At 69.4% G+C, this 174733-nt stretch carries 145 protein-coding genes, 2 tRNA genes and 2 pseudogenes; 55 read left to right on the top strand and 94 right to left on the bottom strand.

What is annotated here, in order from left to right:
• Positions 1-57: 57 nt before the first annotated feature.
• From ACFRMN_RS22760 to ACFRMN_RS22735, 6 genes are all read right to left on the bottom strand, one after another.
• Positions 58-1932, bottom strand: coding sequence for an anthranilate synthase family protein (locus ACFRMN_RS22760; RefSeq protein WP_383022337.1), 1875 nt, complete (start codon positions 1930-1932; stop codon positions 58-60).
• On the bottom strand, positions 1929-2552 hold the full coding sequence (locus ACFRMN_RS22755; RefSeq protein ID WP_383022336.1) for an isochorismatase family protein: 624 nt from the start codon (positions 2550-2552) through the stop codon (positions 1929-1931). Before ACFRMN_RS22755 ends, ACFRMN_RS22760 begins: the two co-directional genes overlap by 4 nt.
• 30 nt (positions 2553-2582) lie before the next feature.
• Complete coding sequence (locus ACFRMN_RS22750; protein ID WP_383022334.1) at positions 2583-3353, bottom strand: 2,3-dihydro-2,3-dihydroxybenzoate dehydrogenase; 771 nt, start codon at positions 3351-3353, stop codon at positions 2583-2585.
• Between the two features lie 54 nt (positions 3354-3407).
• Positions 3408-4580: a 3-deoxy-7-phosphoheptulonate synthase gene (locus ACFRMN_RS22745; protein WP_383022332.1), complete on the bottom strand. Its 1173-nt coding sequence runs from the start codon at positions 4578-4580 to the stop codon at positions 3408-3410.
• 238 nt (positions 4581-4818) lie between these two features.
• Positions 4819-5979, bottom strand: coding sequence for an IS701 family transposase (locus ACFRMN_RS22740; protein ID WP_383022330.1), 1161 nt, complete (start codon positions 5977-5979; stop codon positions 4819-4821).
• 400 nt (positions 5980-6379) lie between these two features.
• Positions 6380-7030: an NAD(P)-dependent oxidoreductase gene (locus tag ACFRMN_RS22735; protein ID WP_383022329.1), complete on the bottom strand. Its 651-nt coding sequence runs from the start codon at positions 7028-7030 to the stop codon at positions 6380-6382.
• 183 nt (positions 7031-7213) lie between these two features.
• Here ACFRMN_RS22735 and ACFRMN_RS22730 point away from each other — a divergent pair, with 183 nt between their 5' ends.
• Together ACFRMN_RS22730 and ACFRMN_RS22725 are read left to right on the top strand one after the other, a co-directional pair.
• The gene (locus tag ACFRMN_RS22730; RefSeq protein WP_383022327.1) at positions 7214-7927 is read left to right on the top strand and encodes a TetR/AcrR family transcriptional regulator C-terminal domain-containing protein; all 714 of its coding nucleotides are present in this window, start codon (positions 7214-7216) and stop codon (positions 7925-7927) included.
• Between the two features lie 207 nt (positions 7928-8134).
• On the top strand, positions 8135-9139 hold the full coding sequence (locus ACFRMN_RS22725; RefSeq protein ID WP_383022325.1) for a 3-oxoacyl-ACP synthase III family protein: 1005 nt from the start codon (positions 8135-8137) through the stop codon (positions 9137-9139).
• Positions 9140-9271: 132 nt separating this feature from the next.
• Here ACFRMN_RS22725 and ACFRMN_RS22720 read toward each other — a convergent pair whose 3' ends face one another.
• On the bottom strand, positions 9272-9970 hold the full coding sequence (locus ACFRMN_RS22720) for an NAD(P)-dependent oxidoreductase (protein ID WP_383022323.1): 699 nt from the start codon (positions 9968-9970) through the stop codon (positions 9272-9274).
• Between the two features lie 223 nt (positions 9971-10193).
• On the bottom strand, positions 10194-10874 hold the full coding sequence (locus ACFRMN_RS22715; protein ID WP_383022321.1) for a flavodoxin family protein: 681 nt from the start codon (positions 10872-10874) through the stop codon (positions 10194-10196).
• Between the two features lie 217 nt (positions 10875-11091).
• Between ACFRMN_RS22715 and ACFRMN_RS22710 the strand changes: the two genes are divergently transcribed.
• The 11 genes from ACFRMN_RS22710 to ACFRMN_RS22660 all read left to right on the top strand — a co-directional run bounded on the left by ACFRMN_RS22710 (position 11092) and on the right by ACFRMN_RS22660 (position 20661).
• The gene (locus ACFRMN_RS22710) at positions 11092-11496 is read left to right on the top strand and encodes a YybH family protein (protein WP_383022320.1); all 405 of its coding nucleotides are present in this window, start codon (positions 11092-11094) and stop codon (positions 11494-11496) included.
• A gap of 40 nt (positions 11497-11536) precedes the next feature.
• A complete protein-coding gene (locus ACFRMN_RS22705; protein WP_383022318.1) occupies positions 11537-12559 on the top strand; it encodes an amidohydrolase family protein in 1023 nt (340 codons plus the stop codon).
• A 6-nt stretch (positions 12560-12565) separates the two neighbouring features.
• The gene (locus tag ACFRMN_RS22700; RefSeq protein WP_383022316.1) at positions 12566-13378 is read left to right on the top strand and encodes an arylamine N-acetyltransferase; all 813 of its coding nucleotides are present in this window, start codon (positions 12566-12568) and stop codon (positions 13376-13378) included.
• Between the two features lie 90 nt (positions 13379-13468).
• Complete coding sequence (locus ACFRMN_RS22695) at positions 13469-14281, top strand: arylamine N-acetyltransferase (protein WP_383022314.1); 813 nt, start codon at positions 13469-13471, stop codon at positions 14279-14281.
• A 51-nt stretch (positions 14282-14332) separates the two neighbouring features.
• Complete coding sequence (locus tag ACFRMN_RS22690; protein WP_383022313.1) at positions 14333-15385, top strand: 3-oxoacyl-ACP synthase III family protein; 1053 nt, start codon at positions 14333-14335, stop codon at positions 15383-15385.
• A 444-nt stretch (positions 15386-15829) separates the two neighbouring features.
• The gene (locus tag ACFRMN_RS22685) at positions 15830-15952 is read left to right on the top strand and encodes a lasso RiPP family leader peptide-containing protein (protein WP_383022310.1); all 123 of its coding nucleotides are present in this window, start codon (positions 15830-15832) and stop codon (positions 15950-15952) included.
• Positions 15953-16055: 103 nt separating this feature from the next.
• A complete protein-coding gene (locus tag ACFRMN_RS22680) occupies positions 16056-17927 on the top strand; it encodes an asparagine synthase-related protein (protein WP_383022308.1) in 1872 nt (623 codons plus the stop codon).
• Complete coding sequence (locus tag ACFRMN_RS22675; RefSeq protein ID WP_383022307.1) at positions 17921-18172, top strand: PqqD family peptide modification chaperone; 252 nt, start codon at positions 17921-17923, stop codon at positions 18170-18172. Before ACFRMN_RS22680 ends, ACFRMN_RS22675 begins: the two co-directional genes overlap by 7 nt.
• A 1-nt stretch (position 18173) precedes the next feature.
• Positions 18174-18632 (top strand): lasso peptide biosynthesis B2 protein, encoded by a 459-nt coding sequence (locus ACFRMN_RS22670; protein ID WP_383022305.1) that lies wholly within the window; start codon positions 18174-18176, stop codon positions 18630-18632.
• Between the two features lie 2 nt (positions 18633-18634).
• Entirely contained in the window at positions 18635-19534 is a 900-nt protein-coding gene (locus tag ACFRMN_RS22665; protein WP_383022303.1) for a phytanoyl-CoA dioxygenase family protein, read from the top strand.
• Entirely contained in the window at positions 19531-20661 is a 1131-nt protein-coding gene (locus tag ACFRMN_RS22660; protein WP_383022301.1) for a hypothetical protein, read from the top strand. The genes ACFRMN_RS22665 and ACFRMN_RS22660 overlap by 4 nt, the downstream gene beginning before the upstream one ends.
• 230 nt (positions 20662-20891) lie before the next feature.
• Here ACFRMN_RS22660 and ACFRMN_RS22655 read toward each other — a convergent pair whose 3' ends face one another.
• The 6 genes from ACFRMN_RS22655 to ACFRMN_RS22630 form a co-directional block, all read right to left on the bottom strand.
• Entirely contained in the window at positions 20892-22400 is a 1509-nt protein-coding gene (locus ACFRMN_RS22655; RefSeq protein WP_383022299.1) for a mucin-5B, read from the bottom strand.
• Positions 22400-23377: a sugar ABC transporter substrate-binding protein gene (locus ACFRMN_RS22650; RefSeq protein WP_383022298.1), complete on the bottom strand. Its 978-nt coding sequence runs from the start codon at positions 23375-23377 to the stop codon at positions 22400-22402. The genes ACFRMN_RS22655 and ACFRMN_RS22650 overlap by 1 nt, the downstream gene beginning before the upstream one ends.
• Positions 23374-24438: an ABC transporter permease gene (locus ACFRMN_RS22645; RefSeq protein WP_383022296.1), complete on the bottom strand. Its 1065-nt coding sequence runs from the start codon at positions 24436-24438 to the stop codon at positions 23374-23376. Before ACFRMN_RS22645 ends, ACFRMN_RS22650 begins: the two co-directional genes overlap by 4 nt.
• Positions 24435-25958, bottom strand: coding sequence for a sugar ABC transporter ATP-binding protein (locus ACFRMN_RS22640; RefSeq protein WP_383022294.1), 1524 nt, complete (start codon positions 25956-25958; stop codon positions 24435-24437). Before ACFRMN_RS22640 ends, ACFRMN_RS22645 begins: the two co-directional genes overlap by 4 nt.
• Positions 25955-27358, bottom strand: a complete 1404-nt coding sequence (locus tag ACFRMN_RS22635; protein WP_383022292.1) for an aldehyde dehydrogenase family protein — start codon at positions 27356-27358, stop codon at positions 25955-25957. Before ACFRMN_RS22635 ends, ACFRMN_RS22640 begins: the two co-directional genes overlap by 4 nt.
• A gap of 335 nt (positions 27359-27693) precedes the next feature.
• Complete coding sequence (locus tag ACFRMN_RS22630; RefSeq protein WP_383022290.1) at positions 27694-28164, bottom strand: MarR family winged helix-turn-helix transcriptional regulator; 471 nt, start codon at positions 28162-28164, stop codon at positions 27694-27696.
• A 134-nt stretch (positions 28165-28298) separates the two neighbouring features.
• Here ACFRMN_RS22630 and ACFRMN_RS22625 point away from each other — a divergent pair, with 134 nt between their 5' ends.
• Positions 28299-29540, top strand: coding sequence for an amidohydrolase family protein (locus ACFRMN_RS22625; protein ID WP_383022288.1), 1242 nt, complete (start codon positions 28299-28301; stop codon positions 29538-29540).
• A 1077-nt stretch (positions 29541-30617) separates the two neighbouring features.
• On the opposite strand, the gene ACFRMN_RS22620 is transcribed toward ACFRMN_RS22625, so the two are convergent.
• The 3 genes from ACFRMN_RS22620 to ACFRMN_RS22610 are packed head-to-tail and all read right to left on the bottom strand — an operon-like array spanning position 30618 to position 42008.
• Positions 30618-36104, bottom strand: a complete 5487-nt coding sequence (locus ACFRMN_RS22620; protein WP_383022286.1) for a hypothetical protein — start codon at positions 36102-36104, stop codon at positions 30618-30620.
• A gap of 4 nt (positions 36105-36108) precedes the next feature.
• On the bottom strand, positions 36109-37806 hold the full coding sequence (locus tag ACFRMN_RS22615) for a hypothetical protein (RefSeq protein WP_383022285.1): 1698 nt from the start codon (positions 37804-37806) through the stop codon (positions 36109-36111).
• Positions 37806-42008, bottom strand: a complete 4203-nt coding sequence (locus tag ACFRMN_RS22610) for a protein kinase (protein WP_383022283.1) — start codon at positions 42006-42008, stop codon at positions 37806-37808. The genes ACFRMN_RS22615 and ACFRMN_RS22610 overlap by 1 nt, the downstream gene beginning before the upstream one ends.
• A gap of 162 nt (positions 42009-42170) precedes the next feature.
• Here ACFRMN_RS22610 and ACFRMN_RS22605 point away from each other — a divergent pair, with 162 nt between their 5' ends.
• Positions 42171-44303, top strand: a complete 2133-nt coding sequence (locus tag ACFRMN_RS22605) for an AIPR family protein (RefSeq protein ID WP_383022281.1) — start codon at positions 42171-42173, stop codon at positions 44301-44303.
• A 30-nt stretch (positions 44304-44333) separates the two neighbouring features.
• Here ACFRMN_RS22605 and ACFRMN_RS22600 read toward each other — a convergent pair whose 3' ends face one another.
• Positions 44334-44576 carry a hypothetical protein gene (locus ACFRMN_RS22600; RefSeq protein ID WP_383022279.1) on the bottom strand — a complete coding sequence of 81 codons (243 nt, stop codon included), beginning with the start codon at positions 44574-44576 and terminating at the stop codon, positions 44334-44336.
• Positions 44577-45185: 609 nt separating this feature from the next.
• Here ACFRMN_RS22600 and ACFRMN_RS22595 point away from each other — a divergent pair.
• Complete coding sequence (locus ACFRMN_RS22595) at positions 45186-46034, top strand: DUF5753 domain-containing protein (protein ID WP_383022277.1); 849 nt, start codon at positions 45186-45188, stop codon at positions 46032-46034.
• Positions 46013-46231, top strand: a complete 219-nt coding sequence (locus tag ACFRMN_RS22590) for a DUF397 domain-containing protein (RefSeq protein WP_383022275.1) — start codon at positions 46013-46015, stop codon at positions 46229-46231. Before ACFRMN_RS22595 ends, ACFRMN_RS22590 begins: the two co-directional genes overlap by 22 nt.
• Before the next feature lie 115 nt (positions 46232-46346).
• Here ACFRMN_RS22590 and ACFRMN_RS22585 read toward each other — a convergent pair whose 3' ends face one another.
• The 15 genes from ACFRMN_RS22585 to ACFRMN_RS22515 form a co-directional block, all read right to left on the bottom strand.
• Complete coding sequence (locus ACFRMN_RS22585) at positions 46347-47774, bottom strand: restriction endonuclease subunit S (protein ID WP_383022274.1); 1428 nt, start codon at positions 47772-47774, stop codon at positions 46347-46349.
• Positions 47771-48583 (bottom strand): hypothetical protein, encoded by an 813-nt coding sequence (locus ACFRMN_RS22580; protein WP_383022272.1) that lies wholly within the window; start codon positions 48581-48583, stop codon positions 47771-47773. Before ACFRMN_RS22580 ends, ACFRMN_RS22585 begins: the two co-directional genes overlap by 4 nt.
• Entirely contained in the window at positions 48580-49917 is a 1338-nt protein-coding gene (locus ACFRMN_RS22575; protein ID WP_383022270.1) for an AAA family ATPase, read from the bottom strand. The genes ACFRMN_RS22580 and ACFRMN_RS22575 overlap by 4 nt, the downstream gene beginning before the upstream one ends.
• Positions 49914-52082, bottom strand: a complete 2169-nt coding sequence (locus ACFRMN_RS22570; RefSeq protein ID WP_383022269.1) for a restriction endonuclease subunit M — start codon at positions 52080-52082, stop codon at positions 49914-49916. Before ACFRMN_RS22570 ends, ACFRMN_RS22575 begins: the two co-directional genes overlap by 4 nt.
• 826 nt (positions 52083-52908) lie before the next feature.
• Positions 52909-52982, bottom strand: a tRNA-Thr gene (locus ACFRMN_RS22565).
• Positions 52983-53079: 97 nt separating this feature from the next.
• Positions 53080-54645: an alpha/beta hydrolase gene (locus ACFRMN_RS22560; protein WP_383022267.1), complete on the bottom strand. Its 1566-nt coding sequence runs from the start codon at positions 54643-54645 to the stop codon at positions 53080-53082.
• Between the two features lie 110 nt (positions 54646-54755).
• On the bottom strand, positions 54756-55961 hold the full coding sequence (locus tag ACFRMN_RS22555; protein WP_383022266.1) for a DNA polymerase III subunit delta': 1206 nt from the start codon (positions 55959-55961) through the stop codon (positions 54756-54758).
• Between the two features lie 182 nt (positions 55962-56143).
• A complete protein-coding gene (gene tmk, locus ACFRMN_RS22550; RefSeq protein WP_383022264.1) occupies positions 56144-59626 on the bottom strand; it encodes a dTMP kinase in 3483 nt (1160 codons plus the stop codon).
• A 135-nt stretch (positions 59627-59761) separates the two neighbouring features.
• The gene (topA, locus tag ACFRMN_RS22545) at positions 59762-62605 is read right to left on the bottom strand and encodes a type I DNA topoisomerase (RefSeq protein WP_383022262.1); all 2844 of its coding nucleotides are present in this window, start codon (positions 62603-62605) and stop codon (positions 59762-59764) included.
• A 395-nt stretch (positions 62606-63000) separates the two neighbouring features.
• Positions 63001-63198 (bottom strand): hypothetical protein, encoded by a 198-nt coding sequence (locus ACFRMN_RS22540; protein WP_382520991.1) that lies wholly within the window; start codon positions 63196-63198, stop codon positions 63001-63003.
• Positions 63199-63449: 251 nt separating this feature from the next.
• On the bottom strand, positions 63450-64955 hold the full coding sequence (locus ACFRMN_RS22535; RefSeq protein WP_383022261.1) for a methyltransferase: 1506 nt from the start codon (positions 64953-64955) through the stop codon (positions 63450-63452).
• 141 nt (positions 64956-65096) lie between these two features.
• Entirely contained in the window at positions 65097-65684 is a 588-nt protein-coding gene (locus tag ACFRMN_RS22530; protein WP_383022259.1) for a small secreted protein, read from the bottom strand.
• 314 nt (positions 65685-65998) lie between these two features.
• Positions 65999-68410, bottom strand: coding sequence for a sodium-translocating pyrophosphatase (locus ACFRMN_RS22525; protein ID WP_383022257.1), 2412 nt, complete (start codon positions 68408-68410; stop codon positions 65999-66001).
• Positions 68411-68658: 248 nt separating this feature from the next.
• On the bottom strand, positions 68659-69108 hold the full coding sequence (locus ACFRMN_RS22520; RefSeq protein WP_383022256.1) for an ATP-binding protein: 450 nt from the start codon (positions 69106-69108) through the stop codon (positions 68659-68661).
• A 100-nt stretch (positions 69109-69208) separates the two neighbouring features.
• On the bottom strand, positions 69209-69562 hold the full coding sequence (locus tag ACFRMN_RS22515; RefSeq protein WP_003967428.1) for an STAS domain-containing protein: 354 nt from the start codon (positions 69560-69562) through the stop codon (positions 69209-69211).
• A gap of 79 nt (positions 69563-69641) precedes the next feature.
• Here ACFRMN_RS22515 and ACFRMN_RS22510 point away from each other — a divergent pair, with 79 nt between their 5' ends.
• On the top strand, positions 69642-72167 hold the full coding sequence (locus tag ACFRMN_RS22510; protein WP_383022255.1) for a DEAD/DEAH box helicase: 2526 nt from the start codon (positions 69642-69644) through the stop codon (positions 72165-72167).
• Here ACFRMN_RS22510 and ACFRMN_RS22505 read toward each other — a convergent pair.
• Genes ACFRMN_RS22505 through ssd form a run of 7 tightly spaced genes read right to left on the bottom strand, consistent with a single transcriptional unit; the run spans position 72164 to position 77191 of the window.
• Positions 72164-72562 carry an Rv3654c family TadE-like protein gene (locus ACFRMN_RS22505; RefSeq protein WP_383022253.1) on the bottom strand — a complete coding sequence of 133 codons (399 nt, stop codon included), beginning with the start codon at positions 72560-72562 and terminating at the stop codon, positions 72164-72166. The genes ACFRMN_RS22510 and ACFRMN_RS22505 overlap by 4 nt on opposite strands.
• Positions 72559-73020, bottom strand: a complete 462-nt coding sequence (locus ACFRMN_RS22500; protein WP_383022252.1) for a TadE family type IV pilus minor pilin — start codon at positions 73018-73020, stop codon at positions 72559-72561. The genes ACFRMN_RS22505 and ACFRMN_RS22500 overlap by 4 nt, the downstream gene beginning before the upstream one ends.
• Positions 73007-73207 carry a DUF4244 domain-containing protein gene (locus tag ACFRMN_RS22495; RefSeq protein WP_383022250.1) on the bottom strand — a complete coding sequence of 67 codons (201 nt, stop codon included), beginning with the start codon at positions 73205-73207 and terminating at the stop codon, positions 73007-73009. The genes ACFRMN_RS22500 and ACFRMN_RS22495 overlap by 14 nt, the downstream gene beginning before the upstream one ends.
• Before the next feature lie 60 nt (positions 73208-73267).
• Entirely contained in the window at positions 73268-74038 is a 771-nt protein-coding gene (locus ACFRMN_RS22490) for a type II secretion system F family protein (protein WP_383022249.1), read from the bottom strand.
• Positions 74035-74901 carry a type II secretion system F family protein gene (locus ACFRMN_RS22485; protein ID WP_383022247.1) on the bottom strand — a complete coding sequence of 289 codons (867 nt, stop codon included), beginning with the start codon at positions 74899-74901 and terminating at the stop codon, positions 74035-74037. The genes ACFRMN_RS22490 and ACFRMN_RS22485 overlap by 4 nt, the downstream gene beginning before the upstream one ends.
• Positions 74902-74912: 11 nt before the next feature.
• Complete coding sequence (locus ACFRMN_RS22480; RefSeq protein ID WP_383022245.1) at positions 74913-76097, bottom strand: TadA family conjugal transfer-associated ATPase; 1185 nt, start codon at positions 76095-76097, stop codon at positions 74913-74915.
• Entirely contained in the window at positions 76094-77191 is a 1098-nt protein-coding gene (ssd, locus tag ACFRMN_RS22475) for a septum site-determining protein Ssd (RefSeq protein ID WP_383022243.1), read from the bottom strand. Before ssd ends, ACFRMN_RS22480 begins: the two co-directional genes overlap by 4 nt.
• Positions 77192-77705: 514 nt before the next feature.
• Here ssd and ACFRMN_RS22470 point away from each other — a divergent pair.
• On the top strand, positions 77706-78542 hold the full coding sequence (locus ACFRMN_RS22470) for an HAD family hydrolase (protein WP_383022241.1): 837 nt from the start codon (positions 77706-77708) through the stop codon (positions 78540-78542).
• Between the two features lie 392 nt (positions 78543-78934).
• Here ACFRMN_RS22470 and ACFRMN_RS22465 read toward each other — a convergent pair whose 3' ends face one another.
• Complete coding sequence (locus ACFRMN_RS22465; RefSeq protein ID WP_383022239.1) at positions 78935-79813, bottom strand: oxidoreductase; 879 nt, start codon at positions 79811-79813, stop codon at positions 78935-78937.
• A 102-nt stretch (positions 79814-79915) separates the two neighbouring features.
• Between ACFRMN_RS22465 and ACFRMN_RS22460 the strand changes: the two genes are divergently transcribed.
• Entirely contained in the window at positions 79916-80902 is a 987-nt protein-coding gene (locus ACFRMN_RS22460; RefSeq protein WP_383022237.1) for an ATP-binding protein, read from the top strand.
• 216 nt (positions 80903-81118) lie between these two features.
• Here the strand turns inward: ACFRMN_RS22460 and ACFRMN_RS22455 are convergent, their stop codons facing one another.
• Positions 81119-82402 (bottom strand): hypothetical protein, encoded by a 1284-nt coding sequence (locus ACFRMN_RS22455; RefSeq protein ID WP_383022236.1) that lies wholly within the window; start codon positions 82400-82402, stop codon positions 81119-81121.
• 305 nt (positions 82403-82707) lie between these two features.
• Between ACFRMN_RS22455 and ACFRMN_RS22450 the strand changes: the two genes are divergently transcribed.
• The 6 genes from ACFRMN_RS22450 to ACFRMN_RS22425 all read left to right on the top strand — a co-directional run bounded on the left by ACFRMN_RS22450 (position 82708) and on the right by ACFRMN_RS22425 (position 91289).
• Positions 82708-85425, top strand: coding sequence for a bifunctional SulP family inorganic anion transporter/carbonic anhydrase (locus ACFRMN_RS22450; protein ID WP_383022234.1), 2718 nt, complete (start codon positions 82708-82710; stop codon positions 85423-85425).
• A gap of 240 nt (positions 85426-85665) precedes the next feature.
• Positions 85666-87621, top strand: coding sequence for an acetate--CoA ligase (acs, locus tag ACFRMN_RS22445; protein WP_383022232.1), 1956 nt, complete (start codon positions 85666-85668; stop codon positions 87619-87621).
• Between the two features lie 248 nt (positions 87622-87869).
• Positions 87870-89303: a Na+/H+ antiporter NhaA gene (gene nhaA / locus ACFRMN_RS22440; RefSeq protein ID WP_383022230.1), complete on the top strand. Its 1434-nt coding sequence runs from the start codon at positions 87870-87872 to the stop codon at positions 89301-89303.
• Positions 89304-89366: 63 nt separating this feature from the next.
• A complete protein-coding gene (locus ACFRMN_RS22435; RefSeq protein WP_383022229.1) occupies positions 89367-89861 on the top strand; it encodes a phage holin family protein in 495 nt (164 codons plus the stop codon).
• Positions 89858-90847: an alpha/beta fold hydrolase gene (locus tag ACFRMN_RS22430; protein ID WP_383022227.1), complete on the top strand. Its 990-nt coding sequence runs from the start codon at positions 89858-89860 to the stop codon at positions 90845-90847. Before ACFRMN_RS22435 ends, ACFRMN_RS22430 begins: the two co-directional genes overlap by 4 nt.
• Positions 90848-91109: 262 nt before the next feature.
• Positions 91110-91289, top strand: coding sequence for a hypothetical protein (locus ACFRMN_RS22425; RefSeq protein WP_078490818.1), 180 nt, complete (start codon positions 91110-91112; stop codon positions 91287-91289).
• Between the two features lie 84 nt (positions 91290-91373).
• Here ACFRMN_RS22425 and ACFRMN_RS22420 read toward each other — a convergent pair whose 3' ends face one another.
• The 3 genes from ACFRMN_RS22420 to nth all read right to left on the bottom strand — a co-directional run bounded on the left by ACFRMN_RS22420 (position 91374) and on the right by nth (position 94670).
• Positions 91374-92573 (bottom strand): MarP family serine protease, encoded by a 1200-nt coding sequence (locus ACFRMN_RS22420; protein ID WP_383022225.1) that lies wholly within the window; start codon positions 92571-92573, stop codon positions 91374-91376.
• 162 nt (positions 92574-92735) lie between these two features.
• Positions 92736-93461 carry an NUDIX hydrolase gene (locus ACFRMN_RS22415; RefSeq protein WP_383022224.1) on the bottom strand — a complete coding sequence of 242 codons (726 nt, stop codon included), beginning with the start codon at positions 93459-93461 and terminating at the stop codon, positions 92736-92738.
• A gap of 249 nt (positions 93462-93710) precedes the next feature.
• Complete coding sequence (gene nth, locus ACFRMN_RS22410) at positions 93711-94670, bottom strand: endonuclease III (RefSeq protein WP_383022222.1); 960 nt, start codon at positions 94668-94670, stop codon at positions 93711-93713.
• 270 nt (positions 94671-94940) lie between these two features.
• Here nth and ACFRMN_RS22405 point away from each other — a divergent pair, with 270 nt between their 5' ends.
• Positions 94941-95615 carry a Crp/Fnr family transcriptional regulator gene (locus ACFRMN_RS22405; RefSeq protein ID WP_030353254.1) on the top strand — a complete coding sequence of 225 codons (675 nt, stop codon included), beginning with the start codon at positions 94941-94943 and terminating at the stop codon, positions 95613-95615.
• 145 nt (positions 95616-95760) lie between these two features.
• Here ACFRMN_RS22405 and ACFRMN_RS22400 read toward each other — a convergent pair whose 3' ends face one another.
• The 4 genes from ACFRMN_RS22400 to ACFRMN_RS22385 all read right to left on the bottom strand — a co-directional run bounded on the left by ACFRMN_RS22400 (position 95761) and on the right by ACFRMN_RS22385 (position 98475).
• The gene (locus ACFRMN_RS22400; RefSeq protein WP_383022220.1) at positions 95761-96591 is read right to left on the bottom strand and encodes an MBL fold metallo-hydrolase; all 831 of its coding nucleotides are present in this window, start codon (positions 96589-96591) and stop codon (positions 95761-95763) included.
• Positions 96588-97577, bottom strand: coding sequence for an NUDIX hydrolase (locus ACFRMN_RS22395; protein ID WP_383022218.1), 990 nt, complete (start codon positions 97575-97577; stop codon positions 96588-96590). Before ACFRMN_RS22395 ends, ACFRMN_RS22400 begins: the two co-directional genes overlap by 4 nt.
• 269 nt (positions 97578-97846) lie before the next feature.
• Positions 97847-98317, bottom strand: coding sequence for a RidA family protein (locus ACFRMN_RS22390; protein ID WP_383022216.1), 471 nt, complete (start codon positions 98315-98317; stop codon positions 97847-97849).
• A complete protein-coding gene (locus ACFRMN_RS22385) occupies positions 98314-98475 on the bottom strand; it encodes a DUF4177 domain-containing protein (RefSeq protein ID WP_014178397.1) in 162 nt (53 codons plus the stop codon). The genes ACFRMN_RS22390 and ACFRMN_RS22385 overlap by 4 nt, the downstream gene beginning before the upstream one ends.
• An 85-nt stretch (positions 98476-98560) precedes the next feature.
• Between ACFRMN_RS22385 and ACFRMN_RS22380 the strand changes: the two genes are divergently transcribed.
• Together ACFRMN_RS22380 and ACFRMN_RS22375 are read left to right on the top strand one after the other, a co-directional pair.
• The gene (locus ACFRMN_RS22380) at positions 98561-99526 is read left to right on the top strand and encodes an ArsA family ATPase (RefSeq protein ID WP_383022215.1); all 966 of its coding nucleotides are present in this window, start codon (positions 98561-98563) and stop codon (positions 99524-99526) included.
• Positions 99523-100908: an ArsA-related P-loop ATPase gene (locus tag ACFRMN_RS22375; protein ID WP_383022213.1), complete on the top strand. Its 1386-nt coding sequence runs from the start codon at positions 99523-99525 to the stop codon at positions 100906-100908. Before ACFRMN_RS22380 ends, ACFRMN_RS22375 begins: the two co-directional genes overlap by 4 nt.
• A gap of 229 nt (positions 100909-101137) precedes the next feature.
• Here the strand turns inward: ACFRMN_RS22375 and ACFRMN_RS22370 are convergent, their stop codons facing one another.
• Positions 101138-101482 carry a WhiB family transcriptional regulator gene (locus ACFRMN_RS22370; RefSeq protein WP_030353248.1) on the bottom strand — a complete coding sequence of 115 codons (345 nt, stop codon included), beginning with the start codon at positions 101480-101482 and terminating at the stop codon, positions 101138-101140.
• 397 nt (positions 101483-101879) lie between these two features.
• Here ACFRMN_RS22370 and ACFRMN_RS22365 point away from each other — a divergent pair, with 397 nt between their 5' ends.
• A complete protein-coding gene (locus ACFRMN_RS22365; RefSeq protein WP_383022212.1) occupies positions 101880-104195 on the top strand; it encodes a transglycosylase domain-containing protein in 2316 nt (771 codons plus the stop codon).
• 103 nt (positions 104196-104298) lie between these two features.
• Here ACFRMN_RS22365 and ACFRMN_RS22360 read toward each other — a convergent pair whose 3' ends face one another.
• The gene (locus ACFRMN_RS22360; RefSeq protein WP_030353246.1) at positions 104299-104763 is read right to left on the bottom strand and encodes a GatB/YqeY domain-containing protein; all 465 of its coding nucleotides are present in this window, start codon (positions 104761-104763) and stop codon (positions 104299-104301) included.
• Positions 104764-104840: 77 nt separating this feature from the next.
• Between ACFRMN_RS22360 and ACFRMN_RS22355 the strand changes: the two genes are divergently transcribed.
• On the top strand, positions 104841-105779 hold the full coding sequence (locus tag ACFRMN_RS22355; protein ID WP_383022211.1) for a metallophosphoesterase: 939 nt from the start codon (positions 104841-104843) through the stop codon (positions 105777-105779).
• A 142-nt stretch (positions 105780-105921) separates the two neighbouring features.
• A tRNA-Pro gene (locus ACFRMN_RS22350) sits at positions 105922-105995 on the top strand.
• A 166-nt stretch (positions 105996-106161) separates the two neighbouring features.
• Here the strand turns inward: ACFRMN_RS22350 and ACFRMN_RS22345 are convergent.
• From ACFRMN_RS22345 to ACFRMN_RS22335, 3 genes are all read right to left on the bottom strand, one after another.
• On the bottom strand, positions 106162-107286 hold the full coding sequence (locus ACFRMN_RS22345; protein ID WP_383022210.1) for a hypothetical protein: 1125 nt from the start codon (positions 107284-107286) through the stop codon (positions 106162-106164).
• Between the two features lie 65 nt (positions 107287-107351).
• On the bottom strand, positions 107352-107681 hold the full coding sequence (locus tag ACFRMN_RS22340; RefSeq protein ID WP_383022208.1) for a DUF317 domain-containing protein: 330 nt from the start codon (positions 107679-107681) through the stop codon (positions 107352-107354).
• Positions 107682-108112: 431 nt separating this feature from the next.
• Positions 108113-109126 carry an NADPH:quinone reductase gene (locus ACFRMN_RS22335; RefSeq protein WP_383022206.1) on the bottom strand — a complete coding sequence of 338 codons (1014 nt, stop codon included), beginning with the start codon at positions 109124-109126 and terminating at the stop codon, positions 108113-108115.
• 287 nt (positions 109127-109413) lie between these two features.
• Between ACFRMN_RS22335 and ACFRMN_RS22330 the strand changes: the two genes are divergently transcribed.
• Positions 109414-110222, top strand: a protein-coding gene (locus tag ACFRMN_RS22330) for an IS5 family transposase (protein WP_383022205.1) whose coding sequence is annotated in 2 segments (ribosomal slippage) — positions 109414-109753 and positions 109753-110222 — 810 coding nt in all. Because the reading frame shifts where the segments join, the coding sequence is not laid out codon by codon here.
• A gap of 65 nt (positions 110223-110287) precedes the next feature.
• Positions 110288-110728: a DUF6086 family protein gene (locus ACFRMN_RS22325; protein ID WP_383022203.1), complete on the top strand. Its 441-nt coding sequence runs from the start codon at positions 110288-110290 to the stop codon at positions 110726-110728.
• A gap of 298 nt (positions 110729-111026) precedes the next feature.
• Here ACFRMN_RS22325 and ACFRMN_RS22320 read toward each other — a convergent pair.
• A pseudogene (locus ACFRMN_RS22320) lies at positions 111027-111944 on the bottom strand (recombinase family protein).
• 221 nt (positions 111945-112165) lie between these two features.
• On the opposite strand from ACFRMN_RS22320, the gene ACFRMN_RS22315 reads away from it, so the two are divergent.
• The gene (locus tag ACFRMN_RS22315) at positions 112166-113170 is read left to right on the top strand and encodes a metallophosphoesterase family protein (protein WP_383022201.1); all 1005 of its coding nucleotides are present in this window, start codon (positions 112166-112168) and stop codon (positions 113168-113170) included.
• Between the two features lie 121 nt (positions 113171-113291).
• Here the strand turns inward: ACFRMN_RS22315 and ACFRMN_RS22310 are convergent, their stop codons facing one another.
• Positions 113292-113870 carry a Tn3 family transposase gene (locus ACFRMN_RS22310; RefSeq protein ID WP_383022350.1) on the bottom strand — a complete coding sequence of 193 codons (579 nt, stop codon included), beginning with the start codon at positions 113868-113870 and terminating at the stop codon, positions 113292-113294.
• A 179-nt stretch (positions 113871-114049) separates the two neighbouring features.
• Positions 114050-114271, bottom strand: a complete 222-nt coding sequence (locus tag ACFRMN_RS22305) for a hypothetical protein (protein ID WP_383022199.1) — start codon at positions 114269-114271, stop codon at positions 114050-114052.
• Between the two features lie 202 nt (positions 114272-114473).
• Between ACFRMN_RS22305 and ACFRMN_RS22300 the strand changes: the two genes are divergently transcribed.
• The 5 genes from ACFRMN_RS22300 to ACFRMN_RS22280 all read left to right on the top strand — a co-directional run bounded on the left by ACFRMN_RS22300 (position 114474) and on the right by ACFRMN_RS22280 (position 119767).
• Positions 114474-115118 (top strand): RNA polymerase sigma factor, encoded by a 645-nt coding sequence (locus ACFRMN_RS22300; protein ID WP_383022348.1) that lies wholly within the window; start codon positions 114474-114476, stop codon positions 115116-115118.
• Positions 115115-116149, top strand: coding sequence for a CU044_5270 family protein (locus tag ACFRMN_RS22295; protein WP_383022197.1), 1035 nt, complete (start codon positions 115115-115117; stop codon positions 116147-116149). The genes ACFRMN_RS22300 and ACFRMN_RS22295 overlap by 4 nt, the downstream gene beginning before the upstream one ends.
• A gap of 193 nt (positions 116150-116342) precedes the next feature.
• Positions 116343-116996, top strand: a complete 654-nt coding sequence (locus ACFRMN_RS22290; RefSeq protein ID WP_383022195.1) for a peptidase inhibitor family I36 protein — start codon at positions 116343-116345, stop codon at positions 116994-116996.
• Between the two features lie 437 nt (positions 116997-117433).
• Positions 117434-119362, top strand: a complete 1929-nt coding sequence (gene htpG, locus ACFRMN_RS22285; protein WP_383022193.1) for a molecular chaperone HtpG — start codon at positions 117434-117436, stop codon at positions 119360-119362.
• A 150-nt stretch (positions 119363-119512) separates the two neighbouring features.
• The gene (locus ACFRMN_RS22280; RefSeq protein ID WP_383022191.1) at positions 119513-119767 is read left to right on the top strand and encodes a hypothetical protein; all 255 of its coding nucleotides are present in this window, start codon (positions 119513-119515) and stop codon (positions 119765-119767) included.
• Between the two features lie 14 nt (positions 119768-119781).
• On the opposite strand, the gene tatA is transcribed toward ACFRMN_RS22280, so the two are convergent.
• From tatA to ACFRMN_RS22260, 4 genes are all read right to left on the bottom strand, one after another.
• Complete coding sequence (gene tatA, locus ACFRMN_RS22275; RefSeq protein ID WP_383022189.1) at positions 119782-119997, bottom strand: Sec-independent protein translocase subunit TatA; 216 nt, start codon at positions 119995-119997, stop codon at positions 119782-119784.
• 111 nt (positions 119998-120108) lie between these two features.
• On the bottom strand, positions 120109-123189 hold the full coding sequence (locus ACFRMN_RS22270) for an HAD-IC family P-type ATPase (protein WP_383022188.1): 3081 nt from the start codon (positions 123187-123189) through the stop codon (positions 120109-120111).
• A 19-nt stretch (positions 123190-123208) separates the two neighbouring features.
• Complete coding sequence (locus tag ACFRMN_RS22265; RefSeq protein ID WP_383022346.1) at positions 123209-123565, bottom strand: ArsR/SmtB family transcription factor; 357 nt, start codon at positions 123563-123565, stop codon at positions 123209-123211.
• Positions 123566-123721: 156 nt separating this feature from the next.
• A complete protein-coding gene (locus ACFRMN_RS22260) occupies positions 123722-124003 on the bottom strand; it encodes a twin-arginine translocase TatA/TatE family subunit (protein ID WP_383022187.1) in 282 nt (93 codons plus the stop codon).
• A gap of 254 nt (positions 124004-124257) precedes the next feature.
• On the opposite strand from ACFRMN_RS22260, the gene ACFRMN_RS22255 reads away from it, so the two are divergent.
• Positions 124258-125553: an FAD-dependent monooxygenase gene (locus tag ACFRMN_RS22255; protein ID WP_383022186.1), complete on the top strand. Its 1296-nt coding sequence runs from the start codon at positions 124258-124260 to the stop codon at positions 125551-125553.
• A 38-nt stretch (positions 125554-125591) separates the two neighbouring features.
• Here ACFRMN_RS22255 and ACFRMN_RS22250 read toward each other — a convergent pair whose 3' ends face one another.
• Complete coding sequence (locus ACFRMN_RS22250) at positions 125592-126293, bottom strand: hemerythrin domain-containing protein (RefSeq protein ID WP_383022184.1); 702 nt, start codon at positions 126291-126293, stop codon at positions 125592-125594.
• 102 nt (positions 126294-126395) lie between these two features.
• On the opposite strand from ACFRMN_RS22250, the gene ACFRMN_RS22245 reads away from it, so the two are divergent.
• The 3 genes from ACFRMN_RS22245 (at position 126396) to ACFRMN_RS22235 (ending at position 129910) form a co-directional block, all read left to right on the top strand.
• A complete protein-coding gene (locus tag ACFRMN_RS22245) occupies positions 126396-127028 on the top strand; it encodes a TetR/AcrR family transcriptional regulator (protein ID WP_383022182.1) in 633 nt (210 codons plus the stop codon).
• A 175-nt stretch (positions 127029-127203) separates the two neighbouring features.
• Positions 127204-128991 carry a prolyl oligopeptidase family serine peptidase gene (locus ACFRMN_RS22240; protein WP_383022344.1) on the top strand — a complete coding sequence of 596 codons (1788 nt, stop codon included), beginning with the start codon at positions 127204-127206 and terminating at the stop codon, positions 128989-128991.
• A 166-nt stretch (positions 128992-129157) separates the two neighbouring features.
• Positions 129158-129910: an SURF1 family protein gene (locus ACFRMN_RS22235; protein ID WP_383022180.1), complete on the top strand. Its 753-nt coding sequence runs from the start codon at positions 129158-129160 to the stop codon at positions 129908-129910.
• Positions 129911-129966: 56 nt separating this feature from the next.
• Here ACFRMN_RS22235 and ACFRMN_RS22230 read toward each other — a convergent pair whose 3' ends face one another.
• The 4 genes from ACFRMN_RS22230 to ACFRMN_RS22215 form a co-directional block, all read right to left on the bottom strand.
• The gene (locus ACFRMN_RS22230) at positions 129967-131349 is read right to left on the bottom strand and encodes a hypothetical protein (protein WP_383022178.1); all 1383 of its coding nucleotides are present in this window, start codon (positions 131347-131349) and stop codon (positions 129967-129969) included.
• Positions 131346-132008 carry a SigE family RNA polymerase sigma factor gene (locus tag ACFRMN_RS22225; RefSeq protein WP_383022176.1) on the bottom strand — a complete coding sequence of 221 codons (663 nt, stop codon included), beginning with the start codon at positions 132006-132008 and terminating at the stop codon, positions 131346-131348. Before ACFRMN_RS22225 ends, ACFRMN_RS22230 begins: the two co-directional genes overlap by 4 nt.
• A gap of 332 nt (positions 132009-132340) precedes the next feature.
• Positions 132341-133399 carry an aspartate-semialdehyde dehydrogenase gene (locus ACFRMN_RS22220; protein ID WP_383022174.1) on the bottom strand — a complete coding sequence of 353 codons (1059 nt, stop codon included), beginning with the start codon at positions 133397-133399 and terminating at the stop codon, positions 132341-132343.
• 43 nt (positions 133400-133442) lie between these two features.
• Positions 133443-134714 carry an aspartate kinase gene (locus ACFRMN_RS22215; RefSeq protein WP_383022172.1) on the bottom strand — a complete coding sequence of 424 codons (1272 nt, stop codon included), beginning with the start codon at positions 134712-134714 and terminating at the stop codon, positions 133443-133445.
• A gap of 470 nt (positions 134715-135184) precedes the next feature.
• On the opposite strand from ACFRMN_RS22215, the gene ACFRMN_RS22210 reads away from it, so the two are divergent.
• Positions 135185-135958 (top strand): hypothetical protein, encoded by a 774-nt coding sequence (locus ACFRMN_RS22210; RefSeq protein WP_383022171.1) that lies wholly within the window; start codon positions 135185-135187, stop codon positions 135956-135958.
• A gap of 118 nt (positions 135959-136076) precedes the next feature.
• On the opposite strand, the gene ACFRMN_RS22205 is transcribed toward ACFRMN_RS22210, so the two are convergent.
• The 3 genes from ACFRMN_RS22205 to ACFRMN_RS22195 all read right to left on the bottom strand — a co-directional run bounded on the left by ACFRMN_RS22205 (position 136077) and on the right by ACFRMN_RS22195 (position 137852).
• A complete protein-coding gene (locus tag ACFRMN_RS22205; protein WP_356515286.1) occupies positions 136077-136745 on the bottom strand; it encodes a DUF5063 domain-containing protein in 669 nt (222 codons plus the stop codon).
• Positions 136738-137337, bottom strand: a complete 600-nt coding sequence (recR, locus tag ACFRMN_RS22200; RefSeq protein WP_365749696.1) for a recombination mediator RecR — start codon at positions 137335-137337, stop codon at positions 136738-136740. The genes ACFRMN_RS22205 and recR overlap by 8 nt, the downstream gene beginning before the upstream one ends.
• 179 nt (positions 137338-137516) lie before the next feature.
• On the bottom strand, positions 137517-137852 hold the full coding sequence (locus ACFRMN_RS22195; RefSeq protein WP_078490815.1) for a YbaB/EbfC family nucleoid-associated protein: 336 nt from the start codon (positions 137850-137852) through the stop codon (positions 137517-137519).
• A gap of 362 nt (positions 137853-138214) precedes the next feature.
• Between ACFRMN_RS22195 and ACFRMN_RS22190 the strand changes: the two genes are divergently transcribed.
• Positions 138215-138985, top strand: coding sequence for an SLATT domain-containing protein (locus tag ACFRMN_RS22190; protein WP_383022169.1), 771 nt, complete (start codon positions 138215-138217; stop codon positions 138983-138985).
• Positions 138986-139083: 98 nt separating this feature from the next.
• On the opposite strand, the gene ACFRMN_RS22185 is transcribed toward ACFRMN_RS22190, so the two are convergent.
• From ACFRMN_RS22185 to ACFRMN_RS22165, 5 genes are all read right to left on the bottom strand, one after another.
• Positions 139084-139734 (bottom strand): hypothetical protein, encoded by a 651-nt coding sequence (locus tag ACFRMN_RS22185; protein ID WP_383022167.1) that lies wholly within the window; start codon positions 139732-139734, stop codon positions 139084-139086.
• A gap of 248 nt (positions 139735-139982) precedes the next feature.
• Positions 139983-142559: a dolichyl-phosphate beta-glucosyltransferase gene (locus ACFRMN_RS22180; RefSeq protein WP_383022343.1), complete on the bottom strand. Its 2577-nt coding sequence runs from the start codon at positions 142557-142559 to the stop codon at positions 139983-139985.
• Between the two features lie 143 nt (positions 142560-142702).
• On the bottom strand, positions 142703-143386 hold the full coding sequence (locus ACFRMN_RS22175) for a GntR family transcriptional regulator (protein WP_383022165.1): 684 nt from the start codon (positions 143384-143386) through the stop codon (positions 142703-142705).
• A gap of 120 nt (positions 143387-143506) precedes the next feature.
• Positions 143507-144868 carry an aspartate aminotransferase family protein gene (locus tag ACFRMN_RS22170; RefSeq protein ID WP_383022164.1) on the bottom strand — a complete coding sequence of 454 codons (1362 nt, stop codon included), beginning with the start codon at positions 144866-144868 and terminating at the stop codon, positions 143507-143509.
• A gap of 159 nt (positions 144869-145027) precedes the next feature.
• A complete protein-coding gene (locus ACFRMN_RS22165; RefSeq protein WP_383022162.1) occupies positions 145028-146017 on the bottom strand; it encodes a GlxA family transcriptional regulator in 990 nt (329 codons plus the stop codon).
• A 204-nt stretch (positions 146018-146221) separates the two neighbouring features.
• Between ACFRMN_RS22165 and ACFRMN_RS22160 the strand changes: the two genes are divergently transcribed.
• Complete coding sequence (locus ACFRMN_RS22160) at positions 146222-146917, top strand: HD domain-containing protein (protein ID WP_383022161.1); 696 nt, start codon at positions 146222-146224, stop codon at positions 146915-146917.
• 98 nt (positions 146918-147015) lie between these two features.
• Complete coding sequence (locus ACFRMN_RS22155; protein WP_383022159.1) at positions 147016-149031, top strand: serine/threonine-protein kinase; 2016 nt, start codon at positions 147016-147018, stop codon at positions 149029-149031.
• Positions 149032-149172: 141 nt separating this feature from the next.
• Here ACFRMN_RS22155 and ACFRMN_RS22150 read toward each other — a convergent pair.
• Positions 149173-149580: pseudogene (locus tag ACFRMN_RS22150) on the bottom strand (hypothetical protein); the annotation flags it as partial.
• A gap of 156 nt (positions 149581-149736) precedes the next feature.
• Between ACFRMN_RS22150 and ACFRMN_RS22145 the strand changes: the two are divergent.
• Positions 149737-150573 carry a Scr1 family TA system antitoxin-like transcriptional regulator gene (locus ACFRMN_RS22145; protein WP_383022157.1) on the top strand — a complete coding sequence of 279 codons (837 nt, stop codon included), beginning with the start codon at positions 149737-149739 and terminating at the stop codon, positions 150571-150573.
• Positions 150570-150806, top strand: coding sequence for a DUF397 domain-containing protein (locus tag ACFRMN_RS22140; protein ID WP_383022155.1), 237 nt, complete (start codon positions 150570-150572; stop codon positions 150804-150806). The genes ACFRMN_RS22145 and ACFRMN_RS22140 overlap by 4 nt, the downstream gene beginning before the upstream one ends.
• A 51-nt stretch (positions 150807-150857) precedes the next feature.
• Here ACFRMN_RS22140 and ACFRMN_RS22135 read toward each other — a convergent pair whose 3' ends face one another.
• From ACFRMN_RS22135 to ACFRMN_RS22125, 3 genes are all read right to left on the bottom strand, one after another.
• Positions 150858-151277 (bottom strand): hypothetical protein, encoded by a 420-nt coding sequence (locus ACFRMN_RS22135; RefSeq protein ID WP_383022153.1) that lies wholly within the window; start codon positions 151275-151277, stop codon positions 150858-150860.
• Positions 151274-151543, bottom strand: a complete 270-nt coding sequence (locus ACFRMN_RS22130) for a hypothetical protein (RefSeq protein WP_383022152.1) — start codon at positions 151541-151543, stop codon at positions 151274-151276. Before ACFRMN_RS22130 ends, ACFRMN_RS22135 begins: the two co-directional genes overlap by 4 nt.
• Positions 151544-151663: 120 nt before the next feature.
• On the bottom strand, positions 151664-152599 hold the full coding sequence (locus ACFRMN_RS22125) for a hypothetical protein (protein ID WP_383022150.1): 936 nt from the start codon (positions 152597-152599) through the stop codon (positions 151664-151666).
• 675 nt (positions 152600-153274) lie between these two features.
• Here ACFRMN_RS22125 and ACFRMN_RS22120 point away from each other — a divergent pair.
• Positions 153275-153706 carry a hypothetical protein gene (locus ACFRMN_RS22120; RefSeq protein ID WP_383022149.1) on the top strand — a complete coding sequence of 144 codons (432 nt, stop codon included), beginning with the start codon at positions 153275-153277 and terminating at the stop codon, positions 153704-153706.
• A 37-nt stretch (positions 153707-153743) separates the two neighbouring features.
• Here ACFRMN_RS22120 and ACFRMN_RS22115 read toward each other — a convergent pair whose 3' ends face one another.
• Positions 153744-155027, bottom strand: a complete 1284-nt coding sequence (locus ACFRMN_RS22115; protein WP_383022147.1) for an adenylosuccinate synthase — start codon at positions 155025-155027, stop codon at positions 153744-153746.
• Between the two features lie 217 nt (positions 155028-155244).
• Between ACFRMN_RS22115 and ACFRMN_RS22110 the strand changes: the two genes are divergently transcribed.
• Together ACFRMN_RS22110 and ACFRMN_RS22105 are read left to right on the top strand one after the other, a co-directional pair.
• Positions 155245-156105, top strand: a complete 861-nt coding sequence (locus ACFRMN_RS22110; RefSeq protein ID WP_383022146.1) for a diacylglycerol kinase — start codon at positions 155245-155247, stop codon at positions 156103-156105.
• Between the two features lie 58 nt (positions 156106-156163).
• The gene (locus ACFRMN_RS22105) at positions 156164-157291 is read left to right on the top strand and encodes a hypothetical protein (protein WP_383022144.1); all 1128 of its coding nucleotides are present in this window, start codon (positions 156164-156166) and stop codon (positions 157289-157291) included.
• A 21-nt stretch (positions 157292-157312) separates the two neighbouring features.
• Here ACFRMN_RS22105 and ACFRMN_RS22100 read toward each other — a convergent pair whose 3' ends face one another.
• On the bottom strand, positions 157313-157912 hold the full coding sequence (locus tag ACFRMN_RS22100; RefSeq protein ID WP_383022142.1) for a GbsR/MarR family transcriptional regulator: 600 nt from the start codon (positions 157910-157912) through the stop codon (positions 157313-157315).
• Positions 157913-158017: 105 nt separating this feature from the next.
• Between ACFRMN_RS22100 and ACFRMN_RS22095 the strand changes: the two genes are divergently transcribed.
• Together ACFRMN_RS22095 and ACFRMN_RS22090 are read left to right on the top strand one after the other, a co-directional pair.
• The gene (locus ACFRMN_RS22095; protein ID WP_383022140.1) at positions 158018-158953 is read left to right on the top strand and encodes an ATP-binding cassette domain-containing protein; all 936 of its coding nucleotides are present in this window, start codon (positions 158018-158020) and stop codon (positions 158951-158953) included.
• Complete coding sequence (locus tag ACFRMN_RS22090; protein WP_383022139.1) at positions 158950-160569, top strand: ABC transporter permease; 1620 nt, start codon at positions 158950-158952, stop codon at positions 160567-160569. Before ACFRMN_RS22095 ends, ACFRMN_RS22090 begins: the two co-directional genes overlap by 4 nt.
• Positions 160570-160651: 82 nt before the next feature.
• Here the strand turns inward: ACFRMN_RS22090 and ACFRMN_RS22085 are convergent, their stop codons facing one another.
• The 14 genes from ACFRMN_RS22085 to ACFRMN_RS22020 form a co-directional block, all read right to left on the bottom strand.
• Positions 160652-161245 carry a Uma2 family endonuclease gene (locus tag ACFRMN_RS22085; protein ID WP_383022137.1) on the bottom strand — a complete coding sequence of 198 codons (594 nt, stop codon included), beginning with the start codon at positions 161243-161245 and terminating at the stop codon, positions 160652-160654.
• A 130-nt stretch (positions 161246-161375) separates the two neighbouring features.
• Positions 161376-162035 (bottom strand): response regulator, encoded by a 660-nt coding sequence (locus ACFRMN_RS22080; RefSeq protein ID WP_383022135.1) that lies wholly within the window; start codon positions 162033-162035, stop codon positions 161376-161378.
• Entirely contained in the window at positions 162032-163282 is a 1251-nt protein-coding gene (locus ACFRMN_RS22075) for a sensor histidine kinase (protein ID WP_383022341.1), read from the bottom strand. The genes ACFRMN_RS22080 and ACFRMN_RS22075 overlap by 4 nt, the downstream gene beginning before the upstream one ends.
• A 302-nt stretch (positions 163283-163584) precedes the next feature.
• On the bottom strand, positions 163585-164451 hold the full coding sequence (locus tag ACFRMN_RS22070) for an SDR family NAD(P)-dependent oxidoreductase (RefSeq protein ID WP_383022134.1): 867 nt from the start codon (positions 164449-164451) through the stop codon (positions 163585-163587).
• A gap of 145 nt (positions 164452-164596) precedes the next feature.
• The gene (locus ACFRMN_RS22065; protein WP_383022132.1) at positions 164597-165481 is read right to left on the bottom strand and encodes an alpha/beta hydrolase family protein; all 885 of its coding nucleotides are present in this window, start codon (positions 165479-165481) and stop codon (positions 164597-164599) included.
• A gap of 125 nt (positions 165482-165606) precedes the next feature.
• The gene (gene kynU, locus ACFRMN_RS22060; RefSeq protein ID WP_383022339.1) at positions 165607-166851 is read right to left on the bottom strand and encodes a kynureninase; all 1245 of its coding nucleotides are present in this window, start codon (positions 166849-166851) and stop codon (positions 165607-165609) included.
• A gap of 136 nt (positions 166852-166987) precedes the next feature.
• Positions 166988-167833, bottom strand: coding sequence for a tryptophan 2,3-dioxygenase family protein (locus ACFRMN_RS22055; RefSeq protein ID WP_383022131.1), 846 nt, complete (start codon positions 167831-167833; stop codon positions 166988-166990).
• 93 nt (positions 167834-167926) lie between these two features.
• Positions 167927-168619: a DUF3152 domain-containing protein gene (locus ACFRMN_RS22050; protein ID WP_383022130.1), complete on the bottom strand. Its 693-nt coding sequence runs from the start codon at positions 168617-168619 to the stop codon at positions 167927-167929.
• A gap of 535 nt (positions 168620-169154) precedes the next feature.
• Positions 169155-169568, bottom strand: coding sequence for a DUF3151 domain-containing protein (locus tag ACFRMN_RS22045; protein ID WP_383022128.1), 414 nt, complete (start codon positions 169566-169568; stop codon positions 169155-169157).
• A 2-nt stretch (positions 169569-169570) separates the two neighbouring features.
• Positions 169571-171202 (bottom strand): MFS transporter, encoded by a 1632-nt coding sequence (locus ACFRMN_RS22040; RefSeq protein WP_383022127.1) that lies wholly within the window; start codon positions 171200-171202, stop codon positions 169571-169573.
• Positions 171203-171315: 113 nt separating this feature from the next.
• The gene (gene fbaA / locus ACFRMN_RS22035; RefSeq protein WP_383022125.1) at positions 171316-172347 is read right to left on the bottom strand and encodes a class II fructose-bisphosphate aldolase; all 1032 of its coding nucleotides are present in this window, start codon (positions 172345-172347) and stop codon (positions 171316-171318) included.
• Positions 172348-172501: 154 nt separating this feature from the next.
• Positions 172502-173041: an orotate phosphoribosyltransferase gene (gene pyrE / locus ACFRMN_RS22030; protein ID WP_383022124.1), complete on the bottom strand. Its 540-nt coding sequence runs from the start codon at positions 173039-173041 to the stop codon at positions 172502-172504.
• 23 nt (positions 173042-173064) lie between these two features.
• Positions 173065-173859, bottom strand: a complete 795-nt coding sequence (locus ACFRMN_RS22025) for an aldose 1-epimerase (protein ID WP_383022122.1) — start codon at positions 173857-173859, stop codon at positions 173065-173067.
• Between the two features lie 9 nt (positions 173860-173868).
• Entirely contained in the window at positions 173869-174606 is a 738-nt protein-coding gene (locus tag ACFRMN_RS22020) for an SRPBCC domain-containing protein (protein ID WP_383022120.1), read from the bottom strand.
• Between the last annotated feature and the right edge of the window lie 127 nt (positions 174607-174733).

Raw genomic sequence — 174733 nt, 5'->3', positions numbered from 1 at the left:
GTGCGGTGGGCCGGAAGCCCACCGCACAGCCGCTTCGACGTCGTAACGCCCGGGATGTCAGCCGCGGACGAGGCCGGTCAGCACGTCGGCGAGGATACGGACGCCGTCGCGGGTGAGTACCGACTCGGCGTGGAACTGCACGGACGCGAAGTGCGGCCCGCGCAGTGCGTGTACCTCGCCGGTGTCCCGGTCGCGGCTCACCTCCACCGGGCCGATGCCCTCGCACTCGGCCTTGTCCTCGGACGACCGCGCGGCGAACGCGTTGTAGAAGCCGACCTTCTCGCGTGCCCCGAAGAAGTCGATCACGCGTTGTGTCCCCTGGTTGGGCACGTCCCGGCGCACCAGCTCGAACCCCAGCCGGGTACAGAGCACCTGGTGGCTGAGGCACACGGCGAGGAACGGGCGGCGCTCGGCCAGCAGTGTGTCCACGACCGCGCCCAGCCGGGCGATCTTCGGATGCGAGGCGGCCCGGGGGTCCCCGGGGCCGGGCCCGAGCACCACGAGGTCGTGGTCGAGCGGCGCGCAGTCCTCGTCGAACCGCCGTACCGTCACCGAGAGCCCCAGCGCGCGCAGTTGATGGTCGAGCATCGCCGTGAAGGTGTCCTCGGCGTCGATGACCAGCACCCGGGTCCCGGCCGGCGCGGGCACCAGGGGGGTGTCCGTGTCGCGCCCGGCGAGCCAGAAGTCGGCGATGGAGGTGTTGCGTTCGGCCAGCGCGGCGCGCACGCGCGGGTGGTCGGCGAAGCGGACCGTCCGCCCTCCCTCCAGCGCCGCGAGCAGCCCGGCCGCCTTCGCTCTCGTCTCCGCGGCTTCGGAGGCCGGGTCGGAGTGGCGTACGAGGGTGGCGCCGACCCCGATCTCGATCCGGCCGGTGCTGTCGATCTCCGCGGTGCGGATGAGGATGCAGGAGTCCAGTGCGGCGCCGCCCTGTTCGTCCCTGCCGATCAGGGCGGCCACCCCGCTGTAGTAGCCGCGCCCCTCGGGCTCGTACCGCGCGATCACCCGGCAGGCGCTCTCCAGCGGGCTGCCCGTGACCGTGGGCGCGAGCAGCGTCTCCCGCAGGATCTCCCGAGGATCGCGCGTGCTGCGCCCCTCGATGAGGTATTCGGTGTGCGCGAGCCGGGCCATCTCCTTCAGATACGGCCCGACCACTCTGCCCCCGGTGTCGCAGACGCGGGCCATCATCTTCAGTTCCTCGTCGAGCACCATGTACAGCTCGTCGGTCTCCTTGGGGTCGGCGAGGAACCCCAGCACCTGCGACAGTTCGGGGCCGGAGGGCGGATAGCGGTAGGTGCCGCTGACCGGGTTCATCACCGCCGTACCGGCGGACAGGCTCACATGCCGCTCCGGCGAGGCGCCGACGAAGGTACGGCTGCCGGTGTGCACCACATGGGTCCAGTGGGCGCCGGACTCGGTCTCCAGCAGATTGCGGAAGAAGGACAGCGCGCTGCCCAGGGTGTAGTCGCCGATCCGGGCCCGGTACGAGCGCTTGATGACGAAGTTCGCGCCCTCGCCCATGCCGATCTCGTCGGCGATCACCTTCCGCACCGTGGCGGCGTACGTGTCGTCGTCGGGGGTGAAGTGCCCGCCCACCAGCCGGGTCGGGGTACGGACGAGCCGCGGCAGGGCCTCGGCCAGCGGCACCGTCTCCTGGGCGGTCACATGCAGGACGAGCAGCGGCGCCCCGTCGTCCACGCCTGCGTAGCCGCGCTCGCCGATCTGCCGGTAGGGCACCAGCGCCAGCACGTCGTGGTGGGACCGGCCGTCGGCGGCGGGCGCCCGCGGCAGCGGAATCGACCCGAGGGTGGGCCAGGAGCGCACCTCGCCGACCAGCACCTCCAGTTGCCCGCCGCCGGCCGCCGTGGGCCGGTGCAGCAGCGCGAAGGGCGGTGGGTGCGCTACCAGCACCCTGTCGAGCAGATCGGATGTCACGCGACGACCTCCTTGACGGTGGAGACGACGGCACAGCAGCGGGCCGCGTAGTCGATCGCCTGCCGGTGATCGGCGGCGGAGAAGTCGGCGACCGCGTCGGCCACCAGGAACGTCTCGATGTCGTGGGTGAACGCGTCGACCGCGGTCATCAGCACGCCCACGTGCGCGTACACCCCGCACACAATCAGCTGGTCGCGGCCGTGGGAGCGCATCCGCTCCAGCAGGCCGGAGCGGTGGAAGGCGCTGTAGCGCCATTTGGTGAACATCCAGTCGTCGCGCGTCGGCGCCAGTTCCTCCGTGATCTCGCGGTCGGCGGCGGAGCGTCGCATACCCGGCCCCCAGAAGTCCTTCAGCAGACCGCGATCCGCTTCGTCCATGGCGCCTGGCTGCGCCGTGTACGCGACGGGGATGCCGAGTTCGGCGCAGCGGGTGCGCAGCAGTACGGCGTTCGCCAGCAGCTGTCCCCGCAGGGGCTCCGGCAGCGCCCGGAGGAAGTAGCGCTGCATGTCGTGCACCAGCAGCACCGCGCGCCGGGGATCGACCGTCCACGACGGGACGGGGGTGGGCAGTTCGCCCGCACGGGGCAGTTCGTAGGGTTCGATGGGAGGTATCCCGCTCATGTCTTCTCTCCGTCGGACACCGGGTCTCCGTCAGACACCGAGGGTGGCCCCGCCGTCGACCGTGAGGCTGTGCAGGGTGATGTGTGCGGCCTGGTCGGACAGGAGGAAGGCCACGGCGTCGGCGACGTCCGAGGGCATGGCCAGCTTGCCGAGCGGAATGCCGACCTTGTACGCGTCGGGCCGGCCCGCGATCGTGGCCACGCGGCCGCTTCCGTCCTGCCACATGGAGCTGAGCATCGGGGTGTCGGTGGAACCGGGGGCCACCAGATTGCACCGGATGCCGTGCCGTGCCACTTCCAGGCCCAGGCACTTGGTGAACGTCGTGGCGGCGGCCTTCGAGGCGGCGTACGCGGCCATCCGCGTACGTGCCGTGCCCGCCGCGTTCGAGGCGACCGTGACGATGGCGCCGCGACCGCGCGGCACCATGCGGTTGACGACCGCGCGCGACATGACGAACACCCCCGTGGCGTTCACCGCGAAGGTGGCGTCCCAGTCCTGGTCGGTCAGATGCCGCGCCTCGGCCAGGTGCAGCACCCCCGCCGCGTTGACCAGGAAGTCCACCGGCCCGAGGCGCTGTTCGACGGAGTCGACCAGCGCGGCGACCTCGGCACGGTCGGTGATGTCGGCCGGGAACCCCTCGGCGGTCATGCCGTCGGCGGTCAGCTTCTGCACGGTGCGCAGGAGCCCGTCCGCGTCGCGGTCCACGGCGGCCACCGTGGCGCCGCGGCCGCCGAGCGCGCGGGCCACCGCGGCGCCGATACCCCCCGCTGCCCCTGTGATCAGGGCGACCTTGCTGTCCATGTGCGGTCCTCCTTCATATGATTTCGGGCGGTTCAGGCGGGACTTTCGCGGCTCTCAGGTCCCCCAGGCCGTCACCACGGACACGGCCTGGTCCGGGCCGAGCCGCGGGTCGCACAGGCTGGTGTAGTGGTCGCCGACCCGGTCGGTGGCCGATGGGCTCAGGGCGCACTCGGTCACATCGTCCGGAGTGGTCTCCAGGTGCAGACCACCCGCGACCCCCCGGGCCCCCAGCACCGCGGGCCGGAAGTCCCGTACCTCCCGCGCGATCCAGCCCAGGTAGCGGGTCTTGCGCCCGTCCGGTGTGGTGACCGTGTTGGCGTGCATCGGGTCGGAGAGCCAGATGACCGGATGGCCCGCCTCCCGCACCGCCGTCACCAGCGGCGGCAGCCGGTGGGCGACGAGCTGCGCCCCCATGCGGGCGATCAGCGTGAGCCGGCCGGGTTCGCGCGCCGGGTCGAGGCGTTCGCACAGGGCGAGCAGCTCCTCCACGGTCATGCCGGGGCCCACCTTGCAGGCGACGGGGTTGGCCACCGCGGAGAGCAGCGCGACATGAGCGCCGTCCAGTTGGCGGGTGCGGTCGCCGATCCACGGCCAGTGCGTGCTGGTGAGGACCGGCGCACCGGTGGAGTCCTCGCGTACCAGCGGCACCTCGTAGTCGAGGACGAGGGCTTCATGGCTGGTCCACACCGGTGGGTCGATGGCCGGCTCCCCCGGCCCGCGGTGCCAGCCCAGATGGCGCATCGTCGTGCCGGCGGCGCGGTAACAGGCCAGCATGCGCTGGGGGTCCGGCCGCCTGGCCAGCAGGTCGGGCTCGGGGCTGTTGACCATATGGCCCCGGTAGACGGGGAGTTCGAGGTCACCCACCCATTCCGTGGGCTTCGAACGGGGTTTGCCGAACTGGCCCGCCATCCTCCCCACCCGGACCACCGGGCGGTGGGTGATCCCCTTCAGTTCGCCCGCGAGGACGTCCAACAGGCCCGCCTTGCGGGCCACATGGGCCTGGGTGCACTCCGCGGGGTCCTCCGCGCAGTCGCCCGCCTGCACCACATGGGCGCCTCCGGCGGCGACGACGGCCAGCACCGACCGCAAGGTGCGTACGTCCTCGGGGCCGACGAGTCCGGGGGAGGCCAGGAGCTCCCGCCGCACGCGCCGCACACTCTCCGTGTCGCCCCACCCCGGCTGCTGCAGGGCCGGTTTCGATCCGATGTCGAGCACAGGGTTGTCCACTGAAGTCTCTCCCCTTGGGGATGGATCGGCCCGCGGGTACGTCCCGCGGTCGCCGTGCGGCACGGATCGCGCGGGATTCCGTGCGCACCCGTACGGGAGCCGGACGCCCCCACTCCACTGCCGGGCCCGCGAACACACCGTTCTCGGGCGGGCCTTGGCCGGCACACGCCGGTCAGGGGCCGGCAGTCCGATCCTGGAGTGGGGGACGGAGCGCGACAACGCGCCGCCGCTCACTTCGTCAGGTGCCGGGTGCCGCTCGGCCCGTCCGTCCGTTCCACACCTGGCCGGGACCGGTCAGCACGGCGATGGCATGGGCGGCCGAGGCAAGGCTCATATGACGGTGCCATCCGTCGAACGAACGTCCTACGTAGTCCTCGATGCCGACGTTCTTGGCGACTTCCTCATAATCGTCCCGCACCCGCTCCAGCAGTGTGAACAGCGCGAGCAGCGAGGCCGGTTGCTGGGACGAGAGGTTGGTGAGCCACAACTGGGTCGCGTTCTGCTGCCCGGTCTCGGCCAGTCCGATCAGGGCCAGGCGCCGTCCGCCGCCCGCCCGCAGCCGGGCCGTTCTCCCCAGCGGAAGCCGTACGGCCACGCTCGCGATCAGGCCCGTGCGTAACTCGCCGGACCTGCCGAAGTCGCGCCACTGGGCCGGCTGTCTGCTGCCGCTGGCCGCGCGGATGACATCGTCGGCCGGCATGGTCGCGGAGCCGCGGTGGCCGGTCAGCGCCGGGTCCGAGACGAGCAGGGGAACCGACTGGTCGACGCGTGCCAGCAGGGGGATGCCCCTGCGGCCCAGCCGGTCGAAGAGCACGGAGAGGTTCAGGGAGCTGGCGTCGAGCACCACCGGCCGCACCGGCATCCCCCACTCCGACACCATGCCGAGGCAGAGCCTGACGGCCCGGTCTGACAGGGTCTGTGCCTCGGCGCGGTCCCGGGTCGACGCCCGGCTGCGCACCGGCAGGTCGTCGATCTGTGCCGGGGGCAGATGGAGCCCCCAGTCGACAGGGCTGCTCCGGCCGCCGGAAGCGGCCCAGACGCCGATCGCCTGCTGCGCGTTGAGCACCCGTCCCTCAGCGGGGACGAACCTGCGGTCCACGCCGACCGAGTGCTGACCCGCCTTGCGGATCACCGCGTCCTGCACCACCCAGGCGTCGACCGGCAGGCGGGGCACCAGGTAACGGGCCAGCGCCTGGCGCACCGGTACCCAGTCCCACGTCGACTCGCTGATGAAATGGTGCAGGCTCTGGTCGGTCGCCCGGCCTCCGATGAGGCTCGCGATATTCCTGATCGACTTGCGCCCGGGAACCTCCAGGAGCCCCCTGACGTACTCGACGCCCTTCTTGCGCTGATCGGCGCGCGGCAGGGAGGCGAAGAGCAGAGTCGATATTTCGCGCAACAAGATATCCGGCGGAACACTCTCACCGAATAATCGATTCGTGTTTTCTTTTCGTTTTCCCATCCTGGTCAGCGGAAACCGGGCTGCACTCAAAGGTCGACCCCCGAATAGCTGTCCTGCCGGGCCGGAACTTATGCCCTCGGACGATTGGTGGAACCCACTGGTCCAAACGAGGCATCACTTTATCGACCAGTGAACATTTTCACCACCAGGCCGGGCTCGGATCTGTCACCTGCCCCACTGAGGAGCGAAAACGCGCCGTCCGCCGCGCGGGCGGGCGGTCACCGATCCACCTGGAAACACGGAACGGTGGGCGGTACATCCAAAGAAGTTGCTTTGCCTGACCTTTAATCAGCCTAATTACCTGAGGGACGCCGGATCCGGCGGTCCGCACGTCTTTTCACGGGACGCGGCGCCCGGTGGCGACATGAAGGGTTTCGCGCAGGTGGTCGCGGTGTGAGACCGCCTGGACGAGGGCATGGGCGAGGTCGGTCCGGGAAGTGGGCGGGCGTCGCCCCGGGTGCGTGGTGATCCGGTAGTCCGTCACCTCGCTCCGGCAGACGAGGCGGCCCGGCCGGAAGAGGGTCCAGTCGAGCCCGGTCTCCCGGATGATGCTCTCCATGCGCCGCACGTCCTGCTGGACGGCTCGACCGCACGCGAGGACGACCGGACGGATCGCTCGCTGGCGGAGCTGGGCGGCGCGGGAGAGGTCGGCGGCGTCGAGACCGGGGGAACCCGCGCAGAGCAGGCGCCGCACCCCGTGGTTGATCATCGCCTTGACGATGTTGTAGGCGGCCTGCGAGCAGACCGTGACGCGCTGCGTGGAGGGTGGCGCGCCGATCACCGAGATCACCGCGTCGTGGCCGCGCACGACCCAGTCCACCGCGTCGGCGTCCATCGGATCCGCGGCGGCCGTCTGCACCCGGTGGTCGTAGAGCGGGAAGTCGGCCGGCCGCCGGGTGATCGCGGTGACCGTATGCCCCATGGCCATGGCCATGACCGTGACCAAGCGGCCCGTGGGGCTGTTGGCGCCGAACACGACCAGCTTCATACGTTCCTTCCTGGCGGACGGGCCGAGTGGCCGGGCCCCGTGCGCCGGCGGGCACACGGGAGCGTCGGACATCGACCTGTCGAACATCGGTCGGGTCCTCGTACGTCGATCGAGGGTGTCGATCAATGTACTACGATGAGTAGCCCCGCATACGATGAGCCGGAAAGGTTGGTGGGAGTCAGCGTGAGCAAGCCACGGGGGAACGGTCGTACGGGTTCGGATTCCGGGCAGAGCGTCTGGCTGCGCCGGCCGCCCGCGCCGCGCCAGGAGCCACCGCTGACCAGGGAGCGCATCACCGACGCGGCGATCGCCCTGCTGGACGAGGAGGGCATGGAGCGGCTGACCATGCGCCATCTGGCGGAGCGTATCGGCGTCGGCGCCACGACGCTGTACTGGCACATCGACACCAAGGACGACGTCATCGACCTGGCGACCGACGCGATCTTCGCCGAGGCCCAGCTCCCCGACGGACATGACGGAGACTGGCAGGAGAACGTAGTGGATCTCCTCTCCAGATGCCGGGCCATGCTCCTGCGGCACCCGTGGTCCGCGGCGCTGCCCATGCCTCAACGGCCCTCGATCGGGCCGAACTTCCTCGCGTGGCTCGAATCGCTCCAGGCGACGCTGTCACGGGCCGGATTCAGGGCGCAGCAAACACAGGCCGCCTGCTGGCTACTGTACAACCACGTCCTGGGCTCGGCCGCGAGTCAGTCCGGCCTCGAATGGTCCAGGCCCGAACGCACCGCGGCACAGGAGCGGTTGCGCGAGCAGCGGGACAGGTACCCGACGCTCGTGGAGTACGAGTACATGCTCGACGAGGACTGGGAGGACAACTTCCACGTGGGCGTGCGGTACGTCCTCGACGGCCTGGAGGCCCAGCTCTCCGCCACCGGCTGACCGCCGTTCCCGGCCCGGCGGCCGGCGCCGGGCCATCTGACAGATCCGCGTTGGCCCGCTGGACCTGGGGCCGAGCTCCGACTGTCCTGATCTCATGCGGATCCGCCGCGCCCGGGACTCGGACGGCGGGGTCCCCGGGCCCCGTTCCCCGTCGCTGCCGACGCGGGCGGGTGGCCTGTACCAGTCGGGACGACAATGGAGCAGACCATGATCACATACGGTGCCGCCCAGGACACACGAGGCGTGCTCGGAACCGGGTCCTACGTACCCGGTCGCGTAGTGAGCAACAAGGACATGACCGCCCTGGCCGGGGTCTCCGAAGAGGCCATCCTGCGCAAGACCGCGATCCGGGAACGGCGTTGGGCGAAGCCCGAGGAGGCGACCTCGGACCTCGCCGTCGCCGCCGCCCGCGCGGCTCTGGAACAGGCCGGGATCAGCGCCGCCGAGCTCGGCCTCATCATCGTGGCGACCTCCACACCGGACTCCCCGCAGCCGGCGACGGCCTGCGTCGTCGCCGACGAGCTGGGCGCAGGACACGGCACCGCCGCGTTCGACGTCAACTCGGTGTGCAGCGGCTTCACGTTCGCCCTGTCGATCGCCGAGCGGATGCTCGCCGGCGCGTCGGCCGACTACGCCCTGGTCATCGGCGCCGACGTGTACTCACGCATCCTCTCGCCCGCCGACCGGCGCACGATCGTGCTGTTCGGGGACGGGGCCGGTGCCGTCGTGCTGGGCCCGGGCGGCCGCCAGCGGCTGATCTCCAGCAGGCTGGCAAGCTTCTCCTCCGAGCGCGAGCTGATCGGCGTACCCGGCGGCGGCAGCCGTATGCCGGCGACGGAGGAGACGCTGCGCGACGGGGCGCAGTACTTCTCGATGAACGGCCGGGGCGTCGCCGAGTTCGTCCAGGACCAAGTGGTCCCGGCTGTCCAGGAGTTCCTCAAGGACAACGGGCTGAGCCAGGACGACATCACGCACTTCGTGCCGCACCAGGCCAACGGGCGGCTGCTGGAGAGCCTGTCCGAGCGGCTTGGCATCCCCGCCTCCCGTATGGCCGTCACGGTGACGCGGTACGGCAACACCGGCGCCGCCTCCGTCCCCATCACCCTCGACCACCTGGCCAGGTCGGGCGCGGTGGCCCCCGGTGACCTGACACTGCTGGCGGCGTTCGGCGGCGGCATGTCCATGGGGCTGACGCTGCTGCGCGCCGTCTGACCCCCGTCCAGCCGGACGTAGCCCCGACCGCCGGGGTACGTCCGGCGCCGGGGGTACGTCCGGCGGCGGGCGCCCACGGAGAAGGCCCGGCCCCCGTCGGTCATCCGCGGGGCCGGGCCTCTTTCGCGCGGCTCACTTCTTGCCGATGTGCAGCGCTTCCTTCTTGAAGACCTCGAAGTAGCTGGGAACGCCCTGCGTCGTGATGACCTCGACGCGGGAGCCGACGTGGAGGTTGTCGACCGACTCCCGCACCAGCACGTCCGCGAGGTCCTTGCGCGAGGTGAACCAGCCGGGGTGACGGGACGCGCTGACGATGTAGTCGGTGGTGGTCGTGGCGTCGAAGAGACCGGCGGGGCGGACGACCGTCCACTCCAGACCGCTGGCGCTCACGATGTCCTCCATGCGGCTCGTGTCCTCGTAGAGCGGCCGGCCCATCTTGAGCAGGATCGGCACGATCACCTTGCGGAAGACAAGCTTCTCGCCAGGAGCGTCCTGGTAGTTGGCCCCGATCGAGCTGACGCAGACCAGGCGCCGGATGTCGTGCTCGCGCATCGCCTTGATGACGTTCGCGGTGCCCTCCGAGTAGACGGTCACCGGCTCCTTCGTGTACGGGATGCCGACGGTCGAGATGACGGCGTCATGTCCGGCGACCACGCGCCGCACCTCGTCGGGGTTCAGGATGTCGGCCTTGACCACGCTCAACCGGGCGCCGCTCAGCGGGAAGGCGTCCGGCCTGCGCGTTACGGCGGTGACCTCGTGCCCCTCGGCGAGCGCCTGTTCGGTGGTCAGCCGGCCCGTCGGGCCGTTCGCGCCGAAGATGACCAGTTTCACGTGTTCCTCCTGTGCGGGGCGACAAGGTGCGGCCGCGGGCGTATGACCGCGCGGGACGGCTCCGCGGCGGACACCGGTCGGGCACTCGAACATTGATCCATAGCCAGATCAAAGTACCACGCCCGGATGGGGGATCGAGTGGTGGGATCCGGCGCTGACATGCGGCGCACCCGCGACCCGGCGGGCCGTGGGTGCGCCGTGTTCCCGCGTCGGTGACTCGCCGTCAGTCCACCGACAGCCGGGGGAACTTCTTCATGAGGAAGTCGAAGGTGACGAAGTCGATGGCGGACTCCTGCTGCTGAAGCCCGGTCCGATAGGCCGTGGCGACCTCCACCAGGCGCAGGGCCTGGTACTCGATCGCCTTCAGGTTGTCGTCGTGCACATTGTTCGGAGCGTGCCGGGAGACGCTGCATGTGCCGTAGGGCGATCCGTTGTGCTCGGACGCCAGGATCTCGACACTTGAGCCGTTGGGGACGATGAGGCAGCCCCAGTGGCACAGCACGTTGTGGAGGGCGAGGATCGCCGTCTGCTGGCCGGCGTGCGCGGCGGAGCCGGAGGCGAACACGGTGGCGACCTTGTTCGCCAGCTTGCCGGGAATGGCCACCGGACCCGAGCGGTCCACGAAGTTCAGGATCTGCGGGGCCGGCAGACCGAAGTGGACGGGCGTGCCGATCATGATCGCGTCGGCCGCCACCAGATCGTCCAGCGTGGCCACCGGGATGTCACTGGTAGTGGTCTCCAGTTCGGCGTAGGCCTCCTTGTCCAGCACCATCGGGTCCGGTAGCTCGGGGACCTTGAACAGCTTCGGCTCGGCACCCGCCTTTTCCGCCGCGGCGGCCGCCGCGGTTGCCAGCCGGTGGATGTTGCCACTCCGGGAATGGAAGATGATGGCCACCTTCACCATGGAAAACTCCTCGCCATTCGTCGTTGCGGGGAATGCGGCATCCCCGGGTACGAGGTGTCATCCTCATGACCCCGTGCGCACTCCCGCCAGGCAATGCCGGATGGTTCGTCAGGTCCGCGAACAGCTTGTCCCGGGCCGGAATTCGGGAACGGTCAGGACCTGACAGAGTGGCCCGTGACGGCTTGAGTGCCCCGCGGCGGTGCACTGTTCTGTTGCCATGTCGAATTCCACAGGCGAGCAGATCACCCTTCCCACCGAACCCGGTCAGGTTCCGGCGGCATTCGAGGAGGCCTTCAACTCGGGCAGTCTTGAGGCCATTCAGCGGCTTTTCGAACCGACCGCCATGCGCGTTCTCGCTCCGGGCCAGTACCAGGCGGGTGAGGAGATGTGGAAGGCGGCCGCGAAGACGCTGCCGGACCGCCTCCCGGTGAAACTGTCGGTGCGGCACATCTACACGGTCGGCGACACGGCACTGATGATCTGCGACTACGTACACGAGGGCACCGGGCCCGACGGGACGCACCAGCGCCTTGAGGGCACGGCCGCCGACATCCTCCGCCGCGGCGCCGACGGCGTCTGGAGGTGCCTGATCAGCAACCCGCCCGGCACGACCCGGGCCTGATCCGGACCGGACCACCACCCACCCGACCCGAGGACGACCGATGCCGGACAGCAAGCAGGCGCCCGCAGAAAGGCCGTGGTCGCGGGCCATCGACGTACATCACCACATCCTGCCGGACTTCTATCTCGACGAGCTGGCCCGGATGGGCGTCGCGACCATTCTTCCCGGTGTCGACAGGCCGACCTGGAGCGCGCGTGGCAGCCTCGCCATGATGGACCGGCACGGCATCCGTGCCGCCGTGGTGAGCGTCTGGCCGGGTGTGCCGGCGACCCTGGAGCCCAAGCCGGCCGGGGAGTTCGCGCGCCGCGTGAACGAGTACCTGGCCGATCTGGTCGCCGCGCACCCGGGCCGGTTCGGCGCGTTCGCCACGCTTCCCTTTCCTCACCTGGACCTCGTCCTGGAGGAGTTCGAGTACGCCGTCGACACGCTCGGGCTGGACGGCGTGGGACTCGTCAGCAACTACGGCGGCCTGTACGTGGGCGACCGCGCGATGGACCCGCTCTTCGCGGCGGCCGCCCGCCGGCGCAGCCCGCTGTTCGTGCACCCGACGGTTCCCCCGTCGACCGGTCAGCCGGACCTCGGCCTGCCGGCCTCGCTCTACGAGTTCCCCTTCGAGTCGGTGCGGGTCGCCGCCCAACTCCTCTACAACCAGACCCTGGAGAGGTTCCCGGACCTGCCGGTGATCCTGCCGCACGGCGGTGGCGGCGTCCCCTTCTACGCCGGCCGGCTCGCCTGCGGCGGGCTCATCAGCGCGTCCCTCGCGGACCGGCTGCCCGAGGACCCCGTCGGTTCACTGCGCCGGCTCTACGTCGACGTCGCCATGGCGGGCGACCCGCACGCCATGGCGGCCCTGCGGTCCTTCGCCCCGGCGGACCGGATCGTGGTCGGCTCGGACTTCCCGCTGATGCCCGAGCACTACACGCTCGACACCGGCCACCGCGTCATCGCCCACGGAGGGTTCAGCGCCGGGGAGCGGACCCGGCTGGAGCACGCCAACGCCGAGACCCTTTTCCCCCGCTTCCTCCCGCCAGGACGCGGCCGCGCCGATGGAAAGGACGGATGAGACGCCGTGCTGGACAAGAAGACGGTCTCCGCCTACCTGGACCGCATCTCCGCCGACCGGCCGAAACGCCTCGACGCCGACGCGCTGCGGCAGCTGCACGAGCGGCACGTGCTGTCGGTCCCCTTCGACAATCTCGACTACCACCGCGGCGCCGACATCCGGATGGACGAACGGGCCGTCGAGAAGATCGTCCACGAGCGCCGAGGCGGCCTGTGCGGTGAGATCAACACGGCGTTCTACCTCCTGCTGAAGTCCATGGGGTTCGATGTGACCCTGCACCAGGGCCGCGTCCACATCCCGGGAGGCGGGACCACCGCCCCGTACCACCATGTGGTGATGACGGTGGCCGTCGACGACCGCCGCTGGATCGCCGACATCGGATTCGGCAGGAGCAGCCGCCGCCCCCTCCTGCTGGACTGCGACGAGCCCCAGCCCGATCCGCACGGTGAGTTCACCACGCGGCGTCTGGACCGGCGGTCCGTCGAGGTGCTGCGCGACGGGACGCCGCAGTACATCCTCTACGAGGAGCCGGTGGAACTGGCCGAGTTCCACCAGACGATGTGGTGGTACCGGACGAGCCCGGACTCCCCGTTCCTGCGGACGCTCGTCTGCTCGCTTCCCCTGGAGAACGGCTGGGTCATCCTGCGCGACGACGCGCTGACGGTCGTCTCCGGGGACGAGAAGCGGACCGAGAGACTCGCCGACGACGCCGCGGTACTGGCGGCGTACGAGAAATGGTTCGGGATGAGGCTGGAGAAGCGTCCCGTGCCGACCCCGTACACGAACGGCTCGCTCCGTCTGTCGTTCGACGGCGACTGACATTCCACACCGACAGACCGACAGACCGACAGAGCGACAGAGCGACAGAGCGACAGACCAACGGACCGACAGGCCAACAGGGGAAACGGCATGCTGGATGAAGTGACGACGGCCGCCTATCTGAAACGTATCTCGGCCGAGCGACCGGACCGGCCCGACCTTGCCGCGCTGCGCCACCTGCATGAGCGGCACGTGATGTCGGTGCCTTTCGAAAGCCTCGACTACCACCTCGGCAAGGAGATCTACTACAAGGACGAACGGATCGTCGAGAAGATCGTGCGCCGGCGCCGCGGCGGTGCCTGCGGCGAGCTCAACAGCGCCTTCTACCTCCTGCTGAAGTCCCTGGGCTTCACCGTGCACGTCCGGCACGGGCGCGTCTGGATCGGCGGCCGGCTGCGCGACCCGTACAACCACATGCTGCCCATCGCGGAGGTCGACGGGCGGCGCTGGCTCGTCGACATCGGGTTCGGGAAGGGCAGCAGGTACCCGATCCCCCTCGACACACCCGAGGCGCAGGACGATCCGCACGGTGTGTTCTGCGTCCGGAAGGTCGACGACCGCACCACCGACGTCCTCCGGAACGGAAAACCGCAATACCGCTTCTACGACGATCCGACGTCCCTGTCGGACTTCGACCAGGCGATCTACTGGTACCGGACCAGCCCGGACTCGATGCTCCTGCAGAACATGTTCTGCTCCCTTCCGCTCGATGACGGCCGGGTCCTGCTCAAGGACGACGTGCTGACCATCACCCGCGGAAAAGACACGACGACCGAGAAACTCACCGATGACGCGGCGGTGCTGGACGCGTACGAGAAATGGTTCGGCATCACGCTGGACAAGCGCCCGATACCGAGCCCGTACGTGAGGAAATCCGTACGCATGGCGTTCGAGGAGAAGTAAGCGCCGCACCACTCCGAACACCACCGAATCCGGCACAGAGGAGGCTTCGTCATGCCCAAATGGGAACTCGCACCGGTCAGTCCGTGCAGCGTCGCGCTGGCGTTACCCAAAAGGGTCGTCACAAACGCGGAGTTGTGCGAAACCCTGGACACCACGCCGGAATGGATCGAGGAAAAGACAGGAATCCGGGAACGCCGGTTTCTCGAATCGCACGAGACCGTTCTCGATCTCGCGGTCGAGTCGGCGGAGAAGGCCATGGCGGCGGCCGGTGTCGAGGCCCGCGGTATCGACGTCCTGATCGTCGCGTGCACCAGCCCGGACTGGATCATGCCGTCCCTGGGCGTGAGCCTGGCCGAGCGCCTGGGCATCGAGACCCCGCGGATCCTCGACCTGACGCAGCACGCGTGCGCCTCGTCCGCGTACGGGATCTACACGGCCTCCTGCCTCCTTCAGGAACCGGGGCTGGACTCCGCGCTGGTCGTCTGTGCCGAGCGGGGCTCCGGCATCACCGATCCGGGGGACCGCCTCACCCGGATCTTCTTCGGGGACGCCGCGGGGGCCGTGGTGCTGCGCAGGTCGGACGGCCGGGACGGGCTGCTGAGTTACGACCTCGGCAACGTCTACTCGGACGGCGTCCGGATGCCGACGGCCTGGCGTCTGGACCAGGAGGTGCCGACGTCGACGACTCCGACTCCCAGGTCGCCGTACATCTTCATGGACGGCAACGTGGTGCTGCGCGAGGCGATGAGCCGGGTGCCGAAGTCCCTGAGCGAGGCGCTTTCGCTGGCCGGCGTCACGGTGGACGACGTGAGCGGCTTCGCCGTGCACCAGGCGAACGCGAAGCTGGTACGGCACATCGGGCGCGTGGCCGGTGCCGAGCCCGACCAGGTTCCCGTCACCGCCGACACCCTGGGCAACACCGCCGCGGCCTCACCTCTGACGGCCCTGTGGCGGCTGGCCGCCGAGGGCCGGGCCCGGCGCGGTGATGTCATCGTGCTGGGCGCGATCGGGGCCGGCTTCCTCTTCGGCTCGCTCGTCTTCCGGCTCCCGGAGGACCTGGTCGCGGCGGAGGTCCCCGGAATGGCCCTCGCGTCAGGGACGTGACGTTCCCCGGCAGGGCCGGCCGCCGGCCGGGTGGCGGGCCCTGCCGGGCCCTGCCGAGGCCTGCCGGGCCCAGTCGGGGCCGGGGCCCTCCAGGTGTACTTCACGGCCAAAGTGACGGCTTCGCGCCAACCGGCGCCGTGCGACCAGACCGAAATCAGCCCTCGGCACCCCGGCACGACGCCCGCTCGCCGACGTCCCGGCGAATAGATACGGACACGGAATCACGTCGTCCATATCCCGGCCCAGGTGGTGATCGCCTCGAAAGAGGCTGGTCACCACCTTTCTTTCATTGGCTGAAAACCGCGCGTATCCATTTCAGCCACCCCTCCTTTAAACCTTTAATTTCCGGTCGGGACTTGACAGTTCTCCCTCTAACTCCCTTGCTTCACACACAGAGCCGCAGTTAGTGTTCTTTGCGACTCTTCCGAGAAAGGAGTGATTGAAATGACCGAGAACGAGATCGTCGAATACGAGGCACCCGAGATGCTGCCGGTGGGTGAGTTCTCCGACCTCACCATGTGGTACGGCTGGGCCAGCAATGACGGTGAAGGCGTAGCCATCATCTGATAGCGGCTCATGGCAATCGGTCATAAAGGGGGAGACTTTGGGTGCGTCATGGTTCGCCGCTTTCCCGGAAAACGCCGAAGGCGCATTTCCTGGTCTCACCGGAATGGCCGATGACACCGCGATATTGAGTTATGCGTCAGGCCGGACGTGGGTCGTCGCCGACGTCTCGCATTCCCGTCTGATCGCTACGGAAGCCGGTGCCAGACGTCTCGCGCTCTTCGGTGAGACAGACGCCGAAGCGGGGCGTCTGGCACGGCTTCTCGACCGGTACGACGACGTCGACGACCTGATGGCCGCGGCGCACGACCTCGCGGGCAGCTTCCACATCCTGTACACGGACGGCCGCTCCTGCTACGTCCAGGGCAGCGCGTCCGGTCTGCGCCAGGTGTACTACGCCCGGCGGGAGGACACCCGGACCTACGCGGTGTCCGACTCGGTCGAGCTCCTGGCCCGGCTGACCGGCAGTACCCCGCGCATCGACATGGTCGCCTGGGGCATGGTCCACCCGGGATTCGACTACGGACTGACCGAGGGCGCCTACTGGACCGGCGTGCGCCGGCTCCCCGCCGACCAGCGGCTGCGCGTGACCCGCGACCGGATCGAGCGCTCCACCTGGTGGACACCGCCGCCGTCGGACCTGTCCATCCGCGAAGGCGCTCCGCGGCTGCGAGCCGCGCTGGACGAGGCGGTGACCGTCCGGGTCGCCACGGCCGACGGCCTGTCGGCGGACCTCTCCGGCGGCATGGACTCGACATCACTCTGCTTCCTGATGGCCGAACAGGGCGCGCGCTTCCAGTCCTTCGTCGAGCAGACCATCGACCCCAACCACGACGACGCCCACTGGGCGGCCATCGCCGCCAAGGAGATCGGCCGGGACCTGACGGTCCTTCGGCCCGAAGACATCCCCGGTCCGTACGACGGCCTCTGGGACCCCGTCGAGGGGCTGGTCCAGTCGGTGCCCTACGGGCTCGGCGAGCCGTACACACTGATCCGCAACCGCACGCGGAAGATCGCCATGTCGCGGATCTTCGCGGCCACCGGGGCCACCGTGCACATCGGCGGCTTCGGCGGCGACGAGCTGTTCACGGTGGCGCCCTCCTACTTCAGCGATCTGTACGCGACATCCCCACTCAAGGCGGTCAGGGGCATCCGCGACCTCGCCCGGCTGCGCCGCTGGCCCCTGCCGTCGGTGCTGCGCGCGCTGGCACGGCAGCAGTCGTACGCGGGCTGGTTCGAGGAGCAGTTGCACGGTCTGAGCCTGCCTCGCCCGGACACCATCGGCCCGACCGTCAACTGGGGGCCGCGGCTGCGGGTGACCCCCTGGTCAACGGCCGCGGGCGCCGAGGCGATCCGCTCGCTGGCCCACGCCGGTGACTCCGGCCGCACCCCCCAGGCCCCCACCCGCTCGGTGCACACCTCCATCGCCGGGCAGCGCATCGGCGGTCAGCGGCTCGTCCCGCTGCGCGCGCTCATGCAGCACCAGGGCATCCTGCTGTCGCTTCCGTACATGGACGACAAGGTGCTCGAAGCCGCGCTGGCGATCTCCCGGGCACAAGCTCAGCCGGGCCGGGGCTTCAAGCCCGCGCTCAAGGCCGCGATGCGGGTGGACGCGTCGAAGACGGCGCTCTCCCGCTCCACCAAGGGTGAGTTCAGCATGTCGGTGCACCGCGGGCTGGCCCGTAACCGCAAGGCCCTCCTCGGCCTGTTCGAGGACTCGCTGCTCGCCGAGCACGGCCTCGTGGACATCGACCGGCTCCGGTCGGCCGTCCGGGACACCATGCGCCCGGAGTACGAGACGAACGCCCTGGAGCTGACCGTCGCCGCGGAGGCCTGGATGCGGGCCGTCGCCGAACGCGCGGCGGAGTCGCCGCCGGTGGCGTCCGGCGCGCCGGACGCCCGGCCGGACGGCCCCCTCACGAACAGCCCCCTCACGAACGGACGACTCACGAACGGACGGCTGGCTTTCCCATGCTGAGAATCTCTCCCCACGCGGTCCTCACCAAGGACGAGGACGCGGCCGTGCTGCTGGACAAGAAGTCCGGCACATACTTCCGGCTCAATCCGATGGCCGTCACGGTCTTCGAGATGCTGTCCGCCGGGCAGTCCACGGCGGCCGTCGTGAGCGCGCTCCAGGCCCGGTATCCGAAGGCGGCGGACCGTATCCCGGACGACGTCCAGAAGCTGATCACCACCATGCGGAGCACGGGAGTGCTGATCTGACATGACGCTGCCCATGACACTGGAGCCGCGGACACCGCTGCCCCTGCACAGGAGGCCGCTCCCGCTGCTGGCCGTCGCGGCCGGCCGTCTCCTCATCACCCTCAGCCCGTACACGATGGAGCGGGCGCTGCGGCGGCTGAGCCGCGGCGCCCGGCCCGCCACCCATGCCGAGGCCCTGCGTGCGCGCGGCGACGTCGTCTCGGTCAGCCGCCGGGCCGCCGGCCAGTACTGCCTGGAGCGGTCGGTCGCGACGGCGGTCCTGGCTCGCCTGCGGGGCAGTTGGCCGGACTGGGTGTCCGGCGTCAGCCTCATGCCCTTCGCGGCACACGCCTGGACCGAGGTCGACGGACAGCCGGTCGGCGAATCACTGCGGCTGGACGCCTTCCAGAAGAACATCGTCATCTCCTGCCCCCGAAGCCGGCGGAGCCGAGCGAACCACCCCACCGGAAGGGGAAAGTGACCATGGACCCGAAGAGCATCGCGAAAGAGATGGCGGCCAAGGGATACGCGCTCGTCCCCGACTTCCTGACGGGCGAGGCCCTGACCGAGGCCGTCGCGGCGATCGAGACGTACTTCCCCGACCCCGAGTCCGGCGACCACACCGCCGAGGACGTGGCCGCCCTCAAGCACGCGGTCCCCTTCCCCTTCACCAGCAACGCCCTGAACCAGCACCCCCTCGACCCCCGGGTGATCAGCGTCGTCGAGGAGTTGCTCGGCACCGCGGATCTCCGTATGACCAGCGCGTTCATCCAGGCCAAGTACGGGACGGCCTACGGCGAGAGCAAGGACCAGAGGCTGCACAACGACTCCTGGGCGGCGAGCAGCCTGGTGCACCCCCGCGCCGACGGTGTCTACCAGCGTGTGTACGGCATCCTCTATCTGACCGATGTGTCGGAGGACACCGCTCCCACCTACGTCGTGGACCGCGCCGCGCACCTCGGCGTTCCGCTGCTGACCCCGGAGGGGACGGGAGCGTACGCCAAGGAGTCGTACCCCGAGCTCTACGAGCGGGAGCGTCCGATCGTGGCCGGCAAGGGCTCCCTGCTGCTGTTCGTGGGGGACATCGTCCACCGGGGCTCCGCCTACCACGAACGTCTCGGCCGCCGTCTCGCCCTGTTCTTCAACATCCATGGCGCGCAGGCCCGTTGGACGGACAAGCACCTGTGGTCGCTGCGGCCGGCGCACCCCGACTGGGGCACCTTCCGCGACCTGATGATCGAACTGGAGCCGCGGCAGCGTCATCTGCTGGGTTTCCCGCCCCCCGGCGACGACTACTGGACCGAGGACACCATCAAGCACCTGTCGGAGATGTATCCGGGGATCGACGTCGAGCCGTACCTGCCGGCGCGTGTGACCTCATGACCACGGCCGCCAAGGTCCTGCCCGGCTACGCCGAACTGGCTGTCGGCGGCCTGAGACACCTCGGCCATGTCCTCGGGCTGGGCCCCGCCTTCGACGCGTCGGCCGAGGAGACCGTCTCGGTGCTCTTCGGCGGCTGGGGTCACCGCTCCACGCGCGGCCCCGCCGAGCCCGGGCTGCCGAGTGCGCCCGCCCCGTTCGAGTACTCGCTGGTGCTGAGCGGCGACCGCGTCGATGTCCGGCTCTTCTACCGGCCGCTGGCCGCGGCGGGCCCCACGACCGCGGAGGCGAGCTGGGACGAGGGCCGACGGACCCTGGCGGAACTCGAACGGCGGGGCGTTGCCCACCTCCACCGGGCCAAGGAGCTCAGCGACCTCTTCCGGCCCCGGAGCGCCCGGGCGACTTTCGGGATGTGCCTGGCGGCCTCTGCCGGGGCGCGGGGGATCGCCCGCGTCAAGGTGTACTTCGACACCTTCGCGGCCGGCACCGGGCACCACCGGGAGCTGATCGGGGAGGCCCTGAACCGGCTCGGCCACGGCCCCGCGTGGACCTGGGTACGGGAGCACGACCCGGCGGGCGTCGCCGCCCTCATGCCGGCGATCTTCGCCCTCGACCTTCAGGAGTCCGCCGACGCCAGGGTCAAGTTCTACACCACGGTGCACGAGCGCTCCGCCGCCGAACTGGCCGCGCGGGCGTCCGCGTTGTCGGACGCGGCGGGCCGTACCGCGGCGGACTTCGTCGAGCGCATGGCCGTCGAGGGTTCGGCGGCGCTCGCGGGCGACGGGCTGCGGCCGACGTTGTGCTGGAGCATGACCTCGCACCGCCGCGACCGCCCCGACGACGCCACGCTGTACCTCCCCAGCAACCTGTACACCCCGAGCAGGGGGGACATCACCGGCCGGCTGCGCACCGCCCTCGCACCGGGCCTGTTCCGACGGGTCGAGCGCCTGATCTCCCAGTGCGCCGAGACCGCGCCGGGCGAGGGGCCGGAGAACCCCTTCCACTGGGTGGGAACGAAGCTCCTGCGCGACGACTCGCTCACCCTCTATCTCTCGGCAGCCGTCGTGGAGGCCGCCCGTTCGGCCTTCCCTGCACCGGCCGCCGCCGTGCCACGTACGAGGTCACGCTGAGGCGCCCGCCCGCCGGGACCGCGTCGTCCGGCCATGGCCCGGGATCGGTCCCGAGATCGAGTTCTTCGGCCCGTCGAACACCAACACCTGACGGAACTCCCCCGAACGACGACTCATCGGAGGCCGCTCCAACCCGGGGCCCGGTATGACATGGCTCCGCCTCCTCGCCCACTGTGGCCGGGCGAGGAGGCGGAGACGGGTCTTCGCGGATCAGTTCACACTTCTTCGCGTCACTTCTTCCCGGGGTTCGGCACGAACAGCTTGATGTCCGTGAGGCTCGCGCTGCCCTCGTACACGTTGGTGTAGAGGTCGCCGATGACGAACGAGTCCGGGTAGCCGGAATCCTTCGGCCACTGGTCGGGCCATGCGGACTTGCCGTTGAGGTCCTTGCCCTGGACGAGGGTGTTGTTGTAGCGGCCGTCGTACTCGTCGGGCTTGACGTTGTAGTGCCAGATCGGATTGTTGTCCACGATGAAGTCGCGGTGGAAGCGGAGTGTCTGCTGTCCGGCGCGGGCGAAGTTCCCGCTGGCCTCCAGCGTGTAGCCGGTCGCGTCGCGCTCGATGGCGAACGTGTAGTCCTCGTTCGGCATCAGCTCGGGCTGGAGCTCGGCCGCGGACGACAGCTGCTGCTCGGCGACACCGTTGGAACAACTGGTCATGAACCACTGCGAGTTACCGGCAAGACCGCCCTGGCCCGGGGCCCAGTTCGGCAGTCCGCTGATCCACATGTTGACCGTGTTGAAGCTGCTGTCCCTGTAGTCGTAGTACTCGTTGGTCTTCGCGTTGCAGACGCGGCCTCCGGTGCCCGTGCCGACGCGGTCGGGGTGCTGGGCGAAGGAGTCCATCAGCACCTTGCGCCGGTAGTGCCAGAAGTGGTTGTTACGGGGCGCGGGGTCGGCGAAGTCCACGATGGACAGGTAGTGGAACCCGTTGTAGCCGTACTTGCCCTCGCGGACGTCCTGCCACTCGCAGTACGGGGCGGAGGCGTCCCCCTCCCAGCCGGGGCTTCTGGAGCCCTCGCCCCACGGGTGCTGCGTCTTGCACCCGTCCTTGCTGTAACCGTTGATGCGGTTGTCGTAGTCGATGGTTCCGTTGCGCTTGCCGCCGAAGTCGAGCGTCTTGAGCTTGTACTCGACGCGGTACTGCTCGGGAAGTGACTCGGTGGGCCGGAAGATGGCGCCGCCCGTGTGGTCCGGGACATCGAGTTGGGCGACGGTGGACCTGCCCGCTGTGCCGTTGGTGATGGACGGCGGCTTCTCGATGGTGCCGTCCTTGTTCCAGTCGCGGGCGGACAGCGACGCGGTCAGCCAGCCGTCCTCGCCGACCGGGAACTCCTTCCGGTATGTGGCGAACGAGTTGAGCTGCTCGTCCCAGGCGTCACCGTAGTCGTTGTGGTACCACTCGCCGTTGTCGTCCATGACGGTGTCGAACGGATTGTCGTAGGCCTCCCTGACCCAGGGCGCCTTCCCCGGGTCGAGCTTGTCGGAGAAGTCTTCGGAGTGCAGGAGCTTCCAGTTCTGCTTCTGATGGGGCGGCTTCTTCGCGGGCGGCTTCTGTGCGGGCGGCTTCTGCGCGGGTGGCTTCTGCGCCGTGACGGACGCGGGAGCGGGTCCGCCCGAGGTCTGCGCCGCGGCGAGCAGCGGCGTGAGGGCGAGTGCGCCGCCGAGCAGCGCGGTCATCGCGTAGCGGTGTGTTCTTCGCAGCGGGAGACGAGTTCGGTGCGCGTCGGTGCGGTTCATCAGAACTCCCCGTCCGGGTCGTAGTACTTGCCGGCGTTCTCCTTGGTGACGCGTGGCGAAGGCACCACGGTGTCCTTCTCCGTCTTCTTGCCGCCGAGGATGTCGACGGCCCTGTCCAAGCCGAGACTGCCGATCTGATCGGCGTCATTGAGGCCGGTGACCAGGTAGTTCGTACCGTCCGAGATCGCCTTCAGAGCCTCGGCCTGGCCGTCGACGCCGGCCAGCACGATGTCCTTGTCTCGGCCGGCGTCCTTGATGGCGCGCTGGGCGCCCAGGCACATGGCGTCGTTCTCGCAGAACACCGCGTCGATGTCCTGGTGCGAGGCGAGCAGGCTCTCCGTCACGGTCAGTCCCCCGTCGGAACTCCAGTTGCCGAAGTCAGGGGCTTCGACGATCTTGAGTCCGGCACCGGTGAGGGCGCTCTTGACGCCGTTCGTGCGGGCCAGGCCGATGCTGTTGTCGGCGGGGCCTCCCTTGACGATCGCGACCGTGGCGGCGTCGGGCAGCCGGCCGGCCAGGAACTCGCCGTTCTGCTTGCCGATCGCCTCGTTGTCGGGGCCGATCCAGCTCGCGTAGTCGCCGGTCTTGAACTTGCGGTCGACCAGCACGGCCGGCTTGCCCGCGGCCTTGATGGCGTTGAGGACGGCGGGGGCCGATTCCAGGGGCCCGCCCGAGATGATGACCGCGTCGACGCCCTTGCTCAGCAGGTCCTCGACATTCGAGGCGAGCTTGGCCGCGTCACCTCCCGCGTCCGTGCTGCGGACCTCGACGCCCTTCTTCTTCGCCTGTGCCTTGATCGCACGGTCCATGCCGTTGAAGTAGGGCCCGCTCAAAGTGAAGTTGGCGACGCCTACCGTGTAGTCGCCGTCCCCCTTGCCGCTCGCGTTCCCGCCATCGGACGAGCAGCCCGACACGGTGGTGACGAGGACGGCCCCGGCGAGCAGTCCGGCGCATCGCATCCTGCTGTGGGCGATCATGACAGCGATCCCTTTCCCGGGGTCGTCTCTCCGGCGGCGGGGCGGAGCCGCCCCGCGCGCTGGACGAGAATGACGGCAACGATGATGAGCCCCTTGAACACCTGCTGCCAGAAGCTCTGTACGTCATAGAGATTGAGCAGATTGTTGATCAGCGCGAGCACGAGAACACCGGCGCAGGTCGCCCGTACGGTGCCCTTGCCGCCGGCCAGGCTGGCACCACCGATCACACAGGCGGCGATGGCGTCCAGTTCAAAGGCGGTGCCCACGCTGGGCTGGGCGATACCGACGCGGCTGGCGAGAATGACGCCCGCGAGTCCGGCGCAGGCGCCGCTGATGGTGTAGGCGAGCACCACATGGCGTCGTACGCCGATACCCGCGAGGCGTACGGTCTCCGCGCTGCCGCCGATCGCGGTCAGTGCCCGGCCCGCCGGGGTGCGGCCGAGGAAGACTCCGCCGAGCAGGAACACCGCGATCATGATGATCGTGGAAACCGGCACAGGACCCACCGCGGCGGAGCCCAGTTCGAAGAAGCCGGCCTTCTCCGGCGCGACCGGGGTCTCCGAGTAGACGAAGGCCAGACCGCGGATGGTGGTGAGCGCGGCGAGTGTCACGACGAACGGGGCGAGCTGGAAGCGGGCCACGAGTGCCCCGTTGACCAGCCCGAACCCGATGCCCGACGCCACTCCGATCAGCATCGCCAGCCACACGGGCAACCCGGCGGACAGGCCCGCGGCGAGAATGCCGGAGAAGGCGACCACCGAGCCGACCGAGAGGTCGATACCGCCCGTCAGGATCACGGTGAGCATGCCGTACGCAAGCAGTCCGGTGGTGACCATCTGCTTGAGCAGATTCGTCACGTTCGCCTCGGTGAGGAACGCGTCGGTGGTCGCACCGGCGATCGCGATGAAGGCGACGAGCAGCGCGGCCAGGCCCACTTCCAGGGTGATGTCGCGCCCCGCCACCCTGATCCTGGGCAGCCGCGGACCCCCGCCCGCCCCGGCGGCGCCGTTCTTCGAGAGTTGCCCGGAATCCCGTGGAGAAGCCGAGAGCTGGTCCGTCATGCGGCATGTCCGATCGCGTGGGCGAGGACGGTGTCCTCGGACGTACGGCCAGAGGGAAGCTCGGCGGCGATCCGCCCCTCGTGCATCACGAGCACGCGGTCGGTGGCGCCGAGGACCTCGGTGAGGTCGGACGAGATGAGCAGGACGGCCATTCCGTCGCGGGCGAGCTCGTCGAGCATGCGGTAGATCTCCACGCGGGTCGCCATGTCGACACCGCGGGTCGGCTCATCGAGGAGGAGCACACGGGGTGAGGTGAGCAGCCACTTCGCCAGAACGGCCTTTTGCTGGTTGCCACCGCTGAGCGCGCGTACCGGCAACCGCGGGGAATGCGCGGGCCTGATGTCGAGCCGGTCGGTCATCGCCAGGGCGTCGCGCCTGCGCCGGGCCGTGTCCAGCAGTGGTCCCCTGGTCGCGGTCTTGAGCGTGGTCAGGCCGATGTTGTCCGCCGTACTGAGGCCGAGGACCAGGCCGGTGCGCTTGCGGTCCTCCGTGACCAGGGCGAGCCCCGCCCCGATGGCTTCCTTGGGGCTGCGGAACCGGTCGGTGCGCGAGCCCTCGGCCCTGATCGTCCCCGAGGCGGCGCGCCGGGCACCGAAGACACAGTGGGCCAGCTCGCTGCGGCCCGACCCGACGAGGCCGAAGAGCCCGGTGATCTCACCGGCCCGCAGGGCGAAGGAGACATCAGCGAACTCACCCGGCCGGCTGAGCCCCTGGACCGAGAGCAGTTCCGGGCCCACGTCGGTGCGCCGGTCGGGGTACAGCTGCTGTGGACGGCGTCCCGCCATCAGGCGGATCATCTCGTTCTCGTCCGTATGACGCGGGGTGGTCTCGGCGACGACGCGGCCGTCCTTGATGACGACGATGGTGGTGGCGAGTTCGGTGACCTCGGCGAGCCGGTGCGACACGTAGACGATGACCACACCGCGCTTCTGAAGCCTTCGGATCAGGGCGAACAGGGCGTCCAGGTCCGCGCCCGCGAGCACTGCCGATGGCTCGTCGAGGACCAGCACCCTCGGCTCCCCGCTTTCGTCCACGAGGGCCTTGGCGATCTCCACCATCTGCTGGCGCGCGACGGTGAGACCGCCTGCCTTGGTCCGCGGATCGATCGCCCCGTACCCGATGTCCTCCAGGAGGACCCGGGCACGGGCGTGCGCGGCGCGCCAGTTGATGAGGCCGCCGGGCATCCGCGGATAGTGGCCCATCAACAGGTTCTCGGTGACGGACAGTTCAGGGATGAGGGTGAGTTCCTGGTGGACGGTCCTGATGCCATGGGTGTGCGCGTCATGCGGGGAGCGCAGGGCCACGATCTCCCCGTCGAGGCGCAGTTCACCGCTGCTCATACGCTCCGCGCCCGCGAGAATCTTGATGAGGGTGGACTTCCCCGCACCGTTCGCACCGACCACGGCGAGCACGTCACCGGCGCGGCCCTTGAGGTCCACGCCGTGCAGCACTTCGGTGCCGCCGTACGACTTGTACACCCCGCGCACGTCGAGAGCCGGCGGAGCGGGCGCACCGCTCACTGGAAGGCCTCCATCACGATGACCGTCTTCTGCCGGGTGAACTCCAGAGCCGTGTCGTGCAGGCCCTCGGCTGAACCGCCGGTGTCCTTGGGACCGCCGAAGGGCAGGTTCTCGGCGCGCAGCGCGGTGGATCCGTTGATCACGACGCCACCCACGTCGAGCCGGCCGGCGAGGGTGTAGGCGCGCTGGATGTCCCGGGTGAAGACGGCGGCCTGGAGTCCGTACGGGGAGGCGTTGGCCATCCGAACGGCGTCCAGGGGATCTTCGAAGCGGGCCACGGGCGCGACGGGTCCGAAGATCTCCTCGTTGAAGGCCGCGCTGTCGGTGGGCACGTCGACGAGGACGGCGGGGTCGTAGAAGGCGCCGCGGCGGGCGCCGCCCGCCACTTTGCGGGCGCCGTCCGAGACAAGGGTGCCCACAGCCTGCTCCACGCGCTGGGCGGCGGCCTGGCTGATGAGTGGGCCCACGTCGGTGCCATCGGCGAGCTGATCGCCGACGCTGAGCTTGGCGGCACCCGACAGGAGTGCGTCCACGAAGGCATCGTGCACCCCGTTTTGGACGTATACGCGCTTGACCGCGCAGCAGATCTGTCCGTTGCCGCGTGCGAGGCGTCCCAGGATCACGGCCTGCGCCGCGGCTTCCACGTCGGCGTCGTCGCAGACGATCAGGGCGTCGTTGCCACCGAGTTCGAGGTGGACCTTCTTGAGGGTGTCCGCGGCACGGCGGGCTATCTCGCGGCCGGCGAGGGTGGATCCCGTCAGGCTGATCGCGGCGGCTCCCGCCCTGGTGGCCAGTTCCTGGGAGACGTGTACCCCGCCGGTGAGCAGTTGGTGCGCGCCCTCGGGGAAGCCGGCGGCGGAGATGAGTTCCGCGATGCGGATGAGCGTGAGCGGGCACCGCACGGGCGGGTGGACGAGCACCGCGTTGCCGGCGGCGAGGGCGGCCGCCGCCTTGTGCGCGTACAGCTCGACGGGGTAGTTGAAGGGCACCAACGCCGCGACGGGGCCGAGGGGTTCGCGGATCGTGACGGCGAGGTGGCGTTCGAGGCCCGGCACCGCGTCGAGGGGAATCTGCCTCCCCAGCAGCCGGGTGGCCTCGCCCGCGAATCCCCGGAAGATCCTGATCGCGGCGCGGACCTCCTCAGTGGTCTGAAAGACCGGCTTGCCGTTCTCCGCGGCGAGCCGCCGGGCCAGCTCGTCCGCCTCTCCCTCGATCAACTCGGCTGCTTTCAGCAGGAGTTGGGCCCGTGCGTGGGCCGGTAGCGCGGCCATGGCCCGTTGACCGTTCGCCGCGGCTTCGAGTGCGGCGCCGATGCGCTCGGCCGTGAAGTCCTCGATCTCGCCGAGGACTTCGCCTGTTCCTGGATTGTGAACGGACACAGTGGTGGTGCTGGACGTCATACGTCGGCTCTCCTGTGCGATCTTGTCCGGGCAGACGAATCTCCAGAAGTCGCAGCGATGCTGACACCCACCCACTAGTTAGTCAACAGCAATGACAAAATGCCTGCCTGTCGCCTTCGGTCATTCCTGAGGGTGACGAAAACTGCATTGGCCAGGCATTCCGGGCGGTGATTTTGTCAAGTAAGTAGGTTGAAAGGTCAGCGCCTGGAGTGCCACGGTCAGCGACCGCCCAGGCCCGCCGATGTGCGTCGTGCCGTACGAACGACTCCCCCAGGACCTTCAGGCCATCCACACCGACCCCCCGCCAGGGCCCTCACGGGCACACCCGTGGCGGTTCAGGAAGTGGTTCGGGCGGTGAGCTCTGCGGTGGCGTCGGCGTAATCGACGAGGAGCCGGGCGAATTCGAGGCGTTTGGTCCGGGGCCAGTCGCGGGTGATGTGCTCGAAGGCTTGGCGGTGCTGGCTGCTGAAGCGGTCGCGCATGGCGATGCCTTCGGGGGTGAGGCGCAGCACGGTGCGGCGGCCGTCGCTCTGGGAGGCGGCCCGCACGAGGAGGCCCGCTGTGATGCAGTCGCTCACCATCCGGCTGGCGACGGAGGAGTCGACGGTCAGCTGGTAGGCGATGCCGCCGACAGTCATCTCGCCATCAGCCTCGTCGACGATGTTGATGACCTGGTTTCGGGCCATGTCCTTGCGTGTGACCGGCGGGTCGACGTCCACCAGAGCCGTGCGGCGGCGCAGCCGGGCGAACGCCGCGCCGACCGCGTCCAGCAGTGCGTCGTCCTGAGTTCCGGGTCCCCTGGTCACATGGACACCCTAGCCCCAGGTCGCTGCAAAACACAATTACGTGCAATGATGCACGTATCTGCATTCCGCAGGAGCCCGGTGGGCACCGGAAGAACCGGTGCACCGCGACGGATCGACAACGACGGGAAACAGTCATGCCCACAACGGCCATCATCAATGCGCGGGTCTTCGACGGCGACCGGACCCTGGAAGCGAGCACCGTCGTCTTCGACCACACCGGCATCCTCGCGGTCGGCGGGGACGCCCCCGCGGACGCACAGGTGGTCGACGCCGCGGGCGGGACGCTGCTGCCCGGCCTGATCGACGCCCACGTCCACACCAATGCCGAGTCCCTGGCCCTGGCGCTGCGGTTCGGGGTGACCACCGAGCTGGAGATGCAGGGCACGAACACCGCGGACAACCGCGCGCACATCACCGACAACGACGCCATGGCCGACGTACGCTCCTCCGGATTCGGCATCACCCCGCCCGGCGGCCACCCCAGCGAACTGTTCCCCGAAGGCTTCCGCCCCGGACCGCCACCCGGCGCGGAGGCCGGGTCCAAGCCGTCGGGACCGGCACCCCTGATGCCGTTCTCCACCACCCCCGAGCAGGCCGTCTCGTTCATCCCGCAACTGATCGAACGCGGCTCGGACTACATCAAGTTCATGGTCGACGACGGCTCCGTCGAGGGCCACCCGGGCCTGCCGATGCTCGACCGGGCCACCTTGAACGCAGGGGTCGCCGAAGCCAGGAAGCTGGGCAAGCTCACCGTCGCCCACGCCCTCACCATCGACGCGGCCCGGATGGCGATCGAGGCCGGCATCGACGGACTGGTCCACCTGTTCATGGACGGCCCCCACACCGACGAAATCATCACCCTGATCCAGGACTCCGGTGCCTTCGTCGTGCCCTGCGTCGTACTGAACGCCTCCATGATGGGCATCACCGGCGACCGGCTGGCCGACGACCCGCGCGTGGCCTCGCGCCTGGACGAGAACTGGTCCAAGACACTGCGCAGCAGCTTCAACCACTACCCCCAGGGCAAGATCACCGACGTGCTCGGATCCGTGCGCGCCCTGAACGACGCCGGCGTCGACCTCCTGGTCGGTACGGACGCGTCCATGCCGATGCCGTTCCTCGGCGGCCTGGCCCACGGCGCCAGCGTCCACCACGAACTCCAGTACCTCGTCCAGGCCGGCCTGCCCCCGGCCGAAGCCCTGCGCGCGGCCACCTCCACCACCGCCCGACGCTTCGGCCTGACCGACCGCGGCCGCATCACCGAAGGCCTGCGCGCCGACCTGCTCCTGGTCAACGGCGACCCCACCACCACCATCAGCGACACCCTCAACACCCACGCCGTCTGGCGCCGCGGCACCCGACTCCCCACAGCCTGAGCCAACCCGCTCACCAACCCACACCGACAACGCCGAAGGGCGCCCCCGAAGCCCCGCAGCAGCACCCGCCCGGCCACCAACCACCGCTCGAAGGTCCCAAAGCAGGCCGCGACCGCACCACGAAGTTCGGGGCATGGCAAAAGCCCCAGGTCATGGCGAGATGTCCTGGGGCTTCTACGGAGCCGCCTTCGGGATTCGAACCCGAGACCTACGCATTACGAGACCGTGAGCGTTCGTGCTGCGTGGTGCCCAGTCGTGCTGCTGAGTGACGTTCTGCCTGATCAGAGCACGTGCGGCTGGTTGATCTTTGATCACTCATATTACGTCGTCCAAAGGCGTCCGGCCACCGAGAGGCCACCACGAGCGCCACGGCCACGGGGGCTTCCAACTCCACTTACCCACCACACCCATTGTCGCAACCCTACAAACTGCGGAAATCCTGCGCCCAACGCTCCCCTACGAATCCGGCAGGGGGGTGGCATCGACAGTGACAGCAGCAGTCCCGAATCACTTCCTCACGGGTGGGGGTACTCCCCTGAACCTGCGGCGTCGCGGGCGCGGGCTCTTCTGCCGCCTCATCGAGCGCCAACAGACGCTGAAGGTCGGCGGTCACTACCCGGTAGGCGTTACCCAGCTTCAGCACCTTGCACGGATACTCGCCCCGCTTCGCCAGACCGTAGCCGGTGCTTCTCCCAAGCGAAAGGATCCTATTTTCCGTCTGCAGGCTCACCGTGGGCGGCAGGGCCATCACGTACCTGCGAGTCAGGGCCGCACTGCCGATCGCCCAGGGTTCCTCAACCACCGCACCCTCCTAACGCCGCCGAGGTGACGCCGAAGCGTCCTTCGCCCTGGCTTGGTATCCAGAGTCACCAACGCGGGCAAAGTGAACCTCTCCGGCCGGCCGATTCACCCATACGAGGATTCTCAGCTAGCGGCGAGCTGTCCGCCTTCAAGCGAACTCAGCGACGAAGGTGACCTCCCCACATTCGTGAACCCTAACTTCGGAACTAATCGTCTAGGCCTGCCCGGCGCCGGAGCGCGTCGAGGTCCGCCGGGCGCGCGAAAGAGCCTGCAAATCTATGTAACCGCCGTTTTCGTCGCGCCTCCATGTTGGGTGACCCGAGGACGACACTGGATCCTCACCGCGCCACGAGTGAAAGCATCGTCCGTTGCTTTACTGGACCAGACGAATGCTTCACCTGGCTTCAGCGCGGCCATCTTCTCCGGCGTGAGGCCGGAGAGCGCCGCATTTGCCTTCTGCAAGTGCTTGAGCCACGCCGGAGACGTGAATTTGTGGAGCACCATGTGGTTGGACAACTCGATCAGAGAGATAGGCACGGAGGGGGGGTCCTGGCTGGCCACCAGGATGGACATCCCCTTGTGACGCATTTCCCGGACGCTCGCCACAAGGCCGTCAACGAGATCCGGACTGTGAATGTATTTATGGGCTTCGTCAAAGACGACCAGCTTGTTGAAGGGCTCGCCATCCTGCCTGGCATCGGCGAAGAGCTGCATCAGGACGACGAACAGGCCGAGCGCCTCATCCTTGTCGATGTACTCGTCACGCAGGTCTACAACGATCAGCCGCCCTGGCTGGACCAGGTCCTTGAGACGGACACTGTCGTCGATGTAGTCGGCAGCCAGATCCAGTCGCTGGAAGGCCAGCTGCTTCAGCGAGTCGGAAAGCGATGAATCGTCCACACCTTGCCGGATGGTCTCCAGAGTGAGGCCGTTGCGGTGAGCCTTCATGATCCGCCCGAGCTGGCGGATGTAGATGGCCTGGTTACCAATGGCTCCCATCAGGAACCGCCAGTGCGCTGCCTGAAGCTCCGAAGATCCGAACGCGAGAGGCCGCACCTCCAGGTCCGGATACTCAGCCTTCCGTTCCTCTACTTTGTCGGCCGGGGCCAGCAGCAGAACGTCAGACAGCGCGGCAGGCTCCGCGCCGTAGCGGGCGCGGAGTGCGGCAACCTGTTCCGCCTTGCTGTTGGCCCTGGTCATGCTGGTGAACTCCGGCGCGTAGTCCTGGGTGTCGCTGTAGTGGAAGACGATGCTGGCAAGCGGATGGGAGAGTTGGTTGACGCCCGGCGCGGGAAGGCTGGCCATCTCCAGGATCGAGCCAAGGGTGTAGCTCTTACCTCCTCCCTGGACACCGAACAAGCTGATGGTGTGGGTCTCGTTGAGGTCCAGAGCCACCTTTCGTCCCGCGGTCATACCGAGCAGGCCGTACTGCTGCGTCTGGTGAGACGCGCCGAGGAACACATCCGCACCCACGGGGTTGTCCCCGGCATCTACCGTCTGCTCAGCGGCACCCGGTTCAGCCCACGCGTGTTCGTTCTGCGGTGGATGTGCCAACGCAAACTCCGGTGGCGCGTCCGCCGCCGTCTCGGGCCGGGAGAGCTCCTTCGGGGCCTGCTGGGGAATCTTGTCAACGACTACAGGCAGGGCGTCCGGTGGAGCCGGCACTTGGGGCTCTGGCGTGTTGTCGACCACAGCCTGCAGGGGGGCGGGCTCGTCGGGCACCTCTCGGTTCCGCTCCTGCGGACAGAGATTCCGTGTGGCCTGACCGCGCTCGATACCGAGATCAGCGATCGAGAGCTGCTTCGGCGAGCTGTGCACCCGACCGCCGAGGTATTCGGTCTCAATGGCCTCCAGCAGCCGCTTCACCCCATCCTTCCCGACTCGGTGGAAGGTGACACCGCCGTCCGCCTCGACGTCTGTACCAGCCTGCCCCAGATCGAAGATCAGCCCTGTTCTAGCAAACTCCAGCGAGTAGCCGTGATCAAGGTGGTCCAGCAGCCAGTGCGCTTCGGCGTACCCCTTGTCGTCGAAGAGTCCGTACCGGTTCGCACGGGCGAGGTAGTAACCCAGCAGGGAGCGCAGCGTGAGGTTCTGCAACGGACGGTCGGTGCGCTCGACGACGGGGTCGAACTGCGCGGTCAGGACCCGCTGGCTGCCTTCGATCTGCTGGGCGATCTGCTTCTTCTTCGTCTCGTACGCCCCGAGGCCACCCGCCCCGGTGAAGCATTTCACCTCGATCAGCCTGCACACCACGGTCCTGCGCGCCGCGTCGAGGTCGAATAGCGCCAGGTCGGTCCGGTGCAGCCGGACCATCGCGTCACCGGCCGTGGCGCGACGCCGGTCCTCGCCGTACAGGTCGGTGTGCGCGTCGAGCGGGATCAGAATCTGGTTCCCCAGAGCGCCCTGGTATCCGAGATACAGACGCGCCAGGGCCAGGCCTAGGACTTCGCTGTGGCTGCTCTCACCAAGGGCGGCAAGCTTGAAGGCGAAGCTGCCGGACAGTTCTCGCAGCTGGTCGAAGAAGGTCGCCACATGGCGCTCCTCGATGTCCAGGTTCCGGTCCGCCAGGGCGGGGCCGATCAGGGCGCGCAGCTCGTCTACCGAGCGGGAGGAGACCACGATGTGGTGTCCCATACCGGTCTGGGACGTGGCCGAGTAGTCGATGACGTATTCGGGCCGGTCGGCACGGCCGTGGTCGAAATATTCGACGCCGAGGGTCCGGTCCACGGTGACGACCCAGTCACTAGCGTGGTGTACGTCGTGCAGCAGTGCCCGGTCGTCGGGCGACAGCCGCAGGGTGATCTGCGGCAGATACCCGGGGCGCGGCTCGCCGGACGTGGCGGCGACGACGGCGGCCGAGAGCGCCTGAGGCAGTGCCGCCAGCAGATCTCCGGTCTCCTCGGCCCCCTCCAGCGGGTCGGTCGCGCCGTGACGCGGCTGGCGGCTCCACGCCACATACTCCTCTTCCTCGGTGTAGACGCTGGACAGTTCCTGGACGAGGCCATGGGCGGCGACGCGGCCCGTGGTGGTGACGCCCGACGCGATGTCGTACTGCTCGCCTCCGAACGGATCGAACAGGATGCTGAGGTGAGCCGGGAACTCCCCGGCACGTCGGCGCAGGTCGGCCGCGTGACGTACGACGACGGCGAGTTTAGGCCGGAGCGGGTCGCCGGGCGTGGCAAACGCCTCGGCGGCTACGGACCGGGGTCCTGACCCGGGCGAGAACAGGTCGGTCAGTGCTTCGCCAACCCAGGGTTCGGTCGGGCTGTCCGAGAACAGCCTGATGGTGAAACGCAGGTGGGCCAGGTGTTTACGGCTCTGCAGCTCGGTGAGCATCGCGGCGAGCAGGTCCCCGCGGCCGGCTCCCAGGGCGTTGATGACGAGGCTGTCGACGTATGGATGAAGCCGAACGTAGCGTTCGATCCGGTCCGCGAGGTCACCGCCGGTCACCATGCCGGAGGCGGCCGCGTCGTCAGCGGCGCCGACCGACGCGGCAAGCAGGGACACCGTCCCCCGCGGGTCGGCGGTCTCGCTCGCCAGGCACACCTGCCAGTAGTCGGTGAGCTGCCCGCCCGCGAAGGTCAGTTCGCCGGTGGCCAGGGGCACGACCAGAGGGAAGCCCAGCGGGACCAGAGACGTGCTGAGGCTGTGCAGACGCTCCAGGACAGTGGCCTTGTCCTCATCAGCGAGCCGGTCGAGCCAATGGTCGGCCAGGGCGGCCTGCCCGCTCCACCAGAGCATCCGTAGCGGATGAGTCGGGGCGACGAGGACGACCCGGCGTCGGCCACCCCGTACATCGGTCAGGTCCACCTGGAGCGTGTCGGTGCGCAGCAGCAGGGCCAGTTCGGCACGGTCGCGGTCGGCACCGCCCGAGTGCGCATTCTCCAGGGCGCGGACGCACCGGTTCACCGCCCTGAGGTATGCCTCGGCGTACGCCTCGGTCTCCTTGCGCACGGTCCGAGGGTCGGTCGCTTCCACCACCAGGGGCGGGGTGTCCTCGGTGTCGTCCCGCACGGCGGCAAACAGGACCGCCCGGGCCTGGAGGTAGTTGTCGAAATCGCTGTCGGGCTCGGCCGTGACAGCGGGCGTCTCGTCGTCACCCAGCAGGGCGACTCCGGTGGCGTCGACCGTTAGGCGGGGCCCTTCGAGAGCGTACGGCCTGGCCAGCATGCGCTCTTCGGCCTCGGCCAGCGGGATGGGCAGGTCGATGGTGATGGACCCGGCCGCGCCGAACGCCGCTTTCAGAGGCCACGTCTTCGCTGTCTTGGCACCCCAGCCGATGTCACGGCAGATGACCCTTGAGGGGTCGCGGCCCTCGGCCCGGGCGGTGAAGCGCAGCTTGTTCAGCGCCTGAGCCAGGCCGGGCGCATGCTGCGCCCGCCGGACCGGAGGGTCGTCGAACTCGCCCTCGGGGACGACGTAGAAGCGGTCGCTCTCATGCGGCCGTTGCGTTCCCTCCGCGCCCACGACCGGCATGGGGTCGCCGTTGGTGTCCAGCGGGGTGATCCTGACAAAGTGCCAGCCCTCCTCCCAGTCGGCCTTGCGCCCCTTCTTCAGTTTCACACTCGATTTGTAGAGCGTCTTGGCGGTCCTGGTCACGGACACGGTCGCGGTGAAGCCGGTGGGGCTGGCGGTAGTGGTCCCGTTGTCACCGTCGGTCTCGGACTCGGCATAGATCTGTACGGCGAACCGGGCGAGCCCGGGGATGTGACGGGCGTCCGGTTCAACAGTGAAGGCCACGGGCAGCGAACTGAGCCCGCCGGGCAGCAGATACTGCGCCCCGAAGAGCCGTTCGAGGGCAGGGTGGTTGCGCAAATCGTCCTGGTTCTGGCCGGCCTTGGGCAGCACCGAGAGATCCTGGACCTCGATGCCCACCGTTTCGTCGCCGGGCGCGTTCTCCTGCGGCCACAAGTGGAAGGCGAGCGGCCAGTTCTCCTCGTCGACGGCGATGGCCCTGCACCAGCGCGACGGCTCGTCCAGGCCCACGTCCGCGGCAAACTCGACCAGGCGGCGCACGAACGCTTGGTGGGCCCGGGAGTTCTGAGGCAAGCCGAGAGCAAGGATCCGCTGGCGGTTGGTGGCCGCTGATTCCGTGAGCCGCGCCACGCTGCGGCGGTTACGGTCTGCCTTGCGGGCGACCAGCGTCATGTCGTTGAACAGCTCGAAGTCGGGGATCAGTCCGAGCAGGAAGACCGCTGCTCCCGCCGCTTGGAGGTCGAAGTCGTTCTCCCGCAGTGTCAGCAGGTAGCGGACGGCCGCCTGGCCGTTCGCCGCGGGCCAGTCCTCGGCACGGAGTCGTTCCAGGAGTTCGGTGACGGCCGGGCGCAGCGCGTCGGGTACCTCGCGCAGGAGGGATGCCTTCAGCTGCGTATGGACGTCGCTCAGGGACAGCTGCTCGAAGGTGGCGACGCCGAAGGAGTCCTCCGCGCTGGCACGCATCCCGGGTGGCACGAAGACCAGCAGCGGCGGCCGCAGTTCGCCTTCCTCGTCGGGGTTGCGGAGCTCGACCAGTTTGGTGCTGGTCACCGCGACGTCCGCGGGAAGGCGCGACTCCGCGTTGCCGAGGACGAATACCTGGGAGTCGGGAACGGTCGTACGCAGTCCCCGAACCAGCCGTGCGGCGAGCTCGGCGCCGAGGTCGCCGAGCCGCATGCAGTGTCCGGCCTCCCGGCCGCGCAGTACGGCGGCGAGCCTCGGTAGCAGCGCGTGCTCCAGGGCGTCGCGCCACTGGGCCTCGCTGATCTCGTTCAGTCCGCGTGCCATGCCGTTACCTTCCGCCCGCCGTCACTGTGCCGTCCTGCGAGATCACGAATCTGGGTGTGATCACCTGGGTGAGGTAGGCGTCGGACAGGTCGTTGTAGAAGCCGATCTCCCGCATCCGGTTGGTGAAGGCCTCGGCGTTGGACCGCAGCGCCGTCTGCTCCTCGAAGCCCGTGGACGCGAAGCCGTCGGCCACCGGCAGCTGGTTCACATAGAGGCCGTAGCGGGTCCGCAGGATGTCCATGAACTCATCCAACCGAAGGGACGCCGTGTGGTACATGAAACGGGACCTGGTACCACGCGGGTTGGGCCTCAATAGTGCGATCTGCACAAGTACTTCTAGCAGAGCGCTGTCCAGGACGAAGCGGCGGCGGCCCCGGTAGGGCTGGGCGATGACCGCGCCCTGGCGGTTCTTGAGCAGCAGCGAGTCGATGGTGTCGATGATGTAGTCGTTGTGGTACTTACCCCGGTAGGCCATCAGCAATTCGATGTACTGCTCGAAGAAGTCGAGCCCCATCGCGGCGTCGAGCAGCGGCCGTACCTCCTCGGGCTGCTCGTCGACGGGTGTCTCGTCGAGGAGCGCATCCATCCGGGCGGCGAAGAACTGCTCACGCCGTTCCTTGTAGTCCTTGCCCCCGTACCGCAGAACCTCGGCGACCGGGAAGTAGCCGCCCGACGGCTTGGCGATCTCGCCGCGACCGGCCATGTGCTCGGCGAACTCGCCGAGTTTGCGCACCACGTACCCCGCGCGGACAAAGCCGGGGATGCGCCGCAGCCACACCTCGGCGCTCCGCTCGGCGAGGGCGGCGGCCGGTGAGCCGGGCACCCCGGCCGCGTCCGCAAACAGTCCGACCTGGAACGGGCAGGTCCCGAACGCGTCATGGCCCTGGTCAGGACCGGCGGGGCAGTTCTCCGGCCCGCAGCCGGGCTCGGCGCCGGATCGCTCCACGAGAGACGGCAGCAACTTCATCGTCTTCAGCTGCCCCAGGGCCAGATGGAAGGCGAAGAGGATCTTCAGATACTCGACTATCACGATGCGGGGTAGGAGGTCACTGAGCGACAGCAGCCGCAGCACGTCGTCGGCGAGCAGGTCGGACTGTCCCACGCACAGCGGTGGGGCGGAGTACCAGCCCTTCACCGTCTGCGGAGTGTCCGGCTTCACCTGGCTGTTGAGGTGCAGTACGGCCTGGGTCTCGACGTCGAGGCTGCCCCCGGGCAGCGCCGTACCGAGCGCGGGGTCCAGACCGTTGAAGAAGAAGCCCCGGATCCCGTCCAGGGCGAGGCTGCCCCGGCCACCACGGGCGTGCCTCAGCATCTCGTACAGCTGCGCGTCGGCCCCGTAGGCCCGGGAATGGTAGTAGTTACGGAATTTGTACGTCAGGCCGTGCAGCGGACGCAGCCCCGCGACCGCCTGGCTGGGTTTGCCCCGGTTGACCATGTCCAAAAGCTGTGTCTCGATCCAGCGGCGGGCCATCTCCGGGGATTCGCCGAAGCCCTGGAACCGGTCGGCGTACTTCTCGTCCAGGAACTCCTGGACGAACTTGTCGCTCGTGAGGGCGAACCGCCCGGTGAGCTTGCCTGGTTGGCCGTTGTGGTTCACACGCATCAGGAACCCGGTGAGCACCCGGTCCATTTCGACCCGCTTGAACTCCAGGTATGAAACGCCCAGATGGCGGAATTCGCTGTCCCGCTTCCGCAGTGCCATCAGTCTCTCCCCGTCCCCGTGCCGTGCGCGGACTCGATCGGCGCGAGCCGCAGCGCCCCGTCCGCCAGGCGGCTGATCCGGTGCGGCACACTGCCCGGCGCGGTCAGCAGCACCTCCTGGTACGGGGTGGCCGACAGCGCGTTCTTGAACACCGTGAGCGCCAGATTCTGTCCCTGCCGGTCCTCGACACCCGGCTGGTAACCGGTGTGGAGCCTGATCAGCAGCTCGTACAGGTCGAGCCTGACGACGAGCTCGGCACCGTGCTGCCGCACCCCGTCGGGGTCCTCGTAGCGCACGATCAGCTCACGGGAGCTGGTCTCCACATACCGCGAGGCCGTCGGGACACCGATGGCCAGCGTGAACCGGTCGGCGGGGAACAGCCGGTAGCTGCGGACGCTCCCACCGGGGACCGCTCTGACCTGGAGCGCGAGCGCAGGCCGTCCCTCCAGGGCCGCGCCGGGCAGCCCCTCGCCCCGGTTGACGGCCTCGATGATCCGCTCCAGCTCGGCAGGGCCTGGCTTGCCACCGGTGAGCAGGTCCAGGAACCGGCCGCCCGCGTGATAGCTGAGCATGCTCTTCCAGCGACCGTCGTCGAGGCTTTCGAAGTAGAAGCGCCGCCGGGCGGCCGCGAGATAGGCCCGATGAGCGGCGGCCACCCGCACATCGGCCGACGGGGTGCGCGGCAGCGCGGCGAAGCGGTCTCGCAGCAGCTCGGCATCGTGATTGCCACGCTGGTCGACGGCGACCAGACTGTGGCCGCCTTCCGGCCCCACATAGTCCAGTTTGCGGTCCAGTTGCGGGTCCGGGACCGTGGCGATGTCCAGCTCGCGCAACTGACCGAGCAGCCGGTCCGGTTCACTGCCGCCGTCCGTATGTAGGCCCGCCCAGCTGGTGAAGTAGAAACCGTCCAGACGTTCCTGGATGCTGTCGGGCTGCTCGTAGAGCTCGTGGATCTGCGCACAGTCCCGGCCCGAGGTGAGCGTGTAGGCGAGAGCGGACCGCAGGTCGCGCAGGGTGATGTGCAACCGCCCGCGCAGATGGGTCATGCGGTACAGCGACGCCAGCCGCTCGGTGACCTGCGGCCCCGCTGCCGGGTGTGCAAAGGTCTGCGCGTTGTGCCGGGCGTAGCAGCGCGGCGCGAGGTCGCAGGAGGCACAGGCGGCCCAGCGCTTGGTGTCGGTCATCACGCCGATCATGTGGTGCAGGATCGACTCTCCGGCGCCCCCAGGATCGGCGACAACGTCACGAGCGTTGAGATTGACCACTGCGACGCCGTGGGCGGCCGCTCCGGATCCCAGGCCTGTGCGGATGGTCCCGGCCAGCAGCGGATAGGTCTCATCGTGCTCGGTGACGAAGTCGACCAGGCGCCCTTCGTTGATGGCGATCAGGCGGGTCTCTCCGTCCGGCCAGGCGTCCGGGTCCGCGCCCTTGTAGGGGGCGAGGAAGGCGTCGAGCACGGCGTCGTTGTCCTGCTCGCCCTCATCCTGGCTGCCGTCGTGGTTTGTACGGAAGGCCCGACCCTGGAAAACGAAGTCATCGCCGTTGACCCGTTTCTCCCCGGGAGTCGCTCCTCGTTTGACCGCCTCAACGGCGAGCTGTTCGAGGAACGCCGTCTTGCCGTCGCCCGCGTTGCCAGTGATGACGACCAGCCGGTGTTCCCCGGCAAGGACGGCGGCGCGCAGCCGGGTGTCGAGCGCCGTGGCCACATAGAGCGGGAACTCCGAGGGATCGAGCCCGCGCGTTCCCGCGTTGGTGCGGGTGCTCTGGCTGTACAGCGTCTGGAGGTGGCCGACGAAGGAGTTGGTGTTGGCGGCCGGTGGCGCGTGCGACACAACCGGCAGGGAGTACGCGAGGCCGCCGTTCGGATCGGTCGGTGTGATCCGCACCTCGCCCATGGCCCGTACTGCAGTCAGGAACGCCTCTGCGTCCGCGAAGCGGTCGGCCCGGCGCGGTGCGATCGACTGCAGCAGCACATCGGCGAAGGCCCGGCTCAGATCACCGAGCCCGGCGATCTTCCGGGGGTCGAGGCCGCGCTCGTCGCGGGGCGGCTGCCGTTTGCCGGGCCAGGGGTAGTCCCCGGTCAGCGCCATGTAGGCCGAGATTCCCAGGGCGTACAGATCGAGGTCGGCAAGTTCCGCGCGGGTGGGGCGCTGCCGGTGGACGGCGTCCGGGGCGTAGTAGCGCGGTGATCCGAGGGTGGGTGTGAGGGTGGAGTCCACCGAGACCGCGGCGTTGAAGTCCAGCAGTCTGGTGCCCTCGGGCGTCCACAACAGATTGCTGGGCTTGATGTCGCAGTGGTAGACGCCGTGCTCGTGGAGGTGTCCGAGCCCGCTGAGGCAGTCCTCCAGCAGCCGTTTCACATCGGCGGCGCCGAGCCGGCGCTCCCGGCCGGGCACGGCCTGGAGGTCGTGCCCTTCGGCGAACTCCAGGCGCAAATAGGGAAATCCGCCCTTGGGCAACCAGTCGGCGTCGATGACCCGGACCAGGTTCGGATGCGGTGGCAGCTGGCGCAGGATGCGGTACTCGAGTTTCAGACGGGTCTCGACCGACTCCCGGTCCTTGGTGATGATCTTCAGGACCTCGTCGGCGTCGTCCAGGGTGTTGAACACCTGGTAGACCACACCGAAGCTGCCACGGCCGAGCAACTTGCGGACGTGGAATTTCTCGGTGAGCCGGAAGCCCTCCGGCAGATCGTTGAAGCTGGTCGGACTGTTCCAGTCGAAGGGCTCGTCGGGCTCCCCGGGAGGCACCTGAGGCCCCGCACCCCGACCACTCCCGTCCCCGCCCGCGCCCGAGCCCGCCCGCAGCAACTGCTCCAGCTCGGCGACGGCCGTCCGCGCGTCGGGCCGCCGTGCCGGGTCGGCGGCGAGCAGGCGCCGGATCAGGTCCCGGATCCCGGGGTCGACCCCGTCCGCTTCACCGAGACTGTCGACGAGCCGGTTTCCGCCGGTCACCGTTGGCAGTTCACCGGTATAGAGCTCGTGGAAGAGGACTCCGGCGGCATAGACGTCCGACGCCGTCCCGAACCCTTGTGGCCCCTGCAGACATTCCGGCGCCAGGTAGGCGGCGTCATGGCGCTCGTACGCGTCCATCACCACCGTGCCCACCCGGCGCTGCCCGGTGTGGGCGTAGTCGAAGCCGCTGATCATGGCGGTGCCGTTGCGGTCCACCAGCACCGTGTCCGGGGTGAGATTGCGGTGCACCACCCGGTAGCTGTGCGCCGTCGCGAGCCCCGACAGCACCCCGGACACCACCCGGCGTTTGGCGTCCGCGCCGAGCACGGCCCGGCCGACGGCGGCCCCGCCCGCGCCCATCCGTACACGCAGCGCCTCCGCGTGTACGTCCTTCAGGACCACCGCGTATCCGCTCTCGTCCTCCAGCTGGACGACGTCGACGCACGGCACGATATTGCGGCTGGGCGGCAGCTTGTTGAGCGCCTGCAGCGGATTGCCGATCTTCTCCCGCGCCCTGGTGTGCTCCTCCTCCGGCAGCAGCGGGTCCACGGTGTGCACCTGGACCAGATACGTCCCCGCGTTCGGCTGGTCGGACCGCACCGCCCGGTACACCGACACCCGGTCCGCGTCGTCCGCCGCCTCGCCGCCCGTCTCGGCGAGCGTCTCCTTGGCCTCGTAGATGCCGAACCGCCGAGGCCCGGACGGGGGCCGGTACACCGCGCCCAGGGCCCGCGCGATGTCCTCGTGCAGGGGGGTGATGGGAAGTACGGGCCGGCCGTTGGACGGCTGATGCCCCTGGAGGAAGGGCACCAGATCCTTCAGCAGGACCGTGCTCTTCTCGTCCTTGCCGTCCGCGTCGACCAACTGCGAGTCGTCGTAAGGGAGGATCACCAGCTCCTCGCACCACACCGAGCCCATCTGCGACGAGGCGCGCGACTGGCGGAGCAGGCTCGCCACCGTCTTGGCGTGCTCGCGCACCTTGCGCACCGGGCTCGGATACGGCTGGCGCCCCTGAGGGAACCACCGCGGCCCGTGCACCCCGATGCGGCCGTGCGTGCCCTTGGTGTCGGCGATGTAGCAGGCACGGTCGGTGAGGATCGCGAGATCGATCTCGAAGGTCTGCCGATGCCGGACGATCTCGAAGTTGTGGATCACAGTCCAGTCGGCCGGAGCCTTGTCCCGCAGATGCCTTAGCACCATTGTCTCGGCGTCGTTGACGGGCTCGCCGACCCTGATGATCCTTGCCATGAGCCGCCCCCGGCCCCCGTCCCTGCTCGTCAAACGGGTGCGGGTGTGATGTGCACCGCACCACCGTGTGCGCGAGCCACTTTAGCCCCAGGCCATCGGCAAATTCAGGCGCTCCCACCTCGATAGGGTGATTGTCGGCCAGGCCGGCAACGGGGAGGGCACATGTCGAATCCGGTTCACGTCCGCAATCTGCGTAAGCAGCTCAACGAGCGCTTCCTGGCGCTGATCAACATGACGGACGTCTCGGAGCACGAGAAGGACAAGAAATTCCTCAGCCGGGCCGTCGCCGCGCTGGCCGTCAAGAGCGAGACGGGGTGCGGCGACAGAGATGCGGCGCTCTCGGTGATCGACGGCCGGGACGACTGGGGCATCGACGCCGTGGCCGTCGAGCAGCGCGGTAATCGCCAGCACGTCACTCTGGTCCAGGCCAAGTGGAGCGAGAAGGCGACAGCGGGATTCGGGCAGAACGAGGTGGACCACCTCTTGCGGGGGCTCGATTACCTTCTCAACCTGGAATTCGGCAAGTTCAACAGACGTATCGAGCCACATACGGAAGCCCTGGAACGAGCGCTGGAGAGCGGATCTCCCAGGGTGACGCTCGTTCTCGCCCTGGTGACGGACACCGACCTGCACCCCGACACCCAGCATCTGCTCAAGACCGAACTGGCCAAGCGCAATTGGGGCCACACCGGAGAGGAGATGGTGGACTACAAGGTCATCGACCTGCGCGGCCTGTACCGCGAGATCCTCGGTGAGCACGCCGAGCGGAAGATCACCTTGGAGGCGTGGCTCGACAGTGTCGGTATGGAAGAGGTCCCCTACCGGGCCTTCTACGGCACCATGTCCGCCGGGGACATCGCCGCCTGGTACGACGAGCACGAGCGTCACCTGTTCGCCCGTAACATCCGTGACTCGCTCGACTCCAGCGATGTCAACGAGAAGATCCACGGCACGCTTCTGGAGCGGCCCGAGGACTTCTGGTACTTCAGCAACGGCATCACCCTGGTCTGCGACCGCATCGTGAAGAAGGGCAGGGGTGAGGTCCGGCCGGGGGCCGGTGCCGGGTTCGTACTGGAAGGCGCCAGCGTCGTCAACGGTGCCCAGACGGTGAGCGCGATGTCCCGCGCGATGCTGCGGAACGCCTCGTCCGCCCGCCGGGGCCGGGTGCTCGTCCGGCTCATCTCCCTCGAAGAGTGCCCGGACGGCTTCGGGGACGAAGTCACGATCAACACCAACACGCAGAACCCCATCGAGGAGCGGGACTGGAAGTCCAGGGACCCGATCCAGATCGCTCTGCGGGACGATTTCGCCCTGACGCTGAGGAGTACGTACGTCGTCAAGCGCGGTGAGCCCGCGCCCGAGCCCGACAGCGGCACCACCATGACCGAGGCGGCGATCGCCCTCGCGGCAACCCACCGCACCGCCGAGATGGCGGCACGGGCCAAGAGGGACGTCGCGCTGCTCTGGGAGAAGGAAAACTACCGCACGCTGTTCGGCTCGGGCACAGGCAACGTGCTCGGCGCGCTGAGAGTATGGCGCTGCGTACAGCTGCTGCGCGCGGTACAAACCGCGCTGGCCGTCCAGAGCGACAACCTCTTCGGCCGCGCGGCCAGCGCCGCCAGCAACGGCGATCTGCTGATCACCCACGTCATCTTCCAGGTTCTGGACACCACCGACATCGAGAAGGAAGGCCCGGACTGGGACTCCCGGCTCGCCCTCGTGCCGGACCTCGTCGAGCGGGCCCTCGGCTGGCTGGTGGCCACGGTCGACGTGGCGTACGGCCGCAACAGCCAGATGCTGACCGCGATGCGCACCTTCGAGCGGGTCCGCCTGGTCGTACGACGTGTCGTGGACGGCATGCGCTCTGGTGAACCCGCCCCGGACAATGCCGATTACCGGGTGGAGGAGCGGGTCCAGGGCAAGCGGGCCCGCTCGACCAACGCCGTGAGCCTCATCGTCAAGGCGGCTCGGATCGTGGACGGCACCCCCGTGGAGTTCCGTCCCGTGACCCGGCCGGACCGGCAGGGACTGTCCGCGTGGCTGGCGGCCGACCCGGCCCGGGGCCGGGCGGAATGGCGGAACAACACGTCCAAGCCGCTGGTCTGGGCCGGGGACGGCGAGTCGTACGCCCCCAGCACACTTGTCCGCAAGATGCGGAAGGAAGCCATGAACAACAACCAGCAGGTCCAGGGCACGCTCTACTGGCACGTGGTGGGTGAGGGTTCACTCGTCGATCTGGCGGCGGAGCTGCGGGCCGAGGACGAGTTGGACGCGACCGAGGACCAACTCGGCTGAGCCCGGCGGGCCATGAGGGGGCGCTGGCCCTCACTGCAGGGGTACGACGTCCCCCAGGTCGGCGGTCCACTCACGGCCGCCGCCCACCGGACGGATGAAGGCGAGCAGCTGGGGCGGCCGGGCGACGGAACCCGGGACCGGCCGGCTGTCCGGGGGCTCGTACGGGAACGCGTCCCGCAAGATGCCCTGGCGACCGGTCGCCGTGTCCCGGACCAGGGTGCCCACGGGGATGCCGGGCAGCCCGGCGGCGGGGACGTACGCGCTCGCGTTCACTTTGGGCGACGGGTCAGGTGGGTTTCGCGCGTTCGGTGGGCTCGGTGGGTTCCGTCGGCTTACAGGATCTCCCTCCGGCTACGGGCATTGGCGCGGGCTACGCGCGGGCCCAACGCCTCACCCTGGCCCGCCGGTTCGATGCCCTCCGGCCGCGCCGCCTAGTCCAGGCCACCGCCCTTGGGGCGGAGGTGCACCTGCCCGCCCGTACGTTCCATCACCACGCCGTAGCGATCCTTTCTGGTGTCGTACGCCAGGTCGCCGACGGCCGGTGGTGGCAGCGGTACGGCTCCGGCGGAGGGTGCGCCCGGAACGTAGGTCGGCTGACGTCGCGCGAGCCGATCCAGAACCCGCTGTAGTCGGGGGCGGGTTGGGCGGGCGCCCGGTCCGGTCCGGGGATGGGGCTGGGGCAGGGCCGGTGGTGGGGGTGGGAGCGTCGGGCGTCTGGGCAGCGTCCATCAAGGATCTCCTAGAACGAGGGTGCGTGCGAGCGACGGGAATCACCGTTCGTGCCTTTAACGTCGCCGTCCGTCGCTACCCTCGGCGGGGGTGATCCGTCCCCTCCGGAGACCTGGAACAGCGGGAACTACGGGAACAAGGAGGGCAGCACGGATGACGGTTGGCGCACGTGACCTCGAACTCGCGTGCTCGGCACGGGAGTTGTACGGGACCGAACTGCACCGGCAGCGACAGCTGGCCCGGATGTCCCTGGACCGCCTGTCGGATGTCGTCAACTACAGCAAGACGCACCTGCATGGAGTGGAGACGGGAGAACGGCTGCCACTGCCGCCGATCTCCGAGAAGCTGGATGTGGCATTCGGGACGGGGGAGTTGTTCCAGGGGTTGTGGGGGGTCGTCAGGCGGGAGCACACGCCCCGGCGGTTCGATCACTGTTTGGAGTTGGAGGCGAAGGCTGAGCGGATTCAGGCGTACGGATCCACTCTTGTGCCTGGCTTGCTCCAAACGAAGGCGTACATGCGCGCCATGTTCCGTCGAAGCAACCCGACCGCGACTCCCAAGAAGATCGACAACCTGGTAGAGAAGCGCTTGAGCCGCCAGGAGGTTCTATGGGGTGACAATCCGCCCGACTACTGGGCGGTTCTCGACGAGGGAGTCCTCCGGCGTCCGGTAGGCGGCCCATCGACCATGTACGAACAACTCGCAGCGCTCCTACCGCTGGTGGACACAGGACGAACAACGATTCAGATCATCCCGTTCGAAGCAGAAGAGTACGCCGGGATGAACGGCACCTTCATCCTGATTACGGCGCCTGACAACTCCACTACCGCCTACCAGGAAGACGGCGGCAGCGGGGAGACCTTCGACGACCGCGAGACCGTGACGCGACGCATGCGCGAGTACGATCGTATGAAAGCCTGCGCCCTCTCGCCGAAGCAGTCCGCAGCGTTGATCGAAGCGGCGATGGAGAAGTTCAAGCCATGCGAGCCACCCCAGATCTGAGCGCCGCCCAGTGGCGCAAGTCCAGCTACAGCGGTGGACAGGACGGGGACGAATGTCTCGAAGTCGCCGACGGCATCGCCGAGTTCATCCCCGTCCGCGACAGTAAGACGTCTTTTGCTCCCGCGCTGGCCTTCACTCCAGATGCCTGGGGAGCCTTCATCACTGCGGTGAAGAACGGCGCGGCACCCATCGTGTGACACCTCTGTTCACGCCCCGGCCCGCAGTACCGGGAGTCGAGGCATCGGCGCGTTCGGGGGCCGTTCCCTAAGCTCACAGGGAACAAAATCCTCGTGTCTTCGAGCCGCCCGGTCCTCACTCAGTCGCGCTGTGCCCCGACACGACCTGCTCCAACAGCTCTAGAGCTTGGTCTTCCTTCTGGTCGGCCTCGTCGCGCTTCCGGTATGCGGTGCGGATCGTTTCCGCAATGCGTTCGCGGTCAGGTGCGGTGAGGAGAGGAACGGGGATCTGAGCGCGCAGGGCCTCGTGAATGTCCTGCTGCTTTCCTCCGGTGGACATGGAACGCAGGACGCGGAACATCGCCTCGGAGCGGAGGAAGGCGAAGAGGTAAGCACCCGGGATATCTGGAGTGCCTGTGACCACCCGGAGAAAATGCTGGGTGTAAACGTGCTCAAGCCAGGATCCGGTGACGAACAACGCGCGGCAGAACACCTCGTTCTCACCCAGCGTGCCTTGGGCAGCGACCATCACCGTCTCGTCCTTGGCAAAGATCCCCGGCGGAGCCTGGCTCGGGCTGATCCAACGCCCCTCTGGCCGAATCCAGAAGCCTTGCCGCTGGCCGATCAAACGAGCTGCGCCGTGCCCAGAATCCGCATCAATTCGCTTGAAACGCACTCCGGATCCGAGCTTCCCTCCCGAGCAGATCTCGCCGAGCGTTAGATGATCCACACTGCGCAGTGCGTCGAGGACGCGTCGGGCCCTCGGCTGGTAATTGAGCGCCCGCAGACTCGTCGGCGTAAGCCCCCTCTGTTCGAAACCCAGATCCCGAGGCTGCTCATGCCACCGCAGGTCGAGCAACTCCTCCAGTCCCGCCGTGGTGAACAGGTCCGTGGTCGCCGCCTCCAGCCCGGCCTGGAACTCCGCCCGAAGCCGCGCTGCCTCTTCCACAAGCTCGTGAATACTCTGCTCCACTTCCGGAGCGAAACGCGGTACAGGCAGGTCCGCGATGTGGTGCGGCTCGATGTGCTGAATGATCGCACCGTAGGCGTGGCTGGTAATGATGGGAACACCGAAACGGCTGCGTAGAAAGGTGTTGAGATAGCCGGACGGCACACGGTCCGGGTTCGGCTGGATCTTCATCACGTGCTGGGAGGACCAGATACCCTGCATGTCGGTTCGCACATACGACATGCGCCCGATGGTCCCCGAGCAGGAAATCAGCGTCATGCCCGGCTGAACATCGAGATAGGGAAACTTGTCGGCTACTTCATGGCTGAGCAACGGCAGGTGAGTGAGATCGGCTTCCATCATGTCGGTGCTGCCGAGGAACGGAACGCCGATTTCGGGATCATTGACGTACACGCGGCTGAACTTCGGGCCGTTGAAAATCCCCCCGTTGTGCCCTCCGGTGAGGTCGGCCAGGGAATCTTTGTCCACAGGCAGCCGCTTCAGCAACTGCTTCGCCGCGAACGCCCCCGACAGATAGGGCGCCGCGTCCAGCCGAAGCCCCTGCTCCGTGAGCCAGCCGATCCGTACCGGGTTTTCGTTGGACGCGATCTTCACTGCGTGTGCTCCGTCTGTTCCGTCTTGTCCACCGCGTAAGTCGATGCGTGAGTCGTCACCGCTCGTCCGTCCGTGGCCGGGAACCACTCGGCGAGCGTGGCCATCAGCAGCCGGAACGACTCGTCCGTGCACCCCCGCACCGACGGCAGCGCCAGGGCCAGCCGCTTGAAGATGCCGTTGAGCATGTCACGGCTGTACCCGTTCTCGTACAGGTACTCCACCGCCTTCTTCGGGTCGAGCGGCTTGTCGGCTCCGGCCTGCCACAGGCCCGCCTCCGCCAGTACTTCCCTGGGGGTGCGGTCGCCGCCCTTCGCCGTCCACAGCAGGACCTTCTTGACCAGGTCGGGGTAGTCCACCCAGAACCAGTTCTCCAGCTCCGGCTCGATGACGACGACCGCGAACTGCTCCCAGGTGCCGTCGAGTTGGGCGGAGATCCGCTCGCGGATCCGGTCCGGGTCGAGGGGGTTGTCGTAGGCGTGGTCCACGACCACGATCGCGCGGCGGAACTCGTGCCTGCGCCGGTTGAGGATCAGCCCGGCTTCCCTCTTCACGAGTCCGGGATCGTGGCCGCCGGCGCGCACGATGTCGGTCTTGGGGTTGAAGTCAAAGGGGGCACAGCGGAGCTTGTGATGGAAATCCGGTCGTCCGAAGAAGGCGCCGATCATGGCTTCCATGCCCTTGTCCGCAACCAGGAAGACCAGTTCCCGCTTGGTCTCCTCAGCCACCGGGGCGGCCTGCCGGGGCACGACAGGCGTCGCCGGACTCCCCCGCCCGGCGGCGCGGTTCCGCTTGGCGTTGGCCCGGGTCACTCGAACACCCCCGTGGCGAAGAGGGTGCCGAGGTCGAGGTCGTCGAGGCCGGCCCGCCAGTCGGCCATCCGGGGATGCTGGTCGCCGCGTACGACGGTGACCGCGCCGGTGGCCGGATCCATGCGGGTGGCGAGTACGTCCGCGAGGCCGACGTTGGCCAGTACCAGGGGTGACTGGGTGGCCACAAGTACCTGGCTGCCGCGTACGTTCCGCAGAGCCTGCATGACGATCTCGATGGCCTTCGGATAGATGCCGTTCTCCGGCTCCTCGGTCAGCAGCAGGGCAGGGGTGCGGGGCAGGTACGGGAGGAGGGTGAGCGCCAGTACGCGCAGAGTGCCGTCGGACAGGCCGGAGGAGGTGACCTGGTAGCCGCCGGAGTAGGTCAGGCGGAAGTAGGCGTAGCGGTCCTCCTCGCGCTCGACGACCTCCACCTGTTCCACCTGGGGCAGGGCGAGCTGGGCGAGATCCACCCAGGCGCCGTACAGCTCCGGGTCCTCACGGCTGAGCTGGAGCGCAAGCCAGGGGGTGTTGCGGCCCTGGGTGTCGAGTACCGGCTCACGACCGGCGGGCGGGGCGGCCTGACGGAGCGCGGACCACTCGGGGTCGTAGAGGACAGCGCCGTCCCGGAGAAGGTTCTGGAACCACAGTGCGGCCGGAAACTGGGTGTCATCGAAGGGAACGTTGGCCAGGGCCAGGCTGCTGTGCTGGCTCTGGAGGGTGAGCTGCTTCTCGCGGCCGGTCTCGTCGGTGAAGCGGACCACGGGGCCGCCGGTGCGGGCGATCACCGGGCGCCAGGAGTCCTCCCAGACATAGTGCTTGCGTCGGCTGCCGCCGCGGCCGGTGAACCGGAATGCGTCAGGGTCCTCGAACGCCTTGTCCCCTGGGATCGGGCGTACCGGACGGTCCTCGTGGAAGAGCACCAGGTACTCCCCCGCGACCTCCATACCCAGACCGCTGTCCACTGGCGCGAGATGCAGTTCGTACCGCAGATGCGTGGGAACCGGGAACCGCAGATCGCGTGAGGATTCGGCGATCGCGTCGGCGATCTCCCCCGGGAGAACGGCCTCAAGGGCGAAGCCGAAGCCGCCCCCCTGGCCCCGGTGGGACGATTCGGCGAGGGACAGCGCACGTGGCGGCCGGCCGGTGGACGGGGAGGGGGCCAGGAACGCGTCCGCGATCTGCCGGACGGTGAGCAGGTCACGGAGCAGGACAGGGATGTCCAGCAGCGTGCTCTTGCCCGAGCCGTTGGCCCCGGCGAGGACATGGAAGCGGGACAGATCGATGGCGAGGTTCTCGAAGCAGCGGTAATTGTAGGCCTCGATCCGAGTGATCACGTACGGGCCTTCCACGGGAACGCGTGCTCATGCCGCTTCACGAACTCGTGGTACTCCTCCGCGATCTTGGGCAGGTCGTTGTCGACGATGGGGCGCTGACGCTTGAAGGTACGCAACACCTCTCTCCGCCCGATGCGCAGGACCTCCGTCTCCTCGTACTCCTCGGTGATCACGTCCCCTTCGGGAGAGCGGACCAGGACCGGGTTCCCCCGGCGGTCGACTCCCACCTTCTCCGCGACGGCCATGAACACCGGGTAGTCGGCCGCGCCGTACATGCCCTCTTCCTGCTTCTCCTGCTCGGTCTTGCGGCGCAGGAAGAGCAGGGTGGTGAGGATGTTGACGTTGGCCTCGACGATGAAGGTCTCCACCGGCAGTTCGATGCTGGCCATGACCCAGCACTCCTGAAGGATGAGCCTGCGTGCCGCCTCGTCCGACGGGCCCGGGTTGGACAGGATGCCGTTGGGCAGGACGATGCCGATACGTCCGCCGGGCTTGACCCACTCGATGGCCCGCTGGACGAAGAGCTGTTCCGGGGCGACGGCCGAGGCAGGAACAGTCGACGGCTTCAGCGTGCCGTCCTTCTCCCGGGAGTAGGACCAGGCGACGCCCCACTTGCGGGCACGCGCGCGGTACTTGCCCAGGACGGCGGCCTCGGAAAAGGGGATGTCGGCGCCGAACGGCGGGTTCGTCATCAGGACGTCCACATTGCCCAGCTGGATCTCCGGGACCTTCCGCGCTTCCTCGTTACCCGGCAGATGGCCGTCAGGGAAGGCGATCGAGTCCATCTGGAAGGCGTTGCCGGCGACATCGGTGAGCATCATGACGCTCATCGCGGTGGCCCGGCGCAGGAACGGGTCGAAGTCGGCGCCGAAGATGTGCCCGCGCGCGTAGTCCGCGAGCTTCCTGCGCAGCGGGGGCAGGATCTGTGCATACTGCTGGCTGGTGAAGGTGCCGTTCTTGGGCTTCCACTGGTCCAGCAGGTGGTTCAGGGTCTCGCGGAGGAAGCCGCCCGTGCCGCAGCAGGGGTCGAAGACGGTCTCGTGCTCCTTGGGGTCGAGGATGTCGACCATCAGTCGCACGGCGCCGGTGGGGGTGAAGTACTGCCCGCGGTCACCACGCAGGTTGTCACCCACGAGTTCCTGGTACGCCACCCCCTTCGCGTCGATCGGCGTGGCATACAGGTTGAACGGAGCCAGCTCGCCGGTGATGAAGGTGAGGGCCGCGGGCGACAAGGTCAGCTCGTCGCGGTGATCGAACAGGAGCTGGTCCGCGTAGAACTTCCTGACCTCTTCGAACAGTTCCTTTATGCGCGCGGCGACCGCGGGGCTGCCCGTGTGACCTTCGGGATCCAGGTCTTCGATACCCACTCGGAAACGCGGCGTTCGGCCGTTCTCCCGGACCAGCCGCTCGTCATGGATCTTGGCGAACAGCACATACAGGAACTGCCAGAAGGCGGCGTCCTTGGGCAGGCCCTCATTGCCGTGAATGAAGTTGTGGCAGCGCCGGAAAGCGAAGCGCAGCATGTACTCGTCGGCATGACGCATCTCCGCCAGCGAGGAGGCGTCCCGCGTGGCGTCGAACTCCTCGGCGTCGCCGCTCGGCCAGTTCGGCAGCGGGTGGAACACCGGCTCGAAGCGGGTGTCCTTGCGCTCGACGAAGTACAGGTCCTTGTCGTCGGTCCACATGCCCAGCGTGCAGGACGGCCCGGCGGCGAGCATCAGCTCGCGAAGCTCCGCCAGCTGTGCGTCCGCCTGGGCGTAGGTGCGGATCTTGGTGACAGTACGGCTGCCCTTAGGGCGGGCCTTGGTCACGACGATGCGCTTCAGGGTTTCCGGGCTCTTCGGCTTGCCGGGCTCGAAGATCGCGATACTGGCGCGCCTGCGGCTCGTCCGCCCCGTCTCGGTATTGGGGACCTGGAGCACGTAGTCACGAACCATGTCGTCGGGGTTGATGCCGTACTGATGGACGAGCACTTTGGCGATGCGCTGACGGACGACCTCCGCCTCAGTCAGTTTGACGACATCCTTGTTGCTGATGTAGTCGATCGTCTCGTCGTCGCCGAGCCTGCGAGGGGGACCAACATGGTCGGAGCGTTCTGTGGATCCGCCCTTGCCCCTCGACCCTTCCGGCAAGGGAATTCCGAGGTCCAACTGCTCGTCCGCCATATGTACCGTCTGCTCCGTCCCGACTTTCGCCGACCGTGCCGTCAAAGGGGCCCTCGTGCGCTGCCAGCCCCACTTTAGTAGTAGCTTCTCCCCCACTTTTCCGCTGCTGCCGACAGCTGTAGGACAGGACGACCGGGTAGTGGCTTTCGCAGGGGCCCCACCCGGCCCGGTTCAGCGGCGGATGCCCGCGTGCGCACTGTCGCCAGCCGGTCGCCGCCCCGTCTGAAAAGACGGCCGTACCACTGCTGTAGGCCGGGTTGTCGGGCGGCAGGAGCAGGGTGGTGGTCTCCTCGCCCTCGCCGATGGGCAGGATGGTGATCGCACCGTCCACAGCCGGATCACCGAGCCGGAGGCCGCCACTCTGCCCCCGCTCTCCCCTCCCCGGAGGTCCAGGCTGACGCCGGTGACGCGCGCCGCGAGCAGCCGATCTCGGCTCGTCGTCCTCGGGGTCGCGACCCGTAGCTGAATATGTGCGCTCCGGGGCCATACCTGCGCCCACCTCAGAGCGCCACCGCGGGCCTCGCTCTTGTCAGAAAGGCACAAGACAAACATCGATAAATAACCGGCCCCGGCAAGCAGTTCTGACAAGCATCACGCATCGTTGGCCACCCCGTTGCCCAACAAGGGCCTCGCCTACCTGATCGCCCCAGCATCTGGGGCACTAAAGCAGCAGGTCAACGTCTTGGACAGGAGCCGCTGTCCGCAGAGGGCAAACGCACGACCTACGCAATACGATGCACCGACCGCAGATGCCGGTTGACCCCGATCTCTAGCCGAGTAGATGAAAAACCCCAGGTCACGGCGAGTGAGTCCTGGGGTTAATCCGAGCCGCCTTCGGGATTCGAACCCGAGACCTACGCATTACGAGTGCGTTGCTCTGGCCAACTGAGCTAAGGCGGCGCGCCTTCCGCACCATGGTGCGATCAGCAGCGCGGCCAAGTCTACACAGTTTTGGAGGGTGCTCCGCACACGCCTCCCGCGGGGGTCTTCCCGCAGGTCAGGAGCACTTCTTGCCGTCCGTCGGGGGTGTGCCCTCCAGGAGGTACGTGTTGATCGCCGTGTCGATGCAGTCGCTGCCGCGGCCGTACGCCGTGTGGCCGTCCCCGTTGTAGGTGAGGAGGGTGCCGGAGGAGAGCTGGGCGGCCAGGGACTGGGCCCACTTGTACGGGGTCGCCGGGTCGCGGGTGGTGCCGACCACGACGATCGGGGCCGCGCCCTTCGCCTCGATGCGGTGGGGGGAGCCAGTGGCCTTGGTGGGCCAGTAGCTGCAGTTCAGGGAGGCCCAGGCCAGGCCCTTACCGAAGACCGGGGAAGCCTGTTCGAAGGAGGGGAGCGCTCGGGTGACCTCTTCGGGGCCGCTGAAGGCCGGCGGGAGGTCCAGGCAGTTCACGGCGGAGTTGGCGTACATCAGGTTGGCGTACGCGCCGTCGCTGTCGCGCTCGTAGTACGAGTCGGCGAGGGAGAGCAGGGCCGCGCCGTCGCCCTTCATAGCGCCGGCGAGGGCCTGGCGGAGCTGGGGCCAGGCGGACTCGTCGTACATCGCGGCGATCACGCCGGTCGTGGCGAGCGACTCGCCCAGGGGGCGGCTTTGACCGGTCGGGACGGGCTTGGCGTCCAGTGTGGCGAAGAAGGTCTTCATACGATTCGAGACGTCGGCCGCGGACTTCGTGCCGAGGGGGCAGTCGGACTGTTTGACGCAGTCCTCGGCGAAGGACCGGAAGGCCGTCTCGAAGCCCGCCGTCTGATCGCGGTTCAGCTCGCGGGCCGGGAGGGACGGGTCCATCGCGCCGTCGAGGACGAGGCGGCCGGTGCGCTTCGGGAACAGTTCGGCGTATGTCGCGCCGAGGAAGGTGCCGTACGACGCCCCGACGTACGACAGCTTCTGGTCGCCCAGCGCGGTACGGAAGATGTCCATGTCACGGGCCGCCTCGACCGTGGACACATGCGGGAGGATCGCGCCGGAGCGCCTCTCGCAGCCCTGGGCGAACTTCTTGAAGGACGCGGCCAGCTTCGCGGTCTCGGCCTGGTCGTCGGGCGTCTGGTCGACCTGGGTGTACGCGTCCATCTCCTTGCCCGTGAGGCATGTGACAGGCTCGCTGCGGGCGACACCGCGCGGGTCGATGGCCACCATGTCGTACTGGGCGCGGACCTGCGCCGGGTAGCCGATGCCCGCGTACGCCTGGAGATAGCCGATGGCCGAGCCGCCGGGACCGCCCGGGTTGACCATGAGGGAGCCGAGGCGCTTGCCGGGTCCCGTGGCCTTCTTACGGGAGACGGCCAGGTCGATCCGGGTCCCGTCCGGCTTCGTGTAGTCGAGCGGCGCCTTCATCGTGGCGCACTCGAAACCGGGGGCTCCGCACGCGCGCCACGTGAGCTTCTGGTCGTAGTACTTCTTCAGCGTGGCAGGGTCGATGGACACCGCGCCGGAGCCCGAATCCGCGGCCGAATCCGCGCCCGAAGGCGATGCCTCCGACGAGGAACCGCCGGAGCTGCAGCCGGAGATCAGCAGACCGGCCGCCACGAACGCGGTAGCGGTGATACGGAACAGGCGCCTGGTGTCCATTCAGGGAGCCTAACCGCCGGATCGTGTGCGCCGCCCGTCCATGCTCGTACGGGTGATTCCCCGGACAATCGGCCCGCTCGTACGGTCAGGCTGTCCACGGCTCCGAACCGTCAGCCCGCCCGCAGCGAGACCGCCATCGCCTCCACCGCCAGCAGCGGCGCCACATTGCGGTCCAGCGCCTGGCGGCAGGCGACGATCGCCTCTATCCGGCGCAGCGTCCGCTCGGGCGTCGAGGCACGGACGACCCGGTCCAGCGCGTCCCGTACGTCCCCATTGGCGAGCGCGACGCGGGAGCCCAGCTGGATGGCCAGCACATCGCGGTAGAAGCCGGTCAGATCGGTGAGGGCCAGATCCAGGCTGTCCCGCTGGGTACGGGTGGAACGGCGCTTCTGGCGGTCGGCCAGCTCCTTCATCACGCCCGCCGTGCCCCGGGGCATCCGGCCGCCCGCCGAGGCGCCGAGCGCGGCCTTCATGTCCTCGGTCTCCTTGACGTCGACATCCTCGGCGACCTGCTTGGCGTCCTCCGTGGCGGCGTCGATCAGCTCCTGCGCCGCCCTGAGACAGCCGCCGATGTCGTCCACACGCAGCGGCATCTTGAGAACGGTGGCGCGGCGGGCCCGCGCCCGTTCATCGGTGGCGAGACGGCGGGCCCGGCCGATATGCCCCTGAGTGGCGTTGGCGGCGGCATGGGCGGCCTCGGGCTCGATGCCGTCGCGCCGGATCAGGACATCGGCGACGGCTTCCACGGGCGGAGTACGCAGCACGAGGTGGCGGCAGCGCGAACGGATCGTGGGCAGGACGTCTTCCAGGGAGGGCGCGCAGAGCAGCCAGACCGTACGGGGCGCCGGCTCCTCCACCCCCTTGAGCAGGACGTTTCCCGCACCCTCGGTGAGGCGGTCGGCGTCCTCAAGCACATTGACCTGCCAGCGTCCGCCGGCCGGCGCGAGCTGGGCGCGACGGACCAGCTCACGGGTCTCCTTGACACCGATCGAGAGCAGATCGGTACGGATGATGTCCACGTCGGCGTGCGTACCGATCAGGCTCGTGTGGCAGCCGTCGCAGAACCCGCAGCCCGGCTCACCGCCGAGCGCCCGGTCCGGACTGGTGCACTGCAGAGCGGCGGCGAAGGCACGGGCCGCGGTGGACCTGCCCGAACCGGGCGGCCCGGTGAACAGCCAGGCGTGCGTCATCTTCGACGCCTCCGGCGGCTGGGTACCCGCCGCCTCGGCGGTCACGCGCGCGTCCGCGTCACGAGCGGCGGCGGCGAGCGTCGCCCGAACGCGGTCCTGCCCGACCAAGTCGTCCCATACGGTCATGCGCCGTCACCACCTCCATGCGTGTGCGGGCCCCACCAGCGTGAGCCCCGGATCCCATTGTGGGGCCGGGGTCTGACAGTGCCCGCCGTCCAGCCGACAGCCCGGGCGGTCTCCAGCCGACAGCCCAGGCAGCCCGGCCGGCCCAGGCAGTCCAGTCGGCCCAGGCAGCCCGGCCGGTCCTGCTAGCGGCGGCGCCCGCCGCCGTGGTCGTCAGCGTCGTCATGCGGGCCGAGCAGTTCGTCCGCCAGGGTCGGAAGGTCGTCCAACGGAGTCTCCTCCGCCCAGTCGGAGCGGCGGCGCGGGCGCTCGGGCGTACGTTCCTGACCACCCTCCCGATGCGCCTCCGGGTTGACCTGCGGCAGTTCCCGCGTGCGCTCGTTACCGCCCTCGGCGGGCGACGGCCGCGCGTCGTCCCGGAAGAAGCCCCGGGGCACCCGGTCGGCCGGATCGGCGTTCGGTACGGGCGGGAGTACGGCGGTCTCGTCGGCCGCGCGGGCGTCCCGGCTGCCCCCCGAGTCACCCGTACCCCGTGCGTTCGTACCCCGCGCGTCGCCGTGCCCGTCGTCCCGTACCGGCGGGAGCAGCGTCGTCTCCTCGGCCGCCCTGTCCGTACGGTCGCCCCGCTCACCCCGTTCGGCAGGCCGATCCGGATCCGGCACCTGCGGAATGACAGCCGTCTCGTCCGGATCCGCCGGACGTACCGCCGGGACCTCCTGCGTCACCTCGTCCGGCGCGACTTCCGACTTCGTGCCCTCCGACTTCGTGCCCTCCGGCTTCGCGACTTCCGGCTTCGTGGCCTCCGGCTGCTTGACGAGGGGCGTGGGGACCGTGATCTCGTTCGGAGAGACCCCCGGGGCCGCGGCCGAAGCCGCCTCGGCCGCCGCCTGCTCCGCGAGCCGCCGCGCCTCCTCGGCCCGCAGCAGCGCCTCCTCCGCCTTGCGCTGCTTCTCGCGGCGGCGCTCCTCGGCCTCCGCCCGGAGCCTGGCCTCTTCCTGGGCCTGTCGCCTGAGGCGCGCCTGCTCCGCCTCGTACGCCCGCTCCTCGGCCTCGCGCCGCAGCCGCTCCTCCTCGGCCTTCTTGCGCGCCTCCTCGGCGCGCTGCCTGGCCTCCTCCGCCTGCCGCTCGGCCTCGCGCTGCCGCGCCTCCTCCAGCTCGCGGCGCTTGCGCTCCTCCTCCTCGGCACGCAGCTTGGCGAGCTGCGCCTGCCTCTCGCGCTCCAGCCGCTCCTCCTCCGCCTTGCGCGCGGCCTCTTCCTCGGCCCTGCGGCGGGCTTCCTCGATGGCCGCCTTCCGTGCCTCCTCCTGGGCCTTCACCTCGGCCTCGGAGAGCGGCAGCATCTGGTCGAGCCGGTGCCGTACGACGGTGGTGACCGACTCCGGCTCCTGGCCGGCGTCCACCACCAGATAGCGGGTGGGGTCGGCGGCGGCGAGGGTGAGGAAGCCGGACCGTACCCGCTGGTGGAACTCCGCAGGCTCGGACTCCAGCCGGTCCGGCGCCTCCGTGAACCGCTCGCGCGCCGTCTCCGGGGAGACGTCGAGCAGCACCGTCAGATGCGGTACGAGCCCGTCCGTCGCCCAGCGTGAGATACGGGCGATCTCGGTCGGCGAAAGATCACGGCCCGCGCCCTGGTAGGCCACGGACGAATCGATGTAGCGGTCGGAGATGACGATCGCGCCGCGCTCCAGCGCCGGACGGACGACCGAATCGACATGCTCGGCGCGGTCGGCGGCGTACAGCAGGGCCTCGGCGCGATTCGACAGACCGGCACTCGACACATCCAGCAGGATCGAGCGCAGCCGCTTGCCCACCGGGGTGGCGCCCGGCTCGCGCGTGACCACCACTTCATGGCCCTTGGCCCGGATCCAGTCGGCGAGCGCTTCGACCTGGGTCGACTTTCCGGCGCCGTCGCCGCCTTCTATCGCGAGGAAGAAGCCGGTCGCGGCCGGGGCCTGCGCCGGGTCGGCTCCGCCACGCAGCGCGTCGCGCAGATCGCGACGCAGCGGCACACCGGACCGGTCGTCCGTCTTGGCGAGAACGACGGCCGCCACGGGCAGCAGCAGCGCGCCGACCAGTATCAGCGTGAAGGCCGCTCCGTCGTGCGCGAAGACGGAGTTGCCACCGGCGAGGCGGTGCGGGCCGATGGCCGCCGCGACGAGGGGAGCGACGACCACACCGAGCCCGACAAACACCCTGGCTACAGCCTGTAGGTGCTCGGTGACCCGATTACGACGGTACTCCTCCGTCTCCAGATCGATAAGGGTGTGTCCAGTATTCGCCGCGACACCGGCCGTGAAGCCCGCGAACAGTGCCAGGAACAGCACGGTAGCCATGTCCGGCACAAGGCCCATGACCAGCAGCGCTATGCCGGTGACCGCGATCGCCAGCGCGAACAGACGGCGACGGGACAGCGCGGGCAGCACCTTCGCGGCACCCCGGATGCCCAGTCCCGTACCGCCGGTCAGGGCGAGGACGAGAAGGGCGAAGGCGACCGGACCGCCCCCGAGGTCCTTGGCCTGGAGTACGGAGACACCCACGGCGGCGGCGACAGCGCCGGCGATCGTGCCGCACGCGAGGACGAACAGCGGCACCGCGCCCGTACGCCCCCTGTCCTGGCGCCCCTTGTCCTCGCCGCCGCTGCCGCCGGACCCCTTGCCGCTCGCGGCGCCCACGGCCCGGCGCAGCCCTTCGAGCGGGGAACGCGGGCGGGGCGTATGGCCGTCGGGCAGTTCGAGGAAGTAGAGGGTCGACACCGACGCGGCGAACAGCCCGGCCGCGACGTACGACCCGAGGGCCGCCTGGTGCAGCGAGAACCACTCGATGCCCGTACCCAGCAGATTGCCGATCAGCGTGGCGATGAGCAGGACCGCGGCGGCGACGGGGATGGCGGCGAAGGACGTACGGAGGGAGAGCCTGCGCAGCGCGTCGAGGTGGTCGGGCAGCGGGCGTACCGCGGCGCCCTCAAGCGGCGGAGCCGGCAGCAGCGCGGGAGCCGCGCTCTCCTTGGCGACCGTCCAGAAGCGCTCGGCGACGCCGACGACGAAGACCGTGCTGAGGAGGATCGGCAGGGCGCGGTCGGGGGTCCAGTCGAGCCACAGCGGCGCGACGATGAGGAGCGCGAGGCGCAGTACGTCCGCGACGATCATCGTCCAGCGGCGGTCCAGTGGGCCGCCGTCCCGCGCGGGCTTCGCGGATTTGCCCGATGTGGCCGACTTCGTCGACTTGGCATGCTTCTTGACCACCGTGGCCCCGGACGCCTCAGGCATCTCAGGCGTCTCAGGTGTTCCGGCCACGTCAGCCACGTCAGCCGTCTTCTTGGCCCCGCCCCCGCCACTGGGCGCGATCAGCGCCGTCAGCGGCCCGAGAAGCACCGCCCCGAACAGCAGCGTGGCCAGAACCCGGGCCCCGAACACGGCGGCGACGGCGAACGCCACACCCCGGTATCCAGCACCGAACGAGCCCTCGGCGATCGCCGCCTGCAACGACAGCAGCAGAAGCACGAGTACGGCGAGTACGTCGCCGATCCCGCCGACGAACTGGGCACCCCAAAGCCGCCGCAGCGGCGGAAGGCGCAACAGGGATCGTACGGCGCGCTCTCGTGAGTCTGCGGCAAGTGCGTCGGAGTCGGAGGTGGGGCTCACGACCGTTGGCTGCTCGGCTCGCGTCATCCGCCCAGCCTATCCGGAGCCAGTGACAACCCTGGAGCCCCGTCCGAACAGACGATCGCGACAGAGAGGGCGAGAAGCAGCAAAACGCCCCGCTCCCGCCGTCCCCCCGCGGCCCAGCCGTCCGACGTCGCCGCCCTATTCGCCCGACTTCGCCGACGCCGCCGACGACTTCGCGGCCGTCTTCTTCGCCGTCGTCTTCTTCGCCGCCGTCTTGGCGGTCGTCGTCTTCGCGGCCGCCTTCTTCGCGGTCGTCGCCTTCTTGGCGGGGGCCTTCTTCGCCGGAGCCTTCTTCGCCGCCTTCTTCGCGGTCTTCTTGGCCGGCCCCTTCGCGCGCTTCTCCGCGAGCAGCTCGTAACCCCGCTCCGGGGTGATCGTCTCGACGCTGTCGTCGGTCCGCAGCGTCGCGTTCGTCTCGCCGTCCGTGACGTACGGGCCGAACCGCCCGTCCTTCACCACGACCGGCCGCTCACTCACCGGGTCCGTACCCAGCTCCTTCAGCGGCGGCTTGGCCGCGGCCCGGCCCCGCTGCTTGGGCTGGGCGTAGATCGCCAGCGCCTCTTCCAGCGTGATGTTGAAGAGCTGATCCTCGTTCTCCAGCGAGCGCGAGTCCGTGCCCTTCTTCAGATACGGGCCGTACCTGCCGTTCTGCGCGGTGATCTCGACACCCTCGGCGTCCGTGCCGACCACCCGCGGCAGCGACATCAGCTTGAGGGCGTCGGCCAGCGTGACCGTGTCCAGGGACATGGACTTGAAGAGCGAGGCGGTACGTGGCTTGACCGCGTTCTTGCCGGTCTTCGGGGTGCCGTCCGGCAGGATCTCGGTGACGTACGGCCCGTAACGGCCGTCCTTGGCCACGATCTGATTGCCGGTCTCCGGGTCCGCGCCCAGCTCGAAGTCGCCGCTGGGCTTGGCCAGCAGCTCCTCGGCGTACTCGACCGTCAGCTCGTCGGGCGCAAGGTCCTCCGGCACATCGGCGCGCTGGTGGCCCTCCTCGTCCTTCTCGCCACGCTCGACATACGGGCCGTACCGCCCGACGCGCAGCATGATCCCGTCGCCGACGGGGAACGAGGAGATCTCCCGGGCGTCGATCGCGCCGAGGTCCGTGACCAGTTCCTTGAGGCCGCCGAGGTGGTCGCCGTCGCCGTTCCCGGCGCCCGACGCGACCCCCGCGTTGTGGTCGTCGCCCTCGCCGAAGTAGAAGCGCCGCAGCCACGGCACGGCCTGGGCCTCGCCCTGCGCGATGCGGTCGAGGTCGTCCTCCATCTTGGCCGTGAAGTCGTAGTCGACCAGTCGGCCGAAGTGCGTCTCCAGCAGGTTGACCACGGCGAAGGAGAGGAAGGACGGGACGAGCGCCGTGCCCTTCTTGAACACATAGCCTCGGTCGAGGATCGTGCCGATGATCGAGGCGTAGGTCGACGGACGGCCGATCTCCCGCTCTTCCAACTCCTTGACCAGCGAGGCTTCGGTGTACCTGGCCGGCGGCTTCGTCGCGTGGCCGTCGACCGAAAGCTCCTCGGCGGAGAGCGCGTCGCCCTCCGCGACCTGCGGCAGCCGGCGCTCGCGGTCGTCCAGCTCCGCGTTCGGGTCGTCCGCGCCCTCGACGTACGCCTTCATGAAGCCGTGGAACGTGATCGTCTTGCCGGAGGCGGAGAATTCCGCGTCCCGGCCGTCGCTCGACCTGCCACCGATCTTGACGGTGACGCTGTTGCCGACCGCGTCCTTCATCTGGGAGGCGACGGTCCGCTTCCAGATCAGCTCGTAGAGCTTGAACTGGTCGCCGGTCAGTCCGGTCTCGGCGGGGGTACGGAACCGGTCGCCCGAGGGGCGGATCGCCTCGTGCGCCTCCTGCGCGTTCTTGACCTTGCCCGCGTACGTACGCGGCCTGTCCGGCAGATAGCTCGCCCCGTACAACTGCGTGACCTGTGCGCGGGCCGCCGAGACGGCGGTGTCCGAGAGGGTCGTCGAGTCCGTACGCATATAGGTGATGAAGCCGTTCTCGTACAGCTTCTGCGCCACCTGCATCGTGGACTTCGCCCCGAAGCCCAGCTTGCGCGAGGCCTCCTGCTGAAGGGTCGTCGTACGGAAGGGGGCGTACGGGGAGCGGCGGTACGGCTTGGACTCGACCGAGCGTACGGAGAAGGAGGCGTTCGCCAGGGCGGCGGCGAGCGCCCGCGCGTTGGCCTCGTCCAGATGCAGCACCTGATCGGACTTGAGCCGGCCGTCCGGACCGAAGTCACGGCCCTGGGCGACACGCCGGCCGTCGACCGCGTTGAGCCGGGCGACCAGCGAGGACGGGTCGGAGGCGTCTCCGGCGCGGCCGGTGGAGAACGTGCCGGTCAGGTCCCAGTACTCGGCGGAGCGGAAGGCGATGCGCTCGCGTTCGCGCTCGACGACGAGGCGGGTGGCGACGGACTGGACGCGGCCCGCCGAGAGGCCGCGCATGACCTTCTTCCACAGGACCGGCGAGACCTCGTAGCCGTAGAGCCGGTCGAGGATGCGGCGGGTCTCCTGGGCGTCGACCATGCGTGTGTTCAACTCACGCGGATTGGCGACGGCGGCCCGGATCGCGTCCTTGGTGATCTCGTGGAAGACCATCCGGTGGACCGGGACCTTGGGCTTGAGGACTTCCTGGAGGTGCCACGCGATGGCCTCGCCCTCGCGGTCCTCATCGGTGGCGAGGTAGAGCTCGTCGGATTCGGCCAGCAGCTCCTTGAGCTTTCTGACCTGGGCCTTCTTATCGGCGTTGACGACGTAGATCGGCTGGAAGTCATGCTCGACGTCCACGCCGAGGCGGCGCACCTCGCCGGTGTACTTCTCGGGCACCTCGGCGGCGCCGTTCGGGAGGTCGCGGATGTGCCCGACGCTCGCCTCGACGACATAGCCAGGGCCGAGGTAGCCCTTGATCGTCTTCGCCTTGGCAGGCGACTCGACGATGACGAGTCGGCGGCCGCCGTGTGCGGTCTCGCTGGTCGGGGACAACTTCGCTCTTCTCTCCGGTCGACGCTCGGTGGGCCCGTACGGCAGTACGGCAGTACGCCTTGGCGGGGCCCGGTACGGCCCAGCGGTGACGCTGCTTCGCTGCGGAGTGTGACGGTACAACCCGCCCCCGTGTCAAACGGCGAAAGCCCGCAACGGCCACTCGAACGGTAACCCGACTCCAGTCATTCCTGCCGCCCGGACCCCCGGGCTCGTCGCGCCGGAAAGCGGAGGCAGTGATTCCGCCGGGGTACGGGGCGACGGTTCCGGATCAAGGTCCCCCGGCACGTCCTGTGCAGGTCCGACGGCATGCGGGACACGCGCACGGGCCCGGATCGATCACGGCCGGAGGTTGCGGTCCGGCTTCCCCGAACCTGGCTCGGATACGTCGGAAGCCCTCAGATACGGCCGAAGCACCACACGCCGAGAGCGAGAAAGACCACGCCCGAGAGTGTCGCGAGAGTGATGGACGCCGCAGGCCGCACGCCATGGGCCACCGGCGCGCGGTGCAGAACGCGCGCCCCCGTCCACAGCAGCAGCGCGGCGCTGAACAGCGTGAACGCCGTCCCCGCGAAGATCGCCGGCCCACTCTCCATGTCCGTACCCCGCTCGTTCCGTGGGCACCCGCTCCAGGGCGCCGAGGTCTCCGGGGGCCGAGGCTGGCACCTCGGGACATCACCTGCGCGAATTCCGGGTGAACGCCGCGCACGCTTTCACCCGCACGCCGAGCCCGAGGGCCCGGCCGGCCGGTAGGCAGCCAAGGGGCAGACGCTCCCCCTCGCGGGCCGAGTGTCAGCGCACGCCACCACAGCGCACACCACCGCAGCGCACACCATCACGGCGCACGTCACCGTGCCGCGGGCGCCGGTTCCAGGAATCCCTCCTCCACCAGCAGCCGGATCGCCCGCGGGGTGCGGTCCCGGAGCAGCACCGGGTCCTCCCCCATCAACTGGCCGATCGCGTCCAGGATCCGGCCTGCGCTCAGGGTCCCGTCACAGACCCCCGCGAAACCGGCCCCGACCGCGTCGACCTTCGTCGCCCGGCGCATACCGCGGTGCTGACGGAGCACCACATGCTCCGGGTCCTCGGCGCCCGGCAGCCCCACCTGCTCCTGGACCACCTCCGACGCGAGTACGAAACGGCCCGCGAGGAGCGCCGCGTCGTCGTGCGTCCGCAGATAGTCCTGGCGCTCGAAGTGGGCCCGTACGGTCTCGCCGAGCGGCTGCTCCACCGGATGCGGCCACTCCTCCACGACGATCGACGGCTCGTCGGCCCCCGTCTTCCTGAGCGTGATCCAGCCGAAGCCGACGGCCTTGGTCTTACGGGCCTCGAACTCGTCCAGCCACGCTTCGTACCGCGCGGTGTACTCCTCCGGGTCGGTCCTGTGGTCACCGCTGTCGCGCAGCCAGAGCTCGGCGTACTGCGTCACGTCCTGGACCTCGCGCTGCACGATCCAGGCGTCACAGCCGCGCGGCACCCACGAGCGCAGCCGCTGCTGCCACTCCTCCCCCTCCACGTGCTGCCAGTTGGCGAGGAAGTGCGCGAATCCGCCGTCGTTCAGCCGCTCCCCCGCCTGCTGGACGAGCGTGCGGCACAGATCGTCCCCGCCCATCCCGCCGTCGCGGTAGGTGAGCCTGGCTCCGGGAGAGATCACGAACGGCGGGTTCGAGACAATCAGTTCGTACGTCTCGTCCGCGACCGGCTCGAAGAGCGAGCCCTCGCGCAGCTCGGCGGCGGGGGCGCCGGAGAGGGCGAGGGTCAGCCGGGTGAAGCCGAGCGCCCGCGGGTTGAGATCGGTGGCCGTGACGCGGGTGGCGTGCTGGGCGGCGTGCAGCGCCTGGATACCGGAGCCGGTGCCGAGATCGAGCGCGCTCCCGACCGGTGTACGTACGGTGATCCCGGCCAGGGTCGTCGAGGCGCCGCCGACGCCGAGCACCACCCCCTCGTCATGGCCGCCCGCGCCCGAGGCACCGCCGACCGCGCAGCCCAGGTCGGAGACGATGAACCAGTCCTGTCCGTCGGGCCCGCTGTACGGCCGTACGTCCACCGTCGCGTGGACGTCGTCCCCGTCCCGGACGACCCAGCCGTCGGCCAGCGCCTCGTCGAGCGGCAGCGCGGACGCCGCGCGCTCCGCCGGGACCGGCCGCTGGAGCAGGAAGAGCCGTACGAGCGTTTCGAGCGGGGTGTCGCCGGGGGTGGCGCGCAGCGCGGGCACGGTCTCGCTGCGGGCCAGCGCGGCGTAGGCGGGCGCGCCGAGCAGATCGAGCAGGCCGTCGGCGGTGAAGTCGGCGGCGAGCAGGGCCGCACGGAGTCGGGGCGAGTGGTCGGGCGCGGGAAGGCTGGTCGTACTCACCCACTCATTGTGGCGGCTGCCACTGACAACGGCCCGCGGCCCGGTCCCCCTGAACGGGGGGACCGGGCCGCGGGCCGCGCGCGACCGTGCTCCGGAGCGGCCGAAAGCGCCTGAGGGCGTCCGGGAACGGATGCCGTGGGGTTACGACCCGGCCGCCGGGGAGCCGGACCCGCCGGCCGTCGCCGGGGGCTTCTGGCAGCCGGCCTGCTTGGCCATCGCACTGCCGACGTCGCCGGACTGGAGCTTCTGGAGCGCCTGGTCACCGTTCTTGCCGAGCTTGTCCAGCTCGTCCGCGACGCCCTTGAGGCCGTCGGCGAAGTCCGCCTGGTCCTTGATGTCGAGCGCGTCGACCTTCGTCTTGAGACCCGCGTACGCCGTCGAAGTGGCGTTGAGTTCCTTGACGGCCTCCGTCTGGGTCTTCTCGCCGTCCGTGACCGGCGGGGCGCCTCCGCCGTCCACGGCGGAGCCCAGCGCCTTGTAGGCGTCGGAGATGGACTGGAAGGCGGCCGAGTCGGCCTTCTGGACATCAGCGGGCTTGCTGCTGTCGGAGGTCGCCTGCTGGATGGAGGTGTTGGCGTCCGCGATCTTCGTCAGTTGAGGCTGAACCTGGTCACAGACCTTTTTGGCCCAGTCGTTCACCTTTTTGTCGCTGTCATCACCACTACAGCCGGACAGCGCCATGAGCAGCACCGCACCGCCGGACAGCGCGGCCACAAGCTTCTTGTTCACCGGATGGGTCCCTTCCAAGGCTCTCGGCCCCGGAACATACACGCCAAGTGGGCGACAACCGCACGCCGAACGTCTGGTTCATGCCCTATTGCAGCCATTTGCACCAAGGGAGAGACACCTCACGCCGGGCGTGCGCCGTCCATGGCAGGCGCGAGCGGGCGGGTGGCACGCGTCACTCCGCGCCACCCGCCCGCTCCCGATCCGGACACGTCAGTGATCAGCCGAGCCGGTGCTCACCGGACGTTCCCCGACCATCGCTCACTCATTGCTCACTCATGGCGCTCACTCATCGCTCACCGGGCGTTCGCCGGCCGTCATGAGGCCGCCACCGGGTCGGGCGACTTCTCGCTCCCGCCTCCGGAACCGCCCCCGCCGCCCTCGCCTCCGCCGTCCACCGTGACCGAGCGCCGTTTGGAGACATAGACCGCGCCGATGATGACGACGAGAGCGAGCACCGCCACCAGCGCGCGGACGCCGGCGCTGGCGTCCGCTCCGTAACTGAACTGCACGACCGCCGGGGCGATGAGCAGCGCCACCAGGTTCATCACCTTCAGCAGCGGGTTGATGGCGGGACCCGCCGTGTCCTTGAACGGGTCTCCCACCGTGTCCCCGATGACCGTCGCGGCATGGGCCTCGCTGCCCTTGCCGCCGTGATGACCGTCCTCGACGAGCTTCTTGGCGTTGTCCCAGGCACCTCCGGAGTTGGCGAGGAAGACGGCCATCAGCGTGCCCGTACCGATCGCGCCGGCCAGGAACGAGCCGAGCGCGCCCACCCCGAGCGAGAAACCGACGGCGATGGGGGTGAGGACGGCGAGCAGTCCCGGGGTGGCCAGCTCGCGCAGCGCGTCCTTGGTGCAGATGTCGACCACCCGCCCGTACTCCGGTTTCTCGGTGTAATCCATGATCCCGGGGTGCTCGCGGAACTGCCGGCGCACCTCGTAGACCACCGAACCGGCCGACCGCGAGACCGCGTTGATCGCCAGCCCCGAGAAGAGGAAAACGACCGCCGCGCCGAGGATCAGCCCGACCAGGTTGTTGGGCTGGGAGATGTCCAGACTGAGCGTCAGCTCGCCCGCCCTGGCCCCCACTTCCGCGACGGCCGTGGCGATGGCGTCCCGGTAGGAGCCGAAGAGCGCCGACGCGGCGAGTACGGCCGTGGCGATGGCGATGCCCTTCGTGATGGCCTTCGTGGTGTTCCCCACGGCGTCGAGGTCGGTGAGCACCTGCGCGCCCGCGCCCTCGACGTCGCCGGACATCTCGGCGATGCCCTGGGCGTTGTCGGAGACCGGTCCGAAGGTGTCCATGGCGACGATGACGCCGACGGTGGTGAGCAGACCGGTGCCCGCCAAGGCCACCGCGAAGAGGGCGAGCATGATCGACGTACCGCCGAGCAGGAACGCCCCGTAGACCGCGAGGCCGATCAGCAGCGCCGTGTAGACCGCGGACTCCAGCCCGATGGCCACGCCCGCGAGGACGACGGTGGCCGGGCCCGTCAGGGCGGACTTGCCGATGTCCCTGACCGGGCGCCGGCCGGTCTCGGTGAAGTAGCCGGTGAGCTGCTGGATCAGGGCAGCCAGCACGATGCCGATGGCGACCGCGAGCAGCGCGAGCACCCTCGGATCACCGCTGTGCGTCAGGATCGCCTGGTCGGTGACCCCGTCCAGCTCCGCGTACGAGGACGGCAGATAGACGAAGGACGCCACGGCCACCAGCGCGAGTGAGATCACCGCGGAGATGAAGAAGCCGCGGTTGATGGCGCTCATCCCGCTGCGGTCGACGCGGCGCGGGGCGACGGCGAAGATGCCGATCATCGCCGTGATCACCCCGATCGCGGGGACGATCAGCGGGAAGGCGAGCCCGAAGTCCCCGAACGCCGCCTTGCCGAGGATCAGCGCGGCCACGAGCGTCACCGCGTACGACTCGAACAGGTCGGCTGCCATACCCGCGCAGTCGCCGACGTTGTCGCCCACGTTGTCCGCGATGGTCGCCGCGTTGCGCGGATCGTCCTCGGGAATGCCCTGCTCCACTTTGCCGACCAGGTCGGCGCCGACGTCGGCCGCCTTGGTGAAGATGCCGCCGCCGACTCGCATGAACATGGCGATCAGCGCGGCACCGAGGCCGAAGCCCTCCAGCACCTTGGGGGCGTCGGCGGCATAGACCAGGACCACACAGGAGGCGCCGAGCAGACCGAGGCCCACCGTGAACATGCCGACCACGCCACCCGTACGGAATGCGATCTTCATGGCTTTGTGCGAAACGGCCGTGAGATCTTTCTCCGGCTCGCCTTCCGCCGGTGTCGCCTCACGCGCGGCCGCCGCCACGCGCACATTGCTGCGTACGGCGAGACGCATGCCGATGTAACCGGTGGCCGCCGAGAAAAGCGCACCTACCAGGAAGAACAGCGAACGTCCCGCGCGTTGTGACCAGTTGTCGGCCGGCAACAACATCAACAGGAAGAACACCACGACGGCGAATACGCCGAGGGTGCGCAACTGCCGCGCCAGATAGGCATTCGCGCCTTCCTGCACGGCGGCCGCGATCTCCTTCATCGAATCGGTGCCCTCGCCGGCCGCCAGTACCTGGCGCACCAGCAGCTGTGCCACGAACAGCGCCGCCAGCGCGACGACCGCGATGACGATCACGATGACGCGGTTGTCGTCCGTGAGTATCGCGGCAGCGAGAGAAGTGGAGTGCTCGGACAGTTGTGGATGGAAGTGCCCCGCCATTCGTCCTCCTTGACGCTCAGCGTTCAAGATGGACGGATTGTAGGGAGCGGAACCTGATCAAAACAGAGCACGCCACATGCAATTGACCTTGACTTATCGAATGACCTTGGAATGGGTAATGGGATAAGCGCGTTAATAGGTGATCGATAATCCGATGGAAAAGAGAAAGGCCCTGCTCAGCAGGGCCTTCCTGGAGAATGGATCACCGGCTCCCCGTCCGGCTGCCCGAAAGGGCCGGGGTAACGCCGTCAGGGCAGCGCGACGGCCGAGGCCGTCGGCCAGCTCATCCGGATGACGCCACCGTCGTCGCCCGAGGTGACTTCCACATCGTCGACGAGCCCGCTGATGACCGCGAGGCCCATCTCGTCCTCGCCCTCGGCATCGCTCTCGTGGGAATCGCCCGGCGCCACGCCGTCGCGGGCTTCCCCGGCGCCGGCACCGCCCGCGGCCGTGACCCCGTCGCCGACCTCGATGGAGAAGGCTTTCTCCTCCTCGTTCAGCACGACTCTCACCGGGGCGGTGATGCCATGGCTGCGGTGCAGCCCGACCGCCCGGCTGCACGCTTCACCGACCGCGAGTCTGACCTCGTCCAACACAGCCTCATCGACGCCTGCCCGACGAGCCACGGCGGCCGCCACCAGACGGGCCGTTCTGACATGTTCGGGCTGGGCGCTGAAGCGGAGTTCAACGGTGGCCATGCGATCCCCCTCGAACGTACGAGCGTGGAAACTCATGGGCGCGGGCGCCGGGCATCACGCCCGGTGCCTCTGCCCTCTCCTCCGGAAGACTCGGCCGACCTCAGTCGGTGGCCGCCACGGCCTCGTCGACCGTGGTGTGGATCGGGAACACCTTGGTGAGGCCGGTGATCCGGAAGATCTTGAGAATGCGCTCCTGGTTGCAGACCAGGCGCAGCGAGCCCTCATGGGCACGCACACGCTTCAGGCCACCCACGAGCACGCCGAGCCCGGTCGAGTCCAGGAAGTCCACGCCCTCCATGTCGACAACCAGGTGGTAGCTGCCGTCGTTCACCAACTCGACCAACTGCTCGCGCAGCTTGGGCGCGGTATACACATCAATCTCGCCACCGACCTCGACGACCGTACGGTCGCCACCAGGGCCGGACACATTGCGAGTCGACAGGGACAGGTCCACGGATCCTCCAGCACCTTGCTATCGAGCGGTCGCCCCTCGGGTCTCCCCGACGGAGCCAGGGGACGTATCGCCAGCCGCGATGGCATTCAATCACTTACCAGCAGTCATGCACGACGCCTTGAGACCATTGTCCGTCACGCCAGTGACACACTCGATGCCGATGGCCAGGAATCACCGCCCCAGTGGACCCCCCGAGAGCGGGGGCAACCGCCCCTCCCCCCGTACGGTCCTCGACCGGCTCGCCACAGGGGCGGGCCGTGCTGCGCGCATCACCCATACGGAGCACCTGCCCCCGCGTGCGGGGCGTCATGCCGTCTGGCCCGACCGCATCCGCGCGGAAGTGATCAACGCCATTCAGCGGGCCGGTATCGACCACCCGTGGGCCCACCAGGCCGCCGCCGCCGAGCACGCGCTGGACGGCGAGTCCGTCGTGATCGCCACCGGCACCGCCTCCGGCAAGTCCCTCGCCTATCTCGCCCCCGTCCTGACCACCCTCCTCGACGGCGCCGAGGCGCCCAACGGCCGAGGAACGACGGCGCTCTATCTCGCCCCGACGAAGGCTCTCGCCGCCGACCAGCGCCGCGCCGTCAAGGAGCTGGCCGCCCCGCTCGGCAACCGCGTGCGCCCCGCCGTCTACGACGGTGACACCCCCGTCGAGGAACGGGAGTGGGTGCGGCAGTACGCGAACTACGTGCTGACCAATCCGGACATGCTGCATCGGGGGATATTGCCGTCCCACCCCCGCTGGGCCTCCTTCCTGCGCGCCCTGCGCTTTGTCGTCATCGACGAGTGCCACACCTATCGCGGCGTCTTCGGCTCCCATGTGGCGCAGGTACTGCGCCGACTCCGCCGCGTATGCGCGCGTTACGGAGCGAATCCGGTCTTCCTGCTCGCCTCGGCGACCGCCGCGGAACCGGCGCGGGCCGCCGGCCGGCTCACCGGTCTGCCCGTCCACGAGGTCGCCGACGACGCCTCACCGCGCGGCGAGCTGGTCTTCGCGCTCTGGGAGCCGCCGCTCACCGATCTGCACGGCGAGAAGGGCGCCCCCGTCCGCCGTACCGCCACCGCCGAGACCGCCGACCTCCTCACCGACCTGACCGTCCAGGGCGTCCGTACGGTCGCCTTCGTGCGCTCCCGGCGCGGCGCCGAACTCATCTCCGTCATCGCCCAGGAACGGCTGGCCGAGGTGGACCGTTCGCTGGCCCGCCGGGTCGCCGCCTATCGCGGCGGCTACCTCCCCGAGGAACGCCGCGCCCTGGAGAACGCCCTGCACTCCGGCGAACTGCTCGGCCTCGCCGCCACCACCGCCCTGGAGCTGGGCATCGACGTGTCGGGCCTGGACGCCGTCGTCATCGCCGGCTATCCGGGCACCCGCGCCTCCCTGTGGCAGCAGGCGGGCCGGGCCGGACGCTCCGGGCAGGGGGCGCTGGCCGTCCTGGTCGCCCGGGACGATCCGCTGGACACCTTCCTCGTCCACCACCCCGAGGCGCTGTTCCAGCAGCCCGTCGAGTCCACCGTCCTCGACCCCGACAACCCGTATGTCCTCGCCCCCCATCTGTGCGCGGCGGCCGCGGAACTCCCGCTCACCGAAGCCGATCTGACGCTCTTCGGACCCGCCGTACCCGACCTGCTCCCGCAGTTGGAGAGCGCGGGGCTGCTGCGGCGCCGCAACTCCGGCTGGTACTGGACCCGCCGCGAGCGGGCCGCCGACCTCGCCGACATCCGGGGCGAGGGCGGCAGTCCCGTCCAGATCGTCGAGGCGGGGACGGGAAGGCTGCTGGGTACGGTCGACGAGGCCGCCTCCCACACCGCCGTCCACGACGGCGCCGTCCACCTCCACCAGGGCCGTACGTACCTGGTGAAGCGGCTCGACCTGGCGGACTCGGTCGCCCTGGTCGAGGAGGCGAACCCGCCGTACTCCACCACCGCCCGCGACACCACCGCCATCTCCGTACTCGAAACGGACACGGAGATCCCGTGGGGCGAGGGGCGCCTCTGCTACGGCTCCGTCGAAGTCACCAATCAGGTCGTCTCCTTTCTGCGCCGCCGGCTCATCACCGGCGAGGTGCTGGGCGAGAGCAAACTCGATCTGCCGCCGCGGACACTCCGTACCCGGGCCGTGTGGTGGACGGTCACCGAGGACCAGCTCGACCGGGCCCGGGTCAATCCGGAGCAGCTGGGCGGCGCGCTGCACGCCGCCGAACACGCCTCGATCGGGATGCTGCCGCTCTTCGCGACCTGTGACCGCTGGGACATCGGCGGGGTGTCCGTGCCCCTCCACCCGGACACGCTGCTGCCTACGGTCTTCGTCTACGACGGCCATCCCGGCGGCGCGGGCTTCGCGGAGCGGGCCTTCCGGACGGCCCGTGAGTGGCTCACGGCCACCCGCGAGGCGATCGCCTCCTGCGAGTGCGACGCCGGCTGTCCGTCCTGCATCCAGTCCCCGAAGTGCGGCAACGGCAACGACCCCCTGCACAAACGAGGAGCCGTACGGCTCCTGACCGAGTTGCTCAGCGCCGCCCCTGACGCACGGGCCGAGGCGGATGCGCAGACGGAAGCGCATGTGGATGTCGATGTCGATGTGGATGCGCCCACCGTGGCTTAGGGCGTGTCCGCGAGGCCTGACAGGGCGCCTGGCGGGGGTACGGGCAGCGGTGGGCCCGCCCGCGCCCTGACCGTCGGGGCGTACGGCCCGACGGCCACCCGCGCCGTCACGTCCGCGATCCCGCCGCTCACCACGCACCGCACCACCTCGGCTCCCTGTGCCGCCGCTACCTCGTCCGCCCGGCGGCAGGCGTCCGCCGAGCCGAGAAGCACGTGGTCCGCCGCGGCGAGGGCCGCCAGGTCGGCCGCCGCGCCCGCCCGGTGCCGGACGACGACCGCCTGCCCCATGGCGAGCACCAAGGCGAAGACGGCACACAGCGCGGTCGCCGCCACCGCGACCCACACCGTCGCCGACCCCCGCTCCCCGGCCCCGGCCCTGGCCCCGGCCTCGATCATGGCGCCGCCCCGGCCACGCGCGGGCCTCCAGAGCCGTCTCTCGCGGCCTGTACGGGGTCCAGGGCATCCACGGCGTCCTCCGCGGACGCGACGGCCTCAGCGGTGAGCGTGAGGGCCAGGGCACCCGGCCCGGGCGTCGGCGCCTCCACCCGCACCCGCCACAGATCGCCTGTACGGCCCAGAGCGACCCTGGCGCCCTCCGGGGCGGCCGAACGGGCAGCGGCCATCGCCGCGGCCCGTGGCTCGGCTCTGGCGGCCGCTCTCGCCCCCGCCCGCGCCGCGTCCACACACTGGATCTGTGCGGAGGCCGCCATCAGCGCCCAGACGAGGGCCAGGGCGAACACGGCCAGCGCAGGCACCGCCACCGCCGCCTCCGCCGTCACGAACCCCCGGTCGCCGCGACGGACCGGGGGACGGCCGCCGGCCGGGCGCACCCGAACCGTCTCAGAACTGCGCACTGAGAGCCCTCCCGATCAACGACTGCAAGGCACCCGCCACCGGCCCGCTCGTGACCACCTTGTAGAGCACCGCTGCGAGAGCGCAGGCGGCGATCGTCCCCACCGCGTACTCGGACGTCGTCATCCCGGCATCGGCCCGCGCCCCGCGCCGCCGTGCCCACCGGATTCGTCGAATCCTCATCCACATGTCATCTCCCCGTAGAAGCCGTAGAAGCCGTAGAAATTGGTCAGTTCGCAGAGAATTTGGTCAGTTGCCTTGCAGCAGTCCGCTCGCCAGACCGATGACGACCGGCGCCACCCCCACCGCCAGGAAGGCGGGGAGAAAGCACAGCCCCACCGGAGCCGTGATCAGCACCTGGGCCCGCTGTGCCCTGGCCACCGCGGCCCGGGCCCGCTCCGCTCTGAAGCCGTCGGCCAGCCGGGACACCGGCTCGGCGGCCGGCGCTCCGCTCGATCCCGCCCGTTCCAGACAGCGGGCCAGCCCCGCCGCGCCCGGTATCTCCCCGAACCGCCGCCACGCCTCGGCCGGTTCGCCACCGAGCCGCAGCTCCGCCGCCGTCCGTGCCAGCCGGTCACCGACAGGGCCGCCCAGCGACTCGCCGACCGCCTCCGCCGCGTCGAGCGGTCCCGCTCCGGCCGCGATACAGGCGGCCAGCAGATCGGCGGCGAGCGGAAGCTGACGGGCCGCCTCGTCGGTACCGGTACGGTCGTCCGGCTTTCTCGTACGCAGCCACCTGCGGACCCCGTACGCCCCGGCGAGCCCGAGCAGCCAGCCGGCCACCCCGCCGACCATGACCCAGCCAAAGATCACCGCGCCGGTCGGCGGACCCCAGCGCCGCGCCCACCGCGCCGCCCGGCGCCGTGGCCGCCGCCGTCGGTGCCCGACCGCCAGCAGGGCCACGAACCGCCGCCGCACCCGCCGCTCGCGCCGCCGGGCCGCCATCGCGAAGGCCAGAGAGCCGATCGCGGTATGCGCCAGGACGACCGCCCACAGCCTGTGGACGAACTCCCCCGTCATGGCGCCTCCCCGGTCCGTACGATCCGGGCGGCCCACCACAGGCCCGCGCCCTCCAACAGGCCGCCCACCACCAGACAGCCGAGCCCTGCCGGGGTGTGCAGCAGGACACGCAGCGGATCCGCGCCCAGGGCCCAGCCCAGCGTCAGGCCCACCACCGGGAGCAGCGCCAGCACGGCGACGGTCGCCCAGGCCCCCGCCAGCTGGGCCCGCAATCCTTCCCGTTGCTCTCTTTCCGCCCGTAGCGCCGCGTCCAGGCGGTCCAGCCCGGCGGCAAGCCCCGCCCCGCCGTCCACGGCCACCCGCCAGCACGCCGCGAGCCCCACGAGGCCGTCCGCTCCCGGCTCACGCGCCGCCTTCCGCAGCGCGTCGGGTACGTCACCGCCGAACCGCGCGGCCGCCAGCACGGCTCCCTCCGCGCTTCCCAGACCACCGGTCGATCCCGCGGCGGCCAGCAGGGCCTGGGTGGGCTGCGTACCGGCTCGCAGCTCGCCCGCTGCCGTGCCGCACAGCGCGACGATCCTGTCGGCCAGCCGCTCACGCGTCTTCCTCCGCTCCCTGGCGCTCAGCCACCGCCCCACCAGCGGCACCGCAAGCGCGCCCCCGAACAGCGGCAGCACCGACTCGCCCAGCAGTGCGAGCAGCACCGCGGGCGGCAGACAGAGCCACTTCCCGCGCAGCCGCCGCGCTCGCTCACGAGCCTTCGGCAGCCATCGCTCCCACGGCGGCGCCCCCGGCATCGCGGCGACAGGCACGCCAGGGGCCGCGAGCAGCCGTCTGGCCCGCCGCAGTCCCCGTTTCTGGCCGACGGCCAGCCGGACAGCTCCCCCGGCGCACAGCACCGCCGCGAAAGCGGTGAGAGACATCGTCAGAGCCGTCACGGCGCGCCTCCGATCAGGGCCAGCAACCGCGGCCAACCACGGTCGTCCACGAAGCCTCCGGCGGCCCAGCGCAACGCGGGCACCGGCACCACCAGCCCCGCGCTGTCCCGCTCCAGCACATGCACCTCGGCGATCCTCCGGCGCCCGTCGCGGTCCCGGACGAGATGGATCACAACCGACAGCGCGGCCGACAGCTGGCTGTGCAGCGCCGCCCGGTCGAGGCCCGCCGCCGTTCCCAGCGCCTCCAGACGCGCGGGGACGTCCGCCGCCGTATTCGCGTGTACGGTGCCGCAACCGCCCTCGTGTCCCGTGTTCAGGGCGGCGAGCAGTTCGGTGACCTCATGGCCTCGGACCTCACCGACGACCAGCCGGTCCGGCCGCATCCGCAACGCCTGTCTGACCAGGTCCCGCAGCGTCACCCGGCCCGCGCCCTCCTGGTTCGCCGGCCGCCCCTCCAGCCGCACCACATGCGGATGGTCGGGCCTCAACTCGGCGGAGTCCTCGGCCAGTACGATCCGCTCGCGCTCCCCGACCAGGCCGAGCAGGGTGGACAGGAGCGTGGTCTTTCCTGTGCCCGTGCCCCCACTGATCAGGAACGACAGCCGGGCCTCGATCAGCGCCCGCAACACCCGTTCCCCGCCCGGCGGTACCGTCCCCGCCGCCGTCAACTCCGCAAGCGAGAACGCCTTGGGCCGCACCACCCGCAGCGACAGACAGGTCGAGCCGACCGCCACCGGCGGCAGGACCGCGTGCATCCGTGTGCCGTCGGGCAGTCGCGCGTCCACCCAGGGTCTGGCGTCATCGAGCCGGCGCCCCGCCACGGCGGCGAGCCGCTGCGCCAGCCTCCGAACGGAGGCGGCGTCGGCGAACGACACGGCCGTCAGTTCAAGACCACCGCCCCTGTCCACCCACACCCGGTCGGGCGCGGAGACAAGCACGTCCGTCACCTCGGGGTCGCCGAGAAGCGGCTCCAGAGGGCCCGTCCCCACCAGCTCGCACCGCAACTCCGCCGCTGCCCCGAGCACTTCCGTATCGCCGAGCAACCGCCCCTGGGCCCGTAACGCCGCCGCCACCCGCGCCGGTGTGGGGTCCGCACCGCTCTCCGCGAGCCGCTGCCGTACGGCGTCCAGCAGCCCGGGCGCCGCCGCGCCGCCCCTCCCAGCCACCGAGCCGCCGCTCATGGCGTCACGCTCCCGTCCCCGGCCAGCGCCCGCTCCCAGAAAGCCGTACAGAACGCGGCCAGAGGTCCGCGCGCACGGGATCCCGGGGGCGCCCCGCCGTCCGGGGACTCCGACAGGCCCGGCTCCAGGGGCAGCTCGCCCACCAGAGGCAGCCGAAGCGCGTCGGCGATCCACTGCTCGTCCAGCCCGGCGGCGTACGGACCCCGGACCACCACCCGCAGATCCCTGAGGACCATGCCCGCCAGCGAGGCCACCCGGCCGGCCGCGGCGACGGCCCGCAGCTCGGCGGGCACTACCAACAGCCCCAGATCCAGCTGGGCCAGGGCCTCCGCCACGGCTTCGTCGACGCGCCGGGGAAGATCCACGACGACGACCCCACCGCGTCTGCGGGCCGCCGCGAGCACCGACCGCATGGCCTCCGGCTGAATCACCACCGAATCGCCGCGGTCCCAGCTGAGCACCCGCAGCTCGTGGAGCCGGGGCAGCGACTCCTCCAGCGCGCCACCCGCGACACGCCCCTTGGAAGCGGCGAAATCCGGCCACCTTCTGCCCTCCGCCTGCTCGCCGCCGAGCACCACGTCAAGGCCACCGCCGAGCGGATCGGCGTCGATGAGCATCGTGCGCCGACCGGCGCGCGCGGCGGTGACGGCCAGGGCGCACGCCAGCGTCGAAGCCCCGGCACCGCCCCGACCGCCGATCACACCGACGGTGAGCGCGGGCCGGCCGACGCCTTCGGCGGCGTCCGCGATCCGGTCCACGAGCCAGCTCTCGGCGTCCGGCAGCCGCAGCACGCAGTCCGCGCCGATCTCCACTGCGCGCCGCCAGACACCCGGGTCGTCCTGGTCCCGCCCGACGAGCATCACGTCCCGCCTGCGGGTCGCGCCACGGCAGCGTGCCGCCGCGTCATCGCCGACGAGAACCATCGGCGCGTCCTCCCAGCACCCCTTCCGTTCCGGCACCGAATGATGGACTTGCGGCTCGGCACCGGCCGCCGCGCAGAGCCTCAGCAGATCGTCGAGCAACTCCACATCCTCGGTCAGGATCAGCGGTCCCGCCCCGTTGCCCCCGCCGTTCCTTGAACGATCGGATGTCATGGATCCAGCCACGATCTCCGCCCCCTATCTCTTCTTCGATCCGGCTATCCGCGAGCGCTTCTCTCCGCGATCTCGCAGTGATCCGGTATCCGTGATTCCGGCTTCCGCGAACTTCGCGGCAGGAATCACCGTGCAGGGCAACAAGAAATCGTGTGGATCTTGCTTGAAAACTGTGGACAACTCACCAGTTGTGAATATCCCGGTAGCTCATACCAGTGACTTCCGGAGAGCAGTGCATTGGCTACACACGGTGACGGGCATGCTCGCGGAGACGCCGTCGCGCACAGAGCTTCAGGAAGGGGGACGAGTGGCCTCGAAGAGCCGAAAACGCGTCCGGACATGCGACGACCCCCGCCGGGGGGGGAGAGCGGGGGTCGTCCCCACGGCCGACTCGGGGGGGGAGGAGCCGGACCGGGTTAGCACGGTCGCGAACGATCCGTGACTTCCATGGTGTACCCGAGAGCCTTCTCAGGCAAACCCACGCGCCCCAGCTTACGCCGAATGGTGGGCGCATATGCTCGGCCTCGTGGAAAACCACTCCTTGCCGCGCACAGCAGCCTTCTTTGACCTGGACAAGACGGTCATTGCGAAGTCATCGACGTTGACCTTCAGCAAGTCCTTCTACCAAGGCGGCCTGATCAACCGCCGCGCCGTACTGCGCACCGCATACGCGCAGTTCGTCTTCCTCGCCGGAGGCGCCGATCACGACCAGATGGAGCGGATGCGGGAGTATCTCTCCGCGCTCTGCAAGGGCTGGAACGTCCAGCAGGTCAAGGAGATCGTCGCCGAGACACTGCACGATCTCATCGACCCCATCATCTACGACGAGGCGGCGTCCCTCATCGAGGACCATCACATCGCCGGCCGCGATGTGGTGATCGTGTCCACCTCCGGCGCGGAGGTCGTCGAACCCATCGGCGATCTGCTCGGCGCCGACCGGGTGGTGGCCACCCGGATGGTCGTCGGCGCCGACGGCTGCTTCACGGGCGAGGTGGAGTACTACGCGTACGGGCCGACCAAGGCCGAGGCGATCAAGGCACTCGCCGCGTCCGAGGGGTACGACCTCTCCCGCTGCTACGCGTACAGCGACTCCGTCACCGACGTACCGATGCTCCAGTCGGTGGGGCACCCCTACGCGGTCAACCCGGACCGCGCGCTGCGCCGGGAGGCGACGGCGCGCGACTGGCCGATTCTCGTCTTCAACCGGCCTGTGCGACTCAAGCAGCGCCTGCCCGCCTTCTCCATGCCGCCCCGACCGGCACTGGTCGCGGCGGCAGCGGTGGGCGCGGCGGCGGCGACGGCCGGGCTGGTCTGGTACGCGAACAGGCGACGGCAGTCGACGCTCGCCTGATGCCGTCCGCCGTCACGGCCACCCGGCCGACCAAGACCCACAACTCGTGACCGTTTTGCCATCGTTTGAACCTAAAAGTAAAGAAGTCCAGCCAGGGGTTTCGCATCCCGGCGGACAGGTGTAGAAAGGAGTCAACGGCCCGCGAGACCAAGGACATCCGAGAGGATCACCTGTTTACGCACCAGGCCCCACGGACCGAGCATGAAAACTGAGCACCCACGCGACGTCGACCCGTCGAATACGGGCCAGCCGCACCAGGTGACGGGCGAAGTACCCGACCTGATGGGCAACACAACGAGGACGCTTGGTAACTCGGTGGACATGCCAGCGGCGGTGCCAACGAGGCGCCGCCGCAACCCTGTTCAGGCCACTTTCACTCGGGCCACCTTCGCTCAGGCCGCGCCTCGCTGAAGCGCTTCACAGACGGCAGTCGACTCCCGTACGCCCAGTTCGATCGCCCGGCCGCAGTGGATGATCCACGCCGCCACGCCCTCCTGGGTGCCCGACAGATAGCCGTCAAAAGCAGCGGCGTACGCCGTGCGCCCCAGCTCCGCGTGACCCACCTCCGCCGGGCAGACCGACTTGGGGTCAAGGCCGCTGCCGATCAGCACCACGCGCTCGGCCGCCCGCGCCACCAGGCCGTTGTACGAGCCAAAGGGGCGCAGCGCCAGCAGCTCGCCGTGCACCACCGCCGCCGCCACCAGGGCCGGTGCCCTGCTCGGCGCGATCACCAGTCGCGACAGTCCCTCCAGGCGCCCGGCCACCTCGTCGGCCTCCGGCGGCGGAGCCTTGGTGAGTGGTTCCGGCACATCGCCCCCGGGCGTCTCCGTGACCGGCTCGCCCGCCAGCCGGGGCCGCCCCACGGTCTCGTCCGTGACACCCGCGCCCCCCGCGGCCACCAGATGCAGCCTGGCGAGCACGCGCAGCGGCGACTGCCCCCAGATGGAGAGGAGTTGACCCGCCTCGGCGTTCAGCCGGAGCGCCGCGCCGACCGTACGGGCCTCGGCCTCCGAACCGAAGTCGCTGCGCCGGCGGACTTCTTCGAGCGCCCAGTCAGCACCGGACAGCGCCGCGGAGCCGCGCGCCGCGCGCAGGGCCGCCTCGGAGGTGACCTCATTGCTGCGGCGGCGCATGACGCGGTGGCTGTAGACGCGGTCGACCGCCTTACGTACGGAATCCACCGCGTCAGGAACGCCCGGCAAGGAGGCCAGCGTGAGCAGGGGATCCTCCGGCCAGGGCGCGAAGGAAGCGTCAGAGGCAGTCGTACTCATAAGTAGGGAGGCTACGCGCCCATGCCGCGCGCCCCACCTTGGAGTGGTCTTACTCACTCAATCACCTCACCTTGAGCGAGATTGCCACTACTCTAGGTGAACATGAAGATCGCTTTCGTGGGCAAGGGCGGCAGCGGCAAGACCACGCTGTCCTCGCTCTTCATCCGTCATCTGACCGCCAACGAGGCCACCGTCGTCGCGGTGGACGCCGACATCAACCAGCATCTCGGGGCCGCGCTCGGCCTCGACGAGACGGAAGCCGCCGCGCTGCCCGCGATGGGTGCGCATCTTCCGCTGATCAAGGACTATCTGCGGGGCAGCAATCCGCGGATCCCGTCGGCCGACGCGATGATCAAGACGACACCGCCGGGCGAGGGGTCGCGGCTGCTCCGGGTCGGCGAGAACAATCCGGTGTACGAGGCGTGCGCCCGTACCGTCCAGCTGGACGACGGCGAGATCCGGCTGATGGCCACCGGCCCCTTCACCGAGTCCGATCTGGGGGTGAGCTGCTACCACTCCAAGGTCGGCGCGGTCGAGCTGTGCCTCAACCATCTCGTCGACGGCCCTGACGAGTACGTGGTGGTCGATATGACGGCGGGCTCGGACTCGTTCGCCTCCGGGATGTTCACCCGGTTCGACATGACGTTCCTGGTGGCGGAGCCGACGCGCAAGGGCGTGTCCGTATACCGCCAGTACAAGGAGTACGCGCGGGACTTCGGCGTCTCGCTGAAGGTCATCGGCAACAAGGTCCAGGGCAGGGACGATCTGGACTTCCTGCGCGAGGAGGTGGGCGACGACCTGCTCATCACCGTGGGCCACTCCGACTGGGTCCGGGCGATGGAGAAGGGCCGGCCGATCCGCTTCGAGCTCCTGGAGGCGGACAACCGCTGCGCGCTCCAGACGCTCCAGGACGCGGCGGAGGACTCGTACGAACACCGCGACTGGGAGCGGTACACCCGGCAGATGGTCCACTTCCACCTCAGGAACGCGGAGAGCTGGGGCAACGCGAAAACGGGCGTCGACCTCGCGGCGCAGGTCGACCCCGCCTTCGTCCTCAACGAAGCACTCGCCGTACCGCAACCGTCCTGAACCCGACGCCTCGGCCCCACCGGCGGACGGAGTCCGACGCAGCGTCCCGAAGCCCGGAAGGCGCCCCGGCGCCGACCGGCGCGAGGAACGCGGAAGGAGGAACCTGCCTCGCGGCGCAGGTCGACCCCGCCCTCGTCCTCAACGAAGCACTCGCCGTACCCCAACCGTCCTGAACGGAACGCCGAGCGCCCGTCCTCCGTCCCGCCGTCGGCGCCGTCAGTGCTTTTCGGAGTGGTCGGCCGGGCGGCCGGCCGGGGACGGGCTCTTGCTCGCGGGGGCGGGGGCGGCCGCGAGCGCCGTCCAGCCGCCCTTGGGCGCCTTGCCGACGCCCAGGCCGCGGAACTTGTCCAAGGTCTGCGGGTCCTGCGCGTCCAGCCAGTCGGTGAGCTGGCGGAACGTCACGCACCGCACGTCCTTCTGGACACAGACCGTCTTGATCGTGTCCTCGACGGCGGTCATGTACGTGCCGCCGTTCCAGGACTCGAAGTGGTTGCCGATGATCAGCGGCGCGCGGTTCCCGTTATAGGCACGGTCGAAGGCTTCCAGCAGGCCGTCACGCATCTGGTTGCCCCAGTACGCGTGCTGCGAAGGATCGCCGTTGACCGTCCCTGACTGGTTGAACATGAAGTTGTAGTCCATCGAGAGCGTCTCGAAATCACGCCCCGGCACCGGGACCAGCTGGAGCGGAATGTCCCAGAGGCCGTCCGCCTTCTTCGGCCAGAGCTGGTCGCCGATGCCGCTGGAGTCGTAGCGGAACCCCATCGTCCTCGCCGCCTGCATCATGTTCTTCTGCCCTTCCAGGCAGGGCGTGCGGGCGCCGATCATTTCCTTGTCGTAGTCGAAGGGGAGCGGGGCCTCGTCCTTCAGGCCCGCGTTGGTCTTCCAGTTCTTCACAAAGGACTTGGCCTGGTTGATCTCGCTCTTCCACTCGTCGACGGACCAGGTGCCGACGCCGCCCTCGTTGCCGCAGAAGTGCCCGTTGAAGTGGGTGCCGATCTCATTGCCGTCGCGCCAGGCGCCACGCAGCTCCCGCAGCGTGTCCTTGATCCCCTCGGCGTCATTGAAACCGATGTCCGAGGTGCCGCGACCGTGCTGGGGCGGGGCGTACAGGTCGGCCTTCTCCTCGGGGAGCAGATAGACGCCGCTCAGGAAGTACGTCATCTTCGCGTTGTACTTCTTGGCCACGCCGCGGAAGTGGGAGAAGAGCTTCTGGCTGTCCTCGCCCGCGCCGTCCCAGGAGAACACGACGAACTGGGGCGGCTTCTGGCCCGGCTTCAGCTGCTCCGGCTTCGGCATATGCGGCTGGGCGCCGGTGAAAGCGGTCGAGCCGTCGCCGATGAGCCGCACGGCGTTCCCAGCGGCTCCGGGGGCCTTCTTGGCTCCGGGGGCACCATTCGTGACCTTGTCATTGGCTCCCTGCGATCCGGAACACCCCGCGAGCCCGACGGCGAGCGCCATGACGGCGGCGCCGAAGCCGATTCTCCTTGTGGCGGCCAGCATCCGCCCACCTCTTCCTTCAGGTTTCAGTACCGAAGTGCCGAGCGGCGACTGCCGGCACGGCGCCGAGCGCCGACAACGTCGCACTGAGACCGATGAGAAGAAGAAACGACAAGCCGTACAAGATCACTAATCACTCCCCCAGGTGAACCATTGCCCCATTTGCCCGGAAAGTCATGCCGGAGTCTTTACTCTCCATTACTGTCTATTTACCGAGTGATGAGGAAAGACGTCCCGCCACTGCACGCCGTGACCCACGGCCGCGCCCCCATTTACCGCGACCGCGCCGCCCGGAGGAGACGGGAAATATGACTGCCGCCATCCCCACCCGCACCAACCCCGTGTCCTGGACCGCCCGCATCGACTCCACGGTCCGGACCATCCCTTTTGAGTCCGTGTCCCGGTTCACACGCATCTCGCACTTCCGACGGCCACGCAGACCTCCAGGCGAAGACGGCAACGACCGTCGCGGCCATGGAAAGGGCGGAGCAGGCGAAGGACGTGGAGGGGGCGAAGGACGTGGAGGGGGCGAAGGACGCGGAGGGCGCGGGTTCCGGATCGCCGGAGCCGACGTGTCCGCGTCGATCTCCGTCTTCCTGATCGCGCTGCCGCTCTCCCTGGGCATCGCGCTCGCCACCGGCGCACCGCTCCAGGCGGGCCTGGTGGCCGCCGCGGTCGGCGGTCTGGTCGTCGGCCGGCTGGGCGGCGCCCCGCTTCAGGTCAGCGGCCCCGCCGCCGGGCTCACCGTCGTCACCGCCGATCTGATCCAGCAGTTCGGCTGGCGCGTCACCTGCGCCATCACCATCTGCGCGGGGCTCGCCCAGCTCGGCCTCGCGGCGCTGCGCGTGGCCCGCTCGGCGCTCGCCGTCAGCCCGGCGATCGTGCACGGCATGCTCGCCGGCATCGGCGTCACGATCGCGCTCGCCCAGCTCCATATCGTGCTCGGCGGTACGCCGCAGAGCTCCGCCGTCGACAATGTGCGCGGTCTGCCCGCCCAGTTGGCCAATCTGCATCCGGGCGCGCTCTCCGTGAGCCTGCTGACCATCGCCGTACTGCTCGCCTGGCCACGGATTCCGGGGCGTACGGGCCGGATCGTACGCAAGATCCCGGGCACGCTCGCCGCGGTGACGATCGCGACGGCCCTGGCCGCGCTCGCCGGAGTCAGCCTGGAGCGCGTCGATCTGCCCTCCTGGAGCAGCCATGCCATGCCCGCGCTGCCCGAGGGCCCGGTGCTCGGACTGCTCGCGGCCGTTCTGACCGTCACTCTGGTCGGCAGCGTCGAATCACTGCTGTCCGCGGTCGCCGTGGACAAACTGACGGCGGCCCGCAAGCAGCCGGGCGTCCAGGTCCCGCGCGCCCGGCTGGACCGGGAGTTGGCCGGACAAGGGGCGGGGAATGTCGTCTCGGGCGCGCTCGGCGGCCTGCCCGTCACCGGCGTCGCCGTACGCAGCGCCGCCAATGTGGCGACCGGGGCGGTGAGCCGGAACGCGACCATGCTGCACGGGCTGTGGATCGCCATCGCGGCTCTGCTGCTGGTGCCCGTGCTGGATCTGATCCCGCTGGCGGCCCTGGCCGCGCTGGTGATGGTCGTCGGGGTCCAGATGGTAAACCTCGTCCATCTCCGCAGTGTGCAGCGGAACCGCGAAATGCTGGTGTACGTGGTGACGCTGGCCGCCGTGGTGCTCACGGGCGTGCTGGAGGGCGTGGTGATCGGGATCGCCGTGGCGGTCGCGGTGGCACTGCACCGGCTCACCAGGACCCGGATCACGGTCGAGGTGGAGGACGGGATCCACCGCGTACGCGCGCGGGGCCAGTTGACGTTCCTCGCCGTGCCGCGGCTCAGCCGGGTGCTGCACCAGGTGCCCTGGGACGTGGACTGCGTGGTCGAGCTGGACGGATCCTTCATGGACCATGCGGCATTCGAGGCGCTGCACGACTGGCAGACCGCGCATATCGCCCATGGCGGTAAGGCCGAGTTCACCGGCCGGGCGGGCGGGCGGATCGCCGAGCCCGCTATGGAGTCGCCCACCTGTTGCCCGCCCTGGACGCCATGGCGCAACCACCAGTGCGGGGAGCACTCTCTCTCGCGGCTGAGCTCCTCGCCGCGCTCAGAGCGGACAGGCGACGCCCCGCCCAAGGCCGACCCGTCCACAGTCGGCCTTCGCACAGCCGACCCGTTCGCAGCCGACGCGTTCGCAACCGACCCATCCGCCGTCGCCCCGTCAGCAGTCGCCCCGTCGGCAGTCGGCCTGTGCGCAGCTGACCTGTGCACAGCTGACCTGTCCGGGACCCATCCGTCCGCAGGCGTGGCGCGTTCGCCCGGAGTCCGTCAACTGGCCAACGGGATCAGCTCCTTCCAGCGCAATACGGCGCCACTAGTACGCGAGGAGCTGGCCCGGCTGGCGCGCGAGGGACAGCGGCCTTCGCAGCTCTTCCTCACCTGCGCCGACTCCCGGCTGGTGACGAGCATGATCACGTCCAGTGGCCCGGGCGACCTGTTCACGGTACGGAACGTGGGGAATCTGGTCCCGCCGCCCGGCGCGGACGGCGCGGACGATTCGGTGGCCGCGGCGATCGAGTACGCGGTGGATGTCCTGCGTGTGGAGTCCATTACCGTGTGCGGGCATTCGGGATGCGGGGCGATGCAGGCCCTGCTGAACATCCCCGCCGACGCGGACGGGGCCATGACCCCGCTACGGCGCTGGCTGCGCCATGGGCTGCCCAGCCTGGAGCGGATGCGAAGCCGTCAGCACTCCTGGGCCAGGATCTCCGGACGGCTGCCCGCCGACGCGGTCGAGCAGCTCTGTCTGACCAATGTCGTACAGCAGTTGGAGCATCTGCGGGCCCATGAGTCGGTCGCCCGACGGCTGGCCGAGGGCACGCTGGAGCTGCACGGAATGTACTTCCATGTCGGCGAGGCCCAGGCGTATCTGCTGGCGGACGGAGTCGGGGCCCGCGACGACTGCGGCGATGAGGAGGTGTTCAACCGGGTGGCCCCGACGACGCTGGAGGAGTCGCGCGCCTGAACCGACCTCGTCCCGCATCCGTGAGAGTCTGTGGCCCCTTCCCCACCACCCCGGGGAGGAGGGCCACATCTCAGCCGGACGCGGGACAGCGGATCCGGGACCCGTGTCCGGGCGGCGGATCCGATGCCCATCACACAGGTCTAAACCAATTCTTGGAAGCCCCTTGTCACCCGGGCATCCGCCTGATGAGCTAGGCCCGGGACACATAGGACATAGGACGCCCTGGGAAAGGGAGATGTCGTGAGCAACGAAAGCCTGGCCAACCTGCTCAAGGAGGACCGGCGGTTCGCACCGCCGGCCGAGCTGGCCGCGCACGCCAATGTGACGGCGGAGGCGTACGAGCAGGCCGAGGCGGACAGGCTTGGCTTCTGGGCCGAGCAGGCGAGGCGGCTCACCTGGGTCACCGAACCGACCGAGACGCTGGACTGGTCGAACCCGCCGTTCGCGAAGTGGTTCGCGGACGGCGAGCTGAATGTCGCCTACAACTGCGTCGATCGCCATGTGGCGGCCGGTCACGGAGACCGCGTGGCCATCCACTTCGAGGGCGAGCCGGGCGACAGCCGGGCGATCACCTACGCGGAGCTGAAGGACGAGGTGTCGCGGGCCGCCAACGCGCTCACCGAGTTGGGGGTGCGCGCGGGCGACCGGGTCGCCGTATATCTGCCGATGATCCCCGAGGCCGCGGTCGCCATGCTGGCCTGCGCCCGGATCGGGGCCGCGCACTCCGTGGTCTTCGGCGGCTTCTCGGCCGATGCCGTCGCCTCCCGTATCCAGGACGCCGACGCCAAGCTGGTGATCACCTCCGACGGTGGCTACCGCCGCGGCAAGCCGAGCGCCCTCAAGCCGGCCATCGACGAGGCCGTGGCGAAGTGCCCGCAGGTCGAGCACGTTCTGGTGGTCCGCCGTACCGGCCAGGACACCGCCTTCGACGACTCCCGTGATGTGTGGTGGCACGACATCGTCGGGCGCCAGTCTCCGGAGCACACCCCCGAGGCGTTCCCCGCGGAGCACCCGCTCTTCATCCTCTACACCTCGGGTACGACGGGTAAGCCCAAGGGCATCCTGCACACCTCGGGCGGCTATCTCACCCAGGCGGCCTACACCCACCACGCCGTCTTCGACCTCAAGCCCGAGACGGACGTGTACTGGTGCACGGCCGACATCGGCTGGGTGACCGGCCACTCGTACATCGTGTACGGGCCGCTGGCCAACGGCGCCACCCAGGTGATGTACGAGGGCACTCCCGACACCCCGCACCAGGGGCGGTTCTGGGAGATCGTGCAGAAGTACGGGGTGACGATCCTCTACACGGCGCCGACCGCGATCCGTACGTTCATGAAGTGGGGCGACGACATCCCCGCGAAGTTCGATCTGACCTCTCTGCGGGTGCTGGGCTCGGTCGGTGAGCCGATCAACCCCGAGGCCTGGATCTGGTACCGCGAACACATCGGCGCCGGCAAGACCCCGATCGTGGACACCTGGTGGCAGACCGAGACCGGCGCCATGATGATCTCCCCACTCCCCGGCGTGACGGAGACCAAACCGGGCTCCGCCCAGCGCGCCCTGCCCGGTATCTCGGCGACCGTCGTGGACGACGAGGCCCGCGAGGTGCCCAACGGGGGCGGCGGCTATCTCGTCCTCACCGAGCCCTGGCCGTCGATGCTGCGCACCATCTGGGGCGACGACCAGCGGTTCATCGACACGTACTGGTCCCGCTTCGAGGGCAAGTACTTCGCCGGGGACGGCGCGAAGAAGGACGACGACGGCGACATCTGGCTGCTGGGGCGGGTGGACGACGTCATGCTCGTCTCCGGCCACAACATCTCGACGACGGAGGTGGAGTCGGCCCTCGTCTCGCACCCCAAGGTCGCCGAAGCAGCCGTGGTCGGTGCCACGGACGAGACGACCGGCCAGGCCATCGTCGCCTTCGTGATCCTGCGGGGCACGGCCGTCGTCGACGACGGGCTCGTGGCCGAGCTGCGCAACCATGTCGGCACCACGCTCGGTCCGATCGCGAAGCCCAAGCGAATCCTCCCCGTCGCGGAACTGCCCAAGACCCGCTCGGGCAAGATCATGCGGCGCCTGCTGCGGGATGTCGCGGAGAACCGCCAGCTCGGCGATGTCACCACGCTCACCGACTCGTCGGTCATGGAGCTCATCCAGACCCAGCTGCCCAGCGCGACCAGCGAGGACTGAGCGGGCCGGGTACACGTACACACCTGCGTAACGCGTAAGCAGCGGGGCGCCCGGTGTTCGATGCCGGGCGCCCCGCTTTGTGCTGCCGTCTCCGCTCCTCTGCGCCGTGATCGTCCCGCTCCCCTGCGCCGCGATCGTCCCGCTCCCCTGCGCCGCGATCGTCGCGTCCGGGTAAAGTAGGCAGCGCGTAAATAACACAACAAGATTTTCAAGGTGCGCCGGGAAGTCTGGTCGGCATGTGATGCGTCATGCCCAGAGATCGACCGGAGGCGTCCCCCGTGCCCATATCCGCACCCACCCCCACCGGACGTAAGTTCCTCGGACGCCTTCCACTGCCCGAACGGAACTATCTCGCGGAGGCGCTGCGCACGGAGACCGTCGGCGGCGTCCTCCTGCTCGTCGCCGCCATCGCCGCCCTCCTCTGGGCGAACACCCCGCTGAGCCACAGCTACGAGGCCGTGAGCGACTTCCACATCGGACCCGCCGTGCTCGGCCTCGACCTCTCCATACAGCACTGGGCGGCCGACGGTCTGCTCGCCATCTTCTTCTTCGTCGCCGGCATCGAGCTGAAGCGCGAACTGGTGGCCGGGGAACTGCGCGATCCCAAGGCCGCAGCGCTCCCCGTGATCGCCGCGCTCTCCGGAATGATCGTGCCCGCCCTGGTCTATGTGCTGGTCAACAAGACCGGCGGCGGCTCCCTGAGCGGCTGGGCCGTGCCCGTCGCCACCGATATCGCCTTCGCGCTCGCCGTCCTCGCGGTCATCGGCACCTCGCTGCCCTCGGCGCTGCGCGCCTTCCTCCTCACCCTCGCGGTCGTCGACGATCTCTTCGCCATCCTGATCATCGCCGTCTTCTTCACCAGCGATCTGAACTTCGTGGCGCTCGGCGGCGCGGTCGCCGGGCTCGTCGTCTTCTGGACCCTGCTGCGCAAGGGCATACGCGGGTGGTACGTGTACATCCCGCTGGCGCTGGTCATCTGGGGCCTGATGTACAACAGCGGCGTCCACGCCACCATCGCCGGTGTCGCGATGGGGCTGATGCTGCGCTGCACCAGGAACGAGGGCGAGAAGCACTCCCCCGGCGAGCACATCGAGCATCTGGTGCGCCCGGTCTCGGCCGGTCTGGCCGTACCACTGTTCGCGCTCTTCTCCGCGGGCGTCTCCGTATCCGGCGGTGCACTCGGCGAGGTCTTCACACAGCCGGAGACCCTTGGCGTCGTACTGGGTCTGGTCGTCGGCAAGGCGGTCGGTATCTTCGGCGGCACCTGGCTGGCCGCGCGCTTCACCAGAGCCGAGCTGAACGAGGACCTGGCCTGGCCCGATGTTTTCGCGCTCGCGTCGCTCGCCGGGATCGGCTTCACCGTCTCGCTGCTCATCGGCGAACTGGCCTTCTCGACGGACCCCGCGCTCACCGACGAGGTGAAGGCCGCGGTGCTGACCGGCTCGGTCATCGCCGCCGTCCTCTCCGGGGTACTGCTGAAGCTGCGGGTCCGCAAGTACCGTGCGCTGTACGAGGAGGAGGAGCGGGACGAGGACCGGGACGGCATCCCCGACATCTATGAACAGGACGATCCGGCGTACCACTTGCGCATGGCGGAGCTGTACGAGTCGAAGGCCGCCGAGCACCGTCGGCTGGCGGAACACGCGGGGGCAGCGCGCGGGGACGGCAGCGGTCCGGCATGATCGGACAACGGATTCGTAGCCGAGCGGTCCGTAGCCGAGAAGAGCGAGAAGAGGGAGTCACCGATGAGCGACCCCGGCAAGCACGTCGCCGACGCTGTCCGGACCGGCACCGTGATCGAAGCCGCCGCGGGCGACCGCAGCATTGGCCAGCTGGTCGCCTCGGCCACCGCCGAGATGTCCGCGCTGGTGCACGATGAGATCGCCCTGACCAAGGCCGAGATCCGACAGGACGTCAAGCGCGGTGTGACGGGCGGGGCCGCCGGCGCGATCGCGGCGGTGTTCGCCCTGTTCTCCCTGCCGGTGCTGAGCTTCGCCGCCGCGTACGGGATCCACAATCTGGGGCTCGGGCTCGCCTGGTCGTTCCTGATCGTGGGCGCCGCGTTTCTGATTCTCGCGGTGCTGCTCGCCGGGCTCGCCCTGCTGAAGTTCAAGAAGGTGAAGCCGCCGGAGAAGTCCATCGCCTCGGCCAAGGAGACGGCGGCCGTACTGCAGAACGTGAAGCCGCACCCCCGCCAGGTCCTGGAAGGCACCAAGTCTGTGGCACGCTCGTCTGCATGACCGCCCCTGAATCCGACCCCGGCAAGACCTCCGGCACGGTGCCTGGCACGCCCTCCGGTGGGACCTCAGGAGCGACGCCGGCCTCCGCCATTCGTCTCGATGGTCCCTGGACCCATCGCGATGTGGCGGCCAATGGTGCGCGCTTCCATATCGCCGAGATGGGCGAGGGGCCGCTGGTGTTGCTGCTCCATGGTTTCCCGCAGTTCTGGTGGACCTGGCGCCATCAGCTGACCGCGCTGGCGGACGCCGGGTATCGCGCGGTGGCCATGGATCTGCGGGGGGTGGGCGGCAGCGACCGTACGCCCCGGGGTTACGACCCCGCCAATCTGGCGCTCGACATCACCGGGGTGGTGCGCTCCCTCGGTGAGCCCGACGCCGCGCTCGTCGGCCATGATCTGGGCGGGTATCTCGCCTGGACGGCGGCCGTGATGCGGCCCAAGCTGGTGCGCCGGCTCGCGGTGTCCTCGATGCCGCACCCGCGCCGCTGGCGCTCGGCGATGCTCTCGGACTTCTCGCAGAGCCGCGCCGGATCGTATATCTGGGGCTTTCAGCGGCCGTGGCTGCCGGAGCGTCAGCTCGTGGCCGAGGACGCGGCGCTGGTGGGGCAGCTGATCCGGGACTGGTCAGGCCCCCGGTCGCCCGACGACGAGGCGATCGAGATCTACCGGCGCGCGATGACCATCCCGTCGACGGCGCACTGCTCGATCGAGCCGTACCGCTGGATGGTGCGGTCGATGGCGCGGCCCGACGGCATCCAGTTCAACCGGCGGATGAAGCGGCGGGTGCGGGTGCCGACGCTCCAGCTGCACGGGTCACTCGACCCGGCGATGCGGACGCGCAGCACGGCGGGGTCCGCCGAGTATGTGGAAGCGCCCTATCGCTGGCGGCTGTTCGATGGTCTGGGGCACTTCCCGCACGAGGAGGACCCCGCCGCGTTCTCCGCGGAACTCATCAACTGGCTCAAGGACCCCGAGCCGGACCGCTGAGCCGGACCGCCGACGCCGGAGGCCCGCACCGGACGCCGGAGGCTTGCACCGGCGGCCCCGCACCGGCGACCGGCGGCGACCGCGGGCGGCGGCAACAGGCGGCGGCTCCGGCTGACACGGACCGGTGAAGCGCGACGCGCCACCCGTCCCGGTTGTCACCCTTTGAACGCTTGTCCTACGAACAGCCAAATGCCTCGCGCATAGGCCAATTGGCCCTCTCCCGCGCGGTTACCGACCATGGGCCAGGGGCACAGGTCGAAGTATGGGCTGGACGCACGACTACGGTGACGCAGCACGCAACCGCCGCTCGGCCTCTGCGCCGATCATCCACAGAAGGGGCGGCCCCGACGAGCAGGGCCATGATCCCCGGCTCGGCATTTCCCTGATCCTCCGCCGCAGAGCGCGCTGGGTCTCGGCCCGGCTGCGTCATCAGCGTTCCTGAGGGCGCGTCAGGGACTTCCGCCGGGCCCGCCTCGTCCGCCGGACACGCCGATACACCTAGGTCCTGTCCGGTCGGACAGAACACCTAGAGCGCGCACCCCTGGGTGTCGACCTGCTGGTTGGCGTTCCGGCCGAGCGTGATGTCGTCGCGGATCTCGTCCGCCGTCAGGGCGTAGCCGGTCTGGGGGTCGTCGAGCGACCTGGCGAAGATCACTCCGTACACCTTGCCCTCGGGGGTGAGGAGCGGGCCTCCGGAGTTGCCCTGGCGTACGTTCGCGAAGAGTGAGTAGACATCGCGCCGGACCTCGCCGCGACGGTAGATGTCGGGGCCGTTGGCGTCGATACGGCCCCGGACGCGCGCGGAGCGTACGTCGTACGAGCCGTTCTCCGGGAAGCCCGCGACGATCGCGCTGTCGCCGCTGGCCGCGTCCTTGTCGGTGAACTGGAGCGGCTCGGCGGGGAGGTTCGGCACGTCAAGTACGGCGATGTCGCGCTGCCAGTCGTAGAGGACGACCTTGGCGTCGTACAGCCGTCCCTCACCGCCTATCTGGACGGTGGGTTCCTCCACACCGCCGACCACATGCGCGTTGGTCATCACCCGGCGGTCGGCGAAGACGAAACCGGACCCTTCGAGGACCTTGCCGCAGGTGGGTGCCGTACCGACGACCTTGACGATCGACTGCTGCGCGCGGGCCGCCACCGGGCTGCCCGCGAGCGCCGGGTCCGGGGCCTGGACCTCGGTGATGGGCTCATTGGCGAACGGGCTGAAGACCTGCGGGAAGCCGTTCTGGGCCAGTACCGACGAGAAGTCCGTGAACCAGCTGGACGCCTGGGTGGGCATCACGCGGGAGACCCCGAGCAGCACCTTTGAGCTGCGGACCTCCTTGCCGAGCGTCGGCAGTGAGGTCCCGGCGAGGGCGGAGCCGATCAGCCAGGCGACCAGCAGCATGGCCACGACATTGACCAGCGCGCCGCCGCCGGCGTCCAGGGCGCGGGCCGGCGACCAGGTGATGTAGCGGCGCAGCTTGTTGCCGAGGTGCGTGGTGAAGGCCTGGCCGACCGAGGCGCAGACGATCACTATGACGATCGCGACGACGGCGGCCGTGGTGGAGACCTCGGAGTCCGCGGTCAGCTGGGCCCAGACCACGGGCAGGAGATAGACCGCCACGAGACCGCCGCCGAGGAAGCCGATCACCGACAGGATGCCCACCACGAAACCCTGGCGGTAGCCGACGACCGCGAACCATACGGCGGCGAGCAGCAGCAGGATGTCCAGCACGTTCACCGTCAATAGCCTCGCTTGCCTCGCGGATACGTCTCCGGTCGTCCCGCCCGGTCGGCGGGGCGCCCCGCCCAGCCGTCGGCACGAGGGCTCCTTCGGCCCCGGCGACCGCTGGCGGAACCGCGGTCGGGGACCTCCGATGGGCGGAGCATGGGGGTCAGCCTGTCATGCACGCCAGTCCAACGGGACCTGCTTGGAGCGGTCCCATGGCTGCTCCCAGCCCGCGAAATACAGGATCCGGTCGATCACTCCGGCCGTAAAGCCCCAGACCAGTGCGGATGCGACCAGAAAGGCCGGACCGCGGTGGCCGCTGGGGTGCCGGGCGGTCGCGCGGTTGGCCGGGTCCGTGAGATCCGCCACGGGGACGGTGAAGACCCGGGCGGTCTCGCCGGGATCGACGACGCCGACGGGGGTGGGGCTGCGCCACCAGCCCAGTACGGGCGTCACGACGAACTCGCTCACCGGGATGTAGAGCTTGGGCAGCACGCCGAAGAGCTGGACCCCGGACGGGTCGAGACCGGTCTCCTCCTCGGCCTCGCGCAGCGCGGCCCGCAGCGGTCCCGTGGTGGCCGGATCGCCGTCGGCGGGATCGAGGGAGCCGCCGGGGAACGAGGGCTGCCCGGGATGCGAGCGCAGGCTGCTGGAACGCTCCATGAGCAGCAGCTCGGGGCCGCGGGCGCCCTCGCCGAAGAGGATCAGGACGGCGGACTGCCGGCCGTCGCCGCTCTCCGGCGGCAGAAAGCGGCTGAGCTCCTCCGGCACGACGGTCCGCGCGGCGCGCACGACGGGCATCAGCCAGTCGGGCAGCCCGTCGGCGGAGACGGCGACCCCGGCCGTCGCCGGGTCGCCGTAGGTCTCTTTCGCTCGGTAGGTCTCTTCAGCTCGCGTCATAGGCACCCCTGTCGTACAACGCCTGCCGTCGGCCGGATCGTTCCGCCCGCATCCGGCTCCACTCGTTCGTGCTTCATGCCTCGTGCTTCGTGCCTCGTGCTTCATGCTCGCGCTTCGTGCGCGTACACGTGGTCTTGGTCTCGCTCTCTTGTGTCTTGCTCTCTTGGTCTTGCTCTCTTGCTCGTACTTCGCTTCGTGCTCGTGCTCGTGCCGGCCGGTGTCGTGCTTCATACGGCGCGGATCGCTCGCCTACTCAATGCGCGCCGGGGCCGGTTTGCCCGGGTAGTCGGCAGGCGGGTTCAGACGCTGGCCCGGATAGCCGCCCATCTCGTACTTCAGCAGCTTGCGCGCCTTCTCCGGGTCCGTCTCGCCCTCTCCGTACGAGGGGCAGAGATGCGCGATCGGACAGGCCCCGCAGGCCGGCTTGCGGGAGTGGCAGACACGGCGGCCGTGGAAGATCACGCGGTGCGAGAGCATCGTCCACTCGCTCTTGGGGAAGATCGCGGCGATCTCCGCCTCGACCTTCTCCGGATCCTCCTGCTCGGTCCACTTCCAGCGGCGGACCAGTCGGCCGAAGTGGGTGTCGACGGTGAGGCCGGGGACGCCGAAGGCATTGCCGAGGACGACGTTCGCCGTCTTGCGGCCCACGCCCGGCAGCGACACCAGATCGTCCAGCCGGCCCGGGACCTCGCCGTCGAACCGGTCACGCAGTGCCGTGGACAGGCCGATGAGCGACTTCGCCTTGGCCCGGAAGAAGCCCGTCGGACGGACGACCTCCTCCAGCTCCTCCGGCACGGCCGCGGCCATGTCCTCGGGGGTCGGGTACTTCGCGAAGAGCGCGGGCGTCGTCTGGTTGACCCGCAGGTCGGTCGTCTGGGCGGACAGGACCGTCGCCACCAGCAGCTCGAACGGGTTCCGGAAATCCAGCTCGGGATGGGCGTACGGATAGACCTCCGCCAACTCGCGGTTTATCCGGCGGGCCCGGCGGACCATCGCCAGATGCGATTCCGGTTTGGCCGTGGTTTTGGCGGCGGGCTTCGCCGTGGTCTTGTCGGCGGGCTTGGCCGTGGTCTTGGTCACCGCCTTGCCCGTTGACCCTTTTGCGGCTTTTTTCCGTTTCGCTGAAGGCTGTTCGCCCACAGCGGAATTCTGCTCCGCGGACACTCTTCCAGCCCCCTTGGCCTGCGCTGTCACCGGCGAGTTGGACACCCGGCCAGCGTAAAGCCCCGCACCGACATCCGCCCCGGCCACGGCCCATCGCCACCCGAATCGGCACCCAGGGCACAGTTGGGCACGCGCGTACGTCAAACTTGTGACTGATCGCACGGTTTCGAACAACCGGAATTCGGTACCCGGACCAATCAGCCCGGGGATGCCAAGCCACCCGAGAACAAGCGGTACGTACGGCATCATGGGGACCACGGTCCCTGAGCAGGTGGGGACCACAGTCCCCTGAGCAGGTCGACAAGGAGAGAACACGTGGACGACGTTCTGCGGCGTGCCCCGCTCTTCGCGGCGCTCGATGACGAGCAGGCGGCGGAGCTCCGCGCCTCGATGAGTGAAGCGACGCTCGCGCGCGGTGACGCGCTCTTCCACGAGGGCGACCCGGGCGACCGCCTCTATGTGGTCACCGAGGGCAAGGTCAAGCTTCACCGCACCTCCCCCGACGGCCGCGAGAACATGCTGGCCGTACTCGGCCCCGGCGAACTGATCGGCGAGCTGTCCCTCTTCGACCCCGGCCCGCGCACCGCCACCGCGAGCGCGCTCACCGAGGTCAAGCTCCTCGGGCTCGGCCATGGCGACCTCCAGCCCTGGCTGAACGCCCGCCCGGAAGTGGCCACGGCCCTGCTGCGCGCCGTCGCACGCCGACTGCGCAAGACGAACGACCAGATGTCCGACCTGGTCTTCTCCGACGTCCCCGGCCGCGTGGCCCGTGCGCTCCTCGATCTGTCGCGCCGCTTCGGCGTCCAGTCGGAGGAAGGCATCCATGTCGTCCACGACCTGACCCAGGAAGAGCTGGCCCAGCTGGTCGGCGCCTCCCGTGAGACGGTCAACAAGGCGCTCGCCGACTTCGCGCAGCGCGGCTGGCTGCGCCTTGAGGCGCGCGCGGTGATCCTGCTGGACGTAGAACGCCTCGCGAAGCGCTCCCGCTGACCCCACCCCGCGCTTTACGAAGGGCTCCGCCTCCGAGGCGGGGCCCTTCGTCGTGCCAGCCCATCCGAACGCTTGTCCCTTCCGGCGCTTGTCCCTTCCGGCGCTTATCCCCTCTGACGCTTATCCCTTCCGAGCCCTTTGCCCCTCAGATGAGGCCGTGCTCGCGCAGATACTCCAGCTGCGCCCTTACGGAGAGTTCGGCCGCGGGCCACAGGGACCTGTCCACGCCCGCGTACACATGCGCCACGACCTCGGCGGGCGTACGGTGCCCGTTCTCCACGGCCGTCTCGATCTGGGCGAGCCGGTTCGCGCGGTGGGCGAGATAGAACTCCACCGCGCCCTGGGCGTCGTCCAGGACCGGCCCATGGCCAGGCAGCACCGTATGGACCCCGTCGTCGACCGTGAGCGAGCGCAGCCGGCGGAGCGAGTCGAGGTAGTCGCCGAGCCTGCCGTCCGGGTGCGCGACGAGTGTCGTACCCCGGCCGAGGACGGTGTCGCCGGTGAGCACCGCACGGTCGGCGGGCAGATGAAAGGAGAGCGAGTCGGCGGTGTGGCCGGGGGTGGGCACCACCCGCAGCTCAAGGCCGCCGGTGGTGACGACGTTCCCGGCCGCCAGCCCCTCGTCCCCGAGGCGCAGCGCCGGGTCCAGGGCACGGACAGGGGTACGGGTGAGCGCGGCGAAGCGCGCCGCGCCTGCCGCGTGGTCCGGGTGGCCATGGGTGAGCAGGGTCAGCGCGATCCGCTTCCCGGCTCTCTCCGCGACGTCGATGACCGCTTGGAGATGGAGTTCGTCGAGCGGACCCGGGTCGATGACGACCGCCGACTCCGAGTCCGGCTCCGAGACGATCCAGGTGTTGGTGCCGTCGAGGGTCATCGCGGAGGCGTTCGGGGCGAGGACATTGGTGGCGCGAGCCGTGGCGGGGCCGGAGAGCACCCCGCCGCGCGGCTGGCCCGGGAGGGCGGCGGCGTCGGTCATCGGGGACCTCCGGACGGACGGGGGCTCGGGCCCTGGCTCTGCCTTGGGCTCGGGCCGGAACTCGGGCTCGGGCCGGAACTCGGGCTCGGGCTGGGACCCGTGCTCGGGCCCTGGCTCTGCTGCTCGCTCGCACGCGGTTCCACGCGCTTGGTGAACTCCTCGTGGCCTGGCCAGCTGAGCACCAGTTCCTCGCCCTCCAGCCGGGCCGTGGCCAGTACAGGCGTCAGATCGCGGCCGTCGGAGCCGGCGACCGCCTCCTCGGCCGTACCGTACGACTGGAGCTGACGCAGCGTCGCGACGGTCGGCGGCATCATCAGCAGCTCGCCCCTGTCGTACGCCTCCGTCGCCTCGGCCGGTCTGATCCACACCGTACGGTCGGCCTCCGTGGAGGCGTTCCTGGTCCGCTGCCCCGGTGGGAGCGCGGCCACGAAGAACCAGGTGTCGTAGCGGCGCGGTTCGAACTCGGGGGTGATCCAGCGGGCCCACGCGCCGAGCAGATCGCTGCGCAGCACCAGCCCGCGCCGGTTGAGGAATTCGGCGAACGACAGCTCGTGCCTGGCGAGGGCGTCGCGGTCCGCCTCCCAGTCGTCGCCCGTGGTGTCGCCGACGACCGTGCCCGCGGTCTCCCCGGCGAGCAGAACGCCGGCCTCCTCGTAGGTCTCGCGGACCGCCGCGCACACGATGGCCTGCGCGGACGCGGCGTCGACGCCGAGCCGTCGCGCCCATACGTCACGACCGGGGCCGGCCCAGCCGACGGTCCGGTCGTCGTCCCGGGGATCGACTCCGCCGCCGGGGTACGCGTACGCACCGGCGGCGAACGCCATGGAGGCGCGGCGCCGCAGCATATGGACGGCAGGCCCGGCGGGATCGTCGCGCAGGAGCATCACGGTCGCTGCCCGCCGGGGAGTCATCGCGGTGATCTCACCGGCGGCGAGAGCCCTGATCCGCACGGGCCATTCGGGCGGGTACCACTGACCATTGGGCATGGCCGGATGCTATGCGCTGGCGCGGGGATGTTCGAGAGGCGCTGGAAGCCATGTGTTGCGGCACCACGTACAGAAAGATCCCACCCGGTGCGCTCCACATACACGCACCAGGCAGGATCTTCAGCCAAGCCTCAGGGCAGGGAAACGCCAGCCACAGGACGCGCCAGCCGCAGGACGCGCGGCGTGCCCAGAAGCCATCGGCCCGTGCTCGGCCCGTGCTCAGTCCGCGCTGCGGCCGCGCTCAGCCCGACCGCGGCCGCGCTCCGCACTCAGCTCTCGGTCAGCTCCACCTGGATCTCGACCTCGACCGGCGCGTCCAGCGGCAGCACCGCCACGCCCACGGCGCTGCGCGCGTGCACGCCCTTGTCGCCGAGGATCTGGCCGAGCAGTTCGCTCGCGCCGTTGAGGACACCCGGCTGGCCGGTGAAGTCCGCGGCCGAGGCGACGAAGCCCGTGACCTTCACCACGCGCGCGATGCGGTCCAGATCGCCGATGACGGACTTCACGGCGGCCAGAGCGTTCAACGCGCAGGTGGCCGCCAGCTCCTTGGCCTCCTCCGCCGTGACCTCGGCGCCGACCTTGCCGGTGACCGGAAGCTTGCCCTCCACCATCGGGAGCTGGCCCGCGGTGTAGACGTACGCACCGGACCGTACGGCCGGCTGATAGGCCGCCAGCGGCGGTACGACCTCGGGCAGCCTCAGCCCGAGCTCGGCGAGGGTGGCCTCGACGGCTCCGCTCATGCGGCTTTCTCCCGCTTCAGATAGGCCACCAGCTGCTCCGGGTTGTTCGGCCCCGGAACGACCTGGACGAGCTCCCAGCCGTCCTCGCCCCAGGTGTCCAGAATCTGCTTGGTCGCGTGCACGAGAAGGGGCACGGTCGCGTATTCCCACTTGGTCATGGAGGCGACTGTAGTCGTACCGCGTGAGTCATAGCGCTGGCAGCCTCGTGCGTAGCTCGCGGCCCGACTGGTTAGGCTCGAATACGTGAGCAGGCTCCAGGTCGTCAGCGGCAAGGGCGGTACCGGTAAGACGACGGTCGCCGCCGCCCTCGCGCTCGCCCTCGCCACCGAGGGAAAGCGCACGCTCCTCGTCGAGGTCGAGGGCAGACAAGGCATCGCACAGCTCTTCGAGACGGAGGCCCTTCCGTACGAGGAGCGGAAGATCGCCGTCGCCTCGGGAGGCGGTGAGGTGTACGCGCTGGCCATCGACGCCGAGCGCGCTCTCCTCGACTATCTCCAGATGTTCTACAAGCTCGGCAGCGCGGGCCGGGCGCTCAAGAAGATCGGCGCGATCGACTTCGCGACGACGATCGCACCGGGGGTCAGGGACGTACTGCTGACCGGCAAGGCGTGCGAGGCGGTGCGCAGGCGCGACAAGAGGGGACGTTTCGTCTACGACTACGTCGTGATGGACGCCCCGCCCACCGGCCGCATCACCCGCTTCCTCAATGTGAACGACGAGGTGGCGGGGCTGGCGAAGATCGGCCCGATACACAATCAGGCGCAGGCCGTGATGCGGGTCCTGAAGTCGCCCGAGACGGCCGTGCATCTGGTGACGCTGCTGGAGGAGATGCCGGTCCAGGAGACCGCGGACGGCGTCGCCGAACTGCGGGGCGCCGAGCTTCGGGGCGGCAAGGTGATCGTGAACATGGTCAGGCCGCATCTCCTGGACGAGGCCGCCGTACGCGCGGCGGCCGGCGATCGCCGCAAGGAGGTCGCCAAGGCGCTCGCCGCCGCTGGTGTACCCGCGCCCACGAAGCTCGTCGGGCCACTGCTCGACCAGGCCGCGGAGCACGCGCAGCGCGTGGAGCTGGAGCGCGAGCAGCGGGCCGTCCTGGCCAAGCTGGGGCTGCCCACGTACGAACTCCCCCTGGTCGGCGAGGGAATGGATCTCGCCGGTCTGTACCGACTGGCGGGGGAGCTACGGCAACTCGGGGAGGTCTTCGCATGACCCTGGACTCCGCCGCCGCCCCACTCGAAATCGATCCGCTGCTCGACGACCCGGCCACCCGTATCGTCGTGTGCTGCGGCTCGGGCGGCGTCGGCAAGACGACGACCGCGGCGGCTCTCGGCGTACGGGCGGCGGAGCGCGGCAGGAAGGTGGTCGTCCTGACCATCGATCCGGCCCGCCGGCTGGCCCAGTCGATGGGGATCGACTCGCTCGACAACACACCGCGGCGGGTGAAGGGCGTCGAGGGCCCCGGTGAACTGCACGCCATGATGCTCGACATGAAGCGGACCTTCGACGAGATCGTCGAGGCGCACGCGGACCCGGACCGGGCCCGCGCCATTCTGGAGAACCCCTTCTACCAGTCCCTGTCGGCCGGCTTCGCGGGCACGCAGGAGTACATGGCGATGGAGAAGCTGGGGCAGCTGCGGGCCCGCGACGACTGGGACCTGATCATCGTCGACACTCCGCCGTCGCGCTCCGCGCTGGATTTCCTGGACGCGCCGAAGCGGCTCGGTTCCTTTCTCGACGGGAAGTTCATCAGGTTGCTGATGGCCCCGGCCAAGATGGGCGGCCGGGCAGGGATGAAGTTCCTGAATGTCGGTATGTCGATGATGACGGGCACGCTGGGAAAGCTGCTCGGCGGCCAATTCCTGCGCGATGTGCAGACCTTCATCACCGCTATGGACACGATGTTCGGCGGGTTCCGTACGCGCGCGGACGCGACGTACCGGCTGCTTCAGGCGCCGGGTACGGCGTTTCTGGTGGTCGCGGCGCCGGAGCGGGACGCCTTGCGGGAGGCGGCGTACTTCGTGGAGCGGCTGGCGGCCGAGGAGATGCCGCTGGCCGGGCTGGTCCTCAACCGGGTCCACGGCAGCGGCGCGGCGAGGCTGTCGGCGGAGCGGGCGCGGGCCGCGGCGGAAAATCTTGAAGACGGCCGCATTGTGGATCAGAGGGCCGGGAATGCTCACAGTCGTGGCAGTGCAGTCCCGGAAGGCTCTTCTCCCGAAGCCCCCGAGACGCACGAGCCCCTCACACCCGCCGTACCTCACGAGTCTGACAAATCTGATGTACCCACCATGCCCGCCGCCTCGGCCACACCCGAATCGGCCGCACCCGAATCGGTCGCACTCGATTCGGTCGCGTCTGTCGCAACGTCTGTCACAACTGTGGAACAGCTGACGGCTGGTCTGCTGCGCCTGCATGCCGAACGGATGCAGGTGCTCGCGCGTGAGGAGCGCACGCGCGACCGCTTCACCGCGCTGCACCCCGAGGTGGCGGTGGCGGAGGTCCCCGCCCTGCCCGGCGACGTTCACGACCTTGCCGGGCTCAGGGCCATCGCGGATCGCCTCGCGGCGGGTGGCACGACGAGCACGACAAGCTGAGCACCGTACAGCGAGCCCCGGGGGTGCCGCTCGACACGCGACATGCCCGAGGCTTCGACACGACATGCCCGAAGCGACACGACATGCCCGAAGCACCGTCCGAAGCGCCGCCCACCTCACCGCCGCGTCACAGCCCCCAGCGCCACAGCCCCCAGCAGGGGTTAGTGGGCCCCCAGCAGGGGTTACCGGCCACCCCGGGTCACCTCGGTCGCCCTGGTCACCTCACCGGTTACCCCACCGCCGCGTAGGTCTCGTACGTCTCGTCATCCTCCAAGCCCACGGGCAGGAGGCCCGCGCTGCGCTCGTACTCCGTGCGCGCGGTCTCAAGCAGCCGACGCCACGAGGTGACGGTCGGTCGCCTGCGCAGCAGTGCGCGGCGCTCCCGCTCGGTCATTCCGCCCCACACGCCGAATTCGACGCGATTGTCCAGCGCGTCGGCCAGGCATTCGGTCCGCACCGGGCATCCGGTGCACACCGCCTTGGCCCTGTTCTGCGCCGCACCCTGCACGAACAGTTCATCTGGATCGGTAGTGCGGCAAGCTGCCTGCGCACTCCAGTCGGTTACCCAGCCCATGCTGGCGCCGTCCTCTCCCGAATCGAGGCTCCCCCACGGCGGCAGCGGCATATTCACCGTTGCCAGTTGAGGACGTTACGGAAGGCGGACACAGCGCAACACCCCCTTCGGGCCCAATCTTGAATGGCCCGAACGGACTACGCGTACGCGGCAGATCACCCAGGGGAGTGAGCCGAGGGCATAACCGGCACATCCGACAGAGTCGGGTATTTCACCTGAGCCACAACGGGCATCTCACGCCATACACGGAGGATTCGGGCATCAATTTTCCATGTTTCGGGTTCATGGAAAATTCACGCCGGGTGCTTGATACACAACCGCACTGCTGTGACAGTTGGGGACAGCTTAGGCCAGAGCCTTGACGCGTGTCCGGCGATTGAGAACGTAGGCTGCCCTCATGCCAAAGAAGCGCTCGGGCGGGGGTCTGACCGGGACCCAGCAGGCCGCCAAGTTCCTCGGTGTCAGCGTGCTCGCGGGAGCGGTGCTCGCGGGAATCGCCCTGCCGGCCTTCGGGGCGCTGGGGCTCGCCGCCAAGGGGACCGTCGAGGGATTCGACGAGATTCCCGCCAACCTCAAGACGCCGCCGCTGAGTCAGCGGACCACGATCCTCGACTCCCAGGGCGGCCGTATCGCCACGGTCTACTCGCGTGACCGTACCGTCGTCCCGCTCAAGGACATCTCCCCGTACATGCAGAAGGCGATCGTCGCGATCGAGGACTCGCGCTTCTACGAGCACGGGGCCATCGACCTGAAGGGCGTCCTGCGCGCGGTCAACCGCAACGCGCAGTCGGGCGGCGTCGCCCAGGGCGCCTCGACGCTGACCCAGCAGTACGTGAAGAACGTCTTCGTCGAGGAGGCCGGCGACGACCCGGACAAGGTCGCGCAGGCCACCCAGCAGACCCTGGGCCGCAAGATCCAGGAGCTGAAGTACGCGATCCAGGTCGAGGAGGAGCTGGGCAAGAAGAAGATCCTTGAGAACTACCTGAACATCACCTTCTTCGGGCAGCAGGCCTACGGCATCGAGGCGGCGGCCCAGCGCTACTTCTCGAAGCCGGCCAAGGACCTGAAGCTTGAGGAGGCGGCGATGCTGGCGGGCATCGTCCAGTCGCCCAGCCGGTACGACCCGGTCAACGACGAGGAAGAGGCCACCAAGCGGCGCAATATCGTGCTGCAGCGGATGGCCGACGTCCGCGACATCTCCCAGGCGGAGGCCGACCGCGCCAAGGCCACGCCGATCAAGCTGAAGGTGAGCCGTCCCGCGAACGGCTGCATCACGGCCGTCGCCGGGGCGGGCTTCTTCTGTGACTACGTACGCGAGGTCTTCCTGACCGACCCGGTCTTCGGCAAGGACCGCAAGGAGCGGGCCAAGGTCTGGAACCAGGGCGGTCTGACGATCCGTACGACGCTCGACCCGAAGGCCCAGAGCTCGGTACAGGCGTCGATAAAGGACCATGTCAACCAGAGCGACAAGGTCGCCGCGGCGGTGACGCTGGTCGAGCCGGGCACCGGCAAGGTCCTCGGCATGGGGCAGTCCAAGCCGTACGGCTTCGGAAAGAACGAGACTCAGATCAACTTCTCGGTCGACAAGGGGATGGGCGGCTCGAACTACGGCTTCCCGACCGGTTCGACCTTCAAGCCGTTCCTCGCGACGGCGGCCATCGAGCGCGGTGTCCCGCCGACCCAGTCGTATCCGGCGCCGTACCAGATGCCGTACCCGGCCTCGATCCAGACGTGCAGCGGCAAGCCGTGGGTCAATACGGAGGGCGACACGGCCGAGAACGAGAACGAGTCGGAGGTCGGCCCGTACGCGCTGAAGGAGGCGATGGAGAAGTCCGTCAACACCTACTTCGTGCAGATGATAGGGCAAATCGGTCTCTGCCCCGTGACGGAGACGATCGCCAAACTGGGCGTGGTACAGGGAGACGGCAAGAAGCTTCCCGAGTCGCCGTCGGCCCTCACTCTGGGCTCGCAGGGCATCTCGCCGCTGCGGATGGCGAGCGCGTACGCGGCCTTCGCGAACCGCGGCACGTACTGCACCCCCATCGCCATCGACTCCATCAAGACGGCGACGGGCAAGAGCCTCAAGGTGCCGGAGTCGAGCTGCTCCCAGGCCATGTCGGAGAAGACCGCCGACACGATCAACACCCTGCTGAAGGGCGTGGTCGACTCCGGTACGGGTGAGGCGGCCGGACTGACGAGCCGCGACAACGCCGGTAAGACGGGTACGACGGACGCCCGTAAGAACGCCTGGTTCGTCGGCTACACGCCGAACATGTCCGGCGCGGTCTGGGTCGGCAGCCCGTCCCAGCAGGTCGAGATGGAGAACATCACGATCGGGGGCGAGTATCACGACAAGGTCTTCGGTGGTCAGGTCCCGGGTCCGATCTGGAAGGACGCGGTGTCCGGCGCGCTGGAGGGCAAGCCCGCCCCCGGCTTCACGACGGTCGACATCCCGGACTCGTCGAGGGGCCGGGACACCGACAGGCCGGGCGGCAACAACCAGGGCCAGGGCAACGGCGGCCGGGGCGACAACAAGCCGGGCGACGGCGATTCGGGTCCGTTGCCGGACATCTCGCTCCCGCCCGGCTTCATCGGCGGCGGCCAGTCCGAGGGCAACGCGAACGGCGGGAACGCCGGCAACAGCGATGGCGGCCAGAACGGCGCCGGAGGCGGGGACAACGGCGGTCAGGACGGCGGCGGAGGCTTCCCGTAAACCGCGGATGCTGATGCTGATGACGTGACGAAGGGGCGCTCCATCCGTCGGGATTCCGACAGAATTCCGACAGGATGGGGCGCCCCTTCTCGTCCTCCTGGGTTCAGCCGGCGAGGGAGCGCTTCACGAGCGCGGCCACCCGGCCTCCCTCTGCGCGGCCGGCCACCTTCGGGTTCACGATCTTCATCACGGCGCCCATGGCGCGCGGGCCCTCGGCTCCGGCGCCCTTGGCCTCCTCGACGGCCTGCGCGACGATCGTGGCCAGCTCCTCGTCGGTCAGCTGCTTCGGCAGATACGCGTCGAGGAGCACGCCCTCCGCCTTCTCCCGCTCGGCCTGCTCCGCACGGCCACCCTGGGCGAAGGCCTCCGCCGCCTCACGGCGCTTCTTCGCCTCCTTGGCGATCACTTTCTGCACCTCGTCGTCGGAGAGCTCGCGCGCGGACGTACCCGAGACCTCCTCCTTGGTGATCGCGGAGAGGGTCAGCCGGAGCGTGGCGGAGCGGAGCTCGTCACGCGCCCTGATGGCCTCGGTGAGGTCTTCCTTCAGCTTGGACTTAAGGCTGGTCATAAGGCCAAGTGTGGCAGGTGCCGAGCCGGACCCGCCCGCGGATTTCGTGCCCGTACGACGTCTGCGACGATGGGCGCATGCGCGCACGCTACGGGGTTCCCCTGAAAATCACCGCAGGCATCGCGGCAGTCGGCGCGGCCGGCCTCGCCTACGCCGCGGGCTTCGAAACACGCTCGTTCCGGTTGCGCCGGATCTCGGTGCCCGTGCTGCCGCGCGGGATGCGTGACCTGCGGGTTCTCCAGGTCTCCGACATCCACATGGTGAGCGGACAGCGGAAGAAGCAGCGCTGGCTCCAGTCGCTGGCCGGGCTGCGCCCCGATTTCGTGGTCAACACCGGCGACAACCTCTCGGACCCGGAGGGCGTTCCGGAGGTGCTGGACGCGCTGGGGCCGCTGATGGAGTTCCCGGGTGTCTATGTCTTCGGCTCGAACGACTACTACGGCCCGAAGCTCCGCAATCCGGCCCGCTACCTCTTCGAGAAGGCCCAGGGCAAGCACGGTCTGAACGGCAACGCCCCGGCCGTCCACGCGGTGCACAACCCGTGGGAGCCGATGCGCGACGCCTTCGACGCGGCGGGCTGGGTGGGCCTGACCAACACCCGGGGCCGGCTGAAGATCGACGGCCACGAGATCGCCTTCACGGGCGTGGACGACCCCCACATCAAGCGGGACAGGTACGAGCGGGTCGCGGGCGGCCCCGAGGCGGACGCCGACCTCTCGATCGGCGTGGTGCACGCCCCGTACCTGCGCTCCCTGGACTCCTTCACCGCCGACGGCTACCCGCTGATCCTGGCGGGCCACACGCACGGCGGCCAGCTCTGCATCCCCTTCTACGGAGCGCTGGTCACCAACTGCGACCTCGACACGGACCGCGTGAAGGGCCTCTCCACCCACCGCTCCGGCGGCCACACCGCCTACCTCCACGTCTCGGCGGGCTGCGGCACCAACCGCTACACCCCGGTCCGCTTCGCCTGCCCCCCGGAAGCCACACTCCTGACCCTGACGCCCCGCCCCTGACCGCCGCGGCCCGGCCCGGCCTCCTGCCCCCATCGGGCCCCAGTCGACCCTCGCCGGGCCGCCGCCGGGCCGCCGAAACCGGATTTCGTCTCCGGCCAGCGGTGGGCTAAAGTAATCGATGTCGCCGCGACACGGGCGACATCGGGGTGTAGCGCAGCTTGGCAGCGCGCTTCGTTCGGGACGAAGAGGTCGTGGGTTCAAATCCCGCCACCCCGACAGCTGAAACACCAGGTCAGGGGCCTGATCCGCATCGCGGGTCGGGCCCCTGAGTGGTTCCTGGAGATCGTTTGGGAGAAAACTGGGAGAAGATCTTGGTCGGGGTCTCCCAGCCGGCAGCAGCCGCATCCACCTGATCACCGCGTCACCGCATCCCCAGGACACCTCACTGCGCTGCCCCCTCCGGCTCATCAGCCGCGGACGGGTGGACGTACCTACCCTCGTTGAACGGAGTGAACCACGCCTTGAACGCCATCGGTGCGACGCCGAGAGCCGCTCCGACGGCGCTCTCGTCGATGCCGTCCATGGAGTCCTCGTAGAGCCACACGTGGTCCATGTCCTCGTAGACGTTGTCGGCGAACGAGTCGAGCGCGGCCGAGACGCCGTCGTCAAGCAGCCCGAAAGTCTCCAGGGTCACGTTCGTCTCATTCAGCAGCAGCTTCAGCGCGAGTTCCTCAGCGACGCAGCTCAGCTGCTGGAAGCTGCCATCCGTGAAGCGGGTGGTCATGGCGATCACCGTCACCAGGAAGCGACGGGCGAAACGAGCGTCGTACTGGAGGGCGTATCGCTCGGGAAGGTCTTCGAAGTGCCACAGGGGACCGTCGCATTCCGCAGCGGTGGTGTCCTCCTCCGTCAGGGTCTGCACGTCTTGGAACAGCTCGTCCACCAAGATGTCCGTCGCGTACACCAAGGCACCGGCAGCGAGTTTGGCGTCCTCCGACGAGACGGCGAACTCGGTGTCACCGTCTTCCTCCTCGTCGTCTTCGTCGTCCAGGACGCCGAACATCACGGGCGGGAAGGAGCGCAGCTTGTCTGCCAGTGCCAACATCTGACCGCGTACCGCCTCAGCTTTCGCCTCGGCGTCGTAGCCCTCGCTGTCGCCCTCAGCCGTGGGACGCTCGGTATGCCGGGCCTTACGATCAGCAGGATCATCGGGCGGGGCATTGGGACCGTCGGCGGCGGCGAGACTCTCCTGGGCGAGCTCCGGGTGCAGTTCGACCTCGCATCGCTCGATCTGCCAGTCAGCCAACAGCTCGGACCGTTCCAACAGTTCACCCACGACCGACCGCACAGCTTCCTCCGCAAATTCCAGAGCCGGAGCATCCACGAACACTTTCAGAAGTACTCCGCCCGGGTAGACGGCCACGATGTTGTCGAGGAGATCGACTTCCATGCCGTCGGATCCCTCGATGGCCGCGACTGAATCGAAGCCGTCCTCGATGAGCGCCACGGCACCGGCGCGCTGAAGTGGGTCCATCTCCGGAGTGCCGTCCGGGATGTGGACGTCCACGGTCACTACGTATGTCACGCGTCCGATCCTGGCAGGGATATGCCGCACGACGGGGAGGAATCCACTCAATCACGAGCACTATGCGTCGAGCACGACGAGGAGATCGGCGAGCGCCTCGTACGGATACCGGTGGTGAAGTACGCGTTCCACTCCGCCATCACGGAAGCGGAATGCGAACGAGCGCTCAACTGCCAGGCCACGGGCAGCCCACCCAGCTCGAACGGGTAGGCCGCGAGGATCCACTCGGCACCGCACAACCCGTCCGGGCTCACATACAACAGGGTGTGGCGGGACGTCGGCCACATGCGCCAGCCGAGGCCGACCAAGATGTCACCGATCCGCTCGGCGAGAGCGCCGTCGTCACCGGCCAGGTGGCGCGGGGTGACCCAGCACACCAGTCCTTTCGGGATCTTTCCTGTCTGCCCCCGGCGAACTGTCCGCTGTCATCCAATTGTAGGTTCTCAAAAACCGCGCCAGATTTTCAGTGCCGACTGCATATGAGCACCATTTATGGCGTCATGCTGAGATTCGCAGTTCAGTGGGCTCGCTCTTTCGGGTGGCGAGGATCGTTCTGTCCGCACTCCCTCGCTCCAGGCGAGCATTGTGGTTGGACGAGGCATCACCCTGCCGGGAGTACGCCATGGACAGTCCCACGGCAGCAGTCAGTATTCGCTTCCCGGATGGCAAGCTGGTTGAGGACCTGTCGTGGCCAACACCTTCCATCGATTTGCTGAGGTCAGCTACTTCGTGGCGAACGTTTCGCTGGCACCGAGGGCGCAGAACAGGACACGGGAAAATGGCCCTCGTCCAGCGGCCGGTGTCACGGTCACGGGATGTCGAGCAGGACCTTCCCGACGACACCCTGTTCGAGGGCGGCGTGGGCGTCAGCGATGTGCTCCAGGGCGTAGCGGTGCAGCGGCAGTCCGGCTTCCTCGCCCACGCGCAGTGCCCCCGCGTTTACGGCCGCCGCGACGTCGGTGAGTGCCTGCTGCTTCGCCGCAGGCGGCACGGTGTAGACGTAGACGCTCTGCCAGCGCAGGTTCGTCGGCAGTGAGGTGAGCACCGGGACGGACAGCCGCTCGCTCTCGCCGCCCGAGTAGTAGGCCACCACGGCCCCTTGGGCGGACACCGCGATGTCGAGAGCGGCGTTGGCGCCCGGTGCTACCTCCACGACGATGTCGACGCCCTTGGGGGCGAAGGCCAGGATCTCCGCGACCGCGTCCTGCGTGCGGTAGTCGACGGTCCGGTGGGCGCCGGCCGCGCGGGCCAGAGCGGCCTTGGCGGGGCTGCTGACCGTGGTGATCACACGCGCTCCGGCCCAACGGGCCAGTTGGACCGCCGCGTTGCCGACGGCGCCGGCGCCGCCCGCCACCAGCACGGTGGTGCCGCGCAGGGTGCCGGGCGCGATACGACCCGGCCCGCCGTCATGCACCGTCAGCGCGCGATGGGCGGTCAGGGCCGGGATGCCCAGGGCCGCGCCGAGTTCGAACGGAGCGTGGTCGGGCAGGGTGACGGCATGCCCGTCGGGGACGAGCGTGTACTGCTGTGCCGTTCCCCACGGCCGCTCCCACGCGGCCTCCCAGATCCACACCCGCTGTCCGATCCGTGCCGGGTCGACCTGCGAACCGACGGCATCGATCACCCCGGCGCCGTCCTGGTGGGGTACCTGCTCGTCCATGCCCCGCGGCAGTGCACGTCTGCGGCTGCGCCAGTCGGTCGGGTTGACGCCCGAGATGTGCACCCGGACCCGTACCTCGCCCGGGCCGGGCTCGGGCACTGGACGCTCGACGATACGGAGAACCTCGGGTCCGCCGGCAGCCGTCCGGACGACGCACTTCATCTCTCACCCTTCATTCGCTCGCCCCTGGGAACGGTCGGCCGGCATCCGGGAGGATGCCACTCTGCATGGGGGCACCCTCCGAACCCCCTTATGGAGCGAGATATTCCGGGAGCTCGCGAACTCTGCTGGGTCCCAGCACCGCCGGGTCGTACAGTGCGCCGTCCGCGGAGGCGCATGGACCGGGCGGTGGTCAGGAGCTCTCCGACTCCGGTCCGATTACGGTCGGCGACGCAGTCCAGTGCTCTTAGACGCCGTTTCTTATGGCGTGATCGCTCGTTGAGCGGTGCATGACGGATCTGGTGGACCGGCTGGTGCCAGACGAGTTGTGGGTGTTGTTCCGGCGGGTGGTTCCGCCGACGGAGGTGAAGCGTCCACAGGGCGGGGGTCGCCGACGGGCGTGTGACCGCGAGGCCCTTGCGGCGATCATCTTCGTGGCCACCTCGGGTTGCACCTGGCGGCAGCTCCCGCCGGTGTTCGGACCGGCCTGGCCCACGGTCTACCGGCGCTTTGCTCAGTGGAGCCGGGCCCGGGTGTGGGCGAAGCTCCGCGTCATCCTTGATGAACTCGGTGCCCTGAGTGAGCTGGAATGGTCGCGGTGCGCTATCGACTCCGTCAGCGTGAGGGCGGCAAAAGGGGGCCACTGACGGGACCGAATCCGACCGACCGCGGCAAACCGGGATCGAAAATCCACCTGCTCACCGACCGCAACGGACTTCCCCTGTCGCTGGGCATCTCTGGCGCCAACATGCACGACAGTCAGGGCCTTGAACCGCTGGTGCGGGGCATCCCTCCCATCCGTTCCCGCCGCGGCCCCCGTCGCCGACGGCCGGCGAAGCTGCATGCCGACAAGGGCTACGACTACGACCACCTGCGCCGATGGCTCCGCAAGCGCGGAATCGCCCACCGCATCGCCCGCAAGGGAATCGAGTCCTCGACGCGACTGGGCCGCCACCGCTGGGTTGCAGAGCGAACGGTGTCGTGGCTGGCAGGCTGCCGACGCCTGCACCGCCGCTACGAACGCAAGCCCGAGCACTTCCTCGCTTTCGTCGGCATCGCCGCAGCCCTCATCTGCTACCGCCGTCCGGCCAGGACGTAATGCCGCCGACGGTGATGATCTGACTGGATACGCTGGCCTGCCGTGATCAACCGAAGGGGGCCGCGATGAGCCAGTACTTCGACCTAGGCGACGAGACCCTGTGGAACCCGTCCAATGGGGCTTCCCGCATGTTCCGGCGGCAAGTGGCGGTCTTCGAGGCGGAGCTAGAACTCTCATCGGGTATTGGCCCGATGGAGAACGACGAGTGCCAGATCGACTTGGTCACCTTCGAAGCCTTCGTCAACGCCCTGCTGGCGCAGCACCGAAGAACGAGTCACGCCATCGTGCTGGCTCTCTCTGACGGCTTCACCGCCACAGTGCTAGTCCTTGCAGAGCGCGCCGGAATTGAGGTGCACTGGGCACAACTCGGCGCCGCCCCGGACGGCCCGCTCGAAGACGTGCAGGTCTCGGCCCTTACAGGGATGTCCGCTCCGGGAGAAGGCGGATCTTGGGCGGCGGGACTGCGCGAGAAGGCACGGGAGCTAGGTCGCCGAATGCCCCGCTGACCGGAGTAACCCGAACGACGAACCGATCGCTGGGCCCCACCTGTGTGGCTCACCATAAGAAACGTCGTCCAAGCAACCCGCGCCAAAAGAAGTCCGCATCATGGGCTGGCCGCCCTCGGCCGGCACCCGCCGGGAATGACACGCTTCCTGAGAAGAACTCGCCATGGCATAAAGGGAGATGGCCTGAAGAGCCACAGGTCGGATCGATGCTCCATGACAAAGAACGCGAGACCTTGCATGAAATCAACCGCTCGGCCGACGAACCCGGCCGAGTGACGAATCGCTTCCCATCCTCTCCTCAAGGGCGGGAAGCCCCCTTCAAAGCCCAGCGGATTGCTCTTTGGGGTATCGCCGAGGTGAGCCCAGAAGCCGCCAATAGTTGATCTCGATTGCTTGGTGATGGGCTCGGCTCACTCGTCGGCGCTGTCGGATGCGTCGGCTTCGGCGAGGATGCGGTAGATGGTGGCGACCGAGGAGCGCTTGCCCTGGTTCTTGCCAGCGTGATGACGAGCTTGCGGGCGATCTCGGGGGAAATGCCGTTGGCCCGCAGGCTTCGGGCGTAGTCGGCCATGTCGTCGTCGACGACCTTGGGCCGTCCGCCGTGGCGTCCGCGCTCGCGGGCGGACGCCTGGCCTTCCAGGGACTTCTCCCGGATGCACTCGGGCTCAGACTCGGCCATGCCGGCGAAGAACGCGAACAGGGCGGCGCCGTGCCCGAACGGGTCGTAGACACCCTGGAGGGGGCCGGTGAGGAGTTCGAGCTGGGTGTCGTGGTGACGCAAGTCCTCGGCGATGGTCAGGAGTTCGGCGGCGCCGCGTCCCAGGCGCTACATCTCGTGCACCGTAAAGATCACGCGCTGGTGGGGGGCGGCCGTCTTGATGGTGCGGGCGAAGTCCATCGCCTTGACGAACTCGGGCCGCACCTTGATCCAGGTGCTGATCTTCTCGGAGAGGACCGGGTCGCACCCGGTTTCTTCCAGGGCGTCGAGCTGGCTCTGGAGCTCTTGCTGGGCGGTGCCGCAACGGGCATAACCGACCCTCGTGGGCTTCGTGGTGGCCTGGGGCACAGCGGCGTCGATCGCCGGGCCCCTCTCCCAGGTGTGGTACTTCGGAGTGACCTTGCCGCCGCGGGTGCCCCAGGTGCTTCCGGTGGGCACTTCACAGGTGGGGCAGTCGAACTGTGCGACGGCGGTGGCCGGTTCGGCGAGCCGGGGCATGTCGCCGAACATATCGAGAGGGGCTTTGTGCGAAGGCTCTTCAGCGAGAGGTTATGAGAACGAAGATCGGGCCCAAACCGGGCACCGTCCGGTGGGGGTCCGCGGTCTCTCAGGTCTACTCATTTCTGCGAGCACGAAGCGTGGCGCCCTTCACCGAGGAAGCCGCTTCCGCGCACAAAATCCGTTGTTTGTTGAGTCGATGCCTGCCTAGGATCGCGCGCATGCGACGCACGATCATCATCGGCGACATCCATGGCTGCTTCGACGAGCTGCTCGAACTGCTTGACGAAGTGGACATCCGACCGGACGACCTGCTGGTCAGCGTCGGTGATTTGATCGACCGCGGTCCAGCGCCCGGTGATGTAGTCAGACTCTTCCGCGAGCGCCCGAACTCGGTCGTAGTCATGGGCAACCATGAACGGAAGCACGTACGCGGGATCTTCTCCTACGCACAAGAGATCACGCGCTTGCAGCTTGGCGACCGCTACGCCGAGATGGTCGACTGGATGCGGACGCTGCCGTACTACTTCGAGAACGAGCATGTCCGTGTTGTCCACGCAGCGATGCTGTCCGGGATTCCGCTGTCCGACCAGAGGGAGGAAATCCTCTGTGGCACGACGAGGGGTGAACGAGAGCTCACGACACTGTTCCCGGACAGCTACTGGCATGACCACTACACCGATGCCAAGCCGGTGGTGTTCGGCCATCACGTAACCGGCCTGGAGCCGATGATCCGTGACGGCAGGATCTTCGGCCTCGACACCGGTGCCTGCCACGGCTGGAACCTGACCGCACTGTGTCTCCCGGGATTTACGGTCCACTCGGTAAAGGCGCATGCGGACCACTGGTCGACCACCAAGCGCCAGTGGCAGTTGCCTGTCCTGAAGACCAAGCCTTGGCATGACTCCACCTGGCTGGAGCTGGCTCAGGCGATAGAACGGTTCTCCTCGGCATCTGACGCCGCCACACACAGGTGGCTGGAGGAGCTCCAGCAATGGGCCACGGATCTGCAGTCGGCATTCCCCTCCCTGGTCGCCACAGCGCATCGAGTCGCTAACGAGCTCACCATCGACGAAGTACGCCGGCATCCCGCCACGAAGGTTCTCTTCCAAGCCCGCAACGGCCGCCTCGACCAGGCCGGCCTCGTCAGGCAGTGCCCAACTCCGCGCAGAACAATCGACCTGGCGGCCGCGTTGGGGCTAGCACTGGGCGAGTTGCCTGACTGAACCGTCAGGGCGAGGGTTACAGACCAGCTGGCGCCAGCGCCTTCCGCGTCTCGTTTCCATGCCGTCATCATGCCAACCCCGCCCGCCCAGCTCAGGCGGCCCGGCCGAGGCGCGTTGAACTTCATCGCCTTTCCTGCTCGATGGGGTCGTTGTCGGCGATGACGCCGCGGTTGCCGAAGCCGATCCACTGGGAGAACCGGTTGAACGACTCCACCTTGTTGGTCGCCGCGGTCACCCGTCGGCGCAGCGGGGCGTCGGAGAGGTAGCGCAGCAGCTGAACGGTGCGGATCACGCGTCCGACCTCGCGGAATGCGGCGTAAATGGCGTTCTTTCGCGACCCGGAGCGCAGGCGCTTGAGGAGCGTGGAGGAGGAGCTGGTGCCCTCGCAGACGGAGAAGGCCACGCGCATCAGGTGGCGGAACTGGGACTCGATCAGGTCGAAGTCGATGACGTTCTTGCCCGGCTGGCCGAACAGGGCGTCGATGTGCACGTACTCGCTCTGCTTGAAGGGCCGGTAGAAGGTCAGTTCCTTCCAGTTCCTGATCCTGGGCATCAGGTCGAAGCCCAGCAGGTGGGCGAGCGCGAAGACCGGAAAGCTCTGGCCCTGGGTGTCCGCGTGCACGGTGGTCGGCCGCACCTCACTGGTTTTCTTCAGCAGGCCCTCGATGATGTAGACGGCCTCCCACACCCCGCACGGGATGAAGTGCGTAGCCCAGTTCGCGGAAGGTCACGCCTGCACGGTCGCCTTCGTGGGTGAGTTTCCACCCCTTCCGCACCAGTCGCTGGCGCACGCGCCGCTGCGCGTCTCGGGCGGTGGCTTCGGAAACGCCGGGCACGCTCCAATCGAGACCGAAGCCGCGGACGTCGCTTCGCGCTTCGTCAAGGTGGGCGATGCTCCTCAGCCCCCGGTAGTAACAGGCGCCGGTATCGACCCTGCCCCGAGCCCGCGGCGTACTTCTCGGGCAGCGCGAAGTCGTCGTACACCTCGTCGGACCGGGCCTTGAGCCGTTGCGCGACCGCGTCGGGGTCGGCCAAAGGATACGGCGCGCCGTTCCACACGACGTTTCCCGCGACCACGGCAGCGACCAGCAGCGCCACCATCACGAGCCCTGTGACGGCATACAGGACGGACCGCCCAGAGGTTCGGGCCGGACGACGCCACGGACGCTGATGCCGGGCGACGAATAGGCGTGTGCCGAGGTGGCGTTCGCGGACGGGCCGATGCTCGAAGTGAACTGGTTCGCGCAGGACGCGGAGGACAGGAGTGCGGCGGGGTGGAACCGATCGGGTTGTGCGGACACTTATGGGTGTGGAGTCTTCACTGAACGAGCGGGTCCGGTCCGGTGAGCGTGAGGCGTTCGCCGAGATCTTCGATCAACATGCGCGTGTGGTGTACGCCCATGCCGTCCGCACGACGGGCGACTGGGCCGCGGCTGAAGACGTGATGTCTCTCACCTTCCTCGAAGCCTGGCGACTGCGCCACAAGCTCCGCGGTGAAGTCGTCAGCGTCCGCCCCTGGCTGCTGGGCATCGCCACCAACGTGCTCCGCAACTCCGCACGAGCCGCCCGCCGGCACAGCAAAGCCATGTCCCGCCTGCCACCCCCGGACACCCGCCCCGACTTCGCGGACGAAGTGGTCGGACAACTCACCGACACGCAACGCCTGGCCGCGGCGGCCAGAGCGCTGAGGCGGCTCAAGCGAACCGAACGCGAAGTGTTCACGCTGGTCGTGTGGTCAGGACTGAGCTATACGGCAGCCGCCGACGCGCTCGGAGTACCGACAGGAACGATCCGCTCCAGACTCTCCCGCGCCCGCAACAAACTGCGCGAGATGGTCGAAACCGAGCTGCGATCCGGCATGGAAACGGCAGAACGGGAACCCGCCGGCGGACACACCCTGAACGACACAGCACCCGAAGTCCCCTCGTACCGGAGGAAGACACGATGAGTTTCGAACAATCCGAAACGGCCGGGCGAGCCGAAGCGGATGCCGTACTGCCGCCCCCTCCCTACCCGCGCCCGGCGCCCGCCACCTTCCACCAGCACAAACAGAACCTGCTCCTGGAAATCGACCGCCACAACAGCTCGAACGCCCCCCGACGAGTCCGCACCCGGCGACGTGCCGTGATCACCTTCGCCTCCGCGGCGGTCGCGTGCACCGCCATCGCCGCGGTCGTACTGCCCAGCATCCGTACCACCCCGGCACCAACAACCCCGCCCGCGTCAACGGCATCGGTTCAGCTCCTGGAACAGGCGGCTCTCGCCGCCACCGCGAACCCCGCCACACCACCCAAGGCCACACAATTCACCTACGTGAAAGTGAGCGGACACACCACCGCCCTGTCCGAGACCGCCGACGGAACCATGCAACGGCTGCCCCAGGACGAAAGCTACGAGCAGTGGACATCCGTGGACGGCAGCGCCCGCACCCTGCAACGCAAGAACGGCAGCGGCGACACCCTCCTGGACGCCCCCGGACCAGGCAACCTCAACGTCCCCACCTACCGATTCCTGGCGCAGCTCCCCACCGAACCCGCCGCCCTGCTCACACACATCTACCAGGACACGAACCGGAATCACGGGCCCGGCTCGGACTCCACCACCGGACCCGACCAAGAAGCCTTCGTCATCATCGGCGACCTGCTCCGGGCCTCGATCGCCCCACCCGAGATCAGCGCGGCCCTCTACCGCGCCGCCGCCCGCATCCCCGGCGTCATCACCGTCCCGGACGCCGTGGACGCCGTCGGCCGCCACGGCATCGCGGTCGCCCGCGTACACGACGGCGAACGAATCGAGTGGATCTTCGACAAGAAAACCACACGCCTGCTCGGCGAACGCACCACACTCCTCAAAGACAACGCCTGGGGCAAAGCCGGCACACCCATAACCTCAACAGCCATCACCAACAACGGCATCACCAACGAAGCAGGCCAACCACCCACCCCCAACCCCAGCCAGAACACCAACCCGACCACGTGATCCATACACGCCACGTGGGTTGAGTTCTGACGAAATGAAGTACCCCACCTGAACTTGTCATGCCACTTTGGGGGCGCAAGACCTCCTTGCCTGCCACTTATTGGCTTGTTCGCGGATGAGGGATGACGCCGAATGTGACCCTCTCGTTGACTGACGACTGATCACAGTCGTCTCGTCACACTGGAGAGTCATCATGGGTATCGCACGCTTCGCAGTCACCCTCACGGCGACGGCCTGCGCCGTCGTCGTAGGTATGACAACAGCGGTCGCTTCCACCGCTCTGACACCGGCCCCTGAGGTCGGCATCCTGACGCCCGAGGCCGAGGCGGAAGTGAACGAGCGGCTCGAACAGAGCAAGCCCGTCATCGCCCTGTACAAGGGCAGACAAATCAACCTGGCCGACGGCTGGCAAGGCGCCCAAGCCTGCACCGAAGTCCCCAGTGGCAAGGTCTACTGCTACGACAGCACCGAGGAAGCGGACGCGGCGCTGCCCACAATCGACCCGTCAGCGGCCGCCCGGAAGCTCCCCAACGCCGCATTCGGTCCGACGGCTTTCAGTGACTGCTCCTCGCCCTACTTCTGCCTGTTTGAAAGCGGGAACGGAGTCGGCCGCAGACTTCAGTGGTCTGCCAGCGGCACGAAGCAGCTGGCTGACTGGGACTTCAGAGACAAGGCCAGTTCCGCATGCGTCAACCGTCCCATCGGAGGCGCGCTGGTCTACGACGCCCGGACTGGCCTGCCCGACCCTTACATGGCTCTGGGGAACCTTGCTTGTTACAACTTCATCGATGTCGGCTATCCGACCGGTGGGAGCTGGAACGACAAGGCCGACTACATAGAAATGTAACCAGCTCGGCAGCAAGTGACACGGCCCTGCCCGAAGCTGGGCAGGGCCCTTGCCCGCCATGACCGCCGGATTTAACGACCGCGACGTGACGTGACGTGACGTGACGTCGCGTCACGTCATGCCACTGCCTGCCCCGCGCTCCAGCCCTCTGCCGGCTGGCGAACCACGGCGCGCCACACTGCTTCAGCATGCCGAAACGAACCCAGTGCCGCACCGGTAGCACCACTCGCCCCGTGACGATGGCCGCAGCGATACCTGGCCGCTCATCAGCTCTCGGCTGCGTCACTTCCGCTCCCCCTGCGGACTTCGCGTGCCCCACATCGGCGACCAGGCCCGCTCTCGCCGGACGCCCTGTGAGCGGCGCGACGGCTGGATACCATGTGAGCCGGCCCACCGCATAGGCGCTGACGAGTAATCGGGGAAGGAATCCGGGCAACATGCCTATCGAGACATTCGAGTTCCAGGTTGAAGCGCGTCAACTCCTGCAGATGATGATCCATTCGATCTACTCGAACAAGGATGTATTTCTGCGCGAGCTCATCTCCAATGCCTCCGACGCCTTGGACAAGTTGCGGCTGGAATCCCTCCGCGACAACGAGCTGCGGGAAGACGTATCGGATCTCCACATCGGCATCGAGGTTGACAAGAAGCAGCGCACGCTCACCATTCGCGACAATGGCATCGGGATGTCGCACGACGAAGTGGTGCAGCTCATCGGGACGATCGCGAATTCCGGCACCGCGAAGTTCTTGAAGGAGTTGAAGGAGGCCAAGGACGCGGCTGCTTCCGAGGAACTCATCGGGCAGTTCGGCGTGGGCTTCTACTCCAGCTTCATGGTGGCCGACGAGGTGACGCTGCTGACCAGGCGGGCGGGGGAGAGCCGGGGGACGCGCTGGGAGTCCAGCGGTGAGGGTACGTACACCGTCGAGACGGTCGATGACGCGCCACAGGGTACGTCAGTGACGCTGCGGCTCAAGCCCGAGGACATCGAGGATCAGCTCTTCGATTACACGTCCGCCTGGAAGATCAGGGAAATCGTCAAGCGGTACTCGGACTTCATCACCTGGCCCATCAAGATGGCCAAGGAGTCCACGGACGAGGACGGCGACGGTGACGGCGGCGACGGCGACGGCCCCCGCGAGGTCGAGACGGTCAACTCGATGAAGGCGCTGTGGGCCCGGTCCAGGGACGAGGTGACCGATGACGAGTACAGCGAGCTGTACAAGCACATCAGTCACGACTGGAACGACCCGCTCGAAACCATCCGTATGCAGGCGGAGGGCACCTTCGAATACCAGGCGCTGCTCTTCATCCCGTCCCACCCGCCGCAGGACCTGTTCATGCAGGGGCACAAGCGCGGAGTTCAGCTCTATGTGAAGCGCGTGTTCATCATGGACGACTGCGAAGCGCTCATGCCCGAATATCTTCGCTTCGTCAAGGGTGTCGTCGACGCGCAGGACCTGTCGCTCAATGTGTCGCGCGAAATTCTCCAGCAGGACCGTCAGATCCAGTTGATGCACCGTCGCCTCGTGAAGAAGGTGCTGTCAACGCTGAAGGATATGATGTCCAGCAGTCCAGAGCGTTACGCGACGTTCTGGAAGGAATTCGGCCGGGTCCTCAAGGAAGGGCTTCTCAGCGACTTCGAGAACCGCGACGCGATCCTCGGTGTCTCCTCGTTCGCGTCGACCCAGGACAAGGACGGGCTGACCACTCTCCGGCAGTACGTGGACCGTATGAAGGAGGGGCAGCAGCACATCTTCTATATGACGGGCGAGTCGCGCTCGGCCATTGAGAGTTCACCGCACATGGAGGCGTTCCAGGCCAAGGGCTTCGAAGTACTGCTGCTGACCGACCCGGTCGACGAGGTGTGGGTCCAGTCCGTACCGGAATTCGACGGAAAGCAGCTGCGCTCGATCGCCAAGGGGGAAGTCGATCTCGACACCGAGGAGGAGAAGAAGGAGGTCGAGGCCGAACGCGAGAAGCGGCAGCAGGAATTCGCCGGTCTGCTGACGTGGATGACGACGGAGCTGAGTGAGAGCGTGAAGGAGGTACGGCTCTCCTCCCGGCTCACCGTCTCCCCCGCCTGCATCGTCGGGGACACCCACGATGTGACGCCCACCCTGGAGAACATGTATCGCGCCATGGGCCAGGAGGTGCCGCACATCAAGCGCATCCTCGAACTCAACCCCACACACCCTCTGGTCACCGGGTTGCGGAAGGCCCACACCGAGCGGGACGCCGACGCGGGACTGGCCGAGGCGGCCGAACTCCTCTACGGAATGGCCCTTCTCGCGGACGGCGGCGAGCTGAGTGACCCCTCGCGTTTCATCAGGCTGATGGCCGACCGGCTGGAGCGCACCCTCTAGCACCGCGCAGCACCGCGCAGCACCGCGCAGCACCGCGCAGTCGAGCTCCACGGCCGACGGACGGACCGGACCTCGGCGCACGCCCGCGACGCACGTCCTGTCCGGATCCAGCCCATAGTTCTAAACTTGCGCAACCCTTAAAGTGTTCGCATGGATGATCAGGGCAGGATGCCGGGCAGGGTTCCGGGCGGGACGGAATGGGAAACCGCGGTGCTCGACGGAGGACCCGCGGACGGCATACGGATGCGGGTCGCCGACCGGCCGTCCGTCGTGCAGGTGACATACCCCTGCGAGCTGGAAGGGCCGGCGGGCGGCGCGCAGGCGGAGGCCGTCTACGTGTACCGGCGGGACCCGCGCGTACGGGGCGAGCCGCTGCGGTACGGGATCGACAGGGCCAGCCCCTGAGCCGAGCCGCACCCTCAACGGGCCGTGTCGGCGCCTTCCGTGGCGGGAGGAGGGGCGGGGTGCGTGGCGCCCTCCCCCTCTTCCCTCATCGCCTTCGTCTCGCTCTTGAGGATGCGCATCGACTTGCCCACGGCACGCGCGGCGTCCGGCAGCTTCTTCGAGCCGAACAGCACGATGATCACGATCGCCACGATCAGCAGATGCCAAGGCTCCAACCCGTTACGCAACATTTCCGCCCCGCCTTCCTCTCGCCGAACCATGGATTCGTAAGTTGCTACATTGCGCAACTGTACAACCATGCGGTGAGCGGCAGAGCGGGCGGCCGACGCGGAAGGATCCTCCTACGGCTGAGGGCCGCCGATACGCCCCCGCGCGAAGACCAGTCCGGCCGCGTACAGCCCGAGCACGACGCCGAGCAGTACGTAGTAGAGCCCCGGCAGCGCGGGCATGCCCAGGACAGGGCCGAGCGGCGAGAGCGGCAGCAGCAACCCGGTCACGGCCAGCCCGGCGGCGGCCCAGCGGACGGGGCCCGAGGCCCGGGGCCCGGACGCGGGGCGTGCGTTCGTACGCAACAGCAGCATCACCAGCGCCTGGGTGAGCAGGTTCTCGCTGAACCATCCGGAGTGGAACTCCGCCTGGCTGCCCGCGTTGACGGCGATATGCAAGGCCGACGCGAGCACCGCGAACATCGCCAGGTCCGCGAGGGCGTTGATGAGCCCGAAGCCGGTGATGAACCGGAAGAACGCCCGGGAGCGCAGCTCCGTCGGCCGGCGCAGCACCTCGGGCCGCGGCCGGTCGAACGCGAAGGCGAGCTGCGCGGCGTCGAAGCACAGGTTCTGTACGAGGACCTGCGCCGGAAGCATCGGCAGGAACGGCAGCAGCAACCCGGCGGTGAGCATCGCGATGACGTTGCCGAGGTTGGAGGAGAGCGTGATCCGCAGATACGTGGCGATATTGCCGCTCGAATGCCGCCCGGCGCCGATCGCGTGCTCGATCGCGGTGAGGTCCTTCCGCGCGAGCACGACATCCGTGGATTCGCGGACGACATCGACCGCGTCGCGCGGGCATATCCCGACATCGGCGGCGTACAGCGCGGGCAGGTCGTTGACACCGTCGCCGAGGAAGCCCGTGGTATGACCGTCGGCGCGGACGGCGGCGACGATACGGGCCTTGTGCTCGGGTGTGCAGCGCGTGAAGACGGTGGTGCGCCGGGCGAGCTCGGCGAGTTCCGCGTCGGTCAGGGCGCCGATCCGTTCGGCGCTGACGATCCCACCGCTCTCACCTCTCCCGCCGCTCTCACTTCTCCCGCTGCTCCCACCGCTCCCGCTGCTCTCGGCTGTGGGGACCTCTCCGTTGCCCGCGAGGTCGCCGACGGCGGCCGTGTCGAGACCCAGGTCCAGACACGCGCGGGCCGCCGTGCCCGGGTGGTCGCCCGTCAGGATCTTGGCCGTGACGCCGCGCGCGGCGAGGACCTTCAGCGCCTCGGCGGCGGTCGGAGCGAGGGCGTCGTGGAGCGCGACGAAACCCAGGAAGTCGAGTCCGCGCTCGTCGGCCGGGGTGTAGTCGCGGTGCCGGGCGGGCCGTTCCGCCGTGGCGACCGCGAGCAGCCGCAGACCGCTGTCGGCCTCGCGGGCGGCCAGCGCGGACAGCCGGTTCCGTTCCTCGTCGTCGAGCGCGCACCGCTGGAGTACGGCTTCCACCGCCCCCTTGACGACGAGCGTGTGGGTGCCGAGACGGCCGGGCCGTCGTACGACCGCGGTGGAGAGGCGGCGTACGGAATCGAACGGGAGCGCCGCCACGCCCTCGTACCGTGCCGGACCCGCCACGTCCGGACCCTCCCCGCCCGGTCCCTGCCCACCCGGACCCTTCACGTCCGGACCCTCCCCTCCCGGACCCTTCACGTCCGGACCCTCCTCGCCCGGATCCTGCACGTCCGCCGCGTCCAGGATCGCGTCGTCGAGGGCGTCCGGGGCGGGCAGATCGGCCAGTTGCAGGGTCCACCAGGCGTTGACCGCGGCCCAGCGCAGCACCTCGGGGTCGGGGTCGCCGTACGCGTCCATCGCCCCGCCGACCACCGGCCGGTCCTGGGTGAGGGTGCCCGTCTTGTCCAGGAACAGTACGTCCACGGCGCCCAGGTCGTGCAGCGCGGGCAGGCGTTTGACGATGATCGCGTGGTGCCGCGCGAGACGTGACGCGCCACGGGCCAGGGCGGTGGTGACGATGACCGGCAGCATCTCCGGAGTGAGCCCGACGGCGACCGCGACCGCGAAGGGAAGCGTCTCCAAACCCCGGCCGCGCAGGGCGGCGTTGGCCATCAGCACGAGCGGCGGGGTGAGCAGCATGAACCGGATGAGGACCCACGAGATGCCGTTCACCTGCCGGTCGAAGGCACTGGCGGTACGGCGCCCCGGCCGGCTGCGCGCGGCACCGAACCGCGTACGTGTCCCGGTCGCCACGACGACGGCGGTGCCACTGCCGGACGCCACACTGCTGCCCTGGAAACACAGCCGCGGCTGCGCGAACACCCCCGCGAAAGCCTCGTCGCCCGCAGGCGTACGGGCGCCGGGTCCGCCCCGCGTGGCCGGGTCGGCTCCCCCGCCGCCCGGCAGGCCCGGCGCGTCGACGGCGTACTTGGCGACCGGCGCCGACTCCCCCGTCAGCGCGGCCTGATGTACGGTCAGCCCGCTCGCGCGCAGCAGCAGTACGTCGGCGGGTACCAGATCACCGGGGCCGAGACGGATCACATCGCCCGGCACCAACTGGTCGACCGGAATCTCCCTCGGCCGCGAACCGCCTCGGTCACGCGAGCCACGCGCATCACGCGCGCCTCCGCCGTCCCGCGCACCGCGCCCGTCACGCGCACCGTGCCTCTCACGCACGTCACGGCCCTCACGCACGTCACGGCCCTCACTCCCGTCACGGCCCTCACTCCCGTCGCTCCCGCGCCGCAGCACTGTCGCCGTCGTGGCCACCAGCTCGCGCAGCGCGGCCATGGACCGGTCGGCCCGGTGCTCCCCGGACGACCGCAGCAGACAGCTGACCACGACCAGCGAGAGGATCACCAGGGCGGTGCCCCAGGCGGAGACGGTGGCCGACACCACCCCGAGACAGAGCAGTACGGCGGTGAACGGATCCCGCACGCTCCGTACGAAACGGCGCGGCCAGGACGCCGTACGCCACTCCGGCACCGCGTTCTCGCCGTACCGGAGCAGACGCTCCTCGGCCTGCGCGTCCGTCAGCCCGCGCGGCCCGCTGTCCAGCCGCCGCAGCACCTGGAGGGAGGTGAGGGCGGTCAGATCCGGCGGGGTGCCGCCCGCACCCGCCGCCCACGGATCCGTCGGCCCGCGGCCGGAACCGGCCCCCGTCCCGGACCCGGTCGCCGCGAACACATCCGTCCCGGACACGCCGGTCCCGGACGGCACGGAGTCGGGCACCGCTGACTCAGGCCGTGATGTCGCGGACGCGCCGTGCCGGAGCGTGCGCCGCGCGGTCGGTCAGCTGTCCGACCATCAGCCGGACCACGGTCACGACATCCGGATCGTCGACGAAGTACACCTGGCGACGGCCCTCGCGCCGCGACCGTACGAGACCGGCCAGTTTCAGCTTGGTCAGATGCTGGCTGACGGCGGGCAGCGCCCCGCCCACGCGCTCGGCGAGTCCGGTCACATCGCTCTCGCCCTGGGCCAGTACCCACATGATGTGGAGCCGCGCCGACGACGCGAGCAATCCGAACGCGGCGGCGGCCTCGGCCAGCACCTCGGCAGGAGGGTCCTCGAAACCACCGGAACCCGCCGGCACACCTGCCGTCACGATCGCTCTCCCGTCCCGCGCGGGCCGTCACCCCGTCAACCCGAATGTCGTCATGCCCTTATGTCCGAAGGCCCGGGCGTCCGAATGCCCAGGCGTCCCGAGGCCCGAACATCCGAAGGCCCGAACCAGCGGTTCAGTCTAGGGCTACGGCCTGTCGCGAGAATCCCGCGCGGGTGGGTCGTTCCGCTCGACGACGATCCCCGTGACGACATGGCGCTCCCCCGGCGCGGCGGCATCGGCCGCCCTCCCCTCCGCCTTGCCCTCCTCCTTGCCCTCCGCTTTGCCCTCCTCCTTGAGCGCCTTCGTCTCGCTCTTGAGGATGCGGGCGGCCTTGCCGGCGGAGCGGGTCAGCTCAGGGAGCCTCTTCACCCCGACGACCACCGCGACGACGATGAGGATCAGGGCCAGTTCACTCAAGCCGAACATCAGGTCTGCTCTCCCGGTTGCGGATCGGATCGACTTCTACAGCGCTGTAGAAGTATCTCGTACGGGGCAACCGCACAACAAGCCCGCACCGAGCCAACACACAGCCGACCGCACCGACGCCACTGACCGCGCCGACCCCACCGACCGCGCCGACCGCGCCGACCGCGCCGACCACGGAAGAAACCCACAACCCCCTGCTACTCTTCGTCCGCCATTGATCACTTTGCGTCACAAAGGGACAACCGGGAGCACCTGTGAAGGTCGCATGCGTCGGCGGCGGGCCCGCCGGCCTGTACTTCTCGATCCTGATGAAACGGCAGGACCCGTCCCATGACATCACCGTCTACGAACGGAACGCGGCCGGGTCCACCTACGGCTGGGGAGTGACCTACTGGGGCAGCCTGATCGACAAGCTCCATGTCCACGACCCCGAATCCGCCGTCGCCATCAGCGAGAGCTCGGTCCGCTGGAGCGACGGGGTCGCACACGTCGGCGACCGGAAGACGGTGCACCACGGCGACACGGGCTTCGGCATCGGCCGCCGCCGGCTGCTCGACATTCTCACCGAGCGGGCGCGCTCCCTCGACGTGCGCGTCGAGTTCGAGCATCCGATCAACGACGCGGCCCAACTGCCCGACGCCGACCTGGTCGTGGCCTGCGACGGAGTCGGCAGCGCACTGCGCGAGCGCCACGCCGGACACTTCGGCACCGAGGCGACGGCCGGGCACAACACATACATCTGGCTCGGCACCACCAAGGTCTTCGACTCCTTCACCTTCGCCTTCGTCGAAACCGAGCACGGCTGGATCTGGTGCTACGCCTACGGGTTCAGCGAGGACGCGAGCACCTGCATCGTCGAGTGCTCCCCGGCGACCTGGACCGGCCTCGGGCTCGACAGGGCGAGCGAGGCGGACGGTCTGGCCCTGCTGGAACGGCTCTTCGCCCGGCCGCTGGACGGGCATCGGCTGATCGGCAGGGCGCACGCGGACGGCAGCGCGCAGTGGCTGAACTTCCGCACCCTGACCAACCGGACCTGGCACCACGGCAATCTCGTCCTGCTCGGCGACGCCGCCCACACCACGCACTACTCCATCGGCGCGGGCACGACACTCGCGCTGGAGGACGCCATCGCACTGGCCGGCGCGTTGCGCGGGCGCAGCGGATACGGCCGACCCAGCGGACCCAGCGGACCCGGCGGACACAGCAGCCGGCGCGGACACGGCGGGAACGACCTGCACCCGGAATTGCGGCCCGCCCTCGTCCAGTACGAGCGGGAACGGAGGTCCGCCCTCCTCCCCGTCCAGAGCGCGGCCCGCTACAGCGCCCAGTGGTACGAGAACCTTCCGCGCTATATCCATCTCGCCCCGGCGCAGATGTTCGCGCTGCTCGGGCAGCGGCACTCCCCGCTGCTTCCGCACATCCCGCCCCAGCTGTACTACCGGATGGACAGGGCGGCCGAGCAGCTGGAGGCGCTGCGCAAGCTCAAGCGCTGGCTGGGCCCGAGGGTCGCGCGAACGCTGCACGCCCGTTCGCGCGCCTCCGGCAGCTGACCACCGACGCGCCCCCGTACTACGTCCCTGGACAGGACCTAGATCCTGTCCAGGAACGTCGTCACGGCCAGCGCCTTCTTGGTGGAGCGGTAGCGCGCCAGCAGCACCGGGCGCAGCCAGCGCACCGACGCCGGGAAGGCCCTCAGCACAGCCGCGTACCCGGGGATCCGGTCCGGGTCCTCCATCAGGCCGAGCACCAGATGCGGGCTGACCCGGAAGTCGCCGTGGAAGATCCCGTTCCGCACCCGCGCGAGGTCGGCGTCAGGCACCTGCGCGAACAGCTCAAGCAGGACCGGCTCCTCCTCATCGAAGTGCCTGGTCAGAATGTCGTGGACCCGCTGGGCCGACGGCAGCCCGGACATGGCCGCCTCACTGACGACGACCAGCACCTCGGCGCGGCCGCCCGCGATCTCCCGGGCGGCGATCGCGTCGACCACCCTGGCGAGGGTGTGCAGCTCGGCGTCGAGCGCCTGGTGCTCGGCGACCATCCGGTCGAGTTCGGCGACGGCGGGGGAAAACAGGTCGCTCAGCACCGGCCAGAGTTGTTCGTCTTCGCTCCCGTGGTGGCTCCTGACGTAATCGATCAGCCAACGGGAGGTGCTGACCAGTGTCCTGACGTCGACGGGCTGACCGTCGGCGAGATTCGCGAACGAGACGGCCACGAGGGCAGCGCCCCTCCGCATGATCGTGTGCTCAGCGAGGAGTTCTTCGTACATACGCGAGCGTTCGGTTCGAAGCACGGATGAAACCGTCATTCTCTGTCCCTCGAAAATAGGGTTAACCCCTATGTAATGAACCCAAAGGTAGTGAAATAAACGCATGACTTGCCATAAAATGTCTGTATGTCTGGCGGACGTCAGTACCACTCCCCTCGCCGCGAGCTCACCGCGGCCGCCACGCGGCGCGACATCATCGACGCTGCGCGGCGGCTCTTCCTGAAGCGGGGTTTCGCGCAGGTGACCATCGCGGAGATCGCCCGCGAGGCAGGGATCGCGGTCAAGACGGTGTACGTCAGCGCCGGGGGCCGGCTCGACATACTGCGGGAGACCATCCACCGCGCGGCCGCGCACTCCGGCGCTCAGGAGACCGTGAAGCGGATACGGGACACCGACGACGCCGTCTCCGCCATCGCCCTGCTCGCCCACCGCACCCGGCTCAGCAACGAGGAGCATCGCGAATCCATCGCGATTCTCTACAGCGCGCTGCCCGTGCACGAGGCGGCGGAAGCACTCTGGGACGAGGGCACCTCTATCTACACTTCTGCCCTTCGAGAGATCGCGTCACACCTCAGGGGCCTCGGTGCTCTCAAGGCCGGGGTGACCGTCGAGCAGTGCGCGGACGTGCTGTGGTTCTGCTTCGGCCTGGGCGCCTGGCGCACGCTCGTTGACGAATGCGGCTGGACCTGGGACCAGGCCGAGAAACAGCTGACAGCCATGGCCACGAAGATGCTGCTCAAGGAGTTATCCACAGGCTGAGCGGGACGCCGACGGAATGTCAGGGGCCGGGCGCAGAATAGGGGGCATGACTGAGATCACCGGTTCGACACCGGATTCGACAGCGGCCCAGGCGGCGGCCTCGGCAGCGCCCCCGGCGGCGGCCTCGGCAGCGCCCCCGGCGGCGGCCTCGGCAGCGGCCCGGGCTGCGGCCTCGATGCCCGAGTGGGAGAAGCGCTTCCGGGCGCCGCGGGTGTCGCTGCCCGACTGGGCGGAGGACGCGCCGGAACGCGCGCTGTTCGTCTCCAACGCGACGGGGACGTACGAGCTGTACGCGTGGGATCGCGCGACCGGTGAGCAGCGGCAGGCGACGGACCGGCCGAACGGGACGACGGACGGCGTGCTCTCGCTCGACGGCGAGTGGATCTGGTGGTTCTCGGACACGGACGGGGACGAGTTCGGGGTCTGGATGCGGCAGCGCTTCGCCGCCGGGGCGGACGGCGCGGGTGACGAGCCGGCGGTGCCTGGTCTCGGCCCCTCCTATCCGGCCGGGCTCGCGCTCGGCCGGGACGGTACGGCGGTGGTGGGGCGCTCGACCGACGAGGACGGCTCGACGCTCCATGTCGTACGGCCCGGCGGGGAGCCCGTGGAGATCTACCGGCACCGCGAGTCGGCCGGGGTCGGGGATCTGTCGTACGACGGCTCGCTGCTGGCGATAGAGCACACCGAGCACGGCGACGCGATGCACTCGGCGGTGCGGGTGCTGCGGCTGGACGGCTCGGTGGTGGCGGAGCTGGACGACACGGAGGGCGGTACGCGCGAGCTGGGCCTTGAGGTGCTGGGCTTCGCGCCGGTGGAAGGGGACAGCCGGCTGCTCATCGGCCATCAGCGGCGGGGCCGCTGGGAGCCGGTCGTCTGGAATCCGCTGACCGGCGAGGAGACCGAGCTCGCCATCGAGCTGCCCGGCGATGTCAACGCCGAGTGGTATCCGGACGGATCGGGGCTGCTGGTCGCGCACAGCTTCGAGGCCCGCGGCGAGCTGTGGCGCTACGACTTCGCCAAGAGCGCGCTGATCCAGGTGGAGACCCCGGCCGGGACGGTCTCGGGCGCGACGGCCCGGCCCGACGGAAGCGTGGAGTATCTGTGGTCGTCGGCGGCCCGTCCGCCGGAGGTGCGCTCCACGGCGGGCGGGGTGGTGCTCGATCCGCCGGGACCGGCGGCGCCCTCCTCGGTGCCGGTGGAGGACGCGTGGGTGGAGGGTCCCGGCGGCCGGGTCCACGCGCTGGTGCAGCGGCCGGCGGGCGAGGGCCCGTTCCCGACGGTCTTCGAGATCCACGGCGGCCCGACATGGCATGACAGCGACGCGTTCGCGGCGGGACCGGCCGCATGGGTCGACCACGGCTTCGCGGTCGTCCGCGTCAACTACCGGGGCTCCACCGGATACGGACGGGAGTGGACGGACGCCCTCAAGCACCGGGTCGGGCTGATCGAGCTGGAGGACATCGCGGCGGTCCGGGAGTGGGCGGTGGACTCCGGTCTGGCGGATCCGGCGAAGCTGGTGCTGTCGGGCGGATCGTGGGGCGGCTATCTGACCCTGCTCGGCCTCGGCACGCAGCCCGATGCCTGGGCCCTGGGGCTCGCGGCCGTGCCGGTCGCCGACTATGTGACGGCGTACCACGACGAGATGGAAGCCCTCAAGGCGATGGACCGCACGCTGCTGGGCGGTACGCCGGAGGAGGTGCCCGAGCGGTTCGCGGCCTCGTCCCCGCTGACCTATGTCGACGCCGTCCGGGCCCCGGTCTATATCTCGGCGGGCGTCAACGACCCGCGCTGCCCGATCCGCCAGGTGGAGAATTATGTGGACAGGCTGGCGGACCGGGGCGCGGTCCACGAGGTGTACCGGTACGACGCGGGCCATGGCTCGCTCGTCGTGGAGGAGCGGATCAAGCAGGTCCGGCTGGAGCTGGAGTTCGCCGTCAAGCACCTGGGGGTGGGCGCACGGTGAGTCGAGGCTGAGCTGAGGTGACGGAAGGCCCCGGGACCGGGCTCAACGGAAGCCCTGGTCCCAGGCCCTGCGGGAGCCCGGGTCCCGGACTCCGCGGGGACCCGGGGCCGGGCTCAACGGGGGACCCGGGACCGGGGGCGTGGGCGGCGTTCCGTACCGTGGAGGGGTGTACCGCTTCCTGGTGACTCCGCGATGGTTGGGGATCAGCGCCTTCGTCCTGCTGGCGATCTCCGTGTGCGTTTTCATGGGGACCTGGCAGCTGGGGCGCTTCGAGGACCGCGTCGCCTCGCACGAGGCCGCGAAGACGGCGCCCGATCCCGGTGAGCGGCCCACGGAGGCGCTGGAGACCCTGCTGCCGGTCGACCAGCAGACCTCGGGCCGGCATGCCACGGCGAGCGGGCGGTACGGGGATCAGTTCCTGGTGCCCGACCGGGAGCTGGACGGCGAGAACGGTTCGTATGTGCTGACCATGCTCCGTACCGACGGCGGCAAGGCGCTGCCCGTGGTGCGCGGCTGGCTGCCGAGCGGCGAGAAGGTGCCCGCGCCGCCCACCGGCGAAGTCACCGTGACCGGGTCGCTCCAGGCGTCCGAGTCCACCGGCTCCGACGGTGTGCGGGCGGGCGGCGGGCTGCCCCGCGGCCAGCTGGCCATGATCAGCGCGGCGTCGCTGGTCAACGTCGTGCCGTACGACGTGTACGACGCCTGGGTCACCGTCAGCAAGGCGTCGGACGGGCTGCGGGCCGTGCCCGCGGGCGTGCCGCAGAACACCGGGCTCGACCTCAAGGCGTTCCAGAACCTCGGTTACACCGGTGAGTGGTTCGTCTTCGCCGGCTTCGTGGTCTTCATGTGGTTCCGGCTGGCCCGGCGCGAGGCCGAGGCGATCAGGGACCGGAAGCTGGGGCTGGAGACCGCCGCGTAGCACTCGTAGCACTCCGGCTTCCGGGCCCCTGTCCCTACGAGCGCTCGCGTCCTGCCCTACGACGCCTTGAGCACGCCCGTCTTGTAGATGGTGCCGGCGCAGGCGTTGGAAATGGTCGTCTGGCCGCTCGGGGCGCCCGGCGCCGCCGTGTGGGACACCGCGACCGAGCCGTCCATCGTGCCGCCGTCGGTGGTGAGCTGGGTCTCCGTGTTCGATCCGCCCGGGTCGGTGCCGGGGCCCGTACCGGGGTCGCCGGTCGTGCCCGCCGTGCCGTCCTCCGACGGGCTGGGGTCGGGCGAGGCGCCGGTCGTGGGACACGTCTCCGAGGGCACCCAGGCGAACTTCACCTCGTAGGCGCCGTCCGGCGGGAGCACCAGTGCCGCCGCCTCCTGGGAGGGGTCGGGCAGCCCGGCGGCCGGGTCGCCCGCGGTGTGCTGCACGACGGTGATCTTGTTCCGGTCCGCCGCGCCCGTCGCCAGGGTGCCGACCGTGCCGCGGCCTGCGACCGCACAGCCCGAGGCCGAGACATTGGAGACGCGGAAGCTCCCGTAGACCGTGCCCGCGGTGTCCGGCGCGCCCGTCTGGCCCACGACCAGGAGCTGGCTCGGGTCGCAGGCGGGCGAGGAAGCGGTCTCATAGGGAGCGTCGGGGTCGTGCGAACCGCCCTTGCCGCCATCCGGCGAACCCGACACGGCCCCACCATCCGGCTTGTCCTTCTTGCCGGGCTCATCCTCGTCGTCGGCGGACACCTTGTCGGAAGGACTGTCCTTGTCGTCCTTCTTGCCACCCGTGGTGCCCTTGCCGGCGTCGGTGCCGCCCTGCGTCTGCTCGCCGTGGCCGGTGCTGACGGCGCGGTCGTCCACCGCGTCGGTGGAGTTGGCGACATGGACGAAGGCGGGGACCGCCGTACCGAACAGCAGCGCCGCCGCCGCCATACCGACGACGGCCTGGCGCTTTCTGGCCCGCCGGGTCGGTACGGCCTTGCGGAGATGGTCGAGGGCGCCGTCGGACGGGCGCAGGTCGCCCACGGCGCCGTGCAGCATCCGCCGCAGCGCCAGTTCGTCCCCGTCCAGGACACCGTTCAGGTCGTTGCTCGCGGCCTCACCGCCGTCAACGACACCGCCGCCACCGCCGACTCCAACGCCGCCGTCAGCACCGCCGCCACCAACGCCGCTGTTACCAACGCCGTCGCCATCGCCGCCACTGTCGCTCTTGGCGGTCTTCTTACACCTGTCGGCACCCGTGTCACCGAGGCCGCTCAGCTCATTCTCCGGCCCGTTGTTCACAATTCCGTTTCCAGTCAGGTCGTTCAACGGAGCGTCCGGCCCGGCCTGCTCGGTCCCGCGGACCTCGCCGCGGTCCGCACCGCGGTCCTCGCCGCGGTTCTCGGCCGGGCTCTCGCCTCGGCCGATTCCTCGCCGGTCCTTACGCCCACTCATGCCGTCGCCTCCATGGCGACGCGCAGCGCCGCTATGCCGCGCGAGCCGTACGCCTTCACCGAGCCCAGGGATATCCCCAGCGTCTCGGCGACCTGCGCCTCGGTCATGTCCGCGAAGTACCGCAGCGACAGCACCTCGCGCTGCCGGCGCTGGAGCCCGCGCATGGCCTTGATCAGCGCGTCCCGCTCCAGCAGGTCGTACGCGCCCTCCTCCGCGCTCGCCATGTCGGGCATCGGCTTCGAGAGCAGCTTGAGACCGAGGATGCGGCGGCGCAGCGCGGAGCGGGAGAGGTTCACGACCGTCTGCCGCAGATACGCGAGGGTCTTCTCCGGCTCACGTACGCGATTGCGCGCGGAGTGCACCCGGATGAAGGCCTCCTGAACGACGTCCTCGCAGGAGGCCGTGTCGTCCAGCAGCAGGGCGGCGAGACCGAGCAGCGACCGGTAGTGGGCGCGGTAGGTCTCGGTCAGGTGGTCGACGGTGGTGCCCGCGGCCGTCACCTCGTCAGCGCCATCGCGCTGGGACGGTATGCGTGCGGGCCGCGCGGCGGGCATGGGGGCGATCACCGGCATGCCGCCGGGCGTGCGGGGACGCCGGAGCGGACGCACTGTCGCGCCGCGCACCGGGCCGATCGCTGTGAATTCGAGAACCTCTGCCACGCCAGTTGGACACGCTTCCCCCCGCCAGGGTTGTACGCGCACCCCACCCCATTTGACGCTGCACCAAATACTCTCATGCGTAACTAATCTCCCCCTATGCCCCATTTTTGCGACAGTGCAAAGGGGCGACCGCAGAGACGCTTTCCAGCCGTCCAGCGGTTGCGGAGCTCTCGCAGAAAGACGGATGCGCATCGTCGAACACGACAACGTCCCAGTTCAAGAGGCATGGAGCATAGGTTTGCCCACAGGACGTTCACAGATTCTACAAAGTTTTATGGATCTATGGCTTCCTGATTTGGCGCCTGTTCCGGGCCGCGGTGAACCGGAGTGAGTTACGGCCGCGACAGTTCCACGGCGACGGCCTCGGCGATCTGAGCCGTGTTCAGCGCGGCGCCCTTGCGGAGATTGTCGCCGCAGACGAACAGCTCCAGCGCCCGGGGGTCGTCCAGCGACCGCCGCACCCGTCCCACCCACGTCGGATCCGTCCCCACCACATCGGCGGGCGTGGGGAAATCGCCCGCTCCGGGGTTGTCGAACAGCACCACGCCCGGTTGCGTCGCCAGGATCTCGTGCGCCCGGCCGACCGTGATCTCCTGCTCGAAGCGCGCGTGCACGGCGAGGGAGTGGCCGGTGATCACCGGGACCCGGACACAGGTCGCCGACACCCGCAGCGTCGGCAGATCCAGGATCTTCCTGGTCTCCTCACGGATCGCCATCTCCTCCGAGGACCAGCCGCCTTCCAGGGCGGTCCCGGACCACGGCACGACATTCAGCGCCAGGGGGGCGGGGAAGGGTCCGGTGGCATCACCCACCGCGCGGCGCACATCACCGGGGCGCGTACCCAGCTCCGTACCCGCGACCAGGGAGAGCTGTTCGCGCAGCGCGCTGACGCCGTCCTGTCCCGCGGCGCTGACCGCCTGGTACGAGGAAACCCTCAGCTCGCGCACCCCGAACTCGGCGTGCAGCGCGCCCACCGCCACGATCATCGAGAGCGTGGCGCACCCCGGACTCGCGACGATGCCGCGCGGACGGGCCCGTACGGCATGGGGGTTGAGCTCGGGCACGACCAGCGGTACGTCGGGTTCCATCCGGAACGCGGCCGAATTGTCCACGACCACGGCGCCCTTGGCCGCGGCGATCGGTGCCCACTGGGTGGACACCTCGTCCGGTACGAGGAACAGCGCCACGTCCACACCGTCGAGAGCCGCCTCGGAGAGCGCGACGACCTCGGTCGCCTCCCCGCGTACGGACAGCTTGCCGCCCTCCGTACACGGTGAGGCGATCAGGCGGATGTCGCCCCAGACGTCGGCGTGCTGCGACAGGATCTGGAGCATCACGGCGCCGACGGCCCCGGTCGCACCCACGACCGCGAGCGTCGGCCCGCCGTTCATCGCGCGGCGCTCCGCGCGGCGCCGCGAGGCGCGGAGGGCGCGTTCATCGTCCGGTTCCTCCGTAGACCACGGCCTCGTCGGACTCGCTGTCGAGACCGAAGGCGGTGTGCACGGCGCGTACGGCCTCGGTGACCTCGTCCGCGCGGGTGACCACCGAGATACGGATCTCGGATGTCGAGATCAACTCGATGTTCACGCCCGCGTCCGAAAGCGCCTCGAAGAATCCGGCGGTGACGCCCGGGTTGGTCTTCATGCCGGCGCCGACGAGCGAGATCTTGGCGATCTGGTCGTCGTAGCGCAGCGACTCGAACCCGATCGTCGACTTCGTCTTCTCCAGCGCGTCGATGGCCTTGCGGCCCTCGGTCTTCGGCAGCGTGAAGGAGATGTCGGTCAGACCGGTCGACGCGGCGGAGACGTTCTGCACCACCATGTCGATATTGATCTCGTTGTCGGCGATGGCGCGGAAGATCGTCGCGGCCTCGCCGGGCTTGTCGGGGACACCGACGACCGTGATCTTCGCCTCTGAGGTGTCATGGGCGACACCGGAGATGATGGCCTGCTCCACCTTGTGGTCCCCTTGCGGTTCGTTGCTGACCCATGTGCCCTGGAGCCCCGAGAAGGAGGAGCGGACATGGATCGGGATGTTGTAACGGCGTGCGTACTCGACGCACCGGTGCAGCAGCACCTTGGAACCGGAGCTGGCGAGCTCCAGCATGTCCTCGAAGGAGATCCAGTCGATCTTCCGGGCCTTCGTCACGACCCGGGGGTCCGCGGTGAAGACACCGTCCACATCGGTATAGATCTCGCACACCTCGGCCTCCAGCGCCGCCGCGAGCGCGACAGCGGTGGTGTCCGAGCCGCCACGGCCCAGGGTAGTGATGTCCTTCTTGTCCTGGGAGACCCCTTGGAACCCGGCGACGATGGCGATATTGCCCTCGTCGAGCGCCGTACGGATCCGGCCCGGCGTGACATCGATGATGCGCGCTTTGTTGTGGACCGAGTCGGTGATGACGCCCGCCTGGCTGCCGGTGAACGACTGGGCCTCGTGGCCAAGGTTTTTGATCGCCATCGCCAGCAGGGCCATGGAGATCCGCTCTCCGGCGGTCAGCAGCATGTCGAACTCACGCCCGGCGGGGATAGGGGATACCTGCCCGGCGAGATCGATCAACTCGTCCGTCGTGTCGCCCATCGCCGATACCACGACGACCACTTGATGGCCGTTCTTCTTGGCATCGACGATCCGCTTGGCGACCCGCTTGATGCCTTCGGCATCGGCTACGGAGGAGCCTCCGTACTTCTGCACGACAAGGCCCACGTGCGCTCCTCGCTCAGTCCATAGTCACTGTCGGCTCAGTTTAACGACCGACCGCACAGCGTCCCGGCTATACCACATCGTGAGATGTCCCGCCCACTCCGTGATCGCCTTGAGACGGACACGGCCGCTCGGTGTGCATGCATGCCCCCGATGGCGCGGTACACGCGGGAACGTGGCCCACGTCACGCGCCCAGCCGCGTCGAAAGACCGACGGGTTTCCGCCAATGTCTCACCGCTTCGCGTCCGACCGGGGCAAAGGTTGTACAGGAACGCGTATCGGTCGGATGCCCCTCGGATTGCGTGGCCGTCACGATTGCGGGGCCGAGCGGAAATCAGCCATCGCCGGGTCTGCCGAGGACATACCTTCAGTGACCGCACCACCGCACCAGATGGGGTTCCGCGCATCGCCTCGCCTTGCAGCTGACTTCGTGCGGAGGACCTTTGCTCAACGAACCAGAGGGAACTGCATCATGCGCCGCACCACCGTCCGCCGTACCGCCGTCGCCGCCTCCGCGGTCTCGCTCGCGCTGCTCATCGGCGCCTGCGGGTCCGGCGAACCGGCCGCCGACGCCACCCCCAAGGGTGAGGACAAGGGCAAGGAGAGCGCGACGGCCGAGCCCGCCGCCGAGGCCCTGTCCCAGACGGAACTGGACAAGCTCGTCCTGGCCGCGGACGACCTGACGGGCCACCGCGTCGCCGAGGCCAACGCTGCGGACCTCGCCTCGGCGAAGGGCTCCACCACCGACACGGCGAAGTGCCAACCGCTCGTCGACGCCATGTCGCTGCGGGCCGTCGGCAAGCCCGCCGCGACCTCGATACGCAAGATCGTGGCCGTGCCCGCGGATCCGGCCAAGGACGCCTCTGCCGAGGAGAAGGCGCTGGCGGGCCTGAACGCCCTCACCTCGACGGTCACGTCCGACACGCTCGGCTCGTACGGCGGCACGGGCGCCCCGGACGCCTTCGCCGAGCTGCGCGCGGCGGGCGAGGCCTGCGCCGACGGCTTCACGATGATCACCGGCAAGGACAAGACGAAGATCACCAAGGTCGAGCCGGGGAGCTACACCGGTGGCGACGAAGCGGTCGCCTTCGTCCTGACCGTCGACCTGGAGGGCGAGAGCGGCAAGGCCGACCTGGTGGCGGTGCGCAAGGGCGGCACGCTCGCGTCCTTCTACTCGCAGAGCCTCGGGGGCACGACGGAACAGCCGAAGGCCGTCATCGACGCGCAGCTGGCCAAGCTGGGCTGACCGCGCCACCCGCGCCACCCCGCTGTGCCGGCCGGGCCGATCACCCGCGTCTCACGCGTCTCACGCGTCTCACGGCGTCTCACGGCGTCACACGGCGTCACACGGCGTCACACGCGAGTCACCTGAGCGTGCGCATGCCCAGCGGGGTCGCGATCTCCTCCGCCATCACCTTGCCGGCCTCCTCCGCCAGGACGTCCTCGGCCTCCTCGGTCAGGTCCTGGTCGGTGTCGAGGCCGTCCAGGGCCGGAAGCGGCTGGTCGAGGCGTACATGCGCGACCAGGGACTGGAGGGCGCGGAGCGTGGCGGAGGCCGTGGAACCCCAGCTGGAGAAGTACGAGAACTGCCACCACCACAGCGCCTCGGTCGTCCGGCCCGCGCGGTAGTGGGCCAGACCGTGGCGCAGATCCGTCACCACACCGGCGATGTCGTCGGAGATACGGGACGGCACGGGCGCCTTGCGCGGTTCGTACGGGTCGAAGACCTCGGAGTAGACATCGATCGGCTCAAGGATCACGGCGAAGCGCTCACGCAGGTCGTCGACGTCCGGCTCGGGGCCGAGATCGGGCTCGTACCGCTCGTCGGGAAGAATGTCCTCGTGGGCGCCCAGCCGGCCGCCGGCCAGCATGAGCTGGGAGAACTCCAGCAGCAGGAACGGCACGGCGCTGTCGGGTTCATCGCCCTTCGCCACTTCCGTGACGGCCACGATGAAGCTCTCGATCTGGTCGGCGATCTGGACCGCGAAGTCGTCCGGATCCTGATTGACGGCGTGCAGCGTTGCGTCAGACATCGAGAAGTCGTCTCCCCTCGAAGGCACGCCCGAGCGTGACCTCGTCGGCATATTCCAGGTCGCCCCCCACGGGCAGACCGCTGGCCAGGCGCGTGACTTTCAGGCCCATCGGCTTGATCATGCGGGCGAGGTACGTGGCCGTGGCCTCGCCCTCCAGGTTGGGGTCGGTCGCCAGGATCAGTTCGGTGACCGTACCGTCGGCGAGACGGGTCAGCAGCTCACGGATCCGCAGGTCATCGGGGCCCACGCCCTCGATGGGGCTGATCGCGCCGCCGAGCACGTGGTACTTGCCGCGGAACTCGCGGGTGCGCTCGATGGCGACGACGTCCTTCGGTTCCTCCACAACGCAGATCACTGTCGTATCGCGGCGCGCGTCACGGCAGATCCCGCAGCGCTCCTCCTGCGCGACATTGCCGCACACGGCGCAGAACCGGACCTTGTCCTTGACCTCAAGGAGGGCGTGGGCGAGACGGCGGACATCGGTCGGCTCGGCCTGGAGGATATGGAAAGCGATCCGCTGCGCGCTCTTGGGACCGACGCCGGGCAGCCTGCCCAGTTCGTCGATCAGTTCCTGGACCACGCCTTCGTACAACGGATTGCCTTCCCTACTACGGTGAGTACATACGCTAGTTGGTGTCCGCGCGGGTTAGAAGAGCGGAGATGACGAGGGTGAGCGGGCCGGGCCGCGGGCCGGACTACAGCGGGACTGGGCCGGACTACGGCGCCGGGGCCGCGGACCGGGGCCACGGCCGGGCTGAAAGGGCGAAAGGGCTAGAAGGGTAGCCCCGGCATCCCGCCGAGTCCCTGCGCCAGCGGACCCAGCTTCTCCTGCTGGAGCTGCTGCGCGTTGTCGTTCGCCGCGTGCACGGCGGCGACGACGAGATCCGCGAGGGTCTCCGTGTCCTCCGGGTCGACGGCCTTCGGGTCGATGACCAGAGCACGCAGCTCTCCGGAGCCGTTGACCGTGGCCTTCACGAGACCACCGCCCGCCTGCCCCTCGACCTCGGCGTCCGCCAGCTCCTCCTGTGCCCGCGCGAGGTCCTGCTGCATCTTCTGGGCCTGCTGAAGCAGCTCTTGCATATTGGGCTGACCACCACCGGGAATCACGGTCACTCCTGGCATCTCGACGACGGGTTACGGAACGTGTTACGGAACGCGTCGCTGAACGCGTTACGTGACGGACTTTCCGGACGGATCATCCGTACGAGTTGTCCGTAAGGCGAGCCTACGTGGTCCCCGGGCACCTCGCCCTACCCCGCCGGAACGAACCCCAAGCGAACTCTTTCGAGTGAGAGCTTCCGCGCTCCTCTACCTGATCACGGCACCCACGTGGGGGGAAATGCCGGGATTTCGATCACACAGACCACCATTTGGCGGTAGGAAGTGCATGCGCATCGACAAGCCCCAGGCAATACGCGCGCACACCGTCCGTCACGCGGAGTCACAGCAGAGCGCAGAGGAGTACCCAGGTGAGCCAGCCGGAGATGCAGCCCGGAGGCCCCGCCCGGGAGGAGGGGTCTCCGTCCGGGGAGACCACAGGCGAGGACGGGAGCGGCCAGCCCCTCTACGGCGATCTGACCGGGGGCCCGTTCCCGCTCGGGGACTGGGGGGAGCCCGCGGAGCGGCTTGACGAGCTCTACCGCTGGGTCGAGACGGGGGCGCTGCGCACGGTCGACTGGTACCTCGCCGACCGGGTACGCAAGCGGCGCGGCGCCCGCGCCCTGCGGGCGGCCACGGCCCTCGCGGTGACGGCGGGCGCGGCGCTGCCGCTGCTGGATCTGACGGGCGCGCTGACCGGGGCCGCGGGGTGGGGATACCTCTCGCTGCTGCTCGGCGCCGCCTGCGTGGGGTGCGACCGGTATCTCGGGCTGACGTCCGGCTGGATGCGGGCGGTCGCGACGGCGCAGGCGGTGCAGCGCAGACTCCAGACGTTCCAGTTCGACTGGGCTTCGGAGTGTGTACGGGAGGTCCTTGGCCCGACCGAGGGCACGGCCAGCGAGGCGGCGGAGCGCTGCCTCGGCGTCCTGCGGCGGTTCACGGAGGACGTGACAGAGCTGGTGCGGGCGGAGACGGCGGACTGGATGGTCGAGTTCCGCTCGGGCCCGGCCGCGCTGATGATGCAGTCGGTACCGATGGGCGGGGCGCGCGGGGAGGGCGTCGTACCGCCCCCGGGACGCTTCCCGCTGCCCCCGGGCACCCGCCCGAACATGCCGAGGCAGCGCCCGCCCGAAGCGCGGTGAGAGCAGGGGGCCGGGGATCGGCTCTCACCGGCCCCCGGCCCCCTGCCCCCGGCCCTCATGCTCTGCCGTTCTTCAACTCTTCAGCCGGAGTCCGCACTTCAGCTGAAGATGATCATCGAGCCCTGACCCAGGCTCCTGGTGGCCGCCGCGTGCAGGCCGAGCCACACATGGCGCTCCCGGGCGAACGGGCCGTCGTCGTACGGGATCGAGGTCGCCGGTTCCTCCAAGGACGTGGGGCGGGCCGGTGGGGCGGGGGCGGACGGGGGGTTCGCCGGGTCGATACCGATCGCCGGGCCGACGATCTCCAGCTCCCGCAGCAGCCCCTGTGTGGAGCCCAGCGGGCCGCCGCCCGCTAGTAGTTCCTCGTTCGAGAGGGGCGCGTCGAAGTCCACCGGGACATACGCGCCCGCGTGGTCGTAGTGCCAGACGAGATGCGACTGCTGGGCCGTCGACTCGAACATCTCCAGCAACTGTTCGTAGTCACCGCCCAGTTCACCGACCGGCGTGACCGCGAGGCCGCAGAGCTGGAGCAGATACGCGCGCCGAAGGAAGTGCAGCGCGTCGTAGTCGAAGCCGGCGACGGGGGCGACATCCCCCGAGAGGCCCGGCATATAGGCGAAGACGGGAACGGACGGCAGCCCGGCATCGCCGAGCGCCTTGTCGTAGACGGCGATCTCTTCGGCGAAGGGGTTGTCGGGGCTGTGGCACAGCACATCGACGAGGGGGACCAACCACAGGTCACAGGCCAAGGGAGGCTCGCTCTCCAACGGGTTCGTACGCGTGCTCGCGATGGTCGCGATGGTCGGGACAGCGTAATGCGACGGGCACGTTCAGCGAAGGGCCCGGTCGACGGCGGCTGGTACGTAGGGGTGGGTATGTGGACGAAGGGAGCTGGTGCGTACGGTGCCCAGGTCCTGCGGCACCTACGACACCTACCGCGCCTGCGGCACCTGCCGTGCCTGCTGCACCTGCCGTGCCTACGGCACCTACGGAGACATCATCCCGTAGCCGGCAGATCCCAGATCCACGCCCCGTCCACCCGCTTCCCCGGCCCCCCGAGCAGCTTCTCCACCGTCTCGTACAGCGCCGCGTCATTGGGCTGCGGCGCCAGCACCACCACCCCCGCCTTCCAGAAGGCCAGATCGAAGCGGGCCTGCGCGCGCCATCTGGCGTCGATGACCGGGACCTGACCGCTGTAGCGGACATCGCGCAGCAGATTCGAGGTGTAGCGGGCCGGCGCACCGTAGATCCCTCTCCGCTCCTCGCCCCACGGCCCGTTGAAGTACCCGCCGGGCACGGAGAAGCCGAGGCCGCTCGCCGACTGCCAGTGCAGCGCTTCCGCGTTGCCGGGGTCGGGCACCGGTACGGGCACCACCGTCTCGCCCTCGCCGACGTACTCGCGGTACGTGCCGTCCGCGATGAACGCCGGGACCTCCGGGCGCTCCCGTACCGGCAGCGGCGTCGGGACGATCGGCAGCACGGCCGCGGCCAGCGCCGCGTACGCCACCAGCCGTAGCCTGCGCCGCTCCTCCAGGGCCGCGCCGCCGAGCCCGAGGCCGCGCTCCTCCGCACGCCGGTCGGCGAGCCGGTCCGCCGCCAGTGCCAGCAGCGCGCCCAGCGCGGGCGCGCAGATCATCGCCACCCGCGACTCGATGACCGACTCGAAGAGCGGCTGATGGGCCAGGACCCGCCAGGGGCCCGTCAGCACCACGTCCGTGAAGGGGATACGTATCTTCGGCCCGAGCGAGAGCAGCGCCGCCGCGACCGCCGTGAACGCCAGCGCCCTGACCACCGCGGCCCGCCACAGCCACAGTCCGATCCCGAACGCCACGGCGAGCAGCGGCCAGCCGTAGAAGGCGTTCTGCTCGGTACGGTTCATCGCGAGCCTGTCGGCCGTCGCGTCGTCGCCGAACAGCGCGCGCCCGGAGTACTGGAGGAAGGAGAGCGGGCTGTTGCCCGCGCCGTCGCCGTGCAGCACGCTGTGGTAGCTCTGCGGGCCGAAGAACTGCCAGTACAGCGGGACCGCGAGCAGCGGCAGACACACCAGCAACGCCCACCCGAGCCCGCGCAGCAGCGGACGCGCCGCCGCCCGCGCGCGCTCGCGGTCCATCGCGGCGTACGAGAGCGCGAAGAGCAGCGTGCCCATCACGGCGAGCAGCAGCGCCTCCTCGCCGAGGAAGATCTGATACGTCGCGAAGAGCCCGAGCAGCAGACCGTCCCGGACCACGCGCCGGCCCTCGCAGAGCCTCAGCGCCCGGTCGATGATCACCGGAATCATGAACAGGACGACGAAGTTGGGGTGCGCGTTGGCGTGCGACATCATCGGCGGCGCGAAGGCGGCGAGGGCCGCGCCGAGCGCCGCCGCCCAGCGGCCGCGGACGAGCCGGCGCGCGAACAGCCAGTACCAGGCGAGCGCCGTGGCCGCGAGACCGAGCGTGAGGACGAGCGCCCAGGTGACGGTCGGGCCGAAGGCGAGCGTGACGGGGGTGAGCGGGACGGAGAGCCCGAGCATGACGGTGTTCGCCATCAGGTTCACGCCGTCGGGGAAGTTCTGGAGGGTCGTGAACAGCGGATTGCGCAGGTTCGTGACGTTGTCGGCGGTGACCCGGAAGAACCACTCCCACTGGTTCTGGTCGGAGCCCGCGTCGGCGAGATAGGCGCGGTCGAGGTCGGCCCACAGCCCCTTGTAGAGGAAGAAGGAGGCGAGGAGGAAGAGCGCGCCGACGATCAGGTCCGTACGGCGCCGACGGCCACGGCCGGTGGCGGAGGCGGAGGCGGAAGTGGAGGCGGAGGCGGAGGCGGAACCCGTACCGCCGTCGGGACCGGTATCGCGATCGGACCCGGCCCCGTCGGTGTCGTGTCGCGCCGCCCTGAGCCGTACCAGCTCCAGCAGCACCCTGCCGTAGTCCAGCGGCCTCACCTTGGAGCCCGGCTGATGCGCCCAGCGCACCGGCACCTCCGTCACCGGCCACCCCGACCGCCGGAAGAACCACAGGATCTCGACGTCTATCGCCCAGCCGTCCAGCCGGGAATCGGCGAAGGCGGCCCGCACCCGCGCGCCGTCGAAGAGCTTGAAGCCGCACTGGGTGTCGGCTATGCCGTCGACCGCGACGAGCTGTATCAGCCGGTTGCCGAGCCGGCCCAGCCACTCGCGCAGCGCCAGCTGACGTATCTCGATCCACGCGTCGGGATGCGCGCGCGAGCCGATGGCCGCGCCGCCGCCGTCGGCCGTGAGCTGCTTGTCCAGCCGGTCCAGTTCATCGATCGGGGTCGCGAGGTCCGCGTCGGTCAGCAGCACGCGCCGGCCGTTCGAGGCCAGCACGCCCTGCCGCAGGGCGTGGCCCTTGCCGTGGTTGCCGCCGCCCGTCAGCACACGGACGCGCGGCTCGCCGGCGGCGGCCTCGGCGGCGACCGCGGCCGTACCGTCAGTCGAGCCGTCGTCCACGACGATCAGTTCCCACGTACCCCAGCGGTCCGGCTCGGCGCACAGATGGGCGCGGATGGCGTCCAGGGTGGGGCGCAGCCGCCCTTCCTCGTTGTACGCGGGGATGACGACGGACAGATCGACGGACAGATCGACGGAGAGATCGATGGACGGATCGACGCCCGCCGCGTCGTCCGACGTCGGCGCGGCAGGAGCCGTCGGCGCGGCTTCCTCCGGACCCGTACGTGACGCCCCCGCTGCCCCCGCTGCCCTCTCTATGTCACTGTCACCGGTCACCGCTGTGGACTCTCCAGCCTGTCCGCCCACCTGAGCGAGTGGGTGTCGTACTCACCGATCACGGCACGCACCGCCGGCGCGTCACCGAGGGTCAGCGCGTCGACCAACTGCTCGTGCCCGCCCCACAGCCGCTTGCGGACCTCCGGGTCCTCGCGCAGGAACGGCACCGAGAACACCCACGCCTGGACACGCAGCCGGTGCAGGAAGTCCGCGACATAGGGGTTGGCCACCAGCGCGCACAACTCGCGCCAGAACCGCAGGTCGTAGCCGATGAGAATGGTCAGATCCCCGCTCCTGGCCGCACGCGCGGCCTCCTCCGCCCGGCGCCGTACGGACACCAGCACCGCGCCGTGCGCCCTGGCCGCCAGATGCTCGCCCTCCAGCCTGCGGAAGACGGCGTCCACGATCAGCGAGCGCGCGTCGACCATCCGCCGGAAGTCGTCCACGGAGAACTGATGGACGCGGAAACCGCGGTGCTGGTCGGAGTCGAGCAGATCCTGCGCGGAGAGATCGACCAGCGCCTCCCTGACCGGGGTCGCGGACACCCCGTACTGCTCGGCGATCTGCTTGACGGTGAACTCCTGGCCCGGCAGTAAACGCCCCGCGAGCACCTCGTCACGCAACGCGTCCGCGATCTGCTGCCGCAAGGTACTGCGGGTCACAGCTCCGCTGGCGGGCATGTTTTCCGTCCCCTCGTCCGGCTTGGGACACCTTAAGCCAGGTGACGAGGGGGTTCGGGGCGGGCAGGCCGGACCTGCCCGCCCCCTTCACGGGTGGCGGCCCGGGGCAGCGGGTGGCGGCTACGCTGTGTGCTCGTCCGCGACCGCCAGCGCCATGTCCAGGATCGCCAGCCCCTCCTTCGCCTCGGTCTCGCTGATGTTGCAGGCCGGCACCGCGTGCGTACGGTTCATGTTCACGAAGGGCCACAGGCCGTTCTTCTTGCAGGCCGCGGCGAAGGCGGCCATGGGCGCGTTCGCCTCCCCCGACGCGTTGTACGGCACCAGCGGCTCGCGCGTCTCCCTGTCCTTGACCAGGTCGAGCGCCCAGAAGACCCCCGTACCGCGGACCTCGCCGACCGACGGGTGCCGGGCCGCCAGATCGCGCAGCCCCGGGCCGAGGATCGTCTCGCCGATGCGCGCGGCGTGCTCGACGACCTTCTCGTCCTCCATCACCCCGATCGTGGCGACGGCGGCGGCGCACGCCAGCGGATGACCGGAGTAGGTCAGCCCACCGGGGTACGGGCGGCTCGCGAAGGTCTCGGCGATCGCGGCGGAGATGGCGACTCCGCCCAGCGGGACATACCCCGAGTTGACGCCCTTGGCGAAGGTCAGCAGATCCGGCACCACGTCGAAGTGCTCGGCGGCGAACCACTTGCCCGTACGGCCGAAGCCCGCCATCACCTCGTCCAGTACGAAGACGATGCCGTGCCGGTCGCAGATCTCGCGGACACCCGCCAGATAGCCGGGCGGCGGCGTCATGATGCCGGCCGTGCCGGGGATCGTCTCCAGGATGATCGCGGCGATGGTGGCAGGACCCTCGAAGGCGATCGTCGCTTCGAGGTGTTCCAGCGCGCGGGCGCACTCCTCGGCCTCCGTCGAGGCGTAGAACGGCGAGCGGTAGAGGAACGGCGCCCAGAACCGGACCACGCCGGACGTGCCGCTGTCGGACGCCCAGCGGCGCGGGTCGCCGGTCAGGTTGATCGCGGTGGACGTACCGCCGTGGTACGAGCGGTACGCGGAGAGCACCTTGGGACGGCCGGTGTGCAGCCGGGCCATCCGGACGGCGTTCTCGACGGCCTCGGCGCCCCCGTTGGTGAAGAAGATCTTGTCGAGATCGCCCGGGGTGCGCTCGGCGATGAGGCGTGCGGCCTCGGAGCGCACATCGATGGCGAAGGCGGGCGCGAAGGTGGCGAGCCGGCCGGCCTGCTCCTGGATCGCCGCGACGACGGTGGGGTGCTGATAGCCGATGTTCGTGTAGACGAGGCCGCTGGTGAAGTCGAGATAGCGGTTGCCGTCGTAGTCCCAGAAGTAGGAGCCCTCGGCGCCGGCGACGGCGAGCGGGTCGATCAGGCCCTGGGCTGACCAGGAGTGGAACACGTGCGCTCGGTCGGCGGCCTTCACCGCGGCACCGGACTGCGGGTCGGCAGTATGAGGGGTGGTCATGCGGCCAGGGTAGGGGCGCGTGGGAGGGCGCCGGTATCGCCACGTTGTATGGACTGAGGCGCTTTGGTCGGCACCCTGTCGGGTCGGGGTATGCCCGGGGAATCCAGGGACAGGCGCGGGGAATCCAGGGATATGCCCGGGGAAGCCGTACGTCTCGACTCAGACCGCGGGGGCGGTCGACCGGAAGCGCGACCGGTACGCCGACGGCGTCACGCCCAGCTGCCGCAGGAATACCCGCCGCAGCGACTCGTCACTGCCGAGCCCGCTGCGCCGCGCCGCGCCCGCCACCGTCTCCCCCGCCTCCAGCAGCGCCTTCGCCGCCTCCAGGCGTACGGACTCGACGTACACCGCCGGTGTGCTGCCGACCTGCTCGTTGAAGAGCCGCGTCAGATGGCGCGCGCTCATCCCGCCGCGCCTGGCCAGCGCGGGCAGCGAATGGTCGGCCGCCGGATCCGCCGTCACCTCCCGCAGCAGTCCGCGCAACCCGTCGTGCCGCGGGCTCGGCGTACGGGCGGCCACGGAGAACTGCGACTGCCCGCCCGGCCGCTGGAGGAAGACCACCAGATCGCGGGCGACCTCACGGGCCAGTCGCACGCCCTCGTCGTCCTCGACCAGGGCGAGCGCGAGATCGATACCGGCGGTGACCCCGGCCGAGGTGTACGTGAGGCCGTCCCGTACGAAGATCGCGTCCGGGTCCACGGTGATCGCGGGATAGCGCCGGGCGAGGGCAGCCGCGTACCGCCAGTGGGTGGTGGCCCGCCTGCCGTCCAGCAGCCCGGCGGCGGCCAGCGCGAAGGCGCCGGTACAGACGGACGCGATACGACGGGACCTCCCCCCACCGGCCAGTTCGCCCACCGCGTCCAGGAGCCCGGCCGGCGGTGGGCGGTGCGGCAGGTCGTCGGAGCCGGGGACGACGAGCGTGTGCGTGCGGCCGACCTCGGCCACCGCCACATCGGCGTGCAGCCGGGTGCCGGTGGAGGTGATCACCGGACCGCCGTCCGCCGAGCAGACCGCCGTGCTGTACGCGCCGCCGAGCCCGGCCGCCGTACCGAACACCTCCAGCGGCGCGGCGACATCCATCAGCCGAACGCCGTCGTACACGAACACGGTGATCTCTCTGCGCTCCCGGACGCGCTCTCCAGCCCTCATACGGCCACGGTAGCCCGGATCCATGGCCATATGTGTGGGATGTGCGTCTGGATAGACATGGCGGGGGCGGGACGACCGGGCGGAGAGTGGAAGACGGAAGCAGGAAGCAGGAAGCAGGAAGCAGGAAGCAGGAAGCAGAAAACGGAAGCGGAAACAGAAGCGGAAGCAATGCCCCAGGCAACGACCTTCGCGAAAGGACCCGTCATGTCACCCTCACCCTCACCCTCAGGCTCCCCCTCACCCTCAGCCTCAGCCTCAACCTCGGCCGAACGCATCGCCGACATCGAGATCCCCGACAGCGCCCTCGTCAAGGAAGCCACCGAACTGGTGCGGGACACCACCACCGACCTGCTGTACGACCACTCCCGCCGGGTCTTCCTCTTCGGCTCGCTCCAGGGCCGACGGCGCGGCCTCACGTACGACCCCGAACTGCTCTACATCGGCGCGATGTTCCACGACCTCGGCCTGACCGAGAGCTACCGCGCCTCGCGGCAGCGCTTCGAACTCGACGGCGCCGACGCCGCCCGCGACTTCCTGCTGAGCCACGGGCTCTCGCAGGACAGCGCGCGGATCGTCTGGACCGCCATCGCCCTGCACACGACGCCGGGCATCCCGTCTCACATGGAACCCGAGGTCGCGCTGGTCACGGCGGGGGTCGAGTTCGATGTACTGGGGATGGGGCTGGACTCCGTACCTGACAAGGTGAGGGCAGAGGTCGTGGCGGCCCATCCGCGTCCGGACTTCAAGCGCCGGATCCTCCAGGCGTTCACGGAAGGCATCGAACACCGGCCGGAGACGACCTTCGGCAATGTGAAGGCCGATGTGCTGGCGCGCTTCTCGCCCGGGTTCGTACGGACGGACTTCGTGGACGTGATCGAGAACTCGGCCTGGCCGGAGTGAGCGGAACGGAGTCCATCACTCCGCCGAACACCGGTCCATAGAGGTTTCGTTCGAGATAGACCATGAGTTCGGCCGTGTCATGCGAGATGATCCGAGGCGTGACGACGAGGAAGGGCCGGCCGGCCATGGAGAAACTCGCAGCTGACGATCCGCAACGCATAGGCGCCTACCGGCTGCTGGCGCGCCTCGGCGCGGGAGGGATGGGCCAGGTCTATCTGGCGCGTTCCGACCGTGGCCGTACGGTCGCCGTCAAGCTCGTCCACCAGGAACTGGCCGAGCAGGAACAGTTCCGCGGCCGGTTCCGGCAGGAGGTCGCGGCGGCGAGACGGGTCGGCGGCACGTGGACGGCGCCGGTGCTTGACGCCGATACGGAAGCGCCGGTGCCGTGGCTGGCGACGGGATATGTGGCGGGCCCGTCCCTCCACACGGTCATATCGGGCGGGCCCGGCGCCGCTGCCGGTGGCGGTCACGGTCCGCTGCCGGAACGTTCCGTTCGTATCCTCGCGTCGGGTCTCGCCCACGCGCTCCAGGACATCCACGCGGCGGGCCTCATCCACCGCGACCTCAAACCGTCCAACGTGCTGGTGACGATCGACGGCCCACGCGTCATCGACTTCGGCATCGCCCGCGCGCTGGAGACGGTCCCCGACGAGAACCTGACCCGGACGGGTTCGATGATCGGCTCGCCCGGCTTCATGGCACCGGAGCAGGTACGCGGCGACCGGGTGACGGCGGCGTGCGACGTGTTCTGCCTGGGGTCGGTCCTGATGTACGCGGCGACGGGCCGGCTGCCGTTCGGCACGGCGGACCCGAGTGCGCACGCGCTGATGTTCCGTATCGCCCAGGAGGAACCGGACCTGACCGGGCTGCCCGAGGGCCTGACCGAACTGGTACGCGGCTGCCTGGAGAAGGACCCGGCCGCGCGGCCCACGACACGGGACGTACTGGCCCAGGTGGGCGAGGCGACGGGCTCGGCGGCGGGACCAGGAGCGGGACCGCGCGGGGAACCGTGGCTGCCGGGCGGGCTGCTGGCCCAGCTGGGGCGGCACGCCGTGGAGTTGCTGGAGTACGAGGACCCGACGGGCCAGTTGCGGATGCCGGGGACGGAGGTATCGGCGGAGGCGAGGACGAGGGCGCAGACGAAGGTGCAGACGAAGGTGGAGACGCCTGCGGAGCAGACGCTGCGGCTGGCGCCGACTCCACCGGCTCCCGCCCCAACTCCGAAACCGGCTCCCACGATTCCGGCCCCGGCCCCGGCTGCGCAGGCTGCTCCGGCTGCACAGGCTGCTCCGGCTGCTCCGGCTGCTCCGGCTGCTCCGGCTGCTCCGGCGCAGGGACAGGGACAGGGACAGGGACAGGCTCCGCAACCGTACGGCTATCCGCAGCCGGGATTCGGGCCGCCGTCGCCCCCTCCGCCGCAGTACTACACCCAGCACCCACAGCACCACACACAGCAGCCCACGGCCTTCGGCCCCACCCCTCCGTACGGCATGGCACCGACGTATGCCACGCCCACGCCCCCGGAGCCCGAACCCACGCCGCGCAGCACCCGCGCCACCATCGCGCTGATCGCCGTGGCAGTGGTCGTCGCGATCGGCGCGGGCGGTTCGGTGTACGCCTTCATGGACGGCGACGGCACGAAGGACGACAAGGGCACGCGGGTGAGCGGCACGGCCGACCCGACGCCCACGGCCGACGATCCGGCCGCCCCTTCGTCGAAACCGTCCGCCGCTCCCTCCCCCTCGGAGGAGGAGAAGGAGGGCGACGTGCCCACGAAATACCTGGGCACCTGGACCGGCGGGGTGGACACCAGCGCGGGCTACAGCAGCCGCAAACTCGTCATCCAGCAGGGCAAGGTGGGCGATACGGTCCTCTCCCTGACGGTGGACGGCCCGCCCGGCGACGGCACGTACCACTGTGTCTTCGAAGGCGCATTGGCCTCGGAGCCGTCCCCGGACGGGCCGGTACGGATCGGCGCCTCCCAGGTCACCACCGGCGAACCCATGTCCTCCTGCACCCCCGGCACCCCGACGGATCTCACGATCCAGCCGGACGGCAGCCTGAGCCGGGTGACGACGAAGGGCGAGTCAACGACGTACACCAAGGAGAACTGAGCCAGGAGTTCAAGAGCTGGCGGCGCCGGGCCCGCGACACCCGTTTCAAGGGGCCTCGTCGCCCGGGATGCACCCGCTGTGGACGTCGAGCGTGGAGAGCCGGAAGCCGACCGTTTCCAGAACGTCTCGCCCCGGCGGCTCACTGAGGAGCGCGATCGAGGCGTTCAGCAGGAGCAGCGGGTGGACGAAGCGGTCGCGGCCGGTGGGCGGGAAGTACCAGGAAAGCGGCCACGTACGACCCGACAGCGCGGGCACCGGCACGTAACTCACCGTATTCCGCGCCGAGTTGAACCGCTGAACGCCGGGCGGCCACGAACGGTGCGCCGTGCTTCCGGGAGGGAGCAGGAAATACATTCCCCGCCGCCCATTCGCCTCACTGACCACCGGCCCGGGTTCACCGCCGCAAAGCGCCTCCAGCATGTCGGCGAGACGGCGGCCGTCATCCGCGTCGACCCTTACGGCATCGAATCGGGCTCCGGCTTTACGGAGTTGGAATCCGCAGGACGGAACCCAATCGATTTCACCTAAGTGGCGAGTTGTCGCATCCATGGGGACATTCTGGGGCTCACTGGCTAGCGTTTTCCATGTCTGCGCGGGGTCCGTCGGGCAAGGGTTGACCTGCCCAAACACCCTTTGCGGAAGGTCGAATTCCGTAAGTCTCGGTTGTGACCGGTTGAGTCCGGTTGAGTCGAAAAGGTGATCGCGATGGCGCGAGCGGAAAACAAGGAAACTGCGAGTCCCACGATGCGGCTGGTGGCGGATATCGCCCGAAGGTTGCGCATCAAGAGAAATATGACGCAGGAACAGCTGGGAAAGGAGCTCGGCTTCTCGGGTGCGGCGGTGAGCGCGATGGAGACGTGCGCGCAGCCGGCGAGTGACGAGATGCTGGTGGCGCTGGAGCGGGTGCTCGGGGAGGGGATGGGGATCTTCGAGGGGGCGCGGGAGTACGTACGGCTGGACAAGTATCCGGAGTTGTTCAAGGACTTCGCGTTGCCGGAACAGAAGGCAGTCACCCTGTCGTCGTACGAGACGCTAGTGATCAACGGTCTGTTCCAGACCGAGGAGTACGCACGCGATCTGATCGGCGGAGGGTATCCGCCCCTCTCCGAGCAGCGCGTGAACGAACTCGTCGAGGCCAGGATGGTTCGCAAGGCAATCTTCGACCGGGATCCGATCGCGCTGATCGAACTGGTCCTGGAAGAGTCTGTGCTGGAGCGGTCGGTAGGCAGCGAGGAAGTCATGCGCCGACAGTTGGTACATCTCGCAGAGTGCGCGAAGCGCCGGAATGTCACGCTTCAGGTGCTGCCTCTCAACAGAGGACTACGTGGTGAACACGCCGGGCTGCGAGGCGGGTTGACACTGCTGGAGACTCCGGAGCATGACCACTTGGTCTACATGGAACTCCAAGACGAGAGCCTGCTCATTACTGACCCTGCCAAGGTGAGCGCCTACGCCCAGCGGTATGCGAAAATCCGGGCACAGGCCCTCGGCCCGGACGAATCGCTGGGCCTCATCGAGCGGTTGGCGGGAGATTCACAATGAGCAGCACCCTGCGGTGGTTCAAGTCCAGCTACAGCAGCGACGCCGGAGGTCAGTGCATCGAGGTCGCCTTCGACTGGCACAAGTCCAGCTATAGCAGCGACAGCGGCGGCGAGTGCGTAGAGGTCGCCACCTGCCCGCACTCCGTCCACGTCCGCGACTCGAAGAACCTCGAAGGCCCCACCTTCGCCGTCGCACCCGACGCCTGGGCGCGGTTCCTCACCTGGGCCGAATGACCCGGAGCGGGGCCGGCTGCAGTCCGGCCCCGCACCGCCGCCCTTGTGGGGCTACGCCTCGATGCGGATCACCCGTACGCCCTCGCCTCGGTACCGCATGAGGTCGGCGGTGACGACCGGCCTGCCGCGCGGCCACTCAACCGACGGCTGGGCCAAGTGCAGCGCGTGCGCGCCGCTCCAGTCCGCGTCAATGGACTTCTGGTCACGGAGACGCTTCCCCACGGCAGCCGCTCCCGCGAAATCCAACTCCGTGATGTCCACGGATTCCAGAGCTCCCACATGCTCAGCCAGGCCCGCCCGGTCGCTCTCGGCGACCGCGAGGCACAGGGCAGGAATGTAGATCCGCAGCGAGGGATCCTTCTTCGCCTCCACCACCAGGCGGGACGCCATACGGTTGCCCGCACCGAGTGCGAGGGCTGCGGTGTCGTCAAGGATGACCGCGCGCGGCAGCGGGTACGCGTCCTTCTTCACTGGACCTCCTCCCCGATGCGCCCGGACACGATGCCGGCCCACAGTGCCTCGCCGGCCTTCTCGTCCTCCTCGGTGTACGGCCTGCCGAGGAAGTGCTCCTCCACGTAGGCCTTGGTCTCCTCGTACCGCTTGCGGAGTTCTTCCTTGGTGGGGGTCGCACCGGCCAGCTCGGTCAGCAGGTCGCGCATCGTCATTCCACGATCCCTGGCCAGTTCCTGGAGCCGGTCGCGGACTGCGGGGTCGACCTTGATCGTGGTGTCAGCCATGGGCGCAGTATACCTGCGGTATACCTCCGCAGGGCGTTCGAGTGTGATGGTCATGGCACTCCGTTCTCTTGATGGACCGGCCCTGGAACGGGCCGGGGGTCTATGGGGCTCGCTCGCCCGTCAGGCAAGAGCGGGCGTGGGCGCCACGGGTGCGGCCAGCGCCGCACGGACCTTCTCGCGGCCCCTCCGGGCCGCGTTGACGAAGCCTGCGGTCGTGGGCGGGGGCGGCGGGGGTGCGCAGGCGTGGCAGTCGCCAGAGGGCGCGAGTGGCACGCCGCACTCCTCGCACTCGCGGGGCGACCGGGAGCGGGACGGTGGTGGACCGACCGGCGGGAGCGGTGTCGGCATCTTGCGGCGCAACCGGTCCGCGAGGATGCCTGGCGCCGACCGGACGGCCTCGGGCAGCCCTGCGGTCAGGGCCGCGCGCAACTGCGCGTCACTCGCGCCCCCAGACCGCCACTCCTCGACCAGGGGCGCCAGCCGTACCGCCTCGACCGTCCCGAGCGCGAGCCGGGGCTCACGGCGGCCGAGAGAGAGCAGCAACTCGGTGGCGGACCTGAGCTGTTCGGGGACGGACAGCTTGGGCAGTCGCGCCCGCCGCTCGCGCTTGTGCCCGCTCTCGCGCTCTCGTGACGGTGGGGAGGGAGGTTGTTGTACTTCACTGTTTACTCCCGTAGGGAGCGGGTCCGACACGCCGGGGATCTCCTCACCGGAGGCCAGGTTTCGGCCATCTTCGCCGCCGTGGCCCGGTACCTCGTCCGTGTACGGGGCGTCGAACACCTCGTACACGGTGGAGAGATGGCCCGATGCTCGGTTCTTCACGACCACCCGGCGCAGATAGCGGGAATTCTCCAGCTCACGCAGGGAATCGGCGATTCGCCCACGGCCTTCCTTGCGCTGCTCGGCCAGCGAACGGATCGAGGCGCGGGCGCCGGGAGGAAGGCTCAGGAGGTACATGAGTACGCCTGCCGCGCACCACGAGATGCTGCGGTCGCGCAGCAACTCGTTGCCGAAGGTGGAGAAGGAACGCGTGGGCCTAGTACGGTAAATACGCATCCGGAGGTGTTGCTCCTGGTGTCGAGCCCCCGGGTGTTGGCGCATCGCGGGGGCACCTCAATGTCTTGGGTCCGGGCGGGATGTCCCACCCGATGACGTCCGTGACTGTAGCCGCACACACAGTGACGAGCGCAAGTGTCGTTGGCACAGACCTGAGCCGACGCCCGGAGGCCCGAAACCCGCCCACTGGGGTGGGGCTGACCTGCGATTTCCACCGAACGCGGGGACCTCTGGCCCCTCATGCGAAGTCCCCCGGCACGTCAACGGAGTTCACCCATCGGAGTGAGTGTGGGGCGGGTTCGTGCCAAGGGGTAGTCGGGGGCACCCGGTGCGTTCGATGGCGAGTGGGGGCCGCCCCTCAGACTTCAGTTTCGCGGCTCCGGGCCGGCAGTCGAAGTCCTCCCCCACCAGCGGGGCATGAGTCCCGGCCACTTCCCGACCGTCAGCCGCTCAGCCGGGGCCGGGCCACCCCACTCCACTCCCGCGCAGCCCCGCAGGGCCCACCACCCGCAGGCCGCAACGAACCCGCCCCACCCACGGATCCCCTCCGGAGACCCCTCCCCTCGGCACGAACCCAAACCCGCACCCGAACCTGGGATCGGTAGGTCCCTCCGCGCCCCTAGCGTCCACCTCGCCAGGCAACACACCGCACCACGCCACGGGAGGCAGTACGTCATGGGAATCTTCGGGAAGCGCAAGAGCCGTGAAGAGCGCGCCGCCGAGATCGCGAACAAGGTGGCCAGCGGCAAGGGGTTCTATGGACGGACCACGCGCGCGTTCGTCGGCCGCGAGGACTTCGCCAAGCTTCAGGGGGCGATCGGCGCGCACAACTCCGCTGCCGACGTTCAGCAGTTGCTCGCCATGGGCGCGCCGACCACCGTCGCCGTCGTCGTATCGATCAGTGACACGGGCAAGCTGGTCAACTTCGATCCCATTGTGGACCTGGTCGTCCAGCCGGCCGGAGCCACCAACCACGACCACGACCACGGCAACGTCGCGCTCCAGACCATCGTCTCGAAGCTGGCGATCCCGCGCACCGGCGACCAGGTGCTCCTGGTCGCCGACCCCGCGCGGCCCGGTGGTTTCCTCTACGCCGGGATGGCGTGACCGGGTCCCCGGGGTCTCTCCCCCGGGGACCCCGTTCCTACAGGAACGAGTTGACCTGGATCGTCTCCGTACGGCCCGGACCCACGCCGATCGCCGAGATCGGCGCTCCCGACATCGCCTCCAGCGCCTTCACGTAATCCTGCGCGTTCTTCGGCAGGTCGGCGAAGGTCTTCGCCTTCGTGATGTCCTCGGACCAGCCCGGCAGGTACTCGTACACCGGCTTCGCGTGGTGGAAGTCCGTCTGGCTGTACGGAAGTTCCTCGACTCGCTTGCCGTCGATCTCGTACGCCACGCACACCGGGATCCGCTCCCAGCCCGTGAGCACGTCCAGCTTGGTGAGGAAGAAGTCCGTCAGGCCGTTGACCCGCGTCGCGTAGCGCGCGATCACCGCGTCGAACCAGCCGCAGCGGCGGTCGCGGCCCGTCGTGACGCCCCGTTCGCCGCCGATGCGGCGCAGCGCCTCGCCGTCCTCGTCGAACAGCTCGGTCGGGAACGGTCCGGCGCCGACGCGCGTCGTGTACGCCTTGAGGATGCCGATGACCCGGCTGATCTTCGTCGGCCCCACCCCCGAGCCCGTGCAGGCACCGCCCGCCGTCGGGTTGGACGAGGTGACGAAGGGGTACGTGCCGTGGTCCACGTCGAGCAGCGTGCCCTGGCCGCCCTCGAAGAGGACGACCTTGCCCTCGTCGATCGCGTTGTTGAGGATCAGCGTCGTGTCCGCGACGTACGGCTTGAGCTGGTCCGCGAACGTCAGCAGCTCTTCCACGACCTTGCCGGACTCTATGGCACGCCGGTTGAAGACCTTCGCGAGCAGCTGGTTCTTGGACTCCAGCGCCGCTTCGACCTTCTGCTCCAGGATCGACTCGTCGTAGAGGTCCTGGACGCGGATACCGGTGCGGTTGATCTTGTCCGCGTACGTCGGGCCGATGCCGCGGCCGGTCGTACCGATCTTCCGCTTACCGAGGAACCGTTCCGTCACCTTGTCGACGGTTACGTTGTACGGCGTGATCAGGTGCGCGTTACCACTGATCAGCAGTTTGGACGTGTCGACACCGCGCTCGTTGAGCCCGCTCAGCTCGGAGAGCAGGACGGCCGGGTCGACGACCACTCCATTGCCGATCACCGGGGTGCACCCCGGGGAGAGGATTCCGGAAGGGAGAAGATGCAGTGCGTACTTCTGGTCGCCCACGACGACCGTATGGCCGGCGTTGTTGCCGCCCTGATAGCGCACGACATAGTCCACGGACCCACCGAGCAGGTCGGTGGCCTTTCCCTTGCCTTCGTCACCCCACTGAGCACCGAGCAGCACAAGTGCGGGCACAGGCGTACACCCCTTCCGGGCGGGGCATGTCCAAGGCCAGGGGGCGCGCAAACGCCGTTCATACGGCGCGTGTACGCCATATCTACGCGTATGACACCGTACGACGTTGTACGACGCGGTCCTGACCGTCGAACCGGATGCCCCGGAATAGACGAAGCCCCTGGCGCAATAGCGCAAGGGGCTCTTGCACAAAGATGCTACCCGAGGAAGGACCGAGGTGTCGGCTGCAGAGCCCGCCGAGAACGGTGCGCGACAGCTTCTGGTGGTCATCGACCCCTTCGCCCGCAGGACCGACGGCGAATCGGTCCGGATCGCGAAGGACGTGCTGAGCGCGGGTGCGGGGGTGAAGCTCTGTCTCCCCGACGGACCCGAGGAATTCGCGCGGGCGCTGGCCCGGCGGGGCAGCAGACGGCCGGTGGTCGTGGGCGACGACCGGGCGCTGTTGCGGACCGTCGCCCTCCTCCACCGGGAACGGGAACTGGCCTCCGGGGCGCTGTCGCTGGTGCCGATCGGCGCCTCCGTCGAGCTGGCCCGCTCCCTGGGCGTGCCCACGGGCGCGGTGGCGGCGGCGCGGGCCGTGCTGGACGGTGTGGCGCGCCGGCTCGATCTGCTGGTCGACGACAGCGACGGGGTGGTGCTGGGGGATCTGCGGATCCCGGCGCTGCCCGCGACGGGCGCGGTCCCCGCGGCGTCGGTGGGATCGGTCTGGCACACCTGCCGCTCCCTGGTCCGTACGCTCGTACGGCCGGTCCCGCAGGTGTTCGCGGCACATACGCACCACCGGCTGAGGGTCGAGGCGGACGGCATAGTGCTGAACGATCTGGACGAGCCGGTCGAGGGCGTACAGGTGTCTTCCCGTGGGGGCCGTGCCGAGGTCGTGATCCGTACGCACGCCTCGGACGAGCCGGTCCGCGCCAGCGCACTGTCCGTCACGGTCTCGGGCGCGGACTTCCGCTACCGCGCGGACACCCGGGTCACGGGGCCGGTACGGACCCGGACCTGGACCCTCCGGCCGGAGGCGTGGCAGCTGACGCTTCCGGCGGCGACGGGCTCGGGGGCCGGGGCGGGCTCCAGGTAGTCTCGGCCTCCGGTTCGAAGCCCGGGGGGGCACATCAAGCCCGGGGGGGGGCACATCAATGGGGGACAACGCGTCGCAGCGCCCTGCGCTGGATGTCACGGACACGGCCGAGGCACTGGGCCGCTACCACGCGCGCGGGGTTATGTTCGCGGGCCGCGGTCTGGTGATGCTGGCCGGCAGCGGGATCATCGGCCTGATCGCGGCCGGCCTGGGCCTGGACTCAGTGGTCTCGCTGGTCCCGAACCTGGTGGGGCTGTCGCTGGCCACGCTGGGTTTGGGCCTCCTCGCCCGCCGGCTTTCCGGCCGGATGCGGCGTCACCTGGCGGCGGCCCCCTGGACCGTCTGCGTCGCCGTATCGATCCCGCGCGGATGGCGGGCCGCGACGGTGGTGCTGCGGGACCCCGCGACCGGGGAGCTCTGGCCACTGACCGTGTGGGCGATATGGGGCCTGAACCAGCCGGTCGTCCATCGCCCCCCGGGCGGCGTCCTGTGGTGGTGCGGCGACCCCCGGACCGGCGGGGTGATCGCGCTTCCGGGCGGTACGGGGCTGTGCTGGACGCGAGCGGTACGGGGAAGCGGGGCGCGGCGGTCGGCCGTACAGCGGGCGGAGCGGGCCGGGCTGCTGGAACAGCCCATGCCGCCCATGCCGCACACATCGGACGAACCGCACACGTCGGACGCACCGGACGCGCCACGCTGGGCGGCGATGTCGAAGGCCGCACCCCGTCGCCGCCGGGGCGTCTTCCGCTGGATCCTGCTGGTGGGAGTGGCCCTTCTCGGCCTGGGTATCGCCGGGTCCACCGCCGCGTCCAAGGACCCGCAGATCGATCTGACCGTGATCAGCCAGCAGCCCGACGGCACCTGTGAGGTGCGATGGTCCGACCCTTGGAGCGGAGCGCGGCACGAGGGCCCCTTCCGCTGTGACCCGGACCGCGATCCGCTACTGGAGGACTGGTGGACCGGCTGGGTGGTCTCGTACGGCCCGTGGAAGGGCGATCTCTACGACTCCGACTGGCGGGGCACTCCCGCCAATGACGTGAACGACGCCCTGCTCCTGGCCGGTGCGGCACTGACGCTGACGGGCCTGGTGGGCCTGGTGAGGGGCGCTGTCAAACGCGTGTACCGGCCGGAGCCCGCCGACCGACGGCCCGAGCCCACCGACCGACGGCCCGAGCCCACCGGCTGAGGCCATGGGCGGGCCCGCCGCTCAGGCCCTGTCCCCGCGCGCGGGGACGCCCTCGGCCTCCTCCACGCGCTTGGTCTCCTGGTAGTCCTTCCAGCGGTCCATCAGCGCGAGCAGTTCCTGCTGAAGGAACTCGAAGAACTCGACCGTCTCCGCCACCCGCGCCCCCGCCGGGGTGTCGCGGCCGAGCGTCTCGGCGCCCGCGCGCAGGGTGTTCTCCCAGCGGCTCAGTACGGAGTCGCGCTGGGTGATGGTGACGTACCAGCCCTGGTCGTGCAGCCGGTAGCGGTCCCGGCGCGAGCCGGGGTCGCGTTCCCTGCCGACCATGCTGACCTGCGTGAGATAGCGGACCGCCCCCGAGACGGCCGCGGGGCTGATCCGCAACTTCTCGCTCAGCTCGGCGGAGGTCATGCTCGCGTCGTCCGAGGTGAGCAGCGCCGCGAAGACCCGGGAGGCCGTGCGCTGCATCCCCGCCTCGGTCATGTCGGCCGCGAAGCGCTCCACGAAGCGGGACACGGCCTCCTCATCCCGCCGCGTACCGTCCTCGCCCGCGCTCCCGCCCACGCTCTCACTCCCGTTCGCGCCCCGGCGCCGGCCCTCGCGGCTCTGGTCCTCGCTACTCATCGGCCCATCGTCTCCCCTGCTCGGCGACCACCTCGATCTTAACCCGAACCCTTTTTACGCTTCCTTAACTTCACAACTTTGTGAAAGTCACGTACGTTCCGAAGCATGACGAAGGCAATCACCGTCGCCGGACTGCACAAGTCGTTCGGCCGGACGCACGCGCTGGACGGCCTTGACCTCGCCGTCGAGACCGGCGAGGTCCATGGCTTCCTCGGCCCCAACGGAGCCGGCAAGTCCACCACCATCAGAGTCCTCCTCGGGCTGCTGCGCGCCGACTCCGGCGCGGCCCAGCTGCTCGGCCGGGACCCGTGGAAGGACGCGGTCGAACTGCACCGGCGCGTGGCCTACGTACCCGGGGACGTGACCCTGTGGCGGAACCTCTCCGGTGGCGAGGTCATCGACCTGTACGGGCGGCTGCGTGGAGGGCTGGACCCGGCGCGGCGGGCGGATCTCGTCGAGCGCTTCGAGCTGGACCCCACCAAGAAGGGCCGTACGTACTCCAAGGGCAACCGCCAGAAGGTCGCCCTCGTCGCCGCGTTCGCCTCGGACGTCGATCTGCTGATCCTCGACGAGCCGACCTCCGGGCTCGACCCGCTGATGGAGGAGGTCTTCCAGCGGTGCGTCGAGGAGGAGCGCGACCGGGGCAGGACCGTGCTCCTCTCCAGCCATGTGCTGAGCGAGGTCGAGGCGCTCTGCGACCGGGTGAGCATCATCCGCAAGGGCGTGACCGTCGAGTCGGGTTCGCTCTCCGAGCTGCGCCATCTGACCCGTACGAGCGTGAGCGCGGAGCTCTCCGGCGAGCCGAACGGACTGGGCCGGCTCCCCGGCGTGCACGACCTCGACATCCAGGGGAAGCGGGTCAGGCTCCAGGTCGACACCGACAAGCTGGACGCCGTACTGCGCTCGCTCTCCGCGTCCGGCATCCGCACACTGACCAGCACCCCGCCCACCCTGGAGGAGCTGTTCATGCGCCACTACGCGGCCGATGGCGCCCACACGGCCGACGACGTACACGCGGCCGGCGGGGCGGTCGCGTCATGACCGCCACCGCCCTGGCCGTACCGATGGCGCGCACCGGCGGCACCCGTCAACTCGCCGGTACCGGAACGCTGTTGAGGCTCGCCCTGCGCCGGGACCGGATCATCCTCCCGGTGTGGGTGGTGATGCTCGGCGCCTCGTTCCTGTCCGTCACGCAGTCCGTGGCGACGCTGTACGACACGGACGCCAAACGGGCCGACCTCATCCAGTCGATGTCCGCCAACGGCTCGCTGCGCGCCCTGTACGGACCGGTCTTCAGCGACTCCGTGGGCGGGCTCACCTCCTGGCGCATGATCGCCTTCGGGGCCGCGCTCGCGGCGGTGATGAGCCTGATCGTCGTCGTACGGCACACCCGGGAGGAAGAGGAGACGGGCCGTCAGGAGATGCTTTCGGCGGCGATGGTCGGGCGCCGGGCACCGCTGACCGCCGCGCTGCTCACGGCGCTGATCGCCAACGCCGCGCTGGTCCTGGCGGTCACCGCCGGGCTCGTCGGCAACGGGCAGACCGCCGCCGGTTCGCTGGCGCTCGGGCTCGCGACCGGCGGGGTCGGCATGCTCTTCGCCTGCACCGCAGCCATCGCCGCGCAGATCACCGAGAACGCCCGGCTCGCGAAGGGGCTGACGGCCGCCGTCATCGGCGCCGCGTTCGTACTCAAGGCGGCGGGCGACGCGTCGACCGACGACGGTTCGTCCGTACTGACCTGGCTCTCCCCGCTCGGCTGGGCCGAGAACGTACGCGCCTTCGCCGACGAACGCTGGTGGGTGCTGCTGGTCCTGCTGGCCGCGATCGCCGTACAGGCGGTCCTCGCGTACACCCTGGCGGGCCGGCGCGACCTCGGCATGAGCTTCCTGCCCGCGCGGCCCGGACCCGCGACGGGCGCGCTCGCCACGGCGGGCGGGCTCGCGTGGCGCCTCCAGCGCGGCAGCGTGTTCGGCTGGGGAATCGGCTTCCTGCTCGCCGGGATCATGTTCGGCGGTATCACGGACGGCGCGGCGGAGCTGGTCGGCGACAACCAGGGGACCCAACAGATCATCCAGCGGATGGGCGGGCAGCAGGGACTGACCGACGCCTTCCTGGCCGCGATGGTCGGCATGCTGGGCATGGTCGCGGCGCTGTACGTGGTCGCGTCCGTGCTGCGGCTGTACGCCGAGGAGACCGGCCGGCGAGCGGAACCGGTCCTCGCGGGCGCGGTCGGCCGGCTCCGCTGGGCCGCCGGGCATCTGGCGATCGCCTTCGGCGGCGCGGTCCTGATCATGGCGCTCGGCGGTCTCGGCCTGTTCCTCGGATACGGCGACGACCTGCCGGGCATCCTCGGCGCCGCTCTGGTCCAACTGCCCGCGATCTGGGTCCTGGGCGCGCTGGCGGTCCTGCTGTACGGGGTCTTCCCGAAGGCGGCCGTGGCCGCGTGGGGAGTCGCGGGCCTGGCCCTGGCCCTGGGCTGGATCGGCCCGGCACTGGATCTGCCGCGGTCGGTGATGAACCTGTCGCCGTTCGGACATCTGCCGAAGCTGCCGGGCGGGGAGATGGCGTGGACACCGGCGGTGGTGCTGACCGCGCTGGCGGTTGCGCTGGTGGGGGCGGGACTGGCGGGGCTGCGGCGCCGCGACCTGCTGACCTGACCCGCCCCGACCCGAGATGGGCGTCGGCCCGCCTTGTCCACAGGCTGTGGACAAGGCGGGCCGATGTGTGACGCCGCGCGCGTCAGCGGACGTAGTCCTCCAGCTCTTCGGTGTCGAGTTCAATGCCGACCGGGGAGGGAAGCGTGACCTTCTTGCCGAAATCCACCGCGTGGCGACGGCCATACCCATCCGCCGCCGGATCACTGTGCACGGTGACCGCGCAGTGGTCGCGATTGATCAGCAGATAGAGCGGGATGCCCGCGGCGGCGTAGGCGGCGGGCTCCTCCTTGCGGTCCCGTCGGTCCGTGTCCCAGTCGTACGACGTGACTTCGACCACCATCAGCACACGTGCCGGGTCGGCCCAGTCGTTCTGTCCGAGGAAGCTCTTCCTCGGGGCGAGGACCGCATCCGGTTTGGCCCTGCCCTTGCGGTAGGTCTCGACCTCAAGACCCAACTCACCACCGGCATACAGCCACACGTCCGGCCGGGTTTGCAGACAGCGTTCCTGTAGCCACCTGATGATCTCGCTGTGGTCGCCGTCCGTCATGCCCTTGAACCCGATCCGTCCGTTGATGAACTCCAACCTGACGGTGTCGGTTTGCCCCTCGATGAGTTTGGCGATCTCCTCGAACTCCTCGACGGACATCTGGGCCGCGCGCTCTGCCATAACTGTCATGGTGCACCTCCTGTCAGGCGGACACCAGCGTGACGGGCCCTCGCGCGGACGAAACGGTTCCTTCCGGTGCGATCACCCGCGCGAGTGATCAAATGACCGGTACTCGCCACCCCACTCGGCGCCGGCCGCCTCAGCTCGGTGTCACCAAGCGCGCCTCGTACGCGAATACCGCCGCCTGCGTACGGTCCCGCAGCCCCAGCTTCACCAGGATGCGACTGACATGCGTCTTGATCGTGGACTCCGCGACCACCAGATGCTCGGCGATCTCCGCGTTCGACAGGCCCTGCGCGATCAGGACCAGGACCTCCGTCTCGCGCTCCGTGAGATCGCCTATCCGGGCCATCGCCGGGGCGCGCGGGGTCTCCGAGAGTTTGGAGAACTCCGTGATCAGGCGGCGGGTGACGGTCGGTGCGAGCAGTGCCTCGCCGGAGGCCACCACCTGTACGCCGTCCGCCAGTTGGCGGGCCGAGGCGTCCTTCAGCAGGAAGCCGGAGGCACCGGCGCGCAGCGCCTGGTAGACGTATTCGTCGAGGTCGAAGGTGGTCAGCACGAGGACCTTCGCGTCGGCGTCCGCCGCGACGATCTCGCGGGTCGCCTCGATGCCGTTCAGCTCCGGCATCCGGATGTCCATCAGCACCACGTCGGGGTGGAGCACGGCGACCTGGCTCACCGCCTCGCGGCCGTTCACCGCCTCGCCGATGACCTCGATGTCCGGCATCGCGTTCAGCAGGACCGAGAAGCCCTCGCGGACCATCACCTGATCGTCGACGATCAGTACCCGGATGGTCATGACGCGTCCTCGTCCCGCACGGCGGCCACCGGAATGAAGGCCGCGACCTCGTAGCCGCCGTCCTCCAGGAGGTCAGCGGTCATCTCACCGTTGAGCATCGTGACACGCTCCCGCATCCCCGTGATGCCGTGCCCGGAGCCGGGCGACGGTTTGACCAGGCCGCGCGGCGGAGTGTTCACGATCCGCAGGCCGAGCCCGCCCAGCACGTACGAGATCTCGACCCGCGCGGTCGAGCCGGGCGCGTGCCGGAGCGCGTTGCTGAGGGCTTCCTGGACGATGCGGTACGCCGACAGCTCGACGCCCTGCGGCAGCGTGCGCACCGATCCGGTGATCGTCTTCTCCACGGTCAGCCCCGCGTCGCGGACATTCCCGAGCAGCCCGTCGAGATCGGCGAGCGTGGGCTGCGGGGCGTCGGGGGCCTCGTAGTCCTCCGCCCGTACGACCCCGAGGACCCGGCGCAGCTCCGTCAGCGCGGCCACGGCGTTCTCCCGGATCGTGATGAACGCCTGCTCCAGCTCCGGCGGCGGGTTCTCCACCCGGTACGGGGCGGCCTCGGCCTGGATCGCGACGACCGACATGTGGTGGGCGACCACATCGTGCAGCTCGCGGGCGATGGTGGTGCGCTCCTCCAGCAGCGTGCGCCGGTCGCGTTCGACGGCGGTGACGCTCTGCTGCGCCGCGACCTCCTGCTCCGCCTCCCGGCGGACATGCAGCACGGTCACGGTCAGCAGGACGAGTGCGGAGAGGAAGAGCATCATCACCGAGGTGGAGGCTCCTCCGGGCCCGTAGCCGCGGTTGAAAAGGATCTCCGCGCAGAACGCGTACACCGCCGTGAGCGCCCACATATAGGCGCCGGTGCGCGGGCGGGTACGGATCGCGGCCACCGTCAGCACGGTGAGGTAACCGAGGAAACTGGCGGCCCCCCACGGCCATTCGCCGTACGCGAAGGCACCCAGCACGGCGGATGCCCCCATCGCCAGCCACAGGGCGCCGACCGGCCTGGCCATGGTGAGCAGGACCGGGATCGCCGGAAGGAGGCCGAACAGACTGCCCTCCTCGGCGAAGCCGACGAACATCACCATCAGCGCGCTCGCCGTGATCAGGGCGTGCGGGGTCCAGGCCGCGTACTCACGTATCCGGCCAGGCAGCCGGCGGGTGATCGGGCCTTCCGTCCGCATGGGCTTGAGCGGACGGTAGACGAAGGCATCGTGGAAGAGGTCCTGGCGCATGCCCTCAAGCGCTCCCATGGCCAAGCGGAACTCGGGGCTCCGGGTCTTCCCGGTATCTGTCTCGGTCACGTTGCCACGGTAAGCGGAGGGAAGGACGGGGTCGTCACCAGCGAAGCGGATCCTTGCCCGTCCGTCCCAGGTACTACTGCGTGTCCCCGGCTCCCACCAGGTAGGACGCGTGCCGGAGGCGGGTGGGGGCGGTCGGGGGCGCCGGAGGCGGCCGGGGGGGGCGGCCGGGGTCAGGCCCGGGGGGGCGGCCGGGGTCAGGCCCGGGGACGGCCGGAGGTGGCCGAGGTCAGGCCCGGGGGGGGCGGCCGGGGTCAGGCCCGGAACGCCGCCGCGTGCTCCGCCGCCCACTGCGCGAACGTACGGGCCGGGCTGCCGGTGACCTCCTCGACGGTGCCGACCACGGTCCTGCCCTCGGGCGGGGTGTCCCGGTACACCATGATCAGGAAGTCGATCACTTCCTCCGGTTGGCCCGCCGCGCGCCACCGCTCCTTCGCCGTCTCCTCGCTCAGCTCCACGAGCGCGATCTCCCGGCCCCGGGCCGCCGCCAGCGCGTCCACCTTGTCCTGGACGGTGAGCGTCTCGGGCCCGGTGAGCAGATACGTACGGCCCGCGTGCCCCTCCTCGGTGAGCGCGACCGCCGCGACCGCGTCGATGTCGGCCTCGTGGATCATGGCGCTCAGCCGGCCGGTGAACGGCTCGGCCACGGTGTCCTCCGTACGGATCGCCTCGGCCCACTCCAGCGCGTTGGCCATGAACTCGACGGGCTGCATCACGGTCCAGTCCAGCTCACTCGCCTCGACGGCCCGCTGGAGCGCGGTCTCCTCGCCACCGAAGAGGACGGTGGCCCGCCGTACGCCGGCCTTCCGCGCCAGCTCCACGATCTCGGGTCCGGTCTCCAGTGGCGCGAACATCGCCCCGCCGAAGGTGATCAGATGCATCCCGGTGACGCCTTCGAGGGCGGGGGCGAGGCTCGCGGGGTCGGTGAGGTCACCGCGTACGACTTCGACGCGCGAGTCCCCGGTCGGGACGTCCGCGAGGAGGACGGTCCTCGCCTTCTCGGGGTCACGGGTGAGCGCGCGGACGGTGTGACCGCGGCGGAGGAGTTCGGCGACGACTTGCCGGCCCACGGTTCCGGTGGCACCGGTCACGAGCACGGTCTGGCTGGTGTTCTTGGTCATGGGGAGACCGTAGGGAGACTTGCGGTCAGTTCCGGTCCGCGATCCGTCAGTTCCCGACCGCGATCCGTAGTTCCCGACCGCGACCACCAGTTCCCGACCGCGATCCGTCCGGGCCTCTCCACTGCCTCGGGACCGGCCCTGGGCCTCACCAGGCGAGCTGGGCGATCTCCTCCGCCACCACGGCGCACGCGTCCGCCGCCGGGTCGATCAGCGGGAAGTGGCCGACCTCCTCCAGCAGCGTGAGCCCCACCATCTCGCCCGCCCGGCCGGCCGCCTCCACGAACGCCTCGGAGACCGCGTACGGCACGGTGAGGTCCGTACGGCCCTGGACGACCGCCGTCGCGATCCCCGTCGGCAGCAGCGCCGCCGGGTCCGCGCTCTCCCTGCGCTGCTTGAACTCCTCCTCGCCGCCCAGCAGTTGGACGGGCGCCCCACCGCACACGTCCAGCTCCACAGCGCGTACGAGATCCGCGATCGGCGCCAGCGCGACGACCCCGCGCAGCGGCGGGGGCTCCGGCAGCCGCCACGGCGAGCCCACCGGCAGCACATGCCGGGCCGCCGCCCACAGCGCGAGATGGCCGCCCGCGGAGTGGCCGGTCAGCACGGTCCGCCGCGCGTCGGCCTGCGGCAGCGCGCCGGCGGCCAGCGCGGGCAGCGCGTCCATCGCCGCGGCCACATCGTCGAACGTCTCGGGCCAGCGCCCCGCCACCGGCGGCCCGTCGCCCTGCTGCGGGATCGCGGGACCCCGCCGGTACGCGACATTGGCGACGGCGAATCCGCGGCGGGCCAGGAAGTCCGCGAAGGGGGTCAGGTGCGTACGGTCGTACGGCGCGCGCCAGGCGCCGCCGTGCAGAACGACGACCAGCGGCACGCGCTCCTGGTTGCCCCGGGGGGCGTAGAAGTCGATCACCTGATCAGGGTGCTCGCCGTACGCGGCGGTGGCATCGGGCCGGACGACCGGATGGGAGAAGACCGATTCGGTCTCTGCGGCGTCACGAGCAAGGGCATCGTGCGCGGCGGGGTCCGGCATCTTGCTCCAACCTTTCGGTACGGGGGCCGAATTGACCTGATCAGCGGGGACGCTATCAGCCCAGCGGGGGCCTGATCACCCCGATCCCCGGCGGCCGCACGGGCGACCGCCGGGTCACTGTGGCCTCAGGTGTCACGCCCGTCGGCCCAACCCTCCACCGGGCCCTGCACCCGGCCCTTCACCGCGTCCTCGGCCGGCACCTCGGTCAGGACCTCACCGAGGACCCTCGCCGCCCGTTCCGCGTCGGCGAAACCCGTATAGAGCGGGGTGAATCCGAAGCGCAGCACGTCCGGCCTGCGCAGATCCCCGACGATCCCCCGGGCGATGAGCTCCGCCATGACGGCAGGCGCCTCGGCGCAGCGCAGCGCGATCTGGCTGCCGCGCTCGGCGTGCGCGGCGGGCGTGAGCGACCGGACCCGGCCCGGCGGCGCGTACGCCTCCACGCACTCCAGGAAGAAGTCCGTGAGCGCCAGGCTCTTCTCCCGTACCGCCGCCAGGCTCACCCCTTCCCAGACGTCGAGTGCCGCCTCCAGGGCCAGCATGGAGAGGATGTCGGGGGTGCCGACCCGGCCCCGTAGCGCACCGTCCGCCGCCGCGAAGTCCGAGGACATCGCGAACGGGTCGGTGTGCGAGTTCCAGCCGGGCAGCGGGGAGTCGAAGCGTGCCTGGTGGCGCTCGGCGACGTAAAGGAAGGCGGGCGAACCGGGCCCGCCGTTCAGGTACTTGTACGTGCAGCCCACCGCGAGGTCCACGCCGTGCTCGTCCAGACCGACCGGCAGGGCGCCCGCGCTGTGGCAGATGTCCCAGACGGCGAGCGCTCCGGCCTCGTGCACGGCGGCGGTGATCCCGGGGAGGTCGTGCAGCCGGCCGGTCCGGAAGTCGACATGGTTGACGAGGACGACGGCGGTACGCGGTCCGAGCGCGCCGAGCAGGTTCTCGGGGTCGACGGGGACGATCGGCAGGCCGGTCATCCGGGCCGCCGACCGTGCGATATATCCGTCCGTGGGGAAGGTGGTGGCATCGACGACGATCTCGTCCCTGGCCGGCTCGGCCGGATCCAGCAGCCGTACCGCGCCCACCACGGCTTTGAAGACATTGACACTGGTGGAGTCGCCGACCACGATCCGGCCCGGCCCCGCGCCCACGAGCGGCGCGATCCGGTCGCCGATCCGCTCGGGCGCGGTCCACCAGCCGCTCTCGGTCCAGGAGCGGATACGCAGCTCGCCCCACTGGCGGGTGATCACGTCCTGTACGCGCTCGGGGACATGGCGGGGCAGCGCGCCCAGCGAGTTCCCGTCGAGATAGACGGAGTCGTCGTGGAGGGTGAACAGCTCGCGCAGTGGGGCCAGTTCGTCGGCGGAGTCCAGCATCGCGGCCTGTACGGCGAGGGAGTCCCGGGACGCGTGGCGTTCACGGCGTTCACGGGTTCTTGAGGTCTCGTGTGAGCCGGACTCGTGCGACTTGGTCTCGTGTGACTCGGGCTCGTGTGAGCCGGGCTCGTGTGACTCAGACATGGCTGCGCGCCGTCCACAGCTCGGGGAACACGTTCTTCGCGGCCCGCTTCTCCAGCCAGGCCACGCCCGCGGAGCCGCCCGTACCGGTCTTGGAACCCATCGCCCGCCTCGTCGCCACCAGATGGTCGTTGCGCCATCGCCACACCAGCTCGCCGACATCCGTCAACGCCTCACCGAGCCTGATGAGTTCGGTGTGCTGATCGGACTCGCCGTATATCCCGGCCCAGATCTCCTCGACCGCCCGCGACGGCTCGTACCGCTGCGCGAGATCACGGTCAAGCACCTCCGCGGGCACCGGCAGCCCGCGCCGGGCGAGCAGCCGCAGGACCTCGTCGTACAGGCTGGGCTCCTGGAGCGCCTTCTCCAGCTCGGCGTGGACGCGCGGCGCGCCCCGGTGCGGGACGAGCATCGACGCCGACTTGTCGCCGAGCAGGAACTCCATACGCCGGTACATCGCCGACTGGAAGCCGGAGCCCTCGCCGAGCGCGCCGCGGTACGAGTTGAACTGCGCGGGCGTCAGCCCGGCGAGCGGCTTCCAGGAGGCGTTCAGCGCTTCCAGCTCGCGTACGGACCGCTTGAGCGCGTCGATCGCCACCGGGATCCGGTCCTCGCGCAGCGCGCGGGACGCGGTCTCCCACTCGTGGACGAGGACGGTGAACCACAGCTCCATGACCTGTGTCGTGACGAGGAAGACCATCTCGCCGGGGTCGTCGGAGCGCGGGTGCTGCAGATGGGTGAGGACGTCCGCCTGGACGTAGTCCTCGTACGGGGTGGTCCCGGCGAAGTCGAGATTCGGGGCTTCCGAACCGGCTTCGGGGACATCGGGGGCGTGCGACATCTCTGTCTCCTCGATATGTGCTGCCGGGTAGCGGTCCGCCCCTTCCGTGTTGGTTACGGAGCCCCGGTCCCCTCCCGGCATCATAATCCGGGGTCAGAGCTCGGGGCCTGTGATGTACTTCCCGTTCTTGTCGTACGGCCAGGCGTTGGACTCGCAGCCGTCCAGGCCCTTGATCTGCTGCATCATCACCGGGGCGGGCCGGCCGGGACCGGAGCAGCCCAGATGCACATGCAGGCCGATCTCATGGCCGACCTCGTGGTTGATGATCAGATGCCGGTATTCGGAGGCCGGCCCGTCGAACGTCGGGGAGCCCAGGACCCAGCGGCGCAGATTGACCACGACGCCGTCCACGGTCTCGCAGTTCAGCTCGCCGTGGGTGTCGAGTCCCTGGGCGCCGCAGAGCTTGTCGGCGGTGTCCGGGGTGGCGATACGGATGACGAAGTCGGCGTTCGCGGAGACCAGCTGGAAGGAGCCCCGGCCGTGCGCGGCCCAGCCGCGCGGATGGGCGAGGATCCGCTCGATCTCGGCCGCCGCGTCCTTCGCGGAGAGGTCGATCCCGTTCTCGACCTGGACGCGGTAGCGGCGCAGCGGCCCTTCGCCGACCGGGTCGCCGTGCGTCCGCGCGGTGGTGAAGGTGCCGGGGCCCGAGGCGGGGACTCGGGGCGGCGCTTCCGGGGACTCGTCCTCGGCGGGGTCGACGCTGGGCGACGGGGGTGACGGGGGCGACGGGGGCGGGGGCTTCGGGGACGAGGGCTCCGGGGACGGCGCGGCGGGCGGCGCGATCATCACGTCTGCGGTCGTGGTGGCCCCGCTCTCCCCCGTATCACCGCCTCCCCAAGAGGCGAGGGCGGCACCCGCGCCGAGGATTACGGCGACCAGGCCCAGTCCCGCCGGAACCAGCCGGGCGAGCGGACGGCCGCGACCGCGGCGCCTCCCGCGTACGCGGGCACGGACACGGTCTCGACCGCGTCGGCCTATTCGGCGGACGGCAGCACGCTTACCCAAAACGAACGTCTCCCCTGGTGCGACCGGTGTTGGGGGGAGAGGCGGGGTGGGGGTGCCTCTGTGCCGGTCGGGCTGATGATCTGCTGTGCGCGCGATCGATCAAACCGAAGGCCCGCGCCCTTGATGACGGACGGGGCCTTCGATGGGTTCCGCTTGGGAACGATCAGCGACGATCAGCGGCGATCAGCCGCTTGCCGGCCGCTCGTCGGCCGCTCGTCGGCCGCTCGTCGGCCGCTCGTCGGCCGCTCGTCGGCCGCTCGTCGGCCGCTCGTCGGCCGCTCGTCGGCCGCGAGGGAACGGGCCAGGGAGACGCCGGTCAGCCGAGAGTGTCGGCCGCGAGCGGCGAGGAGTCCCGCAGGAACGTCGAGCAGCGCTCGTACTCGTCCTGCTCCCCGATCGCCTGCGCGGCGCGGGCGAGCGCGTGCAGGGCGCGCAGGAAGCCGCGGTTCGGCTCGTGCTCCCACGGCACCGGGCCGTGCCCCTTCCATCCGCTGCGCCGCAGGGAGTCGAGCCCGCGGTGGTAACCGGTCCTGGCGTACGCGTACGACTCGACGACATGGCCGTTCTCGAACGCGCCGTCGGCGAGCTGTGCCCAGGCCAGCGAGGAAGTCGGATATTTCGCGGCGACGTCGGCGGGCGGCGTGCCGTTCGCGAGCAGCTCACGCGGCTCGGGATCGTCGGGCAGCTGAGTGGGGGGCGGTCCCCCCAGCAGGTTTTCATGGATGGCCATACCTACAGTCTGCCTTGCCCCGGCCCGGCGGACCCCGTGTCCCCACCCCTGCCCGGGCCCCCGCTCGAACCCCTGCCCGGACCCCCGCCCCGCCCCCCGCTCGAACCGCCGCCGGATCCGCCCCCGGGCCCCCCGCCCGTACCGCCGCCGGGCCCGCCGTCACCGCCGGTCGCGCCGACCCCGCCGTCGGCCACTCCCTCCCCGGCCAGCCCCTCCAGGGGCGGTGCGGACAGCCCGCAGTTCACCCGGCACTCCGGCTCGGGCCGGCCGGCCACGGCCTTCGGCGTACGTACCGTCGCCCAGGCGATCAGCGCGCCCGCCACCAGCACCCCCGCGCAGATCGGCATCGCACGGCGGAAGGTGGCGTCGAACTGCGTCGCCGAGTGGTACGCCTCCGGACCCGTGCCCGTCAGCAGCGGCAGCGCGGCCACCGCGAGCAGGCCCGCCGCACGGGCCGCCGCGTTGTTGATGCCACTGGCCAGACCGGCCCGCGCGTTGTCCACGGAGGCCAGCACCGTCGCCGTCAGAGGCGCGACCAGCGTCACCATGCCCATCCCCATCACCACCAGCGCGGGCAGCACATCCGCGAGATACGAGGCGCCCAGGCCCACCCGCAGCATCAGCAGCAGCCCGGCCGCGCACAGCAGCGGCCCCACGGTGAGCGGGATCCGCGGACCGATCCGCTCCGCGAGCCCGCCGGAGCGCGCGGAGAACAACAGCATCAGTACGGTCGTCGGCAGCAGCGCCGCCCCCGCGCCCAGCGCCGAGTACCCGACAACCACCTGGAGCTGGAGCGCGGCGAGGAAGAAGAAGCCGCCGAACCCGGCGTACACGCAGAGCGTCACCAGATTCACCGCGGTGAACTGCCGCGAAGCGAAGATCGACAGCGGCAGCATCGGGTCCGGCCTATGCCGCTCGACCAGTACGAAGGCGACCGCGACCAGCACCCCCGCCACCCCCGACCAGGCATCCTTGCCGATCAGCGCGTACGTGATCAGCGCCAGCGCCGCCGCGCCGAGGAACGCGCCCAGCACATCGAACCGGCCGTGCTGCGCCGGATCCCTGGTCTCCGGTACGTGGCGCAGCGCCACCGGTACGCACAGCGCGGCCAGCGGCACATTGATCAGGAACACCCAGCGCCAGCCGGGACCGTCGACCAGCCAGCCGCCGAGAAACGGGCCGACCGCCGCGCCGACCCCGCCGAGCCCCGACCAGACCCCGACGGCCCGCGCGCGGTCGTCCGGGTGGAAGCTCGACTGAATGATCGCGAGCGAGCCCGGTACGAGCAGCGCCCCGCCCACACCCTGTAGGGCGCGGGCGATGATCAGCACCAGGGCGTTCGGCGCGACCCCGCACAGCAGCGAGCCGCACGCGAACCAGACGACCCCGATCACAAAGATCCGCCGTCTGCCGTGCCGGTCGCCGAGCGATCCGCCCAGCAGGATCAGCCCGGCCAGCGTGAGCGTGTAGGCGTTGACGGTCCACTGAAGGTCCGCGAGATCCGCGTTGAGGGAGTCCCCGATGTGCGGCAGCGCGACATTGACGACGGTGGAGTCCAGCAGGGCCATGGTCGAGCCGAGCACCGTCGTCAGAATGACCCAGCGTCCCTTGGCGGAGGACAGCCTGATGTCCATACGGGGATCATCCTCGCCCCGAAGCCCGGTGGCGACCCGGCGGACGGTATGGAAAGGGCCCGACATCGTGACCGATGCCGGGCCCGCCGTACGGGAATTACCGCTCCCGCGCGTTACTTCAGCTTGGTGCCCGTGGAACGCAGCGCGCCGCACGCCTCGGTGACGCGCTTGGCCATGCCCGCCTCGGCCAGCTTGCCCCAGGTGCGCGGGTCGTAGGTCTTCTTGGAGCCGACCTCGCCGTCGACCTTCAGCACGCCGTCGTAGTTCTTCAGCATGTGGTCCGCGACGGGACGCGTGAAGGCGTACTGGGTGTCGGTGTCGAGGTTCATCTTCACGACGCCGTTCTCCAGCGCGGTGGCGATCTCCTCGGCCGTGGAGCCGGAGCCGCCGTGGAAGACGAAGTCGAAGGGCTGGCTGCCGACGGCCTTGCCGTACTTGGCGCTCACGCCGTCCTGGAGGTCCTTCAGCAGCTCGGGGCGGAGCACGACATTGCCCGGCTTGTAGACGCCGTGGACATTGCCGAAGGACGCGGCCAGCAGGTAGCGGCCCTTCTCGCCGAGGCCGAGCGCCTCGGCGGTGCGCAGCGCGTCATCGACGGTGGTGTACAGCTCGTCGTTGATCTCGTGGCTGACGCCGTCCTCCTCGCCGCCGGTCGGGGTGATCTCGACCTCAAGGATGATCTTGGCGGCTGCGGCCCTGGCAAGCAGCTCCTCGCCGATGGCCAGGTTGTCGGCCAGGGTCTCGGCGGAGCCGTCCCACATATGCGACTGGAAGAGCGGGTTACGGCCGGCCGCGACCCGCTCGGCGGAGATGTCGAGCAGCGGACGGACATAGCCGTCGAGCTTGTCCTTGGGACAGTGGTCGGTGTGCAGCGCGACGGTGATGTCGTACTTCGCGGCGACGATATGCGCGAACTCGGCGAGGGCGACCGCACCGGTCACCATGTCCTTGTTGTACTGGCCGCCCAGGAACTCCGCACCACCCGTGGACATCTGGATGATGCCGTCGCTCTCGGCCTCCGCGAAACCACGCAGCGCGGCGTGCAGGGTCTGGGACGAGGTCACATTGATGGCCGGGTAGGCGAACTTGCCTGCCTTCGCCCGATCGAGCATCTCGGCGTAGACCTCGGGGGTTGCGATGGGCATCGGGCCGCTCCTTGTGATGTGCGGGTGAGAGGTGCTTGTCCCTGACCTGGGGGCGACGTCATCGTCACCCCCATCTTTCCAGACTCCTGTACGGACTCCACCCGGGTCCCGGCTGTTTCACGTGAAACGGCCGGGATCCGGACGTAAGCCAAGCTCAGCCGAGACCCAGTTCATCCAGCGCATAGACATTGAGGTACGGAAGGCCCGCCTCCGCGATCGCCGGAGCGGCGCCCCGCTCCACGATGACCGCGACCGCGACGACCTCGCCGCCGGCCTCACGTACCGCCTCGACCGCCGTCAGCGGCGAGCCGCCCGTGGTCGAGGTGTCCTCGACCACCAGACAGCGGCGTCCCTTGACGTCCGTGCCCTCGATCCGGCGCTGCAGGCCATGCGCCTTCTGCGCCTTGCGGACGACGAACGCGTCGAGCCGCTGCCCGCGCGCGGCGGCGGCGTGCAGCATCGAGGTCGCCACCGGGTCGGCCCCCAGCGTCAGCCCCCCGACGCAGTCGAAGTCCAGATCGGCGGTGGTGTCGAGCATGACCTGACCGACCAGCGGTGCGGCATGACCGTCCAGCGTGATCCGGCGCAGGTCGATGTACCAGTCGGCCTCAAGCCCCGAGGAGAGGGTCACCTTGCCGTGCACCACGGCCTTGTCCTTGATCAGTTGCAGCAGCTCAGCCCGTACGTCAGTCATGCCCACGAGCTTAAGTGCTCTGTTCAGAGCCGCCGCCAACGCCAGGTCGCGGCGATCTCCAGCGGCTCCACCGGGGTGACCAGCCGGGGCGCGGTATTGAGCCCGTTCGGCGGACCCGACTGCGGCTCCACACAGACCGCCTCCGCCTGTTCGTCGTAGACCACGACCCACTCGGCGCGGCTCGTGACCTTCAGTTCCAGCCGCTCGGGCCAGGTCAGGGTCACATCGACACCGTCGGGCATCCCGAAGCAGTCGTCCCACGGGCCGGGGCGCGGCGTGATCCTGCGCCCGGTGGGCAGATGGTCGCTCCCGCGCTCCTCCTGCCAGGCGGGCTCGAAGTCGACACGCACCTCGCTCTCGCCCAGATCCCGCAGAAACCACGGGTGCCAGCCGGCCTGGGCCGGGAAGGACGTGTCGTACGTCTCCACGCCCAGCCCCAGCGTCAGCGAGTCCTCGGTCAGCTCGAACGTCTGGGTTACCCGGCCGCTGTAGGGCCAGGGGTCGACGAGGTCATACGTGAACACCGCCTCGCTCCCGGCCACCCGCGCGGCACGCCAGGCCGTGTCCCGGCCGGTGCCATGGATCGCGTGCGGCGGGGAGTTGAGCGGCATCTGATGGACGACCCCGCCGTTGCGGAACTGACCGTTCTCGATCCGCCCACACCAGGGCACCATCGGGAAGCAGCCGTACCGCTCGCCCTGGCGCAACAGTTCGGTCCCGCCGACGCGCAGACTGCTGATCCGGCAGCCGTTCGCCGGGGTGATGGTCAACTCGGCGTCGCCCGCCGCCAGTCGGATGCTCTCTTCGCTGCTACTCACACCACGACACTACTTGCGCCGACGCAGTGCCCGTCCGACCACCACGGCGGAGGCGAGCGCGAGCGCGGCGGCGGGCGCGACCCAGCGCAGCGTGGCCCGCGCGCCACCGGTGTCGGGAGCGGGCACGGGCGCGTAACGCCCACGCGGCGGCGCATGATCCACTTCCTCCGCGCTGCGCCCGATCATGGTGCGGCGCGCATGCGCGGCCTCGGCCGGCGGCTCGTCCGGAATGATGAAGTCCCCCTCCCCGGAGACGGTCTCCCCGTCAAGGCCCGGCGACTCGGGCCCGAACTCCGGCAGCACCTCGGCCACCTCCGGCGGCTCCGTCTCCTCCCCCAGCCGCGCGACGAAACGGTCCAGCAGCCGACGCGCCGCGGCGATCGTCGTCTCGGCGGGCAACTCCGCGAGCCGGCCCTCCGAACGCGATCCGCCCGTGAAGGCGAGCGTCGTACCGTCCGGCGTCTCCATCAGCCGCACGGTGAGCGTCAACTTGGCGGAGCCCGAACCCCGGACCTCCTCGCCCTCGCCCTCCACCTCGAAGACACCGTCCCGCTCAACTAGCGTGAGCGCGCCCCGATAGGTGATCGTGTGACCGCCGATACGCACCTTCATACGCCCGGAGAGCGGCCCGGCCGACTCCTCCGCGTCATGCTGAAGCCCAGGCACACAACGGGCGACGCGCACGGGATCCCCAAGCGCCTGCCGAAGAGCCTCTGCCGTGACCGGAACGAACACCTCATGCTCCATAAGTCCCGAGCGTAGCGCCGCACGCCCCCCAACGGGGTGCGCCTTCCGGCGGGGGGTGCGGTCCGGCCGTCTTTGGCTGGGGCCGGTGGTCGTGTGCGGGTTGTTGCCGGGGTGCGCCGTCCGGCGG

Source organism: Streptomyces sp. NPDC056835 (genome assembly GCF_042789485.1).
In the GTDB taxonomy this organism is placed as follows: domain Bacteria; phylum Actinomycetota; class Actinomycetes; order Streptomycetales; family Streptomycetaceae; genus Streptomyces.
The sequence above is the reverse complement of the archived record's forward strand: the minus strand, read 5'-3'. Positions and strand labels throughout refer to the sequence as shown.

Excerpts from the sequence above, each read along its gene's own strand:
- ACFRMN_RS22755 (WP_383022336.1), bottom strand. The coding sequence starts at position 2,552 with ATGAGCGGGATACCTCCCATCGAACCCTACGAACTGCCCCGTGCGGGC.
- ACFRMN_RS22750 (WP_383022334.1), bottom strand. The coding sequence starts at position 3,353 with ATGGACAGCAAGGTCGCCCTGATCACAGGGGCAGCGGGGGGTATCGGC.
- ACFRMN_RS22735 (WP_383022329.1), bottom strand. The coding sequence starts at position 7,030 with ATGAAGCTGGTCGTGTTCGGCGCCAACAGCCCCACGGGCCGCTTGGTC.
- ACFRMN_RS22725 (WP_383022325.1), top strand. The coding sequence starts at position 8,135 with ATGATCACATACGGTGCCGCCCAGGACACACGAGGCGTGCTCGGAACC.
- ACFRMN_RS22715 (WP_383022321.1), bottom strand. The coding sequence starts at position 10,874 with ATGGTGAAGGTGGCCATCATCTTCCATTCCCGGAGTGGCAACATCCAC.
- ACFRMN_RS22710 (WP_383022320.1), top strand. The coding sequence starts at position 11,092 with ATGTCGAATTCCACAGGCGAGCAGATCACCCTTCCCACCGAACCCGGT.
- ACFRMN_RS22705 (WP_383022318.1), top strand. The coding sequence starts at position 11,537 with ATGCCGGACAGCAAGCAGGCGCCCGCAGAAAGGCCGTGGTCGCGGGCC.
- ACFRMN_RS22695 (WP_383022314.1), top strand. The coding sequence starts at position 13,469 with ATGCTGGATGAAGTGACGACGGCCGCCTATCTGAAACGTATCTCGGCC.
- ACFRMN_RS22690 (WP_383022313.1), top strand. The coding sequence starts at position 14,333 with ATGCCCAAATGGGAACTCGCACCGGTCAGTCCGTGCAGCGTCGCGCTG.
- ACFRMN_RS22685 (WP_383022310.1), top strand. The coding sequence starts at position 15,830 with ATGACCGAGAACGAGATCGTCGAATACGAGGCACCCGAGATGCTGCCG.
- ACFRMN_RS22680 (WP_383022308.1), top strand. The coding sequence starts at position 16,056 with ATGGCCGATGACACCGCGATATTGAGTTATGCGTCAGGCCGGACGTGG.
- ACFRMN_RS22675 (WP_383022307.1), top strand. The coding sequence starts at position 17,921 with ATGCTGAGAATCTCTCCCCACGCGGTCCTCACCAAGGACGAGGACGCG.
- ACFRMN_RS22670 (WP_383022305.1), top strand. The coding sequence starts at position 18,174 with ATGACGCTGCCCATGACACTGGAGCCGCGGACACCGCTGCCCCTGCAC.
- ACFRMN_RS22665 (WP_383022303.1), top strand. The coding sequence starts at position 18,635 with ATGGACCCGAAGAGCATCGCGAAAGAGATGGCGGCCAAGGGATACGCG.
- ACFRMN_RS22660 (WP_383022301.1), top strand. The coding sequence starts at position 19,531 with ATGACCACGGCCGCCAAGGTCCTGCCCGGCTACGCCGAACTGGCTGTC.
- ACFRMN_RS22655 (WP_383022299.1), bottom strand. The coding sequence starts at position 22,400 with ATGAACCGCACCGACGCGCACCGAACTCGTCTCCCGCTGCGAAGAACA.
- ACFRMN_RS22650 (WP_383022298.1), bottom strand. The coding sequence starts at position 23,377 with ATGATCGCCCACAGCAGGATGCGATGCGCCGGACTGCTCGCCGGGGCC.
- ACFRMN_RS22645 (WP_383022296.1), bottom strand. The coding sequence starts at position 24,438 with ATGACGGACCAGCTCTCGGCTTCTCCACGGGATTCCGGGCAACTCTCG.
- ACFRMN_RS22635 (WP_383022292.1), bottom strand. The coding sequence starts at position 27,358 with ATGACGTCCAGCACCACCACTGTGTCCGTTCACAATCCAGGAACAGGC.
- ACFRMN_RS22625 (WP_383022288.1), top strand. The coding sequence starts at position 28,299 with ATGCCCACAACGGCCATCATCAATGCGCGGGTCTTCGACGGCGACCGG.
- ACFRMN_RS22620 (WP_383022286.1), bottom strand. The coding sequence starts at position 36,104 with ATGGCACGCGGACTGAACGAGATCAGCGAGGCCCAGTGGCGCGACGCC.
- ACFRMN_RS22615 (WP_383022285.1), bottom strand. The coding sequence starts at position 37,806 with ATGGCACTGCGGAAGCGGGACAGCGAATTCCGCCATCTGGGCGTTTCA.
- ACFRMN_RS22610 (WP_383022283.1), bottom strand. The coding sequence starts at position 42,008 with ATGGCAAGGATCATCAGGGTCGGCGAGCCCGTCAACGACGCCGAGACA.
- ACFRMN_RS22605 (WP_383022281.1), top strand. The coding sequence starts at position 42,171 with ATGTCGAATCCGGTTCACGTCCGCAATCTGCGTAAGCAGCTCAACGAG.
- ACFRMN_RS22595 (WP_383022277.1), top strand. The coding sequence starts at position 45,186 with ATGACGGTTGGCGCACGTGACCTCGAACTCGCGTGCTCGGCACGGGAG.
- ACFRMN_RS22590 (WP_383022275.1), top strand. The coding sequence starts at position 46,013 with ATGCGAGCCACCCCAGATCTGAGCGCCGCCCAGTGGCGCAAGTCCAGC.
- ACFRMN_RS22570 (WP_383022269.1), bottom strand. The coding sequence starts at position 52,082 with ATGGCGGACGAGCAGTTGGACCTCGGAATTCCCTTGCCGGAAGGGTCG.
- ACFRMN_RS22560 (WP_383022267.1), bottom strand. The coding sequence starts at position 54,645 with ATGGACACCAGGCGCCTGTTCCGTATCACCGCTACCGCGTTCGTGGCG.
- ACFRMN_RS22555 (WP_383022266.1), bottom strand. The coding sequence starts at position 55,961 with ATGACCGTATGGGACGACTTGGTCGGGCAGGACCGCGTTCGGGCGACG.
- tmk (WP_383022264.1), bottom strand. The coding sequence starts at position 59,626 with ATGACGCGAGCCGAGCAGCCAACGGTCGTGAGCCCCACCTCCGACTCC.
- ACFRMN_RS22540 (WP_382520991.1), bottom strand. The coding sequence starts at position 63,198 with ATGGAGAGTGGGCCGGCGATCTTCGCGGGGACGGCGTTCACGCTGTTC.
- ACFRMN_RS22525 (WP_383022257.1), bottom strand. The coding sequence starts at position 68,410 with ATGGCGGGGCACTTCCATCCACAACTGTCCGAGCACTCCACTTCTCTC.
- ACFRMN_RS22520 (WP_383022256.1), bottom strand. The coding sequence starts at position 69,108 with ATGGCCACCGTTGAACTCCGCTTCAGCGCCCAGCCCGAACATGTCAGA.
- ACFRMN_RS22510 (WP_383022255.1), top strand. The coding sequence starts at position 69,642 with ATGGCATTCAATCACTTACCAGCAGTCATGCACGACGCCTTGAGACCA.
- ACFRMN_RS22505 (WP_383022253.1), bottom strand. The coding sequence starts at position 72,562 with ATGATCGAGGCCGGGGCCAGGGCCGGGGCCGGGGAGCGGGGGTCGGCG.
- ACFRMN_RS22495 (WP_383022250.1), bottom strand. The coding sequence starts at position 73,207 with ATGTGGATGAGGATTCGACGAATCCGGTGGGCACGGCGGCGCGGGGCG.
- ACFRMN_RS22490 (WP_383022249.1), bottom strand. The coding sequence starts at position 74,038 with ATGACGGGGGAGTTCGTCCACAGGCTGTGGGCGGTCGTCCTGGCGCAT.
- ACFRMN_RS22485 (WP_383022247.1), bottom strand. The coding sequence starts at position 74,901 with ATGTCTCTCACCGCTTTCGCGGCGGTGCTGTGCGCCGGGGGAGCTGTC.
- ACFRMN_RS22480 (WP_383022245.1), bottom strand. The coding sequence starts at position 76,097 with ATGAGCGGCGGCTCGGTGGCTGGGAGGGGCGGCGCGGCGGCGCCCGGG.
- ssd (WP_383022243.1), bottom strand. The coding sequence starts at position 77,191 with ATGACATCCGATCGTTCAAGGAACGGCGGGGGCAACGGGGCGGGACCG.
- ACFRMN_RS22470 (WP_383022241.1), top strand. The coding sequence starts at position 77,706 with ATGCTCGGCCTCGTGGAAAACCACTCCTTGCCGCGCACAGCAGCCTTC.
- ACFRMN_RS22465 (WP_383022239.1), bottom strand. The coding sequence starts at position 79,813 with ATGAGTACGACTGCCTCTGACGCTTCCTTCGCGCCCTGGCCGGAGGAT.
- ACFRMN_RS22460 (WP_383022237.1), top strand. The coding sequence starts at position 79,916 with ATGAAGATCGCTTTCGTGGGCAAGGGCGGCAGCGGCAAGACCACGCTG.
- ACFRMN_RS22455 (WP_383022236.1), bottom strand. The coding sequence starts at position 82,402 with ATGCTGGCCGCCACAAGGAGAATCGGCTTCGGCGCCGCCGTCATGGCG.
- ACFRMN_RS22450 (WP_383022234.1), top strand. The coding sequence starts at position 82,708 with ATGACTGCCGCCATCCCCACCCGCACCAACCCCGTGTCCTGGACCGCC.
- nhaA (WP_383022230.1), top strand. The coding sequence starts at position 87,870 with ATGCCCAGAGATCGACCGGAGGCGTCCCCCGTGCCCATATCCGCACCC.
- ACFRMN_RS22435 (WP_383022229.1), top strand. The coding sequence starts at position 89,367 with ATGAGCGACCCCGGCAAGCACGTCGCCGACGCTGTCCGGACCGGCACC.
- ACFRMN_RS22430 (WP_383022227.1), top strand. The coding sequence starts at position 89,858 with ATGACCGCCCCTGAATCCGACCCCGGCAAGACCTCCGGCACGGTGCCT.
- ACFRMN_RS22425 (WP_078490818.1), top strand. The coding sequence starts at position 91,110 with ATGGGCTGGACGCACGACTACGGTGACGCAGCACGCAACCGCCGCTCG.
- ACFRMN_RS22415 (WP_383022224.1), bottom strand. The coding sequence starts at position 93,461 with ATGACGCGAGCTGAAGAGACCTACCGAGCGAAAGAGACCTACGGCGAC.
- ACFRMN_RS22400 (WP_383022220.1), bottom strand. The coding sequence starts at position 96,591 with ATGACCGACGCCGCCGCCCTCCCGGGCCAGCCGCGCGGCGGGGTGCTC.
- ACFRMN_RS22395 (WP_383022218.1), bottom strand. The coding sequence starts at position 97,577 with ATGCCCAATGGTCAGTGGTACCCGCCCGAATGGCCCGTGCGGATCAGG.
- ACFRMN_RS22390 (WP_383022216.1), bottom strand. The coding sequence starts at position 98,317 with ATGAGCGGAGCCGTCGAGGCCACCCTCGCCGAGCTCGGGCTGAGGCTG.
- ACFRMN_RS22385 (WP_014178397.1), bottom strand. The coding sequence starts at position 98,475 with ATGACCAAGTGGGAATACGCGACCGTGCCCCTTCTCGTGCACGCGACC.
- ACFRMN_RS22375 (WP_383022213.1), top strand. The coding sequence starts at position 99,523 with ATGACCCTGGACTCCGCCGCCGCCCCACTCGAAATCGATCCGCTGCTC.
- ACFRMN_RS22370 (WP_030353248.1), bottom strand. The coding sequence starts at position 101,482 with ATGGGCTGGGTAACCGACTGGAGTGCGCAGGCAGCTTGCCGCACTACC.
- ACFRMN_RS22365 (WP_383022212.1), top strand. The coding sequence starts at position 101,880 with ATGCCAAAGAAGCGCTCGGGCGGGGGTCTGACCGGGACCCAGCAGGCC.
- ACFRMN_RS22360 (WP_030353246.1), bottom strand. The coding sequence starts at position 104,763 with ATGACCAGCCTTAAGTCCAAGCTGAAGGAAGACCTCACCGAGGCCATC.
- ACFRMN_RS22355 (WP_383022211.1), top strand. The coding sequence starts at position 104,841 with ATGCGCGCACGCTACGGGGTTCCCCTGAAAATCACCGCAGGCATCGCG.
- ACFRMN_RS22335 (WP_383022206.1), bottom strand. The coding sequence starts at position 109,126 with ATGAAGTGCGTCGTCCGGACGGCTGCCGGCGGACCCGAGGTTCTCCGT.
- ACFRMN_RS22325 (WP_383022203.1), top strand. The coding sequence starts at position 110,288 with ATGAGCCAGTACTTCGACCTAGGCGACGAGACCCTGTGGAACCCGTCC.
- ACFRMN_RS22315 (WP_383022201.1), top strand. The coding sequence starts at position 112,166 with ATGCGACGCACGATCATCATCGGCGACATCCATGGCTGCTTCGACGAG.
- ACFRMN_RS22305 (WP_383022199.1), bottom strand. The coding sequence starts at position 114,271 with ATGGTGGCGCTGCTGGTCGCTGCCGTGGTCGCGGGAAACGTCGTGTGG.
- ACFRMN_RS22300 (WP_383022348.1), top strand. The coding sequence starts at position 114,474 with ATGGGTGTGGAGTCTTCACTGAACGAGCGGGTCCGGTCCGGTGAGCGT.
- ACFRMN_RS22295 (WP_383022197.1), top strand. The coding sequence starts at position 115,115 with ATGAGTTTCGAACAATCCGAAACGGCCGGGCGAGCCGAAGCGGATGCC.
- ACFRMN_RS22290 (WP_383022195.1), top strand. The coding sequence starts at position 116,343 with ATGGGTATCGCACGCTTCGCAGTCACCCTCACGGCGACGGCCTGCGCC.
- htpG (WP_383022193.1), top strand. The coding sequence starts at position 117,434 with ATGCCTATCGAGACATTCGAGTTCCAGGTTGAAGCGCGTCAACTCCTG.
- ACFRMN_RS22280 (WP_383022191.1), top strand. The coding sequence starts at position 119,513 with ATGGATGATCAGGGCAGGATGCCGGGCAGGGTTCCGGGCGGGACGGAA.
- tatA (WP_383022189.1), bottom strand. The coding sequence starts at position 119,997 with ATGTTGCGTAACGGGTTGGAGCCTTGGCATCTGCTGATCGTGGCGATC.
- ACFRMN_RS22260 (WP_383022187.1), bottom strand. The coding sequence starts at position 124,003 with ATGTTCGGCTTGAGTGAACTGGCCCTGATCCTCATCGTCGTCGCGGTG.
- ACFRMN_RS22245 (WP_383022182.1), top strand. The coding sequence starts at position 126,396 with ATGTCTGGCGGACGTCAGTACCACTCCCCTCGCCGCGAGCTCACCGCG.
- ACFRMN_RS22240 (WP_383022344.1), top strand. The coding sequence starts at position 127,204 with ATGCCCGAGTGGGAGAAGCGCTTCCGGGCGCCGCGGGTGTCGCTGCCC.
- ACFRMN_RS22230 (WP_383022178.1), bottom strand. The coding sequence starts at position 131,349 with ATGAGTGGGCGTAAGGACCGGCGAGGAATCGGCCGAGGCGAGAGCCCG.
- ACFRMN_RS22220 (WP_383022174.1), bottom strand. The coding sequence starts at position 133,399 with ATGAACGGCGGGCCGACGCTCGCGGTCGTGGGTGCGACCGGGGCCGTC.
- ACFRMN_RS22210 (WP_383022171.1), top strand. The coding sequence starts at position 135,185 with ATGCGCCGCACCACCGTCCGCCGTACCGCCGTCGCCGCCTCCGCGGTC.
- ACFRMN_RS22205 (WP_356515286.1), bottom strand. The coding sequence starts at position 136,745 with ATGTCTGACGCAACGCTGCACGCCGTCAATCAGGATCCGGACGACTTC.
- ACFRMN_RS22175 (WP_383022165.1), bottom strand. The coding sequence starts at position 143,386 with ATGCCCGCCAGCGGAGCTGTGACCCGCAGTACCTTGCGGCAGCAGATC.
- ACFRMN_RS22170 (WP_383022164.1), bottom strand. The coding sequence starts at position 144,868 with ATGACCACCCCTCATACTGCCGACCCGCAGTCCGGTGCCGCGGTGAAG.
- ACFRMN_RS22165 (WP_383022162.1), bottom strand. The coding sequence starts at position 146,017 with ATGAGGGCTGGAGAGCGCGTCCGGGAGCGCAGAGAGATCACCGTGTTC.
- ACFRMN_RS22160 (WP_383022161.1), top strand. The coding sequence starts at position 146,222 with ATGTCACCCTCACCCTCACCCTCAGGCTCCCCCTCACCCTCAGCCTCA.
- ACFRMN_RS22145 (WP_383022157.1), top strand. The coding sequence starts at position 149,737 with ATGGCGCGAGCGGAAAACAAGGAAACTGCGAGTCCCACGATGCGGCTG.
- ACFRMN_RS22140 (WP_383022155.1), top strand. The coding sequence starts at position 150,570 with ATGAGCAGCACCCTGCGGTGGTTCAAGTCCAGCTACAGCAGCGACGCC.
- ACFRMN_RS22130 (WP_383022152.1), bottom strand. The coding sequence starts at position 151,543 with ATGGCTGACACCACGATCAAGGTCGACCCCGCAGTCCGCGACCGGCTC.
- ACFRMN_RS22125 (WP_383022150.1), bottom strand. The coding sequence starts at position 152,599 with ATGCGTATTTACCGTACTAGGCCCACGCGTTCCTTCTCCACCTTCGGC.
- ACFRMN_RS22120 (WP_383022149.1), top strand. The coding sequence starts at position 153,275 with ATGGGAATCTTCGGGAAGCGCAAGAGCCGTGAAGAGCGCGCCGCCGAG.
- ACFRMN_RS22105 (WP_383022144.1), top strand. The coding sequence starts at position 156,164 with ATGGGGGACAACGCGTCGCAGCGCCCTGCGCTGGATGTCACGGACACG.
- ACFRMN_RS22100 (WP_383022142.1), bottom strand. The coding sequence starts at position 157,912 with ATGAGTAGCGAGGACCAGAGCCGCGAGGGCCGGCGCCGGGGCGCGAAC.
- ACFRMN_RS22095 (WP_383022140.1), top strand. The coding sequence starts at position 158,018 with ATGACGAAGGCAATCACCGTCGCCGGACTGCACAAGTCGTTCGGCCGG.
- ACFRMN_RS22090 (WP_383022139.1), top strand. The coding sequence starts at position 158,950 with ATGACCGCCACCGCCCTGGCCGTACCGATGGCGCGCACCGGCGGCACC.
- ACFRMN_RS22085 (WP_383022137.1), bottom strand. The coding sequence starts at position 161,245 with ATGACAGTTATGGCAGAGCGCGCGGCCCAGATGTCCGTCGAGGAGTTC.
- ACFRMN_RS22080 (WP_383022135.1), bottom strand. The coding sequence starts at position 162,035 with ATGACCATCCGGGTACTGATCGTCGACGATCAGGTGATGGTCCGCGAG.
- ACFRMN_RS22075 (WP_383022341.1), bottom strand. The coding sequence starts at position 163,282 with ATGGGAGCGCTTGAGGGCATGCGCCAGGACCTCTTCCACGATGCCTTC.
- ACFRMN_RS22070 (WP_383022134.1), bottom strand. The coding sequence starts at position 164,451 with ATGACCAAGAACACCAGCCAGACCGTGCTCGTGACCGGTGCCACCGGA.
- ACFRMN_RS22065 (WP_383022132.1), bottom strand. The coding sequence starts at position 165,481 with ATGCCGGACCCCGCCGCGCACGATGCCCTTGCTCGTGACGCCGCAGAG.
- kynU (WP_383022339.1), bottom strand. The coding sequence starts at position 166,851 with ATGCTGGACTCCGCCGACGAACTGGCCCCACTGCGCGAGCTGTTCACC.
- ACFRMN_RS22055 (WP_383022131.1), bottom strand. The coding sequence starts at position 167,833 with ATGTCGCACGCCCCCGATGTCCCCGAAGCCGGTTCGGAAGCCCCGAAT.
- ACFRMN_RS22050 (WP_383022130.1), bottom strand. The coding sequence starts at position 168,619 with ATGATCGCGCCGCCCGCCGCGCCGTCCCCGGAGCCCTCGTCCCCGAAG.
- ACFRMN_RS22045 (WP_383022128.1), bottom strand. The coding sequence starts at position 169,568 with ATGGCCATCCATGAAAACCTGCTGGGGGGACCGCCCCCCACTCAGCTG.
- ACFRMN_RS22040 (WP_383022127.1), bottom strand. The coding sequence starts at position 171,202 with ATGGACATCAGGCTGTCCTCCGCCAAGGGACGCTGGGTCATTCTGACG.
- fbaA (WP_383022125.1), bottom strand. The coding sequence starts at position 172,347 with ATGCCCATCGCAACCCCCGAGGTCTACGCCGAGATGCTCGATCGGGCG.
- pyrE (WP_383022124.1), bottom strand. The coding sequence starts at position 173,041 with ATGACTGACGTACGGGCTGAGCTGCTGCAACTGATCAAGGACAAGGCC.
- ACFRMN_RS22020 (WP_383022120.1), bottom strand. The coding sequence starts at position 174,606 with ATGGAGCATGAGGTGTTCGTTCCGGTCACGGCAGAGGCTCTTCGGCAG.